Origin of the sequence: Halomonas sp. 18071143 (assembly GCF_019211725.1) — a bacterium.
GTDB lineage: Bacteria > Pseudomonadota > Gammaproteobacteria > Pseudomonadales > Halomonadaceae > Vreelandella > Vreelandella stevensii.
Genome location: NZ_CP078120.1, coordinates 1364418 through 1592062 on the forward strand (window position 1 = coordinate 1364418; position 227645 = coordinate 1592062).

Genomic DNA, 227645 nt, shown 5'->3' on the forward strand with positions numbered 1-227645 from the left:
GAAAATAGCGCGCGTACCGACGTCAAACTGCGGGAAGTGGCTCAGGAGCTGCTGCGTATGGGGCTGCTGGAAGAGAGCCTGCGCCCGCATCTTTATCGAACGGCTCTGGCCTCCATGGAGAAGCTCAATGCAACGTTAGAGCCCCTGGATTTAATTGCCCGCGCCGATGAGATCCGTGGGTTGGTATTTCTGGCGGTGCGTCATGGGGATGTCGATGTGTTTCAAGATGAGTGGTCACATCCACTGGTGCGCAAGCAGCGGCTGAATATGGAGCAGACGCTGCTGGTGGCTATTTTACGTCAGCACTTCATCGCTTACGAGCAGGACGCTGGTACGGGCGCCGGTGACGCCATGGTGGCGGTTGACGAGCTGATTCCACATATGCAGGTGTATTTGGGGGAGAGCGGCAGCGAGGCTCGGGAGCGCACGCGAATGCTGCAATTATTGGATCAGCTCAAGGGGCATGGCCTGGTCTCGGCGCCGGACAGTCACGAGCGGGTAGTCATCCGGCCAATGATCGCTCACTTGGCCAACCCGGAGAACCTCACTGCCTTGCTGTATGAGTTAAAGGCAAGAGTCGCCGCGGAGAGTAGTGACCGCCAGGACAGTGACAAAGAGGGGACGCCATGATTACGACAACGCCTAGCCAGCCCTCGCTGCTGGATGAGGAACGGGCGAGCGCCTGGCAGTTGGCTCCTACCTATATCCTGCAAACCCTGGAGCTGTTCAACTGGGGTGGCTTTGGTGGTATGCACAAGGCGGATATCGACGCTGAGGGTAGCGCCATCATTGGTCCCACCGGCAGTGGCAAGACCACGCTGGTAGATGCGTTGATGACCCTGCTCACGGCCAATCCCAGGTACAACCTTGCCTCTACCGGTGGCCATGAGAGCGACCGGGATCTGGTCTCTTACGTGCGGGGGGTGAGTGGCCCCGGTGATGGCAGTGAGGGGCAGTCGCATATTGCTCGGCCCGGTAAGACCGTGACGGGGCTGGTGGCGATGCTCAGTAATGGTGAAAGCCTGGTGCGTATCGGTGCCCTGCTGTGGTTCGACAGTACCAGCATGTCGCCCTCGGATATGAAAAAGCTATGGCTGTTCAGTACCGCCCGCGAACATACTCTGCATCGCTGGCTGACACTGCAGCAGGAAGGCGGTATGCGCGCTTTGCGCCAACAGGACAAAACCGACACCGGTATTTGGACGTATCCCAGCAAAAAGGGCTTTCTAGCGAGGCTGCGGGACTTTTTCGAAGTGCGTGACAACGCCTTCAACTTACTCAACCGAGCGGCAGGGTTGAAGCAGCTCAACAGCATCGATGAGATCTTTCGCGAGTTAGTGCTAGACGATAACGCCCAGTTTCAGCGCGCCCGGGAAGTCGCCGATAGCTTCGACGACCTCACTGCCATTCATGAAGAGCTTGAAATCGCCCGCCGCCAGCAGCGCTCTCTGGAACCGATCAAAGTCGGCTGGGAGAAGTATCAACGCAACCAGGCAGAGCTGGATGACCAGGAAACCCTCAGCCGGGTGCTGCCGGTGTGGTTTGGTGAACAGGCTCACCGGCTGTGGAAGGCCGAAGCCGAGCGTCTTCAGCAACAAACCCAGCAGGCCGAGGCCGAGTTGGCAGCCGCTGAGGAGAGCTACACTCACCAGCAGCGTACCTGTGAGCGTTTAAATGAAGCTTATCTGCGTCTGGGCGGTTCGGATATTGAGACCCTGGAAGCGCTGGTCAAGGCAAAGCAAGCCAACCTGGAGCGCTGCCAGCGCCATGCGGCAGACTACCAGCGATTGGCACGCTCGCTCTCCTTTGACGATGCCCTCAACCGTGAAGCGGTCGCCACCAATCAGATGCTGGCTGCCGAGCAGTTGCGCGAGGTTCAGCAGGCGCTTGACGCCGCCAAGCAGGCCGCCTTTGAGCAGGGCAGCCAATGCTATCGGATGGAGCATGAGTGCACGGAGTTGCACAAAGAGCTGGCCGAGGTGAAAGCGCGCCCAGGGTCTAATATCCCGGGGCGCTTTCAGCAATTTCGCTCCCTGCTGGCCGATGCGTTGGCACTCGGCGAAGACGACCTGCCCTTTGTCGCCGAGCTGGTACAGGTAAAAGCGGACGAGCAAGCCTGGCGTGGCGCGATTGAACGGGCGATGGGTAGCCACCGGCTGCGTATTTTGGTGCCGCCGGAGGCCAGCCGCCAAGCGCTAGACTGGATCAATAGCCGTCACAATGCGCTGCATGTACGACTCCTGGAAGTGAAATCGCCGTCGAGTCAGGCGCGCTTTTTTGAGGATGGCTTTACCCGCAAGCTCGACTACAAAGAGCACCCCTATCGAGAAGCGATTAAAGAGCTTTTAGCCGGGCTAGACAGACACTGCGTTGGCTCACCGGAGAGGTTGCGAGAGACTCCCCATGCCATGACGGCGGAAGGGTTGATGTCGGGCAAGGCACGCTTTTTTGACAAGCAGGATCAGAAGCGGCTAAGCGACGATTGGCAAACCGGCTTTGATAACCGTGACCGGCTGGCGGCGTTAAGCGCGCAAATCAGCGAAGCAGAAGCGCGCTTGCAGAGCGCCAAGGCGGCAGAAGAGCAGGCGAAAGCCTCACTGGCTGCGCTTGAACAGCAGGTAGTGCTGTTAACCAGGCTGGCAGCGTTGGACTATGAGGAGATCAACGCGCCCCAGGCCGAGCGTGAATGGCAACAGCAGCGGGACAAACTGGCCGCCTTGACCGCACCCGATTCCGATGCGGCGACAGCCAAACGCCAACTCGAGCAAGCCCGCGATGAGTTGGCCACGCTGGAGCAGCAAAAAACGCAATGTATCAAGCAGTGTGCCCAGTTAAACAACCGGCTGGAAACAGCCCAAAAAGAGCAGCAGCAGGCGTTTCGCAAAAGCGAAGCAGGGCTGAAGGAGGCGGAGCGCACCCTTGCTGATGACCATTTTTCTCCCCTTGAACAACGGCAGCTTGCCAATGTTGATGAGCTGGAGCGCCACGCCACTACCCAGTTGCAACAGCAACTGACCACCTTGCGGGCGACCCAAAGCCGGGTAGAAAAAGAGCTGGTCAAAGCCATGTCGGATGCCCAGCGGGAAGACCGCGGGGCGCTTTCGGAGGTTGGGCGGGAGCTCGACGATGTGCCCGACTACCTGGCCCGACTCAAGGTGCTCACCGAAGAAGCGCTGCCCGACAAGCAGCAGCGTTTTCAGCAATACCTCACCGACTCTTCCGATCAGGGCGTATCGCAGCTGCTGGCCACCATCGAGGGGGAAGTAGAGCGGATCGAAGAGCGGTTGGAAGACCTCAATAACACCCTGCGGCGGGTAGACTTCCAGCGCGGCCGTTACCTACAGTTGGTGGCCAACAAGGTGGTGCATGAAAGCCTGCGCACCTTTACCCGGGCCAATACGGCGCTCGCCTCGTCGCGGTTTGTCGAGGATGGCGGCGAAAGCCAGTACAAGGCGCTGCAACATATTATCGCCCTGCTGCGCGATGCCTGCGAACGCCAGCGTACCCTCGGCGCGCGAGCGTTATTGGATCCACGTTTTAGGCTTGAGTTTAAAGTCGCCATGATCGACCGGGCCGATGGGCGTGTGATTGAAACCCGCTCGGGTTCCCAGGGCGGTAGCGGTGGCGAAAAAGAGATTATCGCCTCCTATGTGCTGACGGCCTCGCTGAGTTACGCGCTGTGCCCCGACGGCAGCCCTCGGCCGCTGTTTGGCACCATCGTGCTGGATGAAGCCTTTTCGCGCAGTTCGAATGCCGTAGCCGGGCGAATTATTGCCGCGCTCAACGAATTCCACCTTCATGCGCTGTTTATTACCCCCAATAAGGAAATGCGTTTGCTGCGCAAGCACACCCGCTCGGCGGTGGTGGTGCACCGCCGTGGCAATGCCTCCAGCCTGACGCCGATCAGTTGGCAGGCGCTGGATGCCGTGCGTGAAAAGCGGCGTGAGGCGCGCAATGAAGTCCCCGAGTGAAATCGCTGCTCGCTTGGCTAAGCAGTGGCAGCAAGCGTTCTGGCGGGTAGAGCGATTGTTATCCTCGGAGAGTTGGCCGCTGGTGATCCCTATTGGCAAACCCACCGGCCGCCAGTTTGCCGATCAAACCGGTCTGGTGCAGGCCCATGTGCAGCGCTGGCGGCAGGTCACCGTTGGTGAGGTGGTGTTTCAAGATATCAACTTCCGCGCTGCTGCTGAGCCGGTGTCACTCCCCGTGCAGTGGGTGTTGCACACGCCGTCTGAATGGGCCGCCGCTACGGTGGATGGCGATGTGCAGCAGGAGTTTGCGCTGCTGGAAACTCTGGTAGGCAGCGTCAACCAGCGTTACTGGGAGGTGCTGGTGCGTGAGCGCGCCCTCTGGCGCAATAAGTCTGTTAGTGAAATCACTGCCGCTGCAGCGCTGGCGGATTCGCTTTCTCCGGGGATGGCAGAAGGTCGACCATTAAGATTGCTCAACGGACTGAGGGTGGACACCAAGTTTATCGAGCGCAACACGGTGTTACTGACACGCCTGCTGGATGAACGCTACGACGGCATGGCCAGCCAGCAAGGCTTGAACGGTTTTCTGGATGCCCCCGACGATAAAGATCACTGGCTGCTGGTGTTGCCCTTGGAGAAGGGGTTGCTGCCTTTTAAGCGTCAGCGCATCACCGCCAGAGAACTGGCGGATACTTGCCTGCCGGGCTCGCGGGTGGTGGTGGTCGAGAATGTGCAGTGTGAGCACTTGCTACCCGACATGCCGGGTACAGTGGCGATTCTTGGCGCAGGGCTAGATGTACACTGGCTATCAGGTGAGGCGCTAAAAACAAAAGCGGTCGCCTATTGGGGCGATATGGACACTTGGGGACTGCTGATGCTGGCCAGAGCCAGGCAGGCGCTGCCTACGATTACTCCGCTGATGATGAGCGAGGCGCACTTCAAGGCATTTTGCCGTGACTGCGCCGTGCCGGAGCCGGTTCATGCCGAGCTGCCGACCAGCGGCCTGACTGAGCATGAAGTGGCTTTTTTTCATTTTCTTAAAGCCCAACCACAAGGGCGCCTGGAGCAGGAGTATCTACCTTCACAAGACGTACAGCGTGAGCTGCTGGGGTGGTTAGGTCGCTGTTAAAGGCTGCCAGCTAGTACGCCAGCCTGGGGTCGAGGGGAAACTGCTCAACTGAAAGTTTCGTCAGGCTGGCTTCCGGGTGGCGTGGGTTAAACAGATAGTTGCAGTTATGCGGCACAATCACCGTGGGTACTTTGAGCAGTAAAGCGCTACCTTCATTTAGCCACTGTGAACCTAGCGAGCGGGTGAGCTGCTGCTGTTGAGGCCATGTTTCTGGCAGACTTGCTTCAATCGGCATCTCACTGGCTGTTGAGGGTAACTCAACGCGCAGTAGCGTAAATTGATCAGGTAGCTCCTCAATGCTCATTTCAAAATGAACCAGCACCTCAAGCAGCGCAGTGGCCGGTGAGTCGGCCAAGTAAACCACTGGTTGACCTTTATGGTGCCACCGGCCAGCTGTGATCGTGCCACCTATGCCAGAGAGATCCGTGTAGTTGGATATACGCCACGCTACCTTGGTCATGCCGACAACCCATAGTGAATTTGCTGAAGTAGCTCTTCTACTGCTTCATAGCCTGGCGTCGTGGTAACTGCCGTCAAAGCACTGATTCCCCCCAGCGCACGGCGCGGCTTCTCTAACCAATGAATGGCTTTCTCGCGATTGCCGAAAATCTCTTCGGCGAGGATAACGATTCTACTCGTTCGGTAGAGTCGATCACCCTCGTCGGGGGTTAAGGGTTTTCCTTTTGAGCGCCGGTGATCATGGGTGCGGCGATTGATAATCCCAACACCGTAGGCATCGATACCGTGCTCTTTACGTAGTCGCTCAAGGGCATCCAGCGGTACGCCTTTGCGGATCAACTCATCTGAGCGTGCGCCGACAGAACCGCCCATTAGAGCAATAACGCCGCTTTCCACTACATCGATAGCTTCCATTGAAGCGCTCCTTTTTCGCTAATCTATTACTTAAGTATAGGACGCCTCATCCTGTACGGCAATTTGCTGGATATATGCTCGCAAATTGCCAAAATGTGTAAAAAAAGCGTGAAATGGGAAGAAGTGGTTGAGTTAAAGCTGTCAATTTGACATAGCACTGGTATAAGCAACGGGTATAAACTGGATCTGGTTATAAGCCTGATAGCAGCGCCACAGCGGGAGAGGGTTATGCGTACTGGGTGGTCGATGCGGACTGGATGGTTGATAGTCGCGACAGCCATTCTAGTGGCGGGGGTATTAACCGCTGCAGCTTCTCACGAGCCGTTCGATGACCGGCTAGTGCGTTTGGAAGTACAGCGAGCGTTTCCTGTGCTAGAGACAACCCTTGAGCAAGAGACACCTGAGATCAATGCGCTGTTTCTTAGCTACGCCAACGAGCAGGCGATGTGGATGAGCGCTTCGCTAGCGCTTATACGCCACGGCGATATAGCGAGAAGCGTCTTGGTCGACTACGGGCTTTCCCCTCAGTTTCAGGAGGTACTAGTGCGCTTTGGTGCGGATGCGGTACTGCCCATCAGCTACTTCCGTGATCACGATATCGCTACCCTGCGAGCCCAGCACTGGGTTGGCGAGCGCTATCAACAGGTTAGCCGCTGGTGGAACGATGCAGAAGGAGAGGCGGGTGCTGAGTTCACCCCTTACCGCCGCGGGCAGATGGGCATTGCGCTATTGGACACCAATGGCCACGCGCTGCTAAACCAGTTTGTGGTTAGTGAACAAGGCGACGTGGAGTGGCTGCAGAGTGAGCGCTTAGTCGCAGGCGTCGGCGATTTCTTTACCAGTGGGCTACGCGATTTGGAAAGCCAGTGGCGGCGGGGGGACGACATGGGCGCCGCCGATCTAGGCTGGGCCGGTGTCGATCTGCTGGTGATGGCCAGTACTGTTAAGGTGCTGCGTGCAGGGAGAGCGGCTAGAACCGCTCGGGTAGGCAGCATCGAAGCGCAGGGCGCTCGTGCTGGTGTGCGCCAAGGTATTGTTGTCTCGGGCGGACGCTTCGCCACGCTGCCGCGGATTGCCAAAGTGGCAGCGGTGGCGACCACTGCCTATGTGGTAGTACGACACCCAAGCTTAGTAAGTGCGCTTGGTGCCAATCTATCAAAATGGCTCGGCTGGCCGGTATGGCTGGGCCAATTTCTAATCTGGCTGATCGTATTATTGCCGGTACTGATCATTGCGCGTTTTTTCTATCGTTGGCTGCTCATACCACTGCTGTGGCTACTGATGCCCTTGATGAGATTGTGTTTTAAGGCCGCTAACCGTTCGTTGGCCAAGCGCACTCAAGGGCAGGCAGAGGAGCCAGGTTGACCAGGCTTTGTACGAAAAGTCGGCGAGCGTAGGCAGTTTTCGTACAAAGCCTAAAAGGCCCATCCGCAATGCTTTATATACGCATGGGCCTCTTACCATCAGCGTTAAGATCGACTCGCCAGCCACTGTCGCCAGCCGCCAAATTCGGTGATATCTTCCGCTTCACCGCCTTCATTGAGCGCCCCTGCGGTGCAGATAAAGCCGCATTTCCAGCTGCCGTCGGCAAGCTCCACTTGGCCTAAACCGAGCGGGGCGGGAACACCTGCTAAAAAACTGCCCACGGTTTCGATGGGCAGACGCCACACTTCCACATCAATGGCTTGACCATTGTCATCGCGCAGCATTGCCGGGCGTTTGGGTGGCCCACCTGCCAGGGCAAAAAGCTTATAGCGCGGGGCGCTTTGGGTAGTGCTCACCAATACTCCGCCACGCTCGGTCAATTGGTAGTTAAGCGGTAAGCCTTGCAGGTGTGCACCGCATACTATCAGCTCCATGGTGCCGTCTTGCGCTGAAGCGGGGAGTTCTGTCAAGGGCGGGTGCTGTATGTCGGTGGCACCTAATGGCAGCATTAAACGTGCTTCCAGGGCACGGGCGAGGGAGAGTAACGTTAAGTCAGCAAACACCGGCCCAAACAGTGTCACGCCCACGGGCAAATCGCGCTCGCTAAAGCCTACAGGCACGGCCAGGGCACTGTAGTCGAGCAGGTTCATAAAGTTAGTCCAGGTGCCCAGGCGGGAGTTGACGCCGATGGGATCCGCCGCCACTTCGGCCTTGCTCGGGTGTGTGACCGTGGTGGGCGAGAGCATAACATCGACGTTCGCCATTAACGCATCGGCCTGGCGCTTGAATTCGGCGAGCTTATAGCGCGCATCGAAGGCGTCCACCGCCAGCGGGGTAGCGCCGCCTTGGGTAATTTCAAACGTTACCGGGTGAACCGCCTCAGGATGGGATTGTATCAACTCGCTAATAACATGGTAGCGTTCGGCTACCCAAGGGCCTTCGTAGAGCAAACGCGCTGCTGCGAGTAACGGCGAACAGTCTAGCTCAACTTTTTCGCCGCCAAGGGCTTCCAGCTCAGCAATCGCTTGGTGCATGCCTTGGGTATAGGCCACATCGGTTTGCCACTGGGCTTCAGGCGGTACGCCAAAGCGGAACGCGGAAGGGGCCTTTCCATAGCGTCTGGCGTGCACGGCAAAATCGTGCTTGCGCGACCAGGCGCACTGATCATCATAGGCAGCGGTAATGCTGAGCACTTTCGCGGCATCGTCGGCGGTGAAGGTAAACAGACTAATGGTATCCAGTGTTGCGCAGGCGGGTACTACGCCGCGGGTGCTGAGCAGGCCCAGGCTTGGCTTGACGCCGTACAAGTTGTGAAAACAGGCCGGCACACGGCCTGAGCCCGCGGTATCGGTACCGAGAGCAAAGCTGACCATGCCTGCCGCCGTGACCACCGCCGAGCCGCTGCTGGAGCCACCCGGCACCCGCGTCGGGTCGAAGGCATTGGCGGGCGTGCCGTAAACCTCCAGCGCCCGTTCACCGACCAGCCCCGTGGCAAACTGATCCAGGTTGGTTTTGCCCATGGGGATCGCCCCCGCATCGATCAGCTGCTGCACCACAAAAGCATTTTCCGTAGGTGTATAGGCATACGCCGGGCTGCCAGCGGTGGTCGGAACGCCCGCCAGGTCGATATTGTCCTTGATCGCAAACGGAATGCCGTAAAGCGGCAGGGACTCCGGCGATTCGCCTTCCAGGCGTTGGAGGTAGGGCGCTAATTGCTCACGCGTCAGCCGGGTGATCCAGGCAGGGTCATGGCCGTGTGTATCGGCCAGGGAGAGCAGGTGTTCTACCAGTCGTGCAGGTGTCAGGTTGCCCTGCCGATAGGCGCTGTGCAGGCTGGCGATATCCAGCGCTTGGGTGAGTGCCATGGTGGTCTCCTAATCTAGTTCTGAGCTAGTGGTCTTACCTAGCCGTTCTGGGTCGTGTCGAGCTTGAGTGGCGTGTCGTTCATTGGCGTGGCTGGGTGACTTATGCGCCAGGGGTGGGTCGAAAGACGAATCTGCCACCCTTGCCCATCGCGCTCCAGATAGTCCATGCACAGGCTGGCTCGCCAGCGCAGTGCGTCGTCGCTGGCCTTTTCCAGTGGCGTGTAAAGCGAGTCATGGTGGCCTGATGCGGGGCGCGGAGTGATGGCCATGGCATGGTCACCGATCTGTAACCAGCGTAGCCGCCCTTGGGCGTCGGTGCGCACTAGCTCGCGTTGGCCGGGGGGGCATTGGCGTTGCCAGTGTTCGACGTAGCGCCCGTGGGGGTGCTGCTCTTCGAGCAGGTGGTCATCGAGCCAGGCCAGGTGCCCGACGTCTTTTTCCAAGCTGGGGTTCAGGTCCTGCAGGCGGTGCCAGGTGCATACCGGCCCGTCGATCTGGGTGATGCCGACGAAACCGGTCAGGTGGGCGAGCCATTCGAGCTGCGCTCGACTGCACGCCCCCAAGTGCTCGATGCCTGCCAGCGCATCGTGATGGGCGGGAAGGCGCAGGTCGGCATGCCACTGAGCGCCCTGAATCCAGACCACCTGGGTGCCGGTATCCGTGTACTGGTAGGGCGGCTGAGCGGGCTCGGCATAGAGCGTGCGCTTCCAGACGCCCCGAAACTCGGTTGGTGTGGCGGGGAGTGGTAGGGTCATGAGACGGGCTTCCCGTCTTGGGCAGCCGAGTGCTTGCCGTGCTGGCCCAGGCTTCCCACTTCTCGGGCACCTTCGGGAAGCGTAATCTCACCCTTTGCCAAACGCTCGCGCAGGTAGCGGAAGGTCTGGATCGTTTGGGCGTAGAGGTGTTCGCCCGCTTTGAGCGGTGCGTAATGAGCTTTGCCGTGGCGCTCGACCAATTCAGGCAGCGGTGCCACTTCAGTATGGTAATCACAGGCGAAAAACAGCGGGAAAGAGTAGCGCTCCTGTTTAACTTTGCGCACTCGGTGGGAGGTCGCCACAAATTCTCCGTTGCTCCAAATTTCCAGCATGTCGCCAATATTGACGACTAATGCATCCTCTTGATAGGGGACATCGATCCATTTGCCTACACCATTCATTACCTCGAGCCCCGGTGCCGTGGGTAGCAGCAGCGTGAAGCACTCGTAGTCGGTATGGGCACCGATGCCTTGGGCATCTTCGGCATCAGGGTTATACGGATAGTGGATCAATCGCAGTTGGCTGGGCGGCTTGGTGACGTGGCGCAGTAGCTGCTGCTCATCAAGACCCAATGCTCGGGCAAAGCCGCCCATGAGTGCCCGGCCCACTTGGTAGGCAGCCTCGTAGTAGGCGGCGATAGGCTCGCGGAAACCGTCAAGGTCGGGCCAGGGGTTGGGACCGAGGAGTGGCGTACCTGCCAACACCTCTGGGTCGTCGCTGGGCAGTTCAAAGGCAAGATCAAACGCCTCTTTCATGTCCGGCTTGTTAGGGTCTGGCGACTCTTCACCAGGAGGAACATAGCCTCGGTGGTGGTGGTAGATGCCGATGTAGCGCTCCATTTTGATGGCTTCAGGTTGGGCAAAGAAGCGTTTGGCTTGAGTAATCAAACCCTCGCGAAGCGGGAGGTCGATACCGTGGCCCACCATTTGAAAGAACCCCACGTCTCGTGCGGCGCGACCAAGGTTATCCGCAACCGCTTGGCGTGCAGCGGCATCACCATGGAGTAAACCGCTAATGTCGATAACGGGGATTGCTTGAAAGTCAGCTAAGCGCTGGTCGGCGGTGATCTGGCTCATGCGTTTACCTCCTGTTCACTGGTGAGCACCACAAGTGGTTGCCCCGGGGCAATGGAAGCGCCCTCAGAAAGGGGTAAGCGAGCAACACGGCCAGCGCAGTGGACGGTGATCTCAACTTCCATTTTCATCGACTCCACCAGTGCCACTGGCTGGCCAGCCGTTACCAGATCACCTTCTTCCACCAGCAATTTCCACAGACTGCCGGTGACGGGGCTTTCGATGCCTATTTCGTGATCATCCAGCGCGGTGACTTCGGTGGCTTCCGGGGCCTGGTCTTCAAAGGTGAACTTGCCATTGGCACGCCAGGCGGCCATTTCGGCCTGGAAGGCGGCTTCACGCTTTGAGCGGAAGGTCTCAATTGCCGAGGCATGTTTGTCGATGTCGGCTTGGTAGTCCGCCAAGCGAAAGCGAGTCGTTTCAATGGACAACTCGTAACGACCATGGGGGAAGTCGCGGCGAATTTGCGCCAGATCCCCGTGGCTGACCTCATGAAAACGCAGTTGATCAAAAAAGCGCAGCAGCCAGGGGTTCTCGAAGTGGGCCGTGGTGCGATAGCGGTTCCACATCTGCAGGGTGCGCCCCACGAACTGGTAGCCGCCAGGGCCTTCCATGCCATAGATGCACAGGTAGGCGCCGCCGATACCCACCGAGTTTTCGGCGGTCCAGGTGCGGGCCGGGTTGTACTTGGTGGTAACCAGCCGCTGGCGCGGGTCGAGGGGCGTGGCGACCGGTGCGCCGAGGTAGACGTCCCCTAGCCCCATGACGAGATAGCGGGCGTTGAAGACGATATCGCGCACCTGCTGCTCGCTTTCCAGCGCATTGATGCGGCGTATGAAGTCCAGGTTGCTGGGGCACCAGGGGGCGTCGGGTCGCACGCTGCGCTGGTACTTGTCCACCGCTTCCTGACAGGCGGGGTCGTCCCAGGAGAGCGGCAGGTGCACCACGCGGGACTCAACTTCCAGCGACTCGACATCCACCAGCGCCTGTTCGGCCTGGCGCAGGTGGTCGAGCAACTGGTCGAGGCTTAGCTCGCGGGGCTCGTAGTGGACCTGCAGGGAGCGAATGCCCGGCGTCAGCTCGCGCAGCCCCACCACTGGGTGCTCGCGTAGCCACAGCATCCAGGCGTGGACCCGAAAGCGCAGCGCGATATCCAGCTCCATGGGGCCGAACTCGATCAGCAGGAAGTCGTCACCTGCGCGGCGGTAGACGATGCGCTCGCCTGCCTGAGCAGCATCGACCTCGCGGAGCAGCGGCGAGCCGCGCTCGGCCTCACAAACGGGCGCGGGCTGGGCGGATAGCTGCTGCAACTGCGTCAACTGATGCGCTTCCAGGGCGCGGGCATCTTCCAGGCGGATCGGCACGAAGCGCACCTTGTCGCCTGCCGTCAGTTGGCCCAGCTTCCAGCGTTCGGCGCGCACGACCGTGGCCGGGCAGACGAAGCCGCCCAGTGAGGGGCCGTCGGGGCCCAGGATGACCGGCATGTCGCCGGTGAAGTCGATGGTGCCGAAGGCGTAGGCGTTGTCATGAATATTGGAGGGGTGAAGCCCCGCCTCGCCGCCATCGGCGCGTGCCCAGGTGGGCCGAGGGCCGATGAGCCTGACGCCGGTGCGGCTGGAGTTGTAGTGAACCTCCCACTCATGGTCGAAAAAGCGCTCGATATCCTCGTCGGTAAAGAAGTCCGGGGCGCCGTGGGGGCCGTAGAGAACCGCAATGCGGGTCACCTCCGGGCCGCCAAAGGTGGGGATCAGCGCTGGGTCCAGCGTCTTGACGGGCGCAGCTGAAAACGCGGGCAGGTCCAGCATGTCGCCACTGCGCAGGGCACGACCACCGTGGCCACCAAACTGGCCCAGCGTGAAGGTGCTGCGTGAGCCCAGGTAGCGGGGGCAGTCGATGCCGCCCCGCGCCAGCAGGTACGCGCGGGCGCCCACGGCGGCCTTGCCCAGGGTCAGGGTGGCGCCGGCTGGCACGTCGATGACCTGCCAGCCGGAGATGGCGGTGCCATCGAGGGTGGCAGGCAGCTCGGCGCCCGCCAGCACGATCTGGGTGGCGCGATGAAAGCGCAGCGTGGGGCCATTCAGGGTGATTTCGAGCCCGGCGGCCTCGTCGGGGTTGCCCAGCAGCCGATTGCCCAAGCGAAACGACCAGTCGTCGAAGGGACCAGATGGGGGAACACCCACGTCCCAGTGGCCTTGACGCCCCGGGTAATCCTGCACGGTGGTCAGCGTGCCCGGGCTGAGAACTTCCATGGCGGGAGGGGCCCATGCCAGCTGGGTGAGCCAGTGCGTATCGATCTGGGCGGCGTCGAAGCGGGCGTCCCTCAGCACATGGGCCAGCCAGCGGCGATTGGTGGCAATGCCATATACCGAGGCATCTTCCAGGGCCGTGGCCAGCCGGGCAATGGCCTGTTGGCGAGTGTCGGCATGGACCATCACCTTGGCCAGCATGGGGTCGAACAAGGGGGTGACTTCCAGGCCTGCTTCGAGGGCGTGGTCGATACGCAGGCCCTGATCCTCGGGGAAGGTGACTTCGGTCAGCAGCCCCGCGCTGGGGCGGAAATCGTGCGCTGGGTCTTCGGCATATAGCCTGGCCTGCACGGCATGGCCACGGGGCTGCAGGCCCTCTGCCAGGCTGGCCAGCGGGGGGAGTGCCTGGCTACCGAGGCGTACCATCCACTCGACGATATCGACCCCGTAGACCAGTTCGGTCACCCCGTGCTCGACCTGCAGGCGGGTATTGACCTCTAGGAAGTAGAACGCCTCGCGTTCGGCATCGTAGATGAATTCGACGGTGCCCGCACTGCGGTAGTTGACCGCCTGGCCAAGCTGCACCGCCGTGGCGTGCAGGGAGCGCCGCACGGCATCAGGCAGGTTGGGAGCAGGGCACTCCTCAAGGACTTTCTGATGGCGCCGCTGGGTGGAGCAGTCCCGCTCGCCAAGGGCAATCACCTGCCCCTGACCATCGCCGAACAACTGCACTTCCAGATGGCGAGCACGGGCGATGTAGGCTTCGAGAAAGACGCCGCCATCGCCGAAGTTGCGCTCGCCCAGACCTTTCACCGAATCAAAAGCGCGGGCCAGCTCTGCCTGGGAGTGGCATACCTGCATGCCGATGCCGCCACCGCCAGCGGTGGACTTGAGCATTACCGGGTAGCCGATACGCTCGGCGTGAGCCTTGGCGTCTTCCAGCGAGGCCAACAGCGGTGAACCGGGGACCAGCGGCACACCGGCCTGTTCGGCCAGCGCGCGGGCTTCGTGCTTCAAGCCAAATTGGCGGATCTGCTCGGCGGTCGGGCCCAGGAAGACCAGACCGGCCGTGTCGCAGGCGCTGATGAAGCGGGTGTTTTCCGACAGGAAGCCGTAGCCGGGGTGAACCGCCCGGGCGCCGCTTTGCTGCGCAATGGCGATGAGCTTGTCGATGTTCAGATAGGTCTCGCTGGCGCCGCCTTCACCCAGCGAATAGGCTTCGTCGGCCTGGTGCACGTAGGGCGCATCGCGGTCGGCGTCGGCGTATACCACGACGCTCTGGATGCCGAGGGCGTTCAGCGTTCGCAGGATACGCGCGGCAATGGCCCCGCGATTGGCAATCAATACCTTGGACAATAACGGTGTCATGGACATGGTGGTGCCTGCAAAGAAGGGCGGGCCGTCCCGCAGATGAATCAGCCCCTTGGGGTCGTCCCCAGGAGGAAAAGTGACCTCACTCCCAGACCAGCAGCTCGATGGGCGTCGGGTTGTAGCCGTTACAGGGGTTGTTGAGCTGAGGGCAGTTGGAGACCAGCACGATGACATCCATGTTGGCTTCCATCTCGACGTACTTGCCGGGGGCCGAAATACCGTCGGCAAAGGTCAGCCCGCCGTCGGCCGTCACCGGCACGTTCATGAAAAAGTTGATGTTGTGGGTGATGTCGCGTTTGGTCAGCCCGAACTCGGGATAGCGGGCAATGGCCTGCATCCAGTTGTCGCGGCAGGAGTGCATGTGGCGCTTTTCGAGATCGTAACGCACGGTATTGCTTTCGCTGGCGCAGGCACCGCCCAGGGTGTCGTGGCGGCCACAGGTATCGGCGGTGATGGTCAGCATGGTGCGGCCTTCACTGGACATCAGCCGGGTGCCCGCCGTGAGGTAAACCGCGCCCTGTTCGCGCACGGTATCCATGGCGCTGTAGCGTTCGGCGGTATCGTCGGCATTGAAGAACAGGGTGTCGGCGGCCTGGTTACCCTCCAGGTCCAGAATGCGCAGGGTCTGGCCGCGTTTCACGGTGCCGATGTAGTGGTCACCGGCCTCGACGGTGGTGCGGCGGACGGCGTTTTCAGGGCGTAAGGTGCTTTCGATGATCATGGTGTCCCCCTTAGAGGCCGAGGTGGTAGAGGCGATTGTTGGCAAAGCCACGTGCGTTTTCGGGCCGTGAGCGGTAGCAGGGGTCTTCCTCGGTGGGAGGCTCCGCCGTGCCTAGCGCGATATCGACGCCGCGACGGGGGTAGTGCGGGCTGGGGTCGAGGGGGTGCGGGCAGGTGTGCAGCAGCACCAGCGTATCCATCTCGAAACGCAGCGTGACGCGGCTGCCCGGCTGGCAGTGGTTGTCGACATAGCGCAGCTTGCCTGCGTCATCGCTCTCGACCCGTGAAAACAGGTTGAGGTTGGCCGCCAGATCGCGTCGGCCCAGGCCGTATTTCGCCAGCTCGACGAGAAAGGCATCGTGGCCGGTGCGGGTCCAGTCATTGTGAGCCTGCTGGTAGCTCACCGGCTGCCAGCCCTTGGCCAGAAGGTGGTGGGGCATCAGGTTGCCGCCCACGCTATCGTGCCAGCCCAGGGTGTCGTGGGTGATCGACGCAAAGATGCGGCCCATGTCGGAATAGAGGCAGTGGCCCTGGGTGAGTTTGAAAGTATGCTGGCACTTCAGGGTGTCCGGCAGGTTGAGGCGCTCCAGCAGGTTTTCCGGGTTGTAGCAGAGCAGCCCTACGTTGCTGTTGGCCTGCTGGGCTGACAGGGTCAGCGTGGTGCCGCGGCGCAGGCGCAGGGACCAGTGATGGCCGCCGGGCAGGTGCGTGGCGTAATCCGCGTGGGTTGTCATGACAGCGTCTCCTGTACGTGGGTGGTCAGACCGCGTTCCGCCAGCGTGTCACTCAATGCCTGGGCGGAGTGTGCGCGGTTGGCCTGTTTGCCGATGGGCAGGTCGTAGGTGATGGTGGCGCCATAGGCCTCGGGGGCCTGGGGGTCGTGGCGAGTCTTGTCGAAGACCCACAGCCGCGTGCCGAGGGCGAAGGCTTCCGTGAGGTCGTGGGTGATCATGAAAATGGTCAGCGACTGCTCTTGCCAAAGCCGCGTGATCAGTGCATGCATGTCCTGGCGAATGCCGGGGTCGAGCGCGCCGAACGGCTCGTCCAGCAGCAGTAGCCGAGGTTTCATCATCAGCGCCTGGGCAATGGCGAGGCGTTGCTGCATGCCGCCGGAAAGCTCGTGGGGGTACTTGTGCAGCGCATGGCCCAGGCCCACCTCTTCGATGCGCGCCGTGGCCACTTCGATGGCGCGCCGCCGGGATGCACCAAAGCGCTTGCCCAGCAGCGGGGCAGTCCGCAGCTCTTCGGCGATCATGACGTTGCCCAGGACGGTCAGGTGGGGGAAGACCGAGTACTTTTGAAACACGACGCCTCGGTCAGGGCCTGGTTCGTCAGGAATGGGCTGGCCATCCAGCAGCAGGCTGCCTTTGGAGCGCTTCTCGGTGCCCAGCAGCATTTTCAGAAAGGTGGTCTTGCCGCAACCTGACGCGCCCACCAGCGTCACGAACTCGCCTTCCTCGACGGAGAAGTTGAGGTTTTCCAGCACCACGTGCTGGCCATAATGCTTTTCCAACCGGTGGGCGGAGAGCAGGCTCATGATTTGTCTCCTTCATCGGCGTGATACCAGGGGAAGGCCAGCCGTGATACCCAGGCCAGCAGTTGATCCAGCACAAAGGCCAGCAGGGTGATCCAGGCCACGTAGGGCAGAATCACGTCCATGGAGAGGTAGCGGCGCACCAGAAAGATGCGATAGCCAAGGCCCTCCTGGGCGGCAATCGCTTCTGCTGCAATCAGGAACAGCCAGGCGCTGCCCAGCGCCAGCCGTGTGGCATTGAGCAGCCGAGGCGTCAATTGAGGCAACAGCACTCGCAGCAGCACTTGCCAGGAGCTGGCGCCCAGGGTCTGGGCCTTGATCAACTGTTCGTCTGGCAGGCGCAGGGCGTGGCCCTGCAAGTCACGAATCAGAAAGGGCGTCACGCCCATCACGATCAACGCGATCTTGGCCGCTTCCCCGGTGCCAAAGGCGATGAACAGGATCGGCAGAATGGCCATGGGCGGTATCAGCGACGTTACCGTGATCAGCGGCGAGAGCTTGGCGCGCAGCAGCGGAATGCCGCCACTCAAGATGCCCACCACCAGGCCGATCAGCGCGCTGATACCGACACCGATCAGCAGCCTTTCGAGGCTGGCGAAAGTGTCGGTCCACAATACGATCTGGCCGGTGCGCACGTTCTCGGCCGTGGCCAGGTGGTGAAAGGTCTGCGCCATGCTGCCAGGGGAAGGCAGCAGGCGGTCGTTGGGGTTGTCAGCCAGGCGAGCACTGGAGGCGCTCAGGTAGAGCATGCCCAGTACCAGAAACGGCACCAGTCCCAGCAGCCAGCGGCCGCCGCGCGAGGGCGACAGGTTAATCAAGCGCTTCATGGCAGGGTCCACCAGGTAAGTAAGGGGCAGAAGCGGCGAGCCGCCGCTTCATGGGGCGAATACCGTGGCCTCGTTACTGTGCGTCGAGGTACGCCTGAGTAAAGGAAGGATCGAAGCGCAGCTGCACGTTGCTCTCGTCACCGAAGATACCGCTGGGCGTTTCGATGCCCACCACGCCCGCGCTGGGTGCCATGTCGCCCAACAGCCCGTGGGTAAAGCTGAAGTCGGCCACTCGCTCCATGGTGTCCAACAGCTCGGGGCTTTCCATCAGCGCCACGGCTTCGGCGGGGTCGGTATACAGGTAGGTTGCCTCTAGCTGGGCACGGTAACCCTCCAGATCGGTGCCGGCGGCATCGGCCATGATCGTCAGCGCGTGCTCGTCATTGACCTCGACAAGCGCCATGACCTCGTACCAGGCGCCCACCAGGGCGTGCCCCAGCGCGGGGTAGTCGGCCAGGGTTTGGGTGTTCACCACCATCATGTCGAGAATTTCACCGGGGATTTCCGCCGAGGTGTACACCACCTGGCTGTCCGGCATTTCGGCGATGGTGCTGAGCTGCGGATTCCAGGCGGCTACGGCTTCGGTAATGCTGCTGGAAAACAGGCCGACGATATCGGCGTCGGAGGTATTGACCGTTTCGATGTCGCGCTCGGTCAGCCCAACGCTCTCCAGGGCGCGTGCCAGAAAGTAGTGAGACACGCTGAACTGCACCAGATTGACCCGGCGGCCTTCGATATCCGCCAGCTCACTGCCCCCTTTGAGCACGATGCCGTCATTGCCATTGGAGTAGTCGTTGATGATCAGCGCGGTGGAGTCGACGCCGCTGGCGGCAGGAATGGTCAGAGCGTCCATGTTGGTCATGGCGCAGCCATCGACGTTGCCCGAGGTGAACTGGTTGATGGACTCGACGTAGTCATTGACCTGTATCACGTCGATAGCGATGCCGTGCTGCTCGGCCCATTTGTCGACGATGCCTTCGACATCGGCATAGGCCCAAGGCATCCAGCCTGCATAAATGGACCAGCAGACGCTGAATTGGTCACGCTCCTGGGCATGCACGAAAGAGGGGGCCAGCGAGGTGGCAAGCAGGGCGGCCGAGAGCGGAGCCAGCAGATATTTACCAGGGGTGCGGATGGAACGGGTCATGAGAGCCTCCAGCGGCTAAGTAAAAACTCAGGGGGCATCGGCGCATCACTGTGCCTTATCCTCCCGGGCTTTTATCCCGCCGTGTAACCTTGCGCTTGCAAGGTCGATCGCTCTCGGACCAGCCACAGCCATCAGGGGCGTTTCGTTGATGGTGTCGGAACCCTAGCGATCTATTGGAAACTCGATTGTGCGGCTGCGATAGCGGCCAATACCCCGTGTGTAACACCATGAACACAGCAAAATATTGGCCGCTTGCTTAAAAATGACGGTGAATCATGCGTTTGGCGACGTTTCTGACGAACAAGGCATGCAGCGTCGCTTTTGTCTGCGCATTTTTTTGGTGCGTTATTATTGGGCTTGCACCAGGCTGTATCGGTTATCAGCGCTTACAGCGGCGTCTTGCTCATCCTGCCCGGTACTTCTCGCACCAGCCTGGGCATCAGGAAGCCGGGCAGGTGTTCGAGCAACTGCTGGACCAGCGCTTTGGCGCGTTCGTCGGTGACGTCGTAGTGGGCTGCGCCTTGTACGGGGTCGAAGGCGTGCAGATAATAGGGCAGTATCCCCGCCTCGAACAGCCGTTCGGAGAGCGTGGCCAGGGTCGTGACGTCATCGTTGATGTCGCGCAGCAGGACGCTCTGATTGAGCAGCGTGACGCCCGCCTGCTTGAGGCGCGCGCAGGCTGCGACCACGGCCTGGTCGATCTCGTTGGCGTGGTTGATGTGCAGCACCATTACCTTTTGTAGCCGGGTGTTGCCAAGCCAGCCCAGCAGGTGGTCATCCACCCGGTCCGGGATGACCACCGGCAGGCGCGTATGCAGCCGCAGTCGCTGCAGGTGGGGAATCTCTTCCAGCTGCGCGACCAGCCAGCTCAATTGCCTGTCGTTGGCGGCCAGCGGATCGCCGCCGGAGAGAATCACTTCCCGAATGGCGCTGTCCTGGCGGATATAGCCAAGGGCCTCCTGCCATTGGGCTCGCGAAGGCGCGTGCTCCTGGTAGGGGAAGTGGCGGCGAAAGCAGTAGCGGCAGTTGATGGCGCAGGCTGGGCTGGCGATCAACAGCACGCGGTTGGTGTATTTATGGATCAGGCCTTTGGCCGGGCGGTGCTCGGCTTCTTCCAGTGGGTCGGTGACATAGCCAGGCGGCGACAGGGCTTCTTCGGCCAGCGGCAGGACCTGGCGCAGCAGCGGGTCGCTGGGGTCGTTGGGCGCGATGCGTGACAGGTACGCCTCGGGCACGCAGATATCGAACAGGCGATGCCCCGCCTGGGCTTCTTGCTGCCACTGGGCGTCCAGGCCAAGGCGTTGGCAGAGGGTTTGCGGGTCGCGAATGGCGCGGGATAGTTGCCGTTGCCAGGAGGCGGGCGCCTCGTCGGATATCGAGTGACCGGCAATGATGATGTTCTCCTGCAAAAAGCCCTCCTTCGGGTTATCATGCGCGCACTTGGCTACAAGGTTAACGACGGCGAAGCAGGGCTGCGCGCGTCACCGACTGAAACACACCATAGAACCATTGAGAGGCAGTATGGCGAACTATTCTACCAATGAATTCAAAGCGGGTTTGAAAGTAATGCTCGATGGCGATCCTTGTTCGATCGTCGAGAACGAGCTGGTCAAGCCTGGCAAGGGTCAAGCGTTCAACCGCGTCAAGCTGCGCAACCTGATGACTGGCCGTGTCGGTGAGCGCACGTTCAAGTCTGGTGACTCGCTGGAAGGCGCTGACGTCATGGATCTGGAGATGGAGTACCTCTACACCGACGGTGACATGTGGCACTTCATGAAGACCGACGGCTCTTTCGAGCAGTACGCGGTAGAGAAAAAAGCACTGGGCGAGACCGAAAAGTGGCTCAAGGAGCAGGTGCCCTACACTCTGACGCTGTGGAACGACAAGGCGATCTCGGTCACGCCGCCCAACTTCATCGAGCTGGAAGTCGTCGAAACCGACCCCGGCCTGAAAGGCGATACTGCTCAGGGCGGCTCAAAGCCTGCTACGCTTTCCTCGGGTGCCGTGGTACGCGTACCGCTGTTCATCAACCAGGGCGAAGTGTTGAAGATCGATACCCGCTCCGGTGAATACGTATCACGCGCTTGATCGGCGTCACTTGCAAGCGGTAAGCAAAGCCACGCACTCTGCGTGGCTTTATGTTGTCAGGGAGAAGGGAATGACGGCCAGTTGGCAGCCAACAGCATCCATGGAGACGCTACGTGAGCGTGCGCGCCTGCTTGCGGCAGTGCGCCATTTTTTCGTATCACGCGATGTCATGGAAGTAGAGACCCCCGTCCTCGGGCAAGGGGGCAGTACCGATGTCAACCTCGTGTCGCTGGCGACGCGGGCACGCACCGACAAGGGCCAGCGCAAGTTGTGGCTACAAACCTCGCCGGAATTTCACATGAAGCGGCTTTTGGCGGCGGGAAGTGGGCCGATCTTTCAGCTGGCTCGCAGCTTTCGTGATGGAGAGGTGGGGTCGCGGCACAATATCGAATTCACCATGCTGGAGTGGTATCAGCCGGGCTATTCGCTCGCCCAGCTGATCGAAGAGACCACGGCGCTGGTCGCCCATGTGATGCCCAATGCCCCTGGGCCGGTGGTGCACTACCGCTACCGTGAGCTGTTTCATACGCATCTGGAAGTGGACCCTTTCACCACCTCGCTGGACACCTTGCGTCTGGTAGCGGCCGAGCGGGGCAGCATGCCCGCCAAGGCGCTGGCCGAGGAGGGGCGTGATACGTGCCTCGATCTGCTCATGGGCATGGTCATCGAGCCGCGCCTGGGCCAGCAGGAGCTGAGCGTGGTGGTGGATTATCCGGCCAGTCAGGCGGCACTCGCGCAGCGCCATCAGGATAGCGATGGGGAGTGGGTGGCGTCGCGGTTCGAGCTCTATCTGAACGGGGTTGAGCTGGCGAACGGCTACCATGAGCTGACCGATGCCGACGAGCAGCGCCAGCGGTTTGCCCGCGATAACGAGGAGCGTCGTCGGTTGGGGCTGAGCGAAGTGGACGTGGACGAGCGGCTGCTGGCCGCGCTGGCCCATGGAATGCCTGCTGCCTCCGGTGTCGCGCTGGGCATCGACCGGTTGATACAGCAGGCCTTGGGTAAGGGGAAGCTGGAGGAAGTACTGGCGTTTGCTACCCCTGCCTGTTGAGGTTGGCCGTGCCGGGCGCTGGCTATGACGCCTGCGGCGTTGCCAGGGATTGGCCCATGGCCACCTTGGCGCCCAGCTCATGCTCGGCAAAGGTGATCGGCTTGGCGAAGCAGGTGACCACCGTGGAGCCCAGCTTGAAGCGGCCCATCTCGGCGCCTTTTTCGATCACGATGGGCTGGCCGAAGACCATCCGCTGGGGCGTGCCCGCCAGCGGGGTCACCTGGCCTGCCCAGACGGTCTCGATGGCGGCCACGATCATGGCACCCACCAGCACCATGGCCATGGGGCCGTGCTCGGTATCGAAGATACAGACCAGACGCTCATTGCGCGCAAACAGGCCGGGCACGTAGTTGGCGGTGGCCTGATTGACGGAGAACAGCCGCCCCGGCACGTAGATCATTTCGCGTAGCGCACCGGTCACCGGCATGTGCACGCGATGGTAATCCCGAGGGGAGAGGTAGACGGTGGCAAAGCTGCCTGCCATGAACTCCTGGGCCAGCGCATCGTCCCCCCCCAGCAATGTATGCACCGAATAGCGATGCCCCTTGGCTTGCACGATGTCGCCTGCGCACAGGCGGCCAAACTGCGAAAGGGTGCCGTCGGCCGGGCTGAGGATGCCGTCGCCCAGGGGGCGGGCATCGGGCTTCAGTGCCCGAGTGAAGAAGTCGTTGAACGTGGCGTAGGCGGTAGGGTCCGGTTCCAGTGCTTGGCTCATGTCCACGTCGAAGCGTTTGATGAACGCCTTGATGACGGCGTTCTTGACCCGTGGTTGATCGCACGCGGCGACCTTGCCCGTCAGCCGGGAAAGCGCGTGATGGGGCAGTGGGTACTGCAGTAGCGAAAAGGCTTTTTGAGAAACGGTCACAGTGGTGTCTTTGTCTCGATGTCGGTTGAGTGTCGTTGGCGCATGGCAGGCATCAGCGTTCGATGGGGGTATCGTCGCGATTGCCCCATTCGCCCCAGGAGCCCGCGTAGCCACGAATGTTGAAGCCCAGGGCCTTGCCCACCAGCCAGGTAAAGCTGCTGCGGTGGTGGCTTTGGCAGTGGGTGGCGATCTCCATGTCCGGTGTCAGGCCCAGCGCGCCCAGTTCGGTGATCAGTTCGGCGTAGTCGCGAATGCGCAGCGCGCGTTGATGATCCATGGCATCTACCCAATCCATGTTCACCGCGCCGGGGATGTGGCCCAGGTGCTTGTTGTTGCCACGCTCACCGTCGTACTCGGCCTTCGAACGGGCATCCCAGATGGCGAACTGCTTGTCGTTCAGCTTGTCGAGAATCTCGTCGCGGCTGATGGCGGCCTGAGGATTGAGAATGTCGGCCTGATAGTCACTGGGCGTGGGGGCCGTGGGGTCGGTGCTCTCTTCGAGGCCCGCGTCGCGCCACGCATGAATGCCGCCATTCAGGTAGGAGTAGCGGGTATGGCCAATCAGCTCTAGCGTCCAGAGCAGGCGAGCGGCCCAGCCGCCACCCTCGTCATCGTAGGCCACCACGTGGGTATCACGGGTCAGGCCCATGGCGCTGAACAGCTGCGAGAGAAACGCCACGGAGGGCACGTCGCTGGGGACCGGGCCCTCGCCGCGCATCAAATAGCGGTAGTCGAGGTAAATGGCGCCGGGCACGTGCCCCTGCCGGTAGCTGTCGCCATTCAGTGGCACATCGACGATCAAGAGCTGAGGGTCGCCCAGATGCTCGACGAGCTGTTCTGGTTCGACGATCAGTGGCAGCACGTTGGTTTCGGAAGAGTGGCTGTTGGTCATGGTCGGCTCCCTGTCCCTGCAATGAAAGTAATCTGAGCCATCGGCGTCAGCCGTCAGGCCTGGGTGTTCAGGCTATCCAGTATGCGTCGGTAGCTGGTAAAGCGCTCTGGGTGAATCTTGCCCGCCTCGACGGCATTCAGTAAAGCACAGCCGGGCTCATTGCGATGGCGGCAATCCCTGAAACGGCATTGGCCCAGGTAGGGGTGAAACTCGATGAAGCCGTTGGTCACTTCCTGTTCATCGAGGTGCACCAGCCCGAATTCGCGGATGCCGGGGGAGTCGATCAGCTCGCCGTCGTGCACTTCGTCGCTGCGCATGGCGTAGAGCCTGGCGGTGGTGGTGGTATGAGTCCCCTTGCGCGAATCTTCCGAGAGGGCGCCGATGCGCAGGGTCTCGTCCGGCAGCAGCAGATCGATCAGCGAGGATTTGCCTACCCCGCTCTGGCCGACGAACACCGAGGTACGGCCCTCCAGCTGCTGACGCAGGGCGTTCAGGCCGTCAGGGTTGGCCGTGGTGGTACGCACCACCCGATAGCCCAGTTGGCGGTAACGCTCCAGTAGTTGGCCAAGTTCGCCACCGCCTTCTGGCAGCAGGTCAGTCTTGTTGAGCACCAGTACGGGCGTGATGCCGGTGGCCTCGGCGGCGACCAGGTAGCGGTCGATCAGGTTGGGGTGCGGCGCGGGTTCCACCGCAAAGACGATCAGCAACTGGTCGATGTTGGCGGCCACCGGCTTGAGCTGCCCTCTGGCATCCGGGCGTTTGAGGATCGTGTCGCGCTCCTCCCGGGCCACCACGACGCCAGAGCCATCCTGACCCGCTCGCCAGATCACCCGGTCGCCGGTCACCAGCCCTTCCAGGTTGGCGCGCAGATGGCAGCGTACCGGGGTGCCGTCGGCATCGCGAACTTCCAGGGTACGGCCGAAGTGGGCCATCACACGGCCTGGCTGTTCGGGACCATACTCCCCGGCGGAGAGCTTTTCGGCATCCCGCGCGTCGCGTTTTTCCGCCCGCTGAGCGCGCTCGGCCTGAATTTTTTCGACGCGCCACTGCTGCTGACGGCTTAATTTACGTTTGCTCATGACCACCCGATGATCGTTACAATAGCAGGCATTGTAACCACCTGAGCCACCCACTGTCCCCTACGGGGTGCGGTGCAAGGCAATATAAGCGACACTTTTATGCACATCGCTCGTGTTGGAGCGACTTTGGCCAAGGAATGAGACGAATGAGTGAGCAAGCCGTCAACCCGCGCAGCGACCTGCTAGTATGGATCGACCTGGAAATGACCGGCCTGGAGCCGGACAAGGAGCGCATCATCGAAGTGGCCACGCTGATCACCGATGCGCATCTCAACGTGGTGGCCGAAGGACCGGTGATTGCCGTCAAGCAGCCGGACAGCCTGCTGGCCGCCATGGATGAGTGGAACCAGAAAACCCACGGTGAGTCGGGGCTCGTGGCGCGGGTCAAGGCCAGCCAGGTGAGTACCGAAGAGGCCGAGCAGCAGACGCTGGCGTTTTTGAGCCGCTACGTGGTACCCGGCTCATCGCCCATGTGTGGCAACAGCATCCATCAGGATCGCCGCTTTCTGGAGCGCGAGATGCCCGCCCTGTGGAGCTTCTTCCACTACCGCAACCTGGATGTGTCCAGCGTCAAGGAACTGGCCAAGCGCTGGAACCCGAGCGCGCTGGAAGGGTTCAAGAAGCGCAACGTACATTTGGCGATGGACGACATCAAGGAGTCGATTGCCGAGCTTGCCCACTATCGCAGCACTTTTCTGCGCGTGGCGCCCGGCAGCGACCAGAAGGATTGATTAGCGCTAACGTTTTCAGCCTTGCGTCGCGATGCGCGCTGCGCGTTTCTGGTGCTGCTCTGCCAGTGCCCAGACCACGTGCTCGCGGACCAGCGCGCTGGGGTAGGCGCGGCGTGCCCACAGGGCGGCTTCGACGTCACGGCCCCATGGCGCATTGCCCAGGCCCACCGCCAGGTTGCGTAGCCAGCGCTCGTAGCCGATGCGGCGTATCGGGCTCCCGGCGGTCTTGTCGAGAAACTCCGCCTCGCTCCAGCCGAACAGAGTGACGAGCGAGGCGCGGTCGAGATCGTGACGCGGAGCAAAATCCTGCTCTTGGGTCGGGCGTGTGAAGCGGGTAAACGGGCAGACCAGCTGGCAGTCATCGCACCCATAGACACGGTTGCCCATGGCCCGGCGGTACTCCACGGGGATCGCGCCGTGCAGTTCGATGGTCAGGTAGGAGACGCATTTGCGCGAATCGACCACCTTGTCATCGACGATGGCGCCGGTGGGGCAGGCCGTGCGGCAGGCGCTGCAGCTGCCGCAGTGCTCTCGCTCGAAGGGCGGGTCCACGGGCAGAGGCAGGTCGGTATACAGCTCGCCGAGAAAGAACAGCGAGCCAGCCTGGGGGTTGAGCAGCATGGCGTTCTTGCCGAACCAGCCAAGCCCTGCCTTCTGGGCCAGGGCACGCTCCATGACCGGGGCCGAGTCGACGAAAGCGCGAAAGCCAAAGGCGCCCACCTCTTGCTCGATCTGTCGTGCCAGCTGGGCCAGCCGTTTGCGCATCAGTTTGTGGTAGTCGCGCCCCAGCGCATAGCGCGATACATAGGCACGCTGGGGCTGCCCCAGCACTTTGGTGGTGGCAACGTCGGCGGGCAGGTAGTCCATGCGCACGCTGATCACCCGCTGTGTGCCGGGCTCCAGCTCGGCCGGGCGGGTGCGCTTGGTGCCATGCTTGGCCATGAAGCCCATGTCGCCGTGATAGCCCTGTTCCAGCCAGCGCTCGAGATGGCGCTCGTGGACGGCAAGATCGGTGTCGGTGATGCCGACCTGCTGAAAGCCCAGCTCGCGCCCCCAGCGCTTGATCAGCACGGCGAGTTGCTGGAGTCGCTCGGCAGAGAGTGAAAAATCAGAGGAAGGTGGCATGGTTGATCAACATTGGTGCAACAGGCGCGCTATGCTAACCCATTACGCTTTCATACGATATCCACGGTGCTGCCGTGTCAATGAATACGGCGGTGCCTCGGCCCATGGCAGCCGCTAAGGAGAGACCGTGTCCACACTGAGTACCTCATCGTTACGCCCTTTGTACAAGGCAGCCCAGGTGCGTGAGCTGGATCGACGCACCATTGCCAGTGGCATCGACAGCTTCGCGCTGATGCAGCGTGCGGCCTCCAGCGCCTGGCACAGCTTTCGCTCGCGTTGGCCCCAGGCCCGCAGCGTCACGGTGCTGTGTGGAAGCGGCAACAACGGGGGCGATGGCCATGTGCTGGCGGCCCTGGCCATGCAGGCAGGGCTCAAGGTTCAGCGGCTTTCGAGCAAACCCCTGGCAGCGCTCACGGGTGACGTGGCCAAGGCGGCGGAGCTGGCATCGGCAGCCGGGGTGGGATTCGACGAGTGGCAGCCCGCCACGACGCTGGTGGGGGAGGTGATCGTCGATGCCCTGCTGGGTACCGGGCTTGCTGGTGAACCCCAGGGCAACATCCGCCAGGCCATCGAGGCCATCAATGGCGCGCACCAGCCGGTGCTGGCGCTGGACATTCCCTCGGGCCTGTCGGCGGATAGCGGGGCCGTGCTGGGCAGTGCGGTGGTGGCGGATGGTACCGTTACCTTCATTGGCGACAAGGTCGGGCTGCATACCGGCGACGCGCCAGCCTATACCGGCGAGATCGACTTTCGCCCGCTGGGCGTGAAGGCCCAGGCCTTTTTCGATATCCCGCCCACGGCATGGCGGCTGGATGAAGCGCTGCTGGTCGACGCCTTTGCACCTCGTTCGCGGATCAGCCACAAGGGCAACCTGGGGCATGTGCTGGTCATGGGCGGCGCACCCGGCTTTGGTGGGGCCGCCTTGCTGGCCGCGCAGGCGGCGGCGCGGCTAGGCGCGGGCAAGGTCACCCTGGCGACGGCCGAGGAACACATTACCGCCAGTTTGGTACGCTGCCCGGAAGTCATGGCCCGAGCCGTGCGCGGCGGGGCGGAGGCCGCCGGGTTGCCCGACACCGCCGACGTGGTGGTGATTGGCCCGGGGCTGGGGCAGGACGCCTGGGGTCAGGCGCTGTTGCAAAGTGCGCTGCAGGGGGCGACGCCGCTGGTGGTGGATGCCGATGCCCTGAACCTGCTGGCCAGCCGCTGGCCTGACGTGCGCCGCGATGACTGGATACTGACCCCGCATCCGGGGGAAGCCGCGCGGCTGCTGGGGTGCACGGTGGCCGAGGTACAGGCGGATCGCCCTGAGGCGGCGCGGGCCTTGCAGCGTGCCCGTGGCGGCGTGGTGGTCCTGAAAGGCGCAGGCAGCCTGATCGTCGGCCCCAGTGGGCTGGTGGTATGCCCGTATGGGAATCCCGGCATGGCCAGCGGCGGGATGGGTGACGTGCTGAGCGGCATGCTGGGAGCCTTGGCAGGCCAGCATGACCGCTTGGAGTGGAGCGCCTGGCTGGGTGTCATGGTACACGGCCTGGCGGGTGATGCCGCCGCGAAAGCCAGCGGAGAGCGTGGCCTGTTGGCAAGTGATCTGGCATCCTATGCACGAGCGTTTATCAACCCGTGAAGGCAGCCCACATGCAGGTGCAATCAAGTGACGAAATGGCCCACGTTGCCTTTGGAGAAGCGCTGGGCAAGGCGCTGGAAGGTCGCGGGCGAGTGTATCTCGAAGGCGACCTGGGGGCAGGCAAGACGACGCTGACGCGAGGCATCTTGCGTGCCTACGGTTATCAGGGGGCGGTCAAAAGTCCCACGTACACGCTGGTAGAGCCCTACGAGCTAGGCGAGCAGCGGATTTATCACCTGGATCTTTACCGCCTTGCCGACCCGGAAGAGCTGGAGTTCATCGGCGGGCGAGAGGTGCTGTCCGACCAGGCCTTGTGCCTGGTGGAGTGGCCCAGCCAGGGCGCTGGCTGGCTGCCCGCGCCCGATCTATGGATACGCTTGCAGGTGGCGTCACCCGGTCGCCTGCTGACATTAAGTGCCGAGACGCCGCATGGAGTTGCGGCGTTGGCTCAGCTCGAAACGCTGGCGGCTGAACAGCAACAGGAGTGTGGTGTGGTTCAATGGACATGAGACAGTCATTGGTTGCCTGGGCAGGCAGGTTGGCCACCGGGTGCGCGCTGCTCTTGATGAGTAGTGCATCGTTGCAGGCAGCGACCGTCGAGAGCATGCGCCTGTGGGCGGCGCCCGATCATGCGCGGCTGGTGTTCGATTTGAGTGCCGCTGCCCAGGCCAATGTGTTTACCCTGGATAATCCGGCGCGGCTGGTCATCGACCTCGACGACAGCCAGCTCGATACCGACGTCTCGACGCTGCCCTTGGAGGGTAGCGCTATCGCTTCGGTGCGTACGGGCACGCGCGATGGCGGCGGCCTGCGGGTGGTGTTGGAACTCAACCGTGATATCTCTCCACGCCATTTCACCTTGCCGCCCAACGATCAGTACGGTCACCGGCTGGTGGTGGATCTGGAGTACCCCGGTGAAAGCGCCGTCGAAAACCCCATCGACCCCATCGAGGCGATGATCCGCGACCAGGAGATCATGGCCCAGCGTAGTGCCCAGGCCCAGCAGGCAGATGTCCCCAGTGCGGTGGCCGATGTGCCAGAAGCACCCACCCAGCCGGTGGAGGTTCAGCCTGCGCAGCCCCACCCGCGCCGCGACATCATCATCGCCATCGATGCCGGGCACGGAGGGGAAGACCCCGGCGCCATCGGGCCTGCCGGTACTCGGGAGAAGGACGTGGTGCTGGAGATAGCCCGTCGCCTGGCCGCTGATGTCAATCGAACCGAAGGCTTCAAGGCCGTGCTGATTCGTGACGGTGACTACTATCTTGGCTTGCGCCAGCGTACCCAGCTGGCCCGAGAGCAGAAAGCCGATTTCTTCGTCTCCATCCATGCGGATGCCTTCACCAGCCCCCGGCCGCAAGGCAGCTCGGTGTATGCGCTTTCCCAGCGGGGTGCCACCTCGGAAACCGCTCAGTGGCTGGCCGATAGCGAAAACCGCGCCGACCTGATAGGCGGTGTCGACGGCAGTCTGTCGCTGCGCGACAAGGACCAGGTGCTGCGTGGCGTACTGCTCGACTTAACCATGACGGCCACGCTCAACGACTCGCTCTCCATCGGTGGGCAGGTGCTGGAGCAGTTGGGTCGGGTGAATCGCCTCCACAAGAGTCGCGTGGAGCAGGCCGGTTTCATGGTGCTCAAGTCGCCGGACATTCCGTCGCTGCTGATCGAGGTGGGCTTCATTTCCAATCCCGACGAAGAGCGACGGCTACGCGACCCGGTGCATCAGCAAGGCCTGTCGACGGCGATTTTCAGCGGCCTGCGCGAGCATTTTCAGAGCAACCCGCCACCGGCCAGCCTGCTGGCCTGGCAGCGCGACAATCAGCGCCGCCCCACGGGCAACGAATACCGTATCCAGTCTGGCGATACCCTGTCGGCCATCGCGATTCGCCACGGCGTGCCGGTGAACCAGCTCAAGCAGGCCAATGACCTGAACGGCGACGTGATTCGTGTGGGTCAGGTGCTGCGCATTCCCAGCTCTTGAAACGGATGACGAGCAGGCCGGGGCAACAGCGCTATGGAAACGAAGCAACGAAAACAGGTGAGGTGAAGGTTGGCTGAATTGACTTCTGCCGCTGGGCGGATACAGGTACTGGACCCCCGTCTGGCGAACCAGATTGCGGCCGGAGAAGTAGTCGAGCGGCCTTCGTCGGTGGCCAAGGAGTTGATCGAAAACGCCATCGATGCGGGCAGCCAGCGCATCGAGGTGGATATCGAGCAGGGCGGCGCCCGTTTGATCAAGATCCGCGACGACGGCATCGGTATCGGCGAGCAGGACCTGCCGCTGGCCCTGGCGCGTCATGCCACCAGCAAGATCACCAGCCTGGAAGATCTCGAAGGCGTCAGTTCGCTGGGGTTTCGCGGGGAGGCGCTGGCCTCCATCAGCTCGGTCTCCCGGCTGGAGCTGGTATCCAATGCTGAAGACGATCCTCGCCAAGGGTGGCGGGTGGTGGCGGAAGGGCGTGGCATGGAGGCCAGAGTGACGCCTGCGCCGCACCCGCGTGGTACCAGCGTGGCGGTGCGTGATTTGTTCTTCAACACGCCGGCCAGACGCAAGTTTCTGCGCACCGAGAAGACCGAGTTCGCCCATGTGGAAGAGGCGTTCCGCCGCCAGGCCTTGTCGCGTTACGATATTGGCTGGGTGCTGCGCCATAATCAGAAAGTGGTGCATCAACTGCCGCCCGGGGATACCGCCGCCGCGCGAGAGCGGCGCATCGCTTCGCTGCTGGGCAAGAACTTCATCGAGCATGCCCGCTACATCGAGCGGGAAGCCGGTGGGCTAAGACTCAGTGGCTGGGTGGGTCTGCCGACGCACTCGCGCTCCCAGGCGGACCAGCAGTATTTCTTCGTCAATGGGCGCGTCGTGCGCGACCGGCTGGTGGCCCACGCGGTGCGTCAGGCCTACCGAGACGTGCTCTACAACGGTCGGCATCCGGTCTTCGTGCTCTACCTGGAGCTGGACCCGGACGTGGTGGACGTCAACGTTCACCCCACCAAGCATGAAGTGCGCTTTCGCGATGGGCGCATGGTGCACGATTTTCTCTACTCCAGCCTGCATCACTGCCTGGCAGTGTCTCGGCCCAGTGAAGTTGCCGAGCCCGAGGTTGACCAAGCCCCGCAAGCCGAGTCGATTACGTCTGATGCCGAGCCGCCTGCGGCCTCGGCGCCACGCTGGCAGCAGCAGGGCATGGCGTTAGCGGAGAGTGAGGGTCGCCACCCAGGAGCCGAGCGGGTGCGGCGGTTCATGCAGGGTTACCAGGCGCTTCACCCCGACCATGAAGAGACGCTGCTGACGCCTCAGCCCAGCCCGCCAACGGCCACGATGCCTGAAGCTCATCAGGTGCGCGAGGCGCCGCCCGTCATGCCCCAGGAGGATGCCACGGCCGCGCCGCCGCTCGGATTCGCGCTGGGTCAGCTGCATGGTGTTTATATTCTGGCTCAGAACGCCCAGGGGCTGGTGCTGGTGGATATGCATGCGGCCCATGAGCGTATCGTCTATGAGCGCATGAAGCAGCAGTGGTCTGCCGCGCAGGGGATCGATGCTCAGCCGCTGCTGGTGCCGGTGTCGCTGGCCGCCAGCCGCAGCGAAGTGGCGACGGCCGAAAGCGAGCGCGAGGCCATTGCGCAGCTAGGTATCGAGCTGGACGTGGCAGGGCCGGAAACGCTGCTGGTTCGCCAGTTGCCAGCCCTGCTGGCCCAGGCAGACCCCGAGGCACTTGTGCGTGAAATGCTGGAGGAGCTGTCGCGCTTTGGCCGCACCCATCAGGTAGAGGCGCGCATTCACGAGCTGCTCTCCACCATGGCTTGCCATGGCAGCGTGCGCGCCAATCGCCGCCTGACCCTGGATGAAATGAATGCGCTGCTGCGCGACATGGAGCGCACCGAGCGTAGCGAGCAGTGTAACCATGGTCGCCCCACCTGGACGCAAATGAACATGAAGGCGCTCGATCGTCTGTTCTTGCGTGGCCAGTAGCCTTGAGACACCCCCTATGAACCTATTCCGTGAAGCAGGCCAGACCGATGGTTGATCAGCGCCCTTTGGCGATTTTCTTGATGGGGCCTACCGCGGCAGGCAAGACCGATGCGGCCATTGCACTGCACGAAACCCTGGGGCACGAACTGATCAGCGTCGATTCGGCCATGGTGTACCGTGGCATGGATGTCGGCAGCGCCAAACCGAGTGCTGCGGAGCTGGCCCGCGCGCCCCATCGGCTGATCGACCTGCGGGACCCGGCAGACCCCTATTCCGCCGCTGATTTTCGTGAAGATGCGCTGCGCGAGATGCGGCAAATCAGCGCGGCAGGCAAAGTCCCCCTGTTGGTGGGCGGTACCATGCTCTACTTCAAACGCCTGGTGGAAGGGGTGGCCAATCTGCCCGCAGCAGACCCACTCATTCGTGAGCGGCTGGCGGCCATGCAGGCAGAGCAAGGGCTGGCAGCGCTGCATCGCGAACTGGCCAGCGTGGATCCGGTCTCGGCGGCGCGCATTCACCCCAACGACCCGCAGCGGCTGATGCGTGCTCTGGAAGTGTTCCATGCCAGTGGCAGGCCGATGAGTGAACTGTGGGCTGAGCAGGAAACGGAAACCTTTCCCTGGCGGGTGCTGTCGATAGCTTTGTCGCCGCTCGATCGCTCGATATTGCACCAGCGTATTGCCCAGCGATTTGGCGCCATGCTGGATGAGGGCTTGATTGATGAGGTCGCCGCCCTCAAAAAGCGTAAAGATATTCATGCGGGCTTGCCCTCGATGAAAAGTGTTGGCTACCGTCAAGTATGGGAATATCTGGATGGTGAGTATGACCGGGACGAGCTGGTGTCCCGGGGAGTGATCGCTACACGTCAACTGGCCAAGCGGCAGCTGACGTGGCTGCGTAGCTGGCCAGCACTGCGCTGGATAGATACGCAGCAGCCGGATGCGCTGGATAAGCTGCTGAAATTCGTGCGTGAAAGCGGTGCTTAGCGTAAGATAGTGATTTCGTAACAAGTGTTTTAGAGTGAGTGTTAGAGTGGCCTCTGGCTCTCGAATCGACACTAGGCCTTTCGGGCAACAAGATTGCGGCGCAGCACCAGTAGGGCGCGCCATTTGATAACCAACCCCAACGACAGTTTAGGGAGAGCAACATGTCCAAAGGGCAGTCCCTTCAAGACCCGTACCTGAATATTTTGCGCAAGGAGCGCATTCCGGTCTCTATTTTCCTGGTAAACGGCATTAAGCTGCAGGGCCAGATTGAATCGTTTGACCAGTTTGTCATCTTGTTGCGCAATACCGTCAGTCAGATGGTTTATAAACACGCCATTTCCACCGTCGTGCCCTCGCGCAATGTGCGCCTGCCAGCACAGGATCCCTCAGCGGCCGACGCTGACATCTGAGACGGCTGGATGGCAAGAGAGTCCATGAGGTATTGATTGTTTTTTGAACGCCCTGAAGCCGGTGAAACGGCAGTCCTTGTTCACGTAGATTTCTATGATGAACAGGCACGAGAAGACCCGGGTGAGTTCCTGGAACTTGTGCGCTCTGCCGGTGCAGAGCCCGCGACATTGCTCACAGCCAGCCGCCAGCGACCCGATTCCCGAACCTTCATCGGAACCGGGAAGCTGGAGGAGCTGCGGGCAATGCTCGCAGCCCATGAAGCAGAACTGGTGATCTTCAACCACAGTTTAAGCCCTTCCCAGCAGCGTAATCTTGAGAAGGAACTCAAGTGCCGTGTGCTGGATCGCACTGGGCTGATTCTCGATATTTTTGCTCAGCGGGCACGAACCCATGAGGGCAAGCTGCAAGTCGAACTTGCCCAGCTAGAATACATGTCCACCCGCCTGATACGCGGATGGACCCACCTTGAGCGTCAAAAAGGTGGCATTGGTTTGCGCGGTCCTGGCGAAACACAGCTGGAGACCGACCGGCGTTTGCTGCGTGGCCGCATCAAGTCCATCCACAAGCGTTTGGACAAGGTGCGCAGCCAGCGTGAGCAGAATCGCCGCGCCCGAGCCAGGGCCGAAATCCATAGCGTGTCACTGGTGGGGTATACCAACGCGGGTAAATCGACGCTATTCAACGCGCTGACCAGCGCAGAGGTGTATGCCGCCGACCAGCTGTTCGCGACGCTGGATCCGACGCTGAGACGGCTGGAGATAGAGGATGTCGGCCCTGTGGTGCTGGCCGATACCGTAGGCTTCATTCGCCATCTTCCCCACAAGCTGGTGGAGGCGTTTCAGGCGACTCTGCAAGAGGCTTCCGAAGCCACGCTGCTGGTCCACGTGATCGATGCCGCTGACCCGGACCGCGAACTGAACGTGGCGCAGGTAGACGAAGTGCTCAAGGAGATCGGCGCTGACGGCGTGCCGGTGCTCAAGGTCATGAACAAGATCGACAAGCTGGATAGCGCACCGCGCATCGAGTACGACGGTCACGGCGTGCCGAGCGTGGTATGGCTATCTGCTCAGCAGGGGCAGGGTCTGGAGCTGCTGCACGAGGCGCTGTCAGAGCGTCTGGCCAATGACGTGATCGGCTTCTCGTTGACCCTGGCGCCAGAGCAGGGCAGGCTGCGCGCTGGCCTACACGAGCTGAATGCCGTACGCGAAGAGAGTTTCGACGAGCAGGGGCGTTCCGTACTGGACGTGCGCCTGCCGCGGCGTGATTTCAATCAGCTGATGGCCCAGCTGGGCGAGCGCGCCAATACCTATTTACCAGAAGCATTACGCGAATCTGACGAATGGTAGCCCTTCAAGTGCCGACTCCCTTGCTGCCCATGGTGCAGTGTTGTGGAAGTGTGGTACAAGATTGATATAGCAATAATATCAAAAGCACTCGGCCCTGCCAGAGCGCAAGGTACGGTGCAGGTGAACACCTTAGTGGAGACGAAGTATGGCCTGGAATGAGCCCGGTGGTGGCAACCAGCACGACCCCTGGAGCAGCGGGGGGCGTCGTGGCAACAATAACGGCGGTGACCGTGGTGGTAATAACGGCGGCAACAACGGCGGAGGCAATGGTGGGAACGGTGGTAACAACCAGGGGCCTCCCGACCTTGATGAAGCGCTCAAGAAGTTTCAAGACAAGCTGAACGGCATGCTGGGCGGCGGCAAGAAGAGCGGTGGCGGTAGCGGCGGCAACAAGGGCGGCGGCAAGCCGCGCAACTCGTTTGCACTGCCCGGCTTGCTACTGATCGTGGCGCTGGCCATTTGGGGTGCGTCCGGTTTCTATCTGGTCGATCAGTCCGAGCGTGGCGTCGTGCTGCGTTTTGGTGAGTTCCAGGGCATCGTTAGTCCCGGTCTGCAGTGGAATCCGCCGCTGATCGACGATGTGCGTATGGTGAACGTCACCCGCGTTCGCTCCGTTGCACAGACCCAGTCGATGCTGACTCGCGATGAAAACATCGTCGAAGTCGAAATCTCTGCCCAGTATCAGGTGGCCAATCCGCGTGATTTCGTACTGAATGTGCGCGATCCGGCACTCTCCATCGAGAATGCGCTGGACTCGGCTCTGCGTCACGTGGTGGGCGGCACCGACATGATCGACATCCTGACCTCGGGTCGTGAAATTCTCGGTAGCTCTGTGGCCAGCCGCCTGCAGACCTATCTGGATGCCTATGGTGCCGGTATTCGTCTGCAGACCATCAACATCGAGTCCACCTCGGCGCCCGCGCCAGTGATCGATGCTTTCGATGACGTTATCCGTGCCCGCGAAGATCGCCAGCGGACCATCAACGAAGGTATGGCTTATGCCAACGCGATCATCCCGGCTGCACAAGGTCAGGCTCAGCGCGTGGTAGAGCAGGGGCAGGGTTACCGTGAATCGGTCGTTGCCGAAGCACAGGGTCAGGCCAACCGCTTCAATGCGCTGTTGACCGAATACCAGAACTCACCGGAAGTGATGCGCGAGCGTATGTACCTGGATGCCATCGAAGAAGTCTTTGGGAACACGCCCAAGGTGCTGCTGGATATCAGCGACAATGCGCCCTTGATGTACCTGCCGCTGGATCAGATGCGCAGTGGAAGCAGCAGCGGTTCGAGCAGCTCCAGCAGCAACGACAGCAGCAGTAACAGCAGTGACGCTATCGACCCGCGCGTGCTCGATTCGCTGCGTACCAGTCAGGGTGGCGCTTCGTCATCATCCAGTAGTTCGTCCATTCGCAGGGAGGGTCGCTAAATGATTAATAACCGTTCCCTGCTGATCGTGGGTGGCCTGGCCGCAGTTGCCTGGCTGGCTAGCAACAGCCTGTACGTGGTGGATGAGACCGAGCGTGCCGTCAAGCTGCGCTTTGGTGAAGTCATCGAAGAGAACATTCAGCCTGGGCTTCACGTCAAGATTCCGATTGCCCAGACCGTGCGCAAGTTCGATGTGCGTCTGTTGACCCTCGATACCGATACCAGCCGTTATCTGACCCTCGAGCAGAAAGCGGTCATCGTCGACTCCTACGTCAAGTGGCAGGTGGTCAACCCCACCCGTTACTACGAGGCCACTGCGGGTGACGAGATGATGGCGGTGCGCCTGATTCAGCCCCGTGTCGACGAAAGCCTGCGTAATGAGTTCGGTCGTCTCAATCTTCAGGAAATCATTGCCGAGCGCCGTGATGACCTGATGACCGGACCCACCGGCGAACTCGACGAGCTGATGCGTGAAGAGTTGGGCGTGGCGATTCGTGATATTCGTATCAAGCGGATCGACCTGCCGGAAGACGTATCCGCTGCCGTCTTCGAGCGGATGCGCTCAGAACGTGAGCGTGAAGCGCGCGAGTGGCGTGCCCAGGGTCAGGAAGAGGCCGAGCGTATTCGCGCCAACGCCGACCGCCGCCGTCAGGTTCTGTTGGCGCAAGCCAACGAGCGTTCCGAGACCCTGCGTGGTGAAGGGGATGCCGAAGCCGCCGCGATCTTCTCCCAGGCTTACAGCCAGGATCAGGAATTCTTCGCCTTCTGGCGTAGCCTGAACGCCTATCGCCAGAGCTTCTCCGGCGACGGCAACCTGCTGGTACTGGAGCCAGACAGCGACTTCTTCCGCTACCTGCGCAGCGCCATGCCGGCCAGCGACGAGTAAGCGAAGGATGCTGGTTTCCCGCTGGGCGATGCGCCCGGCGGGGTTCAACTGGGCTCCAAACGTGGTAGACTTTATCAACCGGGCGTCGCCCGGTTTTTTTGTGGCCCCATGTTACGTGCGTTATCAGGCCGGGCAGGTCAAGATGCCCACCTGGTGCCGTCGGCCGGGCCTTCATCGTCTTGCAGGATTGTTCACATGACCATCGCTGACCGCTGGCTACTGCCCGACGGCATGGATGAGGTGCTGCCGCCTCAGGCAAGCCGCATGGAAGAGCTGCGCCGTGCGCTGCTCGATCTTTATCACGCCTGGGGCTATGACCAGGTAATGCCGCCACCGGTAGAATTTCTCGACTCGCTGCTGACCGGTACCGGTACCGACCTCGACCTCCAAACCTTCAAGCTGACCGACCAGCTGACGGGTCGCATGATGGGCGCCTCGGCAGACGTCACGCCCCAGGTAGCGCGAATGGATGCGCACTCGCTGAAGCGTCAGGGGCCGGTACGCCTGTGCTATTGCACCAACGTGCTGCGTGCCAAGGCCGACCAGCACCAGGGGGGGCGCAGCCCCGTGCAGGTGGGTGTCGAGCTGTTTGGCCATGCGGGGCTTGAAGCCGACAGCGAAATCATTCACCTGGCGCTTGCCAGCCTGCATGCCGCCGGTGCCAGTGAGATCCACTTGGCGCTGGGGCATATCGGTATTTATCGCAGCCTGGTCGAAGCCGCTGCGCTCAGCGAAGAGCAGGAGCGGGCGCTGTTCGAGGCGCTGGCGCTCAAATCGCCTGGGCAGTTGGCCGAGCAAGTGGCGGCCAGCGTCAAGGATCCGGTATTGGCGGAGATGCTGATGGCGCTTGGCGAACTGCACGGCAATGCCGACGTGCTGAGCGAAGCGCGTGAGCGGTTTGCTGGCGCACCGGCGCCGGTCAACGCCGCGCTGGATCAGCTGGAAGCGCTGTACAAAGGGGTGTTGGCGCGTTTCGACGTGGCCCTGTACTTCGACCTGGCCGAGCTGCGTGGCTATCAGTATCACACCGGCATGATGTTTGCGGCTTACGTTCCCGGTTATGGCTACGCATTGGCCAAAGGGGGGCGCTATGATGATACTGGGCGTGCCTTTGGGCGTGCCCGCCCGGCGACGGGCTTCTCGATGGATCTGAAACAGCTGGCCTCCCTGGCGCCAGCGTCTCCTGACCGCAAAGCGGTGTGGGCGCCAGCCCAGGAGGATGAGTCGCTCAATGCTGCCATCGTGGCACTGCGCGAGCAGGGTGAACGCGTTATTCAAGCGCTGCCTGGGCAGCGTACTGGGCCGGCGGAACACAACTGTGACCGCCGTCTTGAGTTTATCGACGGCCGTTGGCAGACAGCGGCCCTGACACAAGAGACGAGTGCATAATGGGTAAGAATGTCGTAGTCCTGGGGACTCAGTGGGGCGATGAAGGCAAAGGCAAGATCGTCGATCTGTTGACCGAATCCGCCTCTGCCGTGGTTCGTTTTCAAGGTGGCCACAATGCTGGCCACACGCTGGTCATCGATGGTGAGAAAACCGTTCTTCACCTGATTCCGTCCGGCGTGCTGCGTCCGGGCAAGACCTGCGTCATCGGCAATGGCGTCGTGCTCTCTCCGGAAGCCTTGATCAAGGAGATTCGTGAGCTGGAAGCCAAGGGCGTGCCGGTGCGTGAGCGTCTGCGCCTGTCGCCAGCCTGCCCGCTGATCCTGCCGTACCACGTGCGCCTGGATCAGGCGCGTGAGAAGGCCCGCGGTGTGGCCAAGATCGGCACTACCGGTCGTGGCATCGGCCCGGCTTATGAAGACAAGGTCGCCCGTCGTGGCCTGCGCCTGGGCGATATGCTGCATCGCGAGCGTTTTGCCTCCAAGCTGGGCGAAGTTCTCGATTACCACAACTTCGTCCTGGTGAATTACCACGGCGAACCGGCGGTGGATTTCCAGGAAGTGCTCGACAGCGCCATGCAGATGGCCGAAGAGCTGCGCCCGATGGTCAGCGATACCGTCAGCATGGTCCACGACCTGCGCAAGGCCGGTGAGAACATTCTGTTCGAAGGGGCTCAAGGCTCGCTGCTGGATATCGACCACGGTACCTACCCCTACGTGACCAGCTCCAACACCACGGCCGGTGGTACCGCCACCGGCTCTGGCGTGGGCCCGCTGTACCTGGATTACGTGCTGGGTATCACCAAGGCGTACACCACGCGTGTAGGCTCTGGCCCGTTCCCTACTGAGCTGTTCGACGACCACGGCCGCCACCTGGCCGAGCGCGGCCATGAGTTCGGCGCTACCACCGGGCGTCCGCGTCGCTGTGGCTGGTTCGACGCCGTGGCCCTGCGCCACGCCGTGCAGATCAACTCGGTCTCGGGTATCTGCTTGACCAAGCTGGACGTGCTCGATGGCCTGGAGAACATTCGCGTCTGTGTCGGCTATCGCAGCAAGGACGGTGAAGTGCTCGACAATCCGGTGGACTCAGAGGGCTACGAAGCCGTCGAGCCGGTCTATCACGACCTGCCGGGCTGGAAAGAGTCGACTCTGGGCGCCAGGAAGGTCGAAGATCTTCCCGCCAACGCTCGTGCCTACATCAGCTACCTGGAAGAGCAGGTAGGCACCAGCATCGATATCATCTCTACCGGCCCTGACCGCGTGGAAACCATCGTGCTGCGCAATCCCTTCGACAGCTAATACCTGCCGATGCCAGCCAAACGGGGCGACGGTGACGTCGCCCCGTTTTGTTTGCAGCCTTGGCGCACGCTCAAAAGTCGATGCCGCGCCGCGCCTGCAGGCCGTTATTGAAGGCGTGACGCACCTCCTGCATTTCCGTTACCGTGTCGGCCATGGCCACCAGCTCGCGATGGGCGTTGCGCCCCGTGATGATGACGGTTTGCTCCCTTGGTCGATTGGCCAAGGCCTGTTTTACCGTGGCGATGTCGAGATAGCCGAACTTGAGCATGTAGGTGATTTCATCGAGCACCACCAGGTAGGTGTCGGGGTCGCTCAGCATGGCCTCGGCCTGCTGCCATACGGCCTGGCAGGCAGCGGTGTCGGCCTCGCGGTTTTGGGTATCCCAGGTGAAGCCGGTGGCCATGATGGCAACGCTCAAGTGCGGGTCTTCTTCCAGGCGATTGCGCTCGCCACACTCCCATAGCCCCTTGATGAACTGCACGACGCCGACTTTATAGCCGTAGCCCAGCGCCCGGGTCACGGTGCCCCAGGCAGCCGTGGTCTTGCCTTTGCCGTTGCCCGTATTGACCAGCAGCAGGCCACGTTGCTCGGTGGCCTTGGCGACTTTCTCGTCCACGTGGGCCTTGAGTTTTTCCATGGCCGCCTTGTGGCGCGTCTCGCGATCGCTCATCGAATCTCCTCGTGATGGGGTGTCGTGCCCTGTCGAATTTACGCTGAGTAAAAACTTCGGGTAACAGAATTGGCCGCTGAGTGCCTTGCTGCTCTAGAATAGGAGGCTATGTCTCGATAGGAAACAGGTCATGCCATCTTTTGATATTGTGTCAGAGTTTGATCAACACGAAGCCGCCAATGGGGTGGATCAGGCGAACCGCGAAGTACAGTCGCGTTTTGATTTTAAAGGCGTGGACGCCAGTTTTGCGCTGGAAGGCGACAAGGTACAGCTGGAAGCCGAAGTCGACTTCCAGCTCAAGCAGATGCTCGATGTGATGCGCAGTCGGCTGATCGCACGGGGTATCGATGCGCGCTGCATGGACGTCAAGGACCCGGTGCTTTCCGGGGTGAAAGCTCGTCAGGAAGTAGTGCTCAAGCAGGGGCTCGACCAGGCTGAAGCCAAGGACGTCGTCAAGCGTATCAAGGCCAGCAAGCTCAAGGTGCAGGCCCAGATTCAGGGTGAAAAGGTGCGCGTGACGGGCAAGAAGCGCGACGACCTGCAAAGCGTAATGGCCCTGCTGCGAGGCGAAGAGGGGCCCGACCTGCCGCTTCAGTTCGATAATTTCCGCGACTGATCACAACCGCATAGCCGCGTCGTGCAGCCGAAGGCTGCCATGGCGCGTTCACTTTATTGCCCACAGGAGTCACGAATCATGTCTGATCCGCAGCCGGTCTATTTAAGCGACTACCAGCCGCCCGACTATCAGGTCACCCATACCGAGCTGACGTTTGATCTTGACCCCACCGCGACCCGTGTCAAGGCACGTTTGACCATTGAGCGCCATGCCCAGGCCGCGCCGCAGGCGCCGCTAGTGCTCAATGGCGAGCATTTGACCCTGCGCTCGCTCGAACTCGACGGTCGCTCGCTGGCAGAGAGCGAGTACCAGTTGAGCGATACCCAGCTCACCATTGGTGAGGTGCCCGAGGCGTTCGTGCTGGAGAGTGAGGTCGAGATTTCACCCAGCACCAACACCGCTCTGGAAGGGCTCTATCAATCCAACGGCATGTACTGTACCCAGTGCGAGGCCGAGGGGTTTCGGCGTATCACCTTTTATCCTGACCGCCCCGACGTCATGGCCACTTACAGAGTCACGGTGGTGGGCGATGCCGAAAGCGAGCCGGTGCTGCTGGCCAACGGCAACCCCGTCGAGCGTGGCGAGCTGCCTGGCGGGCGTCACTTCGTCACCTGGGAAGACCCGCATCCCAAACCCTGCTACCTGTTTGCCCTGGTGGCAGGCAATCTGCACAAGGTCGAGGATCACTTCACGACCCTGAGCGGTCGTCGCGTGACCCTTCAGCTGTGGGTAGAGCAGGAAAACCTGAACAAGACCGATCACGCCATGGCATCGCTGAAGCGCTCCATGGCCTGGGATGAGCAGACCTACGGGCGTGAGTATGACCTGGACCTGTTCATGATCGTGGCGGTAAACGATTTCAACATGGGGGCCATGGAGAACAAAGGGCTGAACATCTTCAATTCGGCAGCCGTGTTGACCCACCCGGATACCGCCACCGATGCGGCTTTCCAGAACGTGGAGGGCATCGTGGCCCACGAATACTTCCACAACTGGTCGGGCAACCGGGTCACCTGTCGGGACTGGTTTCAGCTGTCGCTGAAAGAGGGCTTCACGGTCTTCCGGGACCAGTGCTTCTCGGCGGACGTCAACTCGGCGCCGGTCAAGCGTATTCAGGACGTGTCGTTTTTCCGTACGGCGCAGTTTGCTGAAGATGCAGGCCCCACGGCTCACCCCGTACGCCCAGACCACTATATCGAAATCACCAATTTCTACACCCTGACCATTTACGAAAAGGGTGCTGAAATCGTACGGATGCTGCGCAACCTGCTGGGCTGGGAGGCGTTCCGTCGCGGTGCCGACCGCTACTTCGAGCGCTTCGACGGTCAGGCGGTGACTATCGAAGACTTCGTCGGCTGCATGGCCGAAGTATCGGGGCTGGATCTGGAGCAGTTCATGCGCTGGTACGCTCAGGCGGGCACCCCCGAGATAGACGCCAACGGCGAATACGACTATGCCAATGCCGTGTACCGCCTGACGCTGCGCCAGCGTACCCCGGCGACGCCCGGCCAGCCGGTGAAGCAGCCGCTGCACATCCCCGTGCGTATGGGGTTGGTCGGCACCAAGTCGGGCCATGACCTGACCCTGATGCTGAACGGCGAGTCGCTGGGCAAGGATGCCGTGGTGCACTTGACCGACGATGAGCAGACGTTTGTGTTCACCGACGTTCCTGAAGCGCCAGTACCCTCGCTGCTGCGCGATTTCTCGGCCCCGGTGAAGCTGCACTTCCCCTATTCACGGGAAGAGCTGGCGTTCTTGCTGACCCACGACAGCGATGGCTTCAATCGCTGGGATGCCGGTCAGCGGCTGGCCATGCTGGCGCTGGACGATCTGATCGCCGCTCATCGCAATGGGGTCGAAAAAGTCATGGACGGTCGCGTGGTGGAGGCCTTCAGAACCCTGTTGACGGGCCCCATGCAGGACAAGGCCGTGCTGGCCGAGATGCTCACGCTGCCCACCGAGGCCTACATTGCCGAGCTGCAGCCGATCGTCGATGTGGATGCCATCCATGCGGCGCGAGAATTCGTTCGCCAGTCGTTGGCGCTGGCCCTACGCGAGGAGTTCCTGGCGGTCTACCAGGATAATCTCAGTGATGCGGCCTATGCACCTTCGGCTGAACAAATTGCCCAGCGCAGCCTCAAAAACGTGGCGCTCTCCTATCTGATGTCGATCGAGGATGACGAAGCCGTGGCGCTGTGCGAAGCGCAGTTCACGGCGGGACACAACATGACCGATGTTCGGCACGCCCTGACGCTGCTGGCGCACAGCGACCGTGACGACCTGGCGGCACCTGCCCTGAAAACGTTTGGCGAAAAGTGGGCCCACGACCCGCTGGTCATGGACCAGTGGTTTACCATCCAGGTTACCCGGCCTCAGGCGGATGTGCTGGAGCGGGTACGCTACTTGATGCAGCACCCGGCCTTCTCGATCAAGAACCCCAACAAGGTGCGTGCGCTGGTGGGGGCATTTACTCAGAACCGGGTGAACTTCCATCGCCTGGACGGGCAGGGCTATGTTTTACTGGCCGATGTGGTGATCGAGTTGAATCGACTCAACCCGGAAATTGCTGCACGGCTGATCACGCCGTTGACCCGCTGGCAGCGCTTTGACGAGGCTCGCCAGCAGCTGATGCGCCAGGAACTGATGCGCATTCGCCAGGAGCCGCTTTCGGCGAACGTCTACGAGGTGGTCGAAAAAGCATTGGCTTAAGATCGTTCTTGCGGTTTAACCAGGGAAAGGAAACGCGCCAGTGACAGATCCGAACAAGCACTATCTACTGATCATCAACGGAAAATCAGCGGGCGACCCTGAGCTGCGCGAGGCGGTAGCCGCCCAGCGCAAGGCAGGCGTTGCCATCACGGTACGTGCCACCTGGGAAGGGGGCGATGCCGCCGACTTTGCGGCCGACGCAGAGGCTTTGGGGGCGACCCACGTGGTGGCCTGTGGCGGCGATGGCACAGTCAACGAGGTGGTCAATGGATTGATGCGCCTACCCCATGACCACCGCCCCCCGCTGGGTATCGTGCCGTTGGGCAGTGCCAATGATTTCGCCACGTCGGTAGGGCTGCCCCTGGAGCCTGGGCCTGCGCTGCAAGCGGCTATCTCGCTCGCAGCGGCGCCCATCGACGTGATTCGCATGACGGCGGAAGCCAACGGCGAGCAGTCGGTCAGCTACTACGTCAACATGACCACCGGTGGCTTTGGGGCCGAAATTACCTCTTCGACCCCCAAGACCCTCAAGCGCATGCTGGGTGGGGGTGCCTACTCGCTAATGGGCGCGCTCAAGGCGTGGCGGCACCGCAGTTATCACGGCACGCTGCATTGGGCCGACAGCGAACAGGCCGCTTCGCTGCTGCTGCTGGCGCTGGGCAACGGGCGTCAATCAGGGGGCGGTCAGGTGCTGGCACCCAGGGCCCGGTTGGACGATGGGCGGCTGGATGTCCTGCTGGTCAAGGATTTCCGTTCGGTGCTGGAACTGCCTGCCTTGTTAGGCGAGCTGCAGCATTTTCCGCCGGACGGCCGCTACGTGCGCTACTTCACGGCCAGCCAATTGACCGTGACCACCAGGCCGGACGATGACCCCTGGCCGCTGACCCTGGATGGCGAAGCAAAGCGCTACGAGCGCTTTACGGCCGAAGTGGTGCCGTTGGCGCTCAAGGTGTTGCTACCCGAAGGGTGTGCGCTGTTGTCGGCCAATGAACGCCACTAGCCTGTCATAATTGAGTCATTGAATACGATGTTTTAAGGAGCTATACGCAATGGTGAATCGACTCTGGATGCCTGTGTTGGCCAGCATGGCGCTGTTACTCAGTGCCTGTGGCGACAGCCAGGAAGAAGCCAACGTTTCCCCGGAAGAGACCCCTGCCACGCTGACTGAGGAGGAGGGGGCTGCCACCCCGGAGGCGGCGCAGGACGACGGGGAGGACGAGGTGCCGGACCCGCAGGAGGTCGAGGACGATATTGAAGCACGCCAGGCCGCGGAGCAGTTGGAAGCCGCCGAAGCGATGCGCGAGGGCGATGAGCAAGAATCCGGCGTGCCGGAAGCCAGCGAGCTGCAGGCCGGTGAAGAGACGCTGGGGGCCGACCCCGACGACGCTCTGGACGAGGCCAGTGCCATGCCGGGGGAAACCACGCGTTCTGACGTAGACGACATGATCGCCGAAACCGAGCGCCGCTTCGAAGAGGCCCAGCGCCAGCTCGAAGAGCAGTTTCAGGAGGTGGAGCAGCAGCGTCCCGAGCTGGAGCCCATGGAGAGCGAGACCTCATCGGGCGACTGGGAAACGGACAGCGCCATTACGGAGGGAGCGCCGCTGGACGATGGTCTGGAAGCCACCGACGTGGATGCCCTGATCGAAGATACCGAGCGCCGTTTTGAAGAAGCCCAGCGCCGCCTGGAAGAGCAGTTCGAAGAGCTGGAGCGGGAACGGCTGGAGACATCAGGCGCTGGCAACGATACCACGTCGCCCTGATACTACCTCTGATCAAGCTGGCTTCATGGCAGCGCATAAAAGAAGGCCCGCCGGAGCGGGCCTTCTACATTGGCCTGGGTTATACCGGGCGAATGTTGGACGCCTGAAGGCCTTTCTTACCCTGAGTCACTTCGAAGCTGACCTTTTGACCATCCTGCAGGGTCTTGAAGCCTTCAGCCTGAATTTCGGAGAAGTGGGCAAAGAGATCGTCACCACCGTCATCGGGAGAGATGAAGCCGTAACCTTTCGTATCGTTGAACCACTTGACAGTACCAGTTGCCATCATTCATATCCTTAACGTGCTTGATGATTAGGCGGACATTCACGGTGTTTGCCCGCCAAATTCACTTTAGAAGCAAATAGCCGGGCCGTCCAGTGGCCCCGAAACCCTTCCCGTCAACGCCTTTTGCGAGCCTGATACGCATGCCTTTTACCTTGATCGACGCGCAGTTCATCCCGTTTCTGGTGGCCATTACGCTGCTCTCTATCAGCCCTGGGGTGGACACCCTGCTGGTGATTCGCAATACGGCACGCGGTGGCCTGCGCGACGGTATTGCCACCAGCGTGGCCATCTGCTGCGGCCTCTTCGTGCATGCAACGGTGTCGGCGCTGGGCATTTCGCTGATTCTTCTGCAATCGGCTTGGGCATTCAATGCGCTCAAGCTGGCCGGGGCGGCCTATCTGATCTGGCTGGGGGGTTCCAGTTTGATGGCCGCCCGTAGAGGAACGCCGCTGCCCGTCAAAGGCGTCATGCAGAACGCTGCGCCTGTCCCGCTCTGGCAGCCCATCAAGGAAGGGTTGTTGTCGAACGTGCTGAACCCCAAGACCGTGGTGTTTTACATGGCCTTTCTGCCGCAGTTCATCGCGCCCACCGACCCCGCCCTGCTGAAGTCGCTGTGGCTGGCAAGCATCCACTTCGTGATTGCCAACGTCTGGCAGATCAGCGTGGTATTGATGGTCGGGGGCGCCAGCAAATGGCTGGCCAGCGCGCGCTTTGCACAAACCCTGAATGCGGCCACGGGGGCGGTGCTGGTCATGTTCGGGCTGCGGTTGGCGCTGGAGCAGCGCCCGGTGTGACCGGGCGCGGGAGGGGAGCGGAGACAGACTTAGCGTTGAACCAGCGCGCGGTCGTAGCGAACGCTCTGCTCGCTGTCGTTCAATAGCGAGACGCCTTCGCTGCTACCGCCGTTGGCCAGGCTCTCGAAGATGACCCGATAGCTCAGCACGGCTTGCACGTAATCGCGGGTTTCGCGGAAGGGGATGCTCTCCACGAACAGGTCGAACGACTCCATGCTGTTACTGCCCAGCCACTGGTCTACGCGACCAGGGCCGGCATTGTAGGCTGCCGTCGCGGCGAGGCGGTTGCCACGGTAACGGTCGAGCTTGTCACGCAGGTAGGTGCTGCCCAGGCGAATGTTCAGTTCGGGGTCGAGCACGCCGTAAGGCCCGGGGTCGCTGAGTCCCAGTTGGCGACTGACCTGCGTGGCGGTGCCGGGCATCAGCTGCATCAGGCCGCGCGCGCCAGCCGGTGACAGCGCCACGGGGTTGTAGGCGCTCTCCCGGCGGGTGATCGCCATCAGCAGGAAGGGGTCTACGCCGGTCATGCGGCCCCAATGCAGAAAGCTGTCCCGGTAGGCGGGTGGGAAGCGCCACTCCAGGGCATCCCACATCTCACCGGCAATCGTGGTTTGTACCAGCCGGGCATGCCACTGCTGCTGGGCAGCGTAGTCGGCGAGGGCGCGAGCCTGGTAAGGCGACGCTTCGCGCACGGCATGCAGCCACTCGCTGTTGGCCAGGCCCTCTTCACCAATGCGCAGCAGCGCTTGCGTGCGCTGTACGGCGGGCAGTCGCGCGATATCCTCGCGGGTGGCTTCGTCGAAGTGGTGGCGTTCGTGGTTGAGTCGGTACGGCTGGCCGATTTTCTCAGCGGCGGCAAAGCCATAGAAACTACGGTCCTGGGCAGCCTGCTGATAGCGCGCCTGAGCGGCTTCCTGATTACCCAGCTGTTCGTTGGCGCGTCCCAGCCAGTACTGCCAGCGGCTGCTCTCCTGCTGGCTGGCGGGCATCTCTGCAATCCAGTGGATGACGTCGGTCCATTGGCGCTCCGCCAGGGCGCGGCGCACCCGAAGCTCCAGCACCCGCTCGCTCTGCAAGGAGGGCAGCACGCTGTCTACCCAGCTCAGTGTACCCGGCACGTCGCGCACCAGAGCGTAGAAGGCCAGCTCCTCCTCGATGACCTGCTGGTCGCTGGGCGCCAGCGTCAGGCGCGGGGCGATCTGTTGCCAGGCGGCAAAGGCGCGGGGCGTGTCTTCGCGGGTATAGCGCTGCATGGCCGCCTGATAGAACGCTGCCGTGGCGGCGCATTCAGGCCCCAGGCAAGTAGGGGCCGTGGTCAGGCTGCCGAGGCTTGTGTTGGCCCGCTCCGCCGTATCGATGGCCGTTTGCCACTGGCCGCTGAGCAACCCTCCCAGGTAAGTGCTCAGGCGCTGCTCGCCTGCTTGCCAGGCCAGCATCTTGCGCTCCCAGATGGCGGTAGCATCGATGGTGCCATCCGCGCGCAGGCGGCTGAACAGGGCGTTGCAGGCGTCGGGCTGTGAGCTGCCCACGCGCCACAGCGCCAGGCCCGCCGTGCGTGCCTGTTCGGGGGTGCGGTCGAGGAGCGCCGTGTAGTAGTAGCACTGCCGTGCCGTACCGGCGGGTTCGCCATCGGCGACGGCCAGCAGGTCGCTGAAACGGCCCGCATAGCCGTAGTTGGCAATGGCCTGGCCGCGCAGCCACTCAGCCAAGGGGGAGTCACCGTGCTGCTCGATGAACTGCAGTACCCGGCTGACAGAGACGTTGGGCAACTGCTGGCGTAGCCGGTGATACTCCACATAGCCGCTGAGGATATGCCCGTCGATGGCGCTCTGGTCGATTTGCTGCCACTGCTGCTGGCGGGCGGCGTTCAATGCATCGCGCATGGCCTCGTCCGAGGCGGCCCAGGACGCAGATGGCAGGCCGATCAGTGCCGCGGCACACAGCGTGCGAAGGGTAGAACGAAATGGCGTTGCCTGCATGGCACTCCCTCTTTAACTGGCGGATATGACGGTCGAGTGGATGATGGCCACCGTCGCGTGGCAGCCGCGATCATGAACTATTTGGCCAAATAACGTTCTGACCATTGTACCCTGAGAGGATTCCCTGACGATGGCACGATTATCTAGCTGGTGGTTGTTTCGTCGCTTGAAAGGTCGGGCCTGGGCCATCAAGCGAGTGGCCCGTGCACTCACGCTTTTCATGCCCATGACCCGCGACGTACTGCGGGGCAGCTTCAGGCCGGTGCCCTGGGCTGCCTTCGGCACCATGGCCTTGGCACTGGCCTATCTGGTCATGCCCTTTGATCTTATTCCTGATTTCCTGGTCATCATCGGCCTGGTCGACGATGTGCTGATCGTCGGTTGGCTGTTGAATCGTGTGGATGGCCACCTGGCCGAATATCGCGCCTGGAAGGCCGAGAACGAGGCAGCGTCGACGGCTGCCTGATCGGCGCAGCTGGTTGGCTAGCGCTTGAAATCCCATCACTTATCCCCATATTGCCTTCATCCTGTTCTACGCCTCTGCCTGGCTGGCAGAGGCGACACGCCACACGAAATAGATGAGGGCTAAGCGCATGACCACGGCGACCCACGAAGAAACTCTTGGCTTTCAAACCGAAGTCAAGCAGCTTCTGAACCTGATGATCCACTCCCTGTACTCCAACCGGGAGATATTCCTGCGTGAGCTGATTTCCAACGCGGCGGATGCCTGTGACAAGCTGCGCTATGCAGCCCTGGACAACGACGCCCTGTACGAAGGTGACAGCGAGCTGCGTATCGAAATCGAGCACGACCGTGATGCCAATACCATCACCTTGCGTGACAACGGTATCGGCATGAACCGCGAGGATGTCATCGCCAACCTGGGGACCATCGCGCGTTCAGGCACCGCCGAGTTTCTCAAGCAGCTTTCCGGTGAACAGCAGAAGGATGCCAAGCTGATCGGTCAGTTCGGTGTCGGTTTCTACTCTGGCTTCATTGTGGCAGACGAAGTCACTGTGCGCACTCGCAAGGCGGGTACCGCCGCGTCGGAAGGCGTCGAGTGGCGCTCGCGGGGCGAAGGTGAGTTCACCGTGGCCGATATCGAGCGCGAGGTGCACGGCACCGAGATCACCCTGCACCTGAAAGAAGATGCCAAGGAGTTTGCCGACGACTACCGCCTGCAAAGCCTGGTGCGCAAGTACTCCGATCACATCGAAGTGCCGGTGCGCATGCCCAAGACCGAGATCGCTCGTGACGACGAGGGTAACGAGATCGAAGGCAGTGAAGTCACCACCTGGGAAACCGTCAACGAAGCCACGGCGCTGTGGGCACGTCCCAAGAGCGACATATCGGACGACGAATACAAGGCGTTCTACAAGCATGTGGCCCACGACTTCAGTGATCCGCTGACCTGGAGCCACAACAAGGTCGAGGGCAAGCTGGAGTACACCAGCCTGCTCTACGTGCCGAGCCGTGCACCGTTTGACATGTTCGACCGTGACGGTTCCCGAGGCGTTAAGCTGTACGTTCAGCGGGTATTCATCATGGATGACGCCGAACAGTTCCTGCCGCTCTACCTGCGTTTCATCAAGGGCGTGCTGGACACCCGCGATTTGTCGCTGAACGTCTCTCGTGAGCTGCTGCAGCAGGACCCCAAGGTCGACAAGATCAAGGGCGCCTTGACCAAGCGTGCCCTGGACATGCTCAAGAAGCTTTCCAAGGATAGCGAGCAGTACCAGACGTTCTGGAACACCTTTGGCAGCGTGCTGAAAGAAGGGCCGGGTGAAGACTTCGCCAACCGCGAGAAAATCGCCGGTCTGCTGCGCTTTGCTTCCACGCATACCGACACGTCCGCCCAGGAGCATTCTCTGGCCGAATACGTCGAGCGCATGAAGGAAGGTCAGAAGAAGATCTATTACGTGGTGGCCGACAGCTTCAATGCCGCGAAGAACAGCCCTCACCTGGAGATCTTCCGCAAGAAAGGCATCGAGGTGCTGCTACTCTCCGATCGTATCGATGAGTGGCTGATGAGCCACCTGACCGAGTTCGATGGCAAGTCTTTCGCCGACGTGGCCAAAGGCGAGCTGGACCTGGGCGATGTCGAAGACGAAGCCGAGAAGCAGGCTCAAGAAGAGACCGCCAAGGCAAAAGAGGCGCTGGTCAAGCGCGTTCAGGAAGCGCTGGGCGAGCACGTGCAGTCGGTGAAGGTCACTCACCGCCTGACCGACTCGCCTGCCTGTGTGGTGCTGCCGGAGCATGAAATGGGCTATCAGATGCGGCGCATCATGGAGGCCGCGGGGCAGAAACTGCCCGACGTGAAGCCCATTCTCGAGCTCAACCCCGATCATCCGCTGGTGGCAAGACTCGAAGGCAGCGAAGGCGAGCTGTTTGCCCAGCTGGCGCATATTCTGCTCGATCAGGCGATCATCGCCGAAGGTGGCCACCTGGACGACCCGGCGGCTTACGTGAAGCGGCTGAACAGCGTGCTGACCGCGTGATGCCCATCCGTTGAGGGATGCGGCCCGCCTGGCCTGCCAGGCGGGCCGTTTGTTTTTCGGCCTGTTTTGAACGGCGCAGGCGGCCGTTGGTGATAAAGTAGGTGATCACTATGAATGCTAAACGATCAGGATATCCTCATGGCGGATGAGCAACAGATTAAGGTCGCCGTGCTGGGCGGGGGGAGTTTTGGTACCGCCCTGGCCAGCATTGCGGCAGACAACGGTGCCCAGGTGCGCCAGTGGATGCGTGACGAAGCGCTGGTGGCGCAGATCAATCAGGAGCACCGTAATGGCCGCTACCTGCCCGATTATCCGATCAACCCTGCCGTCGAGGCGTCCACTGACCTGGAAGCCGTCCTGGTGGGCGCGGAGCTGGTGCTGATCGCCATTCCCTCCAAGGCGTTTCGCAGCGTGGTGCAGGCGGCCAAACCGTGGCTGACCGCCCAGCAGATTCTCGTCAGTACCACCAAGGGGATCGAGCAGGAGAGTTTTCTGCTGATGAGCCAGGTGCTGGAGCAGGAGACCGGCTTTAGCCATATTGGCGTGATTGCGGGCCCTAATCTGGCCTCCGAGATTGCCGATAAACAGCTGACCGCGACCGTGATTGCCAGCGCCGATGCCCTGACGCGTACCCGGGTGCAGCAGGTGCTGGGGTGTCGCTATTTCCGCGTTTACGCCAGTAACGACCGGCACGGCGTCGAACTGGGCGGGGCGCTCAAGAACATTTACGCCATCGCCGCAGGCATGGCGGCAGCGCTGGGCATGGGCGAAAACACCCGCAGTATGCTGATGACCCGCGCGCTGGCGGAGATGAGCCGATTTGCCGTGGCCCAGGGGGCCAATCCGATGACGTTTCTGGGGTTGGCGGGAGTCGGTGACTTGATCGTGACCTGCTCCTCGAATCTGTCGCGTAACTATCGGGTGGGGTATGCGCTGGGCGAGGGGCGTGACCTGGAGGCTGCGGTAGAAGCGCTGGGGCAGGTCGCGGAAGGGGTCAATACCGTCAAGCTGGTGTGCGCCAAGGCTGAGGAGTTGGGCGTTTACATGCCGCTGGCGGAAGGGTTGAAGCGGGTGCTGTTCGATGGCGTGCCCGCCCAGGAAATGGCGCGCACGCTGATGCTGGGTGAGCAAAGCAGCGACGTCGAATTCATTCTGCCCCGTGAGGCCGTACAGCAGGCGCATCGGGAACAGACATCGCCCCCTCGGGTGGCGGTCAGCAAAGGAGATGTTCATGAGTGACCAGGGAAATCAGGCGCTGCGCCATGGCGGCGCGAGCCCTCTGCTGATCATGCGGCATGGTGAGGCCGCTCCTGGCTTTCCAGACCCAGTGCGTGCGCTGACTCGCCGCGGTGAACAGGAAGCGGGCGCCATGGCGCGCTGGCTGGCAGCGCGGGTCAGTGAGGGAGAGCTTGCCACCCCCGTGCTGTATGCCAGCCCGTATGTGCGTGCGCAGCAAACCGCTGAATGTATCCGAGACGCCTTGGGCATTCCCTTGAATACCTTGACGTTCATCACGCCAGACGATTCCGCCAGCGACGTGGCCGAGTGGTTGATGGCACAACAGCCCCAGGGGCCCATCATGCTGGTCAGTCATATGCCGCTGGTGGGCGAGTTGGCAGGATTATTGGTCGAAGGTGCGCCGAGCCAAGGGCTGGGTTTCCCCACGGCGGCCATTGCCGAGCTGGAGGCCGATGTCTGGGCGGCAGGATGCGCTCAGCTGCAGCGCTTCACCCAGCCCAGCCAGCTGTAGCGGCTGGTTGTAGCGGCTGCCGAAGCAGCCGCTCATGTTGATGCGCTGGCAATGGGCGCGCGTTACAGCAGAGCGTCCAGCTTGGTCTTGAGCAGGTCGTTCACTTGTTGAGGATTGGCGGTGCCGCGAGAGGCCTTCATGACCTGGCCCACGAAGTAGCCGATCATCTTGCCGCGCTTCTCGGGCTCCGAATCGCGGTACTGAGCGACCTGGGCCGGGCTCTCGGCGATGACCTGATCGATCATGCCTTCGATGGCGCCAGTGTCGGTCACCTGCTTCAGACCTTTGGCATCGATGATGGCGTCGGCGCTCTCCCCTTGGCCATTCCACAGCGCCTGGAAGACCTGCTTGGCGGCCTTGCCGTTGATGGTCCCATCGAGCACGCGGCGTACCACTTCGCCCAGCTGCTGGGCCGAGACGGGACTGTTCTGAATGCTCAGGTTTTCCCGGTTCAAGGCGCCGGACAGCTCGCCCTGAACCCAGTTGGCCGCCTGTTTGGCATCGCCGCACACCCGGTGGACTTCCTCGAAGAACTCCGCCATTTCACGGCTGGCCGAGAGCACGCTGGCATCGTAAGCCGATAGCCCCAGCGCGTCCTGGAAGCGAGCGCGCTTGTCGGCGGGCAGTTCCGGCAGCTGGCTGCGCAGATGTTCCAGGTAGGCCTCATCGAGAACCACGGGCAGCAGGTCAGGGCAGGGGAAGTAGCGGTAATCGTTGGCTTCTTCCTTGGTGCGCATGCTGCGGGTCTCATCGCGCTCCGGGTCGTACAGGCGGGTTTCCTGCACCACGCTGCCGCCATCTTCGATCAGCTCGATCTGACGCTCGACTTCGAAGGCAATGGCGCGCTCCACGAAGCGGAACGAGTTGACGTTCTTGATTTCCGCACGTGTGCCAAATGCTTCCTGGCCTTTGGGGCGCACCGAGACGTTGACATCACAGCGCATCGAGCCTTCGGCCATGTTGCCGTCGGAAATGCCCAGGTAGGTCACGATGGAGTGGATGGCCTTCAGATAGGCCGCCGCTTCCTTGGCGTTGCGCATGTCCGGTTCGGAGACGATCTCCAGCAGCGGGGTGCCTGCGCGGTTCAGGTCGATGCCGGTCATGCCGTGGAAGTCTTCGTGCAGCGACTTGCCTGCGTCCTCTTCCAGGTGGGCATGGTGGATGCGGATGCGCTTGGTGGTGTCGTCGTCCAGGGTGATTTCCACCTCGCCAGCGCCCACGATGGGGTGATACATCTGGCTGGTCTGGTAGCCCTTGGGCAAGTCAGGGTAGAAGTAGTTCTTGCGGTCAAAGACCGATACTTCCGGGATCTCGGCATGGACGGCCAGGCCGAACTGAACGGCCATGGCGACCGCCTGTTCGTTCAAGACGGGCAGTACGCCAGGCAAGCCCAGATCAACGGCGCAGGCCTGGGTGTTCGGCTCGGCGCCAAACGCCGTCGAGGCGCCGGAAAAGATCTTGGAGCGCGTTGCGAGCTGAACGTGGACCTCGAGCCCAATCACGGTTTCCCATTGCATCAGGCGTTCTCCTCGGCAAAGGCAGGCTGTTTGAGATGCCAATCGGTGGCTTGCTGGAACTGGTGAGCGACGTTGAGCAGCTGCGCTTCGGCAAAGTGCGTGCCGAGAATTTGCAGGCCCACCGGGCGGCCGCCCGCAAATCCGGCCGGAACGCTGATGCCGGGAATGCCCGCCAGGTTCACGGCAATGGTGTAGATATCCTGCAGGTACATCGACACCGGGTCTTTCTTCGCGCCCAGGTCGAAGGCGGGCGTGGGCGAGGCAGGCCCCATCAGCACATCGACATCTTCGAAGGCGTCGAGGAAGTCCTGACGGATCAGGCGGCGCACCTTCTGGGCCTTGGTGTAATAAGCGTCGAAGAAGCCTTCCGACAGAGTGTGGGTGCCAATCAGGATACGCCGTTTGACCTCCTCGCCAAACCCTTCGGCCCGCGAGCGGGTGTAAAGATCGATTAGGTCGGCAGGCGCCTTGCAGCGGTGGCCGAAGCGCACGCCGTCGAAGCGTGACAGGTTGGAAGAGGCTTCGGCGGGGGCAATCACGTAATAGGCCGGGATGGCGTAGTGCGTGTGCGGCAGGCTGACTTCGCGCACCGTGGCACCCAGCGACTCGTAGACCTTGACGGCATCACGCACGGCTTGCTCGACGTCCGGGTCGAGGCCGTCGCCAAAATACTCCCTGGGCAGGCCGATTTTCAGGCCTGACAGCGGCGCGTTGAGTGTTTCAGTGTAGTCAGGCACGCCACGGGCGACGCTGGTGGAGTCGCGCAGGTCGTGCCCGGCAATCACGTTGAGCAGCAGGGCGCAATCTTCAGCCGTGCGTGCCATCGGGCCTGCCTGGTCGAGGCTGGAAGCGTAGGCAATCATGCCGTAACGAGAGACGCGCCCATAGGTGGGCTTCAATCCGGTGATGCCGCAGAACGCGGCCGGCTGACGAATAGAGCCACCGGTATCGGTGCCCATGGCTGCAGGGACGAGCCCGGCGGCTACCGCTGCCGCGCTGCCGCCGGAACTGCCGCCGGGAACTGCCGACAGGTCCCAGGGGTTCTTGACCGCGCCGTAGTGGCTGTTTTCGTTGGACGAGCCCATGGCGAACTCGTCCATATTGGTCTTGCCGAGGCTAATGGTGCCTGCGGCCGCCAGTTTTTCCACCACGGTGGCATCGTAAGGCGCGATGAAATTATCGAGCATTCTGGAGCCGCAGGTGGTTTTAACACCCTGGGTGCAGAAGATGTCTTTCAGCGCCAGGGGGATGCCTGCCAGCTTGCTTGCCGTGCCTGCCGCCCGTGCCTGGTCGGCTGCTTCGGCCTGATTCAGCGCTTGTTCGGCGGTCACCGTGATAAAGCTGTTGAGCTTGTCATCGGTTTTTTCGATGCGCTGTAAAAAATGGGAGGTCAGCTCTCGGCTGGAGAGTTCACCGCTACCCAGGGCGGCGGCGAGCTGCGTTACGGTTTTATCGTGCATGACCCGGAAGCTCCGTTCGGGGGCGAATGAAATAAGCAGAAACGAGGGGGTGCGGCGGTTACTCAACCACCCGAGGCACCAGGTACAGGCCGTTTTCCACTGCCGGAGCACAGCGCTGGAAAGCGTCGCGCTGGTTGGTTTCGGTGACTTCGTCGGCGCGCAGGCGCTGCGTGGCATCCAGCGGGTGGGCCAGTGGCGCCACACCTTCGGTATCCACGCTCTGGAGCTGGTCGACCATGTCCAGAATGCGGCTGAGGTCGTCGACGAAGCCACTGGCTTGGTCATCGCTGACGGCGAGTCGGGCCAGATGCGCGGCCCGGCGCACATGAGATTCTTCAAGCGCCATGATCGAGGTTTCCTCGCAAACGTGATGGAACATATTCCGCTTTGAGCGGTATACATACGGTCATCTTGAATTCGTCTTGTGGAACAGACGTGGAAAATAGCCGCAAAAGGTACCACATATTGCGCCCCACGGGCACCATTGGGCACGACTCGTGCTTGCTGCCAAGGGGTTGCGGTGATACCGTTTGCATCCGCACAGGGTTCCCGGTCTGCACTAGGTAACAACATCCATGTTCAAACGTTTGAGGGGGCTGTTTTCCAGCGATCTGTCGATCGACCTGGGTACGGCCAACACACTGATTTATGTACGCGGTCGTGGCATCGTGCTCGATGAACCGTCCGTTGTCGCCATCCGCCAGTCGGGCAATATGCGTAGCGTCGCTTCGGTAGGTGCCGATGCCAAACGCATGCTGGGCCGAACGCCTGGCAATATCACGGCTATCCGACCCATGAAGGACGGCGTCATTGCCGACTTCACCGTTACCGAGCAGATGCTCCAGCACTTCATTCGCAAGGTGCACCAGAGCACGTTTCTGACGCCCAGTCCGCGTGTGCTGGTCTGCGTGCCTTGCATGTCGACCCAGGTGGAGCGCCGCGCCATCCGTGAGTCCGCCGAAGGTGCGGGTGCCCGGGAAGTCTTCCTGATCGAAGAACCCATGGCCGCGGCCATCGGCGCGGGCCTGCCGGTAGAAGAAGCGCAGGGGTCGATGGTGGTGGACATCGGTGGTGGTACCACCGAGATCGCCATCATCTCGCTCAACGGGGTGGTCTATTCCGAGTCGATCCGCGTCGGCGGCGACCGTTTTGACGAGGCGATCACTGCATACGTGCGCCGTCACTACGGCAGCCTGATCGGTGAAGCCACGGCCGAGCGTATCAAGGAAGAGATCGGGTGTGCCTACCCCGGTGGCGAGCTGCGCGAGATCGACGTGCGTGGCCGTAACCTGGCGGAGGGTATCCCGCGCAGCTTTACGCTCAATTCCCATGAGATTCTCGAAGCGCTTCAGGAAACGCTGGGCTCGATCGTATCAGCGGTCAAGAGCGCGCTGGAGCAGTCGCCCCCGGAGCTTGCTTCGGATATCGCCGAGCGCGGTCTGGTACTGACCGGCGGCGGCGCACTGCTGCGCGACCTCGACAAGCTGATCGCCGAAGAGACGGGCCTGCCGGTCATCGTGGCCGAAGACCCGCTGACCTGCGTGGCGCGCGGCGGTGGCAAGGCGCTGGAGATGATTGACCAGCATACCTTTGAGTTACTGTCGAGCGATTGATCGCAGCGGTTTGACGCGGGGGATTGCCTATTAAACCGCTGTTTTCACACGGGCCGCTACCCGGTTACCGGCTATTCTTCTGTGTGCTGGCGGCAAGCGTGCTGATGTTTGTCGACCAGCGCTTTACGCGCATGGAAGATCTTCGCGCCCAGATGACCATGGTCGTTGCCCCCATTCAGTGGGTGGTGAGCGTGCCCAGCGACGTCCTGAACTGGGGGGCGCTTGCGCTCTCTGACCAGCAAGCGCTGGTGGACGAAAATCGCCGCCTGCGCGAGCAGATCTTGACGCTCTCCCACCGTGGGCAGCGGCTCGCCAATCTGACCGCCGAAAACGCCGAACTGCGCACGCTGCTCAAGGCGGCCGAGCGTCGTGAAATCCCCTATATTGCCGCAGAGCTGCTGTCTCTGGACAATGACCCCTTTACTCATCAAATGGTGGTCGACCGAGGGCATCGTAATGGCGCCTACGTCGGGCAGCCGGTGATCGATGCCTCTGGGCTGGTGGGGCAGGTGACCGCGGTATCGGCCTACTCCAGTCGTGTGCTGCTGTTGGCCGATGCCAGCCACGCCTTACCAGTGCAGGTCAATCGCAACGGCCTGCGTTTCATCGTGCAGGGCACCGGGCGCCATGGCAGCGTCAGCGTACTGCACGTACCGGATACCGCCGACATTCGTGAAGGGGATTTGTTGACCACCTCCGGGTTGGCGGGCCGTTTTCCGCCGGGGTATCCCGTGGCGCGCGTCACTGAGGTGTATCACGACCCCGGCCAGCCTTTTGCTCGTGTCATGGCCGAACCTGCTGCGCAGTTGCAGCGCTCACGGCATTTCCTGATGCTCTTTCCAACGCCCCGCGAAGAGTTCGACGCGTTGGGCTGGGATGAGTCCATGGATATTTCGGCTCAGGCCGTGCATGCCGCTCAGCGTCTGGCTGAGTCTCATTCACAGGAGGCGCCTTGATGGCCAGGGCTCCCGTCGTGCCGCTGTTCGCCGTTTGGCTTAGCCTACTGCTGGCCCTGTGCTTGCAGGTCATGCCCGTGGCGGATGGCTGGCAGGTGTTTCGCCCCGAGTGGGTGGGCTTGATGCTCATCTACTGGAGCATGCGCTCACCGGATAGGGTGGGGGTTTTTCACGGCTTCGTGGTGGGCCTGCTGCTGGACCTGATCGAAGGGACCGCGCTGGGCCAGCACGCGCTGATTCTGTCGCTGTTGGCGTTTCTGGCCGCCATGGTCTATCCACGCTTTCGCGCTTATTCGCTGGTGCAGCAGGCTGTGCTGGTGCTGGTGCTGCTTGGGCTGGTGCAACTGATCGAGCAGTGGTTGCGTACCTTGACCGGCGAGTTTTCGATCCACCTCTCCTTCCTGATTCCCTCGCTGATGAGCGCATTGCTGTGGCCTTGGCTGGCCACCATGCTGGTGGCTCTGGAGCGGCGCATGATGAGCAGTGGATCATGAGCGAAATGATCCCCGGTGCTTCCTCTCAGCCGGTACTCTGTCTGGCGTCTGCGTCGCCGCGCCGCAAGGCGCTGCTGGCGTCGATTGGCGTGCCGGTGAGCGTGCTACCCAGCGATATCGATGAAACGCCGCTGGCCGATGAGTCGGCTCGCGCCTACGTGGAGCGGCTGGCCGTGGCCAAGGCCAGCGCGGCCATGGACCGCACCTCCTTGCCGGTGCTCGGCTCGGACACGGCGGTCGTGGTAGCAGGAGAGATCCTGGGCAAGCCTCGGGACCAGCAGCACGCTGCCGAGATGCTGAGGCGGCTTTCAGGGGGCACGCATCAAGTGCTGACCGCAGTGGCGGTGAGTGGGCCGCTGGGTATACTCTCATGTTGTGTCACCACGCATGTGACCATGCGGTCACTGAGCCGCGAGGAGATCGCCTGTTACTGGCAGACCGGGGAGCCCGTGGACAAGGCCGGTGGCTATGCCATACAGGGGCTTGCGTCGGTGTTCGTCGAAGAGATTCAGGGCAGCCACTCTGCCGTCGTGGGGCTGCCGCTATTTGAAACCACGCGCTTGCTTGTCCAGCAGGGAGTGCCCGTCTGGACGGGACACTATCCGACGTAGTCATTGGGCCTGCACTGGCTACCGAGCGACGACCGCTGCGCTGGCAAGGAACCGGATATTCAATAAGGAATTGTGCATGAGCGGTGAAGTCCTCATCAATTTGACGCCCATGGAGACCCGCGTTGCGCTGGTGGAAAATGGCGTGCTGCAGGAGGCGCTCATCGAGCGCTCCCGCCGACGTGGGATCGTGGGTAATATCTACAAAGGCAAAGTGGTTCGCGTACTGCCTGGCATGCAGGCTGCCTTTGTCGATATTGGCCTCGAGCGCGCCGCCTTCATCCATGCCCATGAAGTGATGCCGCCGGGCACCCCCAGCGATGAGCAGCAGACCATCGGGCAGTTGCTGCACGAAGGCCAGGCCCTGGTCGTACAAGTCACCAAGGACCCTATAGGTACGAAAGGGGCGCGGCTGACTACCCATCTCTCGATTCCTTCGCGTTATCTGGTCTATATGCCGGATTCGCCTCACCATGGCGTTTCCCAGCGCATCGAGGACGAGCGCGAGCGCGAACGGTTGAAAGCGCTGCTGGACAAGAGCATTGCAGAACAGACCATCGACGTGACGGGTGGCTTTATCGTGCGCACGGCCGCAGAAGGCGTGGGCGATGAAGAGCTGGCCGGCGACATGTATTTTCTGCTGCGTATCTGGCGCAAGGTTAGCGAGCGCAAGATCACTGCTTCCCCGCCTAGCGTGATCTACGACGACCTGCCGCTGTTCATGCGCACCCTGCGTGACGTCATGCGCGATGATATCGAAAAAGTACGCATCGATTCTCGGGAAAACTTCGTCAAGCTGGTCGAGTTTGCCGAAGAGTTCATGCCCGACGCGGTGGACCGCATCGAGTACTACCCGGGCGAGCGACCGATTTTTGACCTCTACAGCGTCGAAGACGAGATTCAGAAAGCCCTGGGGCGCAAGGTGCAGCTCAAGTCTGGTGGGTATCTGGTCATCGATCCTACCGAGGCCATGACCACCATTGACGTCAATACCGGTGGGTACGTTGGGCATCGCAATCTGGAAGAAACCATCTTCAAGACCAACCTGGAAGCCGCGACGGCCATTGCCCGTCAGCTACGGTTGCGCAACCTGGGCGGTATCATCATTATCGACTTCATCGACATGGTGGATGTCGAGCATCAGCGTCAGGTGCTCCGCGTATTGGAAAAGGCGCTGGAGCGTGACCATGCAAAAACCAAATGTACCGGGGTAACCGAGCTGGGGCTCGTGCAGTTGACCCGTAAGCGCACCCGAGAAAGTCTCGAACAAACCCTGTGTGAAGCCTGCCCGACCTGTGCCGGGCGCGGTACGCTAAAGACCCCCGAAACCATCTGCTATGAAATCTTCCGAGAAATCCTCCGTGAAGAGCGTGCCTACAGTGCAGAAACCTACATGGTGCTGGCCTCTCAGCCGGTAGTGGATCGTTTGTTGGATGAGGAGTCGGCGGCCGTGGCTGACCTGGAAACCTTCATCAACAAGACCATTCGCTTTCAGGTCGAGGCGCATTACTCCCAAGAGCAGTACGACATCGTATTAATGTGATGGCTGCGCTAAGCCCTTTCCCCCGCTTTTTGCTGCGCGCTGGACTCGTGACGCTGGCAGTCCTATTGGGTCTGCTGGCGCTGCTGCTGGTGACGCTGCGCGTGGCTCTCAGTCAGAGTGATGCGCTCGCGCCACGCATCGAAGCGGTGCTGGAAGCCAGGATCGGTGCACCAGTGAGCATTGGGCAAGTCTCGCTCTCGTTGGCGCGCAATGATCTACGCTTCCTGCTCGAAGACCTGCGTATCGACACCCCGCAGGGCGACCCGCTGGCCGCCGTCGAACGCGTGCAGTTACGTCTCGATGGTTTGGCGAGCCTGCGCCAGTGGGCTCCGGTTTTCAGCGATGCTCGTATGGCGGGGCTCGAGTTTCATCTCTACCAAACGCCTGAGAGCACCTGGGGCTGGCCGGCGCCCGCCACGCTGCCCTTGGGTATGGCCCCGCAGCCGGATATCGATCTGGCGCTGATCGACGCTTGGGCAGGGCTGCTGCTCAGGCAGCGTTTGTGGGTAGACAACAGCCGCGTGCTGCTGCATGGGCGTGAGCAGACGGTGCTATTGCATGCACCGTCGCTGGTGTTGGATGGCGATGAGCGTCGTACGCGTCTCTCTGGCGAGCTGAAGGTGGTGGAAGACCCCGCCCAGGCAGCCTCGGCGCTGCCGGCCATCACCATGGGCGCCGAGATGCAGCCCGGTGTGCGTGGCTTGAGTGATTTTTCGGCGGCCCTGCAGATGAATATGCAATTGGATCATCTGGTGGTGCTGGCGGCGCTGTTTCGTCCAGAGCAGATGCCCTATCTGGAGCAGGCGGGCGGTCAAGTTCAATTGTGGGGGCGCTGGCGAGAAGGGCGTCTGGAGGATGCGCGGTTGGCGGTCGATATGCCCGAGCTGACACTGCGTCGAGACGTGGAATACGCCGTGTTGCGCAACATCCAGGCCTCCGGGCAGTGGCAGCGCAACGGGGAGGGCGGTGAAGCCTGGCTGAGCGGCAACGCAGAAAGCGTCGAGTGGGCCCAGCCAGAGGGCATCAGTGACGGCCCTGCCTTGCCTTACCACTGGTACCTGGCCCACGAGCCCGGCCGTTGGGAGCTGCGCACCAGTGCCTTCGAATTGGCCTCGCTGGCCGCTTGGCGCGAGTACGCCCTGTTACCCGAGTCGCTGACGCGGGTGCTGCAAACCCTGGCCCCCAGAGGGCAGGTGCAGGGGCTGCGGCTGGGGCAGCGGGAAGGGCGCTGGGGCGTCGATGCCGCCTTGACCAACGTGGCGGTCGACCCGTGGCAGCAAGCGCCGGGCGGTGGCCCGCTGGATGCCTGGGTGCAGGCGCGTGACCTGCGCGGCCGGGTGACTTTCAGCAGTGCGGGCAACAGCGAACTCTACTTCCCGCAGCTCTTCGAAGCGCCCATGCAGCTGGGGCATGCCGAGGGCGTGGTGGAGTGGGTCTACGATGGTCCACGGACCATGATCAGCGGGCGTGAGCTGCACGTCGATTGGGATGGTGCGCGTATCGCGGGCGGCTTCGGCCTGATCACGGGGCAGCAGCGTGGTCAGTTTGGGCTCGACCTCGCCTTTGAGAATGTCGATGCCGTAGAGCGCCCGTTAGGCCAATGGCTGCCGCTTGGCGCCTTCGAGCCGGCGCTGCGGGAGTGGTTGCAAAAAGACATCGGTGGCCGGGTGCCGCAGGGGGCGCTCAAAATGAGTCTGCCGTTTGGAGAGCCCGGTAGCGCGCCGCCATTCTCTGCCACGCTGGCGCTGCTGGTGCGCGAGGGCTACTTGCCGATAGCTGACGGTTGGCCGCTGCTGGAAGAGGTCGATGGCCGCTTGATATGGCAGGGGGGAGAGCTGAAGGCGCAGGTGGCGAGTGCCCAGAGTCAAGGGGTCCAGCTGTCTGATGGAGCCGTCCAGCTGGGTGAAGACAACATGCTGCGGCTGTCGGGGCAATTGCACAGCGATGGCGCCTCGCTGTTGCGCTTTCTCAAGGCCATGCCAGAAGCGGGCGAGTTGCCGCTCGACGAGTTCAGCGCTGAAGGCGTGGTCGACGGCAGCCTGGCGGCGGCGGTGCCTTTGGAGCATCCAGAAGGGCTGTTGCTGGATATCAACGTGGTGCCTTCTCTGGAGGTCGTGCGCTACCCACCGCTGTCTGTGTCACTGCGCCAGGTCGAAGGCGAGGTGAGCTGGCAGCAGTCGGGCGAGCAGCGGGCGCTGTTGGGCAATCTGCAGGGGCGTTGGCAAGGCGGGGGGATCCGCGCCGACTTTGATGAAGATCAGCAGCGGGTGCGGCTCAGTGGTGAGGTGGATAGCGCGGCGCTCTGGGCGCTGGCGGGCATGCCGGACACGGCACAAGAGGTGCTGCGCGGGCGCACGGCCTGGGAAGGCGTGGTGAACTGGGAAGACACCCCGACCTTGAGTTTGCAAAGCCAGCTGGTTGGGCTGACCAGTCAGCTGCCCGAGCCGTTCGATAAACGCGCCGAGCAGTCCTGGCCGTTACGGGTGCGCGCTGATTTTTCCAGTGCCAGAGGAGAGGTGCGGGTGGCTGATCTGCTGGCCATGCGTCTGGCGCTCAGAGAGCCAGAAGGTCTGATGGGCGAGGTCGCGCTGGGCAGCGTGGCACCGCTGGTGGAATGGCCCCAGCAGCCAGGCTGGAAAATCGATGCGTCGCTAAACACCATTGATCCCTTGGCCTGGCAGCAGGCCTTGTCGCCGCTGTTCGACAATGGGGCGGGTGGTCCGCCGACGTCCGGGGCGTTGCCGACCCTCGAAGCCGTGCTGAGAACCTCCTGCTTGCGTTATCGTGACGAGTGTCTGGGCGCCATGACGGCTTCCGGTAGCGCCGAGACGGACCGAGCACAGCTGCAAATCAACGGTGAGCTGCTCTCCGGTCGTGTGCACTATCAGCCACGGGAGTCGCGCCCACTGGATGTGGTAGTGAGCTATCTGGCCGCTGACCGTTTGCTTGATTTGCCCAGCGAAGAGGCCGCGAGCGAGGCGTCGTCGAGAGAGGTGCCCACGCCGGGCTCCTGGGTCGACGAGATCACTACCGAATACGCCGCCCCAGTCGCTATCCCCGATTGGCTGGCATCCGTACCCAATGGACGGCTGCGACTGGCCGAGCTCAGTGTGGGTGACGGGCTTTATGGCCCCCTGACCGCTTATTGGCAGACCAGCGCTCAGGGGCTTTCCATTGCGCCGGTGGGCCTGACCCTGGGGCAGCTCTCAGCGCGTGGGGAGCTGCATTGGGAGGGTAATCCGGTGACCAGTCGCACCCGCGCTGACCTGACGATTCAGGGCGGCGATCTGGGCACCGCCCTGGAGCGCCTGGGCCAACCCGTGGCCATGCGCAGCCGTACCACCAACGTTGCCGCTGAGCTTGCCTGGCCGGGGGCGCCCTGGCAGTTTGCGCTGGCCCGCGCAGGCGGAGAATTGAGCACGGATATTCGTGACGGGCGCTTCGTGATGCTCGACTCGGCACCTGCACGGCTGGTGGGGCTACTCAATTTCGATAACATTCTGCGCAGGCTGCGGTTTGATTTTTCGGATGTCACCGGGCAGGGAACGGCGTTCGATCGGGTGCATGGCACGGCGGACGTGGCCCAGGGGCAGCTATTGCTGCGTGGCCCCCTACAAATTGATGCCCCTGCCACGACCTTTACGCTGACAGGAAATGTTAACCTCTTGCAGCGCGAACTCGATCAGCGTCTTGGCGTCACACTGCCGGTGAGCCAAAGTCTGCCTATCGCGGCACTCGCGGTGGGTGCCCCCATCGTCGGCGGGGCGCTCTTCATTGCCGACCGACTTTTTGGTGATGCACTGGCGCAGGCCACCACCATTCATTATCGCGTGCGGGGTCCCTGGACCTCGCCGCAGGTTACTTTAGAAGGCCCTCAATGACCGCACACACAAGCGATATAGAGTCTGCAGTTGCCATTTTGCTAACGCCGGGTGGCCTCGATCTGGAAGCCCTGGAGACGGGCCTTGGCTACGCCATGGGCGCAGGCATCGATTATGCCGATCTCTACTTCCAGCGCACCTGGCAGGAGGGGTGGGTGCTGGAAGATGGCGAAGTCAAGGAGGCGAGCTACAACATCGATGGCGGAGTGGGTGTGCGTGCGCTGGCAGGCGAAAAAACCGGCTTTGCCTACTCCAACCAGATTACCGCCGATGCTCTGATGGATACCGGACGCACCGCCTCGGGTATCGTGCGCAGTGGTAAGCAGTTGCCGGGCCAGCGTGTCGTGCCGGTGAGCGCGGCGGCGCGCTATGCGGGTATCGACCCGCTGGCAGGGCTGACCGCTGAAGAGAAGGTGGCCATGCTCAAGCAGGCTGACCGCGTGGCGCGGGCTGCCGACCCCAGCATCAGCCAGGTCAGTGCCTCGCTGTCCGGCACCTACGAAGTCGTGCTGGTACGTGCCAGTGACGGCACTCTGGCGGCGGACGTGCGGCCGCTGGTGCGCTTCAATGTCAGCGTGATCGCCGCCAAAAATGGTCGCCGAGAGCGAGGCAGCGCCGGTGGCGGTGGGCGCTACTCCATGGCGCGCCTGCGCGATGAGGGTGTGGCCGAGCGCTATGCCCAGGAAGCCGTGCGCCAGGCGCTGGTCAACCTGGAAGCGGTGGATGCCCCTGCCGGTCAGATGCCGGTGGTGCTGGGCGCCGGATGGCCCGGCATTCTCTTGCACGAGGCGGTCGGTCACGGCCTGGAGGGTGACTTCAATCGCAAGGGCAGTTCGGCCTTCGCCGGGCGAATGGGCCAGCGCGTGGCGGCCAAGGGTGTCACCGTGGTAGACGATGCCACGGTCATGGATAGTCGCGGGGCGCTCAGCGTCGATGACGAGGGCACGCCGGGCCAGTACACCCCTCTGATCGAGGATGGCATTCTCACCGGCTACATGCAGGACAAGCTGAATGCGCGATTGATGAACATGGCGCCAACCGGGAACGCGCGGCGTGAGTCCTTTGCCCACCTGCCGATGCCGCGTATGACCAACACGGTGATGCTGGCCGGGCAGGATGCGCCGGAAGACATCATCAAGAGCGTCAAGCGCGGCCTTTACGCGGTCAGCTTCGGTGGCGGGCAGGTAGATATCACGTCGGGCAAGTTCGTGTTTTCAGCCAGCGAAGCCTACCTGATCGAAGATGGGCGCATCACCTCGCCAGTCAAGGGCGCTACGCTGATCGGCAATGGCCCTGAGGCGATGGGGCGGGTATCCATGATTGGCCATGACCTGGCCATGGACACCGGTATCGGCGTGTGTGGCAAGGAGGGCCAGGGCGTGCCGGTGGGCGTTGGGCAGCCCACTCTCAAGCTGGACGAGCTGACCGTCGGTGGCACGCAATCGGGCTAGCCAGGCAGTACAGCTCGTCATGGGGGCGTGCGGATTAGAGTGCCAGGGTGTCGCGCAGGTGTTTAAACAGCTTGCGCGCGCTGGTCGGCGGTTTACCCTGCTCACGCTCCTTGCGAGCGTTTCGCACTAGCTGGCGCAGGGTCTGGCGGTCGGCATCGGGGTAATCGGCAAGGAATAGATCGACGGCGTCGTCGCCCTCGTCGACCAGCCGATCACGCCATTTTTCCAGACGATGAAAGGCATGGTCGCGCTGCTCTTTCTCTTGCTCGATGGCATCGAATACCCCCTGGATGGCGGCTAGATCCTCCTTGCGGATCAACTTGCCCACGTACTGCATATGGCGGCGGCGGCCCTCATGGGAGCGGATTCGAGAAGTCTCCTCGATGGCCCGCAGCATGTCGTCAGAGAGCGGAAAACGCGCCCGTTCGGCGGGTTTCATGGCAATCAAGGTTTCGCCAAGCGCCTGAAGAGCATGCATTTCACGCTTGAGCTGGGATTTACTGGGACGCTCTTCCTGCTCGTCAATATCGAGGGGCTCGGGGCGTTGCTTAGGCATACAGACACTCACTGATTTGGATTCGTCGGCAGCATTATATCAGGCTGCGACCATAACATTGATTCGCCAATGCAATTGAGGCGAAAAGGAGACCACATGGCACAGGCATTTGATGCAGCAGCGCAACAGGCGCTACTGGCGCAGCGGGCGGAAGAAGCCCTTGGCCTGGCGAAAACGCTGGGCGCCGATGCCGCTGAAGTAGGCGCCAGTGTCGACCAGGGGGTGGGCGTCAGCGTACGGCTCGGCGAGGTCGAGACCGTCGAGCTTTCCCGTGACCAGGGGATCGCCATTACGGTCTACGTTGGCCAGCGCAAGGGGAGCGCCTCCTCTACCGATGCCAGCAGTGCGTCGCTGCGCGCCACGGTGGAAAAAGCCCTGGCGATCGCGCGTTATACCGGTGAAGACCCTGCTGCCGGGTTGGCAGATGCTGCGCTGATGGCGACCCGGTTGCCGGATCTCAAGGTGCATCACCCGTGGGCGCTCTCGACCGAACAGGCCATCGAGCTGGCGCTGCGCTGTGAGCAGGCGGGGCGCAGCGTGGACGGTATTCACCAGTCGGAAGGCGCCTCGTTGTCCAGTGGCGAGGGCGTGCGGGTCTACGCCAATAGCCATGGCTTTCTAGGCACCCAAAAGGGCAGCAGCCATTCGTTGTCCTGCATGCTGATCGCCCAGGATGACAAGGGTATGCAGCGCGATTATGACTACACGTCGGCGCGTAACCCTCTACAGCTGCGTGACCCGGAGGAGATCGGGCGCGAAGCGGCTGCACGTACCCTGCGACGGCTGGGTTCGCGCAAACCGCCTACCGGTACCTTTCCCGTGCTGTTCGACCCCAGCCTGGCCGCGGGCCTGATAGGGCACTTGATGGGCGCGTTGGCGGGTGGCGCACTATACCGTGAAGCATCGTTCTTGTGTGATCGCCTGGGCAGCCCGCTTTTCCCAGAGTGGATGGGACTGGAAGAACGCCCCATGGAAGTTGGTGCCACCGCCAGTTCGCCCTTCGATGCCGAGGGCGTGCAGACCCGGGATAACCGTTTCATCGAGCAGGGCAGGGTCGCCAGCTACATGCTGTCTGCCTACAGTGCCCGCCGCCTGGGCATGCAGTCGACCGGAAACGCCGGCGGAGCGCGCAACCTGCGTCTTCTGGCCCCGCTGACATCGCGTGATGAGCTGCTGCAGCAAATGGGGCGGGGCATTTGGGTGACCGAGCTGATGGGGCAGGGGGTCAATGGCGTAACGGGGGACTACTCTCGCGGTGCCGCCGGATTCTGGGTAGAGAATGGCGAGGTGCAATACCCCATCGAAGAGTTCACCATTGCCAGCAATCTCAACACCATGTTCGCTGGCCTGGTGGGCATTGGCGACGATACCGATACGCGGGGCAGCATCCATACCGGCAGCTGGCTGGTGGATGCCATGACGGTGGCGGGCAGCTAACGAGGGTTACTGATCCTCGTCGAAACGTGCGTCGAACAGGGCCTGGATGGCATCCAGGGCCTGGTCGGCATCTTCGCCCTCTGCGGTGATGGTCAGCGAAGTGCCGCAAGGGGCCGCCAGCATCAGCAGCGACATGATGTTGGCGGCATCGGCTTTCTGCTGCTGTTTGTAAACATGAATGCGGGCTGAAAACTGCTGGCCGCACGTGACCAGCTTGGTGGCAGCGCGGGCGTGAAGGCCGCGTTGATTGGTCAGCGTTAAGGTTCTTTCAGGCACTCTGGTTCCTTTTTGCCGAGTGATATCAGGGTGAAGTCGTGTCGCTGGGGGGGATGGAAGAAGCGGCATCGACGGTAGCGGGTAATTCGCTTAGCGTGTACTGCAAGCCCAATTCCCGATGCCTGAGCTGAATGGCGCCAGTGCGCTTGACCAGCGCCTGCGCCAGTTGTTCCACCATGTAGACAGAGCGATGCTGGCCGCCAGTGCAGCCAATGGCCACGGTCATATAGCTACGTTGACTGCTTTGGTAGGCGGGCAGCCACTTGTCCAACCAGGCATGAATATCGTCACGCATGTCATCGACGATGGGGTAGCCGCCCAGGAAGGCCTGAATATTGGCATCGCGTCCGGTGAACTGCCGCAGGCTGGGGTCCCAATAAGGGTTAGGCAGGCAGCGCACGTCAAACACGATATCGGCATCCATGGGTACGCCCCGCTTATAGCCGAAGGATTCAAACGTCAGGGTCAGCTGGTCACGCCGTTGGTGAGCGACCTGATCGGTGATGCGACGGCGAAGATCGTGCACCGAGAGGCGTGACGTGTCGATCAACAGGTCGGCCAGATCGCGAATGTCGAGCAGCGTCTGCTCTTCCTTGTCGATGGCTTCTTCCAGGGTCATGTCACTATCCCGGGTCAGCGGGTGGCGCCGCCGGGTGGCCGAGTAGCGCTCCAGCAGAATGCGTGCGTCCGTGGTCAGGTAGATGACCTGAAAACGGATCTGGCGTTGACGTAGCTCTTCCAGTAACGCAGGCAACTGCTCCAGCGCCGTGGGCAGGTTGCGCGCATCGATGCTGACCGCCAGGTGAGTTCGCCCCCCTTGCTCGCGCAATTCATCGACCAGCGAGCCCAGCAGCATGGCGGGCAGGTTGTCGATGGCGTAATAGCCAAGATCCTCCAGCGCCTGTAGGGCGATGGACTTGCCGGACCCTGAGCGGCCGCTAATGATCACCAGCTGCATAGCGCATCTCTCTTGGGTATCAAAGGGATAGAGGGCTTGCCGTGTGCCTTGCTGCCTGGCAATGGCTGCGCTAGGCAGCCTGCTCGCGAATCTTGTCGGTCAGCAGCTCGAGCAATGCGCGCTGGCTACTGACATTGCGCAGCTGTTGGCGTGTGGCAGCGTCATTCATGATCGTGGCCACCTGCCCCAGCAGGGCCAGGTGCGTGTCATCGGCTTCTTCGGGAACCAACAGCACGAAGACCAGATCGACCGGGTCACCATCGATGGCATCGAAGTCGACGGGCTCGGCTAGCTTGAGAAAGCCAGCAATGGGCGTGCTGCAGTGAGGACTGCGTGCATGGGGGATGGCTACGCCATTGCCGATACCAGTGCTGCCCAGCCGTTCACGGCCAATCAGGCGACTGAAGACTTCCTGACTGTCCAGGCTGGGCGTGTTCTGAGCGATAAAGGTGCTGAAAAACTCCAGCACCCTTTTTTTGCTGCCCCCGGGCACGTCGTACAGCACGCGCTCCGGGGGGAGTATGGTTTCCAACGTCATCGGTTTAACGCACGCCAGCGCCTTGGGCGCGGGCTTGTGCTTTTTCCTTGTGTTTTACCAGCTGACGGTCGATTTTGTCCGCCAGGGCGTCAATGGCCGCGTACATGTCATTATCCTGCGCTTCCGCATGCAGGTCTGCTCCTGCGGCATGCAGCGTGCAAGCCGCTTGCTGGCGCTCCTTTTCGACAGATAAGGTGACCTGGACGGTCGTGATGTTGTCGTAGTGACGCTCAACGCGTTCCAGCTTTTCGTTTACGTAGTCACGCAAGGCGTCAGTCAGTTCAACGTGATGACCAGTGATGTTTACTTGCATTGACGTGCTCCTTATCCATCGGACTGTACTTCGATTGTAACCCTTTTTGGGCCATTGCAAAGCCCTCGCCGCGAGTTTGTTGGGCAAGAGCGTTTAACTAGCGCAAACGGCGTCGCTCGCTCGACGAAGGTATACCCATCGACTCTCGGTACTTGGCGACGGTGCGGCGTGCCACGGTAATGCCACCCTCTTCCAGCAGGGTGACCAGGCGACTGTCGGAGAGTGGCTTGCCTGGCGGCTCGTCCTGAATCAGTTTCTTGATGCGTGCTCGAATGGCCGTGCTGGAGTGGCTGTCGCCGCCCTCCTGGCCGCTGACCTGGCTGGAGAAGAAGTACTTGAGCTCGAAGACCCCGCGCGGGGTATGAATGTATTTCTGGGTGGTGACCCGGGAGATGGTCGATTCATGCATCTCTACCGCTTCGGCGATATCGGCCAGAATCAGCGGTTTCATGGCCTCTTCACCCTGCTCGAGGAAGCCTATCTGGCGGGCAATGATCTCGCGCCCCACGCGCAGCAGCGTGTCGTTGCGGCTCGACAGGCTCTTGATCAGCCAGCGAGCCTCCTGGAGGTGCTCTTTCAAAAACTGGTTGTCCTGGCTCTTGTCGGCGCGCTTGATCAGGCTGGCGTAGTCGGGCTGGATACGTAGCCGAGGCAGCGCTTCCGGGTTGAGTTCCAGATGCCAGCCCTCGTGATCGTGACGTACCACCAGGTCCGGCGTCACATAGCTGTCGTCGGTGACGCCGTAGGCGCTTCCGGGGCGAGGGTCAAGGCTGCGGATTAAACGAATGACATCGTCCAGCTGCTCGTCATCGAGGCTCAGGCGTCGTTTCAGCAGGCGCATGTCGTCCTTGCCCAGCGCTTCGAGAAACTGGCGTACCAGACGCTTGGCGGGCATCAACAGCGGAGTGTCTTCGGGTAGCGCGGCCAGCTGCAGCATCAGGCACTCGCGCAGGTCACGGGCGAACACGCCAGTAGGCTCGAACTGCTGCAGGCGCAGCAAGGTGTTTTCGACCTCGCGTTGGCTCAGGCCATCGTGGCCCTGCGCCTTGAGCCCCTCGCGGATGTCGTTGAGCGGCTGGGTCAGATAGCCGTTGGCATCCAGCGCATCGATGAGGCTCTCGGCAATGGCTTGCTCACGCGCAGAGAAGTCGGTCATGGCCAGTTGCCAGAGCAAGTGCCCGTGAAGGCTCTGCCCGGCCGCCTGGCGCTCGAAGTCCGGGCCTTCGCTACTGCCGCCCGCGCTGCCCATGTCCTGGTAGGTGTCGGACCAGTCGCTGTCCACGGAGAGCTCGTTGGGAATGCTGTCTGCCCACTCGGCTTCCTGAGGCTCGCTGACCGCCTGTTCGCCAAACTCATCCTCCTGTTCGAGCATGGGGTTGGCATCCAGCGCCTGCTGAATTTCTTGACGAAGGTCCAGCGTCGATAGCTGAAGCAGCGCAATGGCCTGCTGCAGCTGAGGTGTCATGGTCAGCTGTGTGCCGATGCGCAGTTGAAGAGAAGCTTTCATGACCATCTGAGAACCACTCGTTAATCAGAAAGCTCCACCCTAGAGCGACTCTCCGTTTGGTGCAAGTGCAATAAGCATGCCACTAAATAAAATGTCTTCGTGGGCCATTATTTAAAGGCGGAAGTCGGCGCCCAGGTAGACGTCGCGCACCTTCTGGTTATTGAGAATTTCCTGGGGGTTTCCACTGGCTATGATGTGTCCGTCGCCAACAATATAGGCAATATCGCAGATATCCAGGGTTTCACGCACGTTGTGGTCGGTAATCAGCACGCCAATATGGCGCTTCTTGAGCGCGCGTATGATCGACTTGATATCGCCCACGGAAATGGGGTCGACGCCAGCAAAAGGTTCGTCCAGTAGAATGAAGGCGGGCTCGGTGGCCAGCGAGCGGGCAATTTCCACCCGTCGCCGCTCGCCGCCCGACAGGCTCATGCCCAGGTTGTCGCGAATATGGGTGATGTGGAAGTCTTCCAGCAGGGATTCGAGCTTCGCTTCTCGGCTATTGCGGTCCAGCTCCCGGCGCGTTTCCAGAATGGCCATGATGTTGTCGGCCACCGACAGCTTGCGAAAGATCGATGCTTCCTGGGGCAGGTAGCCGATACCCGCCAGCGCGCGTTCATGCATGGGCGCCCGGGTCAGGTCGAGATCGTCGATGCCCACCTTGCCAGCATCGGATTTCACCAGGCCGACGATCATGTAGAACGAGGTGGTCTTGCCCGCGCCGTTAGGGCCCAGCAGGCCCACCACGCTGCCCTGGGCAATTTCCAGATTGATATCCTTGACCACGCGGCGGCGTTTGTAGCTCTTGGCCAGATGCTGTGCATGGAGTGTCTTGACCGCTGCGGTGTCGGGGGTCATCGCTGTCACGGGGCGTCCTCTCGCTATTGTTCGGGCTGCAGGGTCATGCGGATGCGCTGTGGCGAACTGCCGCTGACATCAGAGCGCGCTTGCACCACCCCGCGGTCGATGAAGTATTCGAGCCGTCCCCCCTGGAAACGATCCCCTTGCTGGGTCAGTTCGGCTTGGTCGATGAGCTCGACGCGGCGTTCGGACACGTGGTAGACGATGCGGCGCGCCCAGCCTTCCATGGGCGTCGTCTGGTCTTCCAGTTGATTGCGCAGGTAGGCACGCTCGCCCGTGGCGACGGCCCGGGAGAGTTCGCCGGCCTGGTTGCGGTGAATTTCGACACGCTCTCCCCGCAGCTGCATTTCACCCTGACGAATATCGACATTGCCAGAGTAAACCGCCGTGCCCGCGCGCTGGTCCAAGTCCAGGCGGTCGGCCTCTACTTCGATAGGGGCTTGTTGTTGAGCAGTAGCAGGCAGCGCGCCTACGACTACCATGGGAACGGCAAGGGCGAGCAGTGCCGTACGAAGCAGGGCGTTCATGGCGACTCCTGAGAAGAGTGGGGGGCGGGCGGATGCACGCCGCGCACGTTATTGATCAAGCTGACACGACTATCGTCCAGCCAGACATCCATACGGGATGCCTCGATACGTTGGGGCGGCTGCTGCAGCACTACGGGGGTATCGCTCCAGGCATGACGTGCCAGGCCATCATAATGCAGCAGGTCGGTATCCAGCTGCCAGCCTTCGTCTGGTGCCAATAGCCGTGCCGATCCGGCCAGCGTCAGCGCCTGGGTGTCCGTGTTCAGGGTACCGGTATCGGCAACCGCCAACCACTCACGCTGTTCACTATCGAACAGCGTGGCGCGCGGTGACGTGACGTTGGTCATCGCCGCTTGCGGGGTATGTACCAGTCGCGGCGCGACCAGCGACTGTTGCAGAGTGCCATCTTCACCAAACAGAGTGATCTCGGCATTCTCCAGCACGTGTCCGGGCTCCTGAGCCTGAGCCTCAGGATCTACCTCGCGCTGCTGGGGCGCGCGGGGGTCCAGCCAAACCAGCAGTCCCCCCAGGGTGATGACCAGCCCCGTCAGCCAGACGCGCTTTTTCACCCTGATGCCCATTCAGGTGGAGCCGTGTAGGTAAGTGTCGAGCACGGCGTCCCAGTGCCCCTGGCTGGTCAGCAGCGTGTCGCAAATTTCGCGAACGGCGCCATGTCCGCCCAGACGGTCGGTAATCCAGTCGGCGTGGGTATGCATGTAGTCCGGTGCGTTGGGGACGGTGATGCCGATGCCCGAGCGTTTGATCGGCGCCAGGTCCGGGAGGTCATCGCCGCAGAAGGCGACCTGCTCCAGGGTGATGCCGAGCCGCTGGCAGAGCCCACGCAGGGTGGCGAGCTTATCTTCACAGCCTTGATGAACATGGCTGATGCCCAGCGCTGCGGCGCGCTGGCTCACCATGGGCGAGTCACGGCCGGTAATCAGCGCGACATGGATGCCGGCGCGCTTGAGCAGCTTCAAGCCGTGGCCATCCTGGGTATGAAAGGCCTTGATTTCGACGCCGTCGGCCTGGAAGTAAAGGCGACCATCGGTCAGCACGCCGTCCACGTCCAGGGCCAGCAGTTTTACACGGCGTATACGATCTAAAAGCGCGTCAGGTAGGGCCATAGAGCCTCCGTATCATTCATCATGGGATCATGGGTTAGATAACGCCGCTTGCCAGCAGGTCATGCATATGTAGCGCGCCAATCGGGCGCTGCTGTTCATCGACCACGGCCAGCGCCGTGATACGACTATCTTCCATTATACGCACGGCTTCGGCCGCCAGGACGTCGGGGCCGATGCGTTTGCCGGGCCGCGTCATGACGTCGTCTACCTTGACGTTGCGCAGGTCGTGAAACTGGTCCAGCGTGCGGCGCAGGTCGCCGTCGGTATAGACCCCGGCAAGCCGACCCTCATTGTCGATGACACAGGTAAAGCCGAGCCCCTGGCGGGTAATTTCCAGCAGGGCATCGCGCAGCGGGCTGCCCAGCGCCACCCGAGGCAGCCGCGCGCCGTCGTGCATCAGGTCGCGTACCCTTAGCAGCAGGCGTTTGCCCAGGCTGCCGCCGGGGTGTGACAGGGCGAAGTCTTCGGCTGTGAAGCCACGTGCTTCCAGCAGTGCGACCGCCAGCGCGTCACCCAGCGCAAGCGCTGCCGTCGTCGAGCTGGTGGGGGCCAGATCCAGAGGGCAGGCTTCTCGCTCGACGCCGCTGTCCAGGTGGGCCTCGGCATGGCGTGCCAGGGTGGAGTCCGGGCGCCCCGTCATGCTGATCAAGGGGGTTCCCAGGCGCTTGAGCAGCGGCAGCAGGGCGGTGACTTCGCCGGTTTCACCCGAGTTCGACAGGGCCAGCACCACATCGCCCCGGGTAATCATGCCGAGGTCGCCGTGGCTGGCTTCGCCGGGGTGAACGAAGAACGCGGGCGTGCCGGTACTGGCCAGGGTGGCTGCCAGCTTGCCGGCGATATGGCCGGATTTGCCCATGCCGGTCACCACCACGCGACCCTTGCAAGCCAGGATAAGCTGGCAGGCGCGGTCGAAGCTCTCGTCCAGCTTGGCTTGCAAACCACCAATGGCCGCTTGCTCTATCTGCAGTGTCCGCAGCGCGCTTTCACGCAGTAAGCTGGGTGGGGTGGGAGATTGGGGCATGATCGGTCTCGTTCTCGTCATCACGGTTGATAGCCTTCAAGAATAACACCTTGCGGCGGCTTTTAGCCAAACTGCGGGCAGGCGCTGGGCAGCAGGCCAGGTGCGCGTGGCTGTTCCTGTGGGTAGCGTTAGGATACGATGTTCGATAATATTTCGAAAACACTGTTTTTTTAAACCGCCGATCCGGGCTTGACATGCCCGCGTCGGCGAGCGAACGAGGGGTGTGATGCCCATGACGGATATGCCCTTTATCCAGGTGGAGGATGTGTACTTTTCCCGCGGCGACCACGATATCTTTCGTGGCGTGAGCATGAGCATTCCGCGTGGCAAAGTCACTGCCATCATGGGGCCCAGCGGAACCGGCAAGACCACCCTGTTGAAATTGATCGGCGGGCAACTGGTGCCTGACCGGGGGCGCGTGCTGATTGATGGGCAGGATGTGCATCGGCTGTCTCGCAAAGCGCTGTTTGCGCTGCGCAAGCGAATGGGCATGCTGTTTCAGAGTGGCGCGCTGTTTTCCGATCTGGATGTCTTCGAGAACGTCGCTTTTCCACTACGCGTGCATACCAACCTGCCCGATACCATGATTCGTGACCTGGTGTTGATGAAGCTGCAGGCCGTGGGCCTGCGCGGCGCGCGTCATCTGTCGCCCGCCGAGCTTTCAGGGGGCATGGCCCGCCGGGTGGCGCTGGCACGGGCCGTGGCGCTGGACCCGGAGCTGATTCTCTATGATGAGCCCTTTGTGGGCCAGGACCCTATTTCCATGGGCGTACTGGTGCAGCTTATCAAGCGCTTGAACCAGGCCATGTCGCTGACCTCTGTAGTGGTTTCCCATGACATCAAGGAGACCTTGAGCATTGCCGACTATCTCTACCTGATCGCCGATGGCCAGGTGGTGGCGCATGGCACGCCGGCGTCACTGGATGTCAATGAGGACCCCAGAGTCAGTCAGTTCATGCATGGTGAGCCGGACGGCCCTGTGCCGTTTCACTATCCTGGCAACACCCTTTACCGAGACATTCTCGGTCACGATCCAGCAAGCGGGGCAGGGTAAATGCAGTCAAGACTCTTACAGTGGGTAGCGCCCATCACGCGATTGGGGCGCAAGGGATGCGAGATGGTGGAAGCGCTGGGGCGCGCGGCAGTGTTTCTCGCGCAGTCGGCGGTCGGGGTGCCTTCCCGTGAAGGGTGGGCTCTGTGGCTTCGTCAAATGCATTTTGTCGGCGTGCTTTCTCTGGCTATCGTGCTGGTGTCCGGGCTGTTCATCGGCATGGTGCTGGCGCTTCAGGGCTACACCATTCTGGTGGACTTTGGTGCCGAGCAGGCGTTGGGGCAGATGGTGGCGCTGTCGTTGCTGCGGGAGCTGGCGCCGGTGGTGGCAGCGCTGCTTTTTGCAGGGCGGGCTGGTTCGGCGTTGACCGCCGAAATTGGTTTGATGAAGGCCACCGAACAGTTGACCAGCATGGAAATGATTGGCGTCGACCCGCTGCGTCGCGTAGTGGCCCCGAGGCTTTGGGCCGGGTTCGTGGCGCTGCCGATTCTCACCGTGGGATTCAGTGTGGTGGGTATCTGGGGCGGCTATCTGGTGGGCGTCGAGTGGCTGGGCGTTTTCGAAGGCTCTTACTGGAGCAACATGCAGTCCAGCGTCTCGTTCATCAATGATGTCGGTAACGGCATGATCAAGAGCCTGGTGTTTGCCCTGGTGGTGACCTGGATCGCCGTGTTCCAGGGCTATGATCTGATTCCCACGTCCGAAGGCATTTCTCGGGCGACCACCCGCACGGTGGTGTACTCATCGTTGGCGGTGCTGGGGCTGGATTTCGTTTTAACCGCCGTCATGTTCGGCGGCCTTCAATAGTTGGGGTGGTGTCATGAAGCGCAGTAAAACCATGGAGTTTGGCGTTGGTCTGTTCATGTTGGCGGGGATCATCGGCCTGGTCTTTCTGGGGCTGAGAGTCAGCGGTTTGACGCTTTCGGGCGCGTCTGACACGTTCCGCCTGGAAGCCAACTTCTCCAATATCGGCGGCCTCAAGCCGCGTGCCCGCGTCACCATGGCGGGCGTGACCGTTGGACGTGTCGAGGCCATCGAGCTGGACCGGGAGTGGTACGACGCCCGCGTAGTCCTAAGCCTGAACAGTGACCTGGAGGGCCAGCTTTCCCAGGATACCACGGCGGCCATTCTGACGGCGGGGCTGCTGGGCGAGCAGTACATTGGTTTGAGTGTGGGCGGCGCCCCTGAGGTGCTGGAAGACGGTGACACGATTCGCGACACACAATCCGCGCTGGTGCTGGAAGAACTTATTCAGCAGTTCGTGTCCAATATGGTCAGCAACTAAGCATCCATGGTGATGGTGCTTGATTACAGAGGTGTAATGATGCAAAAGATGACAGCAACTTTTTCCCGCTGGTTTGCCCTGGTCATGTTGTTGACGGCCTTGCCTGCCTTGGCCAAGGCGCAATCTCAATCGCCCGAACAGATGATTCGCAACAACATCGACGAGTTCATGGCGCAAATCGACGGGCGTGAAGACTATTATGCCAATAACCTCGATGAGCTGAAGGCGCTGGTCAACGATAGCCTGGATGATATTGCCGATTTCCGTTACATCGGCGCCAGCGTCATGGGCAGTTACTTCCGCAACGCTACGCCAGAGCAGCGCAGCCGCTTTGCGGAGGTCTTCCGCCAGACGCTGATTGATACCTACACACGAGGTCTGGTGACTTTCGACTACGATGAGCTGCGTGTGTTGAGTCAGCAGCGTGCCCAGCGTCACGAAGATCAAGCGAGCGTCGATATGGAAGTGGTGGCCAGCAACGGTCAGGTCTACCCGGTTACCTATAGCCTGCGGCTGGCCAATGGTGAGTGGCGTGTGGTCAACGTGATCGTCAATGGCATCAACCTGGGCCTCACGTTCCGCAATCAGTTCGATCAGGCCATGCGTGAAAACAATCGCGATTACGATGCGGTCATTCGTGGCTGGTCGCCGGACATCGGCGTCGAAGAGCTGGAGCAAGGGGGCGATGCGTGAGCACGCTGCTCGACCGCCCGAATGTCTCGCTGGCCGAGCAACCGGATGGGTTGGTGGTGTCCGGTGACTTGAGCATGAACGCCGCCGCCGATGTGGCGGCGGCAGGAGTGAGCTGGCTGCGAACCACCCGAGCCACGTCGGTTCAGTTCGACTTCAGCGGTGTCGATGGTGCCAGTAGCGCTGCCTTGAGCGTGATGTTCGAGTGGCTGCGAGCCAGCCAAGCCAGGCAGTTGCCGGTGAGCGCGATCGTGCTATCGCCGCCGCTCCAGCGTCTGGCGACGCTGGCAGAGCTGGAGCCCTTGATAGCTCAGCACAGCCCCGTGCAGTAATCCTTCTCCATAAAGCAGCCTGCGGGCTGCTTTCTTCTATCCGTCATGCTGCCAACATCGCCAAGCGTGATGCTTTTCTTTATCATGTGGCTTTTCCGCACATTCTTTTCGACCCCAAAGGAGTTTCCTGGCTTATGCAACCCAACGAGGTCAAAGCACTGCTTGAATCCCGCATCGATGGGTGTGAGTTTCACATCCAGGGAGAAGGCTGCAATTTTCAGGTGATTGCGGTTGGCGAAGCCTTTGAAGGTCTCTCACCCGTGAAGCGCCAGCAGCTGGTCTACGCCGCGCTGAGTGATGAAATCGCGTCCGGTGCCCTCCACGCTATCAGCATCAAAACGTTTACCCCGACGCAGTGGCAAACTGCATCGCAAAGTGCTGAGTAACGGCCTGCCCATGGATAAGCTGATTATTACCGGCAACGGTTGCGTTGACGGAGAAGTGTGGGCCAGTGGCGCCAAGAACGCGGCGCTGCCCATTCTGTGTGCCAGCCTGTTGGCCGATGGCCCCGTCGTGATCGGCAATTTGCCGCACTTGCAGGATATCACCACGACGCTGGAGCTGTTGGGCCGGATGGGCGTCGAGCCCGTCATGGGCGAGAAGCTGAGCATTCAGTTGGACGGCTCTCAAGTGACCCAGTGCCATGCGCCTTATGAGCTTGTCAAGAAAATGCGCGCCTCGATTCTGGTGCTGGGCCCGTTGCTGGCGCACTTCGGCAAAGCCGATGTTTCGCTGCCTGGTGGGTGTGCCATTGGCTCGCGGCCGGTGGATCTGCACCTGCGTGGCCTCGAGGCCATGGGTGCCGAAATCCACGTGGAAGCGGGCTATATTCGTGCGCGCGTAGAGGGTCGCCTCAAGGGGGCCACGATCTTCTTCGATACGGTGACCGTGACGGGCACCGAGAACCTGCTGATGGCCGCGACCCTGGCCGATGGCCGTACCGTTCTTGAAAATGCTGCCCGTGAGCCCGAGGTCGTGGACCTTGCCGAGTGTCTGATCAAGATGGGCGCGAAGATCAAGGGGCATGGCACCGATACCATCATCATCGATGGGGTGCCTTCCCTGCACGGCTGTGAACACGATGTGATGCCGGACCGTATCGAAACCGGAACGTTTCTGGTGGCGGCTGCCATGACCGGTGGGCGCGTCAAGGTCAAGCGTACTCGTGCCGATATCCTCGAGGCAGTGCTGGCCAAGCTGGAAGAGGCCGGTGCCGAGATCACCAGTGGTGACGACTGGATCGCGCTGGATATGCATGGCAAGCGCCCCAAGGCCGTCAATATTCGTACCGCGCCTTATCCGGCATTTCCCACCGACATGCAGGCGCAGTTCGTGGCCATGAATGCGGTGGCAGAAGGGCACTCTCGCGTGGTGGAGACGATCTTCGAAAACCGTTTCATGCACGTGCAAGAGCTCAATCGCATGGGGGCCAATATCGTGCTGGAGGGCAACGCTGCCCTCATCAAGGGCGTCGACAAACTGTCCGGTGCGCCGGTCATGGCCACGGACTTGCGCGCCTCGGCGTCTCTGGTGATCGCGGCCATGATGGCCGAAGGCGAGACGCTGGTAGACCGCATCTACCATATTGATCGCGGCTATGAATGCATCGAGGAAAAACTTCAGCTGCTGGGGGCGAAGATTCGTCGCATCCCCGGCTAAGCCATGTGACCAACCATTGGCCTTACACCATGAGTAAGCAATTGATCCTGGCCCTCTCGAAAGGGCGTATTCTGGACGAGACACTGCCGCTGTTGGCAGATGCGGGTATTACACCCGCCGAAGACCTGAGCAAGAGTCGCAAGCTGCTGTTCGACACCAACCTGCCGGATGTGAAGCTGGTCATCATTCGCGCCACCGATGTACCGACCTATGTACAGTTGGGGGCCGCCGACGTGGGCGTGGCGGGCAAGGATGTACTGCTGGAGCATGGTGCCGAGGGGCTGTACGAGCCGCTGGATCTGGACATTGCCCGCTGCAAGCTGATGACGGCAGGCGTGACCGGGCAGCCCCCGGCGCGAGCCCGTCGCCGGGTAGCGACCAAATTCGTCAACGTGGCGCGCCGCTACTACGCCGAGCAGGGCATTCAGGCAGAGGTGATCAAGCTGTACGGCGCCATGGAGCTGGCGCCGTTGATGAACCTCGCCGACGAGATCGTCGATATCGTCGATACCGGCAATACGCTGCGTGCCAACGGCATGGAGCCGAGGGAGTTGATTGCCCATATCAGCACCCGCCTGGTAGTTAACAAGGCGGCCATGACCATGAAGCATGATCGTATCAAACCGCTACTGGCGCGTTTGGAAAGTGCCGTAAAGCAACGTCAATTGCTGCCTGCCGAATGACACGAGGTTCGCCATGAGTGAGACAACCACTGCCACCATTGCTCGGCTCTCTACCACTGAGCCGGGCTTCCACCGTCAGCTGGATGCGCTGCTGGACTGGGAGGGCGTGTCCGATAGCGCCGTGCAGGCCCGTGTCGATGAAATACTGGCGGACGTCAAACAGCGCGGTGATCAGGCCGTCATCGATGCCACCAACCGCTTCGATCGGCTGGCCGTCGACTCCATGGAGCAATTGCGCCTGTCGCCCGAGCAGTTGAAAACAGCGTATGAGGGGCTGCCGTCGGAACAGCGTGAAGCGCTGGCCGTGGCAGCGGAGCGCATTCGTCGTTACCACGAGCGGCAGAAGCCGGAGTCCTGGCAGTATCAAGAGGCCGATGGCACGGTGCTGGGACAAAAGGTGACGCCACTGGACCGCGCTGGTATCTATGTGCCGGGCGGCAAGGCGGCCTATCCTTCTTCGGTGCTGATGAATGCGATACCCGCCCACGTGGCTGGCGTGCGTGAGATCGTCATGGTGGTGCCGACCCCTGACGGTGTGCTGAACGATCTGGTGCTGGCGGCGGCACACCTGGCCGGTGTCGATCATGTCTTCACCATCGGTGGGGCGCAGGCAGTTGCAGCCTTGGCTTATGGCACCCAGAGCGTACCCCGTGTCGACAAGATCGTGGGCCCCGGCAATATTTACGTGGCCACCGCCAAGCGTGCGGTCTTCGGGCAGGTAGGTATCGACATGATTGCCGGGCCGTCAGAAATCATGGTGGTCTCCGATGGGCAGACCGACCCTGATTGGTTGGCCATGGATCTGTTCTCCCAGGCTGAGCATGATGAAGATGCCCAGGCGATTCTGGTCAGTTGGCACGCCGAGCACCTGGATGCCGTCGCGGCTTCCATCGAACGACTGCTGCCTACGCTGGAGCGCGAGGAGATTGCGCGTGCTTCGCTCAAGCGCCGGGGGGCGCTGATTCTCTGTCAGCACCCGGCCGACGCCGTCGAGATGATCAATCGCATAGCGCCGGAGCACCTGGAGCTTTCCGTGGCCGAGCCCGAGGCGTGGCTAGAGGAGATCCGCCATGCAGGCGCCATCTTCATGGGGCGTCATACGTCGGAGGCCCTGGGTGACTACTGCGCGGGCCCCAATCACGTACTGCCGACGTCCGGCACGGCGCGCTTCTCGTCACCGCTGGGGGTTTATGACTTCCAGAAGCGCTCTTCGATCATTCACTGCTCTCCTGAAGGAGCGTCCGAACTGGGCAAAGTGGCGTCGGTCCTCGCCCGAGGCGAATACCTGACGGCCCATGCACGCTCGGCCGAGTATCGTATTCGCAGCAAGTAAGGTATGGGGGAGCGGCTTCAGGAGCCGCTCTGCCGATCTTCGGACGTCGCATTGGTGGGCACGGGGCGCTCGCCCACTTCCAGGGTGACCTCCATGCGCTCACCGCTGCGCACGATGGTCAGCGGTAGCCTGGTGCCCGGTGGGATGGAGGCAATCTCGCTCATGGTGGCGCGTGCATCCATGATCACCTGGTCATCGATGGAGAGCAGCACATCGCCAGGCTGAAGCCCTGCCTCCGCTGCTGGCCCACCGCTGACCACGCCGGCCACGATGACGCCTTGGGGAGTACGTAACCCAAACGAGGCGGCCAGTTCCCGCGATAGCGCCTGAGCCTCGATGCCCAGCCAGCCACGAATCACCCGGCCGCGGGTGACCAGTTCGTCGAGGATGCTGTGGGCAAGGTTGGCCGGAATGGCGAAGCCTATTCCCTGTGAGCCTCCCGAGCGTGAAAAGATCGCCGTATTGATGCCTACCAGTGCACCGTCAGGGTTGACCAGTGCTCCGCCTGAGTTGCCCGGGTTGATGGCCGCGTCGGTTTGGATGAAATCTTCATAGGCATTCAACCCCAGGTGGCTGCGCCCCGTGGCGCTAATAATGCCCATGGTCACTGTCTGGCCAACCCCAAAGGGGTTGCCTATTGCCAGCGCCACATCGCCCACGGCCACTTCCTTCGAGTCAGCCAGTTCGATCACAGGTAGGTTGTCCAGTTGAATGCGCAACACTGCCAGATCGCTTTCCGGGTCGGTGCCAATCACTTGAGCCAGTGTTTCGCGGCCGTCGCGCAGCGCCACTTGTATCTGGTCGGCGCCGCTGATCACGTGATGATTGGTAAGCACATAGCCGTCGTCACTGACGATGACCCCGGAACCCAGGCTGGACAGCATGCGTTGGTGGGTCGTGGCGTCGTCACCGCCGAAAAATTGCTGGAAGAACGGGTCAGACATCAGCGGGTGCTGGTCCCGCGACACGATGCGCGACGAATAAATGTTGACCACCGCTGGCGCGGCCTGGTTGACGGCGTTGGCGTAGCTGGCAGGCCCCTGGCTACGCGTAAGTGGCGCGGCCTGGCGTATTTCGGGGGCGGGCCGGTTGGCCGTCGACTCGCTATTGGTCGCGACCAGCGCTGGCTGGGGCTCTACGCTGGCAGGGGGAGATTGACGAAACGGGTTGGGAATCTGTTGAGGGAAGGCCAGCAGAATGACTGCGGCCAGCAGAAGGCCCGTGGTAATGGGCCAGAGATAGGGCAGCACAAGGCGGTGCATGCAAGCATTCCTCAGCGGATGGCGGTCTTCAGCAGGTCGCGAGGTTCGCGATAACGTGCAGCGAGTTTACAATGGAGGTTATGGTAACACTTAACGCCTCGCTTCCCCACGGGGCAGTGGCAACAATTAAGGAGACCACGTGAACCATCGCGATCAACTCGTCGCTGCATGTGACCACCAGCTCCGCGCTGGTCAATTCAAGGATTACACCATCAATGGCCTGCAAGTCGAGGGGCGAGAGACGGTTCGGCGGGTCATGACCGGCGTGACGGCCTGCCAGGCGTTGCTCGACGAGGCGGTGGCCTGGCAGGCGGATATGGTGCTGGTTCATCACGGCTATTTCTGGAAGAACGAGCCAGTGGCGATTACCGGGATGAAGCAGAAGCGCATCAAGACGCTGATGGCCCACGATATGAGTTTGCTGGCGTATCACTTGCCTCTGGATGCCCATGCGGAGTTGGGCAATAACGCCGAATTGGCGCGGCGCCTGGGATGGAAGGTAGAGGGATGTCTGGACGGCGAGCTGGGCGAAGGATTGCTGTGGTCGGGGCGATTGGTGACACCTCAACCTCTGGCCGCGTTGGCGGAGCAGTTGAGCCAGACCCTTCAGCGTCAGGCGCTGGTCGTCGAGGCGCCGCTGGCGGGGCCAGTGGAGCGAATTGCCTGGTGTACCGGTGGGGCGCAGGACATGATCACGGCTGCCCACGAAGCAGGTGCTCAAGTATTCGTGTCAGGAGAGATTTCCGAGCGTACCACGCACCTGGCGCGCGAGCTGGGTATTCACTACATCGCGGCTGGGCACCATGCCACCGAGCGTTATGGGGTGCAGGCGCTGGGTGATTGGCTGGCCAGCCAGTTCGATGTCGAGCATCGTTTCGTGGATATCGACAACCCGGCCTGACTCGGAGAAAAGTGCGCGCTGCCAGGGCGCTCAGGGGCGCCCTGGCGAGCGTAGATCAGTAGCGTGGGGGTTGCGCAAGCGTATCGCTGTCCGATTTCTGATGCTCTTTCAATCCGAACCCTTCGGAGAGCGTGCCGTTCTTGCCAGCCGCGTAATCGCGGGGCATGGCAAGGTCGGCATCGTTTTCTGCCGTGGCCGCTGCTTTGTGATGGGAGGTCTTGACGCTGGTGAGCTGCCATTGAGCCGCCTCGTCGGCAATCTGCGCTTCGATCTGATTTGTCTCTTGGCGGATGCTGTCAAGGCGTTGCTGAATGCCGGTCAGGCTGCTGCCCATGGCTTGTTTCAGTTCCGCAATCTTGTGCTCGCGCTCCAGCAGCGTTTGCTTCAGCGCAGCCGTGTCTCTCTCGCTCTTGCTGAACAGGCGATAGCAGGCAAGGCCAATGAGAAAGCCAGCGATGAGACCTACAACGGCAAAAGTGATTGGCGAGCTTGCTTCCACGGTATTCTCCCTAATAATGATGCGCGCCATGTCATCGATGGCATGGCGTCGCCGATCGCACAGCTGCATGGACGGACCCATTATAGGCGCGTCACGGCTGGTCGGGTCAATCCGCTCATGCGCTTAGCGTTCAACCCGCGTATAATTAGGCTCTTTTTATCGGTCAGGCCAGTGCTCGGCGTGCGTGCCATTGTGCGCCGAAGCAAGCGCTTGACTACGCGCTGCGGGAGCATCTTCATGTCATCAGTATCTGCACGCCAGGCGTCTGAACACCCCCGTCGCCTGACGCCACTGGAGCGTTACCAACAGGATTTGACGCGCAGTGACTTTCAATACGACCCGGCTCAGGAGCAGGCGGTCAAGCATCTCCAGCGCCTTTACGATGATCTGTTGTCGGCTTCCACGACCGTACCCAAGGCTGTGGTCGCAAGCAAAGGGTTGAAGGCGAAGATGGCAGGTCTGCTGGGCAAGCGCAGTGAGCCGGGCAAGCCCCCGGTGCCCCGGGTGAAGGGGCTCTACTTCTGGGGTGGGGTCGGGCGCGGCAAGACCTACCTGGTGGATACGTTTTATGACGCCTTGCCCTTTCCTGAAAAAATGCGCACGCACTTTCATCGGTTCATGCAGCGGGTGCATAACGAGTTGACGCACTACAAGGGTGAGAAAAACCCGCTGACGCTGATTGCCGGCAAGTTTGCAACCGAGGCTCGGGTGATCTGTTTCGACGAGTTTTTCGTCAAGGACATCACGGATGCCATGATTCTGGCCAATCTCATGGAGGCGCTGTTCGAGCGTGGTGTCGTGCTGGTGGCGACCTCCAATATCATCCCTGATGAGCTCTACAAGGATGGCCTGCAGCGCGCTCGGTTCCTGCCTGCCATCGAGCTGGTCAATCGCCACTGTGACGTCGTGAATGTGGACTCGGGGATCGATTATCGGTTGCGGGCGCTGGAGCGTGCGGAAATTTTCCATGCGCCGCTGGATGAGGCTGCCGACAAGGAGCTGGCACGCAGCTTCAAGGAGATTGCCGGTCAGGCGGGAGAAGAGGGCGCGCCGCTGGAAATCAACCGCCGTGTGCTGAAAACGCGTCGACTTCATGAGGATGTCGTCTGGTTCGAATTTGCCGAACTGTGTGACGGGCCGCGTAGCCAGAACGACTATATCGAGCTTGCCCGAGAGTTTCATACCGTGCTGGTGGCCAATGTGCCGCGCATGGATGCCAAGCGCGACGACCAGGCGCGCCGCTTCATCAATATGGTGGACGAGTTTTATGATCGGGGCGTCAAGCTCTTGATGTCGGCAGAAGTGCCCGTCGAGTCGCTTTACAGTGACGGCAAGCTGACCTTCGAATTTCAGCGGACGCTGTCTCGCCTGCAGGAGATGCAGTCCCGGGAGTATCTGGCGCTGCCGCACAAACCCTGAGCGCCTCTGTTGCCTGAGTGCGATGCCAGGGCGTTCGAGAAAAGTGAAGATGGCACTTAACTTGTCCACTCACTTGCTGTAGAATGCCGCCTCGCTGTACGTTGCAGTCTTTTTCTGGCTGCAACCAAAAAGAATAGGGATGGTGCTTCGCTATCAAGTGGCGCAAGTTACCCAACACACTTAATCTGGTGATTTCATCCATGAAGACGTTCAGTGCTAAGCCGCAGTCCGTCCAGCGCGACTGGTATGTTGTCGACGCTACGGACAAAACGCTCGGTCGTCTGGCAACCGAGATTGCTCGCCGCCTGCGTGGCAAGCATAAGCCCGAATTTACCCCTCACGTTGATACCGGCGACTACATCGTTGTCATCAATGCCGAGAAAGTCCAGGTGACCGGTAACAAGGCGAAGGCCAAGACCTACTACCGCCATACTGGTTACCCGGGTGGTCTGCGCTCCATGACCTTCGACAAGATGCTGGACCACGCTCCCGAGCGCATCATCGAGTCTGCTGTCAAGGGCATGCTGCCGAAAGGCCCGCTGGGTCGCGCCATGTATTCCAAGTTGAAAGTGTACGCCGGTGCCGAGCATCCGCATGCTGCCCAGCAGCCGCTTGAACTGAACATCTGAGGAAATCTTCGCCATGACACAGCAGTATTACGGTACCGGGCGCCGCAAGACTTCCACCGCTCGTGTGTTCCTGAAGCCGGGCTCCGGCAAAATCACTGTCAACAACCGTGAACTCGACGAGTACTTCGGTCGCGTTACCGGCCGCATGGTTGTTCGTCAGCCCCTCGAGCTGACCGAGACCCTGAACCAGTTCGACGTGTATGTGACCGTCGAAGGTGGTGGTGGCTCTTCACAGGCTGGCGCCATCCGTCACGGCATCACGCGTGCCCTGATGAACTATAACGAAGACCTGCGCCCGACTCTGCGCGCTGCTGGCTACGTCACTCGTGACGCACGTCAGGTAGAGCGTAAGAAAGTCGGCCTGCGCAAGGCGCGTCGTCGTCCGCAGTTCTCCAAGCGTTAATTTTACGCTATGCGGCAAAAACGCCCAGGTCCAAGACCTGGGCGTTTTTTATTGGAATATCAAAAAATTATAGTACCTGTACCACCATGGTCCGGGGCGGTTGTTCTTGTGCAGAGCGCTTTGTTTTTTTAACATAGGGCGTATTTGATATTCGTCGCCGCAAGACGCCTTTGCGGCGAAACGGGTAAGCTGATGGGAGAAACCAGAAATGGCAGATAACGGCGTAAACAAAGGCCGGCGCCGTTTCCTCGTGGGCGCCACCTCCGTTGTGGGGGCGGTGGGCGCTGTCGGGGTTGCGGTCCCCTTTGTGGCATCCTGGCAGCCTAGTGCCAGTGCGTTGGCGGCCGGTGCGCCGGTTCGAGCTAACTTTTCCAAGCTCGAACCGGGGCAGCGTGTCACCATCGAGTGGCGTGGGCGGCCGGTATGGATCATCAACCGTACGCCTGAGATGATTGAGCGTACAGAGAGCCTGGATCCGTCTCGCTTGCGGGATCCGGAATCCACGGAGCAGCAGCAGCCTGCCTACATCACTGGCCCGTTGCGCTCTGTGCGCCCCGAGGTCGGTGTCATGGTTGGCGTGTGCACCCACCTGGGTTGCTCTCCGTTGTACCGTCCCGAGCCTGAGGCCGCAGTCACAGACAACTGGCCGGGCGGTTTCTTCTGTCCTTGCCATGGCTCGTACTTCGATCTCGCCGGACGCGTCTTCAATAACGTACCTGCACCCTCCAACCTTGAAGTGCCGCCCTATCGTTTCGAGGGTGAGGACATCATCGTTGGTGAAGACGAGGAGGCCGCGTAATGGGTAATCCTAATCGAGTCAAGGCTGAACGCGGCATCATGCGCTGGGTGGACGACCGCTTCCCCGCAACGCAAATGATGCAAGACCACCTCACCAAGTACTACGCACCGAAGAACTTCAACTTCCTCTACATTTTTGGTGTATTGGCGTTGCTGGTGCTGGTCAACCAGATTCTGACCGGTGTCTGGCTGACCATGAGCTACAACCCCACGTCGGAAGGCGCTTTCCGCTCTGTGGAATACATCATGCGTGACGTCGAGTACGGCTGGATCATCCGCTATATGCACTCGACCGGCGCCTCTGCCTTCTTTGTCGTCATTTACATGCATATGTTCCGTGCATTGATGTACGGATCATACAAGGCCCCGCGCGAGCTGGTCTGGATCTTCGGCATGGCCATCTATCTGCTGCTGATGGCAGAGGCCTTCATGGGTTATCTATTGCCCTGGGGTCAGATGTCCTACTGGGGTGCTCAGGTCATCATCTCGCTGTTCGCGACCATTCCCGGCATTGGCCCGGATCTGGCGCAGTGGATCCGCGGTGACTTCCTGATTTCCGGTATCACGTTGAACCGCTTCTTTGCCCTGCATGTGGTGGCGCTGCCTATCGTGATTCTGGCGCTGGTCGTGCTGCATATCATTGCCCTGCATGAAGTTGGCTCCAACAACCCTGATGGCATCGAGATCAAGGATAAGAAAGACGAAACCGGCAAACCGCTGGATGGCATTCCTTTCCATCCGTACTACACCGTGAAGGATCTGGTGGGTGTGGCGGTCTTCCTGTTCGTCTTTGCGGTGGTGCTGTTCTACTTCCCGGAAGGGGGTGGTTACTTCATCGAGCGTCCCAACTTCGAGCCAGCCAACCCGATGGTAACGCCTGATCACATTGCGCCGGTGTGGTACTTCACGCCGTTCTATGCCATCTTGCGGGCCATTACCTTCGACTTCCTGGGATTGCGTGCCGAGTTCCTGGGCGTGCTGGCCATGGGTGGCGCCATCGCCATTCTGTTCGTACTGCCCTGGTTGGATCGTAGCCCGGTCAAGTCCATGCGTTACAAAGGCTGGTTGTCACGTATTGCGCTCATCATCTTTGCGATCAGCTTTGTGATCCTGGGTGTTCTGGGTGCCATTCCGGCGACTCCGCTGCGTACGCTGGTGGCCCAGATCTGTACGGTGCTCTACTTCGCCTTCTTCATTCTGATGCCGGTGTACACCAGTATCGAGAAGACTAAACCCGTTCCTGAAAGGGTGACTGGCTAATGAAAAAGCAACTGTTCGCACTGATGTTCGCGCTGCTGCCTTTGATGGCGGTCGCAGCGCCAGGGCCCGACGTGCCTTACTCCATGACGCCGGATCTGCGTGACCAGGAGTCTCTGCAGCGTGGTATGCAGCTCTACGTCAACTACTGCATGGGATGTCACTCGCTGGAGCATCAGCGCTTCTCCCGTGCAGCAAATGATCTGGGCATGCCGCAGGACCTGGTCGAAGAGAACCTGATTTTCTCTTCATCGCTGGGTTACAACGACCTGATGCACATCGCCATGCTGCCGGAAGATGGTGAAAGCTGGTTCGGCGCTGCGCCGCCCGATCTGACGCTGCATGGTCGTCTGCGCGGTCCCGACTGGATCTACTCCTACCTGCTGAGCTTCTACCGTGACCCGAGCCGTCCACTGGGCGTCAATAACGCGGTATTTGATCTGGTGGCCATGCCCAACGTGCTGGAGCCGCTGCAGGGTGTTCAGGAGATGGTCTGCTCGGAAACCGACCAGCCGGTAGCAGGGCAGTCGCCCGACCCGCTGTCTGGCAAGTACCAGTCTTGTGAAGTGCTGCAAGTCACTCAGCCAGGTTCCATGGAGCCTGCCGAGTTCGAGGAAGCCGTCTATGACCTGACCAACTTCCTGGCCTACGTCGGTGAGCCTTCCAAGCTGCAGGCTCAGGCACTGGCGCCCAAGGTGCTGATCTTCATCTTTATCTTTGGTGTGATCGCCTACCTGCTCAAGCGTGAGTACTGGCGGGATGTTCACTAAGCATTAGCCTATGCTTGGTGGGCGGGGCGCACGGCGAAAGCCGTGCGCCCTTTGTTTGTTTATGTGCCCCCAGGGGCTTTGCGTCGCTTTACCATAAAAGGCGGCGGGCGTGTTACTATCGTCTATTGTTTTGATGCGAGGATGCTTTCATGGGTGTTGTGGCCAAGCGGTCGTCAATGATCTTTTACTCAGGTAATGATGATCATTTCAGTCATCGTGTACGCATTGTTCTGGCTGAAAAGGGAGTGGCGGTCGATATCGTCGATGTTGCTGAGGAACAGCCACCTGAAGAGTTAGCGGACCTCAACCCGTACAACAGTGTTCCCACGCTGCTGGATCGTGATCTGGTGCTCTATGAGTCCAAGGTCATGATGGAGTATCTGGATGAGCGCTTTCCTCATCCGCCGCTGTTGCCCGTCTACCCAGTGGCACGTGCTCAAAGTCGGCTGTGGATGCACCGTATCGAACGCGAATGGTGCCCGATGCTCGAGCTGATCCGCACGGGTGGCAAGAAAGAGGCAGACAAGGCGCGTAAAGAGCTGCGCGAAAGCCTGATCGGCATTTCGCCCATCTTCGAAGATATGCCGTATTTCATGAGCGAAGAGTTTACGCTGGTGGATTGCTGTCTGGCGCCCATCCTTTGGCGTCTGCCCGAGCTCAATATCGAGCTGCCGGAGAAGCAGGTGAAGCCGCTGCTGAACTACATGTCGCGCGTATTCGAGCGTGAAGCGTTCAAGGCCTCCTTGAACGAGCGTGAAAAAGAGATGCGCGCCTGAATTCATATGGCCCCTAGCCTGATGGGCAGGGGCCTCACTTGTCAGGAGGAGGGAGACTTATGAAGTCGAGCCGTCCCTATCTCGCCCGAGCCTTGTACGAATGGCTTCTGGATAACGACCTAACGCCTTACCTGGTGGTGGATGCTACGCAGCCGGGCGTAGAAGTGCCGCGCCAGTTCGTTCAGAACGGTCAGATCGTACTCAATGCCGCGCCAACGGCGGTACGCGATCTGTTCATGGAGAACCAGGCAATTGGTTTCAGCGCTCGCTTTGGGGGTCAGCCCATGCAGGTGATGATCCCCATCCCTGCGTTGATCGCTATCTACGCTCGTGAAAACGGGGCAGGCATGGTCTTTGGCCATGAGCCGGAACTGGATGCCGACGAGCTAGAGGGGGGTGAGGAGTCCTCAGCTGATGAAGCTGCACGACCCGAGCTGACCTTGACGGAAGCACCTTCCAAAGAGGCGTCGGATGCATCGACTGCGTCTGAAAAGCCCAAGAAGAAACCGGCTCTCAGAGTGGTCAAGTAGCCGGGCTTTTAGCCTGATTATGGCTAAATGGTTATATTAAAAAAGCCTCGCCAGTCACGCTGGCGAGGCTTTTTGTTGCCAGGACGAAGCTCAGTTCAGGTAATCGAAGACCTTGACGATGCGCTGAATGCCGGCCACGCCGGACGCAGCATTGACGATTCGGTCGGCTTCCTCACGAGTGACCATGCCCATCAGGTACACGGTGGCATTCTCGGTGGTGACTTTCAGCTTGGAAGAGTCGATCTGATCATTGGTGGCAAGGTGGCTGATGACATTGGTGGTCAACCAGGTGTCGGCCAGACGCTGGCTGGCGGGCAGGTTGGCGGCAATGGTCAGTTCGTTGTGCAGCTGATTGACGCCGCGCAGGTTGGAGGCCACGTTGCCTGCCATGCTTTTCAGCTCGTCGCTGGGTACCTGCCCAACCAGAAGCAGGGTGCCGTTGTAGCTATGGGCGCGAATCCGCGCATCACCCAGCCGAGCATCGGCGCGTGACAGGGAGCGCTCCGCTTCGCGTTCGATGGTGGCATCCACGGCTTGGACATCGCTGCTGCGCTGGCCGTAGTTGGAGGGGTTGGAGCCGCTGTTGTTGGCACAGCCGCTGAGCAGCACCGCGCCGCACAGCGTAGCGACCAGAAGGGAGCGAGAAGCAAAACGTAGGGCCATTGAGATGACTCCTTTATCGATATATTCCGTTGACCTGAATGCGCTGTCAGGCAGCGCCGCCAAACAGCTGTTCGTCAATTAAATCACACAGGCAGTGAATCACCAGCAAGTGGACTTCCTGGATGCGAGCCGTCGAGGTGGCGGGGACGCGAATTTCACAGTCGTCCTGGCCGAGCAGCGACGCCATGTTGCCACCGTCACGGCCTGTCAGAGCCACCACCGTCATGTCGCGATCATGGGCGGCCTGGATGGCTTGCACGATATTGGCTGAGTTGCCGCTGGTCGAGATGGCCAGCAGGACATCGCCCGGTTGCCCCAGCGCACGAATCTGTTTGGAAAATACTTCGTTGTAGCTGTAGTCGTTGGCGATGGAGGTAAGCGTCGACGTATCGGTAGTCAACGCCAGCGCAGGCAGGCTGGGGCGCTCGCGTTCGAAGCGGTTGAGCAGTTCTGAAGAGAAGTGCTGGCTGTCGCCTGCGCTGCCGCCATTGCCGCAGGCCAGGATCTTGCCTTCATTGACCAGGCACTGAACCATCATTTGGCTGGCCACTTCGATAAACGGTGGTAGCACCTCGCTGGCATAGGTTTTGGTGTCAATGCTGGCATTGAAGTGGTTGAGAATGCGAGATTGAAAGTCCATCAGGGCTTCCCGGTTATAGAGTATTAATAAGCGTCAAATGCCGCTTGTTCCCATTCGAACGTCAGCGCGGGCGGCATGCCTGTGATCGCTAGAATATCAAAGCGGCAGGGGCAGTCGAGGTCGTGCCTTGCAAGATAGAGCATGGCGGCGCGTACCAGTCGGCGACGTTTCTGTGCCGTCACGGTCTCCAGCGGGTGCCCGTGCTCCGTGGTGGCGCGATGTTTGACCTCGATAAACACCAAAGTATCCCGATCATACATCACCAGGTCCAGTTCGCCGCCCTTCACATGGTGGTTGCTGCTCACCAGTCGAAGGCCTTGCTCCTGCAGCCATTGAGCGGCGATTCGCTCAATGGCTGCTCCTCGGTAGCGTGCGCTTTGCGGGCTACGGCTCATTGCCCAAGAGGCCTGGGATCAGGATGGGGGCGGGAGTGCCGTTCTGGAATTTTGCCCAAGGGAGTTCACGGTGAATGCGGCCGTCGCTGGCCAATGACATGCGACCGGTGCTGCCGTTAAGGCCATTGATGTCCGAGAGGTCCGACATGCGTTTGGCCAGCTCGTAGGCATCGACGCCCATGGCCATGAGGCGGAACATGGAGGCGTCGGACTCGTCGCGCAGCTGCTGGTAGGTAGCGTAGAAAGGCAGGACTTCTTCTCCGCCGACAGCCGCATCAGGAATCTGCCAGGGGATGTCCATGAACATGACGTCGTTGAGGTCCTGGTCCAGACGAGTCTGTCGGCGGCCTTCATGCAGGTGCGAGGTGGCGTAGATCGGCAGGTCAGGGGCGTAATAGTAATCCATGGTGGGCGGTACCTGGCGTGCATAGTCAGGTAGGGCGAGCAGGAACAGGGCGTCGATGTTACCCAGACGAGCCCGTTCGCCGCTGACATTCAGCGCTGTTTGTACCGCATTGGACACCGGGCTGCTCGGGTTGTAGCGCACGGCATTGGTGACTTCTCCGCCCAGACGCTGGTACTCGTTCCAGAAGGCTTCGCCTACTCGGCGGCCCCAGTCATTATCCGGCACCATGACGGCTACCTGGCGGTGCCCGTCCTGATAAGCACGGCGAGCTGCCTGGCGCGCTTCGTCTTCCGCTGACAGCCCATACTGCAGCAGGCGCTGGGCCTGGTTACTAGAGTTGTGCCCGTAGTTGAGCGCCAGCGTAGGAAGTGGAACGCTGTCGCGCTCCTCCAACTGGGTCACCTGCTCCTTGTCGAGTGGGCCGATCAGCAGCTGTGCGTTCATCTGCTCGGCACGGCTGTAGATTTCATCCAGAGAGTACTGAGAGGCGTCGATGAAGGTCAGCTGTACGCCATCATTACTAATTTCATTGTGGCGACGCATGGCCGTGGTCAGCGTGCTGGCCACGCTGCTCAGAGGGCCGGATTCCGGCAGGGCCACGGCAATGCGTCGCACATCGGTGCCTTCCAGCTCCGGCAGTGCGACCTGTACCTCGTCAGGACGCTGATCCAGCGCTTCCTGGGCCCATTGACGGCGCTCTGCCAGCGTTTGCTGCTGGTTGGCTTGCATGGGCAGCTCATCATCCAGCACTTGCGTGGCGCGCAGGACCGCTTGCGGGTCGTTCATGCCGCGGGCCAGTTCCGAAAACAGCATGGCCCAGCGTAAACGGTCAGTATCGCCCAGCTGGGCTTCGTCGATGCTGCTGGCGGCTTCGAAGGCACTTTCTCGCTGGCCCTGGCGGGCCAGGATGTTGGCCGCTTCCAGGCGCGTTTGGGCAGCCTGTTCGGGAGCCTGCTGTTCAGCCTGGCTGAGCAGTCGCCCTGCGTCCTGGTCGGGGGCTCGATCAACGACGCTGGGCGGCTGCATGGCACACCCGGTGATGAGAAGTGCCATGAAGGCAGTGGCCAACAGGCCACGAAGTGACTGTTTCATGTATCCTTCCTTAGTTTCCATTTGCGCTGTCGCGGCCTATGAGCAGGTTGATCTCACGTTGAGTAAGCATAGCGCACCGTCAGGGCAAGCTATTAATAAATCGGGAGTCACGATGACACACCAACCTCCGGGCACATTGTACGTGGTTGCTACGCCAATTGGGAATTTGGACGATCTGTCGCCTCGCGCCGCTCGGATACTTGCCAGCGTGGCACGCATCGCCGCCGAGGATACGCGGCATAGCGGGCGTTTGTTGGCCCATCTGGGGGTCAATACGCCCATGATATCACTGCATGAGCATAACGAGGCGCAGCGCGTGGATAGCCTGGATCGTTATCTCATGGCGGGGGAGGACATCGCCCTGATCAGTGATGCCGGTACGCCGTTGATCTGTGATCCGGGGTTCGTGCTGGTGCGTGAGCTGCGTGCGCGTGGCCGCCATGTGGTGCCCTTGCCCGGTCCTTGTGCCTTGATCACGGCGCTGTCGGCGGCGGGCCTGCCCACTGACCGCTTCACCTTTGGCGGTTTTTTGCCTGCCAAGTCCAGTGGCAGGCGCCAGGCGCTGGAGCGATGGGCGGCCCGGGAGGAGACGCTGGTGTTTTATGAGTCGCCCCATCGTATCCTGGCGACGCTGGAGGCGCTGGCAGAGCAGATGCCCGAGCGCAGCGTGGTGCTGGCCAGGGAGCTGACCAAGACCTTCGAGACGTTTTTGCAGGGAACGCCTGTGCAGCTGCTGGAACAGATGGAGCAGGATGCCAATCAGACGCGTGGTGAGTTCGTGATCGTCATTGCCGGAGCGGCGCCCGTCGAGCAGGGTGACGAGCAGGCTGTAGAGGCGGATGCTCTGCTGGCGGCGCTATTGGCCGAGGGTATAGGGGTCAAGCAGGGAGCGGCGGTGGCGGCGCGATTGATGGGGGGGCGCAAGCAGCACTGGTATGCCAGATTGCAGGCAATCAAAGGCGAGCATTGAGGCCAGGGCGGGGCGCTGGTATGCTTGCCGCCGGAGTTGGCCAGACAGTCGCCGCTAATATGCTCGCAAGAGCCGTTGGGGGAGGAAAGTCCGGGCTCCATAGGGCAGAGTGCCAGGTAACGCCTGGGCGGCGAGAGCCGACGGAAAGTGCAGCAGAGAGTAGACCGCCTAAGCTTCTGACATCAACCTCAGGAGCCGGTAAGGGTGAAAGGGTGCGGTAAGAGCGCACCGCGCGCCTGGTAACAGTGCGTGGCATGGTAAACCCCACTCGGAGCAAGACCAAATAGGGACCCAATGGCGTGGCCCGCGCTGGGTCCGGGTAGGTTGCTTGAGCGCTGTGGTGACGCAGCGCCTAGAGGAATGACTGTCCACGACAGAACCCGGCTTATCGGCCGACTCCCCATTTCCATGAAAGGCGTGCTGGGCACGCCTTCCCAAATCTTGTGTGAGAGTAACATGCCTTCTGCCGACGCCGATCAGGTCGCTTCCCGTTTTCGTCACACCAGTGTGTTATTGGACGGGGCCGTCGATGCGTTGATTCACGATCCCGACGGTGTCTATCTGGACGGCACGTTTGGCCGCGGGGGGCACTCGCGTCTCATCCTGTCGCGGTTGAGTGAGCAGGGCCGTTTGTTGGCCATGGACCGTGATCCTCAGGCCATTGCCGCCGCTGAAGAGATCACCGACTCGCGTTTTCAGATTACCCGGCGTGAATTTGCGCGGCTGGCGGAGTTCGCCCAAGAGCAGGGCGTGCATGGTCGTCTGTCAGGCATCCTGCTGGATATCGGCGTGTCGTCGCCGCAGCTGGACGATCCCGAGCGTGGTTTCAGCTTCATGCGCAATGGCCCGTTGGACATGCGCATGGACCCCACGCAAGGTGAGAGCGCTGCGAGCTTTCTGGCCCGGGCTAGCGAGTCCGAGATTGCCAGTGTCTTCAAGACCTACGGCGAAGAGCGCTACGCCAAGCGGCTGGCCAATGCGGTGGTCAAGCGGCGCGTTGAGCAACCCTTTACCCATACCGTGGATCTGGCCGAGGTCCTCAAGGCAGCCCACCCCGCCTGGGAGAAGGGCCGACATCCGGCAACCAAAGCGTTTCAGGGGCTGCGTATTTACCTCAACGGCGAACTGGAGCAGCTGGATAGCGCGTTGGACGCAGCCCTGGAGGCTTTGGCGCCGGGGGGGCATCTGGTGGTCATTAGCTTTCATTCGCTGGAAGACCGCCGTGTCAAACGCTTCATCCGCCACCATGTCCGGGGAGATACCCACTTGCCGCGCGGCGTTCCCATCCGTGATGATCAGTTGAATCGCCGTCTCGAGGCCTTGGGCAAGGGGAGCCGTCCCAGCGATGAAGAGGTGGATGCCAATCCCCGGGCCCGCAGTGCCGTCATGCGTGCCGCCCGTAAGCGAGCGTGATCATGAGTCTCGAGCGCTTCGAACGATGGCTATCCACGTTGCAGGCCGAGTGGCCATTTCAAGTGCGCCTGCGTCTCTGGCCGCTGGTGTTGATCGCGCTGTTTGTATTATGCCTGTTGACCGCCTTGTCGGTGGTGATGACCACCCACATGACTCGGGTACAGTTTGCCGAGTTGCAGCGTCTGGAGCAGGAGAAGAATCAGCTGCAAACCGAGTGGGGGCAGCTGTTATTGGAAGAGGGTGCCTGGTCGACACCGGCACGCATCGAGCAAATTGCCACGGAACGGCTAGAAATGCGTATTCCAGACGTCAACGATGTTGAGGTTATTCGTCCATGAGACGCGAAGGTCGGGGAGGGAAGTCCCGTCAATATCCCATTGCACCGCCCTTGGCTGGCGGTCGTTTCTTTTTCATATTGCTGGTGGTAGGGCTGGCCTCTGCCATTCTGATTGGTCGTATCACGCTGCTCCAGGTCATCGACCGGCCCTTTTTGCAAAGCCAAGGTGACGCGCGCACCCTGCGTCATGAAGCCATTCCGGCACACCGCGGCATGATCACCGACCGCAATGGGGAGCCATTGGCCATCTCGACGCCTGTGGTGACCCTGTGGGCCAATCCGCAAGAGCTGCCTGGCGATGCCATTCAGCGGGTCATGCTGGCCCAGGCGCTGGGGATGTCGCTGGATGACTTCGATGCCCGGGTCGCACGCTTTGCCAGTCGAGAGTTCATGTACCTGCGTCGCCATATGACCCCGGAAGCTGCCCAGCGAGTGCTGGATCTGCGTACCCCCGGGGTGTATCCGCAGCGGGAATACAAGCGCTATTACCCGGCTGGGGAAGTGGTGGCCCAACTGCTGGGCGTCACCAACGTCGATGACGTGGGCCAGGAGGGGCTGGAGCTTGCTTATCAACCTTACCTGGCAGGTCACCCCGGCCAGCGGCGCGTCATCAAGGATCGGCGGGGTCGTTTGGTGCGTGAGCTGGGGGTGATCCGTGATGCCCAGCCAGGGGGCGAGCTGACGCTTTCCATCGACCAGCGCATTCAGTACATGGCCTATCGTGAGCTGCGCGCTGCCGTGACCGAACATGAGGCAGACGGCGGCGTGCTGGTCATGATGGATGCACGCACGGGCGAGGTGCTGGCCATGGCCAATCTGCCCTCCTACAATCCCAATAACCGCGCCGGACTCGACCCTCGGGGGCTGCGTAATCAGGCCCTGGTGGATGTGTTCGAGCCTGGCTCGGTCATGAAGCCACTGGCCATGGCAGCCATTCTCGAAAGCGGCGTGTTCGACCGCGATGTGGTGGTCGATACCTCACCGGGCTGGATGCGCATCGACCAGTTCACCATCCGTGATATCCGTAATTACGGGCAGTTGGATCTGGCGGGTATTCTGGAAAAGTCCTCCAATATCGGCATGTCGCGGCTGGCGCTTCAGCTCAGCGATACGGCGATCTGGGAAAAGTACAATCAGTTGGGCTTTGGGCAGGGACCGGGCACCGGTTTTCCTGGCGAGTCCACGGGTAGTCTCCCGGCGCCGGTGCGGTGGTCGCGCAGTGAGCGTGCGGCGCTCTCCTATGGCTATGGCTTATCGACTTCTGCGCTGCAGATTGCCAGTGCTTACACGGCATTGGCCAACGGCGGCGAGCGCCTGCCGCCCTCGCTATTGAGGTTGTCCGAACCTCCCCCTGGTATTCCGGCTATTTCGCCCAGCGTTGCAGATGATCTTCTGGACGTGCTGGAAACGTCCGTGGGAGCCTACTCTGGTGGGCGTCGTGCGCGGGTCGAGGGCTACCGGGTAGGTGGCAAGACCGGTACGGTACGCAAGACCGGTCAGCAGGGTTACGCCACGGATGCCTACCGCAGCGTCTTTGCTGGCATTGCCCCTATCTCTGATCCGCGCATCGTCACGGTGGTGATGATCGATAACCCCCAGGCGGGGCAGTTTTATGGCGGGGCAGTGGCGGCCCCCGTATTTTCCAGCGTCACCGGCAACGCGCTACGTCTGCTGGATGTGCCGCCCGATCATGACGTTGAATAGCTTTCAAGGAGTAGGCATGACTGTGAGCCTCGACCAGTTTCGGGCCGCCCTGAAGGCGGTGTGGCCGGGTGCCGACTTGCCCGAGCTGCCACCGCTGCCCGTGTCGCTCGATCTGGTGACCGATTCGCGCAAGGTGGCAGAAGGGAGTGTCTTCGTGGCGGTGCCCGGTAGCCAAGGGGATGGCCGTGAGTATATCGACCAGGCGCTGGAGGGCGGTGCCTCGCTGGTGCTGGCGCATACGCGGCAGGCCGAGCTGACGCTGCAGGGCAAGGTGCTTTCACTACCTCATCTGGCACGGCGGCTGGGTGAGCTGGGCCGCTCACTTTATCAAGTGCCTGACGACCTGGAAGTGATTGCGGTCACGGGAACCAACGGCAAGAGTTCGGTCACGCACTATGTGGCGGTATTGAGCGAACTACTGGGCATCCCGGCTGGAGTGATAGGTACCCTGGGCGTTGGACGCCCGGGGCAGCTAATGGATACCGGGCTGACCACGCCCGGGCCGCTGGCGTTGCAGGCTACTCTGGGGCAGTTAGGGCGCCAAGGTGTCCAGCGCGTGGCGCTGGAGGCTTCCTCCCACGCGCTGGACCAGCACCGTCTGGAGTCAGTGAACGTGACGGTCGGCGTGTTCACCAATCTGACCCGAGATCATCTGGACTATCACGGCAGCATGGCGGCCTATGCTGCCGCCAAGGCCAAGCTGTTTCGTCGTTCCGAGCTGACCCTGGCAGTGGTCAACGGTGACGATCCTCTGGCTCGGCTGATGCTGGCGGGGTGTGAGCCCCACGTGCGCGTGCTGGCCACGGGTAGCGATGAGGCGGTGACGCTGCGTATTCTCGATTGGCATCCGTTGGAAACCGGTCAACAGGCTCTGGTTGCCACGCCCGAAGGCGAAAAAGCACTTGAGTTGCCGTTGATGGGGCGTTTTAACCTGGATAACGTGCTGCTGGCCATTAGCGTGTTGTACGGGCTGGGTGAGTCGCTGGATGCGCTGTTTGAGGCGGCGGCGAAGTTAAGCCCGGTGCCGGGTCGTATGACGCGCTTTGGCGGTGGCGAAGCGCCTTGTGTGGTGGTGGACTATGCCCACACTCCTGACGCGCTACAAAATGCGCTGGAAGCCCTGCGCGACCATTTGGGGGGGCAGGGAAAACTGTGGTGCCTGTTTGGCTGTGGTGGTGAGCGCGATACCGGCAAGCGTTCGGAAATGGCCAAAGTGGCCGAACGTCTGGCTGACTGTGTGGTGGTGACCGATGACAACCCCCGCCGTGAATCTGCCGCCCAGATTCGTCAGCAAATTTTGGCGGGTTTTCACGAGCCGCAGCGGGTGAAAGAGATTGGTGATCGGCGTCAGGCCATCCTGCATGCCGTGGCTCAGGCAGGTCCTCAGGATGTGGTGCTGGTGGCTGGCAAGGGCCATGAAGCATATCAGGAAATCGAGGGCGTTCGACACGCCTACCAGGATGATGAGCAGGTGCAGCAGGCCATTCGGGCGCGAGGTGGCTGCTGATGTGGACCCTTGGCGGAGTGGCTGCGGCGATGGGTATTCCGTTGGCAGACGATGCGACTGACGTGTCGATCAGCCAGGTAGTGACGGACACTCGCCAGATCGTGCCGGGTTGCCTGTTCATTGCCTTGAAAGGCCCACGCTTCGATGGCCACGATTTCGTCGAGCAAGCCCGAGAGCAGGGCGCCGTAGCGGCACTGGTGGAGCATCCCGTGGATAGCCCGCTGCCGCAATTGTGCTGCCCGGATACTCGGCTGGGATTAGGGCTGTTGGCGGGCGCATGGCGGCGACGCTTTACGCTGCCGCTGGTGGCGGTCACGGGGAATAGCGGAAAAACCACGGTCAAGGAGATGGTGTCTGCCCTGTTGGCGCCACTCGGTGAGGTGTTGGCGACCATCGGCAACCTCAATAACGATATTGGGGCGCCGCTGACGCTGTTGCGTCTTGGGCCGCAGCACCAGGCGGGTGTCATCGAACTGGGGGCCAATCATTTGGGTGAAATCGCCTGGACGGCCGGGTTGGCGGCCCCCAGGGTGGTCATCATCACCAACGTGACGGGCGCTCATGTAGGTGAGTTTGGTGGCATGGGGCAGATTGCCCAGGCCAAGAGCGAAATTTTGTCCGGGCTCGATCAGGATGGCGTGGCCATCATCAATGCCGATGATCGCTACTTTCCTTTCTGGGCGGCCTGTGCGGCCCCCCGCCGAGTGGTCAGCTACGGGGTGCAGGGCAATGCGGACGTAAACGCTTCGGCTCTTTCCTGCGACTCACAGGGGCGTTATGCTTTCACGCTCGTTGTCGACGGTGAGCCGTTGGGGCGCGTAGCGCTACCTCTGATCGGCAAGCATAATGTCAGTAACGCCCTGGCTGCCGCCGCTGCCGCACTGGCGTTGAATGTCCCCGCTCCGCAGGTCGTGGCTGGGCTGAATCGGTTGTCGGCACTGCAGGGCCGCATGAACGTGGTGCCCGGTATTCGTGGCACGACGCTGTTGGACGACACTTACAACGCCAACCCTGGCGCGGTCAAGGCAGCTCTGGATGCCCTGGCGAGCTTTCCTGCCCCTCGCTGGTGCGCCCTGGGCGCGATGGGGGAGCTGGGGGATGAGTCCGACCGGCTACATGCTGACGTGGGCGCTTATGCTGCGTCGCTGGGGCTGGACATGCTGTTGACGGTTGGCGAGGCAGCCAGGGCTGCCTCGGATGCCTTTGGTCGCGGGCTGCACTTCGACGACCACGAGACGCTAGTGCGTCATGTTATTAATTCTCTGCCACCCGACGCCACGCTGCTGGCGAAAGGATCGCGCAGTGCCGGCATGGAAAGAGTCATTGCTGCGCTGCGTGCGGATGACACAAGGTAAGCGCCGTTCATGTTACTTCATTTGGCGAATTTTCTAGCTCAATTTCAATCTGCGTTTCAGGTGTTCAATTATTTGACGCTACGCGTCATTCTCGCCGCGCTCACCGCGCTGATGCTGTGCCTTTGGCTGGGGCCCTGGGTGATACGCCGACTGGTCGAAGGGCAGATTGGCCAGGCCGTTCGCGACGACGGCCCACAGTCGCATCTTTCCAAGGCAGGTACGCCGACCATGGGCGGCGCCATGATCCTGCTGGCGATTGCGATCAGCACCTTGCTGTGGGGTGACCTGACCAACTATTACGTCTGGATCGTGCTGCTGGTGACGCTGGGCTTTGGCGCCATCGGGTGGGTCGACGATTATCGCAAAGTGGTCGAAAAGAATCCCCGCGGGCTGCCAGCACGTTGGAAATATTTCTGGCAGTCGGTGGTCGGCCTGGGAGCCGCCATCATTCTGTACGCCACGGCCACCACGCCCGCCGAAACCAGCCTGCTCATTCCGCTGTTCAAGGACGTTGCGCTGCCGTTGGGCTTGTTCTACATCGTGTTGAGCTATTTTGTGATTGTCGGTAGCTCCAATGCCGTCAACCTGACCGATGGCCTGGATGGTCTGGCCATCATGCCCACCGTGCTGGTAGCCATGGGGCTGGCGGTGTTTGCCTATGCCAGCGGCAATGCCGTATTTGCCAACTACCTGCATATTCCCTTCATTCAGGGAACCGGCGAGCTGGCCATTTTCTGTGCCACGATTGCCGGTGCTGGCCTGGGCTTTCTGTGGTTCAACACCTATCCCGCCCAGGTGTTCATGGGCGATGTGGGTGCGCTGGCGTTAGGGGCCGCCCTGGGCGTGGTGGCGGTCATCGTGCGCCAGGAGATCGTGCTGTTCATCATGGGCGGTATTTTCGTGCTGGAAACCGTATCGGTCATTCTGCAGGTCGGCTCCTACAAGCTGACGGGGCGCCGTATCTTCCGCATGGCTCCGCTGCATCACCATTACGAACTCAAGGGATGGCCTGAGCCGCGCGTGATCGTGCGTTTCTGGATCATCACCGTTGTCCTCGTTCTGCTGGGACTGGCCACACTGAAAGTGCGTTAGTCATTGGGTAGTCGTGTCAGGGTAGTCGTGTCACGGTGGCCAAGGCCGCTCTAGCCCGGGCCAAGGAGTCGTTCATGGTGAAGGTACCTCAGGGTGTTACCGTTGTTGTTGGACTGGGCATTTCCGGTCAGGCGATCTGTCGCCATTTGGACCGCCATGGAGTGCCTTTCATGGTGGCCGATACCCGCGAGATGCCGCCTGGACTCGCCGCGTTCCAGCAGCGTTATCCGGCGATTGATTGCCACTGTGGGCCGCTGAATGAGCTGGATTTCAGCGATGCGTACGAGGTGGTGATCAGTCCGGGGGTCGACCCGCATTTGGCAGGCCTCGACGGGCTGTTGGAGCGAGTCAACCCTGCCACCGGCGAGCCGATGCTGGTGGGTGAAACGGCACTGTTCAGGCGTCTGGTGCGTGCCCCGGTGGCGGCGATTACGGGCTCCAATGCCAAGTCCACGGTGACCACGCTATTAGGTGCAATGGCCAAGGCCTCGGGGGTGAATGCCGCCGTGGGGGGCAATCTGGGCACGGCGGCTCTGGATCTGTTGGCCGACCATCCCGGTGCCGAGCTCTTCATCCTCGAACTCTCCAGCTTTCAACTGGAAACGACGCCTCGCCTCGGAGCGGCGTCGGCTGCGTTTCTCAATTTATGCGATGATCATCTGGACCGTCATGGCGATTTGGCGGGTTACCGTCAGGCCAAGCAGCGCATTTTCATGGGCGCCGAGCACGCGGTGGTCAACGCCGATGACCCCATGACCTGGCCTCTGGATGCCCTCGACCGTGTCGAGCGTTTTGGTGTGGGTGTTCCGGCCGGTAGTGACTGGGGGCTGGCCGATATCGATGGACGCCGCTATTTGATGCACGGCGAGACGCCGTGGCTGGCGGTGGATGAGCTGGCCATTACTGGTCAGCACAATCAGTTGAACGCGCTGGCAGCGTTGGCCATGGGCCGGGCGCTGGGGTTTGATCGTCAGGCCATGTGTGAGGTGTTGACCACGTTCAAGGGGCTGCCGCACCGTAGCGAAACCGTTGCTGAGGTGAACGGGGTTCGCTGGGTCAACGACTCCAAAGGGACCAACGTGGGTGCGACCCTGGCCGCCATCAATGGTATTGGCGTCGCGCTCACTGGCAAGATCATTCTGTTGGCGGGAGGCGTGGGTAAGGGAGCCGACTTTACGCCGCTGGCCGGGCCGTTGGCGGACCATGGAAAAGCCGCGCTGCTCTACGGCGCAGACGCCGAGCGTCTCGACAACGTGCTTGGCCCTTGCCTTCACACTCAGCGTGTCGAAACGCTGACACAGGCGATGGAAGCCGCATGGCAGCTGGCCGAGCGAGGGGATTGTGTGTTGCTCTCGCCAGCGTGTGCCAGCCTGGACCAATTCGCCAACTACCAGGCGCGGGGCGACCTGTTTCGCGACTGGATCGAGCAGAAACAGCGTGAGAGTGCCCCATGAGCGACGAAACCATGAGTAGGGTGCAGCGACTGCGTGAAGCGCTGGCGACCCGCCACCTGCCTTGCGATGTCTGGCTGATTGTCGCCGCCGTCGCGTTGGCAGGACTGGGCTGGGTCATGGTCAGCTCCGCGTCGATAGGGCTACTGGAAAACAGCTATCACTATGCTCGCCAGCACGGCATTTTTTTGCTGCTGGCGATATTGGCATGCCTGTTCATGGTGTGCGTGCCGCTGGAGCTATGGCGCCAGAATGCGGCGTTGCTGTTGTTGCTGAGCATTGTCATGCTGGTCGTGGTACTGGCCGTAGGCCAGGAGGTCAACGGCAGCAAGCGTTGGATTGCCCTGCCAGGGCCGCTTCCCAGCCTGCAAGTCTCGGAATTTGGCAAGCTGGGGCTGATCTTTTACATGGCCGCCTTCATGTCGCGATTCACTTATGAACTGCGCCAGCGCGCCTTTACCATGTGGCGCCCCTTGGCGGTACTGGCCATTCCTGCCTTCCTGCTGTTTCTTGCCCCGGATTTCGGCGGCATGGTCGTATATGCCGTGTGTGTGATCGGCATGCTGATGATGAGCGGCGCTTCGCTGACGCTGTTGCTGGGCAGTGGCGGGGTGCTGGGGTTTGGTGCCGTGATGATGGTCGTCATGGAGCCGTATCGACTGGCGCGCTGGACCAGCTTCCTGGACCCCTGGGCCGACCAGTTCGCCACCGGGTATCAGCTGACGCAGGCATTGATCGCGTTTGGACGTGGCCATGTGACTGGCACCGGATTGGGCAACAGCGTGCAGAAGCTGCACTATCTTCCCGAAGCCCATACGGACTTCATTTTTGCGGTGGTGGCCGAAGAGCTGGGCATGATTGGAGCGATAGCCGTGGTGCTGCTGTTCACCCTGTTCATCGTGCGGGCCATGTGGGTGGGTCGACGGGCAGAGCTGGCTGGGCATCTGTTCGGTGCCTACGTGAGCTACGGGATCGGCTTTATCGTGGCGGCTCAGGCGTTTATCAATATGGCGGTGAGTGCTGGCTTGCTGCCGACCAAAGGGCTGACCCTGCCGCTGATCAGCTACGGAGGCTCCAGTCTGCTGGTCACTGGCATGATGGTGGGGCTGTTGCTCCGGGTGGATGCAGAAACTCGGCATCGCCCGCGTCGTTTGTCGACGCCTTATCGTGCTCGCCGAGAGCCGCGGTTGACGTAATTATTCAAGGAGCTGTTTGTGGCGATACATGCGGGTCGACGGGTTTTGGTCATGGCGGGAGGAACGGGAGGGCACGTCATTCCTGCGCTCTCGCTGGCGCGTGCTCTCCAGTCCCAAGGGGTTGCCGTGGAGTGGCTGGGCAGCCCGCGGGGAATTGAAAACCGCTTGGTGCCCGAGGCGAGCATCGTGCTACATACCATTGCGATCAGTGGCTTGCGCGGCAATGGCGCCGATGGCTGGCTCAAGGCGCCGCTCAACCTGTCGCGGGCGGTGCTCCAGGCACGTGGCGTCATCAAGCGTTTCAAGCCGGATGTGGTGGTAGGGCTGGGTGGATTCGCCAGCGGGCCTGGCGGTCTAGCGGCCCGGCTATCCGGTATTCCGCTGGTCATTCATGAACAGAATGCCGTGGCAGGGCTGACCAACAAGGTGCTGTCGCGCTTGGCCACGCGTACCTATGCCGCGTTCGAGAATGCATTTGGCACGCGTGCCGAGGTGATTGGCAACCCGGTACGTGAAGAGATCGCCGCGCTGGGCGAGCAGCCCCGGCAGGTGGCCGACATGCAGGGCAGGCCGCTGCGCCTGTTGGTGGTAGGCGGCTCACTGGGCGCGGTAGCGCTGAACGAGCGCCTGCCTGTGGCCTTGGCTGCGCTGCCGCCGGAGCGACGTCCCGAGGTGCGTCATCAGGCAGGCAAGGAGCGCGATATCGCCACGGCAGACGCCTATGCTCAGCAGGCGGTGGTCGCCGAGGTTTCGCCGTTCATCGATGATATGGCCGCGGCCTATGCCTGGGCGGATCTGGTCGTTTGCCGAGCCGGTGCGCTGACGATTGCCGAACTGGCGGCGGCGGCCAAGCCCGCGTTGCTGGTGCCGTTTCCTTTTGCCGTGGATGACCATCAGCGGGTGAATGCCGAGGTGCTGGTCCAGGCGGGTGCGGCGCTATGTGTCGTACAGGCTGAGCTGACGGCTGGCTATTTAAGTGAACTTTTGGACCAATTACTGTACCCAGAGACCCTGGCAGAGATGGCCGCCAAGGCGCGTCAAGCGGCGTCCTTGAACGCGACCGAGCGCCTGGCCGAAGGCTGCCTCTCGCTGGTGAAGCAAGGAGAAACTGCGTGACCGAGTCAGTCAACCATACGTCGCCGCAGCTGAGTGGCCCGAGCGGGCCGGGTATGCGCCGTATCCAGCGGCTTCATTTCGTCGGTATTGGCGGTGCCGGCATGTGCGGCATTGCCGAGGTGCTCGCTAACCAGGGGTACCAGGTCAGCGGCAGTGACATGAAAGCGTCCAGTGTGGTGGAGCGTTTGCGTCAGTGCGGCGTCGATGTATTCATTGGGCATGCCAAGGAGAACGTGGAAGGCGCGGATGTGGTCGTCGTCTCCAGTGCCATCGATGAAGCCAACCCTGAAATTCGCTGGGCGCACGACCACCGCGTGCCAGTGGTGCGGCGTGCGGAAATGCTCGCCGAGCTGATGCGCTTTCGTCACGGCATTGCCGTGGCTGGTACCCACGGCAAGACCACCACGACCAGCCTGACGGCTACCCTGTTGGCAGAGGGCGGCCTGGACCCAACTTTCGTGATCGGTGGAAAACTCACCAGCGCAGGTGCCAATGCTCGCCTGGGGGAGGGCGACTATCTGGTGGCCGAGGCCGACGAATCCGATGCGTCGTTTCTTCACCTTCAGCCCATGGTGTCGATCGTCACCAATATCGATGCTGACCACATGGCCACTTATGGGGGTGACTTCGAGCGTTTGAAAAACACCTTCATCGAGTTCTTGCACAATCTGCCTTTCTACGGCCTGGCGGTGCTGTGTATCGATGATCCCCACGTGCGCGGGCTGTGCGAGCGTATCAAGCGCCAGTTCGTGACCTACGGCTTCGATGAAGACGCTGACTATCGCATCGTGGATTTTAGTCAGCAGGCCGGGGAAGTCTCCTTCACGGCACTGCGGCCCGGTGGCGTGCCTCCGCTGGCCATTCGACTGGCCATGCCGGGCCGCCACAATGCCTTGAACGCCATGGCGGCCATCGTGGTGGCGACCGACGCCGGAGTCAGTGATGACGCCATTCAGCGCGGTCTCATGGGGTTTGCGGGCGTAGGGCGGCGCTTTCAGGTCCATGGCCACTATCCGGCACCGGTCGGCGAAGGCGAGATCATGCTGGTCGACGATTACGGTCACCATCCGCGTGAAGTGGATATGGTCATTCAGGCGGTGCGTGCCGGCTGGCCCGAGCGCCGCCTGGTGATGCTCTACCAGCCCCACCGTTACAGCCGTACCCGCGATCTCTACGAAGACTTCGTGCGCGTACTGTCTCAGGTGGATACGCTGGTGCTGCTCGACGTGTACAGCGCTGGCGAGGCGGTGGTGCCGGGTGCTGAAGGCAAGACCCTGGCAGGCTCCATCCGTCAACGTGGCGATGTCGATCCGCTGTTCGTGGAGCACAAGCACGAGCTGCCTGCCCTGCTCAACAACGTGCTGCGTCCAGGCGATATTCTGATTACCCAGGGCGCGGGCGATGTGGGTGGTATTTCACTGCGCCTTGCCCAAGCCAAGCTGGTCATGAAAGAGGTGGTGCTATGACATCAGGGCAAACGCAGCAGGCTGGCCTGGAGCGTGTCGTCGTGGTCTACGGCGGCATGTCGGCCGAGCGGGAGGTGTCGCTCAAGAGTGGTGCCGCCGTGTTGAGCGCCTTGCAGCGTCAAGGCGTGAAGGCGCAGGGGTACGATCTCAAGGAGGGTGGGCTAGCGGGCCTCGAGCGCCTCGACCCCACCGCGGTGTTCATCGCACTGCATGGGCGTGGCGGTGAAGATGGTGCGCTGCAGGGGGCATTGGAGTTGCTTGGTTTGCCTTACACCGGCAGTGGCGTGCTGGCCTCGGCGTTGGGCATGGACAAGCAGCGTACCAAGCAGGTGTGGCAAGCCGTCGACCTGCCCACGCCGGAGTGCATCATGCTGAATGCCGGTTCGGACTGGGAGGCGGTGGTAGCCCAGTTAGGGCTACCCATGATGGTCAAGCCGGTACACGAAGGCTCGACTCTGGGTATCAGTATCGTCCGCAGTCTCGATGAGCTGAAAGCCGCCTATGCCCAGGCTGCTACCTTCGATGCCAGGGTCATGGCCGAGCGCTTTATTACCGGTGATGAATACACCGTCGCACTATTGGGCGATGACGTGTTGCCTGCTATCCGTGTCGAGGTGCCCGGTGGGTTTTATGACTATGAAGCCAAGTATCTGACCAATACCACCCAGTACCACTTGCCCTGTGGCCTGTCTGCACAAGACGAGCAGACGTTGGCTGCGCTGTGCAAGGAGGCCTTCCTTGCCGTGGGTGGCGAAGGCTGGGGGCGTATCGATGTCATGCGTGATGCTGCAGGCAACTTCTGGCTGATCGAAGTGAATACCGTGCCCGGGATGACCGATCATAGCCTCGTGCCACAGGCAGCAGCCCACGCTGGCATCGATTTCGACCAGCTGGTGATGCGTATTTTAACCACGGCACTGGCGCGCGATTCGTGACGGGGCATGGCATGAGTTTTTTATGAAGAAGCGCAATGCGTGGCTCGGTATCGTTCTACTGGCATTGCTGCTGGGGGCGGGGAGTCGAGCGCTATGGCTTTGGCTGGATCGCCCGATCGAGCGAGTGTCCATTCGAGGCGAGTGGGAGTATTTGAGCGCGGACTATCTGCGCTCACAGCTGGCCCCGCTGGTCCAGAATATCACTTGGCTGTCGGCAGATTTGGGCGAGCTGCGCCGCGATGCGCTGGAGATTGGTTGGCTGGATGAAGTGCGAATTTCCCGAGAGTGGCCCAACGCGCTGGTTTTCGAGTTGATAGAGCAAACGCCGGTAGCCCGCTGGAATGATGATTTCCTGCTTAACCCAAGAGGCGAACCCTTCTCCTACGCGCCCCTTGATGCGCCAGCCGGATTGCCCGACCTGGCGGGGCCTCAGGAAAGCAGTGCGGAAGTGCTGGCCTACTATCAGCGTTTGACGCCGCACTTTGCCGGGCTGTCGTTGACCCTGGCGCAATTGCGCTTGGAGCCCCGAGGCGCCTGGCGGCTTCAGCTCGACCAGGGTACCTGGGTAATGCTGGGGCGTCGTCACCATGGGGAGCGACTAGCCCGGCTATCGGCCTCCTGGCAGCGTGAGCTGAGCAGCGTGGGCGAGCATATCCGCTACATCGACCTGCGCTACCCCAATGGTGTGGCAGTGGCCTGGCATGGTGAAACCGAGGTTCCGGAGGAGGAGGACGAGTCACGATAAGGCGCAATGTGCAAAAAAGCGGGTAAATGGGCAGGCAGGCCCGCTAAAAAAACCGCTTATGGGGTATAAAATGCTTTCCTGGCCAATTATCGTGGGTTTGGGCTAGTCGTATTGTGGCTATTGTTTCTATACTATGTCCCAGACGATGCTGTGGGTCAGTATTTATTGTTCGGTCGCGGTTAGCGGCGTTATACAGTTTTAGTCAACTTATTTATTTTATCTTCGGGTTTTGCCTGCTTTTCGTTTAAGCGTTAAAAGGCGATCCCCGCTCTTATAAAACGACGACAAGGAGATTTACCGACTCATGGCAGGCTCACCCAACGCATCCAATATGGTTGTCGGGCTGGACATTGGAACGTCCAAGGTCGTCGCGATAGTCGGTCAACCCACCGATGATGGTGGGATTGAAATCGCCGGTATCGGTTCTCATCCTTCTCGCGGCATGAAGCGAGGAGTGGTCATCAATATCGAATCCACGGTGCAGTCGATTCAGCGTGCTGTCGAAGAGGCAGAGCTGATGGCGGGCTGCGATATCCACTCTGTCTATGTGGGTGTGGCAGGCAGTCATATCAGCTCCATGAACTCCGACGGCGTGGTGGCCATCAAGGAGCGTGAAGTCACTCCTTACGATATCGAGCGGGTCATCGATTCCGCACGGGCTCGGGCTATCTCTGAAGGGCAACGCGTGTTGCATGTCTTGCCCCAGGAGTTCTCCATCGATGCGCAAGGGGGTATCCGCGAACCGCTGGGTATGTCCGGGGTTCGTCTGGAGGCGCAAGTGCATCTGGTCACGGCTGCCTTGAATGCCGTACAGAACATCGAAAAGTGCGTGCGGCGGTGCGGTCTCGATGTGGATGCCATTATCCTGGAGCAATTGGCGTCCAGCATGGCAGTGCTTACCGAAGACGAGCGCGAGCTGGGAGTATGTATGGTCGATATCGGTGGAGGTACCACCGACATGGCCATCTTCAGTGAGGGCGCCATCCGCCATACGGCAGTGATTCCGATCGCCGGTGATCAGGTCACCAACGATATCGCCATGGCGCTGCGTACGCCCACTCAGCACGCGGAAGAAATCAAGGTAAAATACGCCTGCGCATTGACGCAGTTGGCGGCCAGCGATGAAATGATCAAGGTGCCCAGCGTGGGTGATCGCGCGGCACGAGATCTGTCGCGCCAGGCACTGGCGGAAGTCGTGGAGCCTCGTTATGAAGAGCTCTTCACGCTGGTCAGAGACGAATTACGCCGCAGTGGCTATGAAGATATGGTGGCTGCGGGTGTGGTGCTTACCGGTGGCACCTCACGCATGGAAGGTGTCAGCGAACTGGCTGAAGAAATTTTTCACATGCCGGTTCGTATTGCCTGCCCACAAAATGTCAGAGGCCTGGCGGATGTGGTTCGCAATCCTATCTATGCGACGGGCGTGGGTTTACTCCACTATGCACTGCAGGAAACGCGTCATGGGCAAGGCCTGGAAAGCCACGTGGGAAGTGCTGGGGGCCACAAGGGTCGCAGCGAGCTTGTCCGACGTGATATCAAGGATGGCCATTCGACGCTGGCAAGAATCAAAAGCTGGTTAAAAGGAAATTTCTGATAGGGCCGCGACGCGGTTCAGGAGACGGGGCTTATGTTCGAATTGGTAGATAACGCACCCTCGAGCAGTGCGGTCATTAAAGTCGTCGGTGTTGGCGGTGGCGGCGGTAACGCAGTCAACCACATGGTCGAGAGCAACATCGAAGGCGTCGAGTTCATCTGCGCCAACACCGATGCGCAAGCACTCAAGCGCGTATCGGCTAAAACGGTGCTTCAGCTGGGTGGGGAAATCACCAAGGGGCTTGGCGCGGGAGCCAACCCTGAAGTGGGCCGCCAGGCCGCGATGGAAGATCGTGATCGCATCGCCGAGCTGCTCAATGGCGCCGATATGGTCTTCATTACGGCAGGCATGGGCGGCGGTACCGGGACGGGAGGCGCGCCTGTGGTTGCTCAGGTCGCCAAGGAGCTGGGTATCCTGACGGTTGCTGTGGTCACGCGCCCCTTCCCATTCGAAGGGCCAAAGCGCATGCGAGCGGCCGAGGAGGGCATGAAAGAGCTTTCCGAGCATGTCGACTCGTTGATCACCATCCCCAACGAAAAGCTGCTGTCGGTGCTGGGCAAGAACGCGACCTTGCTGACCGCGTTCAGTGCTGCCAACGACGTCCTGCTGGGCGCAGTGCAAGGCATTGCCGAGCTGATTACCAGCCCGGGCATCATCAACGTCGACTTCGCAGACGTGCGTACTGTCATGTCAGAAATGGGTATGGCGATGATGGGCACTGGCGGTGCCACTGGTGAAAACCGTGCCCGTGAAGCTGCAGAAAAAGCCATCCGCAGCCCGCTGCTGGAAGACATCGACCTGCACGGCGCACGCGGCATTCTGGTCAACATCACGGCTGGCCCCGACCTTTCCATTGGCGAGTTCAATGACGTGGGTGCCACGGTGCAGGAGTTCGCTTCCCAGGAAGCCACCATCGTCGTGGGTACTTCCATCGATATGGAGATGTCCGACGAGCTGCGTGTGACCGTTGTGGCGGCTGGCCTGGACGGCAGCAAGGCCAAGGCCGTGTCTCGCGAACCGGCGCGCCGCTCCGCTGCAGACGCCGGTGGCTCCGACTACCGTAAATTGCAGCAGCCTACCGTCATGCGGCAACAGGCTACCGCGCGCGCCGAAGCGCCGGAAGCGGCAGCCAAGCCGCGTCCTGAAAAGCGTCGCTCGGCCGATGCTGACGACTATCTGGATATCCCCGCGTTCCTGCGCCGCCAGGCAGATTGATCTGCGCTATCAGGTTTATGGAGGCAGCAAACGAGAGTTTTATTGGTAAAACGCTCGTTTGCTGTTAAAGTGAACACTGTTTGATAACTTTTCTCCCCCCTGCGACTGGGTAGCATCTTGTTACGCGTCGCCGATATTAGAGCTTGACCACTGCCCATGATCAGACAACGCACACTACAAAACGTCATCCGCGCCACTGGAGTGGGTCTGCACTCTGGCAAGAAAGTCCATCTGGCCTTGCGCCCGGCACCGGCCAACACGGGTATTGTGTTTGTCAGAACCGATCTGGACCCAGTGGTTCACGTGCCTGCCCGCGCCGAGCTGGTGGAAGACACCACCCTGTGCACGGCACTTTCCCATGAAGGCGTCAAGGTAGCCACCGTCGAGCATCTCATGTCGGCCTTTGCGGGGCTGGGCATCGACAATGCCTACGTGGATATCAGTGCTGCCGAAGTGCCGATCATGGACGGTAGCGCTAGCCCGTTCGTTTTTCTGATTCAGTCTGCGGGTATCCTTGAGCAGGACGCGGCCAAGAAATTCATCCGCATCAAGCATCGCGTGGCGGTCAGTGATGGTGACAAGGAAGCCGTCTTTCTGCCCCATCAAGGCTTCAAGGTGTCGTTTGCCATCGACTTCGACCATCCTGTCTTCGAGCAGCAGAAGCAGAAGGCATTGATCGACTTTTCCACGACATCCTTTGTCAAGGAAGTGTCGCGGGCCAGAACCTTTGGCTTCATGCGTGACCTTGAGTACCTGCGCTCGAACAATCTGGCGCTGGGTGGCAGTCTCGACAACGCCATCGTGGTGGATGACTACCGTATCGTGAATGAGGGTGGCCTGCGTTACGAAGACGAGTTCGTGAAGCACAAGGTGCTCGATGCCATCGGCGATCTCTATCAGCTGGGCTATAGCCTGATTGGTGAGTTCCGTGGCGTGAAATCCGGCCATGCCCTTAACAATCGTCTGTGTCGTGAACTCATGGCGCAGCCCGATGCCTACGAAATCGTGACCTTCGAAGAAGAGAAGGCCGTTGCGCCTATCTCCTATGCGGCACCCGCCATGGCCTGAGGTGGTTTTTAAGGGTCGCCGCTTGAAAATCGGGGAGTGTCCCCCCACTAAAGATAAAGCACCGCCATGCGGTGCTTTATTGCGTTTGGTCTAATGGTGGGCGAGCGGCCTGTTGTGCGTAGGGTTCATGTCTTACGCTGAGCGTGCGAAGCAAGGCGCTCCAGGGCCTGCTTTAGCCTGGGGTGTTCGGTATCCTCGGCGCACTCCTTGAGCGTTGTGCCAGCACTGCTGGAAAGAGTGCGCGCATAGCGTGCTGGTGGCGCCACGGTGCGTACCGGGCGCACTTTTAACGTGAACCCCGTTACCCCTGTAAAGCCGGGGAGCTGGTGCAGCAGGCTCAACAAGCGCGGTTGCTCGTAGCGTAACCAGGTCAACCAGCTGGCCTGGCTGCTGATCAGGGTCAGTCGTCCATTGCTGAAGCCGCCGACGAACACATGCGCACGCATCTCTTCGGGCAAGTGGGCCCGAAGATGGGTCTGGGCTTGATCGATCAGGCGCGACTGACGCATCAGGTGGCCTGCGCCAGCGGACGTGTTCAGCAATTGGGTAATGGGCTGTGCGCGGGAACGCTTAACCTTTATACTCATTCACCTGATTCCTGGGGTGTTGCGGATAGTTTCGTGCTGACGAGTGCGCGCAGCACCCATGTTTTTTGTCTATCGACAGAGCCTAACACGCTCAGGAGCCACGCCACAGCATGCCATCAACGCTCGATACATTATCTGCTCTGCCACGGCGGCATCGTCGCCATGGGCTGGCGCGTTGGTGGCTTGCGGGCCTGCTGGTGAGCTGTCTGCTGCCCGCCAGTTTACACCCTTCTGATCTGCGCAGCAGCGACCGGAGCGTGTGTATCTGCTTTTGGGTGCCCGCCATGCTGCGTGCCCAGTCGCAGTGGATCGCCAAAAAGCGCCGCGCGCTAAGGCGCTGGGTAGCACGCCAGCAGCGTCAACTTCCTGTTCTGAAAAGCTTTATCTCTTTCTTTTCCGTCATGCCCCGCCAGACGGTCGCTCTGGATGTATGCTCTCCTCGAGGGCCGCCAGCCCGTTGACCTGCTGCAAGCGGTACGTTCATTTACCCGACGTTAATTGACCCTATGAAAGAGTGCGCCTGAAGAGGTCGCTCCTGTTGATGTGGATATTTCATGATTAATTCCTTGTTACGCAAAGTCGTTGGCTCCAAGAACGACCGTGAAGTCAAACGCATGCTCAAGAGCGTGCAGAGTATCAACGTGCTGGAAGAGACCCTGGTCGGCTTGAGCGATGGCGAGCTGCAGGCCAAGACGGCCGAGCTGCGCCAGCGTCTGGAGTCTGGGGAAAGCCTGGATAAACTGCTGCCTGAGGCCTTTGCGGTAGTGCGCGAAGCCAGCAAGCGAGTCATGGGCATGCGTCACTTCGATGTGCAGATGGTCGGTGGCATGACACTGCACCGCGGGCGTATCGCCGAAATGAAAACCGGCGAGGGCAAGACCCTGGTGGGCACGCTGGCGGTATACCTGAATGCCTTGACGGGCAAAGGGGTACACGTGGTCACGGTGAACGACTATCTGGCCCGCCGTGATGCCGAGTGGATGCGCCCGCTGTATGAGTTCCTGGGGCTGTCGATAGGGGTGATTTTTGCTGGCCAGACCGTTGAAGAGAAGCGTCACGCCTACCAATGTGACATCACCTACGGCACCAACAACGAGTTTGGCTTCGACTACCTGCGCGACAACATGGCGTTCTCGCTGGAGGACAAGGTGCAGCGCGGTTTGCACTATGCCATTGTCGACGAAGTGGACTCCATCCTGATCGACGAAGCACGTACGCCGCTGATCATTTCCGGTGCGGTGGACGAGAACACCGAGCTGTACACCATCGTCAACCGTCTGGCCCAGCAGCTGGAGCAGGCGGAAGTATCCGAAGACGAAGACGCTCCTGTCGAAGGCGACTTCGTGCTGGACGAGAAGCAGAAGCAGGTCGAGCTCACCGAGCAAGGCCATAACAAGGTCGAGGAGTTGATGCGCGCCGAAGGCTTGCTGGGCGAAGGCGATTCGCTCTATGCGGCGCAAAACCTCAACCTGTTGCAGCACATGCACTCGGCGCTGCGGGCGCGCCACCTCTATCATCTTGACGTCGACTACATCGTCGCCGACGGGCAAGTGGTCATCGTCGATGAGCACACTGGGCGCACCATGCCTGGCCGCCGCTGGTCGGAAGGCCTGCACCAGGCGGTCGAGGCCAAAGAGGGTGTTACCGTTCAGCGTGAAAGCCAGACCCTGGCATCGACCACCTTCCAGAATTACTTCCGCCTTTATGAAAAACTAGCGGGCATGACCGGTACGGCAGATACCGAGGCCTTCGAGTTTCGTCAGATCTACGGCCTCGACGTTATCGTCATTCCCACCAACCGGCCTCTGGCCCGTAAGGATCTCAACGATCTCGTCTACCTGAGTGCCGAAGAGAAGTACGAAGCCATCATCAAGGACGTCTCTGCCGAGACCGCGGCGGGTCGACCGGTGCTGGTCGGTACGGCTTCTATCGAGACCTCCGAATATCTGGCACGCCTGATGCGTGACGCGGGCCTCAAATTCAGCGTGCTCAATGCCAAGCAGCACCAGAGCGAAGCCGAAATCATAGCCCAGGCCGGGCGCCCTGGCGCCATCACCATTGCCACCAACATGGCCGGTCGTGGTACCGATATCATGCTGGGCGGCAACTGGGAAGCCGATGCCGCCAAGCTGCAGAACCCGACCCAGGCCCAGCTCGATGCCCTGAAAGCCGAGTGGCAGGAGCGTCATGATGCGGTACTGGCAGCTGGCGGGCTGCACGTGATCGGTTCCGAACGCCACGAATCGCGTCGTATCGACAATCAGCTGCGTGGCCGTGCGGGCCGTCAGGGCGACCCTGGCTCCACGCGCTTCTTCCTCTCGCTGGAAGACAGCCTGATGCGACTGTTCGGCTCGGACCGAGTGAAGCGCTTGATGCAGGCGCTGGGTCTGGAGCGTGGCGAGGCCATCGAGCACAAGATGGTGTCCAACGCTGTCGAGCGTGCCCAGAAGAAAGTCGAAGGGCGCAACTTCGATATTCGTAAGCAGCTGCTCGAGTACGATGACGTCGCCAACGACCAGCGCCGCGTCATTTACGAGCAGCGTAACGAAATTCTCGCCTCTGACGACGTATCGAGCGCCGTGCTGGGTATTCGTGAGGAGGTGATGGAAGAGGCCATCAGCACCTACGTACCGCCGCAGAGCCTGGCCGAGCAGTGGGATCTGCATGGCCTGGAGTCGCATCTGAAAACCGAGTTCAATCTGGATGCACCGGTGGTTCAGTGGGCGGAAGAGGATGAGCGCTTCAGTGAAGAGAAGCTGCGCGAGCGCCTGCAGACCATGCATCGTGAAGCTTACGAAGCCAAGATTGCCTCGGCGGGCGCGGCACTGATTCGCCGTTTCGAGAAGCAGGTCATGCTGCAGGTGTTGGATACGCGCTGGAAAGAACACCTGCAATCCATGGATCACCTGCGTCGCGGTATTCATTTGCGTGGCTACGCCCAGAAGAACCCCAAGCAGGAGTACAAGCGCGAGTCCTTCGAACTGTTCCAGCATCTGCTGACCAACATCAAGGCCGATGTCACCCGCATCCTGAGTCATGTCCAGGTGCGCCAACCAGAAGAAGTGGATGCGCTGGAGCAGAAGCGCCGCGAAGAGCTGGCGCGAGAGAAGGCCACGGCGGCCAGCCGCCACGATGCGCCCAGCGAAGATGGTGAGGCAGCCGCGCCTGGTGCCGATGGGCGCCCGCTGCGCCGTGAGGGGCCGAAAGTCGGCCGTAACGATCCGTGTATCTGTGGTTCCGGCAAGAAATACAAGCAGTGCTGCGGCAAACTAAGCTGATTATCGTTAGCGCACGTTAAGGAGAGAAACATGGCGGTGGGTAACCTTCCCTTTCCGGAGTTGCCACCCCTTGAAGGGGTGCGTCTGGGCACTGCAATGGCGGGCATCAAGAAGCCGGGCCGCCGCGATATGGTGGTGATCGAACTGCCCGAAAGCGCCAGTGTGGCGGGCGTGTTTACCCGCAATGCGTTCTGCGCAGCGCCGGTTATCGTGGCCAAGGAGCACATGGCGCAGTGCCAGGCGGCGGGGAAGGCACCTCGCTACTGGCTGATCAATACCGGTAATGCCAATGCGGGTACCGGCGACTTGGGACTGCAGGATGCGCGTGAGAGCTGCGCGGCACTGGCCGCGCAGGCAGGCGTTTCGGCGGAGCAGGTGCTGCCGTTTTCGACCGGTGTGATCGGTGAGCCGCTGCCCATGGCGCGGCTGTTGGCGGGTCTGCCGCCAGCGCTGGATACCCTGGCGGCCAGTAGTCAGGCTTGGCAACACGCCGGTGAAGGTATACTGACCACCGACACCCGCGCCAAAGGGGCAACGGTGACGCTAGCGCTGGGGGGCCAGCAGGTCACCATCAACGGCATTACCAAAGGGTCGGGCATGATCAAGCCCAACATGGCCACCATGCTGGGGTTCGTGGTCACCAATGCGGCCATCGAGCAAACGCTGTTGGCAACCCTGCTGCGTGAGACCGTTGATCGTTCGTTCAACTGCATCACGGTGGATAGCGACACCTCCACCAACGACGCCTGCATGCTGGCGGCCACGGGGACCGGCGCTCGCATCGAAAGCGATGAGCAGGTGGCGATTTTCCGCAATGGCCTGCAGCGCGTGATGACCGAGCTGGCACAGGCCATCATTCGTGATGGCGAAGGGGCGACCAAGTTCGTCACTTTGCAGGTCGATGAGGCGCGTACCCGCCAGGAAGCACTGGATGTCGCCTTCACCGTTGCCCACTCGCCGCTGGTGAAAACCGCGCTGTATGCCTCGGATGCCAACTGGGGGCGTATTCTGGCCGCAGTGGGCCGTGCGCCAGTTGAGGCCTTCGACGTCAGCCGAGTGGTCATCGACCTGGGGGACGTGCGGCTGGTGGAGCAGGGCGGTCGCGCCAGCAGCTATACCGAGGCCGCTGGCAGTGCGGTCATGGCGCAGGAGGAGATCACCATTCGGATCACGCTGGGTCGTGGTGAGGAGGGGGCTACCGTGTGGACCTCCGACCTTTCCCATGACTATGTGTCCATCAATGCGGATTACCGCAGCTAGGCTGTGGCATCGTGCTCAACAAAGCCAGATAGCGCCGTACCTGTCCCGTGCGGCGCGCACAGAGTGGATTAGACGTAATGAGTGTAATGGTAAAACGACGGGTTCATGTCGCGGCAGCGGCCATCATCAGCGCTGATCAGAAGCACGTGCTGATCGCGCGTCGGCCGTCCAATGTCGATCATGGCGGCCTGTGGGAGTTTCCTGGCGGCAAGCTGGCGCCCTATGAAACGGGCCTGGAAGGTCTGAAGCGTGAGCTGCATGAAGAGCTGGGGGTAGAGATCGTGCGCGCCCAGCCTCTGATTCGTGTGCACCACGAGTACCCGGACAAGCACATTCTGCTGGACGTGTGGCAAGTGCATGAGTTTGCCGGTGAACCTTTCGGGCGTGAAGGTCAGGCCGTGCGCTGGGTACCCATGGACGAGCTGGTGAACTACCCGTTCCCCGCCGCCAATCTGCCCATCCTGCGCGCAGTGATGCTGCCTACCGAATACCTCATTACCGGTGAAGAGGCCGATGATGAGCGGTTTGCGGCACTGCTGGAGCGTGCCCTGCGTGAGGATAGTGTTCGGCTGGTGCAGCTGCGGGCCAAGTCGCTGGATAAAGCGGCCTACCTGACGCGGGCAGAGCGTGCGTTGGCGCTGTGCCGCCAGTACGGCGCCAAGCTGCTGCTCAATGCCGAGCCGGAAGTGCTGGAGCAGGTGGATGCCGACGGTATTCATCTCACCAGTGCCCGTTTGATGTCGCTGGACCGCCGCCCCATTGCCGAAAACAAGTGGCTCTCTGCCTCGACCCATGACCAGACGCAGCTGTCTCAAGCCGCCGTGCTGGGCTGCGATTTCGTGACGCTGTCACCCCTGCGGACCACGCCCTCCCACCCGGAAGTGGCCCCCATGGGGTGGCACGACTTCCAGCAGTTGGTCGAGCGGGCGGGCATGCCGGTGTTCGCGCTGGGTGGCATGACGCGCTTCGATGCCAACCATGCCCGCGCCGTGGGGGCTCAGGGGATCGCGTCGATCCGCGATTTCTGGAAGTGAGCCCGTGACGTCCGGCCCTGCTTGCTGGCAGGCGACGGGCGACATGGCGTGAAGAAGGGACGCCTCGTGATGCAAATGAAAACGCCTGCTCGGGTTACCCGGGCAGGCGTTTTTTTATGATGGCGGTGGTTGAAAGAACGCTTGGCTCAATCCCGGTAGCGGCGCGTCAGGTCACCGTAGGCATCGATACGGCGGTCGCGCAGATAAGGCCAGATGCGTCGCGTGTTTTCACTGCGCGCCATGTCCAGGGTCACCACCAACTGCTCGCGCTGCTCGCCAGCGTGGGCCAGCAGTTCCCCCTGGGGGCCGCAGATGAAGCTGCCTCCCCAGAATTCGATACCCTCGCCGACGCCCGAATGGTCGACTTCGAAGCCCACCCGGTTGGCGACCAGTACCGGCAGGCCATTGGCGACGCCGTGGGCACGCTGAATCAGCGTCCAGGCTTCCTTCTGGCGAGCTTTTTCGGCAGGGTCGTCGCTGGGGTCCCAGCCAATCGCCGTGGGGTAGAGCAGCAGCTCCGCGCCCGCCAGCGCCATGAGTCGTGCGGCTTCCGGATACCACTGATCCCAACACACCAGGATGCCCAGGCGTCCCACCGAGGTGTCGATGGGGGTGAAACCATCGCCACGGGCGGCATCGGCATCGCCGGGGGTGAAGTAGAATTTCTCGTAGAAGCCGGGATCGTCGGGAATGTGCATCTTGCGATACTGGCCCACGCGACCCTGGGCGCGGTCATACACCACGGCGGTATTGTGGTAGAGGCCTGCGGCGCGCTTCTCGAACAGCGAGCCCACCAGCACGATATCCAGCTCTTTTGCCAGGTCGGCCAGGCGCTGCCCGGTGGGGCCATCCAGCGGCTCGGCCAGATCGAACAGCGCCGGGTCTTCGTATTGGCAGAAGTAGTGGGTAGCATGCAGCTCCTGCAGCAGTACCAGCTGGGCACCCTGGCGGGCTGCTTCGCGAATACCGGCTTCGCTCTCTGCCAGGCTGCGCGCCTTGTCAGGCCAGGCAGCCTGTTGAATGACCGCAACGTTCAGCGTGTGTGACATGCCGTTCTCCTCAAGACGTTCACTTCAAGACGTTAGTTTGAAGACATTATCTTCAAGACATTATCTTCAAGACATTATCTTCAAGACATGGAAACAATCGGGGCGAGTGTGCCTTTGGGTAGCTGCATGGTCAGGCAGTGCAGGCTGCCGTGCTGGCGAATCACGCTGACGCACTCGATCGGGATCAGTGTGTGCTCCGGAAACGCCGTGGCCAGGGCTTGCAGGGCAACCACGTCGGCGGGGTCACCATAGGTGGGCACCAGCACCGCTTCGTTGATGATCAGGAAGTTGGCGTAGGTAGCCGGCAGCCGGTGGCCATCCTCCGGATCGAAGCAGGCCTGTGGCCAGGGCAGGGCGATCAGGCGGTAGGGCTCGCCATTGCGCTGGCGGAATGCCCTGAGCTCCTGCTCCATGGCCTGCAGTGCCGGATAATGCGGATCTGTTGGATCGTCGCAGCGCACGTAGGCAATGGTGGTGGGGTCGCAAAAGCGTGCCAGCGTGTCCACATGGCTGTCGGTATCGTCGCCTTCCAGGTGGCCATGAGCCAGCCACAGAAAGCGGTCCACGCCGAAATCTTCTGCCAGCCGGGCTTCCACGTCGGCGCGGCTGAGGGTCGGGTTGCGGTTGGGGTTCAGCAGGCAGGCTTCGGTCGTCAACAGCGTGCCTTCGCCGTCGGTCTCGATGCCGCCCCCTTCCAGTACCATGGCCCGAGAGGCGACGGGGCAGGCCCATACTCCAGCGTCCGCCAGCCATTGGGTGAGCTGGTTGTCGTGCTCGGCAGGGAATTTTCCGCCCCAGCCGGTAAAGGTATAGTCCAGCAGCAGGGGCTGATCCTCTTCGTCCAGCACCGTGATGGGGCCGTGATCGCGCGCCCAGGTATCATCGGTGGGTGCGACAATCAGCTGCAGCTGCGCGTCGGGGATGCCATAAGCGCTGAACGTGGCGAGCAGGCGTTGCCGAGTCGCCTCATCCGGCACGCTGATGATGACGCGTTGATAGCGTGCGGTGGCCAACACAATGCGCTCAAGGGTTGCTTCGATCCGCGATAGCATGGGCGCCCAGTCGCCGTCTGGGCGGGGCCAGGTCAACTGTAGGCCATCCTGTGGATGCCATTCGGGGAGCAAGCGATACGTCTTGATAGCCAATGTCACGGGTACTCGTGTCGAGGTAAGAGAGCTCGCCCAGCGGGCAAGAGGAACGGGCGCAATTTAGGGGGTTGCCACGCAACTTGCAAGCGTTACCGTGTGCCAGGGAACAGCCGCTGCTTTCGCTACTCTAAGGCTGCGTTTGTACATGCAGCCATGCTGAAAAAACCGTACCATGGACGCTCATTATTAAGGAATGAAGCCATGCTTGATCGTTTGCCTTTCCTGGTGGGGCTGCGCTATGTGCGCGCTAAACGCCGCAACCATTTTATTTCGTTCATTTCGCTGACCTCGATGCTTGGGTTGATGCTCGGCGTGGCGGTGTTGATTCTGGTGTTGTCGGTCATGAATGGCTTCGATCATGAGCTGCGCACGCGTATCCTCGGCATGGTGCCGCACACCAAGATCGAAGCGCAGGAGGGTCTGGTCGAATGGGAGGCGCTGGCCAACCGGCTGACGCAGCGCGAGCGAGTGATTGGCGCGGCGCCCTACGTCGAGCAGCAGGGTATGTTCTCGTCGGGTGGGCGTAATCAGGGGGCCATGGTGAACGGCATCCACCCTGACTGGGAAGGCCAGGTGTCGATCATTGGCCAGCACATGCGGGAAGGTGAGCTGGCCGATCTGGTGCCCGGTGAGTGGAATGTGGTGCTGGGCTCCATGCTGGCCAGGCGTCTTGGCGTCGGGGTGGGTGACCGCGTCACGCTGCTGGTGCCCGAAGCGTCGATTACGCCCGCTGGGGTCTTTCCCCGGCTGAAGCGTTTCACGGTCAGTGGAATCTTCAGCGTGGGCGCGGATCTGGATGCCAATCTGGCCTATGCCAACATCGAAGACATGCAGACCCTGGCGCGCATGGGCGACGCCGTAGGCGGGCTGCGACTCGAGCTGGATGATCTGTTCGTGGCCGGGAGCGAAACCCAGGCCATCGTCAGGGAGCTGGGCTCGGGTTATCGTGGCACCGACTGGACGTTCTCCCACGGCAACCTGTTCCAGGCCATCCAGATGGAGAAGCGCATGATTGCACTGCTGCTGACGGTGATCATTGCGGTGGCGGCGTTCAACATCGTGTCCACCCTGGTCATGGTGGTGACCGACAAGCGTGCCGACATTGCCATCTTGCGCACCATCGGTGCCACGCCGCGCTCGATCATGGGTATTTTCATCGTCCAGGGGTTGGCCATCGGCTTGATCGGCATTGCCGTTGGTGTGGCGGTCGGCATTGCGCTGGCGCTGACCATCTCCGATATCATCGGCTGGTTCGAGAGTGCTTTCGGCATCCAGTTCCTCGATGCTGGGGTCTACTTCATCAGCGACTTGCCCTCGCGCTTGCAGTGGAGCGATGTGCGGGACATCGTGCTGGCCGCCTTCGGCCTGACGTTCCTCTCGACACTTTACCCTGCCTGGCGAGCAGCTCGGGTTCAACCGGCTGACGTACTGCGCTATGAATAAGGATGCTCCGATGACTTCGACGATTACTCAACCACCCGCCGTCATGCTGGAATGCCGTGGCCTGACACGGGTGTATAGCGAAGGGCCGCAGGATTTGACGGTGCTGGACCAGCTGGATCTGCAGGTACATGCCGGGGAGCGCGTGGCCATCGTGGGCAGCTCCGGTTCCGGCAAGACCACGCTGTTGAACCTGCTGGGGGGGCTGGATCGCCCCAGTGAAGGCAGCGTGGTGATCGCTGGCGAACCGCTGTCGGACCTCAACGAAGCCGCACTTGGCAAGTTTCGCAATCGCTATATCGGTTTCGTTTACCAGTTCCACCACCTGCTGGCCGAGTTCACTGCGCTGGAAAATGCCGCACTGCCGCTGATCATTCGCGGCCAGGCGAAAAAGGTCGCCGAACAGCGCGCTTTGCAACTGCTCGACCGAGTGGGCATGAAGGCGCGTGCCGACCACAAGCCTGGTGAGCTTTCCGGCGGCGAGCGCCAGCGTGTGGCCATTGCCAGGGCGCTGGTGACCGACCCGAGCCTGGTGTTGATGGATGAACCCACTGGTAATCTCGATCAGACCACCGCCAGCACCATTCTGGACTTGATGGATGAGCTGGCCAAGGAGAGCGCCTGCGCCTTCGTGATCGTGACTCACGATGTGAGCCTAGCGGCTCATCAGGATCGGGTCATGAAGCTGGATGGTGGGCGGCTCGTCGAGCAACTCCAGAGTTAATCGCTCAGGGGTTAATCGTCGAACTGCGATTCGATGCAGGCTCTGCGCCGTCGCCTTTTCAGGCGGCGGCGTTTCCAGTTATGGGAGACGTGCCAGCGCCAGATGAGCCGAATCGCGACGTTGGAGATGATGGCCAGCACGATGGCACTGATCAGGGAACCCAGCAGGAGGGGGGGCAGGATGTCGTGCATCTGCTCGGCTATCCAGCGGGTCGAAATGCGAGAAGGCGCCTCTCGCACCGGAGCGCCCAGCAAAAAAGTACCGATCCGATAATTGATATAAAAGATCAACGGCATGGTCAGCGGATTGGTGACCCACACCAGACCCACCGACAGGGCCAGGTTGCAGCGAGCCAGCCGTGCTCCCAGCGCGGCCACGACCATTTGAAAGGGAATGGGCAGCATGGCACAAAAAAGCCCGACGCTAAACGCGTTGGCAACGCTGCGTCGAGTGAGTAGCCACAAACCCGGATCGGCAATCAACGGCGCCATGAAGCGTAGCGATCGTTGGCGCCGGATGGTGTCCGGTTTAGGCATGTAGCGCTGCAGGAAACGGCGCGGCATGTCAGGTACTCTTGCTATTGGTGCAGGCTATTATCCACATAGCGCAGGGCTTAGGCTACGCTACTGAGGCGAAGGGTTTCGGCCAGGGAGGTGGAATGGGGCGAGGGAGTGCGGTGCCAGCGGCCTTGGCTGCGCTGTTGGGCGGTGCGCTGGCGGGTTGGCTGGGGGCCGAGCGAGACGCCACTTTGGCGCTGGCAGTGCTGATGGTGGCGGCCGTAGTCATGGCGACGACGCGCCCACGCTGGTCGATATGGCTAGCGCTGGTGGCACTGATGGTGCTGACCCTTCAGCAGGAGTGGGGCAAACGACTGCCCGACGGCTTGAGCGGCCAGGACCTGACGTTGGAGGCCCGCGTGCTCCACGTACAAAGAGAGGACGGGAGCAGCCAACGTTTGAGGCTGGCGGTAGAAGCGTGCCGCTCGCCGGAGCCCCTGCTGCCCTGTGATCGGCTGAAGCAAGTGCGGGTCAGCGCCTACTCGGCTTTTCCCTCGTCTGCCACCCAGTCCAGTGCGGTTTACGCCGTTGGCGAGCGCTGGCAGCTGACCGTTCGGCTGCGTCCACCCAGAGGCTTTGCCAACCCCAACAGCTTTGACTATGCCCAGTGGCTGTGGCGTGAAGGTATTCATGCCACTGGCTATGTACGCAACGACCCTGCGCCCGAACGTTTGTCGGAGGCGCCTTTCCAACTACGTCAGCAGGCGGTGGCCTACCTGGAGAGTAATGCGCCAGAGGCGCGTACCCAGCGCTGGCTGGCCGCGCTGACGCTGGGCGATAGCGACCAGCTGACGCAGCAGGACTGGGCGCTGTTGAATGCCACCGGGACCACGCACCTGGTGGTGATTTCCGGTTTGCACGTTGGCCTGGTGGCGTCCTTTGCGCTGCTGTTGGCCCGCCTGGCGGCGCGGCTGATGAGCCCCGGTGACTGGCGTCTGCGCGTCTGGCCCTGGTGGGTGGCGGGGGCGGCTGCCGTGGGCTATGCACTGCTGGCAGGGCTGGCGCCGCCTGCCATGCGTGCCATGATCATGACCCTGCTTGGGCTATGGGTGTTGAGCGGGCGCCATGCGCCGGGCCCCTGGCAGGCCTGGTGGCTGGCATTCGCCATTATCGTGGTGGCCGACCCGCTCTCTCTATGGCGGCCCGGCTTGTGGCTGTCGTTCGTGGCGGTGGGCTGGCTGATCGTCATCTGGCAGGGGCGCCCTCGCCCCCGGGGTATCAAAGGCTGGTGCTGGGCGCTGCTGCGCTCCCAGCTGCTGCTGGCGCCGCTGATGGCGGCAGCGGTGCTGTTGGCATTTGGCCGAGTGGCGCCCGCGGCTCCGCTGGTCAATCTGCTAGCCGTGCCCTGGGTCAGCTCGATCATGGTGCCCTCGGCGCTGCTGGGGTGGCTGCTCGCACCGCTGCCTGGCATCGGGCTGGCCGCCTGGTGGGTGTTCGAGCAAGCGCTGGCGCTGTTTCACTCTCTGCTGGAGATCACGCTGGCCCTGGCGCCACTGTGGCAGCCGCCGCCCGAGCACGTCTACCCGTTGGCGTTGGCCTGGCTGCTGCTGGCGCTGGGCTGGGGATTACCCGCCACGCCCGGCGGGCTGCGACTGCTGGTGACGCTACTGGCGCTGAGCGCCCCCTGGTGGCCAAGTGAACGCGTCGAGGAGCGTCGGCTGGTCGTCACCGTGCACGATGTGGGGCAGGGCCAACTGGTCGAGCTGCGCAGCGCCGATTATCGGATGCTCTACGACACGGGGCCGCGTTTTCGCAGCGGTTTCATGCCCTTGCAAACGCTCTGGCCGCCGGGCCAGGCCTTCGACCTGGTGGTGGTCAGTCATGCCGATACCGACCACGCAGGCGGTGTCGAAGCGTTGCGGGACGAACATCAGGTGGCGGGCTGGCGTGCCCCGCTGGACGAGCCGCTGATCGTTGCCAGCATGCCCTGTGAACAGGGCCAGCAATGGCAGCAGGACGGCGTCATTTATCGCTTTCTTTGGCCCCCGGCAGGACACCAGCAGCTCTCTTCCAATGACCGCTCCTGCGTGCTGGAAGCCCAGCTAGGCGAGCACCGGCTGTTGATCACCGGGGACGTGGGGCGTCAGGTGGAACGCCAATTGCTGCCCTTGTTGGCCGGTGACGTCACGGTGCTGGTGGCGGGCCATCACGGCAGTCACACCAGCTCCGGTGTGCAGTTCGTCCGTGAAGCGATGCCGCGACATGCCATCTTCAGTGCTGGACGCGATAATGCCTTCCAGCACCCGGCCGATGAGGTGGTGCGGCGCTTTCGCCATCAGCACAGCTGCCTGTGGAGTACCGCCCATGATGGCGCGGTGCGTATCCGCCTGGAACCGGGGGTACCCGTGCAGATAGATACCCAGCGGCGTGTTTCCGGCGGCCAGAAGCGGTGTTGAAGCGAGCCACCATAGGGTAGAATCGCCCCACTGCACACTACTGCCGGGAGCGCGTGTGACTGATTCAGGTTGGGTACTCTATAAACGTTTGTTGAGTTATGTGAAGCCACACTGGCGCGCTTTCTCGCTTGCCGTGATCGGGTTTCTGATTTACGCCGCGTCCAGCACCGCGCTGGCCGAGATGATGAAGCGCCTCATCGATGGCATTCAGCATCCCGATGCCGCGTTTCGGCTGTTTCTGCCCTTGTTCGTCGTGCTGATGTTCGCAGCCCGAGGGTTGGGCACTTTCCTCAGTACTTATTTCATGGCCTACGTGGGGCGCTACGTGATTCATACGCTGCGCTGTAACGTATTCGATCACATGCTGCATTTGCCGGGGCGGTTTTTCGATCACCACTCCAGCGGCCATCTGGTGTCACGGGTGACCTACCATGTCGAGCAGGTTGCCGGGGCGGCGACCAACGCGGTGACCATCATTCTCCGTGAAGGGCTCTTCGTGGTGGGTCTGATTGGCTACCTGTTCTGGACCAACTGGATGCTCACTCTGCTGTTCATGGGCGTGACGCCGTTGATTGCCGCTGTGGTGAGTTACGTCAGCAAGCGCTTTCGGCGCATCTCCAAGCGCATCCAGCACTCCATGGGCGATGTGACGCACGTGGCTTCGGAAGCCCTCTCGGGGTATCGCGTGGTGCGCACCCATGGTGCCGAAGCCTATGAAAAGCAGCGCTTCGAACGTGTCAGCGAAGAGAACCGTCGGCAAAGCATGAAAGAAGCCATGACCCGAGCGGTCAGCTCGCCGGTGATTCTGATGCTGGTGGCCATTTCCATGGCCCTGCTGGTATGGCTGGCCATGGCCCCTCGTTTGATGGCCAACATGACGCCCGGTGAATTCGTTGCCTTTATTACTGCCGCTGCGCTGATGATCAAACCAGTACGTCAGCTCACCGAAGTGAACAGTGAGATTCAGAAGGGTATTGCCGCTGCTGCCGAGCTGTTCGGTCTCATGGACCTGGCCCCGGAGCGTGACGAGGGCGACGTGGTGCCGAGCCGCTTGACTGGCGAGGTGGTCATCGACCATGTCAGCTTCCGCTACGCCGACGACCAGCCCAACGTGCTGCACGATATTCAGCTGCGCGTCGCCCCCGGCGAATTGGTCGCTATCGTGGGGCGCTCGGGAAGCGGCAAGTCTACCCTGGTGAGCCTGCTGCCACGCTTCTATCGACCCACCGAAGGCCAGATCCTGATCGATGGCATCGATGCCGACCGCTACGCGCTGGGGCCGCTGCGGCAGCAGATAGCGCTGGTTTCCCAGCAGGTCACCCTGTTCAATGCCACCATCGCCGACAATATTGCGTATGGCGTGGAAAATCCGGACATGGCCGCCGTGAAGGCTGCCGCAGAAGCCGCCTACGCCAGTGAGTTCATCGACAAACTGCCCGAAGGCTATCTCACCGTGGTAGGCGAAAATGGGGTCATGCTCTCGGGCGGGCAGCGCCAGCGGTTGGCGATTGCCCGAGCCATCTTCAAGGATGCTCCGATTCTGATTCTGGACGAGGCTACCTCGGCGCTGGATACCGAATCCGAACGCTATATCCAGAAAGCCCTGGAGCGGGTCTGTGAGGGGCGCACCACGCTGGTGATCGCCCACCGCCTGTCGACCATCGAGCGTGCCGACCGCATTCTGGTCATGGACCAGGGGCGTATCGTGGAGCAGGGCACCCATCAGGCGCTGCTGGAAAAGTCAGGTGCTTATGCGGCCCTGCACCAGCTTCAGTTTCAGGAGCACGAGTGAGCCTGGCGAAGCGCTGGCTCGACGCCGCCTACGGGGGAAGCCCGTGGCTGGCGCCGCTGTTTCCACTAGGTAATTTATACCGTTATCTCATGTGTCGTCGAGCGCGCGATTACCGACGGGGGCACAAGCCCGTCTGGCGGGCGGAGGTGCCGGTGATCGTGGTGGGCAATATCACCCTGGGCGGCACCGGCAAGTCACCGCTGGTGGCCTGGTTGGGGCGCTGGCTGGTCGCGCAGGGCTACTCGCCAGGCATCGTGACCCGGGGGTATGGTGGCACCGCACCCCATTATCCGCTTCATGTTACGCCCACCACGGACCCCGCGCATAGCGGTGACGAACCGCTCATGCTGGTTCAGCAGACCGGGCTGCCCGTCATCGCAGACCCGCAGCGGGCTCGGGGCGCCCAAGCGCTGGTCGAGATGGGCTGCGATATCGTGATCAGCGATGACGGCTTGCAACACCTGGCACTGGGGCGCGATATTGAACTGGTGGTGGTCGATGGCAGCCGTGGGCTGGGCAACCAGCGCTGCCTGCCTGCAGGACCGCTGCGCGAAGGCGTTGCTCGCTTGCAACAAGTGGATGCGGTGATCGTCAATGGCACGCTGACGGCTCCCTTGCCGGTGCCTTCGGTGGCCATGCAACTGGTACCCCGGGGCTGGCGCAAGCTGGCCAGTGGTCAGCACTATCCGCTGGCTCCCTTGCCCTTTACGCTGCCAGCACATGCGCTGGCGGGGATCGGCAACCCGCAGCGCTTTTTCAAGACCCTCGAAACGCTGGGGGTCCATGGGGAACAGCACCCCTTGGCGGATCATCACGCTTTCGATGAGCGAACCTTCAAGCCCATGGCCGCCGGGCCGGTGGTCATGACGGCCAAGGATGCGGTCAAATGCCGTGAGCTGGCCCCGGCGGACAGCTGGGTGCTGGAGGTGGAAGCGCGGCTTCCAGAAGAGTTTGAAGATTGGCTGGCTTCCAGGCTGGCAGAACTGACACAAAGGGGAAGCACCGATGGATAAGGAACTGTTGGCAATGCTGGTTTGCCCGCTCTGCAACGGCAAGCTGAAGTATCAGCGCGACGCACAGGAGCTGTGCTGCCACTATGATGGTCTGGCCTATCCCATCCGAGACGGGATTCCGGTGATGCTGCCTGAAGAAGCGCGGCAGATGGACGCCGATGAGAAGCTGGCCACTTCACCTGGCCGTACCGGGGAGGTGTGATGGGCTCTGTGGCGCAATTCATCGCGGTCGTCCCGGCGCGGTTCGGCTCTTCACGGCTGCCTGGCAAGCCGCTTCTGGATATCGCCGGTGAGCCCATGGTAGCCCACGTATGGCGTCGTGCCTGCGAGAGCCAGGCGCAGCGAGTCATCGTGGCCACTGACGACGAGCGGATCCGTGAGGCCATGCAGGCCTACGGCGCGGAAGTGGTCATGACCCGAGCCGACCATCCCTCCGGCACGGACCGGTTGGCCGAAGTGTCCGAACAGCTCTCACTGGCGGGTGACACGCTGGTCGTCAACGTACAGGGTGACGAGCCATTGATCCCTCCCGTATTGATCGACCAGGTAGCCCAGCGGCTGGCAGATGACCCCGAGGCGGCCATGGCCACCCTGGCCGAGCCCATCGGCGATGTGGATACGCTATTCAACCCCAATGTGGTCAAGGTGGTGCGTTCACTGCAGGGGCGCGCGCTCTATTTTTCCCGAGCGCCGATCCCCTGGGACAGAGAGCAGTTCAAGACTCCGCCCGATTGGCTCACCACCGATGCCTGGCTGCGCCATATTGGCATCTACGCTTACCGTGCCAGCTTTCTGGCCACCTACCGTGATCTGACGGCGTCCAGCCTGGAGCAGTTGGAACAGCTCGAGCAGCTGCGTGTATTGCAGCACGGTCACGCCATTCAGGTGGCGCTGGCCGCGGCGGCGAACCCGGCAGGGGTCGATACTCCGGAGGACCTGGCACGGGTACGCGCCCTGTTGTCGTCATCGGAGGATCGTCCATGAAGCGCGTGCTGTTCGTCTGTTTAGGCAATATTTGCCGCTCGCCCACCGCGGAAGGCGTTTTTCAGCAGGCCGTGGTGCGAGCAGGGCTGGATGACCGCATCACCATCGACTCCTGCGGAGTAGGTGACTGGCACGTAGGGAAAGCCCCGGACCCCCGCTCCCAGGCGGCGGCGCGTCAACGAGGTATCGAGATTGGCCATCTTCGCGCTCGCCAATTGAAAGCCAGTGACTTCCACGAGTTCGACTACGTGCTGGGCATGGATCGCGAAAACCTCGCCGCCATGCGTGCTCTGCAACCGGCCAATAGCCAGGCCCAGGTAGGGCTGCTGCTCGATTACGCCGGGCTGCCGCAGAGCGATGTGCCTGACCCCTATTACGGTGGCGACGACGGTTTCGAGCAAGTGCTGGACTTGATCGAGCGTGCATCGCAGGGTCTGCTCGATGAGTTGCAGCGTGAACGCTAGCGCTGTCTCCCGCCCTGAGGTTCTGATGGCATCCTGGGATCTGACCCAGGCCAATACGCTGCGCTTGCCCTGTGTGGCCGAACAGTACGCGGCGCCGACCACGCTGGCGGCGTTGCAGGACGTGTTGCATCAGGCACGGCAGCAGCGGGGGCCGATGACGCTGCTCGGGGGGGGCAGTAACGTCCTGTTGCCGAGCCAGTTGTCAGGAGTGGTCATTCGTCCTTCGCTCCAGCAGTGGTGGTTGGAGCGGCGTGGCCGGGAGGTGTTGGCCTACGTAGGGGCGGGAGTGAATTGGCACGCCTTGGTGATGGCGCTGGCAGCGCGTGGCCTGTGGGGCTGTGAGAATCTGGCGCTGATCCCCGGTGACTGTGGGGCCGCTCCGGTGCAGAACATAGGTGCCTATGGTGTCGAACTGGCCGACGTGCTGGCGGCGGTGCAGGTGGTCGAACTGGCCTCGGGGGAAGTGCGCTGGCTGGATGCCGAGGCGTGTCAGTTTGGTTATCGAGACAGTCTCTTCAAACGTGAGTTGGCAGGCAAGGTGGTCATTACGCAGCTCGTCTTGCGGCTCTCGGAAACACCCAATCCGCAACTGGGGTATGGCGACCTGGCCGCACGGGTGTCTGCCGCGCCCGACCCGCTGGAGGTGGCGCGTGCCGTCTGCGCCATTCGCCAGGAGAAACTGCCGGATCCCGCCGTGCTGGCCAATGCCGGCAGCTTCTTCAAGAACCCGCTCGTGAGCGGTGACCATGCCCAGCGGCTGTTGAACGACTATCCTGGTATACCGCATTTTCCCCAGCCCGATGGGCAGGTGAAGCTGGCGGCCGGATGGCTGATCGACCAGTGTGGCCTGAAAGGGCACCGCCAGGGAGCGTTTGGCGTGCACCAGCATCAGGCGCTGGTGCTGGTGCACTTTGGTGGCGGTAATCGTGCAGAGCTGCTGGCGTTTGCGGATATCGTTGCAGGTGCGGTCGCCGAGCGTTTTGGCGTCAGCCTGGAAGCGGAGCCACGAGTGATCTCCTGACGATAGCGCATAAAAAACCCCGCCGAGGCGGGGTTTTTTACGGCTGTCAGCATTACTCGGGTGAGTTTTGCTGGGCCTGCTGCTTGCGCTGTTCACGCGGGTCGTTATGAGCCCGGCGGCGGCGACGACGTGGCTTGGAGGCCTCCTCGTCAGCGGCAGGCTCGCCACTGGCGTTGGCGTCGGCCGCTGCCTGAGGGGCTTCGGGGGCTTTCTCTGCTGCTGCGTTTTCTGCAGCAGGCGTCGAGCGCTCCTGAGCCGCTTCCGTGGGCGCTTGCTCCGCGTTGACTGAAGACGCTTCTTCCACCGGTGCGGCAGATGCTGGCTCCTCGGCCGTGGCGGGCTTTTCCTCAGTAGTGACGGAAGATGGCGCTTCAGTGGCTGCTGAGCTGTCTTCTGCTGCTACTGCAGAAGACGCTTTTGAAGGCTCTTCCTCAGCTGCCGCTGAGGCTTTTTCTTCAACTACCGCAGAAGATATCTCTTCAACCACCGCCGAAGGCTCTTTCTCTACCGCCGCTGAGGGCTCTTTTTCAACCACTGCTGAGGGCTCTTCCGTAGTGGCGGAAGATTGGCTCTCATCGGCAGAAGGTGCTTCTGCCACGGTCGTTGAAGACTTTTCTTCAGCAACCGCTGAGGGCTTCTCTTCAACCGCCGCTGAAGGCTCTTTCTCTACCGCCGCTGAGGGCTCTTTCTCTACCGCCGCTGAGGGCTCTTGATCAGCCGCCGAGGTTGGCTGTTCCTCACGTGGAGCTGTCGGCTCTTCTGTGGCTGCAGCGGGCTGCTCATGGGTGGCCGCCGGTGTCTGGGACTCTGTGGCGGATGCGGCGGGGGTGCCGTTGTCGTCTCCGGACGCGTTGGCTTGCTTGGCCGCTTCGTCGCGAATGGCCGGTTGACGGCGCTGGCGCGTTGACTTGCGTGCTTTGTCCGCACTGCTGGCGCGAGCGGTGGCCGTGGTGTCTTCTGCCGCGGCCTCTTCGGTGGCCTCCTGACGTGTGTCAGTGTGCGCTTCTGCCGCTTCGTTTGGCGATTGAGCCGCGGGCTCTTGCGTGGCTGTCTCTTGAGCAGCGGTGGCTTGAGTCGCCGTTTCTGACGCTGACGTGGCTTTCTTTGCAGGCGTTTCAGCGTCTGCCGCTGCTGGGGCAGGGGCTTCCTCAGGTGCCTGCTGGGCTTCTGCCTGGAGCTTCAGCTGTTCGGCTTCGGCCTGCGGGCTCAGTGCCTGCTTGCGTGAACGCTGGCGCGGGTTGTTGCGCGTGCGCTTCGGCTTGCCGTCATCCTTTTGCGGCTCGTCCTGCTGAACGGCTTCCGGGCGCTTGTCGTCCTGCTTGGGCTTGTTGTCGCGGGGTTTCTCGCGACGCTGCTCCGGCTGCGGGGCGCTGCTGGAAGCATCGTTCTGCGATGACTCCTTGGCGGTCTCTTTCTGACGCGTGTTGCGAGGCGTGCTTTCCTGAGCCCGGCTGTCGTCCTGCTGCGGATGACGACGACGGTTGCGGGTGCGGCTGGGGCCGCTGCGCTTGTCGTTGCTGTCGTCGTTGCGAGCAGCAGGTGCCTTGGTGGCATCGTTACGCTGGTCGCGTGAAGCGCTGTTTTCCTGGCGCTCCGGTGCTGAGCGCTCCTGAGACTGGCGCTCTTGCGCAGGCTTTTGACGACGCTCATTGCGCGGCGGGCGGCTTGGGGCTGCCGACTGCTCGGGCTTGCGGTTCGTCGAGCTGGCTTCCTGTGTGGCCGTCGTGCTGGCCTCATCGCCACCCAGCAGCTTGGCAAAACCGCGAATGAAGCGGCCCAGTACGCTGGGTTGCTCGGCAGGCGCTTCGGCCGCGGCTGGTTTGGCGGGCGCTTCTTCGGTTTGCAGCGACTCGGGGGCCGGAGCGTTGTGAGCGATGCTCTTGACCGCGGCTTCTGCCCGCTGAGCCGGAGCTGCGAAGCTGGGAGGCGGCTCTTTGCCAATCTCGGTGTCCGTGGAAAGCTCGAAGCTCGACAGGGTGTGGCTGTCGTCTTCGTCCAGGTGGTCATCGCGCAGGCGCTGAACGTCGTAGTGCGGGGTGTCCATCTCCGGGCTGGGCAGGATGACCACGCGTACGCCTTGGCGTGACTCGATATCCGCCAGCACGCTGCGCTTTTCGTTGAGCAGATAAGTGGCGACCGGCACGGGCAGGATGGCGCGGATCTGGGCGCTACGCTCTTTCATGGCCTCTTCTTCGATCAGGCGCATGATGGAGAGCGACAGCGAGCGCACATCGCGGATGGTGCCCTGGCCGTTACAGCGCGGGCAGACCACGCCGCTGGTTTCACCCAGCGAGGGGCGCAGACGCTGGCGCGACATTTCCATCAGTCCGAAGCGCGAAATGCGGCCGATCTGTACACGGGCGCGGTCCAGTTTGAGCGCATCGCGCATGCGGTTTTCGACTTCACGCTGGTTGCGAGCCGGGCCCATGTCGATGAAATCGATGACCACGAGCCCGCCGATGTCACGCAGGCGGAGCTGGCGAGCGATCTCGTCGGCGGCTTCGGTGTTGGTTTGCAGGGCGGTCTCTTCGATATCGCTGCCACGGGTGGCGCGGGCCGAGTTGATGTCGATGGAGACCAGCGCTTCGGTGTGATCGATGACGATGGAGCCACCGGAAGGCAGTTTCACTTCCCGCTGGTAGGCCGTCTCGATCTGAGATTCGATCTGGAAGCGCGAGAACAGCGGCACTTCATCGGCATACAGCTTGATCTTTTGCTGGTAGGAAGGCATCACCTGGCGGATGAATGCCAGCGCCTCGGCGTGGATGTCGGGGCTGTCGATCAACACCTCGCCAATATCCTGGCGCAGGTAGTCGCGCATGGCACGGATGATGACGTTGGATTCGCGGTAGATCAAAAAGGGCGCAGGGCGCTTGGCGGACTCGGTGGTGATCGATTCCCACACCTGCACCAGGTAGTCCAGGTCCCACTGCAGCTCTTCGGAGCTGCGGCCAATACCGGCGGTGCGTACGATCAGGCCCATCTTGTCGGGAACCGTCAGCTGGCCCATGGCATCCTTGAGCTGGCTGCGGTCATCGCCTTCGATACGCCGCGATATGCCACCTGCACGGGGGTTGTTGGGCATCAGTACCAAAAAGCGTCCGGCCAGGCTGATGAAGGTGGTCAGGGCGGCGCCCTTGTTGCCACGCTCTTCCTTGTCTACCTGAACGATGACTTCCTGACCCTCTTTCAATACTTCCTTGATGTTGGGGCGGCCCGAAACATCCTTGATGAAGTATTCGCGAGAGATCTCTTTCAGCGGCAGAAAACCGTGGCGCTCGGCGCCGAAGTCGACGAAGGCGGCTTCGAGGGAGGGTTCTACCCGGGTGATTTTGCCCCGGTAGATGTTGGCTTTCTTCTGTTCGCGTGCGCCGGACTCGATGTCCAGATCGTAGAGGCGCTGTCCGTCTACCAGGGCGACCCGCAGCTCTTCGGGCTGGGTCGCGTTAATAAGCATCCGTTTCATGTGGTCTCACGTAGCATGTCGTGCCGTCAAACGAGGAGTCGTCGACGAACCGCTGTGTGCTGCGTGCTTGTGCTCGGCGCATGGTTATGCTGACGCATCAAGCCGGGAAGGCATCGTAGCCGACCCGGCCAATAGGGCGTTGAGTACGTGGCGGAGGCAGAACGTGTTTCGGTGGCTGTCACGTCCATCCGGCTCTGCTGACACCGCCTACACCTGGCATTCATCGATTCGTCAACGCCGGTTGTCGGCACAGCGTTGATCTTTGCGCCCCGGCATGACAGCGCCTTGTGACGAATAAGGTAACTGCCTGGCAGGGGCGTAACGTTTTTTTGCCAGTCGAGGCTGGCGGTATTCTTTTCCCTCTGCCGCGGTCAGGCGACAGAGGTGCTGCATTTCATTACGTAGAAGGCGGGCAATGCGTACACTGGCCTGGCCTCGTTGCTCTGACCTGCATGTTGGTCGGGCAGGTGCTTAGGCGAACGTGACGGACAATTCGCTAGACGACAATTTGCCATGCAAGGTGGCTTATTGCGTTTCAGATCAGCAAGTCACGTTGGCCGATGAGCGTCCTGGAATATAACAGTAAAGAGAAGCGTCAGCAATTGACGCAATGGGGTAAGGTCTACGCTAGAATGCCGCTTTTCAATCAAGGTCACTTCCCACCATGTGGTGTGGATGAGGCCAGGAGTACAAGGTAATGTCCGAAGGGCGTGAAGTGCAGTGGGTGGAAATCGCCCCGGAGCAGGCGGGTCAACGAATCGATAATTTCCTTATGACACGGCTGAAGGGCGCCCCGCGGGCGCTGATCTACCGCATCGTGCGCAAGGGGGAGGTTCGAGTGAACAAGAAGCGCGTGAAGGTGGACTATCGCCTACAGGGGGGAGACCTCGTCCGCGTACCACCTCTGCGCCTGGCACCCAAGGAGGCGGTCAAGGAGGTCAGCGATAACCTGCGCGACGTGTTGGTGGGTAGCGTCATCATGGAAGGGCCGGACTGGATGGTGTTGAACAAGCCTTCTGGCCTGGCGGTGCATGGTGGAAGTGGCGTCAAGATCGGTCTGATCGAGGCATTGCGTCAGGTACGCGACGATTTGAGCTTTCTCGAGCTGGTCCATCGTCTGGATCGTGACACCTCCGGATGCCTGCTGTTGGCCAAGTCGCGTGAGGCGCTGGTGACGCTCAACGAGGCGCTCAAGAAGCACGGCATGGACAAGCGCTATCTGGCACTGGTGGCAGGGCGCTGGCCTGCCAGAAAGACCTATGAAAGTGCCCGGCTGGACCGCTTCGATGCCGGTAATGGCGAGCGGCGTGTGCGGGTGGATCCCAACGGCAAGGTATCACGCACCCATTTCTCCGTCGTGGAGACCTTCGAAAAAGTGACGCTCATCGAGGCCGAGCCGGTGACCGGTCGTACCCATCAGATTCGTGTGCACGCTGCCCATGCGGGCCACGCCTTGCTGGGCGATGACAAGTACTCGACGCGGGAAAGCGAGCGGTTGTCTAAACAGTTGGGTCTGGGGCGCTTGTTTCTGCACGCGCGCTCATTGACCTTTCCCGAGCCCGGTAATGGCCGTCCGGTGACGGTGAAAGCACCACTGCCTGAGGCACTGAAAGAGACGCTGGCGCGTGCGCGTCAGCAGGGCAAGTAGGGAGAACGCCATGCGTTACGAGCTGATCATCTTTGACTGGGATGGGACCTTGATGAATTCGGTGCCCAAGATCGTGTCGTGCATGCATGCCGCCGCAGCGGATGTACGCTGGCCGCCCCTGGAAGACAGCGCCATCGAGAACATCATCGGTCTTGGCCTGCCCGAAGCCATTGCAACGCTGTGTCCGGGCATTTCGCCGGAGCAGGCAGAGCGCTTGCGCCAGCGCTACTCGCATCACTTTGTGAGTGGTGACACGACGCCCATGCCTTTTTTCAACGGTGTCGAGGAGCAGTTGGCCAGGCTGCGTCAGCGTCCCCGGCAGCGGCTGGCCGTGGCCACGGGCAAGAGTCGTCGCGGCCTGGATCGTGTCTTTCGAGAAACCGATAGCGGCCAGTGGTTCGACGCCAGTCGTACCGCAGATGAAACCCGCTCCAAACCCCATCCACAGATGCTGCTGGAGCTGCTCGCCGAGCTTGATACGCCGGTAGAGCGTGCGGTGATGGTGGGGGATACCGAATACGACCTGGAAATGGCACGCGCCATCGGCATGGATCGGGTCGGTGTGACCTATGGGGTACACTCTCCCGAGCGGCTGGCGGCGTGCCAGCCTGTCTGGATGACGGATGACATTCCCACGCTGTTTGAATGGTTGCATGGCTGACGCTGGGTGATAGCGGGGCTGAGTTCTATATGGCTACTCTGTATAGCCACTTGTACCTGGCCACTTTTAATCCTGGATCAGGGAAACAGACAGCATGAGGGAAAATCATGAGGGAAATAGTATGAGCGACGATCAGTCCCGCGATAGAGAGCAAGGCAGCCCCTCCCGCGAAGAGCCGTCGGGAAGCGCGCAGGATCCTTGGACGCAGGGACCGCAAGTCGCTGCGACCGCGTCGAAAGCATCGGCCGCAGGTGAGCCGAGCGACGATGCCGAAACGCTGCGCGAACGTCAGCGTCTGGCCCAGCTGGAAATGATGGACCGCTGGATTGGTGGCGTCTTGACCGAGCAGCGCCGGGCGCGGCGGTGGAAGCTGTTTTTCCGTTTCGTCGTATTGACGCTGGTGCTGGTATCGATCACCACGACGCTGTACCGCGTTTTCGTGGCAGAGCCGACCTCAAGCGTGCCGGAACAGCAGCATCTGGCGTTGGTCGAGGTGCAGGGCGTCATTGCCAGTGATGCGCCCGCCAATGCCGAACGCATCATTCGCGGTTTGAATCGTGCCTGGGAGAGCGAGAGCGCGGCGGCGGTCGTACTGCATATCGACAGCCCCGGCGGGAGCCCGGTGCAGTCCCAGCGCATCCATGCGGAAATCATGCGGCTGCGTGATCTGGGTGACAAGCCCATCCTGGCGGTCATCGAAGACGTGGGAGCCAGCGGTGCCTACTATATCGCGTCGGCAGCGGATGAGATCATTGCCTCTCCCGCCAGCCTGGTGGGCTCGATAGGGGTCATTTACGCAGGCTTTGGTTTCCAGGAGGCGATCGATCGGCTGGGCGTGGAGCGGCGTGTCATGACCGCCGGTGAAAACAAGGCGTTTCTTGATCCGTTCCAGCCGCTCGATGAGGAGGTGGCTCAGTTCTGGCAAACGGTGCTGGCGCAGACCCACGAGCAGTTCATCGAGGACGTTCGGGCCGGGAGAGGCGAGCGCTTGAGTGGCGATTCTGAGGTGTTTTCCGGGTTGGTATGGAGCGGTGAGCAGGCGCTGGCGCTGGGGCTGGTGGATGAGCTGGCCAGCCTCGAGCAAGTGGCGCGGGCGCGCATCGGAGAAGCCGAGTGGGAGAATTACACGCCTCGCCTGGACCCCTTCGAGCGCCTGACGCGACGCTTCACCCAGGCGGCGGCGGAAGTGCTGGGGGTGGAGAGCGCCCGCTCGCCGCTGCGCTTCCAGGCCCCCTAGTGGTAAGCCTCCTGGTCGTGACTATGCAGTGCCGAGTGGGTCCATGCCTGCCTGGCGCAGCATGTCGCAAAGAGCGATCAACGGCAGGCCGATGAGTGCATTGGGGTCGCGCCCTTTCAGGCGCTCGAATAGCGTGATGCCGAGTCCTTCCATACGAAAGCTGCCCGCACTGTCCAGCGGTTGCTCCAGGGCGACATAGCGTTCGATCTCGGCGTCGCGCAGGGTTCGGAAGACGACATCGAACGTCTCTATATGCACCTGGTGGCGCTGCTGGCGAGTGTCCACCAGTGCCAGGCCTGTCAGGAAGCTGACGCGCTGGCCTGAAAAACGTTTCAGGTTGGCGCAGGCGCGCTCGGCGGTATGGGGCTTGCCCAGCACTTCGCCTTCGAACAGAGCAATTTGATCCGACCCGATGATGCAGTGTGCCGGAAAGGATTCGGCGACGGCGTGTGCCTTGCTCAGCGATAGTCGATGCACCAGGGCTTCAGGCGTTTCATGGGGCAGCGGTGTCTCATCGATATCCGGCGATTGGCACTGGTAGGGTAGCTGTAATCGGTCGAGCAGGGCTTGCCGCGAGCGTGAGCTGGAGGCCAGCACCAGCGTGGCATTGGGGGCGAGGGGCACGATACTCTCCTGTGAGTGACGAAACGGGGTGGAAGAAAGGGAAAATGCATCGCCGACAGTTTAGCGAAAAGCCCTGACGCATGCCTGTTGCGGCTGTGTGCGAGCAGAAACTGCCAAGAATTATGCTGCTGGCTTTGACACCGGCGGGGCGAGTGCCTATCATTGCGCGCCTATGTTGACCTCACAACTCCCCAGCCGGGTTGAGCCTTATAAGCTTGCAGCCCGCCGCGAACGACTCGAAGGCCTGGTAGCCTTGAACAAGCTGCCACGCCTGGCTGAAGAAGCCGGCGACCAAACGGGTGACTGTCACGTCATCCTTGAGTTTGGTGTCGATGCCCAGGGCCGTCGCGAAATTCGTGGTTCCTTGAAAGCGACTCTGGCGCTGCCTTGTCGTCGTTGTCTGGTGCCGCTGAATCAAGACGTGTCGAGTGATTTCCTTCTGGGAATGATTTCGGACGAAGCGTTGGCTGCCGAGCTGCCTGCCAGTCATGAGCCTGTGCTGGTGGAAAACGAACAGCTGGACTTGCTGACGGTAGTCGAGGATGAGTTGATCCTCAGCTTGCCGCAGGTGGTCTATCACGATGAGACCGAATGCCATGTCTCGGCGGAGCAGCTGGTCAGCAAGACCGAAGGCGCAGCGGACGAGTCCGCTCCTGCCAAAAACCCTTTCGCGGTGCTCAATGCTTTGAAAAGCAGTGGCGCTTTGAAAGGCAAAAAGTAAGCATCACTTACCCTACATACCTTGGAGTAAACACCCATGGCAGTTCAACAGAACCGTAAAACTCGTTCCAAGCGCGGTATGCGTCGTAGCCACGATGCGCTGAGCGCCCCGACCCTGTCTCAGGACAAGGAAACCGGTACGACTCACCTGCGCCACCACGTTTCTCCGGACGGTTTCTACCGTGGCCGCAAGGTGGTTGAGGTTTAAACCTCGCTCGACCTATCGCGCGGCCAATCAGTGTGAGTGCAGTGCGTCTTGCGATTGATGTCATGGGGGGTGACCAAGGCCCCCGTGCCATTATCGAAGGCTCTGCAAGGGCAGTAGTGGAAAATCCTGTGCTCGAGCTTGCCCTGTTTGGCCCGCATCAGCGTATCGTCGCTGAGCTCTCGCGCTTGCCGCAGCCCTTGGCTGCGGCAGTGTCACGTTTGGTGGTCATCGATGCGCCTGACAGCGTAGCGACTGATGCCACCGCCGCCTGGGCGTTGCGCCGGGGTCAGCACACCAGTATGGCGTCCATGCTGCGTCATGTGGCGGCTGGGCACGCCGTTGCAGGAGTGAGTGCTGGCAATACGGGGGCGCTTGTCGCGTTGGCGCGACGCGAGCTGGGCATGCTGGCAGGCTTCTCCAGACCAGCGATCAGTACCGCCATTCCTGCGCGTTCAGGGCGTCGCTGCTATTTGCTGGATCTTGGGGCCAACGTCGATTCACCTGCTGAACGTCTGGTAGACTTTGCCGCCATGGGAGCGGCCATGGCCCAGTGCATGGACGGTATCGAATGTCCGCGCGTGGCGCTGTTGAACGTTGGTTCGGAAGCCACCAAAGGCAGTGCCACGGTGCGTGAAGCAGATGCCTTGATCCGCCGTTATGCAGACCCCGGTTTCGACTATTGCGGCTATGCTGAGGGGGGTGATGTCTTCCAGGGCGAGCTGGACGTGGTGGTGTGTGATGGTTTCGTTGGCAATGTAATGCTCAAGGCAAGTGAAGGTTTGACTCGTATGCTGGTCGAGCGCGTCCAGATGGCGTTTGAATCGCGCCTCACTGGGCGGCTGGCAAGTCTACTGGCCAGGCCTGTACTCAGGCGCCTCAAGCAGGAGTTGGATCCGGTGCGCTATAACGGCGCTAGCCTGCTTGGGTTGCAGCATATCGTAGTGAAGAGTCATGGCGGGGCGCAGGCAGACGGCTTTTATTATGCCATTTTGCGAGCGCTGCACGAGGTAGAGCAGGATTTGCCCACTCAGTTGGCAAAACGCTTTCGCTGATGCCGCCGTGATCGGATGACAATAAACGATATACGATTTTGCGGGCTATTGGAGGCAGCAGGAGATGCCGACACCCGTTGTCAAACGGGGACAATAGCTACGCCTATCGCTCAATTGAGCAAATGCCTACAAGAGCAAAGGTGAACGACATGTCTCAACCCCTTGCCCTCATTTTTCCCGGGCAGGGCTCTCAGCAGCTTGGAATGCTGCGAGAGCTGGCCGAGCGCTACAGCGTGGTGGGAACGACCTTTGAGGAAGCGTCAGATGCGTTGGGCTACGATTTGTGGAAAGTAGTCCAGGAAGGACCTGAAGATGCATTGAACGCGACCGCATGCACCCAGCCGGCGCTGCTGACTTCCAGCGTGGCCATCTGGCGTGTGTGGCAGGAGTTGGAAGGGCCGCGCCCTAACGTGATGGCAGGCCACAGCCTGGGCGAATACAGCGCCATGGTGTGTGCCGGTGTCATGGGGTTTGCCGAGGGTGTGCAGCTGGTACGCCTGCGCGGCGAAGCCATGCAGCAGGCGGTGCCCGCTGGTCAGGGAGGAATGGCCGCCATTCTGGGCCTGGAGGACCAGGCGGTTGAAGATGCCTGTGCCCAGGCTGCCCAGGGCGACGTGGTGGCTGCAGTCAACTACAATTCGCCTGGTCAGGTGGTCATCGCGGGCAGCAAAGCGGCCGTCGAGCGTGCCATCGTCGCTTGCCAGGAGGCCGGGGCCAAGCGTGCGCTGGCCTTGCCTGTCTCAGTGCCTTCGCACTGTGCGCTGATGAAGCCAGCGGCCGAGCAGTTGGCCGAGGCCATGCAGAACATGGAACTGCGTGCCCCTCGCTACACGGTGGTTCAGAATGTAGATGCCCAGGCGCATGCCGATATCGATACCCTGCGAACGCGCCTGATCGAGCAGCTTTACCAGCCGGTGCGCTGGTCTGCTTGCGTCGAGGCGATGACCGAGCAAGGGGCGAGCGTGTTTATCGAGTGTGGCCCAGGCAAGGTGCTGACTGGTTTGAACAAGCGTATCGTGCGCAGTGCCAAGGGGTTGGCGGTGAATGACCCGGATAGCCTGGATGCCGCGCTGGAGCTCGCTCGCGAAGCGTTGGCAAACGGTGCGTGACCAGCGGTTGTTTTCTGCTACCTTTGCTAGTTTGGTGAAAGGATAAACGAAATGACGCAAGAAAAACGAGTGGCGCTGGTAACTGGTGCCAGCCGAGGTATCGGGCGAGCCATTGCGCATGAGCTAGGCCGCCAAGGGCGCATCGTGGTAGGTACTGCCACCAGTGAGTCGGGTGCCGAGAAGATCGATGCCGATCTCAAGGCCAATGGTATCGAAGGTGCAGGCCTGTGTCTGAACGTGACCGATCAGGCCAGCATCGATGAGGTGTTGAAGAACATTGCCGAACGCTTTGGTGCGCCGACCATTCTGGTCAACAATGCCGGTATCACTCGTGATAACCTGCTCATGCGCATGAAGGAAGAGGAGTGGGACTCCGTCATGGATACCAACCTCAAATCCGTCTATCGTGTCAGCAAGGCTTGTTTGCGCGGCATGACCAAGGCTCGCTTTGGTCGTATCGTGTCGATCAGCTCGGTGGTGGCGACCATGGGTAACCTGGGCCAGGCCAACTACGCGGCCGCCAAGGCAGGCATGGAAGGGTTCAGTCGTGCACTGGCCCGTGAAGTTGCCTCGCGTGCGATCACGGTCAATGCCGTGGCACCGGGTTTCATCGCCACCGACATGACCGAAGCGCTGCCGGAAGCGCAGCACGAGATGCTGCTCAAGCAGATTCCGCTCGCTCGCTTGGGTGGGCCGGAAGAGATCGCCGCCGCAGTGGGGTTCCTGACCAGTGATGCTGCAGGTTACATCACGGGTGAAACCCTGCATGTCAATGGCGGTATGAATATGCGTTGATGGCCTTGAGACTGGCGGTTGCGTCAGCTTGAGGGCGTCTATAAACTACCCCGCAGCTTTTGGCTTGCGGTTTCCAAATAGCTGGTTATCTCTAACGGCTAATGTGAACGACTGGAGTACGTTGATGAGTACTATTGAAGAGCGCGTTAAAAAAGTTGTGGCTGAGCGCCTGAACGTAAAAGAAGAAGATATCCAGAATAGCTCTTCTTTCACAGAAGACCTGGGTGCTGACTCTCTGGACACCGTTGAACTGGTGATGGCGCTTGAAGAGGAATTCGACACCGAGATCCCCGACGAAGAAGCCGAGAAGATCACCACGGTTCAGGAAGCCATCGACTACGTAAACGCCCACCAGTAAGGGCTCGGTCGACGCTGTGAACCAGGGTGGCAGGCTGTCACCCATGTTAAAAAAGCCGTCCTGATGTGGGGCGGCTTTTTTGCTTTGCAGTCACAATGAATATACCGTGCAATCTCCGTTATACTAGTCACCAATTTTGTGCTGCAAAATGACCCGGACGGGTCGTGTCACCATGGATGCCTGGAGGAAAACTGATGGCGCGGAGAAGGGTAGTGGTAACCGGGTTAGGCCTGGTGACCCCAGTGGGCAACAACGTGGCTGAATCGTGGGCGAATATCGTCGCCGGTAAAAGTGGAATCGCAGCCATCGAGCATTTCGATACCAGCGGTTTCAACACGCGGTTTGGCGGTTCGGTCAAGGACTTCGATATCAGCCCTTATCTGAATCCGAAAGATGCCCGCAAGATGGATCTATTCATTCAATACGGCATGGCAGCCGGAGCCCAGGCCATTCAGGATTCTGGCATCGAGTGCACCGAAGAGAATGCCGAGCGGATTGGTGTGGCGGTAGGCTCGGGCATTGGCGGCCTGCCGATGATCGAGCAGAACCACAGTGCGCTGCTCAAGGGAGGCGCTCGTCGCGTGTCGCCGTTCTTCGTGCCCGGCTCTATCATCAATATGATTTCCGGTAACATGGCCATTCAGCACGGCTTCCGAGGCCCCAATATCGCGATTGCCACGGCCTGCACGTCGGGTACTCACAATATCGGCTACAGTGCGCGTACCATCGCCTATGGCGATGCCGACGTGATGGTGTGTGGCGGGGCAGAAATGGCCACTACGCCCTTGGGCCTGGGGGGCTTCTCGGCGGCCCGCGCCTTGTCTACTCGCAATGACGACCCGCAAGCGGCCAGCCGCCCCTGGGATCGGGATCGCGATGGTTTCGTGCTGTCCGACGGGGCGGGCATACTGGTGCTGGAAGAGTACGAGCACGCCAAGGCGCGCGGCGCACGCATCTATGCGGAGCTGGCAGGCTTTGGCATGAGCGATGATGCCTATCACATGACCGCCCCGCCGGAAGATGGTCGAGGCGCTGCGCTCTCCATGAGCAATGCCATCAAGGACGCGGGTATCGACCCCTCCGAGGTGGACTATATCAATGCCCATGGTACCTCGACGGCCGCAGGGGACCTGGCCGAAAGCCGTGCCGTCGAGAAGGTGTTGGGCAGTGCTGCGCAAGACGTAGCGGTCAGCTCGACCAAATCCATGATTGGCCACTTGCTGGGTGCGGCCGGTGCGGTCGAGGCGGTGTTCAGTATTCTGGCGATTCGTGATCAGGTGGCACCGCCCACCATCAACCTGGATAACCCCCAGGAGGGCTGTCGTCTCGACTACGTGCCCCACACCGCCCGCGACATGCGCATCGATATCACGCTCTCCAACTCCTTCGGGTTTGGTGGCACCAATGGTTCGCTGCTGTTCAAGCGGGTATAGCGCGTCATGACCATGCCTTGGGTGCCGTTCGATGACCGAGGGCTGGCGTATGGGGATGGCCTGTTCGAAACGGTACTGCTGCGTGAAGGGCAGCCCGTGCTGTGGTCATACCATCAGGCAAGATTGGCCTTGGGGTGCCAGCGGCTTGGTATTCCGATGCCTGCGGATTCAGCGCTTGCCGATACGTGGAAAACCCCCGCAGAGGCACCTCTGGAGGTGCTCAAGGTCATCGTGACCCGGGGCAGTGGAGGGCGCGGCTACGCGCTTCCCGATCAAATAGCGCCGAGGCTACTGAGCCGCAGAATGCCTTTTGCTGCCAGCCCCGAGCGCTGGCAGCCGGGGGTGCGCGTGCGCTTATGCCAACTGCGGCTGGGTCACCAGCCGCAGTTGGCGGGCATCAAGCACTTGAACCGCCTCGAAAACGTGCTTGCTCGCCGGGAGTGGCAGGCAAGTACCATTGCTGAAGGGCTGCTACTCGATCACCGCGATCACGTCATCGAAGCGACCAGCATGAACCTGTTCTGGCAATCGGGTCAGGCGTTGTTGACGCCCTTCGTCGATGGCTGCGGCGTCGCAGGAACGCTGCGGGCTGCGCTACTGGAGCTGGGGTATGTCAGGGAGAGCAAGCTGCCTGTGAGCGCGCTCTCCAGCGTCGAGCGCCTTTGGGTGGGCAACTCTGTGCAAGGTGTGTGGCCCGTGTATCGGTTGGATGACCCGCAGGGCAGCATCTTGCGTACCTGGCCGGAGGTGCAAGGCCCCGACCCGTTACAGCAGGTGGCCCATCCGTTATTGGGCTATCCAGCCTGAATAGTCAACAACGACTTTGAAATCACTGAGGTGACATCGTGAAACGGTTTCTTATCGCCGTGGGGCTGATCATTGCACTAGGCGTTGCCGCAGTGGCCGGTGGTTACGCCTATTGGCAGCATCGTCTGGCGGCGCCCATTGCGCTGGATGAGCCTGCGCTTTACCAGGTGCCTGCCGGTGCCGGCTTCAATCAGGTGATTCGCCAGTTGGAAGCGGAAGGCATTATCCAGGCGCGCTGGCCCTTCCAACTGCTGGCGCGGCTGGAGCCCGAGCAAGTGCCGCGCCTACGGGTAGGCGAATATCAGCTGGTGCCGGGCATGAGCGGTATGGAGTTGGTGGCACTGCTGGGCAGCAACAACGTGGTGACGTACTCGTTGACCATCCCGGAAGGGTGGACCTTCCGCCAGATGCGCGCTTTGCTGGACAGTGCCCCGAAGCTGGAAAATCGCACTGCCGAGATGAGCGATGACGAGGTCATGGCCTTATTGGGGCGTGAAGGCACGTTTCCTGAGGGTTGGTTCTTTCCGGATACCTACCGCTACCACCTGGGCATGAGTGATGTGGATATTCTGCGCCAGTCGCTGAGCCGCATGGAGCGAATCCTGGAAGAGGTCTGGGAGCAGCGTGATGACGACCTGACCATCGATACCCCTTACGAGGCGTTGATCATGGCGTCGTTGATCGAACGCGAAACCGGTGCGCCGGAAGAGCGTCGTGAAATCGCCGGGGTGTTCAAGCGGCGCATGGAGCGGGGCATGCGGCTGCAGACCGACCCGACCATCATCTATGGCATGGGCGAGCGTTATCAGGGGCGCATTACTCGCGCCGACATCCGCGAGGCAACCCCCTACAATACTTACGTGATCGATGGCCTTCCGCCCACGCCCATCGCCATGCCGGGGCGCGCCTCGCTGGAGGCGGCGGTGAATCCGTTGCCGGGTGAAACGCTCTACTTCGTTTCCCGTGGCGATGGTACGCACCACTTTTCGCGCACCCTGCGCGAGCACAACAATGCGGTGAATCGCTATATTCGCAACCGCTGACACACAGATCATGGCGAGCATTATCATGGCGTATCTATTCCGTAAGGGGCAGCAATGAGCAAGCGTGGTCGCTTCATCACCCTGGAGGGCGGTGAGGGCGTCGGAAAATCTACCAACGTGGCGTTCGTGGAGGCCTGGCTGAAAGAGCAGGGGCTCGACGTAGTGCGAACTCGTGAGCCCGGTGGCACGCCGCGTGCCGAAGCCATTCGCGAGCTGCTGCTGGATCCTGCACCCCAGGAGCCGCTGAGCGTGGACGCTGAGCTACTGCTGGTCTTTGCAGCCCGAGCACAGCATCTGGCGGAAAAAATCGTGCCGGCCCTGGAGCGCGGTGCCTGGGTAGTGTGTGACCGCTTCACCGACGCCACCTTTGCGTATCAGGGTGGCGGGCGTGGCATCGATCCGGCGCGCATTGCTCAGTTGGAGTGCTTCGTTCAGCAAGGGCTTGCGCCGGATTTGACGCTGCTGCTGGACATGCCCGTCGAGGCTGCCCGCCAACGCCTGGAGGGGCGGTTGCGTGATCTCAATACCCAGCGCGACCGTTTCGAGCAGGAGCAGGCCGCGTTTTTCGGCGCCGTGCGTGAGGCTTACCTGGCGCGGGCCCAAGCGGCACCGCAGCGCTTTGCCGTGGTCGATGCGGCACAGCCTCTCGAAAGCGTGCAGGCGGCCATTGCGCGCGCACTGGAAACACGGATGGCGCAATGGTCGTAAATGATGTCTTGCCGTGGCACCAGGCGACGTGGCGGCAGCTGGTTCGCTTGGCCGACAGCGGTCGCATGCCCCATGCGCTGCTGCTCAGCGGCGCCCATGGGGTGGGCAAGCAGCAGCTTGCCGAAGCGCTGATCGCACGCACGCTATGCGCGCAGCCCGGTGACCAGGCGTGTGGTCATTGCCATGCTTGCCATATGCTGGCGTCAGGCTATCACCCCGACCTGCTGAGGGTGTCGCCGGAGGAGGGCAAGCGTCAAATTCGCATAGACCCCATTCGCGAGGTCAACCGTTTCGTGTCACAAACGGCCCAGCAGGGCGGTTACCGAGTCATCGTCGTGTCACCGGCGGAGGCCATGAACATCGCGGCGGCCAATGCGCTGCTCAAGAGCCTCGAGGAGCCGGGTGAAAAGACGCTGTTCATTCTGCTCTCCGATGTACCCTCTCGCACGCTGCCCACCATCCGTTCGCGCTGCCAGCAGTGGGCGCTACCCAGCGTGGCATTCGACGAGTGCCGTGGCTGGCTGACCCAGCAGTTGGGCGGTGACGAGGCACACTTCTGGTGGCAAGTTTCAGGCGGACTGCCCTTGCTGGCGGTGGAGCTGGCGGCGCCGGAGGAGCGGGCGCTACGCCATCAGATTCATGACTGCTTTGAGCAGCTGGTCAGAGGCGCCGAGCCGGTGGCGGAGGCGGCGCGGTTGGATCGTCAGGCGATCGATTCGATCTTGTGGTACGGTATCGCCTGGCTTGAAGACTTGATCCGGCTAGGGCTGTCGGGCGAGCAAAGTGCTTTGCATAACCCCGATCTTGCGCCGCTGTATCGGCAAGCCGTCAAGAATGGCCGGGTTCAGGATTGGTTTCGGCTGCTCGATTACGCCCGCGAGCAACGTCGGCTACTGGCCGTTGGAGCCAACCCCAACCCGCAACTGGTGCTGGAGGCCTGGCTGGTGCGCTGGTCGGCCCTGCTGCGCTCATGACAACGTGTTTTTGACGAGGTGGTGATGGCTGCTCAAAAAGCGCTCTCCTTGACCATACCGGATGTGCCTACGCTGCTCGCTGCCTATATGCCTTTTCTGGATCGCGGCGGGATCTTCGTCCCCACGCCTTCGCTCTATCGTCTCGGGCAGCCGGTGGTATTGCTGTTGACGCTGCCGGGGGAGACCGAACGCCTTTCTGTCAGTGGTCAGGTCATCTGGATTTCGCCTGAAGGTGTCAGCGGTCGGCGGATGCCGGGCATCGGGGTGCATTTCAGCCAACAGGATTACCCTGTCCGCGACCGGATCGAAACCTTGCTGGCCGGTCAGTTGGACAAGGCACCGCCTTCGTTCACGTTGTAATATTTTCGTCACGCCACTCATCCCCTGCGAGATTTTCATGTTCGTTGATTCACACTGTCATCTGGACCGCCTATCCGAGCTTACCCACGGCGGCGACGTGGCTGCCACGCTGGCAGCAGCGCGTGCTGCTCACGTGCATCAGTTTCTGGCCATCTCGACCTCGCTGGAAGCGTTGCCTGGTCTGGCCGCCATCGCCAGGGCACATGAGGATGTGGTGATATCGGCAGGGCTGCATCCGCTGCACCAGGCTCCGGTAGAGCCCAGCGTGGAGCAGATCGTGGAGGCCGCCCAGCAGTACGACGTGGTGGCCATCGGGGAAACCGGGCTGGACTACCACTATCAGGAGAGCGTGCCTCAGGCCGTTCAGCATGAACGCTTCAAGCGTCACCTGATCGCTGCCTCCGAACTCGAGCTGCCGGTCATCGTGCATACTCGAGAGGCCAAGGAGGACACCCTGGCCCTGCTGCGCGAATACGCCGATCCTCACGTCGGCGGGGTATTGCACTGCTTCACCGAAGATCTGGACATGGCCCGAGAGGCCGTCCGGCTCGGCTTCTACATTTCGCTGTCGGGAATCATCACGTTTCGTAACGCAGCGCCATTGCGAGAGTTGGCTCGACAGCTGCCCCTCGACAGGCTGCTGATTGAAACCGATAGTCCTTATCTGGCCCCCGTGCCCTATCGTGGTAAACCCAATGAGCCTGCCTGGGTCGTCGAAGTCGCCGAGTGCATTGCTCAGCAGCGCGGCATCACCACCGACGAGGTCGCCATGCAGACTACCGCCAATTTCTACCATCTGTTTCGTGGTGCCGTTCCCGATGCACCGCCTCATGTCAAAGAAGCGCTGGCCCAGTCCGGTCTGTTGGTATAGCGCTCGGCGCAGTTCAGGAGAAGGGCGATGACGCTGGATCGGCTACTGCAGCAACGGGGTGACGCGGCAGATATTCCCCCGCTGGATACCTGGCATCCTGCGCTGTCTGGCGACATGGATATCGTGATTCATCCAGACGGCACCTGGCAGCACGAGGGGCAGCCGTTTGCGCGCCCGGCGGTGGCGAAGCTGCTGGCAAGCCTGCTGCGCCTGGACGATGAGGGCTACTGCCTGGTGACACCTGCGGAGCGCTGGCGCGTTCAAGTAGTGGACCGTCCGCTGCTGATCGTGGAAGCGGATTTCTACGCTGACGCCTGGTGGTTCAAGACTCAGTTCGACGATGTGGTGCGGCTGGACCACCAGCACCCGCTGACGCTGACCGCCACCCCCGACGGAGAGTTGGCCCCCGAGTGTGCGGTGCGCTTTGGCCTGGCCGCGCGCCTGCATCGCAACGTGTTCTACCGACTGGTCGAGCAGGCCCAGATACACGAGCTGGCCGGTGGCCGCAGCGAGTGCCGTCTCTACAGTGCGGGTGAATGGTATCGGCTGGGCATGTGGGATCACGGCGTGGCGGGTGAGGTCTCGTGAAACTGACCGCCGAACAGCAGGCCGTCGTTCACCACGATGCCGGGCATGCACGGGTCGCGGCGGTAGCAGGAGCCGGTAAAACGACCACCATGGCCGCACGCGTGCTGCACCTGTTGGCGCAGGGAGTCTCCCCGCGGCGGATGCTGGTACTGATGTTCAACCGCTCGGCCAAGGATGATTTTCAGCGTCGCCTTGCCAAAATGGCGCCGCAGGGGCAAGTCCTGCCGGATGTACGTACCTTCCATTCGCTCGGGCATCGGCTCACGCAAAGTTTGTGTCGTTGGGGGGCGCTGGCGCCGCGGCGGCTGCTCTCTGCCGAGTGGCAGATGGAGCGTTTGCTGCGCCAGGCAAGTCTCAATGTGCTGGGCGATGCCGAGCAACGGGATGCCGCCCTGGAAGGGGAGCGCCTGGAAGCGCTGGCCCATTTTTGTGCTCTGGTCAAAGCAGAGATGTTGCCTGCTGCCACGCTGTATGAGCAGCTAAGCTACGAGCCTGACACCGATTACTTTCCGGCAGCCTTCAGCGAGGCCGAGCGCCTGCTGGAAGCCGAAGGCGTCATGACTTACGCGGACTTGCTCTACCGCCCGCTGCAAGCGCTGGAGGCCGAGCCTGCTTTGCGTCAGCGGGTCGAAGGATTCCTCGACCACGTCATCGTGGATGAATACCAGGATATCAATACCGTTCAGCAGCGGCTGTTGGCCGTGCTGGCAGGCCCTGATGCCAGCGTCATGGCAGTAGGAGATGCCAATCAGTGCATCTATGAATGGCGGGGTGCCAGGCCGGACACCATGCTGGAAAACTTTACCGCCACCTTCGGCACCGCCACGGATTACCCGCTCTCCACGACCTTTCGCCATGGACACGCGCTGGCGCTGACGGCCAACCACGCCATCATGGCGAACCAGCGCCGCCCCGACCAGCTATGCCTGGCGGCTGCCCAGAATCCGAAGACTCAGGTCCGCGTGGGGCAGGGCAGCCGCCTGTTGCTGGATGCCTTGATGGACTGGCAGGCCCAGGGGCGGGCATTGAGTGATGCCAGCCTGCTGGTGCGCAGCTGGGCGCTTTCGGTGCCTTTTCAGCTGGCGCTGCTGCAGGCCGGGGTGCCTTTTCGGCTGCTGCGTGAGGATCGCTTCGTGTTTCGCCTGCCGCTGGTACAGGCACTGGCAGGCTATTTGAAGCTGTCGCGGCGGGCCGAGTTGCTGCACGATCCCGAGCATCTGCTGCTGTTGCTGTCCCAGCCCGCGCCGTTCGTGGCCCGTGAGCGCCTGCAGCGCCTGGCGTCTCAGCTGGCGGCCACCCAGCGCTGGCCAGAGCGAGATGACGCCGTGCTGTCCGCGCTCAAACCCTTGCAGCGGCGCACGCTGAAAAAACGCTGGGAGCTGCTGTGCGAGCTGCCGCGTTTGGCTGGCTGGCCGCCAGCCCGGCTGCTGCATCACGTGGTGGATACCATCGATGCCGAGAAAACCCTCAAGCGCGCGGCTGCTCGGCGCGATAAAGGCGAGGAAGACGTGCGTCTGCTGGACGTGTTGATCGAACAGGCGGAGAGCGTTCGGGACCCCGATGCCTTCATCGAGCTGCTGGAGCGCCCAGTGGAGAATCAGGCCCAGGGCGTGTTGATTACCACGGTGCATGGTGCCAAAGGCCTGGAGTGGCCGCTGGTGGCGGTGGCCGGCGTCAATGAAGAGGACTTTCCCCACTACAGCCGCGACAACCCGCTCAGCGATGAGCGTCTGGAAGAGGAGCGGCGGCTGTTTTATGTGGCCATCACCCGCGCCAAAGAGCAGTTGCTGGTGCTGCATGACGGTGGCGCTCATCGCCCTAGTCGTTTCATTGGTGAAAGCGCCTGGCAGGATGCCGTGCGTATTGCTGAATGCCTGCATGATGAGGGCGGCAGCGCCGAGCCGCTGGAGGTATCGTCGCCTGGGTTGGTGAGACGCTACCTCGACCGGTTGGGACGCAGTGATATCGTTCTGACTGCCTCGCAGCTCAAGGAAACCCCTGCGGACTATCAAGTGACCATGTCGTTCTACCCGGGCCAGCGTCTGCGACATGCCGTATTTGGGGAAGGCGAAGTGGCGGCAGTAGAGGGTAATCCGTCCGACCCGGTGATTGATGTGCGGTTTGTGCAAGCGGGGCGACGTCGTCTCATCGCCCGCCGTGCACCTATTGAGGTGATGGAGCCTCCGGTGCAGCCAGCGTAGCCAGCTGCACCATTGCTATCCCTGTTACATATTTGGATAGTTCGGGCCGCCACCGCCTTCAGGGGCTACCCAGGTAATATTCTGGGCGGGGTCTTTAATATCACAGGTTTTGCAGTGTACGCAGTTCTGGAAGTTAATCTGGAAGCGCGGCTTGCCTTGATCATCTTCGACGACTTCATACACCCCCGCCGGGCAGTAGCGCTGGGCAGGCTCGGCATACTTGGGCAGATTGTCACGAATCGGCAGCTCTGGGTCTGCGAGGCGCAGGTGGCAGGGCTGGTCTTCCTCATGGTTGGTGTTCGAGAGAAATACCGAGGTGGACTTGTCGAAGGACAGCTTGCCGTCCGGCTTCGGATACTGAATCTTCTCGAATTCGGCCGCCGGTTTCAGGGCACCGTGGTCGGTGGTGGTGTCGTGCACGTTGGGCAGCTTGTTGCCCAGCAGTTGGTTCGCGAAGTTATAAGCCCCGCCGCCGACCGTGCCATATTTATGGATCGCCGGACCAAAGCTGGCGCTCTCTTTCAACTCCTGGTAAGCCCAGCTGGCTTCCCACAAGCGTTCGAAGCTGGCCAGCGTCTGCCCACCCTCGTCGCCGCCCTTGATGGCTTCGAAGACGCTCTCCGCCGCCACCATGCCTGATTTCATGGCGGTGTGCAGGCCCTTGATCTTGGCAAAGTTCAGCGTGCCCGCGTCACAACCAATCAGCAGACCACCGGGGAAGGTCATCCTGGGCAGGCAGTTGAAGCCTCCCTTGGCAATCGCGCGCGCGCCATAAGCCACCCGCTTGCCGCCTTCCAGATATTGGCTGAGCACCGGGTGATGCTTCATGCGCTGGAATTCGTCGAAGGGCGAGAGCCACGGATTCTGATAGCCCAGGTCCATGATCAGCCCCACCACGACCTGCTGGTTTTCGGCGTGGTAGAGAAACCAGCCACCGTGGGTCTTGCTGTCCAGCGGCCAGCCAGAGCCGTGAACCACCAGGCCAGGCTCGTGCTTGTCGGCGGGTACATCCCATAGCTCTTTCAGCCCGATGCCGTAGTGTTGAGGGTCTCGACCAGCATCCAGCGAGAACTGCTTGATCAGGCGTTTGCCTAGATGGCCTCTGGCGCCCTCGGCAAATAGCGTGTACTTGGCGCGCAGCTCCATGCCGGGCATGTGGCTATCCTTGGGGGTGCCATCGGCACCGATGCCCATGTCGCCAATCAGAATGCCGCGCACCACGTCATCCTCGATGATCACTTCCTGGGCGGCGAAGCCCGGAAATATCTCGACGCCCAGGGATTCTGCCTGCTCACCCAGCCAGCGGCACAGGTTGCCTGCGCTGATCACGTAGCGGGTCAGTTCACCGCCGGTGTTGTGCATGCTTTTGGGTACCAGCGCATTGGGGATTTTCTGCGCCTTTTTGGCATCCTTCAGCAAATAAACATCGTCGCGCGTGGCGGGCGTGTTCAGAGGAGCGCCGCGCTCTTCCCAGTCGGGAAAAAGCTCCGCTAGGGCGCGGGGTTCGAACACCGCGCCAGACAGAATATGCGCTCCTACCTCAGACCCTTTCTCAACCACGCAAACGGTCAGTTCTTGTTCCGCTGCGTTGGCCTGTTGCATCAAACGGCAGGCGGCGGCCAGTCCAGAGGGGCCTGCGCCCACGATGACCACGTCAAAATCCATTACATCGCGTTCAACGGTTTCCACCCGGTTTCTCCTTATTCTCATAAGTGCCACTCGTCGGTGCTAGCGATTGAGCACTAGCTTATGAAAAGATGGCCTTAATTTAAAACGGTCGTTTGCTTCTGGTTATCACCCATGATAGGCATAATACCTGTGTCAGGTAACCCCTACGATGGCAAAAGCGCACTTTACGGTAAAAGCCGCCAGCGACTACGACCAAGGCCGCAGTGATTAGGTGTTGTTGCATAAAGGTAGGCTGTGGCAAATTGATAGGGTTTTTCATTTACTAGCCTATCAAACGCTTGCATGAATTTTTTTACGCTGCCATCCGAGCGGCGTCTGTTCAGGTCAACGGCTATCATCCAGGCCAAGCGAGGAACCTATGAAAGTACTGGTCGCGGTAAAACGCGTCATCGACTACAACGTCAAAATCCGCGTTAAAGCGGATCATTCTGACGTGGATCTTACCAACGTCAAAATGGCCATGAACCCCTTCTGCGAAATTGCCGTAGAAGAAGCCGTGCGCCTGAAAGAGAAGGGCGTAGCCACCGAGGTCGTGGCCGTGACCGTAGGCCCCAAGGCCGCCCAGGAGCAGCTGCGCACCGCGTTGGCGCTGGGGGCCGACCGCGCCATCCACATCGAGACCGACGAGCGTGTCGAATCGCTGGCGGTGGCCAAACTGCTGGCCAAAGTGGTGGATGAAGAGCAGCCCGGTTTGGTGATCCTCGGCAAACAGGCCATCGACACCGACAACAACCAGACCGGCCAGATGCTGGCAGCCCTCACTAACCTGCCGCAAGGCACGTTTGCTTCGGAAGTGGCGGTAGACGGCGACAAGGTCAACGTCACCCGTGAAATCGACGGCGGCCTGCAAACCGTCGCCCTCACGCTGCCCGCTATCGTCACCACCGACCTGCGCCTCAACGAGCCGCGCTACGCCAAGCTGCCGGACATCATGAAGGCCAAGAAAAAGCCGCTGGATGTCAAAACCCCCGCCGACTATGGCGTGGAGGTAGACTCCAGGGTCACGCTGCTCAAAGTGGAATCCCCCGCCGAGCGCAAGGGCGGTATCAAGGTCGCCTCGGTGGACGAGCTGATCGACAAACTGAAAAACGAAGCCAAGGTGCTTTGATAACGCGCTTTGAAAGGAACTGATCTCATGAGCATTCTGGTACTTGCCGACCTGCATGACGGCCAACTGGCCAGCGCCACCGCCCACGTCGTGGCAGCCGCCCAGGCGATCGGTGGCGATATCGATGTACTGGTCGCCGGTGAAGGCGTCCAGACCGCCGCCGAAGCTGCCGCGACACTCGACGGCGTGAGCAAGGTGCGCGTGGCAGACAACGCCGTCTACGCCCATCAGCTTGCCGAGCCCATGGGCGCGCTGCTGGTCGCCCTGGCCGACGACTACACCCACGTGCTGACCAGCGCCTCCACCACCGGCAAGAACGTGCTGCCCCGGCTGGCCGCGCTGAAAGACGTCAGCCAGCTGTCGGAAGTGATTGGCGTCGAGAGCGCCGACACCTTCCTGCGTCCGATCTACGCCGGTAACGCCATCGCCACGGTGAAAAGCGACGACCCGCTGAAAGTCATCACCGTGCGTACCACCGCCTTCGATGCAGTAGGCAGCGGCGGCAGCGCCAGTGTGGACGCCGTGGACGTGGTCATCGACAACGCCCAGTCCCGTTTCGTGAAGCAGGAGCTGGCTCAGAGCGACCGCCCGGAACTCGGGGGTGCCAGGGTCGTCATCTCCGGCGGCCGCGGCATGGGCAACGGCGAAAACTTCAAGCTGCTGGACGGCATTGCCGACAAGCTGGGCGCCGCCATTGGCGCGTCTCGTGCGGCGGTAGACGCGGGCTTCGTGCCCAACGACATGCAGGTGGGCCAGACCGGCAAGATCGTCGCCCCCGAGCTTTACATTGCCGTGGGCATCAGCGGCGCGATTCAACACCTGGCGGGGATGAAAGACTCCAAGGTGATCGTGGCGATCAACAAGGACGAAGAGGCCCCGATCTTCCAGGTAGCCGACTACGGCCTGGTGGGGGATCTGTTCGAGATCCTGCCGGAGCTGGAGAGCAAGCTGTAAGCAGGAACGCCGTTTTACCAAAAGCCGACGTCGCAAGAGGTCGGCTTTTTTAATGGCGATGAATTCGATAAACTGAAAATAGTTGACTAAAGTGCTGGGATAAAGAAGTCGTCGCGCTGGTAGAAAAATTGCTGGGGCGGCAGTTGAAAAGGGTGAAGCAAGACCGCACCTTAGGTAGTGAACGTTATAGAAGCCACTCAAGGAGAAGATAGCATGGCCCATACCCTTCCTGAATTACCGTACGCTTACGATGCACTCGAGCCGCACATCGATGCGATGACGATGGAGATTCACCACTCTCGTCACCACAACACCTACGTGACCAACCTGAACGGCGCTTTGGAAGGCACCGGTCTGGAAGACGTGCCCGTAGAAGAGTTGGTCGCCAATCTGGATCGCGTGCCGGAAGAGAAGCGTCAGGCTGTCATCAACAACGGCGGTGGTCACGCCAACCACTCCATGTTCTGGCAGATGATGTCTCCCAATGGTGGCGGTCAGCCCCAGGGTGATGTTGCCAAGGCCATCGATGCTGAGCTGGGTGGCTTCGATGCGTTCAAGGACGCTTTCAAAAAAGCGGCGCTGGGCCGTTTTGGCAGCGGCTGGGCGTGGCTATCTGTCACACCCGAGAAGAAGCTGGTCGTCGAGAACACGCTCAACCAGGATAGCCCTCTGATGCATGGCAACACGCCGCTGCTGGGTCTGGATGTATGGGAGCACGCGTACTACCTCAAGTTCCAGAACAAGCGCCCCGACTATGTTGACGCTTTCTTCAATGTCGTGAACTGGGAAGACGTCGAGCGTCGCTACCAGGCTGCCAAGGCCTGATAATGGTCGAAAATTGCGCCTGAGCGCGTGATTTTACAGCCAAAGCCGCCCCCTTTTAGGGGGCGGCTTTTTTTGGGTTTCTGGGTATAGCGCTGGGTATGGATTGTCAATAACCTGTGGATGAAAAAAATACCATATATGCTTGAATTGATTTTCTGGTGATCTATATATAGTATGCGTGGAGAATTTCAGAGGGGTGGCGCCATTACCATGCGCTACCCGAAAAGTGTCGCTATGAAAAGGAAAATAGCCATGGAAATCCAAATTTATAGCAAGCCTGCCTGCGTACAGTGCACCGCTACCTATCGTGCGCTGGACAAGCAGGGTTTGGAGTACACCGTGATCGACATTACGGAAGAGTCTGGCGCGCAGCAGCAGGTCGAAGCTCTGGGCTATCGTCAGTTGCCGGTCGTCGTGGTAGGTGAGGATCACTGGTCCGGCTTCCGCCCTGACCGTATCCAGGCGCTGGCATAGTTCAGCCGCCATGCACACGGCCACGGTGGAAACCAGGCAGGCGGGTACGCTGGTCTATTTTTCCACCAAGTCAGGCAATACCCATCGGTTTATCGAAAGGCTTGGCTTGAGCGCCCAGCGGCTGCCATTGAATCGTGAAGAGCCCACACCACGCGTCACGCAGCCTTACATATTGGTGACGCCTACCTACGGCGGTGGCCATGCACAAGGCGCCGTGCCGGGGCAGGTGATTCGCTTCTTGAACGATGAGTACAATCGGCACCTCATTCGAGGTGTCATTGCCTCGGGTAATACGAATTTTGGTGAAGCTTACGGGTTGGCAGGGCGCATCATCGCGCAAAAGTGCCGGGTACCGTTGCTTTATCGCTTTGAACTGTTTGGCACCGATGACGATGTCGCCAAGGTCCGCAAAGGAGTAGAAGAGTTTTGGAAACGTCAAGCTCAGTCTCTAACAACGTAGCGTCCACCAGCGCCGCTACCAAGAAGTCGGCAGAAGCGAAACGTCCTGCTGCGGGTACCAACGAAGCGCGTACGCTGGATTATCATGCGCTCAACGCGATGCTCAATCTGTACGGTGCCAACGGCGAACTGCAGTTGGACAAGGACCGCGAAGCAGCGCGTCAGTACTTCCTTCAGCACGTCAACCAGAACACGGTTTTCTTCCACTCGCTGGAAGAGAAGCTGGACTACCTGGTGGAAGAGGGCTATTACGAGGCCAACGTACTCGATCAGTACAGCTTCGCATTCATCAAGTCGCTGTTCGAGCAGGCGTATGCCTACAAGTTTCGCTTCCCCAGCTTCCTGGGTGCCTTCAAGTACTACACCAGCTATACGCTGAAGACCTTCGATGGCAAGCGTTACCTGGAGCGCTACGAAGATCGCGTGTGCATGGTTGCGCTGACGCTGGCGCGTGGGGATGAAGCGCTGGCCAAGTCGCTGGTGGATGAAGTGATCAGTGGTCGCTTCCAGCCAGCCACGCCGACTTTCCTGAACTGCGGCAAACAGCAGCGCGGTGAGCTGGTGTCATGCTTCCTGCTGCGTATCGAAGACAACATGGAGTCGATCGGTCGGTCGATCAACTCGGCGCTGCAGCTCTCCAAGCGTGGCGGCGGGGTGGCGTTCCTGCTGACCAACATCCGTGAGTCTGGCGCGCCGATCAAGCGTATCGAAAACCAGTCGTCGGGCATCATTCCCATCATGAAATTGCTGGAAGATGCGTTCTCCTACGCCAACCAGCTGGGCGCACGTCAGGGGGCCGGGGCTGTGTACCTGAATGCTCACCATCCCGACATTCTGCGTTTCCTCGACACCAAGCGCGAAAATGCCGACGAAAAGATCCGCATCAAGACGCTCTCGCTGGGCGTGACCATTCCGGATATCACGTTCGAACTGGCCAAGCGTAACGACGACATGTACCTGTTCTCCCCCTACGATGTAGAGCGGGTCTACGGGGTGCCGTTTGGCGATATCAGCGTCACCGAGAAGTACCATGAAATGGTGGCGGATGCGCGCATTCGCAAGCAGAAGATCAATGCTCGCGCCTTCTTCCAGACGCTGGCTGAGCTGCAGTTCGAGTCCGGTTACCCGTACATCATGTTCGAAGATACGGTCAATCGCGCCAACCCGATTGCCGGTCGCATCAACATGAGCAACCTCTGCTCCGAGATTCTGCAGGTCAACACGCCGACCGAGTATGACGACGACCTGGGATACCGCGACATCGGTCAGGACATCTCCTGCAACCTGGGCTCGATGAACATTGCCAAGGTCATGGATTCGGGCGATATCGGCACCAGCGTCGAAATCGCCATTCGCGGCCTGACGGCCGTGTCCGAAATGAGCAACCTGAGCAGCGTGCCCTCGATTGCCGAAGGGAATGCCAAGTCGCGTGCGATTGGTCTGGGGCAGATGAACCTGCACGGTTTCCTGGCGCGTGAGCACATCTATTATGGCTCGGAAGAGGGGTTGGATTTCACCAACCTGTACTTCTACTGCGTCGCGTTCCATGCCATTCGTGCCTCGAACCAGCTGGCCATTGAGCATGGCGCCACCTTCGCCGGTTTCGAGGACTCCACCTACGCGTCGGGCACGTTCTTCGACAAGTACACCGACCAGGCCTGGCTGCCGCGTACCGAAAAAGTACGCCAGCTGTTCGAACGCAGTGGTATTGCGCTGCCGACCCAGGAAGATTGGCAGGCCCTGAAGGCCTCGGTCATGGCGCACGGCCTGTACAACCGCAACTTGCAGGCAGTGCCGCCCACGGGCTCGATCTCCTATATCAACAACTCCACTTCCAGTATTCATCCGGTGGCGGCGAGAATCGAGATTCGTAAAGAAGGCAAGCTGGGGCGGGTCTATTATCCGGCGCCGTTCTTGAATGAAGACAACTTCGATTACTTTCAGGATGCCTATGAAATTGGCCCTGAGAAAATCATCGATACTTATGCAGAAGCGTCGAAGCATGTGGATCAGGGGCTGTCACTGACACTGTTCTTCCCTGATACCGCTACCACTCGGGATATCAACAAGGCGCAGATCTATGCATGGCGGAAGGGTATCAAGACCCTTTACTACATTCGCTTGCGCCAAAGCGCGCTGGAAGGCACCGAGGTAGAAGGCTGTGTCTCCTGCACGCTGTAACGATATTCCCACTGGCATGTGATGACGTTTAGAAGAGAGCGCTGATGACAACGATGCAACGCCTGTCGCGGGTTAATGCGATCAACTGGAACCGTCTGCAGGACGATAAAGATCTGGAGGTGTGGAACCGCCTGACCAGCAACTTCTGGCTGCCGGAAAAAGTGCCGCTGTCCAACGACATTCAGTCGTGGAACACGCTGACTCAGCAGGAAAAGCAGCTGACCATCCGGGTCTTCACCGGCCTGACACTGCTCGATACCATCCAGAGCAGCGTGGGTGCGCCGGTGCTGATGGAAGATGCGCGTACGCCCCATGAAGAAGCGGTTTACACCAACATTGCCTTCATGGAATCGGTGCATGCGCGCTCCTACAGCTCGATTTTCTCGACGCTGTGCGCCACCCGGGACGTGGACGATGCGTTCCGCTGGAGTGAGGAGAATCCGTCGCTCCAGTTGAAGTCCGAGCTGATTCTCAAGCGCTATCGCTCCGATGACCCGCTGATGCGCAAAGTGGCCAGCGTTTTCCTGGAGTCGTTCCTGTTCTACTCCGGCTTCTATCTGCCCATGTACTGGTCCAGCCATGCCAAGCTGACCAATACCGCTGACCTGATTCGTCTGATCATTCGTGACGAAGCGGTGCACGGTTACTACGTGGGCTACAAGTTCCAGCAGGCGCTGGCGGAAGCCACCCCGGAGCGTCAGCAGGAAGTGAAGGATTATGCCTACGAGCTGCTGCTGGAGCTGTACGACAACGAAGTGCGCTACACCGAGTCGCTGTATGATGCGGTGGGCTTGACCGAAGACGTGAAGAAGTTCCTGCACTACAACGCCAACAAGGCGTTGATGAACCTCGGTTTCGAGCCGCTGTTCCCCAGCAGTGTCACGGACGTCGACCCGACGATCATGGCGGCGCTGTCCCCCAGCGCAGACGAGAACCACGACTTCTTCTCGGGGTCTGGCTCGTCCTACGTCATCGGCAAGGCCGTCGCTACCGAAGACGACGACTGGGCGTTCTGATCGTTCAATTAGCGTGCCACTCAACGGGAGCCTCAGAGCTCCCGTTTTTTATGGGTGATGAAAAGATTTCGTTATTGAATGTTAATGATAAATATTGTCATTTGCTCTATTGATGGTAGGCTATGCACGCTAACGATTTAAACGCAAATCGTTCTTATATTTGGTGAGCCTTGGCGAGCTGATACTGATAGCGCGCTGAGCAGTGATGGAGAGACGACGTGCTGAAAAGGCCTTTCTTTGCCTTGAGCGGATATTGGCTTGCTGGAATGCTGGCCAGTACATCGCTGATGGCGAGCGATGAAACGATGGATCAGGCGGCCCAGAGTGTCGAGGCCCAGCAAGTGCAATCTGAGCTGCAGCAGCAAATCGACAGGGCCGACGAAGCAACGCGAGAACAGTTGGAAGAATTGCGCCAACTGGAGCAGGAGACGCGGCAGATGAGCGCTTCCAATGCTGCCCTGAGTAGTCGCCTGGCCGGTGAAGCGGAGCGCCAGCAGCGGTTGGCCCAGGCGCTGGATACGCTGAGCGATACACGTGCTGCGCTGCCGGCCATCGAGCAGGATATGGCCGAACAGCTCAGCCAATGGATCGCGTCGGATCTGCCTTTCCTGCGCGCCGAGCGCTTGGCACGCGTAGAAGGGGCCGAGGCGTCCACCCAGGAGAGCGCCGAACGGATTGCCGAGCTGCTCGAAGCCTGGCGTGCAGAGCTGGCATACGGCCGCCAGGTGGATCGCTGGCGGGGGCGTTTGCAGCGCGACGGCGAGGCTCCTCGGGAAGTCGATTATCTGCGTATTGGGCGTATTGGCCTCTATTACCTGACGCCGGATGGCCGTGAGGGCGGCGTATGGGACCAGCAGCGCGGCGAATGGCTGGCGCTGGAAGAGCGTGCACGCCGAGAAGTGCGTAATGGCCTGCGTATTGCCGATGATCAGCGTACGCCTGAACTGCTGCAATTGCCGCTATCGATCACCGCCACAGGAGCGCCGTAATGAAACTATCCAGCTATCGGCGCGGCGTGCACAAGATGGCCTGCCTGCTGCTGGCCATGAGCGTTTGGGCGAGCGCCCCGGCCATTGCCCAAAGCAGTGATGTCACGACGCTGCGTGATGCCCGCGAAGCAGCAGAAGCGCGAGATCAGGCGCGGCTGCAGTCGTTTCTGGAAGATCAGGACGCCCTGGCTGCTGCCCTGGAGGAAGCGCGCGCCGCGCACGCAGCCGCCGAGCAGGAGCAGGTTGCCCTGCAGGCGCAACAGCAAGAGCAGGCCGAGCAGGCCGAGGTTTTGGCTCAGCGTCAGGATGAGCAGGGGGAGGCCCTTACGGCACTGTTGGCCGATCTGACGCGGCACAGCGAGGAGCTGCGCAACGAGTTGGGAGGGGAGAGCTGGCTGACGTTGACGCCTGACGCTTTGCCTCCGCGCCTTAACGACGTCGAGGTGCTGGAGCGTGAGCACCTGGAGAGCGTGGTAGACCGGCTGGCAGCCTTGACCATGAACACCGGGCAGGCCGAGCGTCTCGAGTTGCCCGTGGCAGACGGTGCTGGCGAGATTGCGCCTCGTCAGGTGGTCCGTTTGGGGGATTTTGCCGCTTTCACGGAGTCGGCACTGCTCCGCAAGGGGCAGGATGACCAGAGCCTGGCCGAGCTGCCGCGTACGCCGTCGGAAATCCGCCGTCTGCTCGCCGCCTACCACCAAGGTGAGAGCCGTGAATTTGCCATCGACCCTACCCAGGGCAGCGTACTGCAGGCGTTGGCCCAGCAGCCCAGTCTCTGGGAGCGTTTCCAGCAGGGGGGGTATGTCGGCTATGTGGTCGTGGTGCTGGGGGGTATCGGTCTGTTGGTGGCGCTGGCGCAATACCTCTATCTGCTGCTGGTAAGCGCACGGGTGCGTCGTCAACGCCGTCAGTTGGAGCAGCCGCGAGCAGACAATCCGCTGGGCCGAGTGCTGCAGCGTTTCAAGGACATGGACAAGCATCAAACCCCCGAAGCCCTCGAAGCCCGCCTGGATGAAGCGGTGCTGGCAGAGCTGCCGCGCATCGAGCGAGGCCAGCCCATCGTCAAGCTGTTGGCCGCCATTGCGCCGCTGCTGGGCCTGTTGGGTACGGTGACGGGCATGATCGTCACCTTTCAGGCCATTACCGTGTTCGGTACCGGTGACCCGCAGCTCATGGCGGGAGGGATCAGTCAGGCATTGGTGACGACGGTATTGGGTCTGGTGACAGCGGTGCCGTTGCTGTTTGCACAAACGGCACTGTCCAGCCGTAGCCGGTCCATTACGCAAGTGATCGAAGGGGAGGCTAGCGCCACCCTGGCCGATCACCTGGAAGCGCAGTCCGCCCATCCCGGGCAAGCGGTGAACTGATATGCCGACGTTGCCCCTTTGGCTGGAGCCGGTAGAGCGGTTGTTGGATGCCGGTGGCGCGGTGCTGGTGGTGCTTGCGCTGGTGGCCGTGCTGGTGTTCGCCATGGCCATCGAACGCTGGTGGTACTACCGCATCAGCTGGCGACGTGCGCGTCGTCAGCTGGTGCACCGCTGGGCAGCGCGTAGCGACCATCGCAGCTGGAGCGCACGGACGTTGCGCGATGTGTGGAGTGCGGCCCTGGTGGCCAAGCTGCGTCGGCCGCTGCCGTGGATCAAATTGCTGGTGGCGTTGTGCCCGCTGTTGGGTTTGCTGGGCACGGTCACCGGCATGATCACCGTGTTCGATAGCCTCTCCATGAGTGACACCCATCAGGCCCGAGCCATGGCCGATGGCGTGGCCCGAGCCACGCTACCCACATTGACAGGCATGGCCATTGCCGTGGTGGGCATGCTGTTTATCAGCCGTTTGGAGCACGTGATTCGCCGCGAAGACCAGCGTCTGCATGATCGCCTGGCGCGTGCCCTGGAGGAAAATGATGCGTAGACGCCGTTCCATAGAGGCCGTCGAAGAGAGCAATGAAGTCAACCTGACCCCGATGCTGGATGTGGTCTTCATCATGCTGATCTTCTTTATCGTGACGACCAGCTTTATCAAGGAGAGTGGCGTAGAGATCGAGCGCCCGGAAGCGGCCGCCGCCACACAGCGTCCGGACGCCCAGGTGCTGATCGCGATTACGCCGGAAGGAGCCGTCTGGGTGGATGGTCGTCCGGTCGATGCCCATCGCATCGGTCAGGAAGTGGCCGGCATGCTCAGTGGCGATGGCTCGGTGGTCATCCAGGCCGATCGAGCGTCCACCACTGGACTGCTGATCGAAGTGATGGATCGCCTGCAGCAGGCAGGCGTCGAGCAAGTGGCGGTGGCGGCTAGTCGGAGTGCGCCATGATACGCCACGGGTTCTCGCTGCTGGCTGGTACTGCGCTGGCGATGGGGCTGTTCTGGATGCTGGCGCTGCTGGTGGCACCGCCGGAGCGCAGCGTCGACGAGCCGGTCATGTCCATGGCCATGACCATGGTGGAAGCGCCTGAGCAGGCAGCCGAGCCGGAAACGCCGCCGCCAGAGCCTGCCCAGGCGGCTCCTGCGGCTCCCCCTCCTGCACCAGCGCCTGCCCCTGCGCCGGTCGCCACGAGTCAGATTGCGCTGCCCGATCTGGCTTTGCCGGATGCACCGGTAGAGCCGCTGGAGTTGGAGAGCGAGCTGCCGGAGCTGACCGAGGCAAGGCCAGAGCCGACGCCACAGCCACGTCCGGAGCCGCAGCCTGCGCCAGAGCCCACGCCGGAGCCTGCCGCAGAGCCCGCGTCGCGCTCCGAACCATCCACGGCACCGGCGACGGCCGAACGTGAAGCGGCGCCAGCGGCAGAGCCTGCGCCCTCCAATGAGCCGGTGAGTGTTGGGCAGGTGGCGCCCACGAGTCGCGTCACTCCCACGTACCCCACCCGTGCCCAGCGGCGTGGCATGGAGGGTTTTGTCGAGGTGGAGTTCGTCATTCGGCGTGACGGCAGCGTCGATAGCGGAACGATTCGCGTCGTCAACGCCCAGCCGCGCCGCATGTTCGAGCAGGCGGCGGAGGAGGCCATTGCGCGCTGGCAGTTCGAGCCGAGTCAGCAGCTGCGTCGTGCCACTCAGCGCATCGAATTTCAGTTGCGGTAAGCCCGTCGAGGGAGCGTTATGCAGCGTTTATTGGCAATGGCAGTGCTCTACGTGTGGAGCACGGTGGCGGTGGCGGATGTGCCACTGAGTGAAGATATCATTCTCGACCTGAATGGGTTGCAGAGCCAGTTGGCGGAACTTTCCGGTTCTGGTGCAGAGAATGAGTCGTTGGACGCGATCCTGAGTCGCGTGCGCGCCCAGGCTGCCAGGCTGGCCTCGGGCAATCGAGCCGATCAGTGGGCCAGCGCGCTATATCATCAATTGGCGGCCAGTGCGCTGGTGCGTCAAGAGGTGCCCGAGGCGGCAGCGGATGAGCTGGCTAGTGCCCGCCAGCGTACCAGCGTGCCGAACAGTCAGCGGCTGCGCTGGTTGCGTGACGAAGCCTCCCTGCGCCGCGCGGCAGGTCAACGCTCTCAGGCCATCGAGCTTTACGCGCAGTGGCTCGGCGAGTCGGCGGGCCATGAGCGCTACCTTGAGTCGGTTTGGGCGTTGGTGCGCCTATTGGCAGAAGAGGAGCGCTGGGAAGAGGCCCTCGAATGGCTCACCCCTCAGTTGGCGCCGGGCAGAGAGCTGAGTGATGCCCAGCAGGCGCTGGTCAACGTCGTGCTGCGCCAGGCAGGCGAAGGCGAGCAGGCGCTGGCTTGGCTGCTGGAGAGTCTGAGCGAGCGCAGCAGCGCCGAGGAGTGGCGTCAGGCGGCTGGATTGGCGCAGCAGGCGGGGCTGCTGGGCGCTGCTGCAGGCGTCTGGGAAGCGGCCTGGCAGATGGGCAAGTTCACCGCCCCCGAGGATCGCTTGACCCTGATTCGGCTGCACCTGGCAGGCGGCACGCCAGCGCGTGCCGGTGAGCATCTGGAGGCAGCGCTGGAAGCAGGGGAGCTGCCTGATGATGAAGAGACGCTGCGCTTGCGAGCCACGGCCTGGCAGCAGGCCCGGCATGTCGAGCATGCCCTGAACGCTTGGCAGGCGCTGGCTGATACTACTCAAACGGCTGACGATTGGCGCCAGTATGGTCAGTTGGCCTACGCGTGGGGTAATGAGTCGCTGGCGAAAGAGGCGCTCTCGCGAGCGGCGGAGCTGGGCGACGAACAGGCCGAGCAGTGGCTTGGCTATTTCGATTGAGGGGGCTCAGGGGATGAGCCGTGCCGCCCGGGCGGGCGGCAGCCAGGGCGCAGGTCAGTCCGCCAGCGTCAGCGAAAAGTCGCTCCAGGTGGGCGCGTGATCCGAAGGTCGCTCCATGGCGCGCAGGGGATAGTCGATACCTGCATCGGTGACCCGCTGTGCCAGAGGGGGCGAGACAAGGATGTAGTCGATGCGCAGCCCACGCTTGGGCTCCCGATCAAAGCCCTTCGAGCGGTAGTCGAACCAGCTGAACCATTCGCTGTTGTCGGGGTGGCAGAGCCGATAGCTGTCGCTGAGCCCCCACGCCTTGATGCCCGCTAGCCACTCCCGCTCGATGGGCTGAAAGCTGGCCTTGCCATCACGCAGCCAGCGTTTTCGGTTGGCTTCCCCAATGCCGATGTCCTGGTCTTCGGGGGAAATGTTGAAGTCACCCATGACGGCGAGATGCTCTTCCGGGGAGTGCTGCGTGGCCAGCAGATTGGCCAGCTGCTGGTAAAAGCGCTCCTTGTGAGGAAATTTGGTGGGGTGTTCGACGTTCTCGCCCTGGGGGAAGTAGCCGTTCCACACGGTGACCGGCTGGCCGTCGGTGGTCAGCAGGCGCACGCCGATCATGCGTCGCTGAGCATCTTCCTCATCATCAGGAAAGCCGTAGAAGACCTGCTGAGGTTTCTGTCGGCAGAGCAAGGCCACACCGTAGTGGCCCTTTTGGCCATAGTGAAAGGTGTGGTACCCCATGGCTTCCACATCGGCCAGTGGGAATTCGCTATCCTGCACCTTGATTTCCTGCAGGCCGATCACATCAGGGCGATGGGTATCGATGAGCGCTTGAAGCTGATGCAGCCTTGCCCGGATGCCGTTGATATTGAAAGACACCAGACGCATCAGGAGGGCTCTCCCGAAGAGGAGTCGCTCCCCTTGTCGGGGTGGATGGCAATGTTCTGGCCACTTTGCTGGCGTGCCAGCTTGCGCACGGCCTGCAATTTGCGCTGTTGCTGTTTCTTGGCCACGAAACGGCGTGATGAGGTCACCTGATCCGGGTTTTCATGGCGCCACTTTTTGTAATCCTTGCGGCGACCGGTGCGGATCGTCACCTTGTCTGCCAGTGAACGAGTCTTTTTCTTACGCGTCATCGTCGCGCTCCTTGGGTTAATTTATGCCTCATTCTAACAGGCAAGGGCGCTCCTTCGACAGCAGAGCGCGCTCTTATCGCCAAGCCCTGCTACAATGCGCGATTCGTGATGCCTAACCTCCACAGCAATGGACAGATACACAGCCTATGAGCGAGTCGGAACAGATCACAGCATCGGACCAGAACCGCAAGCCTAAACGCCGTCGTCGCAAGCCGCGTCGCCGTCAGTCGAACTGGGATCTTCGTCAGTTTCAGGTGCCCGCCGTTGCCGGCAAGTGGCGCTTCCATGACTTTGATCTGCCGCTACCCTTGATGCGCGCTATTCATGCCCAGGGCTATGAATACTGCACCCCCATTCAGGCAGAGGCGCTGCGCCACACGCTGCTGGGTGGCGACATTGTGGGCAAGGCCCAGACGGGCACCGGCAAGACCGCCGCCTTCCTGATTTCCGTGCTGGCCTACTTCCTGGAAGAGCCCGCGCCGGATGGCCAGAAGCCGGGGGCTCCCCGTGCGCTGATCATCGCCCCCACCCGCGAACTGGCGCTGCAGATCGAGAAAGACGCCAAGGCGCTCGCCCGCTTCACGTCGTTGAACGTGGCCAGCGTGGTCGGTGGCATGGATTACCAGAAACAGCGTGAGAGCCTCGGCAAGAAGCTCGATATTTTGGTGGCCACGCCTGGCCGTCTGCTCGACTTCCATCAGAAGCGCGACATCGACTTGTCCGAGACCGAAGTGCTGGTGCTCGACGAAGCGGATCGCATGCTTTCCATGGGGTTCATCCCGGATGTGAAGCGCATCATCCGCTACACCCCCAGGAAAGAGGAGCGTCAGACGTTCCTGTTTTCGGCCACCTTCACCGACGACATTCTCAACCTGGCCAGCCAGTGGACGCAGGAACCGGCCCACGTCGAGATCGAAGTCACGGTAGAGAATCAGGCCGATATCGACCAGCGCGTGTACCTGGTGTCGGATGACGACAAGCAGCGCCTGTTGGTCAAGCTGCTGGAGCAGGAGAGCTTCGAGCGGGTCATGGTGTTCGGCAACCGTCGGGATCTGGTGCGCAAACTCGATGATCTGCTGAAAAAAGCAGGCGTGAGTGCCGCCATGCTGTCGGGTGACGTGCCCCAGAATCAGCGCATCAAGACGCTGGAAAGCTTCCGCGAAGGCGAGATCCAGGTGCTGGTGGCCACCGATGTGGCCGGTCGTGGCATCCATATCGAAGACGTCAGCCACGTGATCAACTACACCCTGCCGGAAGACCCGGAAGACTACGTGCACCGTATTGGCCGCACCGGTCGTGCCGGTGCCAAAGGGGTGTCGATCAGCTTCGTGGGTGAAGAAGACGCCTTCTCGCTGCCGGAAATCGAGCGCTACATCAACGGCAAGCTGCCCTGCGAGCATCCGCCGGAAGGCATGCTGTAACGCACATGCTGGATAACGCGCTCAAGGCCGATATTCAGCAAGCGTACCGTAACGTGGTGGAGCAGTTAGCGCTGACCCCACGCTACGGTCAGCGGCTGATGATTGCCGAGATTGCCCGCACCCTGGGCGATATTCAGTGCGACAGCGATGGCAAGCGCACCAGCGACAGCCACGTTTGCGTATTGGAAGCCGGTACCGGCACGGGCAAGACGCTGGCGTATCTGATTGCAGGCTTGCCCATTGCCAAGGCCAAGGGCAAGCGACTGATCGTGTCCACGGCCACGGTGGCCCTGCAAGAGCAGGTGTTGCATCAGGACCTGCCCTCGCTGGCCAAGCACAGTGGCATCGCCTTTCGCTACGCGCTGGCCAAAGGGCGCGGGCGCTATGTGTGCGTGGCGCGGCTGGATCAGGCCCTGGAGGGCAGTGAGCCAAACCCGACCATGTCGCTGTTCGAGCACTCCTTGCAAAGCGATAGCAGCGACTATCAGGTGCTTGCCAGCGACCTGGCCGATGCCTATGGCAAGGGCGAGTGGCAGGGTGACCGTGATACCTGGCCTGACACCATCGATGATGCCCACTGGCGTCAGCTCACCGTCGATCACCGCCAGTGTACCGGGCGCCGCTGCGGCCATTTCGGTGCCTGCGCGTTCTTCCGCTCACGTCGTGAGCTGGAAGATGCCGATGTCATCGTGGCCAACCACGATCTGGTACTGGCGGACCTGGCCCTGGGGGGCGGCGCCATTCTGCCGGACCCTGCCGACTGTATCTTCATCTTCGACGAAGGCCATCACCTGCCGGACAAGGCGCTGTCGCACTTTGCCCACCGCTTCGCGGTGCATGGCTGTCTGCGCTGGCTCAAGACGCTGCGCAGCAGCTTGACCGATCTTCACCAGGGTTTGGCGGTTCAGCCCACCGTGGCCCGGCTGTTGGCCAGCCTGCCTGAAGTGTTGCATGGCCTGGAGCCTGCCCTGGGAGACGTGTTCAGCCTGGGGCATCAGCTGGCCGGGCGTGAGCAGGGGCTGGCGGATGAAGAGGCCAGCCACCAGCAGCGTTTCGAGAAGGGCGAGGTGCCGGAAGCGCTGCGCGAGCAGGCGCGGCAGCTGCTGGTGATGTTTGCCACGCTATCACGCAGTCTGGAAAGCATTGCCGATATTCTGCGTGAGAGCCTGGACCCGGACAAGCAGACGGGGCTGGACCGCGATCAGGCCGAAGCCTGGCTACCGCTGGTGGCGCTGCTGCATGGTCGCGCCCTGGAAGCCCACGCGCTCTGGCAGGCGTTCAGCGAGCAGGACCCGCCCAATGCGCCGCCCTGTGCGCGCTGGATCACGCTGAGTCGTGTAGCCGGTGAGCCCGAAATCGAGTTCTCCGCCAGCCCCGTCTCGGCGGCGCATACGCTGGCCAAGCATTTGTGGGGGCGTTGCCACGGCGCGGTGGTCACTTCTGCCACCTTGACGGCACTGGGGCGCTTCGAGCGTATTCAGGAGCGCGCTGGCCTGGCCAGTCGCTATCGGTACCAGGCGCTGCCTAGCCCCTTCGATTATGCCAACGCGGTGCTGCGCGTGCCTGTCGAAGCCACGGACCCCAGCGACCGAGAGGCCCATGAGCGTGCCATCGTGCGCTGTGTCTCCCAGTTGGGGGAGGATGAAGCGGTGCTGGTACTGTTTTCGTCCCGGGCCCAGCTCAGGGCGGTAGAAAAAGTGCTGCCAGCGGCCTTGAAAGAGCGCTTGCTGGCGCAGGATGCGCTGCCCAAGCGGGAGTTGATCGAACGGCATCGAGCAGCGGTCGATAGCGGCAAGGGGAGCATCATCTTCGGCTTGGCCAGCTTTGCAGAGGGCATCGACCTGCCCGGGGATTACCTGACTCATGTGGTCATCACCCGATTACCCTTTGCGGTGCCCGATGACCCGGTGGGCGCCACGTTGGCCGAGTGGATCGAAAGCCAGGGCGGCAACTCTTTCATGCGTATCAGTGTGCCCGATGCCTCCATCAAGCTGGTGCAGGCCTGTGGTCGGTTGATCCGCAAGGAGAACGACCGGGGCGTGATTACGTTGCTGGACCGCCGCGTGATCACGCGGCGCTACGGTCAGGCGCTGCTGGATGCCTTGCCCCCGTTCAGACGTGACATTCAGGCCTGAAATCGGCGGCGGGTGATGCCCATAAAAAAACGCCCCGCCGGAGGGTCCGGCGGGGCGTTGGCGGGTCAGCTTCAGGCAATACGCTTGGCCAGTGCCGGGGCCAGTTTCTCGTTCATGCGCGTGAAGGTTTCGACGGTCGTGTCCCAGTCGATACAGGCATCGGTGATCGAGACACCGTACTGCAGTTGACTCAGGTCGGCGGGCACTTTCTGGGCACCCCAGCCAATGTTGGACTCGACCATCAGGCCGATGATGGAGCGGTTGCCTTCCAGAATCTGGTTGGTCACGTTTTCCAGTACCAGCGGCTGCAGGGCCGGGTCCTTGTTGGAGTTGGCGTGGGAGCAGTCGATCATGATGTTGGCCGACAGTTTGGCCTTGCTCAGCTCCTTTTCGGCCAGCGCAACGCTGACGCTGTCGTAGTTGGGCTTGCCGTTGCCGCCGCGCAGTACCACGTGGCCGTAAGCGTTGCCCCGGGTGCGGATGATGGCGACCTGGCCCGCCTGGTTGATGCCCAGGAAGTTATGCGGGTTGGCCACCGACTGCAGGGCGTTGATGGCGACATCCAGGCTGCCGTCGGTGCCGTTCTTGAAACCGACCGGGCAGGAGAGGCCTGAGGCCATCTCGCGATGGGTTTGTGACTCGGTGGTACGGGCGCCAATGGCTGACCAGCTAATGCAGTCCTGTAGGTACTGGGGCGAGATCGGGTCCAGTGCTTCCGTGGCCAGGGGCAAGCCCATTTCGGCCAGGTCGACCAGCAGTTTACGGGCGATGTGCAGGCCTTCGTCGATTTCGAATGAGTCGTTCAGGTGGGGGTCGTTGATCAGCCCTTTCCAGCCCACGGTGGTGCGTGGCTTTTCGAAATAGACGCGCATCACGATGTACAGGCTATCGCTCACCTTGTCGGCCAGCGCGCGCAGGCGGCGGGCGTAATCCAGTGCAGCATCCACGTCATGGATGGAGCAGGGGCCAACGACCACCAGCAGGCGCGGGTCGTTGCCATCCAGGATGTTCTGAATGACGCGGCGGCCTTCCACGACGGAGCGCTCGGCGGCTTCGGTGAGAGGAATGGCTGCCTTCAAGGCATCGGGGGTGGTGAGAACGTCCTGAGCGAGGACGTTGAGATTGCTAACCTGTTGATCAGACATCTTGCTACCTGTACATGCGCGATGGGCGAAAAGTGGTCACTACTATGGCGTGTCGCGGTGGTAAAAATCAATTGTTACGGAACTTTGCATTAAGGAAAAATGTCAGCCGCAGGGTTTCAAGAAAGGGGGTAAGCGCTTGATGCGCTGCAAAGAACGCGTAACACTAGACAGCATTGGCGTTATGCCACCGAACGCCCTCCAGAACAGGTGGGGCACCCGGGCCTCGTCGCCCGGTGCTCTCCATGACGATTAATCAATGCCCAAGGGACACTATGCTGCTTGCTGTGAAGGCCCGATTAACAGGGCGACAAGAACATGAAGCGACCGGCGTGATGTCGGCGCGGAAGGAGCGTGTGAATGGGCACTCGTGAAACGGACCAGCAGTTGGTTGAGCGTGCCCAGAAAGGCGACACACGCGCTTTCGATCTTTTGGTAAAGAAGTATCAACACAAGATCATCGGCCTTATTGGGCGCTATGTGCATGATCACGCCGAAGTGCAGGATGTGGCGCAGGAAGCGTTCATCAAGGCGTATCGCGCGTTGGGCAAGTTTCGTGCAGAAAGTGCTTTCTATACCTGGATGTACCGGATCGCCATCAATACGGCGAAGAACCACCTGGTATCCAGAGGGCGTCGCCCACCCGGCAGCGACCTGGATATCGTCGATGCCGAAATCGTCGATCAAAGCGGCCGCTTGGCCGACTCCGAGTCTCCCGAAGCTTCCATCGCGCGGGACCAGTTGGAAGCCGCCGTGTTCGAAGCCATCGAGCGCTTGCCGGATGACCTGCGCACGGCTATTACCCTGCGTGAGCTGGATGGGTTGGCCTACGAGGACATCGCGCAAATCATGCAGTGCCCGGTGGGTACGGTGCGCTCGCGTATTTTCCGTGCCCGGGAGGCGGTAGACGAGCACATTCGACCGCTGGTCACCACGGCGCGCAACAGTCGTGAAGAGCCCTGAGCGTGGGGATGCTGCCTATGCATGGACACAAACATTTACGTTTTTGCTTTTTTTGTGAACTGTCTGGCGAGTCAGGCGTCATAAGGGCTGCCAGCGCTAATGAGTTGAGCCGTTGAGCAGCAAGCTCATGTTGCCTGCCAGTAGGGCCATGGCGTTGTGCAGACGGTGATAGATAATCCAAGTCTTGGCCTGCGAGGTTTTGCGGCTAAAACACGCACTAGCCGTGTTGTCGTGAAGCTTCTTCAAACACAGTGTGAGGGTGTGAAGTATGAGTCAAAACACACGGGAGTCACTTTCCGCATTGATGGACGGCGAAAGTGATGAGCTGGAACTTCGCCGAGTGTTGAAATCACTACCTGACGACGCCGACGCGGCTGAGACTTGGCGCCGCTATCATCTGGCGCGCAGCATGATGCAACGCGAACGCGAAGTGGATGTCAGCGTCGATCTTTCGGCGGGCATCATGGATCGCTTGCGTAACGAGCCCGTCCCGATGGCAGAGCCCGTCGCGGCATCGAACAGCCGTGTCGGCGGCGTCTCGTTTGCCCGCGGTGCTGGTGTGGCAGCGGCCGTTTCCCTGATGGTGATTACGGGCGTCCAGTTCTTCAATAGCGGCACGGGTACCAGCGGCCAACCTGATGGGAGTATTGCTGCGCAGCCCGGTACCGGCGTGGGTGCTCAGGTGCAGCCAGTCAGCTTGTCAGGTGCCCAGACAGGTGCCTTGGCAGCCTCCGATATGCCGATGTTCGAACCTACGCCGTTCCGGATCAATGGGCAGGCAGGTAATAGCGGCTTGATGAACGTCAGCGAAGCCGGTTTCGCGGCTCCGTCTGCGCCGCAAAGCGTCATGGCTCAGCAGCCAACGTCCATCGATATCGATCAGTTGCGTCTGTTGCAGTCCTACCTGGAGCAGCATGCTCAAGGGGCGGCTAGTGGCGGTGGTGACAGCTGGATGCCGCTGATGCGCTCTTCGGTCACCGAACCTCTGGGACAGCGTTAATGTTGGAGAGAGTGGCCTGAGCATTATGGCGATGGACAAGTGCCGACAGTGGAGAATCCAGACCGCAGCGTCTGCTGGGCTCGTAAGCCTGTTCTCCTTTTCCACGCCGGTCATCGCAGAGCAAGCGCCCGCATTCAGCTGCGATGACCTTACCTCCTTTACTGCGCCCGCCAACGTTCAGGATTGGCTTGTGCTCAGCAAGCAGGCCGGTCACTGCTACGACTTCCAGGCCAGGGCCGTCTCCATCGATGCTTTGGGAGTGCGTACCCTGGCGCTTTCACATCGTATTCGAGATGGCGTTCGGCAGCAGGTCGTTCAGCATCTGGATGGCCCTTCCGTGAGTGTCGAGCGTCAGTCCGCCGTGGGCTATCGCGCCCGCTTTACCCTAGAAGATCAAGAGACCAGCAGCTCAGCGGAAGCCTGGGCCGCTCACGTAGCCCATTATTATGAGATCGAGCTGCTCAACGATGATCGTGTCGCGGGTCGCGAAGCCGTGCAGCTCAAGTTTGCGCCGCAGGATGGCGAGCGCTATCAGCATGAGTGGTGGCTAGACAAAGAGACGGGGCTGCTGCTCAAGCATGTCATGCGTGATAGCCAATCGCGGGCGCTGGAAACGTTTCAGATTACTCAGCTGCAAGCCCCGGTTCTGTATGAAGGCGAGATTGCCCATCCTGCTTCGCCGGAGGAGCCTGCGATGAGTTGGCAGGCTGAGTGGTTGCCGGATGGCTTCGTTTCCCAGCCGGTCGAGACCGGCTCGTTATCGGGTCAGCGTGTTTACAGCGATGGCTTGGCGTCTATCAGTCTGTTTGCAGCGCCCGTCGAACAGCAGACGCTGTCGGAAGGCAGCCACCAGTTAGGTGTTTCTACGGCCACGGTATCGCTGGTCGAGGTCGGCGATCAGCGCTGGCAGCTGGTCGGTGTCGGCGAGTTGCCGTCTGATGTCATGCGTCGTATCGTTCAGTCCATCGTGATTCAGCCCTGATGTCATTGACCGAGCACACGACGTGTACCTCGCTTTATCGCACCGGTCGCGTGGTGGGGTATGCCCAAGGGCGGCTGATAGTGGATGTGTCGGTGGCCAGCGAATGTGATGCCTGCGCCAAGGGGCGGGGTTGTGGCATGGGCCTGCTGGCGCGCCGCCAGTACCAGCGTGTCGAGGTGCGGCCTGAGTGTCTGGAAAGCCAATTGGCAGAGCGTTACCCTTTGGGCAGTGCGGTGACGCTGACGGTGGAACGGCAAGCCATTGGCTATCTGGCGCTTTTGGTCTATGCCGCGCCCATGCTACTGGCGCTGGTCGTGTCGGGGGCGATTGCCAGGGTGGCAGAGAGCCAGTGGATCAGCGCGGGTGCCTTTTTTGGTACCTTGGCGTGCGCCTTGGTGGCGCTTGGATTTCTTATGCGCGGGGGGATGGAACGCTTCCGTCCGCGTTTGGTCAGTTAGTTGTCCTGTAGCTCGCTAAGAGTTGCACTTCCATACTGTCGTCCCTGCTTGACTAGGAGCTGTTTCATGAAGCGCTTGGTTCTCCCCTCAACGTTATGGTTATGCCTGGTTGCGCTGTTCATGGTGGGCCACAGTGCCCAGGCCCAGACCTTGCCCGATTTCACGGTGCTGGTAGAAGAAGCCGCGCCGGGCGTCGTCAATATTTCTACCACGCGAACGGTGCAGCGCAGCAGCTCGCCGTCGATACAAGGCTTTGGTGGTCAGGACATTCCCGAAATCTTTCGCCACTTTTTTGGCGACAGCTTCCCGGCTCCGCCCAGTGGTGGCCAGGGGCGTAGCCAGGAGCGGCAATCCCTGGGTTCGGGGTTCATCATCAGTGAAGATGGCTATGTGATGACCAACGCCCACGTGGTACAGGATGCCGATGAGATTCTGGTGCGCCTCAACGACCGTCGCGAGCTGCCCGCCGAGCTGATCGGCAGCGACGTACAAACCGACGTTGCCCTCCTGAAGATCGATGCCAGCGACCTGCCGGTACTCACCCTGGGAGACTCCGACGAACTCAAGGTCGGAGAGTGGGTAGCGGCCATTGGCTCGCCGTTCGGTTTCGACCATTCGGTCACTGCGGGTATCGTCAGTGCCATCAACCGAACGCTGCCACGGGACGCCTATGTCCCCTTCATCCAGACCGATGTGGCCATCAATCCGGGGAATTCCGGTGGCCCGCTGTTCAATCTGGAAGGTGAAGTCGTGGGGATCAATTCTCAGATATTCACCCGAAGCGGTGGTTTCATGGGCTTGTCGTTTGCCATCCCGATCAACGTCGCCATGGACGTTGCCAGCCAGCTGCGTGAAGATGGCCAGGTGAACCGTGGTTGGCTGGGCGTGATGATCCAGCCGGTGTCTCGTGATTTGGCCGAGTCGTTTGGTATGAGCGAAGCCATCGGTGCGCTGATTGCCGATCTGGACCCTGAGGGGCCTGCCGCGCAGGGTGGCCTGCAGGCTGGGGATGTGATTCTGGAAGTCAATGGCGAAGAGGTCGATCGTTCCAGCACGTTGCCGCGCCTCATCGGGCGTGTTGCCCCTGGCAGCGATGTGGAGCTTACCCTGATGCGCGATGGTGAGCAGGTGACTGAAACCATCGAACTGGGTAGCTGGCCGGACGCCCAAGGCGTCGAGCAAGCTTCCAGCAGCAACAATCAGATGCGACTAGGTGTCGCTGTGGCCGAAGTGGATGAAGCCACGCGCGAGCGGCTCAACATCACCGGTGGCGTAGAGGTTCGTCAGGTGGAGCCGGACAGCGTTGCCGCCCAGGCGGGGCTCCGTCCGGGAGACATTCTGGTCAGCCTCGACCACCGTAGCGTTGCTTCTGCGGATGAGCTGATGCGAATCGTCGAAGCCTTGCCCACCGATCGTGCCATCCCGCTGCGCCTGTATCGTGATGGACGCTCACTTTTTGTAGCGCTGCGTCTGGAATAAGTACGCTTTTCGCTCCCTCCAGTCCGGCGGTTCTCGCCGGACTGCTGTTCCTATCCCCCGCATATCGCTACAATAGCGCTTATCTTTTGACGAACTTTGGCAATGCAGTGGTGCGGTGCTCACGTGACGCCTTGTTGGCGCGGTCCCCAACACCATCGCTTGCGTACCAATAAGGCAGAACACACTCGATGTCTCATGACGTTTCCGGCGGAAAGCTCAAGCATATTCGCAATTTCTCCATCATCGCCCACATCGACCACGGTAAATCGACACTTTCCGATCGTCTGATCCAGACCTGCGGTGGCCTGACCGAGCGTGAGCTGAAGGAGCAGGTGCTCGACTCCATGGATATCGAGCGCGAGCGTGGCATTACCATCAAGGCGCAGTCGGTGACGCTGGACTACACCGCAGCCGATGGCCAAGTCTATCAGCTCAACTTCATCGATACGCCAGGGCATGTGGACTTCTCCTACGAAGTATCCCGCTCGCTATACGCCTGTGAAGGAGCGCTGTTGGTAGTGGACGCCGCTCAGGGTGTCGAAGCTCAGTCGGTGGCCAACTGCTACACCGCCATCGAGCAGGGCCTGGAAGTGCTGCCAGTGCTCAACAAGATCGACCTGCCCCAGGCCGACCCGGACCGCGTCTCTCAGGAAGTGGAAGAGATCATCGGGCTGGATGCCACCGATGCCTGTCAGGTGTCGGCCAAGAGCGGTATTGGTATCGACGCGTTGCTGGAGCGTCTGGTACGCGATATTCCGCCCCCCAAAGGGGACCCGGATGCCCCCTTGCAGGCGCTGATCATCGACTCCTGGTTCGACAACTATCTCGGCGTCGTTTCGTTGGTGCGGCTGTTCGACGGTACGCTGCGCAAGGGCGACAAGCTGCGCATCAAATCGACCGGGCGGGATTGGAACGCCACCGAAGTGGGCATCTTCACGCCACTGCGTAAGGAGACCAATATCCTGCGCGCAGGGGAGGTCGGTTTCGTGGTGGCGGGGATCAAGGAAATCCACGGTGCCCCGGTCGGTGATACCATCACCCATACCAAAACCCCGGATGTCGAGCGCCTGCCGGGTTTCCAGAAGGTCAAGCCGCAGGTGTACGCCGGTATGTTTCCGGTCAGCGCCGATGACTACGAAGACTTTCGCGATGCGCTGGAGAAGCTGGCGCTAAACGATGCGTCGCTGGAGTACGAGCCGGAAAACTCGGATGCCCTGGGCTTCGGTTTCCGCGTGGGTTTCCTTGGTACCCTGCACATGGAAATCATCCAGGAGCGTCTGGAGCGCGAATACGACCTGGACCTGCTCACCACCGCTCCCACAGTAGTGTATGAGCTGGCCATGAAAAATGGCGACATCAAGTATGTCTCCAACCCCTCCAAACTGCCGGACATGGCCGACGTCGACGAGATGCGCGAGCCCATCGTTCGGGCCAGCATTCTGGTGCCCCAGGAGTACGTGGGCAACGTGATTGCCGAGTGTGAGCAGCGCCGTGGTACCCAGCTGGACATGCAGTTTCTGGGCAACCAGATTCAGCTCACCTACGAGCTGCCGATGTCGGAAGTGGTCATGGACTTCTTCGATCGCTTGAAGTCGATTTCTCGCGGTTACGCGTCGCTGGAGTATAACTTCGAGCGTTTTGAGGCCGCCAAACTGGTGCGCTTGGACGTGCTGATCAACGGCGACAAGGTCGACGCACTGGCGGTCATCATCCACCGGGATCATGCCCACACCCGCGGCCGTCTGCTGGTGGAGAAGATGAAAGAGCTGATTCCGCGTCAGATGTTCGACGTGGCCATTCAGGCTGCCATTGGTGGGCAGGTGGTCGCGCGCTCGACAGTCAAGGCGCTACGCAAGAACGTGACCGCGAAGTGTTATGGCGGCGACGTCAGCCGCAAGAAGAAACTGCTGGAAAAACAGAAAGCCGGTAAAAAACGGATGAAACAGGTGGGGCGTGTTGAAATTCCCCAGGATGCCTTCCTTGCTGTGCTCAAGGTCAACGACTAGGGACTCGACCCCACATGGATTTTTCATTATTACTGGTACTTGCCGTCATACTCTCCGGGGCCATCTTCCTGCTGGATGTGCTGGTGCTGCGGCCCAAGCGCCGTGAGCGGGTGGCCACTGCCGAAGCGGCCACGGTAGACGGGCTGGACGATGCCACCCGGGAAAAGCTCCTCAAGGAGCCATGGCCGGTCGACTACTCACGCTCTTTCTTCCCTGTACTGCTGGTAGTGCTGGTAGTGCGGAGCTTCATCGTCGAGCCGTTCCAGATCCCCTCTGGCTCCATGAAGCCGACGCTGGAAGTCGGGGACTTCATTTTGGTGAACAAGTTTGCCTACGGCCTGCGTTTGCCCGTGGTGCATCACCGCTTTTTGGAAGTGGACGACCCGGAGCGTGGCGATGTCATGGTGTTTCGTTTCCCGGACGAGCCCTCGGTGAACTTCATCAAGCGTGTGGTGGGGCTGCCCGGAGATCGCATTCGTTACGAAGGCAAGCAGCTCTACGTGAACGGCGAAGCAGTCAGCAAGGTGCTGGTCGAAGAGGGCCCGGCACTGTCACCCCAGCAGCTGTTGTTGGAAGAGCAGCTGGGCGAAGCGAGGCATTTCATTTATAACAACCCGCGTGATCCGGGGCCGCAAATGCGTGAAGTGGTGGTGCCGGAAGGGCACTATTTCACCATGGGTGATAATCGTGATCACTCCAACGATAGCCGCTACTGGGGCTTTGTTCCGGAAGACAATATCGTTGGCCGTGCCTTTGCGGTCTGGATGCACTGGGATGGTGGTTTGCCCAGCTTCAGCAGCGTGCGGCGCATCGAATGAAGCACCTGTTAAACAACAAGGTCAGCGTGGTTATTTTGTATAACGTCAATGACGTAGGAGCACCGTGAGCAATTCCTTAACCGCTTTTTGCCGACGAATCGGCCACACCTTTGGCGACCCAACGCTACTGGAACTGGCCATGACCCATCGCAGCTATGGTGGTCGCAACAATGAGCGCCTGGAATTTCTGGGTGACTCTATCGTCAACTTTATCATTGCCGAAGCGCTGTTTCAGCGCTTCCCTCAGGCGCGTGAAGGCCAGCTTTCTCGCCTGCGCGCGCGCCTGGTCAAGGGCCAGACCCTGGCCGAGCTGGCTCGTGAAATGTCGTTTGGCGAGTGCCTGCGGCTTGGCTCGGGAGAGATGAAAAGCGGTGGTCATCGCCGTGAATCCATTCTAGCCGATGCCGTGGAGGCCGTGATCGGGGCCATCTACCTGGATGCAGGCATGGACGCCGTGCGTGACCGGGTACTGGCCTGGTATGCTGACAGGCTGGACAATATCTCTCTCCAGGACACGCAAAAGGACCCCAAGACACGTTTGCAGGAGTTCCTGCAGTCACGCCAGGCAGCGTTGCCGCGCTACGAAGTGGTCTCGGTCAAGGGTGAGGCGCATGCCCAGACGTTTACCGTGGAGTGTTACATCGATCTATTGAACGAGCATACCACGGGCAAAGGCCCTAGCCGCCGGCATGCCGAGCAGCAGGCGGCGGAAGAAGCCCTGTCCTATCTTGAACAACCCTCCGGAGACAAATCATGAGCCAAACCTGCGGATTCGTGGCCATCGTTGGCCGTCCCAACGTAGGCAAATCAACCCTCATGAACCGGATTCTGGGGCAAAAGATCTCGATTACCTCCCGGCGGCCGCAAACCACTCGCCATCAGGTGATGGGCATCAAGACCGTTGATGAGACACAGTTCATCTATGTAGACACCCCGGGCATGCACATCATGTCCAAGGACCGCAACAAGGCGATCAACCGGTTCATGAACCAGGCGGCCACGCAGGCGCTGCGCGACGTGGATTGTGTCGTCTTCATCATCGATCGCACACGCTGGACCGATGAAGACCAGGCGGTGCTCAAGCGTCTGGAGCATGTCACGGCGCCGGTGATTCTGGCAGTGAACAAGGTCGACCGCCTGCAGGACAAGGCCGACCTGCTGCCCTGGTTGGCAGAGGTGGGTGCACGGCGTGAGTTTGCTGCCGTGATCCCCATTTCAGCGAAGCACGGCACCCAGGTAGAAGCGCTGGAAGATGAGGTGGCCAAGCATCTGCCAGAGAGCATTCACTTCTTTCCGGAAGACCAGATCACCGACAAGAGTCTGCGCTTCATGGCCGCCGAGCTGGTGCGTGAAAAGGTCATGCGTCAGTTGGGCGATGAGCTGCCCTATCAGATGACCGTCGAAATCGAGGAGTTCCGCGAGACCGAGCGGGTGACCCATATCAGCGCGTTGATTTTGGTGGAGCGTCAGGGCCAGAAAGTGATTCTGATCGGTGAAAATGGCGATCGGATCAAGAGTATCGGCCGAGAGGCGCGGCTGGACATGGAGCGTGCCCTGGGCACCAAGGTCATGCTCAACCTGTGGGTCAAGGTCAAGCGGGGCTGGTCTGACGATGAGCGTGCCTTGAAGAGCCTGGGTTACGACCTGGATTGAGCGCGGCCATGACCCCCGAGCCTGCCTTTCTGCTGCACCGTAAGGCGTATCGGGAAACCAGCGCGCTGGTCGACCTGTTGACACTCAACCACGGGCGCATCCGCGCGGTGGCTCAGGGTGGGCAGCGCCCCGGTTCGAAGTCGCGCCAGCGTTTGCAGCCCTTTACGCCGCTGTTCATCGCCTGGCGCGGCGAGCGCGAGCTGAAGCGCCTGACCCTGATGGAGTCCCGGGGGCAGACCGCCCTGTTGGCGGGAGAAGGGCTGTTGTGTGGCCTGTATGCCAATGAGATTGCCACCCGTTTGCTGCCGCTGGAACTGGCATCCGCGAATGTGTTTGCCTTTTACAGCGTGCTGCTGGAGGCCCTTCCGGTGCCCGCCGAGCGCGGGTTGGCGCTGAGACGCTATGAGTGGGCGTTACTGGAAGCCCTGGAAGCCACGCCGCGCTTCTGCACGCCTCAAGGCGCTCCTCTGGACCCCCATGGCCGCTATCGGTTCGACGCTGTCAGCCGTGGCTTCCTGCCCGCCGAACGAGGGATCGACGGTCGTACCTTACGCTATATCGAGCAGGGCGACTGGGAATCAGAGAGTCTGGCCAGTGCCTTGAAAGCGCTCATGCGAGCAGCGCTGGCGCCCCACCTGGGGGCGGTGGCGCTACGCTCGCGCGAGCTGATGATGGATTTGGCCCGCCGTCGTCAGCGCTAGGCGGGCCTCTCTCATACAAGCAATTCTCAGACAAGCAGTTCTCAGACAAGCAATGATGGCCTCGGTGTGCCATCCAATGGAGAGTCACGATGCATCCTCCCCGTATTTTACTGGGCGTCAACATCGATCACGTCGCTACCCTGCGCCAGGCACGGGGCACTCGTTACCCGGACCCCGTTCAGGCAGCACTGCTGGCCGAAGAGGCCGGTGCCGATGGCATTACGGTTCATCTGCGTGAAGACCGCCGCCATATTCAGCCCCGCGATGTGCGCCTGCTGGCCGAGATGCTCAACACGCGCATGAATCTCGAAATGGCCGTGACCGGCGAGATGCTGGCTTTGGCCGAGGAAGTGCGGCCCGCCCACGTCTGTTTAGTGCCCGAAAAGCGCGAAGAGCTGACCACGGAAGGTGGCCTGGATGTGGTAGGCGGGTTCGAGCAGATTGCCGCTGCCTGCCAGCGTCTGGCAGCCGTGGGCTGTGACGTATCGCTGTTCATCGACCCCGATGTAGCCCAGATCGATGCGGCCAAGCGTGCTGGAGCGCCCACCATCGAGCTGCATACCGGTGCCTATGCCGAAGCTCGGCCGGGTAGCGAGACAGCCAACGCCGAGTATGACCGCCTGAGCGCGGCAGCGGTCCATGCCGTCTCCCTTGGGCTGGTGGTCAATGCCGGGCATGGGCTGCACTACCACAACGTGGAAGCCATTGCTGCCTTGCCCGGTGTCAACGAGCTGAACATCGGTCACGCGATCATTGCGCGCGCCCTCTTTGTGGGCCTGAAAGAGGCCGTTCAGGAAATGAAGCGGCTGATAATTGCTGGCCAGGAGGCGGGCCTGATGGCCGCGCTGGATGCCCATGAACACGAGCATGCGCATGACGAGCATGATGGCCATCACGGCTGCTGCGGGCATTGAATGATCGTTGGCATTGGCTCTGATATAGCCCGCGTTGCTCGGTTTCGTCAGGCCCTGGAGCGCCACGGCGAGCGTTTTGCCGAGCGCATCCTGGGCCAGCAGGAGCAACAGGTGTGGCGGGCCAAAGGCTGCCCGGTGGCTTATCTGGCCAAGCGCTTTGCGGCCAAGGAAGCCTTCGTGAAAGCCTTGGGCCTTGGCTTGCGCCAGGGCATGCAGTGGGGAGACATCCAGGTGCTTAACGACGCGCTGGGCAAGCCCGGATTACACCTGCATGGTGAGGCCCAGCGGCTCTTCGCAGCCAGCGGCGCCGCCACGGCGCACATTACCCTCAGTGACGAAGCCGAGTATGCCGTGGCGTTCGTGGTGCTGGAGCGCTGATCGCCCCAATCACATGCCGTTTCTCCTTGTTTACTCCAGTAAGCCATCGCGGTATTGGGCAAGTCGCGTCATGGCGGCGTAAAGCTCCTCCAGCAGCGTGTCGACATGGCGTAGCCCGCTGGTGCGTAGCCGAGTTTCCAGGGTTTCCACCAGCAGGGCCAGCTCTGGTGCACCGCAGTAGCGGCTGGCCCCGTTCAGCCCGTGCACCCAGTCCAGCAGTTCGTTCAGTTCGTCTGCCTGGAAAGCCTTGCGCATTTGTCGTTCGTGCTCTTCCAGGCTGTCGATCAGCCTGACCAACTGCTGTTTGGCCAATGATGTCTTGCCACCTGCCAAGCGCGTCCCCAGGGTGAGATCTACGGCAGGCAGGGCGCTGGGCAATGCCATGGGTTCTGCCAAGGGTTCTGGTGTGGCCGGTGGGGTATCTGCCTCAGTAGAAGTTGGCGTGATGTCTTGATGCCCCGGGGCGGGCGTAATACCCAGAAACCGCTGCATGAGCTGCTGCAACTGTACGTCATTGATGGGTTTGATCAACACATCGTCCAGCCCTTCACTCAGCCACTGCTGGCGTTCGTTATTCAGTACGTGGGCGGTGACCGCGATGATGGGGCAGCGTGCCCAGCTGCCGTTGACGCGACGCAGCGCTTTGGTGGTTTCGATGCCGTTCATGTCGGGCATGCGAATATCCATCAGTACCATGTCGGCGGTATGCTGGCGCGCGAACTCCAATGCTTCTCTGCCGCTGGCAGCCAAGACGATGCGCAGCGTGCTGCTCTCCAGCATGGCCTTGAGCAGCTCACGGTTGGCAGTGTTGTCGTCAACGATCAGCAGCGTCAAAGGGGCGCCTTGGGCAGGCTTGTTGGCAAGCTCCAGGGGGTTTGGCTCCTGACCCGCTGGCAGTACCGTGGGCTGCAGCAAGCGTCGTACCATCGTGACCAGTTGGGCGCGGGTGAAGGGCTTGCAGAGCAGGTCACCGCCATGGGGAAGGTCCCAGTGGGGCAGATCAAAGCTGGTGGTGTTGGCCAGAATGATGACTGGGCAGGGGGTCTGGGCAATGATGTTCTGCCAATAGCCCTTACGTTCGCCGTCAAAATCATCGTGTTCGAGGCTGATCATCAGCAGTGCCTCATTGCCGGCATCGATGAACGATACAGGGCGAGCGCCCCAGCGTTCCAGCAAGTGTTCCAGCACGTTTCGAGTGGGCAAGTGAGGTTCGTGTAAGCGCACGATCGGATTGTCCAGCACGAGTTCTGGAGGGCGCTCGTCTGCCTGATGGGCGAGCAGGGGGAGCGTAAACGAAAAAGTCGACCCTCTGCCCAACTCGCTTTCGACACCAATCTCGCCGCCCATGCGTTGAATCAGTTGGCGGCAGATCGACAGGCCCAGACCGCTACCTCCAAACTGTCGGGAGTGGCTGGGCTCTGCCTGAGAGAAGGCGCTGAACAGCTGCTGCTGGTGTTCGTCGCTCAATCCAATACCGGTATCACTGACGCTGATGTGCAGGACGACGTGCTGACCCTCCTGGTTGTCCAGCATGACGCGCACGATCACATCGCCCTCATTGGTGAATTTGAGGGCATTGCCAAGCAGGTTGTTCAGCACCTGATGGATGCGTAGCGGGTCACCGCATAGCGGGGTCGGCACGTCGTCATACACCATGGCGACCAGGTTGAGCTGCTTGCGCTGCGCTTCTGGGGCATGCAGGCCAATCACTTCATCGACCAGCGCCACGATATCCACGTCCACTTCTTCCAGTGTCAGGCGGTCTGCTTCCAGTTTCGAGAAATCCAGCACGTCGTTGACCAGCATCAGCAGGTTGTCACAGGCCCGGCGCACATGGTCCAGCCACTCCTTTTGGCGGCTGTCGAGCGACGAGCGGCCCAGCAGCCGACAGAAACCGATGATGCCATTGAGCGGTGTACGTATCTCATGGCTCATGTTGGCCAGAAATTCAGACTTCACGGCGTTGGCTCTCAGCGCGCTGCGGTGTGCCAGATCAAGCTTGATGTTCTGCTCTTCGATGGTCTCCATGGATTCCTGGAGTTCACTGGTGGCTTGCTCGATCTGGCTCTGCATGTTGCGCCGGGCGTGCTGGAAATACTCCGCCAGCCGATTGATATGCTGGGCCAGTTGACGCAGCTCGATGGGGTTGGCAGGAGTGATCTGCAGTCGGTCATCGCCTCTCGACAGTCGGTAAAGTGCCTGGCTGGCTTCTTCGATGGGGCGGGTGACATAGCGGCTGATGGCAAAGGCGATCAGAAACAGCAACAGGCCCAGCAGCATGCCGCCCAGGCTGAGGCTGGCAATCAGCTTGTAGCGCTCCAGCACCAGCGTGCGGATATCCATCTCGGCTTCCAGCCAGCCATTGTTCGTGCGCCCACGACCGCTCAGTGACTCGCTGGTCAGCGGTACCTGAACGCGCCACAGATCGTCTTCCATGGCGATGGTCGTCGTTTCCGGGGCGTGCAGTCGAGCCGGGGGTGGCAGCGAGGTACCCATCACCAGCAGGCGATTGCCTTGTTCATCGAAGAGGGTGACGGCTCGTAGGTGGCGCTGTTCGAGCAGTTTTCCCGCGAGGCTCTCCAGGCGTTGCGAGTCGCCATCGGCCATGGCCTCTCCCAGGCTAGGGGCTAGCAGCTCTGCGGTACTGACCAACCTCTCCTCGAGCACTGCGCGGCCCGTGGCGTCGGCGTGAAAGACGAACAGAAACGCCATCATGGCATACACCAACAGTGGAAAACCCAGCAGGGCAAACAGCAGGCGCGTGTTTAAAGACATGAAAGAAGCTCATCGAATCCAGAAGGTTGCCTGTCCAGGCATGGGCAGCACCGATATAATGCAGCATAACGGTTACGATAAGGAATGTGTGATGAATTATCCCACGCTTGAAGATGTGGTCGGCAATACACCGCTGGTACGTCTGAAAAGAATCACGGCAGGCCGCAACAACACGCTGCTGGCCAAGCTGGAGGGCAACAACCCGGCAGGCTCGGTCAAGGACCGCCCGGCGCTGTCGATGCTCAGCGAAGCAGAAGCCCGTGGTGACATTCGACCTGGCGATACGCTGATCGAGGCGACCTCGGGCAATACCGGCATTGCGCTGGCCATGGCGGCCGCCATCAAGGGTTACAAGATGGTGCTGGTCATGCCTGAAAATGCTTCCGCCGAGCGCAAGCAAGCCATGGCGGCCTATGGCGCCAGGCTCATCTCGGCGAGCAAGGAGGGAGGCATGGAAGAGGCACGCGATATCGCCGACGCCATGATTGCCCGGGGCGAGGGCAAGCCGCTCAACCAGTTTGCCAACCCGGACAACCCGCTGGCGCATTATCGCACCACCGGCCCGGAGGTATGGCGGCAAACCGACGGTGAGATCACACACTTCGTCAGCTCCATGGGTACCACCGGTACTATCATGGGCGTGTCGCGGTATCTCAAGGAGCAGAACCCGGCCGTGCAGATCGTCGGGCTGCAGCCGGCCGATGGCGCCAGTATTCCCGGCATTCGCCGCTGGCCCCAGGAGTACCTGCCCGCCATCTTCGAAGCGCCGAGGGTCGACATCACGCTGGACATTGCCCAGCAGGAAGCCGAAGAGCACATGCGTCGCCTGGCCCGGGAAGAGGGTATTCTGGCAGGGGTTTCATCCGGCGGCAGCCTGGCAGGTGCGCTGCGCATCGCCGAACAAACCGAAAACGCGGTCATCGTGTTCATCGTCTGTGACCGTGGTGATCGCTATCTCTCCACGGGCTTGTTCGCCCCGGAGGTATGAATGGCGATGTTGGGTAAGCGGCGGCCCCCACGCCCCGCATCGGGCCATTCGGGCCTGGCACGCGCGCCAGGGCGAGCTGTGAAAAACCAGGCTGACGGCCTCAGTGATGCGCCGCTGGTCGTCGAGCGGCTGGCCCATGATGGCCGCGGGGTGGCCCACAACGCTGCCGGGAAGACCGTGTTCATCGACCGGGTGCTGCCCGGCGAGGAAGTGGAGGTCGCAGTCCATGTGACCCGCAAACGCTTTGATGAGGCGCATGTCAAAACTCTGCTGACTCCCTCGCCCCTGCGCGTGACGCCGACCTGTGACCACTTTGGCCAGTGTGGAGGGTGCGATTTGCAGCATATGGCGCTCGACACCCAGCGCCACCACAAACGTGAGGTGGTCGCTGAGCTGCTGGCACGGCAGGGCCTGGCCCATGGTGCCATCGGCTTGCTCCACGGGCAGACCACGGCGTATCGCCGCAGGGCGAGGCTGGGCGTCAAGGTGGATAGCCAGGGCAAGGTGCACCTGGGGTTTCGCGCCGCCAGTACGAATCGGCTGGTAGATATTGACACCTGCCCAGTGCTGGTGCCTGCCCTGCAGGCGCTCATTGCCCCTCTGCGAGCGCTGTTGGCGAGCCTGGAAGCGCCGCGCTCGGTCGGCCACCTCGAACTGCTGGCGACCCCGGATGCGACGGTCGTGCTGGTGCGTCAGTTGAAGGCACAGCCTGACGATGAGCTGCGCTGGCAGCGTTTCGCTGAGCAGCACCAGGTACATGTCGGTGCCTGGCTGGGGCGCGAAGCGCCCCAGCTGCACTGGTATGGTGCGCCACCTTTGCTGAGAGAGCGCTTTGACATGCAGGCGCTGGGCATCGACGCCAGTACACTGCCATCAAACCTGTCGCTTGACTTTGCGCCGGGAGATTTTTTGCAGGTCAATGCCGAGGTGAACCAGCAGATGGTGGCACAAGTGGTAGGCTGGTTGGCGCCCAAGCCCGGCATGGTGCTGCTGGACCTGTTTGCCGGCATCGGCAATTTCAGCCTGCCGTTGGCCGCTGCAGGCGCCCGAGTTCATGCGGTCGAAGGCAGCCAAGGCATGGTCGAGCGGCTGCGGGCCAATGCCCATAACGCCCGCGATGCTGATGCAGTCCTGGCGGTCAGCGCGGAACAAGCGGATCTCAGCAATGCCGAGGCCGTGGCCAAGGTGCTGCGGCAGCACCCCGTGGATGCACTGGTGCTGGACCCGCCGCGCAGCGGTGCCGAGGCGGTGTGTCAGGCGCTGGGCCGCCATCGCATTGCCCGGGTCGCGTATGTCTCCTGCGACCCGGCAACCCTGGCCCGCGATGCGGCACATCTTGTGCATGCAGGGTATGCTATCAAGCACGTTGTCGTGGCCGACATGTTCGTACATACGGCGCACATGGAAACGCTGATGCTGTTTGAATATACGGGCTAGCGTGCCATTTGCAGCAAGCCGCCACCCAAAAGGATGAGTCATTGTCATGGTGAAAGTGCGTGAAGACCAGCCGCTGACAGAAAGCGGAAAGGTGGACATACAACAATGGTTAACGCGCCTTCAGGAAGATGTGCGCCTGCGTGAGCCCGAGCGCCTGCTTCAGGCCTGCGAGCTGGCCGACCAGTTGGAGCGAGAAGCCCCCCGCACCCATCGTGTGTGGCTGTCGCCTGGTTCCAGTTTTCGCATGGGCCTGGAAATGGCCGATATTCTGGCGGACCTCAAGCTCGACCAGGCCACGCTGGAAGCCGCCGTGCTGTATCGCGCCGTGCGCGAAGGGTTGCTGAGCCTCGACGGGGTGACCAAGCGCTTTGGCGATGAAGTGGCGAAGCTGATTGATGGCGTACTACAGATGGCGGCCATCAGCTACCCCTTGGCACCCAACCATGGCATGAGCCAGCATAACCAGCAGGAAAACCTGCGCAAAATGCTGGTCAATATGGTGGGGGATGTACGGGTCGCGTTGATCAAGATTGCCGAGCGCACCTGCGCGCTGCGTCAGGTCAAGGACGCCCCCCGGGAAAAATGCCTTCAGGTGGCCAGGGAAGTGGCCGATATCTACGCGCCGCTGGCCCACCGCTTGGGCATTGGCCAGATCAAGTGGGAGCTGGAAGATCTTTCGTTCCGCTACCTGCATGAGGACGAGTACAAGGCGATTGCCAAGCTGCTGGCAGAGAAGCGCCTGGACCGCGACCGCTATATTCACGATGTGGTCGAAACCCTCAAGACCCTCATGGAAGCCCAGCATATCCATCGTTACGATGTCAGTGGCCGGGCAAAGCATATCTACTCCATCTGGCGCAAGATGAAGCGCAAGCGGATCGATTTTTCCCAGGTCCACGACGTGCGCGCCGTGCGCATTCTGGTTCCCGAAGTCACCGACTGCTACACCGTGCTGGGTATCGTCCACTCCCGCTGGCACCACGTGCCCAACGAGTTCGATGACTACATCGCCAACCCCAAGAAAAACGGTTATCAGTCGCTGCACACTGCGGTCATGGGGCCGGAAAACAAGGTGCTGGAAATTCAGATCCGCACCTTCGGTATGCACGATGAGGCCGAGCTTGGAGTGTGTGCCCACTGGCGTTACAAGGGCCACGATACCAATGCCAAGAGTCGCAGCTACGAAGAAAAGATCGCCTGGCTGCGGCAGGTGCTGGAGTGGCAGGACGAAGTGGGCGGCTTTGGAGACCTGCGCGAAGGGCTCTCCAGCGACGTGGCGCCGGACCGAATCTATGTTTTCACCCCTGACGGCCACGTGATCGACCTGCCCCGCATCGCTACCCCCATCGACTTTGCCTATCGGGTACATACCGAAATAGGCCATCGCTGCCGAGGTGCCAAGGTCAATGGGCGTATCGTGCCCCTGACCTACAAGCTCAAGACTGGCCAGCAGATCGAGATTCTCACCGCGACCAAGGGTGGCCCCAGCCGCGACTGGCTCAACCCCAGCCTGGGCTACGTACGCACCTCGCGGGCGCGGGCCAAGATCCAGGCGTGGTTCAAGCATCAGGCCCGGGATCAGAACCTGGACGAAGGGCGTACGCTCTTCGAGCGTGAAATGCGTCGCCTGGATGTGGAAGGGCTCGACCTGCCAAAACTGGCCAAGGCGGTCAATTACCAGAACGCTGACGACATGTACGCCGCGCTGGGCGCCGGTGACCTGCGGATAGGCCAGGTACTGCATCAGGCGCAGCAGCTGTTTGGCGAGACCGATGACCAGGAGCAGTTGGACCGACTGCTGGCCAAGCCGCGTCGCCAGCCTAGCAAGGCCACCAAAAGCGACATTACCGTGCTGGGCGTGGGCAACTTGAAGACCAGCATGGCCAACTGCTGCCGACCGGTGCCCGGCGAGCCGATTGTCGGCTTCATCACGCAAGGGCGCGGGGTCACCGTGCACCGTCAGGATTGCACCAATATTCTCCAATTGCGCATGGAGGAGCCTCAGCGCATTATCGAAGTGGAGTGGGGCGAGCGCGCCCATACCCGCTACCCGGTGACCATCGAGATTCAGGCCTGGGACCGTTCGGGTTTGCTGCGCGATGTCACGGGCCTGCTGGGCAATGAAAAGGTCAATGTGCTGGCGGTCAACACGCTGACCGATACCGACGAGGGCATTGCCCGCCTGCGCATCACCCTGGAGGTGGATGGCCTGGAGTCCCTGGGACGGCTGTTCTCGCGTATTCAGCAGTTGCCCAACGTGACCGAGGTTCGCCGCCTGCGTAACGCCGACCCCGAAAAAAGTGCCCGTAAAGGAGGGGTCTGATGCGCTACCGCCTGGAAGACCTGTTGACGCTGATGGCCGTGCTGCGTGACCCGCAGCAGGGCTGCCCGTGGGACGTCAAGCAGCACTGGGACACCATCGTGCCGCATACCCTGGAAGAAGCCTACGAAGTTGCCGATGCCATCGAGCGGCGTGCCTTCGATGAGCTGCCCGGAGAGCTGGGTGACCTGCTGTTTCAAGTGGTCTATTACGCCCAGTTCGCCGCCGAGGAGCAGCGCTTCGATTTCCACGATATCGTCCACACGTTGACGGAAAAGATGCTGCGTCGCCATCCGCATGTGTTTCCAGAGGGGACGCTGGCGTCTCGCCGCCCGCCTGGCATGAGCGCAGACGCCGTCAAAACCCAGCAGGTCAACAGCCGCTGGGAAGCGCTCAAGGCCGAAGAGCGCGCGCAGCGCAGCGTCGAAGAGGTATCGGTGCTCGACGATGTACCGCGTAACCTGCCTGCGCTGAGCAGGGCGACCAAACTCTCCAAGCGTGCCGCCCGAGTGGGTTTCGACTGGCCCGATGCCCGCGGCGTACTGGACAAGATTCGTGAAGAGCTGGCAGAGGTCGAAGAGGCGCTGGCCGCCGGCGACCGCCAGCATGCGCAGGAAGAAGTGGGTGACCTGCTGTTTGCGGTCACCAACCTGGCGCGTACTCTGGGGGCCGACCCGGAGCAGTGCCTGCGCCAGACCAACAGCAAATTCGAGCGCCGCTTTCGCCATGTCGAAAGCGCACTTGCCAGTGCCGAGCGACCGCTGGGTCAGGCGACCCTGGAAGAAATGGAACACCACTGGCAAGCCGCGAAAGCCCAGGAACAACGCTAATATCTCATAATATCAACGCGACCCCGCAAGGAGGCCCCGCCAATGAGCCATGATCTACACGAGTCGCTGCGCGATAATGTCCGTATTCTGGGTGACAGTCTGGGGCGTACCATCGCCGACGATCTGGGCCAGTCGTTCGTCGACAAGATTGAAACCATTCGTGCCCATGCCAAGCGGGGTCGCCAGGGCGACACCCTTCAACAGCGGCAGTTGATCGAGTATCTGCGCCAGCTTCCCGAGCGCGACCTGCTGCCGGTCACCCGTGCCTTCAACCAGTTCCTGAACCTCGCCAACATCGCCGAGCAGCATTACCGCGCCCGGTTTCGTCGCGTGGAGGATTACAAGCCGGGCACCCAGCCGGTGCTGGGCGAGCTGCTCGGTCGCGCCCAGCAGGCGGGCAATTCCCCCCGCAAGCTGGTCGAAACCCTGGCTAACATGCGCGTGGAGCTGGTGCTCACTGCCCACCCCACCGAAGTCATTCGCCGCACCCTGATTCAGAAGTATGACGCCATCGACGAGTGCCTGACTGCCATTGAAAGCTCCGAGGATTACCCGGAGCGTGGCGCCCGCGCTCAGGGGCGGCTGGAAGAGCTGATCAGCCAGGCCTGGCACACCGACGAGATTCGCCACGAACGTCCCACCCCGGTGGATGAGGCCAAGTGGGGCTTTGCGGTCATCGAGAACTCCCTGTGGCAGGCGGTGCCCGATTTTCACCGCGACCTGGATAGCCTGTTGCTGGAAACGGCAGGCGAGCGCCTGCCGCTGGACGCGGCGCCCATTCGCTACGCCTCATGGATGGGGGGCGATCGCGACGGCAACCCCAATGTCACGGCGAAGGTGACCCAGGAAGTCCTGCTGCTGGGGCGCTGGATGGCGGCAGACCTCTATCTGCGCGATCTGGAGCAGTTGAAGACCGAGCTTTCCATGTGGAAGGCCAACAGCGCCTTGAAGGCCGAAGTGGGCGATGTCGCCGAGCCTTACCGGGAGCTGCTCAAGCGTCTGTTGACGAAGATGGAAGCTACCCGTGACTGGGCCAAGGCACAGCTGGAGGGGCGCAACTACGATGGCGGGCCCATCATCGAAACCCGTGATCAGCTGTATGCGCCGCTGCTGGCCTGCTATCGCTCGCTGTGCGATGTGGGTCTGGACACTATCGCCAACGGCGCGCTGCTGGATACGCTGCGACGGGTCGCCGTGTTCGGCGTTACCCTGACCAAGCTGGACCTGCGCCAGGAAGCGGGCCGCCATGCCCAGGTCATGGAAGAACTCACCAGCGCCCTGGGCCTTGGTCATTATCAGGAGTGGAGCGAGCCCCAGCGCCAGGAGTTCCTGCTTTCCGAGCTGGCCTCGCGCCGTCCATTGATCCCGCGGCGCTGGGAGTGTTCCGCCGAGTCACGAGAAGTACTGGATACGTTCAAGGTGATTGCCCAGGAGCATGCCGAAGCGCTGGGCACCTATATCATCTCCATGGCAGGCGAGCCTTCCGATGTACTGACCGTGGCGCTGCTCATGAAAGAGGTGGGCGGCCAGGTGACGCTGCCCATCGCGCCGCTGTTCGAGACGCTCAACGACCTGGACCACGCCGGTGCTGTCATCGATCAGCTGCTGTCGCTGCCGGGATACCGAGCGCTTACTCAGGACCGTCAGGAAGTCATGATCGGTTACTCCGACTCTGCCAAGGATGCCGGACAACTGGCGGCGGCCTGGGCGCAGTACCGCGCCCAGGAAGCGCTGGTCAACGTGTGCGAGAAGCACGGCGTGGATTTGACACTGTTCCATGGTCGAGGCGGTACGGTAGGCCGTGGTGGTGGCCCGGCCCATGCGGCGATTCTCTCTCAGCCGCCGGGGTCGGTGAACGGCAGCCTGCGGGTAACCGAGCAGGGAGAGATGATTCGCTTCAAGTTCGGCCAGCCGGACATTGCGCTGCGCTCCATGGAGATCTACGCCTGCGCGGTGCTGGAAGCCACGCTGCTCCCACCGCCTGCACCAGAGCCCCACTGGCGCGAAGAGATGGACCAGCTGGCCAGGGTTGCCCACGCGGCTTACGTGGGTGTGGTGCGTGAAGACCCGGATTTCGTCCCCTATTTCCGCGCGGTGACGCCCGAGGGCGCGCTGGGCAGGCTGCCCTTGGGTTCGCGGCCCGCCAAGCGTCGCCAGGATGGCGGCGTGGAAACGCTGCGGGCCATTCCCTGGATCTTTGCCTGGACGCAGATTCGCCTGATGCTGCCCGCCTGGCTGGGCAGCGGTGAGGCCTTTGCCCGACGCCTGGAGGAGCCGGGCGGCCTGGAAGTGCTGCAGGAGATGCGCACGCAGTGGCCATTCTTTGGCACCTATCTGGACATGCTGGAGATGTTGCTGGCCAAGGCCGATGTGGCCATTGCGGCTTATTACGAACATCGCCTGGTCGATGAGCCTGCGCTGAAGGCGTTGGGCAAGCAGCTGCGAGAGCGCTTTGCGCGGCTGGAGTTGGTGGTGCTGGACATTCTTCAGCAGGAGCGGCTGCTGGAGAATACGCCGCTGATACGCCAGGCCATCGATGTTCGCAACCCTTACATCGACCCGCTCCATGGCCTGCAAGCCGAGCTGCTGCAGCGTAACCGGGATGCTGACGGCGCCATTAGCGCCGATCTCTCACGGGCGCTGATGGTCACCATGGCAGGCATCGCTGCCGGGCTGCGCAATACCGGCTAGTCGCACCGTGGACCAGCGCCGTCACTCCTCGGGTGGCGGCGCTTTTGTTTATCGAACATCGCGAAAAACCTCGTACTTCTAGTGCGAGGATGGATAGCGAGGGGCGCGAGAGCGCCCCTAGTCCGGCCTCGATTGTTGCTCAATATACTGCTTGACCATGCTCAGGGGGGCGCCTCCGACACTTCCCGCAAAGTAGCTTGGACTCCACAGCGAGTTCTTCCGGTAGGCGGGCTGCACCAGTTCAGGGTGTAGTAACTTCATCCGCCGGCTGGATACCCCCTTCAAACTATTCACCAGCCTGGATACCGCCACTTTGGGTGGAAAGTTGACAAGCAAATGGACGTGATCGGTTTCACCGTTGAACTCCTGTAGCTCCGCCTCGAAGTCCCGACACACTCGGTCGAAAAGCAATTCGAGGGAGTTGAGATGCGCGCCGGTGAACACCTTGCCCCGATACCTGGTGACAAATACCAAATGGGCATGGAGTTTAAAAACGCAGTGTCTTCCTGTTCTGATAGCTTGTTTGGTTTCCATAGACCAAGTATATTCGAAGCCATGAAGCAGACCAAGACCCTCAAGGTTCGAGTGAAGGACAAATACGCCGCCGAGCTTAACCGCATGGCCCGCAGCGTGAATTTTGTTTGGAACTACCTCAACGAACTGTCTTCCCGAGCCATTCGGGAGAAAGGTCTGTTTCTGTCTGCCTACGACATGCACCCCTATACCAAGGGTGCCGGCAAGGACCTCGGCCTGCACAGCCAAACGCTGCAATGCATCGCTGCTGAATACGTTGCCCGCCGCAAGCAGTTCAAAAAGCCCCGCTTGAATTGGCGCAAGTCCGGCGGTGTACGCCGCTCACTTGGCTGGATTCCGGTCAATACCGGCGCGGCCAAGTGGAAGAACGGGCAGGTATTTCACAACGGCACCTACTTCAAGGTGTGGGATAGCTACGGCCTGTCGACATACAAGTTCCGTGCCGGCAGTTTCAACGAAGATAGCCGGGGCCGGTGGTATTTCAATGTTGCGGTCGAGGTGGACGTGCAGCCGACGCTTGGGCAGGGCGCCGTTGGCATCGACCTTGGGCTCAAGGATGTGGCCACCTGTAGCGATGGAGGAAGGCTGGAAAACAGCCGCTTCTACCGCCGTATGGAAGACCAGTTGGCGACAGCCCAACGTGCCCGCAACAAGCGGCGGGTAAAAGCTATTCACGCCAAGATCAAGAACCGTCGCCAGGACGCGCAGCACAAGTTTTCCCGGAAACTCGTCAACCAGTACGGCGAAATCGTCGTGGGCGATGTTTCCTCAACCAGGCTCGCGAAGACCAGGATGGCCAAAAGCGTCTACGACGCTGGCTGGTCACAACTGAAAACGATGCTGGAATATAAATGCGCTCACGCAGGCATCGTCTTCAAGGTCGTTCGCGAAACCAACACCACCCGCGCCTGTTCGTCGTGCGGCTCGCTTAGCGGGCCGCAGGGCGTCAACGGGTTGCGAGTAAGGGTCTGGGAGTGCGTGGAGTGTGGTGTACTCCACGACCGGGACGTGAATGCGGCCCGGAATATCCTCAGCCTCGGGGCAGGACGTTGCCCTCAAGAAGTTGGAATCCCCGTCCTTTAGGGCGGGGAGGACGTCAACGACGCACTCCAGGGGAGGTGCACCATGCGCGCAGATGCGCAGGCCGTGATGGTCTTCTGGTTTCAAACGCTGGAGCCTGTTCTCTCCACGCCGGAAGAAGTCGCCTTCCTCCAGCAGCCGGGCTCCTCTTTTTAACCCAATGGGATGACGTAGCGCTTTATGCCGTTAAGAACCTCTACCCGTATCAACAAGTACATCAGTGAAAGCGGCCTGTGCTCCCGCCGCGAAGCCGACCGCTTCGTGGAGCAGGGCAATGTCTATATCAACGGTCGCCGGGCCACCACGGGGGATCAGGTGGTGGCGGGAGATCGGGTCAAGGTGAACGGCCAGGAGATCGAACCGCAGGAAGAGGAAGACCTGGTATTGATCGCGCTGAACAAGCCGGTGGGCATCGTCAGCACCACGGAGTCTGCCGAAAAGGACAATATCGTCGAGTTCGTCAAGCACGGCACGCGTATCTTTCCCATCGGACGGCTGGACAAGGACTCCCAGGGCCTGATCTTTCTCACCAACAACGGCGATCTGGTCAACAAAATTCTGCGCGCCAACAATCATCACGAGAAAGAGTACGTGGTGACGGTGGATAAGCCGATCACCGATGAGTTCATTGCCGGTATGCAGGGCGGGGTGCCCATTCTTGGCCAAGTGACCAAAAAGTGTCGCGTGGTCAAGGAGTCTACTTTCGTCTTCAATATTACGCTGGTGCAGGGGCTGAATCGTCAGATTCGCCGTATGTGCGAATACTTCGGTTACGAAGTGACGCAACTGGTGCGTACACGCATCATGAACGTCTCCTTGAAAGGCCTAGCGCTGGGCGACTGGCGCGATCTGACGCCCCGTGAGATCGAGACCATCATTGCCCTGACCGAAACCTCGCAAGCCGCACCGGAGAAGAAAAAAAGCGACAGGCCTGACTACAGCGGCAACAGACATGGCGCGAAGGGTAAACCACCGGCAGCGAAAAAGGCCTCACCAGGTGCCCGTTCGGGTGGCAAGAGCCGTCAGGACTCCAAGGGGAAAGTAGCCGCGTCGGGTAAGCCAGGCGCCAAAGCAAAGCCAACGGGAAAACCGGCTGCCAAAGGCAAGGGCAGGCCCGGCAGTAAACCCGGTGGCAAGTCGGGCGCGGGCAAGGGTGCCATCAAGGGTGGTCGACCTGGTGGGGGCAGAACAGCCGCCGGTAAGCCGTCTTCCCGGCGCAAATAGTCAGCCAGGGCCCATCATGACCTCATGGATGCTTTTCGGGCTGGCGCTCTATGCAGCGGCCAGCGTCGTGACTTATGCCACCTATGCATGGGACAAGCGGGCGGCGATCAAGAAGCGCCGGCGGGTGAGCGAAAAAACGCTGCACTGGCTGGCGCTATTGGGGGGGTGGCCAGGCGCGTGGTGCGCTCAGCAGCAGCTGCGCCACAAGACCCAGAAAACCGCTTTTCGGCGAGTTTTCTGGGTCACGGTGGTGCTCAACCTGGCCTGTCTGGCGGCTGTTCTGGCGCTTACGCAACTTTGTCCGAGTTGAACAGGAAGTTGGCGATCAGTTCCTTGCCGCCTTCGGTGGCAAACGACTCCGGGTGAAACTGAATGCCGTGGATGGGGTAGTCGCGGTGCTTCACGCCCATCAGTTCGAACTCGCCGGCGGCCTGCCAAGCGCTGCGCTCGGCAAAATGCTCGGCGGTCAGCGCGCCGACCGTGGCGGTCACTTCCAGGCAGTCGGGCAGGGTGGTGGCGTCGGCAATCAAGGAGTGGTAGCGCATCACTTCCAATTGGTCGGGGACGCCCTGGAACACCGAGCGGTCATCGTGATGAATGGGGCTGATCTTGCCGTGCATGGGCAGCGGTGCCTTGACCACCTTGCCACCAAAGACATGCACGATGCCCTGCATGCCCAGGCACACTCCCAGCAGTGGCGTCGTCTTGCCGAGTTTTTCGATGACCTCGGCACACACCCCGAAGTAGCGCGGGTCGTCCGGCGAGCCCGGCCCCGGCGAAATGATGATGCGGTCCGGGGCCATGGCCTCGATGGCCTTGAAGTCGATCTGGTTGTTCCGCTTCACCACGATCTCGAAATGCGGCAGCTCCCCGCGATTCTTTTCGGTGGTGAGAATTTCACCGATGAACTGGTAGAGGTTGTAGGTGAACGAGTCGTAGTTGTCGATGATCAGCACCTTCATGCGGGGCTCTCCGTTTCCGTGCTCATAAAGGGGGCTAGCGCCTTGCGGGTACCGGCAAACTTGCGACGAATCTCCTCGTACTCATCCTCGGCATTGCTGTCGTAGACGTTGCCGCCGCAGGTTTGCACGTAGGCGCGTTCACCGTTGACGAACACCGTACGAATCGGAATGGCGAAGGTGCAGTCGCCATTGAAGGAAAACTGGCCCACTGCGCCGCCATAGGGGCCGCGACCGTCGGTTTCCAGGTCGTCGATGATCTTCATGGCCTCGATCTTGGGAGCGCCGGTCAGCGTTCCGGCAGGGAAGTTGCTGGCCAGGGCGGAGAACATGTCTTCGCCTTCGGCGATGATGCCGACGATCTCGCTGGAGATGTGCTGTACGTGGCTGAACCGCTTGATGTCCATTAGGCTGCGTACCTTCACCGTTCCAAACTGGGCCACGCGGCCGATGTCGTTGCGGTGCAGGTCCACGATCATGTTGTGCTCGGCGATCTCCTTCGGGTCGTTGAGCAGTGCGCGGGCCAACTGCGTGTCTTCCTGGGGGGTCTGGCCACGGAGCGTGGTGCCCGCCAGCGGGAAGGTTTCCATTTCGCCCTGGCGCAGGCGAAACAGCAGTTCGGGGCTGGCGCCGATCAGCTTCTGATCACCGAATTTGACGTAATACATCTGTGGTGACGGGTTGATGGTGCGCAGCTGGTCATAGAGCGCCAGGGTATCGCCCTGGATGCGAAAGCGCTTCTTGAATCCCACTTCACACTGGAACACCTTGCCGTCGATGATGTCCTGCTTCACCTTGGCCACGGCTTCGGCATGCTGGGTCTTGCTCATGGTGTCGCCCAGCGCGGTAATGCTGAGCGCCCCGGCAGGCTCGTCTGCTGCTTCGATCAGTGTCTGCAGAAAATCATAGCGGCTGTTATCGTAGTAAAAGTAGGTGACTTCCCCGGTCATCTTGTCGAGGATCAAGCCATCCTTGTAAAGCCCGAAGCGGAAGGTATCGAAGTCGTCGCTGGCTTTCAGCGTCAGCGAAGGCTCGAAGTACTGCATGGCGTCGTAGCCCAGATAGCCGCTGAGGCCCCCGGCATACTTGCGGGAAATGATGTTCTGCGGAATCAGGCTGCGCAGCAGCTCGTAGGGGTTCTCGCTGGTGTACTGCTCGGCCTGCCCGCCGCGGTTTTCGATGGTCAGCGTGTGGCCATTGGCGTACAGCGTATATTCGGGGTCGAAGCCAATGATCGAGTGGCGCGCCATATGGCTATCTTCGCCCAGCGACTCCAGCATGTAGCAGGTGTCGAAGCGGCGCTCGATTTTTTGAAACAGGGCGAAGAAGTCGCAGTCTGCCGCCAACGTCACGTAGTGCGGTTTACGGGGCAGTGTAAACGGCGTTGGGCCAGTGGTGTTGGCCTGAGTGTGAGTGCTCATAAAGGGTCGTTCCGTGATGAAGATGACTGGTTCAGTGCGCGAGAGCCCCTGGATACCGTGGCAATACCGACCCCGAGGGTATCGGCAATCTTGCGGTGGGGTACCCCTTCGTTGAGCAGCTTGAAAATCTGCAGACGCTTGCTGATTTCCTGGTACTCCGCTGGTGTCAGCAGGCTGGCCAGCGCAGCGTCCATGGCCTCGGGGGTCTCGATGGCCACCAGATGGTGTACCAGCTCAGCCTGATAGTGTGACGGAGAGAGGGTCATGAGTGAGTCACCCGCGGTCGATGAAAATCGTGTTAATGTACTAGTACGCTAGTACATTAACACGAATAAGCGCAGGGTCAAGAGACATCGCGGCTGGCAGCATCGAAAACCGGGATTAAAACGGCAGGTGTAGCGAAGCGCTGAGCATATTGAGGTGGCTGAGCGTGGGCGTGTCGATACGCTCGTACTCGAAACGGCTGATTAACCGGTTGACGGTCATGGTGGCGCCGAAGCCTTGCAGCAGCGCCGTGCCGCCATCATCGGCATGGGGCTGGTACGCTTCACCCCGCCACTCGGTGAAGCCGGATTTGGCATAAACGCTGACGGCGCCCATGCGCACGCCTGCCACCAGGGCGCCACCCAGGCTCAGGGTATCCATGAGCAGCGGGCTCACCTGGGACGTAATGGGGACTTCTTCACTTTCGCGATAGGCGATCTCGGCACCGATATCCAGCCGGGGCAGCCGTTCGGGGCTGAAGCCTGCGGTCAGCCGAAAGCCGGTGGTGTTGGTGTCGAGGCTGCTCAGGTCGCTGCCTTCCAGCACCACGCCGTTATCCAGCCGAATCCACTCACCGTCGGGCGCTGCATACGCCAGCAATACCGTGTCGTCACTCGCCAGGGCGGTGGCGAAGGGCGCAGCGCTCACCAGCGTCAGGAGCAGGGTGCTTGCCAGGCGGTTCATTGGCGTTCCTCTTGTCCTTGATCGTGACCTTATCGTTATGCAGGCGGGTCGCAGTTTATCGAGTCAACCGTTACAGGTTAGCAACGGGCGCTGATTTCCACCACGTTAATTGCCTGTTGAGCGAGATTTTCCAGCAGGTGCTTGCCCATGGTCAGAAAGCGCTCGCCAAATACCCACTGGGGCGAGACGACCGCAGGCTGGGCGGTCTGCTCCTTTTGACGTTGACGCTGGCGCCACGCCAGGGCGGTCTGGCTCCAATCCTCGTGGTGTTGCAAGGTGAAGCCTTGCCGTTGCAGCAGGGTAGTCAATGCCTCCAGGCTGAGCAGGTGCGAATGTTCGGGCCCTTCCGCCCAGGGCACGGGGTAGCGCAGCGCCGCCTGGTTCGGGCCGCCCACCACTTCGTGCATCACCAGCTGCCCGCCGGGGCGCAGTACTCGGCGGCACTGGGCCAGCACGCTTTCCGGGTCAGGCATGTTCATCAGGCTGTGCTGAAACACCACCGCATCGAAGCTCGCGTCGGTAAACGGCAGAGCGCTGGCATTTCCCGTCACCCAGCGTAATTTGCCGCCCGTGGAGATGGGGGTGAGTTGGCTGATGGCCCGGTTGAGCGCGCTGAAGCGGTGGGTGATATCCAGCCCGGTCATGTGCAGGCCCATGGCCGCGCCCTGGCGCATCAGCCCGCCCAGCCCGGCACCGATGTCCAGCACCTCGCTTTGCGGCTCGATCAGGGCCAACAGCCTGGCCGAGGCGGCCAGGCCACCGATATGCAGTTGGTCCAGTGGGGCGAGCTGGTGCAGCGTCGGACCCTCAGGATAATGGCTGCGCAACTGCTGGAGAATCTCCTGGTCGCGCAGCCCCTGATCGTAGTGATGCGCCAGGGGCTTTGCCATGGCGGCTACTTCTGCTCGTCCAGGCCCAGCTCTTCTATCGAGATTTCGCGCATCTTGAACTTCTGGATCTTGCCGGTGACGGTCATGGGGAACTCATCCACGAACTTGAAGTAGCGTGGGATCTTGAAGTGAGTGATCTTGCCCTTGCAGTATTCGCGCAGGTCTTCACCGGTGATCTCGCCCGCGGTGGCGTTGAGCTTCACCCAGGCGATCAGCTCTTCGCCATACTTCTTGTCGGGTACGCCGGTGACCTGGACTTCGGAAATGGCCGGGTGGGCGTACAGAAACTCTTCGATCTCTTTCGGGTAGACGTTTTCACCGCCGCGAATCACCATGTCCTTGATACGCCCTACGATCTGGATGTAGCCCTCGTCATCCATGATGGCCAGGTCGCCGGTGTGCATCCAGCCTGCCTCGTCGATGGCTTCGGCGGTGGCTTTGTCGTTGTTCCAGTACTTGAGCATCACGCTATAGCCACGGGTGCACAGCTCGCCGATTTCTCCACGGGGCAGAATGCCGCCATTGCCTGGGTCGACGATCTTGCTTTCCAGGTGGGGCTGGGTACGGCCCACGGTGGAAACGCGCTTGTCGATGGTGTCGTTGGCGCCGGTCTGTGTCGACACCGGGCTGGTCTCGGTCATGCCGTAGGCAATCTGCACGCCCTTCATGTTCATCTTGTCGATGACCTGCTTCATGATTTCGGCAGGGCAGATGGAGCCAGCCATGATCCCGGTTCGCAGCGACGAAAAGTCGGTCGACGCGAAGTCGGGGTGTTCGAGCTCGGCAATGAACATGGTGGGCACGCCGTAGAGGGCGGTGGCTTTCTGCTCATGGACGGCTTTCAGGACTTTACCGGGGTCGAAGCCTTCATCCGGGTAGATCATGGCGGCCCCATGGGTCATGCAGCCCAGGTTGCCCATGACCATGCCGAAGCAGTGGTAGAGCGGCACCGGGATCACCAGCCGGTCGGCGCTGGTAAAGCCCATGCTCTCTGCCACGAAAAAGCCGTTGTTGAGGATGTTGTGGTGGGAGAGCGTGGCCCCCTTGGGAAACCCCGTGGTGCCGGAGGTGTATTGAATGTTGATCGGGTCGTCGAACTGCAGGGTGGCCTGCAGGTCGTCCACTTCGGTCTGGCTGACGGTGTCGGCCTGGTCAATGAAGTCGGCCCAGCGCCACATGCCGCTGTGCTTCTCGTCGCTGAGATTGATGATGCACTGCAGCTGCGGCAACTTATGGGCGTTCAGCGCTCCTTCGGCGCAGTGGTTCAGCTCGGGGGCCAGCTCGTACAGCATGGCGGTGTAGTGGGAGCTCTTGAACTGGTGGGCGGTGATCAAAAAGCGTGCGCCGGATTGGTTGAGCGCGTACTCCAGCTCGTGGGTCCGGTAAGAGGGGTTGATGTTGACCAGAATGGCACCGATCTTGGCGGTGGCAAACTGGCTCAGCGTCCACTCGCTGCAGTTGGGTGCCCAGATGCCGACCCGGTCGCCTTTCTTGACCCCGATGGCAAGCAGGGCCCGAGCGCAGCGATTCACCTCCCGCTGCAGTTCTCGGTAGCTCCAGTGAATGTTCTGGTGCAGTGCGATCAACGCGTCGTTGTCCGGGTATTGGGCGGCAATCTGGTCGAACTTGTCGCCAATGGTCATGCCCAGCAAGGGTTTGTCGGCGGTGCTGCTGGTGTAGCTGGGCAGGGCGCTGGAAAGCGGTGCAGATGATGCCATGGTGAGTCTCTCCGAAATCTTTATTGTTGTCTGAACGGGAAGTGAAGCGTTTTTAATTATTAGGGCCGGGCTGTACTAGCCGGGAGTGCGCTGTGTGCACCCTCTGGCCAGCGCCACTTTGGCGCTGGGCTGGCGGCCCAACTGCCGCGTGATCCAGTCGCCGGTGTCGATCACCGCTTGCAGGTCGATACCGGTCTCGATGCCGAGTCCTTGCAGCAGGTACAGCACGTCTTCCATGGCCACGTTGCCGGAGGCGCCCTTGGCATAGGGGCAGCCACCGAGGCCTGCCGTGGCGGCGTCGATGACGCCGACGCCCTCTTCCAGCACGGCGTACAGGTTGGCGATGGCCATGCCGTAAGTGTCATGGAAGTGCGCGGCCAGCCGTTCGATGGGCACGTGTTGGGCGGTGGCTTCGATCATGCGTTTGGCGGCCAGCGGCGTGCCGGTACCGATGGTGTCCCCGAGGGAAATCTCGTAACAGCCCATGTCGTAGAGCGCTTTCGCCACCTCGGCGACTTTCTGCGGGGCGATGTCACCTTCGTAGGGGCACCCCAGCACGCAGGAGACGTAGCCACGCACTCGCACGCCTGCCTCGTTGGCCCGTGCGAGCACTGGCTCAAAGCGTGCCAGCGACTCGGTGATAGAGCAGTTGATGTTCTTCTGCGAGAACGCTTCCGAGGCGGCGCCAAACACGGCGACCTCCTCGACGCCCACGTCCAGAGCGCCTTCCAGCCCCTTCAGGTTCGGCGTGAGGGCAGAATACACCACGCCGGGCTGGCGTTTGAGGCCGCGCATCACCTCGGCGGCATCGCCCATCTGCGGTACCCACTTGGGAGAAACGAAGCTGGCGGCTTCGATATGCCGCAGACCGGCGGCTGCCAGGCGCTCGATCAGCGCGATTTTGGTGGCAGTGGGCACCAGGGTGCCCGGTTCGTTCTGCAGCCCGTCGCGAGGGGCCATTTCAAACAGCTTGATAGCCGTAGGCAGTGCCATGAAAAGCTCCTATTCGCTGGGGGCAAAGTCGAGCAGCACGTCACCCTGGCTGACCGTGTCGCCTGCCTGGAAGTGGAACGTGGCCACGCTGCCGTGGGTCGGTGCCGTCATGGTGTGCTCCATTTTCATGGCCTCCATGACCATCAAGGGCATGCCTTTTTCCACTGTGGCGCCGGGCTCGACCAGCAGCGCCACGACGGTGCCGTGCATGGGGGCGGTGAGGGTCGCTTCGGTTTCCTGATGGCCGTGGTCGATGGCGTCGATACGCTGCCAGAGCAGGCGGGTTTCGCCGCTGGGTTCGGCCATCACGACGACATTGCCGTCCCGATAGGCCTGCAGGCGACGGCGATGGCCGTCGAGGGTCACCGCCACCGCATCGCCTGCCAGCGGTTGCAGGCTGGCGCTGAGCGTGTGCTCGCCGATGGTCAGCTGCCACTGGGCGTCCAGGTTCGTGCGTTTGCCCTCCACCACGACCAGGCTGTCCCTCTCCGAGCCTTGCGCCGCGCTGGGGTCGCACAGCGTGATGCGGATGGTGTGCGGGGCATTGAGCCGGAAGCCGTCGTGGCGGTCCCAGGGCGAGTCGCTTTCGCACTCCTGAGCCAGCTGGTGCAGCCCGATCAGCGCAGCGCTGGCATAGTCCTGCGTGGTGTAGCGGCGTGGCGCGAATAGCGTCGCTTCGTTGCGTTCGATGAAGCGCGTGTCCAGCTCGACGTTCTTGAAGCCGGGGTGATTGGCCAGCCGCTGCAGGAAGGCGCGGTTGGTCACCACCCCCTGCACATCCAGCGCGGCCAGCGCCCGGTTCAAGGTAGCCAGCGCTGCGTCGCGGTCGACACCGTGCACGATCAGCTTGGCCAGCATGGGGTCGTAGTGCATCGACACGCGATCGCCGCTCTCCACGCCGCTGTCCAGGCGCACCTGGTCGGCGGCCAGGCCCGCGCCTTCGGTGTCCAGTTCGAAGCGGGCCAGCAGGCCGGTGGCAGGCAAGAAGTCCTGCTCCGGGTCCTCGGCGTAGAGCCTCGCCTCGAAGCTGTGGCCGGTGATGGTCAGCTCGTCCTGACGACAGGGCAGCGGCTCGCCCATGGCGACTCGCAATTGCCACTCCACCAGATCCTGGCCGGTGATCATCTCGGTGACGGGGTGCTCCACCTGCAGGCGGGTGTTCATCTCCATGAAGTAGAACGAGCCATCGGCGTCCAGAAGGAACTCCACCGTGCCCGCGCCCACGTAGCCGATCTCCTTGGCAGCGCGTACGGCGGCGTCGCCCATGGCGGTGCGCAGCTCGGGCGTCATGCCGGGGGCGGGGGCTTCTTCAATGACTTTCTGGTGGCGACGCTGCACGCTGCAGTCGCGCTCGAAGAGGTACACGCCTTGGCCGTAGCGGTCACAAAAGACCTGTACCTCTACATGGCGGGGCTGCACCAGATACTTTTCGATCAGCATGCGGTCGTCGCCAAAGGCGGCTTTCGATTCCCGGCGGCAGCCGTCCAGCGCTGCCTTGAAGCCTTCGCCGCTTTCGACCACGCGCATGCCCTTGCCGCCGCCGCCTGCGCTGGCCTTCAGCATCACCGGGTAGCCAATCTTGTCGGCTTCGGCGCGCAGCAGGGCGTCATCCTGGTCGTCGCCATGATAGCCCGGTACCAGCGGCACCCCCGCGTTGGCCATGCGTGCCTTGGCCGCCGATTTGTCGCCCATGGCGGCAATGGCGGAAGCGGGCGGGCCAACGAAGGTAATACCGGCCTGTTCCAGCGCTTTGACGAAGGTGCCGTTTTCGGACAGAAAGCCGTAACCGGGGTGAATGGCGCCGGTGCCGGTGCGTTGGGCGGCGTCGATCACTGCCTCGATGTTCAGGTAGCTTTCCCGGGCGGCCGCCGGGCCAAGACGCACGGCCTCGTCGGCTTCCCGCACATGGCGGGCGGTGGCATCGGCATCCGAGTAGACCGCCACGGTTTTCAGCCCCAGGCGGCGGGCGGTGCGCATCACGCGGCAGGCAATTTCACCCCGGTTGGCTACCAGTAGGGTATCGAAGGGGGTCGGGGTAGGCGTCATGAGCGTGGCTCCGCGGCGTGTTGGTGTTCTTCGGGGGATGTCCAGGCGGGGCGGCGCTTGTCGAAAAAGCTGGCCAGGCCCTCCTGGCCTTCTTCACTGACCCGCAGCTGGGCGATGACCTGGCAGGTGTGCTCGCGGGTGGCATCCGAGTCCGGGGCCTGGGCCACGCTGGCCAGCAGGGCTTTGGTTGCCCGCTGCGCCTGAGGAGAGCCCTTGGCCAGGGTGTCGATCATGGTATCGATGGCGTGATCCAGCGCATCGTGTTCGACCACCTGGTGGGCGAGCCCCAGCTGCAGCGCGGTGGGGGCATCCATGATTTCGGCGCTTAGCGCGTAGCGGCGCATCTGCCGTTGGCCAAGGGCGCGCTGGACGTAAGGGCTGATCACGGCCGGTGACAGGCCGATATTGACCTCCGACAGGCAAAACCGAGCCTTCTCGGAAGCGATGACGATGTCGCAGCAGGCGGCAAGCCCGACCGCGCCACCGAACGCGGCGCCCTGAACGCGGCACAGGGTGGGGCAGGGCAGCGTGTCCAGGCCGTGCATCAGCGCCGCCAGCTTGCGTGAATCGGCCAGGTTGTCGGCCAGGTCGTAATCGACCATGCGCTTCATCCAGTTCAGGTCTGCACCGGCCGAAAAGCTCTTGCCCTCGGAGCCGAGGACCACTACGCGCACGTCGCCTGCGCTGGCCAGATCGTGCAGGGTTTCTAGATGACCGTTCAGTTCGGCGATCAAGCGATCGTCAAAGGCGTTGTGCACCTCTGGGCGGTTCAAGGTCAGCCGGGCGACACCCGATTCGATAACCAGGGTTGAGTAAGCCATGTGATGCCCCTTACATCCGGAACACGCCGAAGCGCGTCTCTTTGATTTCTGCGTTCATGGCGGCGGCCAACGAGAGACCCAGCACGTCGCGGGTTTGCAGCGGGTCGATGACTCCGTCATCCCACAGGCGCGCGCTGGCGTAGTAGGGGTGGCCCTGGTGCTCGTACTGGTCGCGGGTGGGCTGTTTGAAGGCCTCTTCGTCGGCCTTGCTCCATTCCCGGCCTTCTCGTTCGTACTGCTCGCGCTTCACCTGGGAAAGTACGCCTGCCGCCTGCTCGCCGCCCATTACGGAAATACGCGCATTGGGCCACATGAAGAGCAGATTGGGGTCGTAGGCTCGGCCACACATGCCGTAGTTGCCAGCACCGAAGCTGCCACCAATCAGCACGGTGTACTTCGGTACGTTGGCGCAGGCCACGGCGGTGACCAGTTTGGCGCCGTGCTTGGCGATGCCTTCGTGCTCGTATTTGGAGCCCACCATGAAGCCGGTGATGTTCTGCAGGAAGACCAGCGGAATCTTGCGCTGGGCACACAGTTCGATGAAGTGCGCGCCTTTCACGGCGCTTTCCGAAAACAGCACGCCGTTGTTGGCGACGATACCCACCGGGTAGCCGTGGATATGTGCAAAGCCGGTCACCAGGGTGTCGCCGTAGTAGCGCTTGAACTCATCGAAATCAGAGCCATCGACGATACGGCCGATCACTTCGCGCACATCGTAAGGTTTTTTCAGATCGGTGCCGACGATGCCGTACAGCTCTGCGGGGTCGAGTCTTGGCGGCCTGGGGGGTTGCATGGCGAGCTGGCCACGCTTTTGCCAGTTGAGCCGGGACACGCAGGCCCGTGCCAGCTGCAGCGCATGGGCGTCGTTTTCGGCGTAGTGGTCAGCCACGCCGCTGATGCGGGTGTGTACATCGGCGCCGCCCAGGTCTTCGGCGCTGATGTTTTCCCCGGTCGCTGCTTTGACCAGCGGTGGGCCACCCAAAAAGATCGTTCCCTGCTCCTTGACGATGATGGACTCGTCCGCCATGGCGGGCACATAAGCACCGCCTGCGGTGCAGGAGCCCATGACCACCGCGATTTGCGGGATACCCTCGGCAGAGAGCGTGGCCTGGTTGTAGAAAATGCGGCCGAAGTGGTCCCGGTCGGGGAAGACCTCGTCCTGGCGGGGCAGGAAAGCCCCGCCGGAATCGACCAGGTAGATGCATGGCAGGCGGTGCTTGCGAGCCACTTCCTGGGCGCGCAGGTGCTTTTTCACCGTCAGCGGGAAATAGGTGCCGCCCTTGACCGTGGCATCGTTGGCCACGATCACGCACTCCACCCCCGATACCCGGCCAATCCCGGTGACCACCCCGGCGGCGGGCACATCGCTGTCGTAAACGTGATGGGCTGCCAGCGCAGAAAATTCCAGAAACGGCGAGCCTTCATCGATCAAGTGGTCGATACGGTCACGTACGAACAGCTTGCCACGGCTTTCGTGGCGGCTGCGGGCGTTGGCGCCGCCGCCCTGGGCGATGGCCGCGGTCAGCTCACGCAGCTTGTTCACCTCCCCCAGCATGGCGGCCTCGTTGGCCTGAAACACATCGCTGCGCGGGTTGATCTGTGTCGATAGTGTGCTCATGGCGCAAACCTTCCTGAGTCGATTAATGGCTTTCGGTGAAGAGTTCGCGACCAATCAGCATGCGGCGAATTTCGCTGGTACCGGCGCCAATTTCATAGAGCTTCGCATCGCGCAGCAGGCGGCCGGTGGGGTATTCGTTGATATAGCCATTGCCGCCCAGCAGTTGAATGGCGTCCAGCGCGACCTGGGTGGCCTTTTCAGCACAATACAGAATCACCCCGGCGGCATCCTTGCGCGAGGTCTGGCCCCGGTCGCAGGCGCTGGCCACGGCATACAGGTAAGCGCGGCAAGCATTCAGCGTGGTGTACATGTCGGCCACTTTGCCCTGTACCAGCTGGAACTCGCCGATGGATTGGTTGAACTGCTTGCGCTCGTGGATATAGGGAATGACCACGTCCATGGCGGCCTGCATGATGCCGATGGGGCCGGCGGCCAGCACGGTGCGCTCGTAATCCAGCCCGCTCATCAATACCCGCACGCCCTTGCCTACCTCGCCCAGCACGTTCTCGGCGGGCACGCGGCAGTCCTGAAACACCAGCTCGCAGGTGTTGGAGCCGCGCATGCCCAGCTTGTCGAGCTTCTGGGCGGTGGTGAAGCCGGGAATGCCTTTCTCGATGATGAATGCGGTGATGCCCTTGGAGCCTGCCTCCGGGTCGGTCTTGGCGTAGACCACCAGCACGTCGGCATCGGGGCCGTTGGTGATCCACATCTTGTTGCCGTTGAGCACGTAGTGGTCGCCATCTTCCTTGGCGCGCAGCTGCATCGACACTACATCGGAACCGGCACCTGGCTCCGACATGGCCAGCGCGCCCACGTGCTCACCGCTGATCAGTTTGGGCAGGTATTTGGCTTTCTGCTCGGCGGAGGCGTTGATCTTCAACTGGTTGACGCACAGGTTGGAGTGCGCGCCATAAGAGAGGGCCACCGACGCACTGGCACGAGAGATCTCTTCCATGGCAATGCAGTGCGCCAGATAGCCCATGCCGCTACCGCCATCCTCTTCCGGGACGGTAATGCCCAGCAGCCCCATGTCACCAAACTTCTGCCACAGGTCGTTGGGGAACTCGTTGTTACGGTCGATCTCGGCGGCTCTGGGCGCTATTTCGCTGGCGGCAAACGCATTGACCTGTTCGCGCAGCATGTTCAGCTCGTCATCGAGGCCAAAATTCAGTTCTGTGTAGTGGGAAAACATGCTCAATCACCTTGTCGTCGTTGCTTGTTGATTGTTAATTGTTAATGGGCCGTGTCTGCTGGCGGTATTCGAGCGGCTTATTTGGAAGTGGTCGGGTGCTTCTCGTTCAACTCTTCCAGCGCCTGGCGGCAGCGGATTTCGGCACTCTCCAACTCCAGTTGCACCATGGTGATGTCTTTCATCTGCTGCTCCAGCGCGGCCCTGCGTTCGCCGATCTTGCTGAGCATCAGGTGCAACTGCTTTTCGCTACCGCTGCGGGTTTCGTCCCACAGCTCGAACAGTTCGCGAATCTCGGCCAGTGAAAAGCCCAGCCGTTTGCCGCGCAGGGTCAGCTTCAGGCGTACGCGGTCCTTACTGCTGTAAATGCGTGTTTGCCCACGGCGAGAAGGGTGCAGCAGCTCCTGATCTTCATAAAAACGGATGCTGCGCGTGGTGACATCGAACTCGCTGGCCAACTCGCTGATCGTGTAGGTTTTGCTCATGATCGTTATTCTCGTCGATAGGGGAATGTCCCTATGGAACACTGACCATGAGGCTAAAACAAGTTTACGTTAACGTAAAGCAGCGAATGGCTATCGTTGGCAAGCGTTTAAAATTTACAAGCTGTTGAAATTTAGTGATTTCAGCGTTTTCAAGCGCTGTGCTATCGTGGTGCGTAGACCAAAGTTGTAATTGTAATACCCGGTGCTGGGTTGCTAGTTTGCACCTACAGCTTACGTTCAGGTAAGGATGCGTTGTCGGTTACTCCGTCGCGCTTCCCACCCAACAAGAACAACAAGAGGCGTCCTACCTCATGCGTGCAGATGAAGTGACCCAGAGGCCAGTGCTCGAAACGCGAGGGCTGACCAAAGAATTTCGCGGCTTTACGGCCGTGGATAACGTCAACCTACAAGTGCAGGAAGGGCATATCCACGCCCTGATCGGCCCCAACGGTGCCGGCAAAACCACGGTGTTCAACCTGCTCACCAAGTTCCTGCCTCCAACGCGCGGTGAGATTCTCTACCGTGGCCAGCCGATTACCAGCAAGAAATCCAATGACATTGCCCAGTTGGGCCTGGTGCGCTCGTTTCAGATTTCGGCGGTGTTTGCGCACATGACAGCGCTGGAAAACGTGCGTGTTGCGCTGCAGCGCCAGTTGGGCACGTCGTTTCATTTCTGGAAGTCCGAAAAAACCCTGGATCACCTCAATGATCGTGCCCTGGCCTTGTTGGATGAAGTGGGGCTGCGCGAGTATGCCGATACATTGACGGTTGAAATGCCCTATGGCCGCAAGCGCGCCCTGGAGGTAGCGACCACTCTGGCGCTGGACCCCAGCATGATGCTGCTGGACGAGCCCACCCAGGGCATGGGTGCCGAAGACGTGGATCGCATCGTGGCGTTGATCAAGCGCGTTTCCCAGGGGCGTACCGTACTGATGGTGGAGCACAACCTGAGCGTGGTCAGCCGCTTGTGTGACCGCATTACGGTATTGGCCCGAGGTGCGGTATTGGCGGAAGGCGACTACGACAGCGTTTCCCGCAACCCGCTGGTACGTGAAGCCTATATGGGCAGCGAAGCTGCCAGTGAGGAGGCCGCCGTATGAAGACCGCAGAAGCCCTCGAACATCCGGCCGCAGAGACTCAAAGCCTGGAAATGCTCCGCGTGCAGGACCTGCATGCCTTCTATGGCGAGTCGCATATCCTTCATGGGGTCAATTTCAACGTCAAGCGGGGCGAGCTGGTGACACTGCTGGGTCGCAACGGTGCAGGGCGTAGCACCACGCTAAAGTCCATCATGAACATGGTGGGGCGCCGCACCGGCTCCATCGTCATCAATGGCAGCGAAACCCTGCGCATGAAGCCTCACCATATTCCTCGTCTGGGTATTGGCTACTGCCCTGAAGAGCGCGGCATCTTCGCCAGCCTGGACGTGCACGAAAACCTGCTGCTGCCGCCCACGGTGCGCTCCGGTGGAATGAGCCTGGATGAGATCTATGCCATGTTCCCCAACCTGTACGAGCGGCGCAAGAGTCAGGGAACCCGACTCTCTGGCGGTGAACAACAGATGCTGGCCATGGCGCGCATTCTGCGCACCGGTGCGCGGCTGCTGCTGCTCGATGAAATTACCGAAGGCCTGGCCCCGGTCATCGTGCAGAAGCTGGGCGAAGTGCTGGTGCAGCTGAAAGAGCGGGGCATGACCATCGTACTGGTCGAGCAGAACTTCCGTTTTGCCGCGCCGCTGGCCGACCGCCATTTCGTCATGGATCACGGCCAGATCGTCGAAGAGATCACGGCGGCGCAGCTGCCTTCGCGCCGCGAGCATTTGAACAGCATGCTGGGGGTATAGACACCGCACACAACATATCCTTTAACCGCACTACTCAGGCTCCACTCGAACACCACTATTGAATGTCCGCATTACAACAGCGTCCGCATCACAACAACAAAGGCCCCCAGGGCCAGGAGACGAACATGATCTTTACCAGGAAAACGCTGGCCGCCAGCATTGCCGTGGCTGCCACTGCCAGCATGATGGCGTCTGCCGCCCAAGCCGAGATCAGCGACGGCGAAGTACGCATTGGCTATCTGGCCGACATGTCGGGCACCTACCGAGACCTGGCGGGCCCGGGCGGCCAAACGGCCATGGAAATGGCCGTGGCCGACTTCGGCGGTAGCGTCAACGGTGCCCCCATCGTGATTTTCAGCGCCGACGACCGCAATAGTGCGGACGTTGGCGCCAACACCGTGCGCGAGTGGGTCGACCAGCGCAACGTGGACATGGTGGGCGGTCTGGTGGCTTCGTCGGTGACCATTGCGGTCACCAAGGTGTTGGAAGAGAACAACGGCCTAGGGATCGTGTCTGGGTCGGCAGCCTCCAGTATTACCAACGAGCACTGTACCCCCAACCATATTCATTGGGTCTACGACACTTATCCCCTGGCCAACGGTACCGCCAAGGCGGTCGTCGAGCAGGGTGGCGATACCTGGTTCATGCTGACCGCGGACTACGCTTTTGGTCATGCTCTGGAAGGCGATGTGACCCGAGTGGTAGCCGTCAATGGCGGTGAAGTGGTGGGCGGTGTCCGCCATCCGTTCCCCACCAGCGACTTCTCCTCCTACATTCTTCAGGCCCAGGGCTCCGGTGCCAAGATCGTGGGCCTGGCGAACGCCGGGGCAGACACCGTGAATGCCATCACCACGGCAAGCCAGTTCGGCCTGACCCAAAGCGGCCAGCAACTGGCGGGCCTGTTGATCTTCCTCAACGACGTGCACGCGCTGGGTCTGGAAGTCACCCAAGGGCTGCTGCTGACCACTGGCTGGTACTGGGACATGGACGACGAGTCGCGTGAGTGGGCCGAGCGTTACTACGATCAAGTGGGTCGCATGCCGACCATGGTTCAGGCCGGTATCTACTCCAGCACCATGCATTACCTCAAGGCCGTAGAAGCCGCTGGTACCGATGACCCGGAGACCGTTCGTGCGCAAATGGCCGAGATGCCGGTAGAGGACTTCTTTGCCCGCAATGGCCGTATTCGTGAAGATGGTCGCATGGTTCACGACATGTACCTGGCCCAGATGAAAACGCCGGAAGAGTCTACCGGTGAGTGGGACTTGTACAACATCCTCAGCACCATTCCCGCCGAAGAAGCCTACCGCCCGCTCTCTGAAAGCCAGTGTTCGCTGGTGAACAACTGATTGGCACGTCACGCTGAACAGCACCAGGCGGGCGGACCCCGCCTGGTGACAAGGAGAATCACACCATGACGATGATATTCGGCGTGCCATTGGCCGTCTTCATGGGCCAGCTAACGCTTGGGCTTGTGAATGGAGCCTTTTATGCGCTGCTTAGCTTGGGCCTGGCGGTTATCTTCGGGCTACTGAAGATCGTCAACTTTGCCCATGGGGCGCAGTACATGCTGGGCGCCTTTGCGGCGCTGCTGGGCTTTCGCTATCTGGGCATCAATTACTGGTTGGCGCTAGTGCTGGTGCCCGTAGTGGTGGGTGGTTTCGGCATGCTGATGGAGCGTTTTCTGCTGCGTCGCATTGCCCACCTGGACCACCTGTACGGGTTGTTGCTGACGTTCGGGTTGGCACTGATTTTTGAAGGCACTCTGGTGAACTTTTTCGGGGTTTCCGGGGCGCGTTACGCCACCCCTGAGGCGCTGCAGGGTGGTCTCAATCTCGGCTTCATGTTCCTGCCCACCTACCGTGCCTGGGTGCTGGTGGCGGCGCTGGCCATGTGTCTGTTCACCTGGTTCATGATCGAGCGTACGCGGCTGGGTGCCTACCTGCGGGCAGGTACCGAAAACTCGCAATTGATGCAGGCGTTTGGTGTCAACGTACCGCTGTTGATCACCTTGACCTACGGGTTTGGCGTGGGCCTGGCGGCCTTTGCCGGGGTGTTGGCTGCACCGCTTTACCCTGTCTCACCCACCATGGGCTCCAATCTTTTGATCGTGGTGTTTGCGGTGGTGGTCATTGGCGGCATGGGGTCGATTCTGGGGGCTATCGTGACGGGATTGGGCATGGGAATCATTGAGGGGCTGACCAAGGTGTATTACCCGGAAGCCTCCAATACGGTCATTTTTCTGGTCATGATCCTGGTGCTCATGTTACGCCCCTCTGGGCTGTTCGGTAAGGAGGCTTAACCATGGCAACGCCGCATACTTCATCAGCCGTCGCGCTGCCCTCCGCCGTGCAGGAGCGCCAGCGTCGAGCCAGGCTGCGCCGCAACATGTTCTATCTGGTACTCATCGTCGTGGGGTTGGTGGCACCCTTTGTCGCTTACCCTGTGTTCTTGATGAAAATCCTTTGCTTTGCCCTGTTTGCTTGCGCCTTCAATCTACTGCTGGGGTATGCCGGGCTGCTCTCGTTTGGCCACGCGGCCTTTCTGGCGACGGGGGGCTACGTGACCGGGTATCTGCTGGCCAGCTATCCGGGCCTGACCCCGGAGCTGGGCATATTGGCAGGGACCCTGACCGCCACCCTGGTTGGCGCGGGCTTCGGGCTGCTGGCCATTCGCCGCCAGGGGATCTACTTCGCCATGGTCACGCTGGCGCTGGCCCAGCTGGTGTACTTCGTGTTCGTGCAGGCGCCCTTTACCGGGGGAGAAGATGGCCTGCATGGCGTGCCGCGTGGGCATCTGTTCGGCTTCATCAGCCTGCGTAACAACCTGAGCATGTACTACTTCGTGTTTGCCGTGTTCCTGTTGGGCTTTGCCCTGGTGCAGCGCACCGTGCACTCCCCTTATGGGCAGGTACTCAAGGCCATCCGCGAGAACGAGCCTAGGGCGATTTCGCTGGGTTACAACGTCGATGCCTATAAACTGCTGGCGTTCGTCCTGTCGGCGGCGCTGGCCGGGCTGGCCGGAGCGACCAAGACCGTGGTGTTCCAGCTGGCGTCGCTTACCGATGCTCACTGGCACATGTCTGGCGAGGTGATCCTGATGACTCTGCTGGGCGGTGTGGGCACGCTGCTCGGGCCGGTGATGGGGGCGGGTCTGGTGGTCAGCCTGCAGCATGTTCTGGCCCAATCGCCGCTGGGCAACTGGGTAAGCGTCATCCTGGGCATCATTTTCGTGGTGTGTGTACTGAGTTTTCGCAGCGGTATCGTGGGCGAGCTGGCCAAGATATACCGCAAGAACTTCAAGTAGCGCCCGGAAAGGGTCGGGAAACTGCGTCTGTCTGTGGATTTGGGTGCCTTCGCGGCACCCTTTTTTGTGGGTGCGGGCGCTGGCCTGAGGTGCGTGGACCTTTGGCGAGGGGAGCGTTGTCTTTCTACGCCAAAGGTCGTGGGGGATTCGGTTGCGCAAATCCGCCTAAAAATATAAGTTAACGTAAACGTCAACGTGACCGATAACGATAATAGTGGGCGAGGTTTCTGACTGAGTTCAGGGGCTCGCCGCAGCGGAGACCGCCATGAATTTTGAGCTGAGTGAAGACCAGGTTGCCTTTGCCGATATGGCGCGGGGGTTTGCCCAGAATGAGCTGGAGCCCCACGCCGCTAAATGGGATGCCGAGGCTTTTTTCCCGGTGGACGTGATTCGCAAGGCAGGCGAGCTGGGGTTCTGCTCCCTGTATGCCCCGGAGCGTGTGGGCGGGCTGGGGCTTTCGCGGCTGGATGCCAGCATTATTTTCGAGCAGCTCTCCATGGGCTGTACCTCCACTACGGCATACCTCACCATCCACAATATGGTGACCTGGATGCTGGCGGATTTCGGCACGCCAGAAGCTGTGGAGCAGTGGGGCGAGCGATTGGCGACCGGTGAGCTGCTGGGCTCCTACTGCCTGACCGAGCCCAACGCGGGCTCCGACGCCGCATCGCTCAAGACCACCGCCCGGCGCGACGGTGAGCACTACGTGCTGAATGGCAGCAAGATGTTCATTTCCGGGGCAGGCAGCACCGATTTTCTGGTGGTGATGGCCCGCACCGGCGGCGAAGGGGCGGGCGGTGTGTCTGCCTTTGCCGTGGATGCCCAGAGTGACGGGATCAGCTACGGCCGCAAGGAAGACAAGATGGGTTGGAATAGCCAGCCCACCCGGATGATTACCTTCGAAGACGTGCGTGTGCCTGCCAGCCACCTGCTGGGTAAGGAAGGCGACGGCTTCAAGATCGCCATGAAGGGGCTGGACGGTGGACGCATCAATATTGCCACCTGCTCGATCGGCACCGCCCAGCAAGCGCTCAACAAAGCCCGTGAATACCTGCTGGAGCGCAAGCAGTTCGGCAAGCGGCTGGCCGATTTCCAGGCCCTGCAGTTCCGTTTGGCCGACATGGTGACCGAGCTAGTGGCTGCCCGCCAACTGGTGCGCATGGCCGCGGCCAAGCTGGACGCTGGCCACCCTGATGCCACGGCCTACTGTGCCATGGCCAAGCGGTTTGCCACGGATGTAGGGTTCAAGGTGTGCGATGAAGCCTTGCAGCTTTACGGTGGCAATGGCTACATCAAGGAGTACCCCATGGAGCGCTACGTGCGTGACACCCGCGTGCACCGCATTCTGGAAGGCACCAACGAGATCATGCGGCTGATCATATCCCGCCGCGTGCTGGCCGATGGCGCCGCCGAACTGTAGCCTTGGCACCCGAGCAGATAAGGAAGAGGCAATGAGTTGCGTACTGTTTGAAGAGCACACGACCCAGGACGGCCATGTGATCGGCGAGATCACGCTCAACGCCGAGCGTTCGCTGAATGCGCTGACCCTGGAGATGATCGACGCGCTGCTGCCCCGCTTGACCCAGTGGCAGGAGGATGAGCGTGTGGTGGCCATTCTGCTGGACAGCACAGGCGAAAAAGCCTTCTGTGCAGGGGGCGACGTGGTCAATCTCTACAAGGCCATCACCGGCGATGGTGAGCCGGACTTCCCCGAGCGTTTCTTCGAGCGCGAATATCGGCTCGACTACCTGATGCACACCTTCGCCAAGCCGATTATCTGCTGGGGGCATGGCATCGTGATGGGCGGTGGCATGGGGCTGCTCAGTGCCAGCAGCCACCGTATCGTTACCGAAACGTCGCGACTGGCCATGCCGGAAGTGACCATTGGCCTGTACCCCGATGTGGGGGCCAGCTGGTTTCTCAATCGCCTGCCCAATGGTACCGGGCGTTTTCTGGCCATGACCGGTGGCCAGATCAATGCCCCCGATGCGCTGCATCTGGGTCTGGCAGATCGAGCAATTGCCAGCCACCACCGCGAGGCGTTGGCCCAGGCGCTGCTGGAAGCCCGCTGGGGAGAAGGGGAGCAAACCGACGCCCATGGCGTGGTCAACCGCGTATTGCGCGAGTTGGAGCAGGCTTCTCAGGCGGCGTTTGCCGAGCTGGAAGCGCCTGTCTACAAGACGTCTTCACTGATACGCGAGCTGATGGACCACGACACCGTCGAGCAGCAGGTGGCGGCGGTGCTGGGAGTCGACAGCGACGACCAGTGGTTCAGTAAAGCCCAGCGCACCCTGGCCCATGGCAGCCCGGTCTCTTTGCGGCTGATCGATGAGCAGCTCAAGCGCGCCCGGCACATGTCGCTGGCCGAAGTGTTCCAGTTCGAGCTGGCGCTTTCCGTGCAGTGCTGCCGCCATGAGGAGTTCCCCGAAGGCGTGCGTGCACTACTGGTCGACAAGGATGGCCAGCCGCGCTGGCGTTTCCCGGACGTGGCCTCGGTGCCGCCCAGCTTCATGGAAGAGTTGCTGTCATCCCCCTGGGAGACCAGCCCTCTGGCGGATCTTCAATAATGTGTGCTGTCTCTTCCGAGAGCGCTATCCAATCGACTGCTGACCAATCTCAACAAGGATAACAACATGACCAGCGTAGCCTTCATCGGCCTGGGTAATATGGGCGGCCCCATGGCAGCCAATCTCGTGAAAGCCGGTTTTCAAGTGCGGGCCTTCGACCTGGCCGCCGAGGCCTTGGAAACCGCCCGTGCTCAGGGCTGCGACACCGCCGCCACCGCCCAGGCCGCGGCAGCCGATGCCGATTTCGTGATCTCCATGCTGCCGGCGGGCAAGCATGTGCGGGGGCTGTACATGGAGGGCGACGCGCCGCTGTTCGACGTCATCAAGGCGGGCGCCCTGGTCATCGACTGCTCGACCATCGACGCCGACACCGCGCGTCACGTCGCCGCCGCTGGCGCTGAAAAGGGCATCGGCTTCGTGGATGCGCCAGTCTCCGGTGGCGTGGGCGGTGCCCAGGCGGGCACACTGACCTTCATCGTGGGCGGTTCGGAAGCCCAGTTCACTCAGGCGCAGCCCGTGCTGCAGGCCATGGGCAAGAACATCTTCCACGCCGGAGACCACGGGGCAGGGCAGGTGGCCAAGGTGTGCAACAACATGCTGCTCTCAATCCTCATGGCGGGCACCTGTGAAGCCATCAATATGGGCGTCAAGAACGGCCTGGACCCCGCCGTGCTGTCGGAAATCATGAAGCAGAGTTCCGGCGGCAACTGGGCGCTCAACGTCTATAACCCCTACCCCGGGGTCATGGAAAACGCTCCCGCCTCCAAAGGTTATCAGGGCGGCTTCCAGGTGGATCTGATGATCAAGGACCTTGGCCTGGCCATGGATGTCAGCCAGCAAAGCGCCGCAGCCATTCCCATGGGCTCCGCCGCCCGAGCGCTGTTCACCTTGCACAAGGCGGGCGGCAACGGCAAACTCGATTTCTCCAGCCTGCTCAAGCTGTATCAGGATAAGGATAAGGGTGAGGAGTGAGGAGTGAGGAGTGAGGAGTGAGGAGTGAGGGGTGAATAGTGAGGAGTTGGAGTGTGGAGTGAGTGGGGCATATGTGGGATTGTGGGGCAGCTTTAGCTCGCGACCTGTTGGCTAAGCCCTTGACTAAGCCCTTGCCCCGTAAGTATGCCATTCACTACTCACACCCACCCAAGGCATACTCAGCAACCGATTGAGCTAAACACAAGGACTGCCATGATTACACTTTGGGGCCGCAACAACTCCACCAACGTCAAGAAAGTGCTCTGGACACTGGAAGAGCTGCAACTGCCGTACGAGCAGATCATGGCAGGCCTGCAACACGGGGTAAACGACACGCCGGAATACCTCGCCATGAACCCCAGTGGCCTGGTACCCCTGCTCAAGGATGACGCCACTCAAAGCCTGCTGTGGGAGTCCAACACCATTCTTCGCTACCTGGCGGCGCAGTACGGCTCCAACCCTTTATGGATCGAGGCACCCGCCCAGCGGGCACGCATGGAAAAGTGGATGGACTGGTCGACCAGCCTGCTCACGCCTGCCCATCGCACCATTCTGATGGGCTATGTACGCACCCCACCCGAGCAGCGCGACAGAAAGGTACTCGATCCCGCCATCGCCACTTGTGAAAAACTCTTCGCTCAACTGGACACCACGTTGAGCCAGCAGCCCTGGTTCTCCGGCGAAGACTTCGGCCTGGCCGATATCGCCATCGCCCCGTTCACCTACAACCTCTTCAACAGCGGCCTCTCCTGGTCATCCTACCCCCATCTACAGCGCTGGACAGAGCAGCTCGCCGAACGCCCCGCGTACCGTAAGGTCGTGATGATTCCCGTGACGTGAAGGAAAGGGGGGGGGGCGCAACAGCCGGGGCGGCTGTCGACATGCTCAATCAATCTGTTGGCCGTTGGTACAGCACTCACTTTGGGTGCGTTTGTGGGAGGGCGCTTTAGCGCGCGACGATCAAACCACCCAAACCCAATTAAAACCCCGCCTCCAGCAACACCAGCTCCTGATCCAACCCCTTCAACACTTCACACCACAACCCATGCCGTTCCGCGCTCTCAATCAACGGCCCCAAAATAGCGCCGCGCTCGGTAAGCCGCTTCGCTTCCACATCCTGCAACATCGAAGCCTTGTTATTTGCGGTGTTTTCTACCACCTGCCACACCAACGCCAGCCAAGCGGCTTTCCCTTCACCACCGTTTGGCGGTGCAATACCTTCTTTTTCTAGAATCGTCGCCACTTCCTCTACCACAGCTATCACACGGCCTGAGTAGGCATCGCCGCGCAGCGCTCCGTTACGCACACCATGCAGGGCTACCAACGGGTTGATTGCCGCGTTCACCGCTAATTTCTGCCATAGGCGGCTGCGAATATCACCTACCGCCGTGGCGGTAAATCCGGCGTTACTCAGCAGTGCTGCCAGGGTAGTTGCTAATGCTGTGTGCTGATTGTCCAAATCCCCGACAAACGTAGGCCCGCGACCAGCGTGGATGACACTGTCATCGCCGGTTACATAAGCGCCTTGCGTGGTCGTCGCGCACAGTACCGGGCCGTGCCACGTTTGGCTGATGCGCGGCTGGGCATAAAAACCGTTTTGCCATAGCACCAGGGGAGTCGAGGAGGGCAGTACGCAGGCGACACTCGCCAGCGCCGCCTCGGCAACCATCGCTTTGGTGGTGATGTGCACGAAAGCTGGCGGTGCCGCCGTACCAGCCGCCAATCGTTCAGCGGTGAACGAAGGTAAGTGTTGCACACGTGTTTCGCCTTCCGGCGTGGTCAGTATTTGCCGCCCAGGCAGTAGGCGGCGGCCAACGACGGCCACCTCAGCTTGCGGTGCCAGTGAGTGTGCCAACAAGCGGCCAATGGCCCCGGGGCCAAGAATCCAGTGGGTGGTCATGGTACAAACCGTCATCAAGGGTGTGCGTCAAGCTTATCGTGTTGAGCGTCAGGTAGCTCGCATGGTGGATGGACGAACGCTGGAAACGTGTAAACCTCGTCTAACCTTATGCTCGGCAAGCAGTGTATCGTAAGCCCAAACCGCAGGCGCAGTAGGGGAGCGTGACTATTGGTGTAGCCGCTGCCCAGGATGGCCATGGTGAACTTGAAGACCTGATTCAGCGCGCTGATGAACTGTTATATGTGGGCAAACGAGCAGGGCGTGACCGGGTAGTTTGCTAAATGCCAATCTCTGCCTTTTACAGACAATCAAGCCTGCCTGCTCCATTTTGGTTTGCTGTTGCATCGTTTGGGGCAGGCGTTTCTTGGTAGCGTCTGCAGATCAATGCTACCCCCTGAAAGGCGCTGAATCGGCGTTTCTTTTTGAAACGAATCTGGCATCATTGATAATTATTCTTATGTTGATGTTGGCAACATATTCTATCGAGAGGGCTAGGCATGGCGTTGAGTACAAAGGGATGGGTCGTGACGGCAGCAGGCGTGCTGGTGGTCGGCGCTGGCGGGTATGTTGCGGCTCAGGCGATGGTGGGTAACCAGGTAGAGCAGGCGCTGGTCGATAGCTTCGCCGAGCTGGATCGGTCGGTCTCCTACGAGGTGCATGATGTGCAGATCGACAAGGGCTTCTTCGATACCCGAGCCACGGCCACGATCGCCATGCGCGGGTTCGAAGACGCCACGGCGGACGTCAACCTGTTCGTCAAGCACGGGGCGCTGAGCGCCGATATTACCGGCGAACTCGTGCCCAATCAGGCGCTGGTGCAGGGCATCATCGATATCGACCTCAAGGCAACCCGCTCTGCCATCGAAGGGCAACTGAGCGCCGCCGAGCTTAATGGTGTGGCGCTGGATGTGCTGGTGGACCAGCTGGTGGTGGGGCTCGATCGCGGTGCCGACGGGCATTGGCACCTGGATACCCAGGCTCAGGAGATCACCTACCATGGCGACAATGAAACCGTGCGCATGGCGACGCCACGGCTGATCCTGAACACTCGTCATCACGAAGGCGAACCCGTGCTGCTGCAGAGTCTCGACATACCGCGCACGGAAATATTCGTGGAAGGCGTGCGGGTCTACCTGGAGGGTATGGAGTCGGAGAGCGAGTCACGAGGGGAGACCATCGTCCATCAGAGCGGTCATTTCCGGATTGCCGAGATGGGCGTGGATGATACGTCCTTTGGTAGCCTGGCCTTCGAGGTGAGTGCCGACAACTGGGACCTGGAGGCGCTGCAAGCCTTTCAGGAAGCCTATGCCCCCCTCATGGCCATGCACCTGGATGCCGAAGAGCGCGGTGTGCCGGTGGATGCCGAGCAAGAGCGTGTGCTGATGGCCGAGGCTCTGGAAAGCAGCTACGCCATGCTGGTTGCCAGCCCCACCATGGCCATCGACCCCCTGCAGGCCCATATCGTACTGCCCGACCTGGGAATCGACTTCAAGCCTCGTCTCACTACGCACATGGCCTTCGACGGTCAGGACCTTGCCAAAGGAGCGCTCTACGGTGCCTTCTGGCCGGTTGGGCAGCCGTTACCCGAGGGCCTGATGAGTGAAGAGCAGATGATGAGCCCCTTCGAGGCTCAGGAGTATCTCAGCCGTCGCCTGAGCCTGGCGCTGACCGTGACCACACCTCCCGATCTGGTATTGGGCTTTATTCCGATGCCATTTGCCGCCATGCTGGATAGCGAGGCGGAAGAGCAGGAAGTGCTTTGGCAAGAAGGAAGCCTGATGATCAATGGTCAGCCGATCATGTAATGGGGCACACCCGCTCTCCATGAATCTGGGTCTACGGAAGGAAATATCATGATGCTCACTATGGTTATCGTGCTGGTGGTGGTGGCTCTGATCGCCGTCTATATGGTGTCGGTGTACAACCGACTGGTGTCGCTGCGCAACCGCTTTCAAAACAGCTTTGCGCAAATCGAGGTGCAGCTGAAGCGGCGTCACGACTTGATTCCCAACCTGGTGGAAACCGCCAAGGGCTACCTCAATCATGAGCGGGAAACGCTGCAGGCGGTGATCGAAGCGCGTAACACCGCCGCCGCCGGCCTGAAAGCCGCCGCGGCCAACCCTGGCAGCGCCCAGGCCATGGCGCAATTGGGTGGTGCAGAGGGCGCGCTGACTCAGGCCATGGGGCGGCTGAACGTGGTCATGGAAGCCTACCCGGACCTGAAAGCTTCGCAGAACATGCAGCAGCTGTCGGAAGAGCTGACCAGCACCGAAAACAAGGTGGCGTTTGCCCGTCAGGCGTTCAACGACGCGGTGATGCACTACAACACCTATCGCCAGAGTTTCCCGCCGATTGCCGTGGCGGGCATGCTGGGGCATGGGCAGGATGCCACGCTGCTGACCTTCGAAGACAGCGCCCAACTGCAAACGGCGCCGAGCGTCTCGTTCTAGACGTGATGCCCAGGCCCGGGTGACCACAGGGAGGCCAATGCCATGGATTTCTTTACCGCACAAGATCACGCCAGGCGCAACACGGGCCGTTGGGTGGTGCTGTTGCTCCTCGCCATCGTCTCGTTGATCGGTGTGACCACACTGGTGGTGGCCATTGCGCTGTACATGATGGGCGCCAGCGGCAGTCAGACTCAGTCGGCCGAGCAGGGAGTGTTGGCCATGCTCTCCTGGCAGCTGCTGGCGGCGGTGGCCATCGGCGTGCTGGCGCTGGTGGGGTTCGGGGGGCTGTACAAGCAGCGCCAGCTGCGTCGAGGTGGCCGGGTGGTAGCGGAGGCGCTGGGCGGCCGTCTGATCAACCTCGACACGCGCGATCACGACGAGCGGCGGATCCTGAACGTGGTCGAAGAGATGGCCATTGCCTCCGGAACGGCGGTGCCTGCGGTATACGTGCTGGAAGAGGAGGGGATCAATGCCTTTGCGGCCGGTTATCAGCCTGCCGATGCGGTGGTGGGCATTACCCGAGGCGCCATTCGGCAGCTCACCCGCGATGAGCTGCAGGGGGTGGTCGCCCATGAGTTCAGCCATATTCTGCACGGCGACATGCGTCTGAACATCCGGCTGGTGAGCCTGCTGCATGGCGTGCTGCTGATTGGTCTGGCAGGCGGCATGATGTTGCGCAGCTTGCGCTTTCGAAGAGTCAGCAACAACAAGCGCGACAACTCGGCGGCGGTCGTGCTGGGACTTGGGCTGGCGCTCACCTTGATCGGCTACGCGGGCACCTTCTTTGGCGGGCTGATCAAATCGGCGGTGAGCCGTCAGCGGGAGTATCTGGCCGACGCGGCAGCTGTGCAGTACACCCGCAACCCACAGGGGATAGGCGGTGCGCTGGTGAAAGTGGGAGCCCATGCCAAGGGTTCGCACCTCTCGGCGCCCCAGGCGGCCGAATTCAGCCACCTGTTTTTCAGTCAAGGAGTGTCGTCGGGGCTAAGCCAGCTCATGGCGACGCATCCGCCGCTCAAGTCGCGCATTCAGCGCGTTCTACCCGACTGGCACGGTCGTTTCGAAGCCTTGCAGCCAGCGCCTTCGGAGCAAGAGCCCGATACCCCTGGTGCCGAGGCAGACCCACGCTCCCATGGCCGCCGGATGGGCGGGATGCCCACGTCTCCCGAGGCGCTGTTCAGCATGGCGGCCATGCAGGTGGCGCTGGGGGCCATGGGTCAGCCCGATCCGCGCCATTTGCAAAAGGCCCGCGACGTGATCGATGCCTTGCCCGCCACCCTGGTAGAGGCCGCCCATGAACCCTACAGTGCCAGGGCGCTGATCTACGCCATGCTGCTGAGCGACGATGATGCCGAACGCACACAGCAGTTGGCGGCGCTGGAGGCCGTGGCGCTGCCGGATGTGTTCGCAGCATTGCATACCCTCAAGGAGCAGGTGGCCCGGCTCGACGTACAGCTGCGCCTGCCGCTGATCGAACTTGCCCTGCCTGCGCTCACCTCGCTTTCTACACAGCAGGCCCAGCACTTCAGGCTCTGCCTGGAGCGTTTGATCCATAGCGATGGCAAGGTCAGCCTGTTCGAGTGGACGCTCTACCAGCTGCTGCTGAGCCATCTGAGCGAGCGTCACGGCGGTGCCGAAACCCTGACGTTGGAACAGACCCAGGCCGAATGTCAGCGGCTGTTGGGCGTGTTGGCTGAGGCGGGAGTGGCGCTAGGGCAGGCGGGTGACGAGGCCGTGGCTGCCGCGCTGCGGGCTGCCCAGGCCTCGCTGCCCTTCACGTTGTCTTCCCTGCAAGACGCCGATGACATGCAGGCGCTCAGCCTGGCCGTAGAGCGCTTGCGCCGCTTGAAACCGCTCCATAAAGCCCGCTTGCTGAACGCCATGACCCGCTGTGTAGAGCACAGTGGCGTAATTCGCGCCGCCGAGGCAGAGCTGTTCCGCGCGGTGGCCGATATGCTCGGCTGCCCAGTGCCGCCGCTGTTGGAAGAGCCCGACAGCGATACTCACTCCATGGGGTGAACGCCCATGCCTTCATCGCTCCTACTGTTACTGGCCGATGCCGTGTTGCTGTTGCATGTGCTGTTCGTAGCCTTCGTGGTGCTGGGGCTACTGGCTATCTACCTGGGCGGTATTTTGGGCTGGCACTGGGTGCGCCACCGCCGGTTTCGGCTTGTTCATCTAGGCGCCATTGGTTATGTGGTCGTGCAAGCGTGGCTGGGTGCCGTCTGCCCGCTCACCACCCTGGAAATGGCGCTGCGTGCCGAAGCCGGTTCAGCCACTTACGCCGGTTCCTTCATTCAACACTGGCTCCAGCGGCTGCTGTACTACACGGCACCGGAGTGGGTGTTCGTGGTGGTATATACCCTGTTCGGTAGCCTGGTGCTGGCCAGCTGGTGGGTGGTGCGGCCCGTTGCCCGCCAGCGGGGCTGAGGTTTGCAGGGGCCTGCCGTAGTCCGTAATGCGTTGCAGTCGTGCTGGCAGGGAACGCGAGGTGCGTTAGGCTGAGGGGTACGTACGCCGTTTCGCCA

Annotated in this window: 213 protein-coding genes, 1 other RNA gene and 1 riboswitch (1 of these 215 only partly in view); of the genes, 150 read left to right on the forward strand and 64 right to left on the reverse strand. The window is 61.3% G+C overall.

What is annotated here, in order from left to right; all coding sequences use genetic code 11:
• The 3 genes in view from KVY02_RS06310 to KVY02_RS06320 are tightly spaced (each overlapping or abutting the next) and all read left to right on the forward strand, a layout consistent with a single transcriptional unit that may run on beyond the window.
• Positions 1 to 630, forward strand: the 3' portion of a protein-coding gene (locus KVY02_RS06310; RefSeq protein ID WP_232710691.1) for a DUF4194 domain-containing protein. It extends 33 nt beyond the left edge of the window; 630 of the gene's 663 nt are visible here — the last part of the coding sequence; its start codon lies beyond the left edge, outside the window; it ends in the stop codon at positions 628 to 630.
• Positions 627 to 3971, forward strand: coding sequence for an ATP-binding protein (locus KVY02_RS06315; protein ID WP_218314805.1), 3345 nt, complete (start codon positions 627 to 629; stop codon positions 3969 to 3971). Before KVY02_RS06310 ends, KVY02_RS06315 begins: the two co-directional genes overlap by 4 nt.
• Positions 3955 to 5100: a Wadjet anti-phage system protein JetD domain-containing protein gene (locus KVY02_RS06320; protein ID WP_100730746.1), complete on the forward strand. Its 1146-nt coding sequence runs from the start codon at positions 3955 to 3957 to the stop codon at positions 5098 to 5100. Before KVY02_RS06315 ends, KVY02_RS06320 begins: the two co-directional genes overlap by 17 nt.
• Before the next feature lie 10 nt (positions 5101 to 5110).
• Here KVY02_RS06320 and KVY02_RS06325 read toward each other — a convergent pair whose 3' ends face one another.
• Both KVY02_RS06325 and KVY02_RS06330 read right to left on the reverse strand, forming a co-directional pair.
• A complete protein-coding gene (locus KVY02_RS06325; protein ID WP_100730747.1) occupies positions 5111 to 5560 on the reverse strand; it encodes an RES family NAD+ phosphorylase in 450 nt (149 codons plus the stop codon).
• Positions 5557 to 5973, reverse strand: a complete 417-nt coding sequence (locus KVY02_RS06330) for an antitoxin Xre/MbcA/ParS toxin-binding domain-containing protein (RefSeq protein WP_100730748.1) — start codon at positions 5971 to 5973, stop codon at positions 5557 to 5559. Before KVY02_RS06330 ends, KVY02_RS06325 begins: the two co-directional genes overlap by 4 nt.
• A 369-nt stretch (positions 5974 to 6342) precedes the next feature.
• Between KVY02_RS06330 and KVY02_RS06335 the strand changes: the two genes are divergently transcribed.
• The gene (locus tag KVY02_RS06335; protein ID WP_232710693.1) at positions 6343 to 7338 is read left to right on the forward strand and encodes a hypothetical protein; all 996 of its coding nucleotides are present in this window, start codon (positions 6343 to 6345) and stop codon (positions 7336 to 7338) included.
• 104 nt (positions 7339 to 7442) lie between these two features.
• Here the strand turns inward: KVY02_RS06335 and atzF are convergent, their stop codons facing one another.
• From atzF to epmB, 10 genes are all read right to left on the reverse strand, one after another.
• Positions 7443 to 9263: an allophanate hydrolase gene (gene atzF / locus KVY02_RS06340; RefSeq protein WP_100730749.1), complete on the reverse strand. Its 1821-nt coding sequence runs from the start codon at positions 9261 to 9263 to the stop codon at positions 7443 to 7445.
• Between the two features lie 38 nt (positions 9264 to 9301).
• Entirely contained in the window at positions 9302 to 10018 is a 717-nt protein-coding gene (locus KVY02_RS06345; protein ID WP_100730750.1) for a hypothetical protein, read from the reverse strand.
• Positions 10015 to 11094, reverse strand: a complete 1080-nt coding sequence (locus KVY02_RS06350; RefSeq protein ID WP_100730751.1) for an isopenicillin N synthase family dioxygenase — start codon at positions 11092 to 11094, stop codon at positions 10015 to 10017. Before KVY02_RS06350 ends, KVY02_RS06345 begins: the two co-directional genes overlap by 4 nt.
• Positions 11091 to 14711 carry an urea carboxylase gene (gene uca / locus KVY02_RS06355; protein ID WP_218314806.1) on the reverse strand — a complete coding sequence of 1207 codons (3621 nt, stop codon included), beginning with the start codon at positions 14709 to 14711 and terminating at the stop codon, positions 11091 to 11093. The genes KVY02_RS06350 and uca overlap by 4 nt, the downstream gene beginning before the upstream one ends.
• A 79-nt stretch (positions 14712 to 14790) precedes the next feature.
• The gene (locus KVY02_RS06360) at positions 14791 to 15429 is read right to left on the reverse strand and encodes an urea amidolyase associated protein UAAP2 (RefSeq protein WP_218314807.1); all 639 of its coding nucleotides are present in this window, start codon (positions 15427 to 15429) and stop codon (positions 14791 to 14793) included.
• 10 nt (positions 15430 to 15439) lie between these two features.
• Positions 15440 to 16162 (reverse strand): urea amidolyase associated protein UAAP1, encoded by a 723-nt coding sequence (locus KVY02_RS06365; RefSeq protein ID WP_016913429.1) that lies wholly within the window; start codon positions 16160 to 16162, stop codon positions 15440 to 15442.
• On the reverse strand, positions 16159 to 16965 hold the full coding sequence (locus KVY02_RS06370; protein ID WP_039177589.1) for an ABC transporter ATP-binding protein: 807 nt from the start codon (positions 16963 to 16965) through the stop codon (positions 16159 to 16161). Before KVY02_RS06370 ends, KVY02_RS06365 begins: the two co-directional genes overlap by 4 nt.
• The gene (locus KVY02_RS06375) at positions 16962 to 17789 is read right to left on the reverse strand and encodes an ABC transporter permease (protein WP_081136957.1); all 828 of its coding nucleotides are present in this window, start codon (positions 17787 to 17789) and stop codon (positions 16962 to 16964) included. The genes KVY02_RS06370 and KVY02_RS06375 overlap by 4 nt, the downstream gene beginning before the upstream one ends.
• A gap of 73 nt (positions 17790 to 17862) precedes the next feature.
• Complete coding sequence (locus tag KVY02_RS06380; RefSeq protein WP_218314808.1) at positions 17863 to 18936, reverse strand: putative urea ABC transporter substrate-binding protein; 1074 nt, start codon at positions 18934 to 18936, stop codon at positions 17863 to 17865.
• A 58-nt stretch (positions 18937 to 18994) separates the two neighbouring features.
• Positions 18995 to 19113: riboswitch (guanidine-I (ykkC/yxkD leader) on the reverse strand.
• A 209-nt stretch (positions 19114 to 19322) separates the two neighbouring features.
• Positions 19323 to 20345, reverse strand: coding sequence for an EF-P beta-lysylation protein EpmB (gene epmB, locus KVY02_RS06385; protein ID WP_218314809.1), 1023 nt, complete (start codon positions 20343 to 20345; stop codon positions 19323 to 19325).
• Positions 20346 to 20457: 112 nt separating this feature from the next.
• Between epmB and efp the strand changes: the two genes are divergently transcribed.
• Together efp and epmA are read left to right on the forward strand one after the other, a co-directional pair.
• Positions 20458 to 21024 carry an elongation factor P gene (gene efp, locus KVY02_RS06390; protein ID WP_016913434.1) on the forward strand — a complete coding sequence of 189 codons (567 nt, stop codon included), beginning with the start codon at positions 20458 to 20460 and terminating at the stop codon, positions 21022 to 21024.
• A gap of 70 nt (positions 21025 to 21094) precedes the next feature.
• Entirely contained in the window at positions 21095 to 22075 is a 981-nt protein-coding gene (gene epmA, locus KVY02_RS06395; RefSeq protein WP_016913435.1) for an EF-P lysine aminoacylase EpmA, read from the forward strand.
• 22 nt (positions 22076 to 22097) lie between these two features.
• On the opposite strand, the gene asd is transcribed toward epmA, so the two are convergent.
• From asd to rsgA, 3 genes are read right to left on the reverse strand one after another with little or no spacing between them, the layout of a single operon-like run.
• Positions 22098 to 22940, reverse strand: coding sequence for an archaetidylserine decarboxylase (gene asd / locus KVY02_RS06400; RefSeq protein WP_039177575.1), 843 nt, complete (start codon positions 22938 to 22940; stop codon positions 22098 to 22100).
• Between the two features lie 52 nt (positions 22941 to 22992).
• The gene (locus KVY02_RS06405) at positions 22993 to 23832 is read right to left on the reverse strand and encodes a sulfurtransferase (RefSeq protein WP_218314810.1); all 840 of its coding nucleotides are present in this window, start codon (positions 23830 to 23832) and stop codon (positions 22993 to 22995) included.
• A gap of 53 nt (positions 23833 to 23885) precedes the next feature.
• Positions 23886 to 24911, reverse strand: a complete 1026-nt coding sequence (gene rsgA, locus KVY02_RS06410) for a small ribosomal subunit biogenesis GTPase RsgA (protein WP_026001635.1) — start codon at positions 24909 to 24911, stop codon at positions 23886 to 23888.
• Between the two features lie 146 nt (positions 24912 to 25057).
• Here rsgA and orn point away from each other — a divergent pair, with 146 nt between their 5' ends.
• Entirely contained in the window at positions 25058 to 25642 is a 585-nt protein-coding gene (gene orn, locus KVY02_RS06415) for an oligoribonuclease (RefSeq protein ID WP_218314811.1), read from the forward strand.
• A gap of 15 nt (positions 25643 to 25657) precedes the next feature.
• Here the strand turns inward: orn and queG are convergent, their stop codons facing one another.
• Positions 25658 to 26767, reverse strand: a complete 1110-nt coding sequence (gene queG / locus KVY02_RS06420) for a tRNA epoxyqueuosine(34) reductase QueG (protein WP_218314812.1) — start codon at positions 26765 to 26767, stop codon at positions 25658 to 25660.
• A 127-nt stretch (positions 26768 to 26894) separates the two neighbouring features.
• On the opposite strand from queG, the gene KVY02_RS06425 reads away from it, so the two are divergent.
• The 11 genes from KVY02_RS06425 (at position 26895) to KVY02_RS06475 (ending at position 40096) form a co-directional block, all read left to right on the forward strand.
• A complete protein-coding gene (locus KVY02_RS06425; RefSeq protein WP_016913441.1) occupies positions 26895 to 28388 on the forward strand; it encodes a bifunctional ADP-dependent NAD(P)H-hydrate dehydratase/NAD(P)H-hydrate epimerase in 1494 nt (497 codons plus the stop codon).
• Positions 28389 to 28399: 11 nt separating this feature from the next.
• Positions 28400 to 28897 (forward strand): tRNA (adenosine(37)-N6)-threonylcarbamoyltransferase complex ATPase subunit type 1 TsaE, encoded by a 498-nt coding sequence (gene tsaE, locus KVY02_RS06430; RefSeq protein ID WP_016913442.1) that lies wholly within the window; start codon positions 28400 to 28402, stop codon positions 28895 to 28897.
• Positions 28888 to 30369, forward strand: a complete 1482-nt coding sequence (locus tag KVY02_RS06435) for an N-acetylmuramoyl-L-alanine amidase (RefSeq protein WP_371317406.1) — start codon at positions 28888 to 28890, stop codon at positions 30367 to 30369. Before tsaE ends, KVY02_RS06435 begins: the two co-directional genes overlap by 10 nt.
• A gap of 78 nt (positions 30370 to 30447) precedes the next feature.
• Positions 30448 to 32358 carry a DNA mismatch repair endonuclease MutL gene (mutL, locus tag KVY02_RS06440; protein WP_218315053.1) on the forward strand — a complete coding sequence of 637 codons (1911 nt, stop codon included), beginning with the start codon at positions 30448 to 30450 and terminating at the stop codon, positions 32356 to 32358.
• A 47-nt stretch (positions 32359 to 32405) separates the two neighbouring features.
• On the forward strand, positions 32406 to 33344 hold the full coding sequence (miaA, locus tag KVY02_RS06445; RefSeq protein ID WP_218314814.1) for a tRNA (adenosine(37)-N6)-dimethylallyltransferase MiaA: 939 nt from the start codon (positions 32406 to 32408) through the stop codon (positions 33342 to 33344).
• Between the two features lie 161 nt (positions 33345 to 33505).
• Complete coding sequence (gene hfq / locus KVY02_RS06450) at positions 33506 to 33754, forward strand: RNA chaperone Hfq (protein WP_016913446.1); 249 nt, start codon at positions 33506 to 33508, stop codon at positions 33752 to 33754.
• Positions 33755 to 33790: 36 nt separating this feature from the next.
• On the forward strand, positions 33791 to 35101 hold the full coding sequence (gene hflX, locus KVY02_RS06455; RefSeq protein WP_016913447.1) for a ribosome rescue GTPase HflX: 1311 nt from the start codon (positions 33791 to 33793) through the stop codon (positions 35099 to 35101).
• Positions 35102 to 35246: 145 nt separating this feature from the next.
• Complete coding sequence (gene hflK / locus KVY02_RS06460) at positions 35247 to 36527, forward strand: FtsH protease activity modulator HflK (protein WP_218314815.1); 1281 nt, start codon at positions 35247 to 35249, stop codon at positions 36525 to 36527.
• Positions 36528 to 37412 carry a protease modulator HflC gene (hflC, locus tag KVY02_RS06465; RefSeq protein WP_016913449.1) on the forward strand — a complete coding sequence of 295 codons (885 nt, stop codon included), beginning with the start codon at positions 36528 to 36530 and terminating at the stop codon, positions 37410 to 37412.
• 195 nt (positions 37413 to 37607) lie between these two features.
• Positions 37608 to 38801, forward strand: a complete 1194-nt coding sequence (locus tag KVY02_RS06470) for an ATP phosphoribosyltransferase regulatory subunit (RefSeq protein WP_218314816.1) — start codon at positions 37608 to 37610, stop codon at positions 38799 to 38801.
• Positions 38801 to 40096 carry an adenylosuccinate synthase gene (locus KVY02_RS06475; protein ID WP_081194201.1) on the forward strand — a complete coding sequence of 432 codons (1296 nt, stop codon included), beginning with the start codon at positions 38801 to 38803 and terminating at the stop codon, positions 40094 to 40096. The genes KVY02_RS06470 and KVY02_RS06475 overlap by 1 nt, the downstream gene beginning before the upstream one ends.
• 70 nt (positions 40097 to 40166) lie before the next feature.
• Here the strand turns inward: KVY02_RS06475 and cobO are convergent, their stop codons facing one another.
• Positions 40167 to 40766 carry a cob(I)yrinic acid a,c-diamide adenosyltransferase gene (cobO, locus tag KVY02_RS06480; RefSeq protein WP_016913452.1) on the reverse strand — a complete coding sequence of 200 codons (600 nt, stop codon included), beginning with the start codon at positions 40764 to 40766 and terminating at the stop codon, positions 40167 to 40169.
• A gap of 130 nt (positions 40767 to 40896) precedes the next feature.
• Between cobO and KVY02_RS06485 the strand changes: the two genes are divergently transcribed.
• The 4 genes from KVY02_RS06485 to KVY02_RS06500 all read left to right on the forward strand — a co-directional run bounded on the left by KVY02_RS06485 (position 40897) and on the right by KVY02_RS06500 (position 45851).
• Positions 40897 to 41382, forward strand: coding sequence for a YajQ family cyclic di-GMP-binding protein (locus KVY02_RS06485; RefSeq protein ID WP_218314817.1), 486 nt, complete (start codon positions 40897 to 40899; stop codon positions 41380 to 41382).
• Positions 41383 to 41460: 78 nt separating this feature from the next.
• The gene (gene pepN, locus KVY02_RS06490; protein WP_218314818.1) at positions 41461 to 44091 is read left to right on the forward strand and encodes an aminopeptidase N; all 2631 of its coding nucleotides are present in this window, start codon (positions 41461 to 41463) and stop codon (positions 44089 to 44091) included.
• 40 nt (positions 44092 to 44131) lie between these two features.
• Positions 44132 to 45091, forward strand: coding sequence for a lipid kinase YegS (gene yegS / locus KVY02_RS06495; RefSeq protein ID WP_218314819.1), 960 nt, complete (start codon positions 44132 to 44134; stop codon positions 45089 to 45091).
• 49 nt (positions 45092 to 45140) lie between these two features.
• A complete protein-coding gene (locus tag KVY02_RS06500) occupies positions 45141 to 45851 on the forward strand; it encodes a hypothetical protein (protein ID WP_218314820.1) in 711 nt (236 codons plus the stop codon).
• A gap of 79 nt (positions 45852 to 45930) precedes the next feature.
• Here KVY02_RS06500 and KVY02_RS06505 read toward each other — a convergent pair whose 3' ends face one another.
• Complete coding sequence (locus tag KVY02_RS06505) at positions 45931 to 46134, reverse strand: cold-shock protein (RefSeq protein ID WP_016913457.1); 204 nt, start codon at positions 46132 to 46134, stop codon at positions 45931 to 45933.
• Positions 46135 to 46274: 140 nt separating this feature from the next.
• Between KVY02_RS06505 and KVY02_RS06510 the strand changes: the two genes are divergently transcribed.
• The gene (locus tag KVY02_RS06510; protein ID WP_218314821.1) at positions 46275 to 46928 is read left to right on the forward strand and encodes a LysE family translocator; all 654 of its coding nucleotides are present in this window, start codon (positions 46275 to 46277) and stop codon (positions 46926 to 46928) included.
• 29 nt (positions 46929 to 46957) lie between these two features.
• Here the strand turns inward: KVY02_RS06510 and KVY02_RS06515 are convergent, their stop codons facing one another.
• On the reverse strand, positions 46958 to 48907 hold the full coding sequence (locus tag KVY02_RS06515; RefSeq protein ID WP_218314822.1) for a transglycosylase SLT domain-containing protein: 1950 nt from the start codon (positions 48905 to 48907) through the stop codon (positions 46958 to 46960).
• Between the two features lie 130 nt (positions 48908 to 49037).
• Between KVY02_RS06515 and KVY02_RS06520 the strand changes: the two genes are divergently transcribed.
• The 4 genes from KVY02_RS06520 to sixA all read left to right on the forward strand — a co-directional run bounded on the left by KVY02_RS06520 (position 49038) and on the right by sixA (position 53155).
• A complete protein-coding gene (locus tag KVY02_RS06520; RefSeq protein WP_218314823.1) occupies positions 49038 to 49373 on the forward strand; it encodes a YkvA family protein in 336 nt (111 codons plus the stop codon).
• A gap of 127 nt (positions 49374 to 49500) precedes the next feature.
• Complete coding sequence (gene htpG, locus KVY02_RS06525; RefSeq protein ID WP_218314824.1) at positions 49501 to 51405, forward strand: molecular chaperone HtpG; 1905 nt, start codon at positions 49501 to 49503, stop codon at positions 51403 to 51405.
• A gap of 138 nt (positions 51406 to 51543) precedes the next feature.
• On the forward strand, positions 51544 to 52644 hold the full coding sequence (locus tag KVY02_RS06530) for an NAD(P)H-dependent glycerol-3-phosphate dehydrogenase (RefSeq protein ID WP_052196376.1): 1101 nt from the start codon (positions 51544 to 51546) through the stop codon (positions 52642 to 52644).
• Positions 52637 to 53155, forward strand: coding sequence for a phosphohistidine phosphatase SixA (sixA, locus tag KVY02_RS06535; RefSeq protein WP_218314825.1), 519 nt, complete (start codon positions 52637 to 52639; stop codon positions 53153 to 53155). Before KVY02_RS06530 ends, sixA begins: the two co-directional genes overlap by 8 nt.
• A 62-nt stretch (positions 53156 to 53217) precedes the next feature.
• Here the strand turns inward: sixA and gatB are convergent, their stop codons facing one another.
• Genes gatB through gatC form a run of 3 tightly spaced genes read right to left on the reverse strand, consistent with a single transcriptional unit; the run spans position 53218 to position 56478 of the window.
• On the reverse strand, positions 53218 to 54672 hold the full coding sequence (gatB, locus tag KVY02_RS06540) for an Asp-tRNA(Asn)/Glu-tRNA(Gln) amidotransferase subunit GatB (RefSeq protein WP_016913464.1): 1455 nt from the start codon (positions 54670 to 54672) through the stop codon (positions 53218 to 53220).
• Positions 54672 to 56132, reverse strand: coding sequence for an Asp-tRNA(Asn)/Glu-tRNA(Gln) amidotransferase subunit GatA (gene gatA / locus KVY02_RS06545; RefSeq protein ID WP_100730773.1), 1461 nt, complete (start codon positions 56130 to 56132; stop codon positions 54672 to 54674). Before gatA ends, gatB begins: the two co-directional genes overlap by 1 nt.
• 58 nt (positions 56133 to 56190) lie before the next feature.
• On the reverse strand, positions 56191 to 56478 hold the full coding sequence (gatC, locus tag KVY02_RS06550; protein WP_016913466.1) for an Asp-tRNA(Asn)/Glu-tRNA(Gln) amidotransferase subunit GatC: 288 nt from the start codon (positions 56476 to 56478) through the stop codon (positions 56191 to 56193).
• Positions 56479 to 56707: 229 nt separating this feature from the next.
• On the opposite strand from gatC, the gene KVY02_RS06555 reads away from it, so the two are divergent.
• The 7 genes from KVY02_RS06555 to tldD all read left to right on the forward strand — a co-directional run bounded on the left by KVY02_RS06555 (position 56708) and on the right by tldD (position 66678).
• Complete coding sequence (locus KVY02_RS06555; RefSeq protein ID WP_016913467.1) at positions 56708 to 57745, forward strand: rod shape-determining protein; 1038 nt, start codon at positions 56708 to 56710, stop codon at positions 57743 to 57745.
• A 23-nt stretch (positions 57746 to 57768) separates the two neighbouring features.
• Complete coding sequence (gene mreC / locus KVY02_RS06560) at positions 57769 to 58701, forward strand: rod shape-determining protein MreC (protein WP_026001639.1); 933 nt, start codon at positions 57769 to 57771, stop codon at positions 58699 to 58701.
• Positions 58701 to 59195, forward strand: a complete 495-nt coding sequence (gene mreD / locus KVY02_RS06565) for a rod shape-determining protein MreD (RefSeq protein ID WP_081194176.1) — start codon at positions 58701 to 58703, stop codon at positions 59193 to 59195. The genes mreC and mreD overlap by 1 nt, the downstream gene beginning before the upstream one ends.
• A complete protein-coding gene (locus tag KVY02_RS06570; protein WP_100730774.1) occupies positions 59192 to 59806 on the forward strand; it encodes a Maf family protein in 615 nt (204 codons plus the stop codon). Before mreD ends, KVY02_RS06570 begins: the two co-directional genes overlap by 4 nt.
• Before the next feature lie 76 nt (positions 59807 to 59882).
• The gene (gene rng, locus KVY02_RS06575; RefSeq protein ID WP_081194174.1) at positions 59883 to 61346 is read left to right on the forward strand and encodes a ribonuclease G; all 1464 of its coding nucleotides are present in this window, start codon (positions 59883 to 59885) and stop codon (positions 61344 to 61346) included.
• Positions 61346 to 65227: a YhdP family phospholipid transporter gene (locus tag KVY02_RS06580; RefSeq protein WP_218314826.1), complete on the forward strand. Its 3882-nt coding sequence runs from the start codon at positions 61346 to 61348 to the stop codon at positions 65225 to 65227. The genes rng and KVY02_RS06580 overlap by 1 nt, the downstream gene beginning before the upstream one ends.
• A complete protein-coding gene (gene tldD, locus KVY02_RS06585; RefSeq protein ID WP_016913473.1) occupies positions 65224 to 66678 on the forward strand; it encodes a metalloprotease TldD in 1455 nt (484 codons plus the stop codon). Before KVY02_RS06580 ends, tldD begins: the two co-directional genes overlap by 4 nt.
• A 34-nt stretch (positions 66679 to 66712) precedes the next feature.
• Here the strand turns inward: tldD and yjgA are convergent, their stop codons facing one another.
• Entirely contained in the window at positions 66713 to 67234 is a 522-nt protein-coding gene (gene yjgA / locus KVY02_RS06590) for a ribosome biogenesis factor YjgA (protein WP_016913474.1), read from the reverse strand.
• Positions 67235 to 67330: 96 nt separating this feature from the next.
• Here yjgA and pmbA point away from each other — a divergent pair, with 96 nt between their 5' ends.
• Positions 67331 to 68671 carry a metalloprotease PmbA gene (gene pmbA / locus KVY02_RS06595; RefSeq protein ID WP_016913475.1) on the forward strand — a complete coding sequence of 447 codons (1341 nt, stop codon included), beginning with the start codon at positions 67331 to 67333 and terminating at the stop codon, positions 68669 to 68671.
• 6 nt (positions 68672 to 68677) lie between these two features.
• Here the strand turns inward: pmbA and KVY02_RS06600 are convergent, their stop codons facing one another.
• The 10 genes from KVY02_RS06600 to KVY02_RS06645 form a co-directional block, all read right to left on the reverse strand.
• The gene (locus tag KVY02_RS06600) at positions 68678 to 68947 is read right to left on the reverse strand and encodes an HPr family phosphocarrier protein (protein ID WP_016913476.1); all 270 of its coding nucleotides are present in this window, start codon (positions 68945 to 68947) and stop codon (positions 68678 to 68680) included.
• Positions 68948 to 68972: 25 nt separating this feature from the next.
• Entirely contained in the window at positions 68973 to 69905 is a 933-nt protein-coding gene (gene rapZ / locus KVY02_RS06605) for an RNase adapter RapZ (RefSeq protein ID WP_016913477.1), read from the reverse strand.
• Between the two features lie 70 nt (positions 69906 to 69975).
• Entirely contained in the window at positions 69976 to 70443 is a 468-nt protein-coding gene (gene ptsN, locus KVY02_RS06610; protein WP_016913478.1) for a PTS IIA-like nitrogen regulatory protein PtsN, read from the reverse strand.
• A gap of 4 nt (positions 70444 to 70447) precedes the next feature.
• Entirely contained in the window at positions 70448 to 70756 is a 309-nt protein-coding gene (gene hpf, locus KVY02_RS06615; RefSeq protein WP_016913479.1) for a ribosome hibernation-promoting factor, HPF/YfiA family, read from the reverse strand.
• A 97-nt stretch (positions 70757 to 70853) separates the two neighbouring features.
• A complete protein-coding gene (locus KVY02_RS06620) occupies positions 70854 to 72269 on the reverse strand; it encodes an RNA polymerase factor sigma-54 (protein WP_016913480.1) in 1416 nt (471 codons plus the stop codon).
• Positions 72270 to 72374: 105 nt separating this feature from the next.
• On the reverse strand, positions 72375 to 73121 hold the full coding sequence (gene lptB, locus KVY02_RS06625; RefSeq protein ID WP_016913481.1) for an LPS export ABC transporter ATP-binding protein: 747 nt from the start codon (positions 73119 to 73121) through the stop codon (positions 72375 to 72377).
• A gap of 23 nt (positions 73122 to 73144) precedes the next feature.
• Positions 73145 to 73651: a lipopolysaccharide transport periplasmic protein LptA gene (lptA, locus tag KVY02_RS06630; protein WP_016913482.1), complete on the reverse strand. Its 507-nt coding sequence runs from the start codon at positions 73649 to 73651 to the stop codon at positions 73145 to 73147.
• On the reverse strand, positions 73648 to 74232 hold the full coding sequence (gene lptC, locus KVY02_RS06635) for an LPS export ABC transporter periplasmic protein LptC (RefSeq protein WP_016913483.1): 585 nt from the start codon (positions 74230 to 74232) through the stop codon (positions 73648 to 73650). Before lptC ends, lptA begins: the two co-directional genes overlap by 4 nt.
• Entirely contained in the window at positions 74233 to 74775 is a 543-nt protein-coding gene (locus KVY02_RS06640) for a KdsC family phosphatase (RefSeq protein ID WP_218314827.1), read from the reverse strand. It lies immediately after the preceding gene.
• Between the two features lie 34 nt (positions 74776 to 74809).
• Positions 74810 to 75796: a KpsF/GutQ family sugar-phosphate isomerase gene (locus tag KVY02_RS06645; RefSeq protein ID WP_193461179.1), complete on the reverse strand. Its 987-nt coding sequence runs from the start codon at positions 75794 to 75796 to the stop codon at positions 74810 to 74812.
• Positions 75797 to 76028: 232 nt separating this feature from the next.
• On the opposite strand from KVY02_RS06645, the gene KVY02_RS06650 reads away from it, so the two are divergent.
• From KVY02_RS06650 to hisD, 9 genes are all read left to right on the forward strand, one after another.
• Positions 76029 to 76850, forward strand: a complete 822-nt coding sequence (locus KVY02_RS06650; RefSeq protein ID WP_218315054.1) for an ABC transporter ATP-binding protein — start codon at positions 76029 to 76031, stop codon at positions 76848 to 76850.
• Positions 76851 to 77654 (forward strand): lipid asymmetry maintenance ABC transporter permease subunit MlaE, encoded by an 804-nt coding sequence (gene mlaE, locus KVY02_RS06655; RefSeq protein ID WP_039177449.1) that lies wholly within the window; start codon positions 76851 to 76853, stop codon positions 77652 to 77654.
• Between the two features lie 13 nt (positions 77655 to 77667).
• Positions 77668 to 78132 (forward strand): outer membrane lipid asymmetry maintenance protein MlaD, encoded by a 465-nt coding sequence (mlaD, locus tag KVY02_RS06660; RefSeq protein WP_193461180.1) that lies wholly within the window; start codon positions 77668 to 77670, stop codon positions 78130 to 78132.
• 39 nt (positions 78133 to 78171) lie between these two features.
• Complete coding sequence (locus tag KVY02_RS06665; protein ID WP_218314828.1) at positions 78172 to 78825, forward strand: MlaC/ttg2D family ABC transporter substrate-binding protein; 654 nt, start codon at positions 78172 to 78174, stop codon at positions 78823 to 78825.
• Positions 78822 to 79154 carry an STAS domain-containing protein gene (locus KVY02_RS06670; protein ID WP_081137021.1) on the forward strand — a complete coding sequence of 111 codons (333 nt, stop codon included), beginning with the start codon at positions 78822 to 78824 and terminating at the stop codon, positions 79152 to 79154. The genes KVY02_RS06665 and KVY02_RS06670 overlap by 4 nt, the downstream gene beginning before the upstream one ends.
• Positions 79155 to 79288: 134 nt before the next feature.
• Entirely contained in the window at positions 79289 to 79540 is a 252-nt protein-coding gene (locus KVY02_RS06675; protein ID WP_016913491.1) for a BolA family protein, read from the forward strand.
• Between the two features lie 10 nt (positions 79541 to 79550).
• The gene (gene murA, locus KVY02_RS06680; protein WP_081137023.1) at positions 79551 to 80813 is read left to right on the forward strand and encodes a UDP-N-acetylglucosamine 1-carboxyvinyltransferase; all 1263 of its coding nucleotides are present in this window, start codon (positions 79551 to 79553) and stop codon (positions 80811 to 80813) included.
• Positions 80814 to 80842: 29 nt separating this feature from the next.
• Positions 80843 to 81496, forward strand: a complete 654-nt coding sequence (gene hisG / locus KVY02_RS06685) for an ATP phosphoribosyltransferase (protein WP_026001641.1) — start codon at positions 80843 to 80845, stop codon at positions 81494 to 81496.
• Positions 81497 to 81509: 13 nt separating this feature from the next.
• Entirely contained in the window at positions 81510 to 82829 is a 1320-nt protein-coding gene (gene hisD, locus KVY02_RS06690) for a histidinol dehydrogenase (protein ID WP_081137025.1), read from the forward strand.
• A gap of 17 nt (positions 82830 to 82846) precedes the next feature.
• Here the strand turns inward: hisD and KVY02_RS06695 are convergent, their stop codons facing one another.
• The gene (locus KVY02_RS06695) at positions 82847 to 84091 is read right to left on the reverse strand and encodes a Do family serine endopeptidase (protein WP_016913495.1); all 1245 of its coding nucleotides are present in this window, start codon (positions 84089 to 84091) and stop codon (positions 82847 to 82849) included.
• A 139-nt stretch (positions 84092 to 84230) separates the two neighbouring features.
• On the opposite strand from KVY02_RS06695, the gene KVY02_RS06700 reads away from it, so the two are divergent.
• A complete protein-coding gene (locus KVY02_RS06700; RefSeq protein WP_218314829.1) occupies positions 84231 to 84992 on the forward strand; it encodes a Nif3-like dinuclear metal center hexameric protein in 762 nt (253 codons plus the stop codon).
• Positions 84993 to 85047: 55 nt separating this feature from the next.
• Here the strand turns inward: KVY02_RS06700 and KVY02_RS06705 are convergent, their stop codons facing one another.
• Entirely contained in the window at positions 85048 to 85560 is a 513-nt protein-coding gene (locus KVY02_RS06705; RefSeq protein ID WP_256357581.1) for a ZapG family protein, read from the reverse strand.
• Between the two features lie 168 nt (positions 85561 to 85728).
• On the opposite strand from KVY02_RS06705, the gene zapE reads away from it, so the two are divergent.
• The 8 genes from zapE (at position 85729) to KVY02_RS06745 (ending at position 92073) form a co-directional block, all read left to right on the forward strand.
• On the forward strand, positions 85729 to 86910 hold the full coding sequence (zapE, locus tag KVY02_RS06710; RefSeq protein ID WP_096923168.1) for a cell division protein ZapE: 1182 nt from the start codon (positions 85729 to 85731) through the stop codon (positions 86908 to 86910).
• Between the two features lie 200 nt (positions 86911 to 87110).
• Positions 87111 to 87539 (forward strand): 50S ribosomal protein L13, encoded by a 429-nt coding sequence (gene rplM, locus KVY02_RS06715; protein ID WP_016913499.1) that lies wholly within the window; start codon positions 87111 to 87113, stop codon positions 87537 to 87539.
• 13 nt (positions 87540 to 87552) lie between these two features.
• Complete coding sequence (rpsI, locus tag KVY02_RS06720) at positions 87553 to 87942, forward strand: 30S ribosomal protein S9 (protein ID WP_016913500.1); 390 nt, start codon at positions 87553 to 87555, stop codon at positions 87940 to 87942.
• Between the two features lie 208 nt (positions 87943 to 88150).
• Positions 88151 to 88741, forward strand: a complete 591-nt coding sequence (petA, locus tag KVY02_RS06725; RefSeq protein WP_218314830.1) for a ubiquinol-cytochrome c reductase iron-sulfur subunit — start codon at positions 88151 to 88153, stop codon at positions 88739 to 88741.
• Complete coding sequence (locus tag KVY02_RS06730; RefSeq protein ID WP_218314831.1) at positions 88741 to 90000, forward strand: cytochrome b; 1260 nt, start codon at positions 88741 to 88743, stop codon at positions 89998 to 90000. Before petA ends, KVY02_RS06730 begins: the two co-directional genes overlap by 1 nt.
• Complete coding sequence (locus KVY02_RS06735; RefSeq protein WP_016913503.1) at positions 90000 to 90767, forward strand: cytochrome c1; 768 nt, start codon at positions 90000 to 90002, stop codon at positions 90765 to 90767. Before KVY02_RS06730 ends, KVY02_RS06735 begins: the two co-directional genes overlap by 1 nt.
• A gap of 149 nt (positions 90768 to 90916) precedes the next feature.
• Entirely contained in the window at positions 90917 to 91543 is a 627-nt protein-coding gene (sspA, locus tag KVY02_RS06740) for a stringent starvation protein SspA (protein WP_026001643.1), read from the forward strand.
• 59 nt (positions 91544 to 91602) lie between these two features.
• Complete coding sequence (locus tag KVY02_RS06745; protein ID WP_039177413.1) at positions 91603 to 92073, forward strand: ClpXP protease specificity-enhancing factor; 471 nt, start codon at positions 91603 to 91605, stop codon at positions 92071 to 92073.
• Between the two features lie 90 nt (positions 92074 to 92163).
• On the opposite strand, the gene KVY02_RS06750 is transcribed toward KVY02_RS06745, so the two are convergent.
• From KVY02_RS06750 to KVY02_RS06765, 4 genes are read right to left on the reverse strand one after another with little or no spacing between them, the layout of a single operon-like run.
• Positions 92164 to 92736: a BON domain-containing protein gene (locus KVY02_RS06750; protein WP_016913506.1), complete on the reverse strand. Its 573-nt coding sequence runs from the start codon at positions 92734 to 92736 to the stop codon at positions 92164 to 92166.
• Positions 92737 to 92782: 46 nt separating this feature from the next.
• Complete coding sequence (locus tag KVY02_RS06755) at positions 92783 to 93376, reverse strand: phosphoheptose isomerase (RefSeq protein WP_016913507.1); 594 nt, start codon at positions 93374 to 93376, stop codon at positions 92783 to 92785.
• A 23-nt stretch (positions 93377 to 93399) separates the two neighbouring features.
• On the reverse strand, positions 93400 to 93771 hold the full coding sequence (locus tag KVY02_RS06760; RefSeq protein WP_016913508.1) for a YraN family protein: 372 nt from the start codon (positions 93769 to 93771) through the stop codon (positions 93400 to 93402).
• Positions 93761 to 95269 carry a penicillin-binding protein activator gene (locus KVY02_RS06765; RefSeq protein WP_016913509.1) on the reverse strand — a complete coding sequence of 503 codons (1509 nt, stop codon included), beginning with the start codon at positions 95267 to 95269 and terminating at the stop codon, positions 93761 to 93763. Before KVY02_RS06765 ends, KVY02_RS06760 begins: the two co-directional genes overlap by 11 nt.
• A gap of 112 nt (positions 95270 to 95381) precedes the next feature.
• Here KVY02_RS06765 and rsmI point away from each other — a divergent pair, with 112 nt between their 5' ends.
• The 17 genes from rsmI (at position 95382) to lpxC (ending at position 114433) form a co-directional block, all read left to right on the forward strand.
• Positions 95382 to 96239 carry a 16S rRNA (cytidine(1402)-2'-O)-methyltransferase gene (rsmI, locus tag KVY02_RS06770; RefSeq protein ID WP_218314832.1) on the forward strand — a complete coding sequence of 286 codons (858 nt, stop codon included), beginning with the start codon at positions 95382 to 95384 and terminating at the stop codon, positions 96237 to 96239.
• Between the two features lie 32 nt (positions 96240 to 96271).
• Positions 96272 to 96643: RNase P RNA component class A (rnpB, locus tag KVY02_RS06775), an RNA gene on the forward strand.
• A gap of 52 nt (positions 96644 to 96695) precedes the next feature.
• A complete protein-coding gene (gene rsmH / locus KVY02_RS06780) occupies positions 96696 to 97652 on the forward strand; it encodes a 16S rRNA (cytosine(1402)-N(4))-methyltransferase RsmH (RefSeq protein WP_218314833.1) in 957 nt (318 codons plus the stop codon).
• A gap of 2 nt (positions 97653 to 97654) precedes the next feature.
• Complete coding sequence (gene ftsL / locus KVY02_RS06785) at positions 97655 to 97990, forward strand: cell division protein FtsL (protein WP_016913512.1); 336 nt, start codon at positions 97655 to 97657, stop codon at positions 97988 to 97990.
• Positions 97987 to 99693, forward strand: coding sequence for a peptidoglycan D,D-transpeptidase FtsI family protein (locus KVY02_RS06790; RefSeq protein ID WP_026001646.1), 1707 nt, complete (start codon positions 97987 to 97989; stop codon positions 99691 to 99693). The genes ftsL and KVY02_RS06790 overlap by 4 nt, the downstream gene beginning before the upstream one ends.
• A gap of 16 nt (positions 99694 to 99709) precedes the next feature.
• Complete coding sequence (locus tag KVY02_RS06795; RefSeq protein ID WP_081137048.1) at positions 99710 to 101200, forward strand: UDP-N-acetylmuramoyl-L-alanyl-D-glutamate--2,6-diaminopimelate ligase; 1491 nt, start codon at positions 99710 to 99712, stop codon at positions 101198 to 101200.
• Entirely contained in the window at positions 101197 to 102555 is a 1359-nt protein-coding gene (gene murF, locus KVY02_RS06800) for a UDP-N-acetylmuramoyl-tripeptide--D-alanyl-D-alanine ligase (RefSeq protein ID WP_081137050.1), read from the forward strand. Before KVY02_RS06795 ends, murF begins: the two co-directional genes overlap by 4 nt.
• A gap of 9 nt (positions 102556 to 102564) precedes the next feature.
• Positions 102565 to 103647: a phospho-N-acetylmuramoyl-pentapeptide-transferase gene (gene mraY / locus KVY02_RS06805; RefSeq protein ID WP_016913516.1), complete on the forward strand. Its 1083-nt coding sequence runs from the start codon at positions 102565 to 102567 to the stop codon at positions 103645 to 103647.
• 74 nt (positions 103648 to 103721) lie between these two features.
• The gene (gene murD / locus KVY02_RS06810) at positions 103722 to 105101 is read left to right on the forward strand and encodes a UDP-N-acetylmuramoyl-L-alanine--D-glutamate ligase (RefSeq protein ID WP_218314834.1); all 1380 of its coding nucleotides are present in this window, start codon (positions 103722 to 103724) and stop codon (positions 105099 to 105101) included.
• An 11-nt stretch (positions 105102 to 105112) separates the two neighbouring features.
• The gene (gene ftsW / locus KVY02_RS06815) at positions 105113 to 106294 is read left to right on the forward strand and encodes a putative lipid II flippase FtsW (RefSeq protein ID WP_218315056.1); all 1182 of its coding nucleotides are present in this window, start codon (positions 105113 to 105115) and stop codon (positions 106292 to 106294) included.
• 51 nt (positions 106295 to 106345) lie between these two features.
• Positions 106346 to 107410 (forward strand): undecaprenyldiphospho-muramoylpentapeptide beta-N-acetylglucosaminyltransferase, encoded by a 1065-nt coding sequence (murG, locus tag KVY02_RS06820; protein WP_218315057.1) that lies wholly within the window; start codon positions 106346 to 106348, stop codon positions 107408 to 107410.
• A 53-nt stretch (positions 107411 to 107463) separates the two neighbouring features.
• On the forward strand, positions 107464 to 108876 hold the full coding sequence (gene murC, locus KVY02_RS06825; protein WP_218315058.1) for a UDP-N-acetylmuramate--L-alanine ligase: 1413 nt from the start codon (positions 107464 to 107466) through the stop codon (positions 108874 to 108876).
• Positions 108873 to 109811, forward strand: coding sequence for a D-alanine--D-alanine ligase (locus KVY02_RS06830; protein WP_218314835.1), 939 nt, complete (start codon positions 108873 to 108875; stop codon positions 109809 to 109811). The genes murC and KVY02_RS06830 overlap by 4 nt, the downstream gene beginning before the upstream one ends.
• Before the next feature lie 22 nt (positions 109812 to 109833).
• Positions 109834 to 110556, forward strand: coding sequence for a cell division protein FtsQ/DivIB (locus KVY02_RS06835; protein ID WP_016913522.1), 723 nt, complete (start codon positions 109834 to 109836; stop codon positions 110554 to 110556).
• 304 nt (positions 110557 to 110860) lie between these two features.
• Positions 110861 to 112150 carry a cell division protein FtsA gene (gene ftsA, locus KVY02_RS06840; protein ID WP_016913523.1) on the forward strand — a complete coding sequence of 430 codons (1290 nt, stop codon included), beginning with the start codon at positions 110861 to 110863 and terminating at the stop codon, positions 112148 to 112150.
• Positions 112151 to 112183: 33 nt separating this feature from the next.
• Positions 112184 to 113365, forward strand: a complete 1182-nt coding sequence (gene ftsZ, locus KVY02_RS06845; protein WP_016913524.1) for a cell division protein FtsZ — start codon at positions 112184 to 112186, stop codon at positions 113363 to 113365.
• Positions 113366 to 113521: 156 nt separating this feature from the next.
• Positions 113522 to 114433 carry a UDP-3-O-acyl-N-acetylglucosamine deacetylase gene (lpxC, locus tag KVY02_RS06850; protein ID WP_081194126.1) on the forward strand — a complete coding sequence of 304 codons (912 nt, stop codon included), beginning with the start codon at positions 113522 to 113524 and terminating at the stop codon, positions 114431 to 114433.
• Between the two features lie 125 nt (positions 114434 to 114558).
• On the opposite strand, the gene KVY02_RS06855 is transcribed toward lpxC, so the two are convergent.
• The gene (locus tag KVY02_RS06855) at positions 114559 to 115020 is read right to left on the reverse strand and encodes a DUF721 domain-containing protein (protein WP_218314836.1); all 462 of its coding nucleotides are present in this window, start codon (positions 115018 to 115020) and stop codon (positions 114559 to 114561) included.
• A 110-nt stretch (positions 115021 to 115130) separates the two neighbouring features.
• On the opposite strand from KVY02_RS06855, the gene KVY02_RS06860 reads away from it, so the two are divergent.
• The 4 genes from KVY02_RS06860 to KVY02_RS06875 all read left to right on the forward strand — a co-directional run bounded on the left by KVY02_RS06860 (position 115131) and on the right by KVY02_RS06875 (position 120592).
• Positions 115131 to 115481: a hypothetical protein gene (locus KVY02_RS06860; RefSeq protein ID WP_081137063.1), complete on the forward strand. Its 351-nt coding sequence runs from the start codon at positions 115131 to 115133 to the stop codon at positions 115479 to 115481.
• 93 nt (positions 115482 to 115574) lie between these two features.
• Complete coding sequence (secA, locus tag KVY02_RS06865; RefSeq protein ID WP_218314837.1) at positions 115575 to 118298, forward strand: preprotein translocase subunit SecA; 2724 nt, start codon at positions 115575 to 115577, stop codon at positions 118296 to 118298.
• Between the two features lie 30 nt (positions 118299 to 118328).
• The gene (gene argJ / locus KVY02_RS06870; protein WP_218314838.1) at positions 118329 to 119558 is read left to right on the forward strand and encodes a bifunctional glutamate N-acetyltransferase/amino-acid acetyltransferase ArgJ; all 1230 of its coding nucleotides are present in this window, start codon (positions 118329 to 118331) and stop codon (positions 119556 to 119558) included.
• Positions 119559 to 119635: 77 nt separating this feature from the next.
• Positions 119636 to 120592 carry a Nudix family hydrolase gene (locus tag KVY02_RS06875; RefSeq protein WP_026001651.1) on the forward strand — a complete coding sequence of 319 codons (957 nt, stop codon included), beginning with the start codon at positions 119636 to 119638 and terminating at the stop codon, positions 120590 to 120592.
• A gap of 146 nt (positions 120593 to 120738) precedes the next feature.
• On the opposite strand, the gene KVY02_RS06880 is transcribed toward KVY02_RS06875, so the two are convergent.
• Complete coding sequence (locus tag KVY02_RS06880; RefSeq protein ID WP_016913531.1) at positions 120739 to 121641, reverse strand: carbon-nitrogen hydrolase; 903 nt, start codon at positions 121639 to 121641, stop codon at positions 120739 to 120741.
• A gap of 80 nt (positions 121642 to 121721) precedes the next feature.
• Positions 121722 to 122792 carry an agmatine deiminase family protein gene (locus KVY02_RS06885; RefSeq protein WP_176212869.1) on the reverse strand — a complete coding sequence of 357 codons (1071 nt, stop codon included), beginning with the start codon at positions 122790 to 122792 and terminating at the stop codon, positions 121722 to 121724.
• A 198-nt stretch (positions 122793 to 122990) separates the two neighbouring features.
• Here KVY02_RS06885 and KVY02_RS06890 point away from each other — a divergent pair, with 198 nt between their 5' ends.
• The gene (locus KVY02_RS06890; RefSeq protein ID WP_016913533.1) at positions 122991 to 124232 is read left to right on the forward strand and encodes a lipoprotein-releasing ABC transporter permease subunit; all 1242 of its coding nucleotides are present in this window, start codon (positions 122991 to 122993) and stop codon (positions 124230 to 124232) included.
• A 10-nt stretch (positions 124233 to 124242) separates the two neighbouring features.
• On the forward strand, positions 124243 to 124953 hold the full coding sequence (locus KVY02_RS06895) for an ABC transporter ATP-binding protein (RefSeq protein WP_016913534.1): 711 nt from the start codon (positions 124243 to 124245) through the stop codon (positions 124951 to 124953).
• Between the two features lie 11 nt (positions 124954 to 124964).
• Here KVY02_RS06895 and KVY02_RS06900 read toward each other — a convergent pair whose 3' ends face one another.
• Positions 124965 to 125516, reverse strand: coding sequence for a DUF2062 domain-containing protein (locus KVY02_RS06900; RefSeq protein WP_016913535.1), 552 nt, complete (start codon positions 125514 to 125516; stop codon positions 124965 to 124967).
• A gap of 95 nt (positions 125517 to 125611) precedes the next feature.
• On the opposite strand from KVY02_RS06900, the gene KVY02_RS06905 reads away from it, so the two are divergent.
• The 7 genes from KVY02_RS06905 to murB are packed head-to-tail and all read left to right on the forward strand — an operon-like array spanning position 125612 to position 133180.
• Positions 125612 to 127906, forward strand: a complete 2295-nt coding sequence (locus KVY02_RS06905) for a DNA internalization-related competence protein ComEC/Rec2 (protein ID WP_218314839.1) — start codon at positions 125612 to 125614, stop codon at positions 127904 to 127906.
• 55 nt (positions 127907 to 127961) lie between these two features.
• On the forward strand, positions 127962 to 129698 hold the full coding sequence (gene msbA / locus KVY02_RS06910) for a lipid A export permease/ATP-binding protein MsbA (protein ID WP_016913537.1): 1737 nt from the start codon (positions 127962 to 127964) through the stop codon (positions 129696 to 129698).
• Positions 129695 to 130711: a tetraacyldisaccharide 4'-kinase gene (lpxK, locus tag KVY02_RS06915; protein ID WP_218314840.1), complete on the forward strand. Its 1017-nt coding sequence runs from the start codon at positions 129695 to 129697 to the stop codon at positions 130709 to 130711. Before msbA ends, lpxK begins: the two co-directional genes overlap by 4 nt.
• Positions 130704 to 130913: a Trm112 family protein gene (locus KVY02_RS06920; RefSeq protein ID WP_026001654.1), complete on the forward strand. Its 210-nt coding sequence runs from the start codon at positions 130704 to 130706 to the stop codon at positions 130911 to 130913. Before lpxK ends, KVY02_RS06920 begins: the two co-directional genes overlap by 8 nt.
• The gene (kdsB, locus tag KVY02_RS06925; protein ID WP_218314841.1) at positions 130913 to 131695 is read left to right on the forward strand and encodes a 3-deoxy-manno-octulosonate cytidylyltransferase; all 783 of its coding nucleotides are present in this window, start codon (positions 130913 to 130915) and stop codon (positions 131693 to 131695) included. Before KVY02_RS06920 ends, kdsB begins: the two co-directional genes overlap by 1 nt.
• Positions 131692 to 132159: a low molecular weight protein-tyrosine-phosphatase gene (locus KVY02_RS06930; protein WP_218314842.1), complete on the forward strand. Its 468-nt coding sequence runs from the start codon at positions 131692 to 131694 to the stop codon at positions 132157 to 132159. Before kdsB ends, KVY02_RS06930 begins: the two co-directional genes overlap by 4 nt.
• A 25-nt stretch (positions 132160 to 132184) precedes the next feature.
• Positions 132185 to 133180, forward strand: a complete 996-nt coding sequence (murB, locus tag KVY02_RS06935) for a UDP-N-acetylmuramate dehydrogenase (RefSeq protein WP_218314843.1) — start codon at positions 132185 to 132187, stop codon at positions 133178 to 133180.
• Between the two features lie 52 nt (positions 133181 to 133232).
• On the opposite strand, the gene rne is transcribed toward murB, so the two are convergent.
• A complete protein-coding gene (gene rne, locus KVY02_RS06940; RefSeq protein ID WP_218314844.1) occupies positions 133233 to 136646 on the reverse strand; it encodes a ribonuclease E in 3414 nt (1137 codons plus the stop codon).
• Between the two features lie 697 nt (positions 136647 to 137343).
• On the opposite strand from rne, the gene KVY02_RS06945 reads away from it, so the two are divergent.
• The 3 genes from KVY02_RS06945 to sppA all read left to right on the forward strand — a co-directional run bounded on the left by KVY02_RS06945 (position 137344) and on the right by sppA (position 140192).
• Positions 137344 to 138294 (forward strand): RluA family pseudouridine synthase, encoded by a 951-nt coding sequence (locus tag KVY02_RS06945; RefSeq protein ID WP_218314845.1) that lies wholly within the window; start codon positions 137344 to 137346, stop codon positions 138292 to 138294.
• Between the two features lie 10 nt (positions 138295 to 138304).
• Positions 138305 to 138955, forward strand: a complete 651-nt coding sequence (locus KVY02_RS06950; protein ID WP_218314846.1) for an HAD-IA family hydrolase — start codon at positions 138305 to 138307, stop codon at positions 138953 to 138955.
• 121 nt (positions 138956 to 139076) lie between these two features.
• Positions 139077 to 140192, forward strand: coding sequence for a signal peptide peptidase SppA (gene sppA, locus KVY02_RS06955; protein WP_218314847.1), 1116 nt, complete (start codon positions 139077 to 139079; stop codon positions 140190 to 140192).
• 21 nt (positions 140193 to 140213) lie between these two features.
• On the opposite strand, the gene KVY02_RS06960 is transcribed toward sppA, so the two are convergent.
• Positions 140214 to 140816, reverse strand: a complete 603-nt coding sequence (locus KVY02_RS06960) for a Maf family protein (RefSeq protein WP_100730799.1) — start codon at positions 140814 to 140816, stop codon at positions 140214 to 140216.
• A 172-nt stretch (positions 140817 to 140988) separates the two neighbouring features.
• Here KVY02_RS06960 and KVY02_RS06965 point away from each other — a divergent pair, with 172 nt between their 5' ends.
• The 15 genes from KVY02_RS06965 (at position 140989) to KVY02_RS07035 (ending at position 154043) form a co-directional block, all read left to right on the forward strand.
• Positions 140989 to 141537: a YceD family protein gene (locus KVY02_RS06965; protein ID WP_016913548.1), complete on the forward strand. Its 549-nt coding sequence runs from the start codon at positions 140989 to 140991 to the stop codon at positions 141535 to 141537.
• Between the two features lie 36 nt (positions 141538 to 141573).
• Positions 141574 to 141744: a 50S ribosomal protein L32 gene (rpmF, locus tag KVY02_RS06970; RefSeq protein ID WP_009099300.1), complete on the forward strand. Its 171-nt coding sequence runs from the start codon at positions 141574 to 141576 to the stop codon at positions 141742 to 141744.
• Positions 141745 to 141785: 41 nt separating this feature from the next.
• Positions 141786 to 142796 carry a phosphate acyltransferase PlsX gene (plsX, locus tag KVY02_RS06975; protein ID WP_026001658.1) on the forward strand — a complete coding sequence of 337 codons (1011 nt, stop codon included), beginning with the start codon at positions 141786 to 141788 and terminating at the stop codon, positions 142794 to 142796.
• Between the two features lie 149 nt (positions 142797 to 142945).
• The gene (fabD, locus tag KVY02_RS06980) at positions 142946 to 143905 is read left to right on the forward strand and encodes an ACP S-malonyltransferase (protein WP_016913550.1); all 960 of its coding nucleotides are present in this window, start codon (positions 142946 to 142948) and stop codon (positions 143903 to 143905) included.
• A gap of 51 nt (positions 143906 to 143956) precedes the next feature.
• Positions 143957 to 144700 (forward strand): 3-oxoacyl-ACP reductase FabG, encoded by a 744-nt coding sequence (fabG, locus tag KVY02_RS06985; protein WP_016913551.1) that lies wholly within the window; start codon positions 143957 to 143959, stop codon positions 144698 to 144700.
• Positions 144701 to 144824: 124 nt separating this feature from the next.
• The gene (acpP, locus tag KVY02_RS06990; protein ID WP_008956801.1) at positions 144825 to 145058 is read left to right on the forward strand and encodes an acyl carrier protein; all 234 of its coding nucleotides are present in this window, start codon (positions 144825 to 144827) and stop codon (positions 145056 to 145058) included.
• 194 nt (positions 145059 to 145252) lie between these two features.
• Complete coding sequence (gene fabF / locus KVY02_RS06995; protein WP_081194088.1) at positions 145253 to 146491, forward strand: beta-ketoacyl-ACP synthase II; 1239 nt, start codon at positions 145253 to 145255, stop codon at positions 146489 to 146491.
• Positions 146492 to 146497: 6 nt separating this feature from the next.
• On the forward strand, positions 146498 to 147298 hold the full coding sequence (pabC, locus tag KVY02_RS07000) for an aminodeoxychorismate lyase (protein WP_100730801.1): 801 nt from the start codon (positions 146498 to 146500) through the stop codon (positions 147296 to 147298).
• Positions 147299 to 147333: 35 nt separating this feature from the next.
• Complete coding sequence (mltG, locus tag KVY02_RS07005) at positions 147334 to 148341, forward strand: endolytic transglycosylase MltG (protein WP_100730802.1); 1008 nt, start codon at positions 147334 to 147336, stop codon at positions 148339 to 148341.
• 54 nt (positions 148342 to 148395) lie between these two features.
• Positions 148396 to 149049, forward strand: coding sequence for a dTMP kinase (tmk, locus tag KVY02_RS07010; protein ID WP_016913555.1), 654 nt, complete (start codon positions 148396 to 148398; stop codon positions 149047 to 149049).
• Positions 149040 to 150023 carry a DNA polymerase III subunit delta' gene (locus tag KVY02_RS07015; RefSeq protein WP_016913556.1) on the forward strand — a complete coding sequence of 328 codons (984 nt, stop codon included), beginning with the start codon at positions 149040 to 149042 and terminating at the stop codon, positions 150021 to 150023. The genes tmk and KVY02_RS07015 overlap by 10 nt, the downstream gene beginning before the upstream one ends.
• Before the next feature lie 24 nt (positions 150024 to 150047).
• Positions 150048 to 150383 carry a PilZ domain-containing protein gene (locus KVY02_RS07020; RefSeq protein WP_016913557.1) on the forward strand — a complete coding sequence of 112 codons (336 nt, stop codon included), beginning with the start codon at positions 150048 to 150050 and terminating at the stop codon, positions 150381 to 150383.
• A 37-nt stretch (positions 150384 to 150420) separates the two neighbouring features.
• Positions 150421 to 151254, forward strand: coding sequence for a TatD family hydrolase (locus tag KVY02_RS07025; protein WP_081137104.1), 834 nt, complete (start codon positions 150421 to 150423; stop codon positions 151252 to 151254).
• Positions 151255 to 151281: 27 nt separating this feature from the next.
• Positions 151282 to 151842, forward strand: a complete 561-nt coding sequence (locus tag KVY02_RS07030; protein WP_081137106.1) for a DUF1285 domain-containing protein — start codon at positions 151282 to 151284, stop codon at positions 151840 to 151842.
• Complete coding sequence (locus tag KVY02_RS07035) at positions 151839 to 154043, forward strand: ATP-dependent helicase (RefSeq protein WP_081137108.1); 2205 nt, start codon at positions 151839 to 151841, stop codon at positions 154041 to 154043. The genes KVY02_RS07030 and KVY02_RS07035 overlap by 4 nt, the downstream gene beginning before the upstream one ends.
• 24 nt (positions 154044 to 154067) lie before the next feature.
• Here the strand turns inward: KVY02_RS07035 and KVY02_RS07040 are convergent, their stop codons facing one another.
• Positions 154068 to 155732, reverse strand: a complete 1665-nt coding sequence (locus KVY02_RS07040; RefSeq protein ID WP_081137110.1) for an electron transfer flavoprotein-ubiquinone oxidoreductase — start codon at positions 155730 to 155732, stop codon at positions 154068 to 154070.
• A 358-nt stretch (positions 155733 to 156090) separates the two neighbouring features.
• On the opposite strand from KVY02_RS07040, the gene KVY02_RS07045 reads away from it, so the two are divergent.
• The 13 genes from KVY02_RS07045 (at position 156091) to KVY02_RS07105 (ending at position 167932) form a co-directional block, all read left to right on the forward strand.
• The gene (locus KVY02_RS07045; RefSeq protein WP_218314848.1) at positions 156091 to 156840 is read left to right on the forward strand and encodes an electron transfer flavoprotein subunit beta/FixA family protein; all 750 of its coding nucleotides are present in this window, start codon (positions 156091 to 156093) and stop codon (positions 156838 to 156840) included.
• A 27-nt stretch (positions 156841 to 156867) separates the two neighbouring features.
• A complete protein-coding gene (locus tag KVY02_RS07050; protein WP_081137114.1) occupies positions 156868 to 157794 on the forward strand; it encodes an electron transfer flavoprotein subunit alpha/FixB family protein in 927 nt (308 codons plus the stop codon).
• A gap of 213 nt (positions 157795 to 158007) precedes the next feature.
• Entirely contained in the window at positions 158008 to 158619 is a 612-nt protein-coding gene (locus KVY02_RS07055; protein WP_081137116.1) for a superoxide dismutase, read from the forward strand.
• A gap of 252 nt (positions 158620 to 158871) precedes the next feature.
• Entirely contained in the window at positions 158872 to 159093 is a 222-nt protein-coding gene (gene nrdH, locus KVY02_RS07060; RefSeq protein ID WP_039177227.1) for a glutaredoxin-like protein NrdH, read from the forward strand.
• Between the two features lie 10 nt (positions 159094 to 159103).
• Positions 159104 to 159553 (forward strand): class Ib ribonucleoside-diphosphate reductase assembly flavoprotein NrdI, encoded by a 450-nt coding sequence (nrdI, locus tag KVY02_RS07065; protein WP_081137118.1) that lies wholly within the window; start codon positions 159104 to 159106, stop codon positions 159551 to 159553.
• Positions 159554 to 159651: 98 nt separating this feature from the next.
• On the forward strand, positions 159652 to 161733 hold the full coding sequence (nrdE, locus tag KVY02_RS07070) for a class 1b ribonucleoside-diphosphate reductase subunit alpha (protein ID WP_371317418.1): 2082 nt from the start codon (positions 159652 to 159654) through the stop codon (positions 161731 to 161733).
• 44 nt (positions 161734 to 161777) lie between these two features.
• Positions 161778 to 162749: a class 1b ribonucleoside-diphosphate reductase subunit beta gene (gene nrdF, locus KVY02_RS07075; RefSeq protein ID WP_016913568.1), complete on the forward strand. Its 972-nt coding sequence runs from the start codon at positions 161778 to 161780 to the stop codon at positions 162747 to 162749.
• Between the two features lie 218 nt (positions 162750 to 162967).
• On the forward strand, positions 162968 to 163738 hold the full coding sequence (locus tag KVY02_RS07080) for a DUF3450 domain-containing protein (protein WP_081137122.1): 771 nt from the start codon (positions 162968 to 162970) through the stop codon (positions 163736 to 163738).
• Complete coding sequence (locus tag KVY02_RS07085; protein ID WP_081137124.1) at positions 163738 to 165105, forward strand: MotA/TolQ/ExbB proton channel family protein; 1368 nt, start codon at positions 163738 to 163740, stop codon at positions 165103 to 165105. The genes KVY02_RS07080 and KVY02_RS07085 overlap by 1 nt, the downstream gene beginning before the upstream one ends.
• Before the next feature lies 1 nt (position 165106).
• Positions 165107 to 165649: a MotA/TolQ/ExbB proton channel family protein gene (locus KVY02_RS07090; protein WP_039177218.1), complete on the forward strand. Its 543-nt coding sequence runs from the start codon at positions 165107 to 165109 to the stop codon at positions 165647 to 165649.
• Positions 165642 to 166049 (forward strand): ExbD/TolR family protein, encoded by a 408-nt coding sequence (locus KVY02_RS07095; protein ID WP_039177216.1) that lies wholly within the window; start codon positions 165642 to 165644, stop codon positions 166047 to 166049. Before KVY02_RS07090 ends, KVY02_RS07095 begins: the two co-directional genes overlap by 8 nt.
• Positions 166046 to 166813, forward strand: coding sequence for an energy transducer TonB (locus KVY02_RS07100; protein WP_218314849.1), 768 nt, complete (start codon positions 166046 to 166048; stop codon positions 166811 to 166813). Before KVY02_RS07095 ends, KVY02_RS07100 begins: the two co-directional genes overlap by 4 nt.
• Positions 166814 to 166831: 18 nt before the next feature.
• Positions 166832 to 167932: a hypothetical protein gene (locus KVY02_RS07105; protein WP_081137126.1), complete on the forward strand. Its 1101-nt coding sequence runs from the start codon at positions 166832 to 166834 to the stop codon at positions 167930 to 167932.
• Positions 167933 to 167986: 54 nt separating this feature from the next.
• On the opposite strand, the gene xthA is transcribed toward KVY02_RS07105, so the two are convergent.
• Both xthA and KVY02_RS07115 read right to left on the reverse strand, forming a co-directional pair.
• On the reverse strand, positions 167987 to 168814 hold the full coding sequence (xthA, locus tag KVY02_RS07110; protein ID WP_016913575.1) for an exodeoxyribonuclease III: 828 nt from the start codon (positions 168812 to 168814) through the stop codon (positions 167987 to 167989).
• Positions 168814 to 169062, reverse strand: coding sequence for a hypothetical protein (locus tag KVY02_RS07115; protein ID WP_016913576.1), 249 nt, complete (start codon positions 169060 to 169062; stop codon positions 168814 to 168816). Before KVY02_RS07115 ends, xthA begins: the two co-directional genes overlap by 1 nt.
• Before the next feature lie 146 nt (positions 169063 to 169208).
• On the opposite strand from KVY02_RS07115, the gene rhlB reads away from it, so the two are divergent.
• Positions 169209 to 170483, forward strand: coding sequence for an ATP-dependent RNA helicase RhlB (gene rhlB / locus KVY02_RS07120; RefSeq protein WP_081137127.1), 1275 nt, complete (start codon positions 169209 to 169211; stop codon positions 170481 to 170483).
• A gap of 5 nt (positions 170484 to 170488) precedes the next feature.
• A complete protein-coding gene (gene dinG, locus KVY02_RS07125; RefSeq protein WP_218314850.1) occupies positions 170489 to 172618 on the forward strand; it encodes an ATP-dependent DNA helicase DinG in 2130 nt (709 codons plus the stop codon).
• Between the two features lie 71 nt (positions 172619 to 172689).
• On the opposite strand, the gene KVY02_RS07130 is transcribed toward dinG, so the two are convergent.
• Entirely contained in the window at positions 172690 to 173763 is a 1074-nt protein-coding gene (locus tag KVY02_RS07130; protein ID WP_081194074.1) for a 3-deoxy-7-phosphoheptulonate synthase, read from the reverse strand.
• Positions 173764 to 174120: 357 nt separating this feature from the next.
• Between KVY02_RS07130 and rpoE the strand changes: the two genes are divergently transcribed.
• From rpoE to acpS, 12 genes are all read left to right on the forward strand, one after another.
• On the forward strand, positions 174121 to 174723 hold the full coding sequence (rpoE, locus tag KVY02_RS07135) for an RNA polymerase sigma factor RpoE (RefSeq protein WP_039177195.1): 603 nt from the start codon (positions 174121 to 174123) through the stop codon (positions 174721 to 174723).
• A gap of 268 nt (positions 174724 to 174991) precedes the next feature.
• Complete coding sequence (locus tag KVY02_RS07140; protein ID WP_081194073.1) at positions 174992 to 175723, forward strand: sigma-E factor negative regulatory protein; 732 nt, start codon at positions 174992 to 174994, stop codon at positions 175721 to 175723.
• Positions 175724 to 175748: 25 nt separating this feature from the next.
• Entirely contained in the window at positions 175749 to 176705 is a 957-nt protein-coding gene (locus tag KVY02_RS07145; protein ID WP_256357582.1) for a MucB/RseB C-terminal domain-containing protein, read from the forward strand.
• Positions 176705 to 177163, forward strand: coding sequence for a SoxR reducing system RseC family protein (locus tag KVY02_RS07150; RefSeq protein WP_256357583.1), 459 nt, complete (start codon positions 176705 to 176707; stop codon positions 177161 to 177163). Before KVY02_RS07145 ends, KVY02_RS07150 begins: the two co-directional genes overlap by 1 nt.
• A gap of 66 nt (positions 177164 to 177229) precedes the next feature.
• Positions 177230 to 178642 carry a DegQ family serine endoprotease gene (locus KVY02_RS07155; RefSeq protein ID WP_218314851.1) on the forward strand — a complete coding sequence of 471 codons (1413 nt, stop codon included), beginning with the start codon at positions 177230 to 177232 and terminating at the stop codon, positions 178640 to 178642.
• 188 nt (positions 178643 to 178830) lie between these two features.
• Positions 178831 to 180648 (forward strand): translation elongation factor 4, encoded by a 1818-nt coding sequence (gene lepA, locus KVY02_RS07160; RefSeq protein ID WP_016913586.1) that lies wholly within the window; start codon positions 178831 to 178833, stop codon positions 180646 to 180648.
• Between the two features lie 14 nt (positions 180649 to 180662).
• Positions 180663 to 181466, forward strand: coding sequence for a signal peptidase I (gene lepB, locus KVY02_RS07165; RefSeq protein ID WP_016913587.1), 804 nt, complete (start codon positions 180663 to 180665; stop codon positions 181464 to 181466).
• 64 nt (positions 181467 to 181530) lie between these two features.
• The gene (gene rnc / locus KVY02_RS07170) at positions 181531 to 182223 is read left to right on the forward strand and encodes a ribonuclease III (RefSeq protein WP_026001664.1); all 693 of its coding nucleotides are present in this window, start codon (positions 181531 to 181533) and stop codon (positions 182221 to 182223) included.
• Complete coding sequence (gene era, locus KVY02_RS07175) at positions 182220 to 183119, forward strand: GTPase Era (protein ID WP_016913589.1); 900 nt, start codon at positions 182220 to 182222, stop codon at positions 183117 to 183119. The genes rnc and era overlap by 4 nt, the downstream gene beginning before the upstream one ends.
• An 8-nt stretch (positions 183120 to 183127) precedes the next feature.
• The gene (gene recO, locus KVY02_RS07180) at positions 183128 to 183820 is read left to right on the forward strand and encodes a DNA repair protein RecO (protein ID WP_100731846.1); all 693 of its coding nucleotides are present in this window, start codon (positions 183128 to 183130) and stop codon (positions 183818 to 183820) included.
• Positions 183821 to 183909: 89 nt separating this feature from the next.
• Entirely contained in the window at positions 183910 to 184734 is an 825-nt protein-coding gene (gene pdxJ / locus KVY02_RS07185; RefSeq protein ID WP_218314852.1) for a pyridoxine 5'-phosphate synthase, read from the forward strand.
• On the forward strand, positions 184735 to 185112 hold the full coding sequence (gene acpS, locus KVY02_RS07190) for a holo-ACP synthase (RefSeq protein ID WP_039177167.1): 378 nt from the start codon (positions 184735 to 184737) through the stop codon (positions 185110 to 185112). It abuts the gene before it with no gap.
• Positions 185113 to 185142: 30 nt separating this feature from the next.
• Here acpS and KVY02_RS07195 read toward each other — a convergent pair whose 3' ends face one another.
• Positions 185143 to 187887, reverse strand: coding sequence for an ATP-binding protein (locus KVY02_RS07195; RefSeq protein WP_218314853.1), 2745 nt, complete (start codon positions 187885 to 187887; stop codon positions 185143 to 185145).
• Between the two features lie 91 nt (positions 187888 to 187978).
• On the opposite strand from KVY02_RS07195, the gene cysM reads away from it, so the two are divergent.
• From cysM to ppc, 5 genes are read left to right on the forward strand one after another with little or no spacing between them, the layout of a single operon-like run.
• Complete coding sequence (gene cysM, locus KVY02_RS07200; RefSeq protein WP_218314854.1) at positions 187979 to 188875, forward strand: cysteine synthase CysM; 897 nt, start codon at positions 187979 to 187981, stop codon at positions 188873 to 188875.
• Complete coding sequence (locus KVY02_RS07205) at positions 188876 to 190312, forward strand: TRAM domain-containing protein (protein WP_218314855.1); 1437 nt, start codon at positions 188876 to 188878, stop codon at positions 190310 to 190312.
• A 46-nt stretch (positions 190313 to 190358) separates the two neighbouring features.
• Positions 190359 to 192635, forward strand: a complete 2277-nt coding sequence (relA, locus tag KVY02_RS07210; protein ID WP_081194068.1) for a GTP diphosphokinase — start codon at positions 190359 to 190361, stop codon at positions 192633 to 192635.
• The gene (mazG, locus tag KVY02_RS07215; protein WP_218314856.1) at positions 192635 to 193462 is read left to right on the forward strand and encodes a nucleoside triphosphate pyrophosphohydrolase; all 828 of its coding nucleotides are present in this window, start codon (positions 192635 to 192637) and stop codon (positions 193460 to 193462) included. Before relA ends, mazG begins: the two co-directional genes overlap by 1 nt.
• Before the next feature lie 42 nt (positions 193463 to 193504).
• The gene (gene ppc, locus KVY02_RS07220) at positions 193505 to 196153 is read left to right on the forward strand and encodes a phosphoenolpyruvate carboxylase (protein WP_218314857.1); all 2649 of its coding nucleotides are present in this window, start codon (positions 193505 to 193507) and stop codon (positions 196151 to 196153) included.
• Positions 196154 to 196270: 117 nt separating this feature from the next.
• Here the strand turns inward: ppc and tnpA are convergent, their stop codons facing one another.
• Positions 196271 to 196687, reverse strand: coding sequence for an IS200/IS605 family transposase (gene tnpA, locus KVY02_RS07225; protein ID WP_026001627.1), 417 nt, complete (start codon positions 196685 to 196687; stop codon positions 196271 to 196273).
• Between the two features lie 21 nt (positions 196688 to 196708).
• On the opposite strand from tnpA, the gene KVY02_RS18295 reads away from it, so the two are divergent.
• The 3 genes from KVY02_RS18295 (at position 196709) to KVY02_RS07240 (ending at position 199301) form a co-directional block, all read left to right on the forward strand.
• Entirely contained in the window at positions 196709 to 197770 is a 1062-nt protein-coding gene (locus KVY02_RS18295) for a transposase (RefSeq protein ID WP_256357584.1), read from the forward strand.
• 177 nt (positions 197771 to 197947) lie between these two features.
• A complete protein-coding gene (gene rluF, locus KVY02_RS07235; protein ID WP_218314858.1) occupies positions 197948 to 198991 on the forward strand; it encodes a 23S rRNA pseudouridine(2604) synthase RluF in 1044 nt (347 codons plus the stop codon).
• A gap of 16 nt (positions 198992 to 199007) precedes the next feature.
• Positions 199008 to 199301, forward strand: a complete 294-nt coding sequence (locus tag KVY02_RS07240; protein ID WP_256357585.1) for a DUF1294 domain-containing protein — start codon at positions 199008 to 199010, stop codon at positions 199299 to 199301.
• Here KVY02_RS07240 and KVY02_RS07245 read toward each other — a convergent pair.
• The 12 genes from KVY02_RS07245 to KVY02_RS07300 form a co-directional block, all read right to left on the reverse strand.
• A complete protein-coding gene (locus tag KVY02_RS07245; RefSeq protein ID WP_218314859.1) occupies positions 199279 to 199953 on the reverse strand; it encodes an anthranilate synthase component II in 675 nt (224 codons plus the stop codon). The two genes, KVY02_RS07240 and KVY02_RS07245, sit on opposite strands and share 23 nt — an antisense overlap.
• Entirely contained in the window at positions 199950 to 201371 is a 1422-nt protein-coding gene (locus KVY02_RS07250; RefSeq protein ID WP_218314860.1) for an anthranilate synthase component I family protein, read from the reverse strand. The genes KVY02_RS07245 and KVY02_RS07250 overlap by 4 nt, the downstream gene beginning before the upstream one ends.
• Entirely contained in the window at positions 201368 to 201637 is a 270-nt protein-coding gene (locus KVY02_RS07255; protein ID WP_218314861.1) for a Trp family transcriptional regulator, read from the reverse strand. Before KVY02_RS07255 ends, KVY02_RS07250 begins: the two co-directional genes overlap by 4 nt.
• Positions 201638 to 201752: 115 nt before the next feature.
• A complete protein-coding gene (locus KVY02_RS07260; protein WP_016913605.1) occupies positions 201753 to 202319 on the reverse strand; it encodes a hypothetical protein in 567 nt (188 codons plus the stop codon).
• 77 nt (positions 202320 to 202396) lie between these two features.
• Complete coding sequence (locus KVY02_RS07265) at positions 202397 to 203209, reverse strand: class I SAM-dependent methyltransferase (protein ID WP_218314862.1); 813 nt, start codon at positions 203207 to 203209, stop codon at positions 202397 to 202399.
• Positions 203210 to 203214: 5 nt separating this feature from the next.
• On the reverse strand, positions 203215 to 204927 hold the full coding sequence (locus KVY02_RS07270; protein WP_218314863.1) for an AMP-binding protein: 1713 nt from the start codon (positions 204925 to 204927) through the stop codon (positions 203215 to 203217).
• Positions 204928 to 205002: 75 nt separating this feature from the next.
• The gene (locus KVY02_RS07275; RefSeq protein WP_081194060.1) at positions 205003 to 205920 is read right to left on the reverse strand and encodes a hydroxymethylglutaryl-CoA lyase; all 918 of its coding nucleotides are present in this window, start codon (positions 205918 to 205920) and stop codon (positions 205003 to 205005) included.
• A 9-nt stretch (positions 205921 to 205929) separates the two neighbouring features.
• Positions 205930 to 207966, reverse strand: coding sequence for an acetyl-CoA carboxylase biotin carboxylase subunit (locus tag KVY02_RS07280; RefSeq protein ID WP_218314864.1), 2037 nt, complete (start codon positions 207964 to 207966; stop codon positions 205930 to 205932).
• Entirely contained in the window at positions 207963 to 208787 is an 825-nt protein-coding gene (locus KVY02_RS07285) for an enoyl-CoA hydratase/isomerase family protein (protein ID WP_039177123.1), read from the reverse strand. The genes KVY02_RS07280 and KVY02_RS07285 overlap by 4 nt, the downstream gene beginning before the upstream one ends.
• A 10-nt stretch (positions 208788 to 208797) precedes the next feature.
• Positions 208798 to 210405: a carboxyl transferase domain-containing protein gene (locus KVY02_RS07290; RefSeq protein WP_081194057.1), complete on the reverse strand. Its 1608-nt coding sequence runs from the start codon at positions 210403 to 210405 to the stop codon at positions 208798 to 208800.
• Between the two features lie 22 nt (positions 210406 to 210427).
• Positions 210428 to 211597, reverse strand: a complete 1170-nt coding sequence (locus KVY02_RS07295) for an isovaleryl-CoA dehydrogenase (protein WP_218314865.1) — start codon at positions 211595 to 211597, stop codon at positions 210428 to 210430.
• A 77-nt stretch (positions 211598 to 211674) separates the two neighbouring features.
• Entirely contained in the window at positions 211675 to 212079 is a 405-nt protein-coding gene (locus KVY02_RS07300) for a MerR family transcriptional regulator (RefSeq protein ID WP_081194055.1), read from the reverse strand.
• A 311-nt stretch (positions 212080 to 212390) separates the two neighbouring features.
• Here KVY02_RS07300 and KVY02_RS07305 point away from each other — a divergent pair, with 311 nt between their 5' ends.
• The 9 genes from KVY02_RS07305 (at position 212391) to KVY02_RS07345 (ending at position 221607) form a co-directional block, all read left to right on the forward strand.
• On the forward strand, positions 212391 to 213179 hold the full coding sequence (locus KVY02_RS07305) for an ABC transporter ATP-binding protein (protein WP_081194054.1): 789 nt from the start codon (positions 212391 to 212393) through the stop codon (positions 213177 to 213179).
• Positions 213176 to 213922 (forward strand): ABC transporter ATP-binding protein, encoded by a 747-nt coding sequence (locus KVY02_RS07310; RefSeq protein ID WP_016913615.1) that lies wholly within the window; start codon positions 213176 to 213178, stop codon positions 213920 to 213922. Before KVY02_RS07305 ends, KVY02_RS07310 begins: the two co-directional genes overlap by 4 nt.
• Before the next feature lie 125 nt (positions 213923 to 214047).
• On the forward strand, positions 214048 to 215271 hold the full coding sequence (locus KVY02_RS07315; protein WP_218314866.1) for an ABC transporter substrate-binding protein: 1224 nt from the start codon (positions 214048 to 214050) through the stop codon (positions 215269 to 215271).
• Between the two features lie 65 nt (positions 215272 to 215336).
• Positions 215337 to 216224 carry a branched-chain amino acid ABC transporter permease gene (locus tag KVY02_RS07320; protein WP_218314867.1) on the forward strand — a complete coding sequence of 296 codons (888 nt, stop codon included), beginning with the start codon at positions 215337 to 215339 and terminating at the stop codon, positions 216222 to 216224.
• A gap of 2 nt (positions 216225 to 216226) precedes the next feature.
• Positions 216227 to 217228 carry a branched-chain amino acid ABC transporter permease gene (locus KVY02_RS07325; protein ID WP_081194051.1) on the forward strand — a complete coding sequence of 334 codons (1002 nt, stop codon included), beginning with the start codon at positions 216227 to 216229 and terminating at the stop codon, positions 217226 to 217228.
• Between the two features lie 265 nt (positions 217229 to 217493).
• Positions 217494 to 218648, forward strand: coding sequence for an acyl-CoA dehydrogenase family protein (locus KVY02_RS07330; RefSeq protein WP_039177097.1), 1155 nt, complete (start codon positions 217494 to 217496; stop codon positions 218646 to 218648).
• A gap of 31 nt (positions 218649 to 218679) precedes the next feature.
• Entirely contained in the window at positions 218680 to 219795 is a 1116-nt protein-coding gene (locus tag KVY02_RS07335) for an enoyl-CoA hydratase/isomerase family protein (protein WP_081194049.1), read from the forward strand.
• Between the two features lie 66 nt (positions 219796 to 219861).
• Complete coding sequence (gene mmsB / locus KVY02_RS07340; RefSeq protein ID WP_218314868.1) at positions 219862 to 220767, forward strand: 3-hydroxyisobutyrate dehydrogenase; 906 nt, start codon at positions 219862 to 219864, stop codon at positions 220765 to 220767.
• A gap of 213 nt (positions 220768 to 220980) precedes the next feature.
• Positions 220981 to 221607, forward strand: a complete 627-nt coding sequence (locus tag KVY02_RS07345; protein ID WP_218314869.1) for a glutathione S-transferase family protein — start codon at positions 220981 to 220983, stop codon at positions 221605 to 221607.
• Positions 221608 to 221746: 139 nt separating this feature from the next.
• Here KVY02_RS07345 and KVY02_RS07350 read toward each other — a convergent pair whose 3' ends face one another.
• Positions 221747 to 222667, reverse strand: a complete 921-nt coding sequence (locus KVY02_RS07350; protein WP_218314870.1) for a ketopantoate reductase family protein — start codon at positions 222665 to 222667, stop codon at positions 221747 to 221749.
• Between the two features lie 161 nt (positions 222668 to 222828).
• On the opposite strand from KVY02_RS07350, the gene KVY02_RS07355 reads away from it, so the two are divergent.
• The 5 genes from KVY02_RS07355 (at position 222829) to KVY02_RS07375 (ending at position 227547) form a co-directional block, all read left to right on the forward strand.
• A complete protein-coding gene (locus tag KVY02_RS07355; protein WP_218314871.1) occupies positions 222829 to 222948 on the forward strand; it encodes a diguanylate cyclase in 120 nt (39 codons plus the stop codon).
• A 216-nt stretch (positions 222949 to 223164) separates the two neighbouring features.
• Complete coding sequence (locus KVY02_RS07360) at positions 223165 to 224472, forward strand: DUF945 family protein (RefSeq protein WP_218314872.1); 1308 nt, start codon at positions 223165 to 223167, stop codon at positions 224470 to 224472.
• Positions 224473 to 224520: 48 nt separating this feature from the next.
• Positions 224521 to 225117: a LemA family protein gene (locus KVY02_RS07365; RefSeq protein WP_081137183.1), complete on the forward strand. Its 597-nt coding sequence runs from the start codon at positions 224521 to 224523 to the stop codon at positions 225115 to 225117.
• 42 nt (positions 225118 to 225159) lie between these two features.
• Entirely contained in the window at positions 225160 to 227136 is a 1977-nt protein-coding gene (locus KVY02_RS07370; RefSeq protein WP_218314873.1) for a M48 family metallopeptidase, read from the forward strand.
• A 6-nt stretch (positions 227137 to 227142) separates the two neighbouring features.
• Positions 227143 to 227547, forward strand: coding sequence for a DUF2784 domain-containing protein (locus tag KVY02_RS07375; RefSeq protein WP_193461585.1), 405 nt, complete (start codon positions 227143 to 227145; stop codon positions 227545 to 227547).
• Positions 227548 to 227645 lie beyond the last annotated feature (98 nt).

Excerpts from the sequence above, each read along its gene's own strand:
- lptA (WP_016913482.1), bottom strand. The coding sequence starts at position 73,651 with ATGAACGCCCTGCTTCGTACGGCACTGCTCGCCCTTGCCGTTCCCATG.
- mraY (WP_016913516.1), top strand. The coding sequence starts at position 102,565 with ATGTTACTTCATTTGGCGAATTTTCTAGCTCAATTTCAATCTGCGTTT.
- rpoE (WP_039177195.1), top strand. The coding sequence starts at position 174,121 with ATGGGCACTCGTGAAACGGACCAGCAGTTGGTTGAGCGTGCCCAGAAA.
- KVY02_RS07100 (WP_218314849.1), top strand. The coding sequence starts at position 166,046 with ATGATACGCCACGGGTTCTCGCTGCTGGCTGGTACTGCGCTGGCGATG.
- KVY02_RS07265 (WP_218314862.1), bottom strand. The coding sequence starts at position 203,209 with ATGGCAAAGCCCCTGGCGCATCACTACGATCAGGGGCTGCGCGACCAG.
- KVY02_RS07255 (WP_218314861.1), bottom strand. The coding sequence starts at position 201,637 with ATGACCCTCTCTCCGTCACACTATCAGGCTGAGCTGGTACACCATCTG.
- KVY02_RS07025 (WP_081137104.1), top strand. The coding sequence starts at position 150,421 with ATGTTCGTTGATTCACACTGTCATCTGGACCGCCTATCCGAGCTTACC.
- KVY02_RS07205 (WP_218314855.1), top strand. The coding sequence starts at position 188,876 with ATGGCGATGTTGGGTAAGCGGCGGCCCCCACGCCCCGCATCGGGCCAT.
- rng (WP_081194174.1), top strand. The coding sequence starts at position 59,883 with ATGAGCGGTGAAGTCCTCATCAATTTGACGCCCATGGAGACCCGCGTT.
- KVY02_RS07195 (WP_218314853.1), bottom strand. The coding sequence starts at position 187,887 with ATGTCTTTAAACACGCGCCTGCTGTTTGCCCTGCTGGGTTTTCCACTG.
- KVY02_RS06365 (WP_016913429.1), bottom strand. The coding sequence starts at position 16,162 with ATGACAACCCACGCGGATTACGCCACGCACCTGCCCGGCGGCCATCAC.
- rluF (WP_218314858.1), top strand. The coding sequence starts at position 197,948 with ATGCCGTTAAGAACCTCTACCCGTATCAACAAGTACATCAGTGAAAGC.
- lepA (WP_016913586.1), top strand. The coding sequence starts at position 178,831 with ATGTCTCATGACGTTTCCGGCGGAAAGCTCAAGCATATTCGCAATTTC.
- epmA (WP_016913435.1), top strand. The coding sequence starts at position 21,095 with ATGACGGCCAGTTGGCAGCCAACAGCATCCATGGAGACGCTACGTGAG.
- KVY02_RS06905 (WP_218314839.1), top strand. The coding sequence starts at position 125,612 with ATGGGGCGAGGGAGTGCGGTGCCAGCGGCCTTGGCTGCGCTGTTGGGC.
- KVY02_RS06515 (WP_218314822.1), bottom strand. The coding sequence starts at position 48,907 with ATGCAGGCAACGCCATTTCGTTCTACCCTTCGCACGCTGTGTGCCGCG.
- KVY02_RS07095 (WP_039177216.1), top strand. The coding sequence starts at position 165,642 with ATGCGTAGACGCCGTTCCATAGAGGCCGTCGAAGAGAGCAATGAAGTC.
- KVY02_RS06875 (WP_026001651.1), top strand. The coding sequence starts at position 119,636 with ATGAGTGTAATGGTAAAACGACGGGTTCATGTCGCGGCAGCGGCCATC.
- KVY02_RS06830 (WP_218314835.1), top strand. The coding sequence starts at position 108,873 with ATGACATCAGGGCAAACGCAGCAGGCTGGCCTGGAGCGTGTCGTCGTG.
- gatB (WP_016913464.1), bottom strand. The coding sequence starts at position 54,672 with ATGCAATGGGAAACCGTGATTGGGCTCGAGGTCCACGTTCAGCTCGCA.
- KVY02_RS06705 (WP_256357581.1), bottom strand. The coding sequence starts at position 85,560 with ATGCAGCTGTGCGATCGGCGACGCCATGCCATCGATGACATGGCGCGC.
- lepB (WP_016913587.1), top strand. The coding sequence starts at position 180,663 with ATGGATTTTTCATTATTACTGGTACTTGCCGTCATACTCTCCGGGGCC.
- cysM (WP_218314854.1), top strand. The coding sequence starts at position 187,979 with ATGAATTATCCCACGCTTGAAGATGTGGTCGGCAATACACCGCTGGTA.
- KVY02_RS06860 (WP_081137063.1), top strand. The coding sequence starts at position 115,131 with ATGCCATCAACGCTCGATACATTATCTGCTCTGCCACGGCGGCATCGT.
- KVY02_RS07280 (WP_218314864.1), bottom strand. The coding sequence starts at position 207,966 with ATGACGCCTACCCCGACCCCCTTCGATACCCTACTGGTAGCCAACCGG.
- KVY02_RS07015 (WP_016913556.1), top strand. The coding sequence starts at position 149,040 with ATGGTCGTAAATGATGTCTTGCCGTGGCACCAGGCGACGTGGCGGCAG.
- KVY02_RS06470 (WP_218314816.1), top strand. The coding sequence starts at position 37,608 with ATGACCATCGCTGACCGCTGGCTACTGCCCGACGGCATGGATGAGGTG.
- nrdE (WP_371317418.1), top strand. The coding sequence starts at position 159,652 with ATGCTCAATCTGTACGGTGCCAACGGCGAACTGCAGTTGGACAAGGAC.
- yjgA (WP_016913474.1), bottom strand. The coding sequence starts at position 67,234 with ATGCCTAAGCAACGCCCCGAGCCCCTCGATATTGACGAGCAGGAAGAG.
- KVY02_RS07145 (WP_256357582.1), top strand. The coding sequence starts at position 175,749 with ATGGCGATGGACAAGTGCCGACAGTGGAGAATCCAGACCGCAGCGTCT.
- nrdH (WP_039177227.1), top strand. The coding sequence starts at position 158,872 with ATGGAAATCCAAATTTATAGCAAGCCTGCCTGCGTACAGTGCACCGCT.
- kdsB (WP_218314841.1), top strand. The coding sequence starts at position 130,913 with ATGGGCTCTGTGGCGCAATTCATCGCGGTCGTCCCGGCGCGGTTCGGC.
- KVY02_RS06900 (WP_016913535.1), bottom strand. The coding sequence starts at position 125,516 with ATGCCGCGCCGTTTCCTGCAGCGCTACATGCCTAAACCGGACACCATC.
- KVY02_RS07085 (WP_081137124.1), top strand. The coding sequence starts at position 163,738 with ATGAAACTATCCAGCTATCGGCGCGGCGTGCACAAGATGGCCTGCCTG.
- rapZ (WP_016913477.1), bottom strand. The coding sequence starts at position 69,905 with ATGCAGCTGGTGATCATTAGCGGCCGCTCAGGGTCCGGCAAGTCCATC.
- ftsL (WP_016913512.1), top strand. The coding sequence starts at position 97,655 with ATGAGTCTCGAGCGCTTCGAACGATGGCTATCCACGTTGCAGGCCGAG.
- fabF (WP_081194088.1), top strand. The coding sequence starts at position 145,253 with ATGGCGCGGAGAAGGGTAGTGGTAACCGGGTTAGGCCTGGTGACCCCA.
- mlaD (WP_193461180.1), top strand. The coding sequence starts at position 77,668 with ATGAAGCGCAGTAAAACCATGGAGTTTGGCGTTGGTCTGTTCATGTTG.
- lptC (WP_016913483.1), bottom strand. The coding sequence starts at position 74,232 with ATGGGCATCAGGGTGAAAAAGCGCGTCTGGCTGACGGGGCTGGTCATC.
- rsgA (WP_026001635.1), bottom strand. The coding sequence starts at position 24,911 with ATGAGCAAACGTAAATTAAGCCGTCAGCAGCAGTGGCGCGTCGAAAAA.
- KVY02_RS06350 (WP_100730751.1), bottom strand. The coding sequence starts at position 11,094 with ATGAGCCAGATCACCGCCGACCAGCGCTTAGCTGACTTTCAAGCAATC.
- KVY02_RS07055 (WP_081137116.1), top strand. The coding sequence starts at position 158,008 with ATGGCCCATACCCTTCCTGAATTACCGTACGCTTACGATGCACTCGAG.
- era (WP_016913589.1), top strand. The coding sequence starts at position 182,220 with ATGAGCCAAACCTGCGGATTCGTGGCCATCGTTGGCCGTCCCAACGTA.
- relA (WP_081194068.1), top strand. The coding sequence starts at position 190,359 with ATGGTGAAAGTGCGTGAAGACCAGCCGCTGACAGAAAGCGGAAAGGTG.
- efp (WP_016913434.1), top strand. The coding sequence starts at position 20,458 with ATGGCGAACTATTCTACCAATGAATTCAAAGCGGGTTTGAAAGTAATG.
- KVY02_RS06965 (WP_016913548.1), top strand. The coding sequence starts at position 140,989 with ATGTTGACCTCACAACTCCCCAGCCGGGTTGAGCCTTATAAGCTTGCA.
- dinG (WP_218314850.1), top strand. The coding sequence starts at position 170,489 with ATGCTGGATAACGCGCTCAAGGCCGATATTCAGCAAGCGTACCGTAAC.
- KVY02_RS06920 (WP_026001654.1), top strand. The coding sequence starts at position 130,704 with ATGGATAAGGAACTGTTGGCAATGCTGGTTTGCCCGCTCTGCAACGGC.
- KVY02_RS07275 (WP_081194060.1), bottom strand. The coding sequence starts at position 205,920 with ATGGCACTGCCTACGGCTATCAAGCTGTTTGAAATGGCCCCTCGCGAC.
- KVY02_RS07020 (WP_016913557.1), top strand. The coding sequence starts at position 150,048 with ATGGCTGCTCAAAAAGCGCTCTCCTTGACCATACCGGATGTGCCTACG.
- rhlB (WP_081137127.1), top strand. The coding sequence starts at position 169,209 with ATGAGCGAGTCGGAACAGATCACAGCATCGGACCAGAACCGCAAGCCT.
- KVY02_RS06345 (WP_100730750.1), bottom strand. The coding sequence starts at position 10,018 with ATGACCCTACCACTCCCCGCCACACCAACCGAGTTTCGGGGCGTCTGG.
- KVY02_RS06435 (WP_371317406.1), top strand. The coding sequence starts at position 28,888 with ATGGACATGAGACAGTCATTGGTTGCCTGGGCAGGCAGGTTGGCCACC.
- KVY02_RS06760 (WP_016913508.1), bottom strand. The coding sequence starts at position 93,771 with ATGAGCCGTAGCCCGCAAAGCGCACGCTACCGAGGAGCAGCCATTGAG.
- KVY02_RS07250 (WP_218314860.1), bottom strand. The coding sequence starts at position 201,371 with ATGAGCACTCACACTCAGGCCAACACCACTGGCCCAACGCCGTTTACA.
- KVY02_RS06735 (WP_016913503.1), top strand. The coding sequence starts at position 90,000 with ATGAAAAAGCAACTGTTCGCACTGATGTTCGCGCTGCTGCCTTTGATG.
- KVY02_RS06695 (WP_016913495.1), bottom strand. The coding sequence starts at position 84,091 with ATGCACCGCCTTGTGCTGCCCTATCTCTGGCCCATTACCACGGGCCTT.
- KVY02_RS06555 (WP_016913467.1), top strand. The coding sequence starts at position 56,708 with ATGTTCAAACGTTTGAGGGGGCTGTTTTCCAGCGATCTGTCGATCGAC.
- KVY02_RS06790 (WP_026001646.1), top strand. The coding sequence starts at position 97,987 with ATGAGACGCGAAGGTCGGGGAGGGAAGTCCCGTCAATATCCCATTGCA.
- KVY02_RS07330 (WP_039177097.1), top strand. The coding sequence starts at position 217,494 with ATGAATTTTGAGCTGAGTGAAGACCAGGTTGCCTTTGCCGATATGGCG.
- KVY02_RS07350 (WP_218314870.1), bottom strand. The coding sequence starts at position 222,667 with ATGACCACCCACTGGATTCTTGGCCCCGGGGCCATTGGCCGCTTGTTG.
- sspA (WP_026001643.1), top strand. The coding sequence starts at position 90,917 with ATGGGTGTTGTGGCCAAGCGGTCGTCAATGATCTTTTACTCAGGTAAT.
- murC (WP_218315058.1), top strand. The coding sequence starts at position 107,464 with ATGCGCCGTATCCAGCGGCTTCATTTCGTCGGTATTGGCGGTGCCGGC.
- ftsW (WP_218315056.1), top strand. The coding sequence starts at position 105,113 with ATGAGTAGGGTGCAGCGACTGCGTGAAGCGCTGGCGACCCGCCACCTG.
- KVY02_RS07260 (WP_016913605.1), bottom strand. The coding sequence starts at position 202,319 with ATGAACCGCCTGGCAAGCACCCTGCTCCTGACGCTGGTGAGCGCTGCG.
- KVY02_RS06640 (WP_218314827.1), bottom strand. The coding sequence starts at position 74,775 with ATGGCCCTACCTGACGCGCTTTTAGATCGTATACGCCGTGTAAAACTG.
- murA (WP_081137023.1), top strand. The coding sequence starts at position 79,551 with ATGGATAAGCTGATTATTACCGGCAACGGTTGCGTTGACGGAGAAGTG.
- KVY02_RS06475 (WP_081194201.1), top strand. The coding sequence starts at position 38,801 with ATGGGTAAGAATGTCGTAGTCCTGGGGACTCAGTGGGGCGATGAAGGC.
- KVY02_RS07150 (WP_256357583.1), top strand. The coding sequence starts at position 176,705 with ATGTCATTGACCGAGCACACGACGTGTACCTCGCTTTATCGCACCGGT.
- mazG (WP_218314856.1), top strand. The coding sequence starts at position 192,635 with ATGCGCTACCGCCTGGAAGACCTGTTGACGCTGATGGCCGTGCTGCGT.
- KVY02_RS06405 (WP_218314810.1), bottom strand. The coding sequence starts at position 23,832 with ATGACCAACAGCCACTCTTCCGAAACCAACGTGCTGCCACTGATCGTC.
- KVY02_RS07315 (WP_218314866.1), top strand. The coding sequence starts at position 214,048 with ATGATCTTTACCAGGAAAACGCTGGCCGCCAGCATTGCCGTGGCTGCC.
- mlaE (WP_039177449.1), top strand. The coding sequence starts at position 76,851 with ATGCAGTCAAGACTCTTACAGTGGGTAGCGCCCATCACGCGATTGGGG.
- KVY02_RS07335 (WP_081194049.1), top strand. The coding sequence starts at position 218,680 with ATGAGTTGCGTACTGTTTGAAGAGCACACGACCCAGGACGGCCATGTG.
- KVY02_RS07130 (WP_081194074.1), bottom strand. The coding sequence starts at position 173,763 with ATGTCTGATCAACAGGTTAGCAATCTCAACGTCCTCGCTCAGGACGTT.
- murD (WP_218314834.1), top strand. The coding sequence starts at position 103,722 with ATGGTGAAGGTACCTCAGGGTGTTACCGTTGTTGTTGGACTGGGCATT.
- KVY02_RS06375 (WP_081136957.1), bottom strand. The coding sequence starts at position 17,789 with ATGAAGCGCTTGATTAACCTGTCGCCCTCGCGCGGCGGCCGCTGGCTG.
- KVY02_RS06880 (WP_016913531.1), bottom strand. The coding sequence starts at position 121,641 with ATGTCACACACGCTGAACGTTGCGGTCATTCAACAGGCTGCCTGGCCT.
- recO (WP_100731846.1), top strand. The coding sequence starts at position 183,128 with ATGACCCCCGAGCCTGCCTTTCTGCTGCACCGTAAGGCGTATCGGGAA.
- murB (WP_218314843.1), top strand. The coding sequence starts at position 132,185 with ATGGCATCCTGGGATCTGACCCAGGCCAATACGCTGCGCTTGCCCTGT.
- KVY02_RS06325 (WP_100730747.1), bottom strand. The coding sequence starts at position 5,560 with ATGACCAAGGTAGCGTGGCGTATATCCAACTACACGGATCTCTCTGGC.
- rne (WP_218314844.1), bottom strand. The coding sequence starts at position 136,646 with ATGAAACGGATGCTTATTAACGCGACCCAGCCCGAAGAGCTGCGGGTC.
- ppc (WP_218314857.1), top strand. The coding sequence starts at position 193,505 with ATGAGCCATGATCTACACGAGTCGCTGCGCGATAATGTCCGTATTCTG.
- gatA (WP_100730773.1), bottom strand. The coding sequence starts at position 56,132 with ATGCACGATAAAACCGTAACGCAGCTCGCCGCCGCCCTGGGTAGCGGT.
- pabC (WP_100730801.1), top strand. The coding sequence starts at position 146,498 with ATGACCATGCCTTGGGTGCCGTTCGATGACCGAGGGCTGGCGTATGGG.
- KVY02_RS07240 (WP_256357585.1), top strand. The coding sequence starts at position 199,008 with ATGACCTCATGGATGCTTTTCGGGCTGGCGCTCTATGCAGCGGCCAGC.
- KVY02_RS06360 (WP_218314807.1), bottom strand. The coding sequence starts at position 15,429 with ATGATCATCGAAAGCACCTTACGCCCTGAAAACGCCGTCCGCCGCACC.
- acpP (WP_008956801.1), top strand. The coding sequence starts at position 144,825 with ATGAGTACTATTGAAGAGCGCGTTAAAAAAGTTGTGGCTGAGCGCCTG.
- nrdI (WP_081137118.1), top strand. The coding sequence starts at position 159,104 with ATGCACACGGCCACGGTGGAAACCAGGCAGGCGGGTACGCTGGTCTAT.
- gatC (WP_016913466.1), bottom strand. The coding sequence starts at position 56,478 with ATGGCGCTTGAAGAATCTCATGTGCGCCGGGCCGCGCATCTGGCCCGA.
- KVY02_RS06370 (WP_039177589.1), bottom strand. The coding sequence starts at position 16,965 with ATGAGCCTGCTCTCCGCCCACCGGTTGGAAAAGCATTATGGCCAGCAC.
- nrdF (WP_016913568.1), top strand. The coding sequence starts at position 161,778 with ATGACAACGATGCAACGCCTGTCGCGGGTTAATGCGATCAACTGGAAC.
- KVY02_RS06795 (WP_081137048.1), top strand. The coding sequence starts at position 99,710 with ATGACTGTGAGCCTCGACCAGTTTCGGGCCGCCCTGAAGGCGGTGTGG.
- KVY02_RS07310 (WP_016913615.1), top strand. The coding sequence starts at position 213,176 with ATGAAGACCGCAGAAGCCCTCGAACATCCGGCCGCAGAGACTCAAAGC.
- KVY02_RS06765 (WP_016913509.1), bottom strand. The coding sequence starts at position 95,269 with ATGAAACAGTCACTTCGTGGCCTGTTGGCCACTGCCTTCATGGCACTT.
- lptB (WP_016913481.1), bottom strand. The coding sequence starts at position 73,121 with ATGACCCCCGACACCGCAGCGGTCAAGACACTCCATGCACAGCATCTG.
- atzF (WP_100730749.1), bottom strand. The coding sequence starts at position 9,263 with ATGGCACTCACCCAAGCGCTGGATATCGCCAGCCTGCACAGCGCCTAT.
- KVY02_RS06755 (WP_016913507.1), bottom strand. The coding sequence starts at position 93,376 with ATGGACTTTCAATCTCGCATTCTCAACCACTTCAATGCCAGCATTGAC.
- KVY02_RS06835 (WP_016913522.1), top strand. The coding sequence starts at position 109,834 with ATGAAGAAGCGCAATGCGTGGCTCGGTATCGTTCTACTGGCATTGCTG.
- lpxC (WP_081194126.1), top strand. The coding sequence starts at position 113,522 with ATGATCAGACAACGCACACTACAAAACGTCATCCGCGCCACTGGAGTG.
- KVY02_RS06620 (WP_016913480.1), bottom strand. The coding sequence starts at position 72,269 with ATGGTCATGAAAGCTTCTCTTCAACTGCGCATCGGCACACAGCTGACC.
- tldD (WP_016913473.1), top strand. The coding sequence starts at position 65,224 with ATGACCGCACACACAAGCGATATAGAGTCTGCAGTTGCCATTTTGCTA.
- argJ (WP_218314838.1), top strand. The coding sequence starts at position 118,329 with ATGGCGGTGGGTAACCTTCCCTTTCCGGAGTTGCCACCCCTTGAAGGG.
- hflK (WP_218314815.1), top strand. The coding sequence starts at position 35,247 with ATGGCCTGGAATGAGCCCGGTGGTGGCAACCAGCACGACCCCTGGAGC.
- KVY02_RS07370 (WP_218314873.1), top strand. The coding sequence starts at position 225,160 with ATGGATTTCTTTACCGCACAAGATCACGCCAGGCGCAACACGGGCCGT.
- sppA (WP_218314847.1), top strand. The coding sequence starts at position 139,077 with ATGAGCGACGATCAGTCCCGCGATAGAGAGCAAGGCAGCCCCTCCCGC.
- hflC (WP_016913449.1), top strand. The coding sequence starts at position 36,528 with ATGATTAATAACCGTTCCCTGCTGATCGTGGGTGGCCTGGCCGCAGTT.
- miaA (WP_218314814.1), top strand. The coding sequence starts at position 32,406 with ATGGTTGATCAGCGCCCTTTGGCGATTTTCTTGATGGGGCCTACCGCG.
- KVY02_RS06930 (WP_218314842.1), top strand. The coding sequence starts at position 131,692 with ATGAAGCGCGTGCTGTTCGTCTGTTTAGGCAATATTTGCCGCTCGCCC.
- tmk (WP_016913555.1), top strand. The coding sequence starts at position 148,396 with ATGAGCAAGCGTGGTCGCTTCATCACCCTGGAGGGCGGTGAGGGCGTC.
- KVY02_RS07300 (WP_081194055.1), bottom strand. The coding sequence starts at position 212,079 with ATGAGCAAAACCTACACGATCAGCGAGTTGGCCAGCGAGTTCGATGTC.
- KVY02_RS07305 (WP_081194054.1), top strand. The coding sequence starts at position 212,391 with ATGCGTGCAGATGAAGTGACCCAGAGGCCAGTGCTCGAAACGCGAGGG.
- rpsI (WP_016913500.1), top strand. The coding sequence starts at position 87,553 with ATGACACAGCAGTATTACGGTACCGGGCGCCGCAAGACTTCCACCGCT.
- KVY02_RS18295 (WP_256357584.1), top strand. The coding sequence starts at position 196,709 with ATGAAGCAGACCAAGACCCTCAAGGTTCGAGTGAAGGACAAATACGCC.
- KVY02_RS06945 (WP_218314845.1), top strand. The coding sequence starts at position 137,344 with ATGTCCGAAGGGCGTGAAGTGCAGTGGGTGGAAATCGCCCCGGAGCAG.
- pmbA (WP_016913475.1), top strand. The coding sequence starts at position 67,331 with ATGGCACAGGCATTTGATGCAGCAGCGCAACAGGCGCTACTGGCGCAG.
- hisD (WP_081137025.1), top strand. The coding sequence starts at position 81,510 with ATGAGTGAGACAACCACTGCCACCATTGCTCGGCTCTCTACCACTGAG.
- rsmI (WP_218314832.1), top strand. The coding sequence starts at position 95,382 with ATGACACACCAACCTCCGGGCACATTGTACGTGGTTGCTACGCCAATT.
- rpmF (WP_009099300.1), top strand. The coding sequence starts at position 141,574 with ATGGCAGTTCAACAGAACCGTAAAACTCGTTCCAAGCGCGGTATGCGT.
- rplM (WP_016913499.1), top strand. The coding sequence starts at position 87,111 with ATGAAGACGTTCAGTGCTAAGCCGCAGTCCGTCCAGCGCGACTGGTAT.
- secA (WP_218314837.1), top strand. The coding sequence starts at position 115,575 with ATGATTAATTCCTTGTTACGCAAAGTCGTTGGCTCCAAGAACGACCGT.
- KVY02_RS07285 (WP_039177123.1), bottom strand. The coding sequence starts at position 208,787 with ATGGCTTACTCAACCCTGGTTATCGAATCGGGTGTCGCCCGGCTGACC.
- KVY02_RS07365 (WP_081137183.1), top strand. The coding sequence starts at position 224,521 with ATGATGCTCACTATGGTTATCGTGCTGGTGGTGGTGGCTCTGATCGCC.
- KVY02_RS07245 (WP_218314859.1), bottom strand. The coding sequence starts at position 199,953 with ATGAAGGTGCTGATCATCGACAACTACGACTCGTTCACCTACAACCTC.
- mmsB (WP_218314868.1), top strand. The coding sequence starts at position 219,862 with ATGACCAGCGTAGCCTTCATCGGCCTGGGTAATATGGGCGGCCCCATG.
- zapE (WP_096923168.1), top strand. The coding sequence starts at position 85,729 with ATGTCATCAGTATCTGCACGCCAGGCGTCTGAACACCCCCGTCGCCTG.
- KVY02_RS06330 (WP_100730748.1), bottom strand. The coding sequence starts at position 5,973 with ATGGAAGCTATCGATGTAGTGGAAAGCGGCGTTATTGCTCTAATGGGC.
- KVY02_RS06675 (WP_016913491.1), top strand. The coding sequence starts at position 79,289 with ATGCAACCCAACGAGGTCAAAGCACTGCTTGAATCCCGCATCGATGGG.
- KVY02_RS06745 (WP_039177413.1), top strand. The coding sequence starts at position 91,603 with ATGAAGTCGAGCCGTCCCTATCTCGCCCGAGCCTTGTACGAATGGCTT.
- KVY02_RS07045 (WP_218314848.1), top strand. The coding sequence starts at position 156,091 with ATGAAAGTACTGGTCGCGGTAAAACGCGTCATCGACTACAACGTCAAA.
- KVY02_RS06530 (WP_052196376.1), top strand. The coding sequence starts at position 51,544 with ATGGCGGATGAGCAACAGATTAAGGTCGCCGTGCTGGGCGGGGGGAGT.
- queG (WP_218314812.1), bottom strand. The coding sequence starts at position 26,767 with ATGCCACCTTCCTCTGATTTTTCACTCTCTGCCGAGCGACTCCAGCAA.
- hfq (WP_016913446.1), top strand. The coding sequence starts at position 33,506 with ATGTCCAAAGGGCAGTCCCTTCAAGACCCGTACCTGAATATTTTGCGC.
- KVY02_RS06950 (WP_218314846.1), top strand. The coding sequence starts at position 138,305 with ATGCGTTACGAGCTGATCATCTTTGACTGGGATGGGACCTTGATGAAT.
- mreD (WP_081194176.1), top strand. The coding sequence starts at position 58,701 with ATGGCCAGGGCTCCCGTCGTGCCGCTGTTCGCCGTTTGGCTTAGCCTA.
- orn (WP_218314811.1), top strand. The coding sequence starts at position 25,058 with ATGAGTGAGCAAGCCGTCAACCCGCGCAGCGACCTGCTAGTATGGATC.
- KVY02_RS07290 (WP_081194057.1), bottom strand. The coding sequence starts at position 210,405 with ATGAGCACACTATCGACACAGATCAACCCGCGCAGCGATGTGTTTCAG.
- KVY02_RS06650 (WP_218315054.1), top strand. The coding sequence starts at position 76,029 with ATGACGGATATGCCCTTTATCCAGGTGGAGGATGTGTACTTTTCCCGC.
- KVY02_RS06505 (WP_016913457.1), bottom strand. The coding sequence starts at position 46,134 with ATGGCAACTGGTACTGTCAAGTGGTTCAACGATACGAAAGGTTACGGC.
- hisG (WP_026001641.1), top strand. The coding sequence starts at position 80,843 with ATGAGTAAGCAATTGATCCTGGCCCTCTCGAAAGGGCGTATTCTGGAC.
- acpS (WP_039177167.1), top strand. The coding sequence starts at position 184,735 with ATGATCGTTGGCATTGGCTCTGATATAGCCCGCGTTGCTCGGTTTCGT.
- ptsN (WP_016913478.1), bottom strand. The coding sequence starts at position 70,443 with ATGACGTTGGAAACCATACTCCCCCCGGAGCGCGTGCTGTACGACGTG.
- KVY02_RS07320 (WP_218314867.1), top strand. The coding sequence starts at position 215,337 with ATGACGATGATATTCGGCGTGCCATTGGCCGTCTTCATGGGCCAGCTA.
- KVY02_RS07115 (WP_016913576.1), bottom strand. The coding sequence starts at position 169,062 with ATGACGCGTAAGAAAAAGACTCGTTCACTGGCAGACAAGGTGACGATC.
- pepN (WP_218314818.1), top strand. The coding sequence starts at position 41,461 with ATGTCTGATCCGCAGCCGGTCTATTTAAGCGACTACCAGCCGCCCGAC.
- rsmH (WP_218314833.1), top strand. The coding sequence starts at position 96,696 with ATGCCTTCTGCCGACGCCGATCAGGTCGCTTCCCGTTTTCGTCACACC.
- KVY02_RS06485 (WP_218314817.1), top strand. The coding sequence starts at position 40,897 with ATGCCATCTTTTGATATTGTGTCAGAGTTTGATCAACACGAAGCCGCC.
- KVY02_RS06730 (WP_218314831.1), top strand. The coding sequence starts at position 88,741 with ATGGGTAATCCTAATCGAGTCAAGGCTGAACGCGGCATCATGCGCTGG.
- KVY02_RS06570 (WP_100730774.1), top strand. The coding sequence starts at position 59,192 with ATGAGCGAAATGATCCCCGGTGCTTCCTCTCAGCCGGTACTCTGTCTG.
- KVY02_RS06320 (WP_100730746.1), top strand. The coding sequence starts at position 3,955 with ATGAAGTCCCCGAGTGAAATCGCTGCTCGCTTGGCTAAGCAGTGGCAG.
- KVY02_RS07295 (WP_218314865.1), bottom strand. The coding sequence starts at position 211,597 with ATGTTTTCCCACTACACAGAACTGAATTTTGGCCTCGATGACGAGCTG.
- KVY02_RS07345 (WP_218314869.1), top strand. The coding sequence starts at position 220,981 with ATGATTACACTTTGGGGCCGCAACAACTCCACCAACGTCAAGAAAGTG.
- KVY02_RS06750 (WP_016913506.1), bottom strand. The coding sequence starts at position 92,736 with ATGGCCCTACGTTTTGCTTCTCGCTCCCTTCTGGTCGCTACGCTGTGC.
- ftsA (WP_016913523.1), top strand. The coding sequence starts at position 110,861 with ATGGCAGGCTCACCCAACGCATCCAATATGGTTGTCGGGCTGGACATT.
- KVY02_RS07270 (WP_218314863.1), bottom strand. The coding sequence starts at position 204,927 with ATGGCATCATCTGCACCGCTTTCCAGCGCCCTGCCCAGCTACACCAGC.
- KVY02_RS06380 (WP_218314808.1), bottom strand. The coding sequence starts at position 18,936 with ATGACCCGTTCCATCCGCACCCCTGGTAAATATCTGCTGGCTCCGCTC.
- KVY02_RS06315 (WP_218314805.1), top strand. The coding sequence starts at position 627 with ATGATTACGACAACGCCTAGCCAGCCCTCGCTGCTGGATGAGGAACGG.
- KVY02_RS06890 (WP_016913533.1), top strand. The coding sequence starts at position 122,991 with ATGCTTGATCGTTTGCCTTTCCTGGTGGGGCTGCGCTATGTGCGCGCT.
- KVY02_RS07155 (WP_218314851.1), top strand. The coding sequence starts at position 177,230 with ATGAAGCGCTTGGTTCTCCCCTCAACGTTATGGTTATGCCTGGTTGCG.
- petA (WP_218314830.1), top strand. The coding sequence starts at position 88,151 with ATGGCAGATAACGGCGTAAACAAAGGCCGGCGCCGTTTCCTCGTGGGC.
- KVY02_RS06500 (WP_218314820.1), top strand. The coding sequence starts at position 45,141 with ATGGTGAATCGACTCTGGATGCCTGTGTTGGCCAGCATGGCGCTGTTA.
- murG (WP_218315057.1), top strand. The coding sequence starts at position 106,346 with ATGGCGGGAGGAACGGGAGGGCACGTCATTCCTGCGCTCTCGCTGGCG.
- tnpA (WP_026001627.1), bottom strand. The coding sequence starts at position 196,687 with ATGGAAACCAAACAAGCTATCAGAACAGGAAGACACTGCGTTTTTAAA.
- KVY02_RS07030 (WP_081137106.1), top strand. The coding sequence starts at position 151,282 with ATGACGCTGGATCGGCTACTGCAGCAACGGGGTGACGCGGCAGATATT.
- KVY02_RS07375 (WP_193461585.1), top strand. The coding sequence starts at position 227,143 with ATGCCTTCATCGCTCCTACTGTTACTGGCCGATGCCGTGTTGCTGTTG.
- ftsZ (WP_016913524.1), top strand. The coding sequence starts at position 112,184 with ATGTTCGAATTGGTAGATAACGCACCCTCGAGCAGTGCGGTCATTAAA.
- KVY02_RS06580 (WP_218314826.1), top strand. The coding sequence starts at position 61,346 with ATGGCTGCGCTAAGCCCTTTCCCCCGCTTTTTGCTGCGCGCTGGACTC.
- KVY02_RS07050 (WP_081137114.1), top strand. The coding sequence starts at position 156,868 with ATGAGCATTCTGGTACTTGCCGACCTGCATGACGGCCAACTGGCCAGC.
- KVY02_RS06645 (WP_193461179.1), bottom strand. The coding sequence starts at position 75,796 with ATGCCCCAATCTCCCACCCCACCCAGCTTACTGCGTGAAAGCGCGCTG.
- sixA (WP_218314825.1), top strand. The coding sequence starts at position 52,637 with ATGAGTGACCAGGGAAATCAGGCGCTGCGCCATGGCGGCGCGAGCCCT.
- KVY02_RS06665 (WP_218314828.1), top strand. The coding sequence starts at position 78,172 with ATGCAAAAGATGACAGCAACTTTTTCCCGCTGGTTTGCCCTGGTCATG.
- KVY02_RS06510 (WP_218314821.1), top strand. The coding sequence starts at position 46,275 with ATGCCTTTTACCTTGATCGACGCGCAGTTCATCCCGTTTCTGGTGGCC.
- KVY02_RS07105 (WP_081137126.1), top strand. The coding sequence starts at position 166,832 with ATGCAGCGTTTATTGGCAATGGCAGTGCTCTACGTGTGGAGCACGGTG.
- pdxJ (WP_218314852.1), top strand. The coding sequence starts at position 183,910 with ATGCATCCTCCCCGTATTTTACTGGGCGTCAACATCGATCACGTCGCT.
- KVY02_RS06520 (WP_218314823.1), top strand. The coding sequence starts at position 49,038 with ATGGCACGATTATCTAGCTGGTGGTTGTTTCGTCGCTTGAAAGGTCGG.
- fabG (WP_016913551.1), top strand. The coding sequence starts at position 143,957 with ATGACGCAAGAAAAACGAGTGGCGCTGGTAACTGGTGCCAGCCGAGGT.
- KVY02_RS06855 (WP_218314836.1), bottom strand. The coding sequence starts at position 115,020 with ATGAGTATAAAGGTTAAGCGTTCCCGCGCACAGCCCATTACCCAATTG.
- KVY02_RS07090 (WP_039177218.1), top strand. The coding sequence starts at position 165,107 with ATGCCGACGTTGCCCCTTTGGCTGGAGCCGGTAGAGCGGTTGTTGGAT.
- KVY02_RS07140 (WP_081194073.1), top strand. The coding sequence starts at position 174,992 with ATGAGTCAAAACACACGGGAGTCACTTTCCGCATTGATGGACGGCGAA.
- tsaE (WP_016913442.1), top strand. The coding sequence starts at position 28,400 with ATGCAGGTGCAATCAAGTGACGAAATGGCCCACGTTGCCTTTGGAGAA.
- htpG (WP_218314824.1), top strand. The coding sequence starts at position 49,501 with ATGACCACGGCGACCCACGAAGAAACTCTTGGCTTTCAAACCGAAGTC.
- KVY02_RS07325 (WP_081194051.1), top strand. The coding sequence starts at position 216,227 with ATGGCAACGCCGCATACTTCATCAGCCGTCGCGCTGCCCTCCGCCGTG.
- xthA (WP_016913575.1), bottom strand. The coding sequence starts at position 168,814 with ATGCGTCTGGTGTCTTTCAATATCAACGGCATCCGGGCAAGGCTGCAT.
- cobO (WP_016913452.1), bottom strand. The coding sequence starts at position 40,766 with ATGAGCGATCGCGAGACGCGCCACAAGGCGGCCATGGAAAAACTCAAG.
- KVY02_RS06895 (WP_016913534.1), top strand. The coding sequence starts at position 124,243 with ATGACTTCGACGATTACTCAACCACCCGCCGTCATGCTGGAATGCCGT.
- fabD (WP_016913550.1), top strand. The coding sequence starts at position 142,946 with ATGTCTCAACCCCTTGCCCTCATTTTTCCCGGGCAGGGCTCTCAGCAG.
- uca (WP_218314806.1), bottom strand. The coding sequence starts at position 14,711 with ATGTCCATGACACCGTTATTGTCCAAGGTATTGATTGCCAATCGCGGG.
- hpf (WP_016913479.1), bottom strand. The coding sequence starts at position 70,756 with ATGCAAGTAAACATCACTGGTCATCACGTTGAACTGACTGACGCCTTG.
- KVY02_RS07360 (WP_218314872.1), top strand. The coding sequence starts at position 223,165 with ATGGCGTTGAGTACAAAGGGATGGGTCGTGACGGCAGCAGGCGTGCTG.